Origin of the sequence: Streptomyces sp. NPDC051636 (assembly GCF_044453765.1) — a bacterium.
Lineage (GTDB): Bacteria > Actinomycetota > Actinomycetes > Streptomycetales > Streptomycetaceae > Streptomyces.
Genome location: NZ_JBITDA010000017.1, coordinates 1 through 181512, shown reverse-complemented (window position 1 = coordinate 181512; position 181512 = coordinate 1). Strand labels below are relative to the sequence as shown.

Below are 181512 nucleotides of genomic sequence, written 5' to 3'. Positions count from 1 at the left end.
AACCCGTCCACCGTCGCCGACTTGAACACCGACCGATCCGCCGGATACGACGCCCCCGCTCCGCCGGAGCCACCCGACGAGTACCCCGGGTCAACAGGCATGGCCGACGCCGTCGACACGCCCACCAGGCCGACGCCAGCCACCAGCGCACCCGAGACCACCAGTGTCCGTAGAGCCTTACGCCCCATGATTGAAATCCTCTCGACTCGAAGAGGACGAGCAGCCAACGACCAATCAGCCGCCAACCACTCATCCGGATGAGTGGCCAGGATCCAACGCCACGCCGAGGAGGTCAACCACTTATCCGGATGAGTGTCCCGATGAAGCAGCCAAAGAACGGTGACCAGGGCGCCCCGGAGCCGTCGCAAGAGGGGTCGGTCTCAACGAATGCGGCTCCGGGGCTTTGGGCGGCACGTCCCGCCCACCATTAGGGGTATCACACCAGGTCACGCCGCTTGTGCGCGGTTGATCACCGCCGCTCGGCCGAGTCAGCAGTCAGGGTAGACGCACAGAAAGCCCCGCCATTCCCTCGGGGTTTGGGCGTGGCGGGGCTTTGGCCGTTGCTGCGTTCGCTGGGCCGAGGGCAGAGACAGCGCTCAGGCGGTACCAAACGACCCTTCCTTGACGCCTGCCACGAAGGACGCGAACGCGTCAGTGGGGAACTCCAGAACCGAGCCGGCAGGGGTCTTGGAGTCACGGACAGGGACCACGCCGCGTGAGACGACGAGGTTTGCGGCCACCTCGATGCAGTTGCCGCCGTTGGAGCTGTAGGAGGACTTGAACCAGCGGGGGGATTCGGTCGTCACGGGGTGCCCTTTCGAAGCTGTTCGATCACGGCCACGGATTCTGTCTGCGACAGGGCTTCGGCCTGCAACTGATGGTAGGCCGATAGCGAGGACAGAACGAACGTGGATTCGCGGTCCAAGTGCCCTCGGGCCTGGGACTCCGCGTACGCGATCATGGACCGATCTGACATCGTCAGTAGGTTGATCGGCAGGTTGAACGGCCGTCGTTCGCCTATGTCGTACGGCGCAACCTGAAGATGAGTGTTCGGCAACGCAGCGAACTCTACGAGGCGTTGTAGCTGCTCGTTCATGACCTCGGTGCCGCCGACTGGACGGCGGATGCAGCTTTCGTCCATCACCACAAGCATCGTCGGCGGCCGGGACCGTACTAGCGTCGCCTGCCGCTCCGCCAGGACGGAGACCCGTTCAGCTGCTTGTTCGGGTGTGATGGTGCCCCGGCGAACGTCACCATCTGCCAGGGCGCGTGCGTACGCGGGTGTCTGAAGCAAGCCGGGGATGATCCCAATCTCAAACAACCGGATCTCTACTGCGCGGCCCTCGTACCCGACGTACTCAGGAAACCCTTCCAGCAACGAACCGCGTCGAAGCTCGCGGTACTGACGCTCGAACGACTCTGCTGTGCCCGCGATGCCGAAGGCACGGTCAGCACTACGCGAGAAGCGGAGAGTTGGAGGCTTCCGACCATTTTCGACGGCTGAAATATGCACACTGGAATATTCCGTGCGTTCGGCCAGGTCCTCTTGAGTCCAGCCGCGCGCCTCCCGCAGGCTGCGTAAACGCGCTCCGTAGGCCGCCTCGGGAGAAGCGTCCGGGTTCAACTCGTTCTTGTTCACGGTGCGTTCGCGACCTTTCATCCTTCGATGACACGTTGAACGGGTCTCGACTGTAGGCCACGCTGAATCGCCCTGGTAGTGGAAGCACTACGGAGAGGAGCGGTCATGTCCGGCAAGAACGACCCCACCCAGCGGCAGGGCCCCCCGCGGCTTCCCAGCCCTGGCACGCTCGTGATGGACGCGCGTGATCGGGTCGGCGAGTTTCGCGGTGTGGCGTACGGATACTGGCATCTGCGTCCGGTCGGGGGCGGCAAGGAATGGTCGGTTACCCCGGATGAGGTGCGGCCGGCGAGCCCCGAGCAGCGCTTGCATGCCGAGACTGCCCGCGCGAATGCGTGTAGCCGGGGTGAGCTGCTGTGAGTACCCGAACCCGCCGCAAGTTCGCCTTTTTTAACTGGACCCTTCGGCCGGACCGTGACGAAGACTCTCCGCCGACGATGTACGCGTTTCGGTGCCTCACGCTCAACGACGACGACACCGAGTGTGCCAAGGAGTCGCCGCCGAGCAAGGACCCCACCGAACCCCAGGGGTGGGCGTTCGACCACATGCGCGCGCACCCCGAGCACACGAGTTACGCCGAGGTGATCGAGCGCCGGTGGGTCATGTGGCGCGATGAGCCGACATGACCAGCCAGCCGGAGCCTGCGGGTTACTGGTGCGAGGTGCTCGCCGAGGGGTTTGTGTGCGGCACGGGAGAGAGCGCCCGGTATGTCTTAGCCACCTACCAGACCATTTCCCCCGTGCTCGCGCTGCGCTGGCTTCGCAGCGAAGCACTGCGCATCGCGGATCGGATTGACCTCGATCCCCTCAGTTCGGGGTGGGTACACCCGTCCATGCTCGTGGCGAGCATGCCCCTTCCGGAGTGCCCCGCCGAACTCAGGGCCTGGACGATCGACCAGACCGAGGAGCGCGAAGCGCGCCAGCATCTCAAGGGCGGGCATCCGATGTTCGCGAAGTTCCTGGATACGGACTGCACGTACACCCTGTCTGTCTGGCCAGTCGGGCTATCGACCGACGAGGGCGCCCCGTTGGCACCGGAGCCGATATGCCACCGAATCGGCGGGCTATCGCATCCCCTGTACGTGCTTGCCGAGGACCCGTGGCGGTGGACCTAGCCGCCCGCTCTGAGACTCCGCCCCCGCCACATTGACTCGCTCTGTGACAGGGGGCGGGCACTACCCCGAGCCCGACCGGGCCGGGACAGCGCGAAAGAAGGGAGTGCGGAGATGACCGCGACCACCGAGCACAACACCGCCAAACCCGAGCCCACCGGCAGCGACACCGAGGCCACCGAGCCGGCCGCACCGGACGACCAGGAGGACGAAGAGCACCAGGACGAGGGCGCCACCGCATCTCTCGGCGGATATCTGCTGCTCATTGCCTAGCGGCGCGGTCCGGCCACGGAAGCCCCACCCACCAAGCGGAAGGAAGCAGCACGTGACCACACTCCTTGAACCGCCCGCCGCATCACCCGTCGCCGGTATCCGGTCCCTGGAACTGGAGATCACCGGTAAGTGCCAGCTCACTTGCACGCACTGCCTGTCCGAGTCCAGCCCGCAGGCGACGCATGGCACGATGACGCCCGCTGATTGGCATGCGGTCATCACGGACGCCGCCGCTCTGGGCATCCGGACCATCCAGCTCATCGGCGGTGAGCCGACCACTCACCCGAACTGGCGTGAGTTCGCGGAACTCGGTCTGTCGCTCGGACTGCACGTCGAGGTGTACTCAAACCTGTTCCACGTCAGGCCCGAGTGGTGGGACCTGTTCACACGCGACGGGGTGACGCTCGCTACGAGCTACTACAGCGACGACCCCGCCGAACACGACAAGATCACGGGCCGGAACGGCAGCTACGCCCGCACACGGTGCAACATCCGGGAAGCCGTCAACCGTGGAGTCACCATCCGAGCCGGGATCGTGGACATCCTGCCGGGGCAGCGCGTAACCGAAGCCCGCGCCGAGCTTGAATCCATGGGCGTGAAGCACATCAACACGGACCGGGTGCGCGCCGTGGGTCGTGCCGCACTGCCCGGCACGAAGCCGACGTTGGACGAGATGTGCGGCAGATGCACCAGGGGCCGAGCCGCCATCCTCCCCAACGGGGACCTTGCTGGCTGCGTGCTTTCGCGCGACTTTCCGGCAGGCCACGTGCGGGAAACGCGGCTCGCCGAGCTGTTCCGTGGGAAGGCTTGGGTGAACCTGTCGGCGAGCATTCCGCCCCCGCGCGTGAACGCGTGCCCGCCGGACGACTCGGGCGACTGCGATCCGGCCAACACCGAAGCATGTGATCCCGCGTACTGACCTGGAAGGCTCAGCGGCATGGATTGGGAGACAAGGGCTCACGCCCTCGCGGACCAGGTGACCGACCCGGACTCGCGTTGGCTCGCCCCCGTGGCACGCACCGCCCGTCACGCACTGGTTCCGCGTTGGTGGGACGTGGACGACGCGGGACGATGGGTGCTGCGGGACGGGCCGAGCGACCCGGAAGCGTGGGCGAACGCCGCGTACGCAGACCGGTCGCTGATCACCAGGGTTGGCACGCTGCACGCCGACCAGGCAAAGCCTGGCGACCAGCCCAAGGGCCTACCCACCTCGTCCGCCACACTGCCGAGCTTGGTTGTCCGGATGCTGCGACACGGCCGACTCGGCGACGGGCTGTCCCTGCTCGACTTGGGCACCGGAGCCGGCGGACTCACGGCGTACGCCTGTCACCGACTCGGAGACGGGTGCGTGACGAGTCTGGACGTGGACCCGTACCTAGTCAGCGCGGCAGGGGAACGGCTTGCGTCCATGGGCTACCACCCGAAGATGATCACGGCGGACGCCACCGAGCACGTACCGGGCTCATACGACCGGATCGTGTGCACGGTGGCATTGTCCCCAGGGCCGGGACTCCGGGCAGTGCTCGCCGCACTGAGCCCTGGAGGACGCGTCGCAACAACGCTCGCGCGCACGTCCCTGATCGTTACCGGGTGGAAAGACCGGAACGGGGACGTGATCGGGCAGGTAGAGCGGGACATGGCGGGTTTCATGCTCACCCGATCCGGCGACGACTACCCGCCCGCCCTAGCCGAGCTGTTCACGCTCACCCGCGAGGCTGAGGGCGAGCACAAGAACACCGGGCGTTACCCCGTGGTGGACGTGGCCAACGCATGGGAACTCCGCTCCATGCTGGAAGTCACCACACCCGGCGTCGAACTCGGCTACGAGACCAGCGGAAGGCAACGAACCGCCTACCTGGTACACCCCGATGGTTCATGGGCACGCGCATCCGCCGAATGGACCGACCCACCGGAAGTCCACCAGAGCGGCCCACAACGGCTCTGGGATGCCCTGGAACGCATCCGGAACCGGCTCAACGCAGAAGGCGCATTGCCGCTACTCGGTGCTCGCGTCCGTATCACGCCCGATGGGGTGTGCCACCTGTCCCGTGGTCGGTGGCGCGCGTCCGTGGGCGCCCTGTAAGCCCGGCACACCGCAGTCCCCCACCCCTCGGTGTGCTGGTCGGTGACGCGGCCCGAGCGTCACCACACCGCCCCGTCCGTGTGCTGCCCCCGTGGTGCATGGGCGGGGCTCCGCGTTAGTCCCCCTGGTACTCGCTCTCGCCCTGCTCAACAGGACCGGCAACGAACGACCCCTTGCCCCACCGGGTCTCAATGAGCCCTTTTTCCCTCAGGATGCGCACCGCCCGGCGGGCAGTCTCCCGCGCAACGCCGTGCCGCTCGCACAACTCCGCCTCTGAAGAAATCGGATCACCCGGGCCCTTGCCCTTGATCTCTTCCGTCAGAGCGTCCAACACATCCATGTAGGGGGCTCGCGGGGCGTGCGGATTCTCGGAGCGCTCGGGCATGGGGCAGAGCGTAGACAACGGGCAAACCCTGGGCGACTTAGACGGGCAGATGAGTTAGACAGGTAGACGAGTTAGACGTGTTGGCTTAGCGTGATTCCCCGAACACAAAGACGCCCCGACAGACCGATTAGGCCCGGTCCATCGGGGCTTGCCGAGACAGCTTCAAGGGAGCTGAAACGACCATGCTCGATGTTATCGCCCACGCCCTTTCTTGGGTGCTCACCGTCCTCGCCCCTCGCCGGCCCGGACGCCACAGCGCCGAGTACTTCGCCGCTCAGACCAGCGAGCCCGACCCCACCCCCGCAACCCCGTGGTCCCGACCGTGGACCGGGCCGTCCTCCCAGGAAGTCCGAGCCATCTTCAGGGACGAGTGGGCGCAAAGGTTGCCCGCCGTACAACGTGAACGGCTCTGGGCCAGCCAGTTCGCAGCACTCGGGGTGGACTACGACTTTCCGACCATGGGTCTCGGCAGCGTCGTCACGCGAAAGAGGGTCGCCGCATGACCGCCCCTCGGTTCGTCGCCGCACTGCTCGGACCCGAACCCGCCCACGAGCCTTCCGGCGCGGTGTGCTGCCGCTGCCACCAGTGGACGTACGCCCCTGTGGCAGTCCGGTACATCGAGCGCCCGAGCGGCCCTGGAGTGACCTTGTACGCATGCCCGAGCCACGCCGCAGAGTTTCCGCATGGCCCTACGCCGGGTGAACTGGAGGCGGGCACGTGAACGCGACTGATTGAGCAAGCGTCAGTCCGACCGCTGGCCATGAACCACCAAGCCCCGTCCGCTACTTGCCGGGCGGGGCTTCAGTCTTTGCACCACACGAGCCGCCTCCATGGCATAGAGTGTGTTTAAGCCTGCTTCCTGTCGGGCAGCCGGGCATCGGCCCAGGGCCGGGCGTCGTCGAGCCGGCGTCCGGCCACCGCGGCCAGCCGTTGCGCGAGGCGTCGTACGGCCGCCGCGTCGGGGAAGGTCACCCCGGTCAGCTCCAGTCCGCCGCCCCGGTCCACCCACACCCGGTCCGGGGCCGACACCAGGACGTCGGTGACCGCCGGGTCGGCGAGCAGTGGCTCCAGCGGGCCGCTGCCCACCAGCTCGGACCGCAACTGCTCGGCTGCTCCCAGGACTTCGGCGTCGCCGAGCACCCGTCCCTGTTCGCGTAGCGCCTGTGCCACGCGCGCGGGTGTCGCTTCGGCCCCGCTCTCGGCCAGCCACCGCCGTACGCCGTCGAGCAGTGCCGGGGAGTCCGCCCGCTCGAGTCGGGGAAACTCACTCATACGCCACCCGCCTCCACCAGGGCCCGCTCCCAGAACTCCGTGCAGAAGCGCGCCAGCGGTCCGCGACTGGTCGCACCGGGCGGTTTGCCGCCGCCGTGCGGGCGCAGCAGGCCCGGTTCGACGGGCACCTCGCCGGCCAGGGGCAGTCCGAGCAGCCGGGCCACCTCGCGGTCGTCCAGGCCGGGCGCGTACGGCCCTCGTACCGCCACCCTGAGATCGCGCAGGACCATGCCGACGGCGGACGCCACCCGTCCGGCCGCCGCGACGGCGCGCAGTTCGGCGGGGACCACGAGCAGCGCGAGGTCGAGCTGGGCGAGGGTCTCGGCGACGCCGTCGTCCAGGCGGCGCGGCAGGTCGACGACGACCGTGCCCCCGCGCCGCCGGGCCGCGGCGAGCACCGCCCGTACGGCCTGGGGCGGGACGGCGACGCAGTCGCCCCGGTCCCAGCTGAGCACCCGCAGGGAGTGCAACTGGGGCAGCGACTCCTCCAGGGCGCCGCCGCCGACCCGGCCGCGTGAGCCGGCGAAGGCGGGCCAGCGCAGTCCCTCGGCACTCTCGCCGCCCAGGAGGACGTCCAGTCCGCCGCCGAGCGGATCGGCGTCCACGAGCAGGGTGCGCACCCCTTCGCGCGCGGAGGTGACGGCCAGCGCGCAGGCCAGCGTGGACGCCCCGGCCCCGCCCCGGCCGCCGATGACACCGACGGTGAGCGCCGGGCGGCCGACGCCCTCGGCGACGTCGGCGATGCGGTCGACCAGCCACTGCTCGCCCTCGGGCAGCATCAGGACGTGGTCGGCGCCGATCTCGACGGCCCGTTTCCAGACACCGGCGTCGTCCTGGTCGCGGCCGACCAGCACCACTCCGCGCCGGCGCGCGGCCCCGCGTACGCGCCGTGTCGCGTCGTCGCCGACCAGGACGAGCGGGGCCGCCTCCCAGCCGCCGCCGCGTTCCGGTACGCCGGGGTGGACCTCGGGTGTGGCGCCGGCCGCCGCGCACAGGCGCAGCAGGTCGTCGAGGAGTTCTGCGTCCTCGGTGACGATCAGCGGCTGTCCCGGCCGTCCGGCGGCGGCGGGCGCTGGATCGTGTGTGACGGTTCCGGTCATGGTGTGTTCCCCCTTCGCCGCGTCGTGCGCGCAGTTGCCTGCGGCCACGCGATTCCCGAACGTGTGACGAACCGGCAAGGCGACCGCCATATGAGCGGCCGACAGAAACCGGCCATTGGCGCTCCGGCAAACAGAACCGGCCATGAACTCGCCGCGGTCGGAGCGCGCTGGAATCACGGTGCAGCGATCCCGGAAATCGTGTGGATCTTGGTGGAAAACTGTGGACAACCCGGCGGCTGTGAATATCGGCCTCACCCGTACCGGTGACTCCCGCACCCTCCCCTGCCCGATATCCGCAGAGCAGCCCGGTGACTACGTTCCGTGACGGATCATGGACATGCAGAGATGGCGGCCGACGCCGCGCACCGACGGCCTCGAAGCCGCGTGAACCAAGAAGAAAACCCACCCGGACATGCGACGACCCCCGCCGGGGGGGAGAGCGGGGGTCGTCCCCACGGCCGACTCGGGGGGGGAGGAGTCGGGCCGGGTTAGCACGGTCGCGAACGATCCGTGACTTCCATGGTGTACCCGAGAGCCCTCTCAGGCAAACCCACGCGCCACACCTTACGCCGAATGGTGGGCGCCTATGCTCAGGGTCGTGGAAAACCACTCCTTGCCCCGCACAGCGGCCTTCTTTGACCTGGACAAGACGGTCATTGCGAAGTCGAGCACGCTCACCTTCAGCAAGTCCTTCTACCAAGGCGGACTGATCAACCGCAGGGCCGCCTTGCGTACCGCGTATGCCCAGTTCGTCTTCCTCGTCGGCGGCCTCGACCACGACCAGATGGAGCGTATGCGCGAGTACCTGTCGACGCTGTGCCGCGGCTGGAACGTGCAGCACGTCAAGGAGATCGTCGCCGAGACCCTGCACGAGCTGATCGACCCGATCATTTACGACGAGGCCGCGTCCCTCATCGAACGGCACCACACGGCCGGACGCGACGTGGTGATCGTGTCCACCTCGGGCGCCGAGGTCGTCGAGCCGATCGGCGAACTGCTCGGAGCCGACCGCGTGGTGGCCACCCGCATGATCGTGGGCGACGACGGCTGCTTCACCGGCGAGGTGGAGTACTACGCCTACGGCCCCACGAAAGCCGAGGCGATCAAGGAGCTGGCCGAAACGGAGGGGTACGACCTCGCCCGCTGCTACGCCTACAGCGACTCGGCGACCGACCTGCCGATGCTCGAGGCCGTCGGGTATCCGCACGCCGTGAACCCCGACCGGACCCTGCGCCGCGAGGCACTCACGCGCGGGTGGCCGATCCTGGACTTCCACCGCCCGGTGCGGCTCAAGAAGCGGCTGCCCACCCTGTCCGTACCGCCGCGGCCGACCCTGGTCGCGGCGGCGGCGATAGGGGCAGCGGCCGCCACCGCGGGCCTCGTCTGGTACACCAGCCGGCGCCGCGGCTCAGCGGTCTGACGTGTTTGCGGCCCCTTTGAACCTAAAAGTAAAGAACTGCGGGCAGGGGTTCCGCTTGCTCCAGGCTTGCAGTACAAAGGACTTAACGGCCCGCGAGACCGAAGGACATCCGAGAGGATCACCTTTAAAACGCATTTGGCCCACGGACCGAGCATGAACACCAGGAACCCACGCGACGTCGACCCGTCGATTACGGGCCAGCCGCACCAGGTTACGGGCAAAGTTCCCGACCTGATGGGCGACATTCGAGGACGCTTGGTAACTCGGTGATCATGCCAGCGGCGGTACGAGCACTCGTACCGCCGCAACCCTGTTTTCAGGCCCCTCCAGAGGGGCTTTTTCCTTTCCTCCGGTCAGGCCGCCCCGCGCTGCAGCGCCTCGCACACCGCCGTCGACTCGCGCACGCCCAGCTCCACCGCCCTGCCGCAGTGGGCGATCCAGGCCGCCATGCCCTCCGGGGTTCCCGACACATAGCCGTCCAGGGCCGCCAGATAGGCGGCGCGGCCGAGCTCGGCGTGGCCCACCTCGGCCGGGCAGACCGCCTTCGGGTCCAGGCCGCTGCCGATCAGGACGATCCGCTCGGCAGCGCGCGCGACCAGGCCGTTGTGGGACGCGAAGGGGCGCAGCGCGAGCAGCTCGCCGTGCACGACGGCGGCCGTGACCAGCGCGGGCGCGGAACCGCCCGCGATGATCAGCTGCGCCAGGCCCTCAAGCCGCCCGGACACCTCCGCCGCGTCCGGCAGCGGCAGCTCGATCAGCGGCTCGTCGACCGGCTCACCCGCCTGACGCGGGCGCCCGACCTCGTCGCTCTTGCTCGCCGCGGCGACCAGGTGCAGCCGGGCCAGCACCCGCAGGGGCGACTGCCGCCAGATGGACAGCAGCTGGCCTGCCTCCGCGGTCAGCCGCAGGGCCGCGCCCACCACGCGTGCCTCGTCGTCGCCGCTGAAGTCGGTGCGCCTGCGCACCTCCTCCAGGGCCCAGCCGGCACCGGACAGCGCAGCGGAGCCGCGAGCGCCGCGCAGGGCCGCCTCGGAGGTGATCGCGTTGCTGCGGCGCCGCATGATCCGGTGACCGTAGACCCGGTCCACCGCCTTGCGCACGGACTCGACGGACTCGGCCACACCGGGCAGGGAGCCCAGGGCCGCAAGCGGATCGGCGGACGCGCCTGTCGTACTCATGAGTACGACCCTACGCACCCCGGCGCCCCACCCCACGAAGGAGTGGTCTTCTTCACTCCGAGCGGCACGCAGAGCTATGGCCCGACTACTCTTGGTGAACATGAAAATTGCTTTCGTCGGGAAGGGCGGCAGCGGCAAGACCACGCTGTCCTCCCTCTTCATCCGCCACCTCGCGGCGGCCGGCGCGCCGGTGGTCGCCGTCGACGCCGACATCAACCAGCATCTCGGCGCCGCCCTCGGCCTCGAGGAGTCGGAGGCGGCCGCGCTGCCCGCCATGGGCGAGCGGCTGTCACTGATCAAGGACTACCTGCGCGGCAGCAACCCGCGCATCTCGTCCACCGTGACGATGATCAAGACGACCCCGCCCGGCGAGGGCTCACGACTGCTGCGGGTCCGGGAACCGAACCCGGTGTACGACGCCTGCGCACGGCCGGTGGAACTCGACGGCGGTGCCGTCCGTTTGATGGTCACCGGGCCCTTCACGGACGCGGACCTGGGCGTCTCCTGCTACCACTCCAAGACGGGAGCGGTCGAGCTGTTCCTGAACCATCTGGTCGACGGCCGCGACGAGTACGTGGTCGTCGACATGACGGCGGGCTCGGACTCCTTCGCCTCCGGCATGTTCACCCGCTTCGACATCACGTTCCTCGTCGCCGAACCGACCCGGAAGGGGGTCTCCGTCTACCGCCAGTACAAGGAGTACGCCCGCGACTTCGGCGTCACCCTGAAGGTCGTCGGCAACAAGGTGCAGGGCCAGGACGACCTCGACTTCCTGCGCACGGAGGTCGGGGAGGACCTGCTGGTGACCGTCGGACACTCCGACCGGGTGCGCGCGATGGAGAAGGGCCGGCCGCCCCGGTTCGAACTCCTGGAGGACGCCAACCGCCGCGCCCTGCGCACTCTCCGGGCCGCCGCCGACGCGACCTACGAGGTGCGGGACTGGGAGCGCTACACGCGCCAGATGGTGCACTTCCATTTGAAGAACGCCCAGTCATGGGGCAACGAGCGCACCGGGGCCGACCTGGCGGCACAGGTCGACCCCTCCTTCGTGCTCAGCGAGGCGGTCGCCGCCCCCGCCTGACGGCCACCGCCCCGGTGGCTACCGCGTGACCGCCGGCGCCCCCGGCACCCCCTTCGGTGCCGGGGCGCTGCGGCCCGACAGGAAGGACGCCCAGCCCTGCCTGGGGGCCTCGCCCACCTTCAGGGTGCGCAGCCTCGCCAGCACCTGCGGGTCCTGGGCGTCCAGCCAGTCGGCGAGCTGGTGGAAGGACACACAGCGCACGTCGGGCTTGTTGCACACCTGCTCGACGACCTCGTCGATGGCGCGCATGTAGGTGCCGCCGTTCCAGGACTCGAAGTGGTTGCCGATGACCAGGGGGGCGCGGTTGCCGTCATAGGCGCGGTAGAAGCCCTTGATCAGGCCGTCCCGCATCTGGTCGCCCCAGTAGTCGTATTTGTCCGGGTCACCCTGGGTCGAGGTGCCGGACTGGTTGACCATGAAGTTGTAGTCCATGGTCAACTGCTCGTAGGAATGCCCCGGGAAGGGCACGAGCTGCATCGACAGGTCCCACAGGCCGTACCTCTTCTTCGGCCAGACCTGGTCGTTGACTCCGCTGGTGTCGTAGCGGAACCCCAAGTCGCGGGCCGCCTTCATGAAGTTCTTCTGCCCTTCCAGGCAGGGGGTGCGGGCGCCGATGAGCTCCTTGTCGTAGTCGAAGGGCAGTGGCGGCTCCTTCGTCATGCCCGTGTTGGTCTTCCAGTTCTTCACGAACCCCTTGGCCTGGGAAATCTCGCTCTTCCACTCCGCCACCGACCACTTGCCGACGCCGCCCTCGTTGCCGCAGAAGTGGCCGTTGAAGTGGGTGCCGATCTCGTTGCCCTCCAGCCAGGCCAGACGCAGTTGCGTGACGGTGTCGGCGATGCCCTGCTCGTCGTTGAAGCCGATCTCGGAACTGCCCTGCGCGTGCTGCGGCGGCCTGTAGAGGTCGCGCTTCTCCTTCGGCAGCAGGTACACACCGCTGAGGAAGTACGTCATGGTCGCGTTGTTGGCCTTGGCGACCTCGCGGAAGTGGGAGAACAGCTTCTGGCTGTCCTCGCCCGCCCCGTCCCAGGAGAAGATCACGAACTGGGGCGGCTTCTGGCCCGGTTCGAGCCGCTCGGGTCTGGGCAGGTGCGGCTGCGTCCCGGTGTACGCGGTGGAGCCGTCGCCGATCAGATGGAGCACGCTGTTGGGTGGCGGTGCTCCCTTCTGCGGGCCGGGCGCCCCTTCCTTCGAACTGTTGGCGCCTGTCGCGCAACCGGCCAGCGACGCGGCACAGGCCGCGGCGGCCATGGCGCCCGCGGCGATCCTCTGGGTGGCGGCCATGTTCCGCCCACCTTCTTCCTTCTCTCAGACAAACGCTGACGAGGGTGTTTTGTGGTGATGTGCCGGGTTGTGCCGACAGCGCCGCCAAGGTCGCACAGGGCCAAGAGAGGAATTAATACGACAAGCCGATAAAAGGCTCACATCACTCTGGCGAGTGAACTAATGCACCATTTGCTCCAAAAATCCATGCCTGACCTTTACTCTGCATTACGATTCATTTACCGACAGTTGATTCATGCGTTGATCCATCCCGCCACTGCACGCCGTGACCCACGGCCGCGACCGAGTTCCGCGACCGCGCTGCCCCGGAGGAGACGGGAAACATGTCAGCCTGCGCACCCGCCCAGCCCCAGACCCCGGCGCCCACCAAGCGCCCCCACCAGCCGCACAGTCCGCCCCGCCGCTTCCGCGTCGCGGGCGCCGACCTGTCCGCCTCGATCGCCGTCTTCCTGATCGCCCTGCCCCTGTCCCTCGGCATCGCCCTCGCCACAGGCGCCCCGCTCCAGGCCGGCCTCGTCGCCGCCGCCGTCGGCGGAATCGTCGCCGGAGGGCTGGGCGGCTGCCCGCTCCAGGTCAGCGGCCCGGCCGCCGGACTCACCGTCGTCACCGCCGACTTGATCGACCGCTACGGATGGCGGGCGACGTGCGGCATCACCGTCCTCGCCGGCCTCGCCCAACTCGGCCTGGGCTGCCTGCGCGTGGCACGTTCGGCGCTCGCCGTGAGCCCGGCCGTGGTGCACGGCATGCTCGCCGGCATCGGCATCACCATCGCCGTCGCCCAGCTGCACATCGTCCTCGGCGGCAACCCGCACAGCTCCGTCCTCGACAACCTCCGCGCGCTGCCGGAGCAGTTGGCCCGCCTGCACCCCGCGGCCGTGTCCATGAGCGCGCTCACGCTGACCCTGCTGCTGGCCTGGCCGCGGCTGCCCGGCCGTCCGGGCCGTTTCCTGCGCAGGATCCCGGCCGCGCTCGTCGCCGTCGCCGGGGCCACCGCGACCGCCTCGCTCACCGGGCTGACACTGCCCAGGGTCGACCTGCCGTCCTGGCGCAGCCACGCCCTGGCCGGACTGCCCGAGGGACCGGTGCTCGGCATCGCCGCCGCCGTGCTCACCACCACCCTGGTGTGCAGCGTGCAGTCACTGCTCGGGGCGGTCGCCGTGGACAAACTGGTCGCCGCCCGCCCCGGCGCCCAGGCCCGCGTCGGCCGCTCGGACCTGGACCGCGAGCTGCTCGGCCAGGGTGCCGCCAACATCGTCTCCGGGGCGCTCGGCGGCCTGCCGGTCGCGGGGGTGGCCGTGCGGAGTTCGGCGAATGTGCGCTCCGGGGCCGTGAGCCGGAACTCCACGATGCTGCACGGCGTTCTCGTAGTAGTCGCCGCGCTGCTGATGGTCCCGATCCTGGATCTCATCCCGCTCGCCTCGCTCGCCGCCCTGGTGATGGCCGTCGGCATCCAGATGGTGTCCCTGCACCACATCCGCACGGTGACCCGCCACCGCGAGGTGCTGGTGTACGCGGCCACTACTCTCGGCGTGGTGGCCCTAGGCGTCCTCGAGGGGGTGCTGTCCGGGGTCGCCGTGGCCGTCGCCGTGGCCCTGCACCGCCTCGCCCGCACCCGCATCACGCACGAAGAGAAAGGAGGAGTCCACTACGTCCAGGTAAGAGGCCAGTTGACGTTCCTCGCGGTGCCACGGCTCAGCCGAGCCCTGCATCTCCTACCCCAAGGCGCCCACGCCGTCGTGGAGTTGCACGGATCGTTCATGGATCACGCGGCGTACGAGTCACTGCAGGACTGGCAGCACGCACACACCGCGCAGGGCGGATCCGCCGAACTGACCGGCCGTCGGGGCGGCGTCCGGACCACCACGTCCAGATCGCGCCGGCCCGGACCTGACGACAGACCCGACGGCAGACCCGACGACAGACCCGACGGCAGGCACGACCTGGTACGCGGCATCAGCGCGTTCCAGCGCGACACCGCACCCCTGGTGCGGGACGAGTTGGCGCGTCTGGCGCGGGAGGGGCAGCGACCGTCCCAGCTCTTCCTCACCTGCGCCGACTCGCGGCTGGTCACCTCGATGATCACCTCCAGTGGTCCCGGCGACCTCTTCGTCGTCCGCAACGTCGGCAACCTGGTCCCGCTGCCGGGCGAGGAGAGCGGCGACGAGTCGGTGGCGGCCGCCATCGAGTACGCGGTGGACGTGCTGAAGGTGCGGTCGATCACCGTGTGCGGGCACTCCGGCTGCGGAGCCATGCAGGCGCTGCTCAACTCCGAGTCCGGCGGCGCGGGGACACCGCTGAAGCGGTGGCTCGGGCACGGGCTGCCGAGCCTCCAGCGGATGACCGACAGCACCCGCCCCGGAGCACGCCTGGCCGGCCGGCCCTCCGCCGACGCGGTGGAGCGGCTCTGCCTGGCCAACGTGGTCCAGCAACTGGATCACCTGCGCGCCCACGAGTCGGTGGCGCGGGCGCTGCGGGAGGGTGTGCTGGAGCTGCACGGGATGTACTTCCATGTGGGTGAGGCGCAGGCGTATCTGCTCGGTCGGGCGGACGGGGACCCGGTGTTCGAGCACGTACCGGGCACGGAGGAACTGGCCGGGCCGGCGTGAGGCCGACCCAGCGGATGCCGGGCCGCGGGCGGTGGCTCCGGCGGTCCGGCAGGCTGCGGCAGGACAGCGGTCCCGCGAGTCCCCGGTGACACGGTGGCCCTCAGTCCCCCCGGCGGCACGGCCGCCCGCGAGCCCTGCCGCACGGCGGTCCGGTGGAGCCGTCGGCTCCCGGCCTGCCGGACGGTTGGCCCTCAGGGCGACACGCCGGGTGTGTCCAACGATGCGCCGGGGAGCCCCCGTGGGTACTGAACCGGGGCTGCTCGGCGTGCGTGTGCAGGGATGGCGCTGACCACCCCGACCACGGGCCGATCCAGATCACGACAGGTCTAAACCAATTTCCGGTCGGCCCTTGTCATCGGCCCCCCGGGTCTGATGAGCTGTGGCCTGGGACACAACAGACACCCTGCGAGAGGGAGATGTCGTGAGCAACGAAAGCCTGGCCAACCTGCTCAAGGAAGAGCGCAGGTTCGCGCCCCCCGCCGAGCTGGCCGCGAACGCCAATGTCACGGCGGAGGCGTATGAACAGGCCAAGGCTGACAGGCTCGGCTTCTGGGCCGAGCAGGCGCGGCGGCTGAGCTGGGCCACCGAGCCGAGCGAGACGCTGGACTGGTCGAACCCGCCGTTCGCCAAGTGGTTCAAGGACGGCAGCCTCAACGTCGCCTACAACTGCGTGGACCGGCACGTCGAGGCGGGGCACGGCGACCGGGTCGCCATCCACTTCGAGGGGGAGCCCGGTGACAGCCGCGCGATCACCTACGCCGAGCTGCAGGACGAGGTCTCCAAGGCGGCGAACGCCCTGCTGGAGCTGGGAGTTCGGAAGGGCGACCGGGTCGCGATCTACATGCCGATGATCCCGGAGACGGCGATCGCGATGCTGGCCTCGGCCCGTATCGGCGCCGCGCACTCGGTGGTCTTCGGCGGTTTCTCGGCGGACGCGCTCGCGACCCGTATCCAGGACGCCGACGCCAAGATCGTCATCACGGCCGACGGCGGCTGGCGGCGCGGCAAGCCGTCCGCGCTGAAGCCGGCCGTGGACGACGCCGTCGCGCGCGTGGACAACGTGGAGCACGTGCTCGTCGTACGCCGCACCGGCCAGGAGGTCGCCTGGAACGGCGAGCGGGACGTGTGGTGGCACGAGATCGTCGAGCGGCAGTCCGCCGAGCACACGCCGGAGGCGTTCGAGGCGGAACACCCGCTGTTCATCCTGTACACCTCCGGTACGACGGGGAAGCCGAAGGGCATCCTGCACACCTCCGGCGGTTACCTGACGCAGGCGGCGTACACGCACTGGGCGGTGTTCGACCTCAAGCCGGAGACCGACGTGTACTGGTGCACGGCCGACGTCGGCTGGGTCACCGGGCACTCGTACATCGTGTACGGGCCGCTGGCGAACGGCGCGACGCAGGTGATGTACGAGGGCACGCCGGACACCCCGCACCAGGGCCGGTTCTGGGAGATCGTGCAGAAGTACGGGGTGACAATCCTGTACACGGCGCCGACCGCCATCCGTACGTTCATGAAGTGGGGGGACGACATCCCCGCGAAGTTCGACCTCAGCAGCCTGCGGATCCTGGGTTCCGTCGGTGAGCCGATCAACCCCGAGGCCTGGATCTGGTACCGCAAGCACATCGGCGCCGACAGGACGCCCGTCGTCGACACCTGGTGGCAGACCGAGACCGGCGCGATGATGATCTCGCCGCTGCCGGGTGTGACGGAGGCCAAGCCGGGGTCCGCGCAGCGGCCGCTGCCCGGGATCTCCGCGACGGTCGTCGACGACGAGGCCAAGGAAGTGCCGAACGGCGGCGGTGGTTATCTCGTCCTCACCGAGCCGTGGCCGTCGATGCTGCGCACCATCTGGGGCGACGACCAGCGGTTCATCGACACGTACTGGTCGCGGTTCGAGGGCAGGTACTTCGCCGGTGACGGGGCGAAGAAGGACGACGACGGGGACATCTGGCTGCTGGGCCGGGTGGACGACGTGATGCTCGTCTCCGGGCACAACATCTCCACCACCGAGGTCGAGTCCGCCCTCGTCTCGCACCCGTCCGTCGCCGAGGCGGCCGTCGTGGGCGCCGCCGACGAGACCACCGGCCAGGCGATCGTCGCCTTCGTGATCCTGCGGGGTACGGCGTCGGAGGACGACATGCTGGTCGGTGAGCTGCGCGACCACGTCGGCGCCACGCTCGGCCCGATCGCCAAGCCGAAGCGGATCCTGCCGGTGGCGGAGCTGCCGAAGACGCGGTCCGGGAAGATCATGCGGCGTCTGCTGCGGGACGTCGCGGAGAACCGTCAGCTCGGTGACGTCACCACGCTGACCGACTCCACGGTCATGGACCTCATCCAGGCGAAGCTGCCGGCGGCACCCAGCGAGGACTGAGTTTCCGCGGGGACTGGGCACGGCTCCCAGGGCACCCGGCGACGAGCGCGCCGGGTGCCCTTTTCGTGCCTACCGTGGAGATCACCGGATCCGTCTCGGGTGCACCCCGGGCACCACCAGCCGCACGTTAGGTAAACTAAGCAAAACAACGTCAGTCTCAGGTGCGCCGGGAAGTCTGGTCGGCATGTGCTCCGTCCTGCCCACCGACCGGAGGTCTCCCCCGTGCCCGCCCCCCGCACCACCGCTCCCCGCAAGGTCCTCGGACGGCTGTCCCTGCCCGAGCGGACCTACGTCGCGGACGCCCTGCGCACCGAGACCGTCGGCGGGGTGCTGCTGCTGTTCGCCGCCGTCGCGGCCCTGGTCTGGGCGAACGTCCCCGCGCTGCGCCACAGCTACGCGAGCGTCAGCCACTACCACCTCGGCCCGGGCGACCTCGGCCTGAACCTCTCCGTCGGGCACTGGGCCGCCGACGGACTCCTCGCGGTCTTCTTCTTCGTCGCCGGTATCGAGCTCAAGCGCGAGCTCGTCGCCGGTGACCTCAGGGACCCGAGGGCCGCCGTGCTGCCGGTCGTCGCCGCGCTGTGCGGCATGGCCGTACCGGCGCTCGTCTACACCCTCACCAACGCCACCGGCGGCTCCCTCGCCGGCTGGGCGGTGCCCACCGCCACCGACATCGCCTTCGCGCTCGCCGTGCTGGCGGTCATCGGCACGGCGCTGCCCAGCGCCCTGCGCGCCTTCCTGCTGACCCTCGCCGTCGTGGACGACCTGTTCGCGATCCTGATCATCGCGGTGTTCTTCACCGACCGCATCGACTTCGCCGCGCTCGGTGGGGCGGTCGTCGGGCTCGTCGTCTTCTGGCTGCTGCTGCGCGCGGGCGTGCGCGGCTGGTACGTGTATGTGCCGCTCGCGCTCGTCATCTGGGCGCTGATGTACAACAGCGGGGTCCACGCCACCATCGCGGGCGTCGCGATGGGCCTGATGCTGCGGTGCACCACCCGTGAGGGTGAGCAGTACTCGCCCGCCGGGCGCATCGAGCATCTCGTCCGCCCGCTGTCGGCGGGGCTGGCCGTGCCGTTGTTCGCGCTGTTCAGCGCGGGTGTGCCGGTGTCCGGCGGGGCAATCGGGGACGTGTTCACCAAGCCGGAGACGCTGGGCGTGGTGCTCGGGCTGGTCGTCGGCAAGACGGTGGGCATCATCGGCGGCACCTGGCTGACCGTCCGCTTCACCCGGGCCTCGCTCAGCGAGGACCTCGCGTGGGCGGACGTGTTCGCCGTGGCGTCCCTCGCCGGCATCGGCTTCACCGTGTCGCTGCTCATCGGCGAGCTCGCCTTCGACGGCGACGCGGTGCTGACCGACGAGGTCAAGGCGGCCGTGCTGACCGGGTCGCTGATCGCGGCGGTCTGCGCGACGGTGCTGCTGAAGGTACGCAACGCCCGGTACCGCAGTCTGTGCGAGCAGGAGGAACGGGACGAGGACCTGGACGGCATCCCGGACATCTACGAGCAGGACGACCCGGCGTACCACCTGCGCATGGCGAAGATCCTCGAGCACAAGGCGGCCGAGCACCGGCGGCTCGCCGCGAGCCTCGCGGGGACGGCCGCGGGACGCCACGCGCGTGCCGAAGTACCGGGCGGGGCAGGCGAGGAGGACGACCGTCCGGCATGATCTGACGAGGCGGTACAAAACGAGACGGTACGAAGACGAAGAGGGAGACCGCGATGAGCGCACCCGACGGCAGCCCGGTCGGCGCCGAACGCAGCATCGGCCAGCTGTTCGCCTCGGCGACGACCGAATTGTCGGCGCTGGTGCACGACGAGATCGCGCTGGCGAAGGCCCAGCTGAAGCAGGACGTCAAGCGCGGTGCGACCAGCGGCGGCGCGTTCACGGTGGCCGGCGCGGTGCTGCTGTTCTCGCTGCCGATGCTCAACTTCGCCCTCGCGTACGGCATTCGGACGTGGAGCAACTGGAATCTCGCGGTCTGCTTCCTGCTGTCCTTCGCGGCGAACGTCCTCGTCGCCGGCGGTCTCGCGCTGATCGGCGTGGTCTTCGCGAAGAAGGCGCAGAAGAGCAAGGGTCCGCAGAAGGTCGCCGCGTCGATGAAGGAGACCGCGGGGGTCCTGCAGAAGGCCAAGCCGCACCCCCGTCCGGCCCCGGCGCTGGACGACCGGTCCCCCGCTGCCATCGAGGCTGTGGCACGCTCGTCCTCATGACGGACCCCGCTGCCGCTTCGGCGCAACCTGCTTCGGTCGTACGGCTGGACGTTCCCGGTGGCCGAGAGGTGACGCACCGGGACGTCGCCGCCAACGGCGCCCGCTTCCACATCGCGGAGCTGGGCGACGGCCCGCTGGTGCTGCTGCTGCACGGCTTCCCGCAGTTCTGGTGGACGTGGCGGCACCAGCTCGTCGCGCTCGCCGACGCGGGCTTCCGGGCGGTGGCGATGGACCTGCGGGGCGTGGGCGGCAGCGACCGCACCCCGCGCGGGTACGACCCCGCCAATCTCGCCCTCGACATCACCGGCGTGGTGCGCTCCCTGGGTGAGCCGGACGCCGCGCTGGTCGGCCACGACCTGGGCGGCTATCTGGCGTGGACGGCGGCCACGATGCGGCCCAAGCTGGTGCGGCGGCTGGCGGTGGTGTCCATGCCGCATCCGCGGCGCTGGCGTGCGGCGATGCTGCGGGACGCCCGGCAGACGGCCGCGAGCTCCTACATCTGGGGGTTCCAGCGGCCGTGGATTCCGGAGCGGCAGCTGACCGCCGACGACGGGGCGCTGGTGGGCCGGCTGATCCGGGACTGGTCCGGGCCGCGGCTGCCGGACGACGAGGCGGTGGAGGCGTACCGCCGGGCGATGTGCATCCCGTCGACCGCGCACTGCTCGATCGAGCCGTACCGCTGGATGGTGCGGTCGCTGGCCCGCCCGGACGGCATCCAGTTCAACCGCCGTATGAAGCGTCCGGTGCGGGTGCCGACACTGCACCTGCACGGCTCCCTTGATCCGGTGATGCGCACCCGGAGCGCGGCCGGTTCGGGCGAGTACGTCGAAGCGCCGTACCGCTGGCGGCTGTTCGACGGGCTCGGGCACTTCCCGCACGAGGAAGACCCGGTGGCGTTCTCGTCGGAGCTCGTCAACTGGCTGAAGGATCCCGAGCCGGACCGGTGAACCGGCTGAAAGGCCCCGAGCCCGATCGGTGACCGAGTCGATGCGCCCGGTATCCGGACCTGAACACCTGTTCCCCGAACGGCCACATGCCCAGCGCATAGGCCAATTGGGGGGCTCCGGGACGGTTATCGACCTTGGGGCACGGGCACACGTCGGGGTATGGGCTGGACGCACGACTACAGTGACGCACCCCGTAACCGACGCTCGGCCACCGGCCTGAGCTCGCACCGGGGAGGCACTCCGCAGATGCAGGGCACGGACCTCCGGGTGGGAATCCCGCGCATCCTGCGCCGCCGGGCCCGCTGGGTCTCGGTACGTCTGCGTCACCCCCGCGGCTGAGCCCCTTCACCACGCCTACAGCGCGCAGCTGTCGGTGCCCACCTGCTGGTTCGCGGCACGCCCCTTGGCGACGTCCTGCTGGATCTCGTCCGCGGTGAGCGCGTAACCGGTGTCGGCGTCGTCGAGGGACTTCGCGAAGACCACGCCGTACACCTTGCCCTCGGGCGTCAGCAGCGGGCCGCCGGAGTTCCCCTGGCGGACGGTCGCGTAGAGCGAGTAGACGTCGCGCCGGACGGTGCCGCGGTGGTAGATGTCCGGGCCGTTGGCCGTGATGCGCCCGCGCACGCGCGCGGCGCGGACGTCGTACGACCCGTTCTCCGGGAAGCCCGCCACGATCGCGCTGTCGTCGCTCGCCGCGTCCTTCGAGGAGAAGCTGAGGGCGCGTGCCTTCAGGTCCGGGACGTCGAGCACGGCGATGTCGCGGTGCCAGTCGTAGAGGACGACCTTCGCGTCGTACTTGCGGCCCTCGCCGCCGATCTGCACGGTCGGCTCGTCGACGCCGCCGACCACGTGCGCGTTGGTCATCACGCGGCGGTCGGCGAAGACGAAGCCGGTGCCCTCCAGGACCTTGCCGCAGCTCTGGGCGGTGCCCGTGACCTTGACGACGGACCGCTGGGCGCGGGCGGCGACGGGACTGCCCGCCAGGGCCGGATCGGGGGGCTTGACGTCGGTGATCGGCTCGTTGGCGAAGGGGCTGAAGACCTGCGGGAAGCCGTTCTGCGCGAGAACGGAGGAGAAGTCGGCGAACCAGGTGTTGGCCTGGGCGGGCAGCGCCTGGGAGACGCCGAGGAGCACCTTGGAGTTGCGGACCTCCTTGCCGAGCGTCGGCAGCGTGGTGCCCGCGAGGGCGGAGCCGATCAGCCAGGCCACGAGGAGCATCGCGACCACGTTGACCAGGGCGCCTCCGGTGGCGTCCAGCGCGCGGGCCGGGGACCAGGTGATGTACCGGCGCAGTTTGTTGCCGAGGTGGGTGGTCAGGGCCTGGCCGATGGAGGCGCAGACGATGACGACGGCCACGGCGACGACGGCGGCGGTGGTGCTGACCTCCGCGTTGCCGGTCAGGGCGTCCCAGATGACGGGCAGCGTGTAGACGGCGACGAGGCCGCCGCCGAGGAAGCCGATCACCGACAGGATGCCGACGACGAATCCCTGGCGGTAGCCCACGATCGCGAACCACACGGCGGCGACCAGCAACAGGATGTCCAGCACGTTCACAAAGGTCACCCTGTCATGACCGCCAGTCGAGCGGGACCTGCTTCTCCCGGTCCCAGGGGCGCTCCCAGCCCGCGTAGTGCAGCAGGCGGTCGATGATGCCGGCCGTGAAGCCCCAGACGAGGGCCGATTCGACCAGAAATGCCGGGCCTCGGTGGCCGCTGGGGTGGATCGTGGTGGCGCGGTTGGCGGGGTCCGTGAGATCCGCCACGGGGACGGTGAAGACTCGGGCGGTCTCGTTCGGGTCGACGACGCCGACCGGGCTGGGCTCGCGCCACCAGCCGAGCACGGGGGTGACGACGAAGCCGCTGACCGGGATGTAGAGCCTGGGCAGGACGCCGAAGAGCTGGACGCCGGACGGGTCGAGCCCGGTCTCCTCCTCGGCCTCGCGGAGGGCGGCCCGCAGCGGCCCGTCGGCCTTCGGGTCGCCGTCCTCGGGGTCGAGCGCGCCGCCGGGGAACGAGGGCTGCCCGGCGTGGGAGCGCAGCGAGCCCGCCCGCTCCATCAGCAGCAGCTCGGGACCGCGCTCGCCCTCGCCGAAGAGGATCAGCACGGCGGACTGCCGGCCGGCCCCGTCCTCGGGCGGCAGGAAGCGGCTGAGCTGCAGCGGCTGGACCGTCTCCGCGGCCCGCGCCACCGGGTCCAGCCAGCCGGGCAGGCCTTCCTTGCTGAGCGTCACCGCGCCGCCCTGGGTATTGCTCGCGTGCGTCATAGCCACCCCCGTTCTGCCGTGTCCCACGCCCGAGAGCTGCGAGATCGTTCCGTCATGCGGCCCCCAGCGGGGGCGCCGGCCTGCCGCCCGCGTCGAGGTAGGCCTGCGGGGGCTTCAGGCGCTGGCCGGGGAAGCCGCCCTTCTCGTACTTCAGGAGCTTCTTGGCCTTCTCCGGGTCGGTCTCGCCCTCGCCGTACGCCGGGCAGAGCGGGGCGATGGGGCAGGCGCCGCAGGCGGGCTTGCGGGCGTGGCAGATGCGGCGGCCGTGGAAGATCACGTGGTGGGAGAGCATCGTCCACTCGCTCTTCGGGAACAGCGCGCCGACCGCGGTCTCGATCTTGTCGGGCTCGGTCTCGTCGGTCCACCGCCAGCGCCGCACCAGCCGCTGGAAGTGGGTGTCCACGGTGATGCCGGGCCGCCCGAAGGCGTTGCCGAGGACCACGAAGGCGGTCTTGCGGCCGACGCCGGGCAGCTTGACGAGGTCCTCCAGCTTCCCGGGGACCTCGCCGCCGAACTGCTCGACCAGGGCCTGGGACAGCCCTGTCACCGACTTGGTCTTGGCCCGGAAGAAACCGCAGGGGCGGAGGATCTCCTCGACCTCCTCCGGGTTCGCGGCGGCCAGGTCCTCGGGGGTGGGGTACTTGGCGAAGAGGGCGGGCGTGGTCTGGTTGACCCTCAGGTCCGTGGTCTGGGCGGACAGGACCGTGGCGACCAGCAGCTGGAAGGGGTTCTCGAAGTCCAGTTCCGGATGCGCGTACGGGTAGACCTCGGCGAGCTCGCGATTGATGCGGCGGGCCCTGCGGACGAGGGCGGTGCGCGTCTCGTCCACAGGTACCTTTTTAGCTGCTTTCACTGTTTTCCTACTATTGCCCGCTCCTTGTTCGCCCAGAGCGGAATCGCGACGTACAACCACCCGCTAAGCCCCCTTTGCCTGTGCTCTCACCCGCGATTTGGACACCCGGCCAGCCTAAAGCCCGGCACCGACATCCGCCCCGGACCCGGAAGATCGGCCCCCGATCGGACCCCTGCCGCGTACCTCGGGACATGTGTGCGGCATCCTTGTGATAGATCACACTGTTTGGACCGTCCGGCAAAATGGGGAACACGGTCCCCTGGCACGCGGGGGAGCAAGATCCCCTGAGCAGGTCGACAAGGGAGAGAACTCGTGGACGACGTTCTGCGGCGCAACCCGCTCTTCGCGGCGCTCGACGACGAGCAGGCCGCGGAGCTCCGCGCCTCCATGAGTGAGGTGACCCTCGCGCGCGGTGACTCGCTCTTCCACGAAGGCGACCCCGGTGACCGGCTCTACGTCGTCACCGAGGGCAAGGTCAAGCTGCACCGCACCTCGCCCGACGGGCGCGAGAACATGCTGGCCGTCGTCGGCCCCGGCGAGCTCATCGGCGAACTGTCGCTGTTCGACCCGGGCCCGCGTACGGCGACCGCGACCGCGCTGACCGAGGTCAAGCTGCTCGGTCTCGGCCACGGCGACCTGCAGCCCTGGCTGAACGCGCGTCCCGAGGTGGCCGGCGCCCTGCTGCGGGCCGTCGCGCGCCGCCTGCGCAAGACCAACGACGCCATGTCCGACCTGGTCTTCTCCGATGTCCCCGGCCGCGTGGCACGCGCCCTGCTGGACCTCTCCCGCCGCTTCGGCGTGCAGTCGGAGGAGGGCATCCACGTGGTGCACGACCTGACGCAGGAAGAACTGGCCCAGCTCGTCGGCGCCTCGCGCGAGACCGTGAACAAGGCACTGGCGGACTTCGCCCAGCGCGGGTGGCTCCGCCTGGAGGCGCGGGCCGTGATCCTGCTGGACGTGGAGCGGCTGGCGAAGCGGTCGCGCTGAGCGCACTCCGACCTGGGCGAGGCCCCTGCCGTGCGGCGGGGCCCGTTCCGCCGGCGGTGACCCCCGGGGGCGCCGCGGCCGTAAATCACGTGCCCCGGCGGGCCCCGGCCGGGCACAGCGCGCGAATGGCCGAACCTCCGGACCCCCACGGTCTCGACGCGCAGGGCTTCATCGAGCGCGAAGGGTCCCTCGCCCGCGTGCCGCCCGCCTTCCGCCCGGTCGTGGCCGCCGCCCGCGACCGCCTCCTGGACGCCTTCGGGGCGCGCATGCACAGCGCCTACCTCTACGGGTCGGTTCCGCGCGGCACCGCGCGCGTGGGGCGCAGTGATCTCGATCTGCTGGTCGCCCTGCGGGAGGAGCCCACGGACGCGGACCGGGATGCGGCCCGGGTCCTCGGAGCGGCGCTCGACGAGGAGTTCCGGCAGATCGACGGTGCGGGGACCCTGCTGTTCGGCCGGGGGCGGCTGCTCAGTGACCTGGAGACGTACGACTTGGGGTGGTTCGTCGCCTGCCTGTGCACCCCGCTGCTCGGTGAGGACCTCGCCGCGCACCTGCCCCGCTACCGGCCCGACTCGCTGCTGGCCCGCGAGACCAACGGCGACCTCGCGCTGTTCCTGCCCCGCTGGCGGGAGCGGATCGCGGGCGCCGGGAACCTCGAGGAGGCCCGGCGGCCGCTCGTGCGCTTCATGTCACGCCACCTCGTCCGCACCGCCTGCACCCTCGTCATGCCCCGCTGGCAGGGCTGGACCAGCGATCTGCGGGAGATGGCCGAGGTGTTCGGCGCGTACTACCCGCAGCGGGCGGCACAGCTGCGCGCGGCGGCCGAGTACGGGTACGAACCCGTAGGTGACGCCGCCGTCCTGCGCGCGTACCTCGACGACCTCGGGCCCTGGCTGGTCGAGGAGTACGCGCGCGTGCACGGCGTCAAGGCGCCGAGGCCGGACCAGCCGAGGCGGACTACTGGATGAGCCCGTGCTCCTGGAGATAGTCCATCTGCGCCCGCACCGACAGCTCCGCCGCCGGCCACAGGGAGCGGTCCACGTCGGCGTAGACGTGGGCCACGACCTGGGCGGGGGTGCGGTAGCCGTCCTCGACGGCCGTCTCCACCTGGGCGAGGCGGTGGGCCCGGTGGGCGAGGTAGAACTCGACGGCGCCCTGGGCGTCCTCCAGGACCGGCCCGTGACCCGGCAGGACCGTGTGGACGCCGTCGTCGACCGCGAGGGACCTCAGGCGCCGCAGTGAGTCCAGATAGTCGCCCAGGCGGCCGTCGGGGTGCGCCACGACCGTCGTACCGCGACCGAGGACGGTGTCGCCGGTCAGGACGGCCCGGTCGGCCGGGAGGTGGAAGCACAGGGAGTCCGCGGTGTGACCGGGGGTCGGTACGACCCTCAGCTCCAGGCCGCCGACCGTGATCACGTCCCCGGCGGCCAGGCCCTCGTCACCGAGCCGCAACGCCGGGTCCAGCGCACGCACCTTGGTGCCGGTCAGCTCGGCGAAGCGGGCGGCGCCGTCGGCGTGGTCGGGGTGGCCGTGGGTGAGCAGGGTGAGGGCGACGCGCTTGCCGGCCTTCTCGGCGGTGTCGACGACCGCGCGCAGGTGGCCGTCGTCCAGGGGGCCCGGGTCTATGACCACGGCCCGGTCGGAGCCGGGCTCGGAGACGATCCAGGTGTTCGTGCCGTCCAGGGTCATCGCGGAGGCGTTGGGCGCCAGGACGTTGACGGCCCGTTCGGTGGCCGGGCCGGTCAGAACCCCGCCCCGGGGCTGGCCGGGCAGGGCTGCTGCGTGGGTCATGCGGGGCCTCCCCCGGTCGTCGTCGGGATGTGCTTGGTGAACTCGTCGTGGCCGGGCCAGGACAGGACGATCTCGCCGTCCACCAGGCGGGCCCGGGCGAGGACGGGCGTCATATCGCGCGCGGGCGCGGCGGCGAGCGCCTCGGCGGCGGTGCCGTACGGGGACAGCTCGCGCAGAGTGGCGATGGTGGGCGGCATCATCAGCAGCTCACCCTTGTCGTACCGGGCCGCCGCCTCCGCGGGCCGGATCCACACCGTGCGGTCGGCCTCCGTGGAGGCGTTCCGGGTGCGCTGCCCCTCGGGGAGGGCCGCCACGAAGAACCAGGTGTCGTAGCGGCGGGCCTCGAACTCCGGGGTGATCCACCGGGCCCAGGCGCCCAGCAGGTCGGAGCGCAGGACCAGGCCGCGGCGGTCGAGGAACTCGGCGAAGGACAGCTCACGGGCGACCAGGGAGGCGCGGTCCGCCTCCCAGTCGGCACCGGTGGTGTCGCCGACGACCGAGTCGGGGGCGGGTCCGGCGAGCAGGACGCCCGCCTCCTCGTACGTCTCCCGCACGGCCGCGCAGACGATCGCCTGGGCCCCGGTCTCGTCGACGCCGAGCCGGTCGGCCCACCACGCGCGCGAGGGCCCCGCCCAGCGGATGTCGCGGTCGTCGTCGCGCGGGTCCACACCGCCGCCGGGATACGCGTACGCGCCTCCGGCGAAGGCCATGGAGGCGCGTCTGCGCAGCATGTGCACGGCGGGGCCGGCGGGCATGTCCCTCAGGAGCATCACCGTGGCCGCGCGCCGCGGGAGCACCGGCGTGAGGGTGCCGTCCGCGAGCGCACGGATGCGTTCCGGCCACTCCGGGGGGTACCACTGCCCATTCGCCATGGGCGCGAGGCTATCCCGTGGCGCGCGAATGTTCGAGAGGTGCCCGAGGTCAGCGGGGCTACTGCACCAGCTCCACCTGGACCTCGACCTCTACCGGCGCGTCCAGCGGCAGCACGGCGACGCCCACCGCGCTGCGCGCGTGCACGCCCTTGTCGCCGAGGACCTCGCCGAGCAACTCGCTGGCACCGTTGACGACACCCGGCTGGCCCGTGAAGTCGGCGGCCGAGGCGACGAAGCCCACTACCTTCACCACGCGCGCGACGCGGTCCAGGTCGCCTGCGACGGACTTCACGGCGGCCAGCGCGTTCAGCGCGCAGGTACGGGCCAGTTCCTTGGCCTCCTCCGCGGTGACCTCGCCGCCGACCTTGCCGGTGACCGGGAGCTTGCCGTCCACCATCGGCAGCTGGCCGGAGGTGTAGACGTACACGCCGGACTGCACGGCGGGCTGGTAGGCGGCCAGCGGCGGCACGACCCCCGGCAGGGTCAGGCCGAGTTCGGCCAGCCTGTCCTCGACGGCGCTCATTACTGCTTCTCCCGCTTCAGGTAGGCCACGAGCTGTTCGGGGTTGTTCGGCCCGGGCACGACCTGGACGAGCTCCCAGCCGTCCTCGCCCCAGGTGTCCAGAATCTGCTTCGTGGCATGGACGAGCAGCGGCACGGTTGCGTATTCCCACTTGGTCATGTGGCCGACTGTAGCCGCTGTTATCCACAGCCTCCCGCGTAGCCCGCGGGCGGACTGGTTAGGCTCGAAGACGTGAGCAGGCTCCAGGTCGTCAGCGGCAAGGGCGGGACCGGAAAGACGACGGTCGCCGCCGCCCTAGCGCTGGCCCTCGCGACCGAGGGGAAGCGGACGCTTCTCGTCGAGGTCGAGGGCCGGCAGGGCATCGCGCAGCTCTTCGAAACGGAGGCGCTGCCCTATGAGGAGCGGAAGATCGCCGTCGCTCCAGGGGGCGGGGAGGTGTACGCCCTCGCCATCGACCCCGAACTGGCCCTTCTGGACTACCTCCAGATGTTCTACAAGCTGGGCGGGGCCGGCAGAGCCCTGAAGAAGCTCGGCGCCATCGACTTCGCCACCACCATCGCGCCGGGCCTGAGGGACGTACTCCTCACCGGCAAGGCGTGCGAGGCGGTGCGGCGCAAGGACAGGAGCGGGCGGTTCGCGTACGACTACGTCGTCATGGACGCGCCGCCGACCGGGCGCATCACGCGCTTCCTCAACGTCAACGACGAGGTCGCCGGGCTCGCCAAGATCGGCCCGATACACAATCAGGCGCAGGCCGTGATGCGGGTGCTGAAGTCGCCCGAGACGGCCGTTCATCTGGTGACGCTCCTCGAGGAGATGCCCGTCCAGGAGACCGCGGACGGGATCGCCGAACTGCGCGCGGCCCGGCTGCCGGTGGGCCGGGTCGTCGTGAACATGGTCCGGCCCGCGGTGCTGGACGCGGCCGACCTGGACCTCGTACGGACCGTGCCGCGCGCCGCCGTCGCCCAGTCGCTGTCCGCCGCCGGGCTGGGCGGGGCGCGCAGGGGCGGCAACGCCGAGCGGCTGGTGGATCCGCTCCTGGAGCAGGCCGCCGAGTACGCCGAGCGGTACGCACTGGAGGAGGAGCAGCGGGCGGTCCTGGGCGAGCTGGGCCTGCCGCTGCACGAGCTGCCCCTGCTCGCCGAGGGCATGGACCTCGCGGGCCTGTACGAACTCGCCACCGAGCTGCGGAATCAGGGGATGTCATGAGTCCGGACCCGACCCACGCGCAGGACAGCGCCCGCCACCACCTCTCCCCCGCGCGCGTGCTCGACGTCGATCCGCTGATCGACGACCCGAAGACCCGGATCGTGGTGTGCTGCGGCTCCGGCGGGGTCGGGAAGACCACGACCGCGGCGGCGCTGGGGCTGCGTGCCGCCGAGCGGGGCCGCAAGGTGGTCGTCCTCACCATCGACCCGGCGCGCCGGCTGGCCCAGTCCATGGGCATCGACTCACTGGACAACGTGCCGCGTCGGGTGAAGGGCACCGAGGGCGACGGCGAGCTGCACGCCATGATGCTCGACATGAAGCGCACATTCGACGAGATCGTCGAGGCGCACGCGGACCCGGAGCGGGCGGCAGTGATCCTGGCCAACCCCTTCTACCAGTCGCTCTCGGCGGGCTTCGCGGGCACGCAGGAGTACATGGCGATGGAGAAGCTGGGGCAGCTGCGGGCGAGGGACGAGTGGGACCTCATCGTGGTCGACACGCCGCCGTCGCGCTCCGCGCTGGACTTCCTGGACGCGCCGAAGCGGCTCGGGTCCTTCCTGGACGGCCGGCTGATCCGGCTGCTGACGGCCCCGGCGAAGCTGGGTGGGCGCGCGGGGATGAAGTTCCTGAACGTCGGCATGTCGATGATGACCGGCACGCTGGGCAAACTGCTGGGCGGTCAGCTGCTGAAGGACGTGCAGACGTTCGTGGCCGCGATGGACACCACCTTCGGCGGTTTCCGCACACGCGCGGACGCCACGTACAAGCTGCTGCAGGCGCCCGGCACGGCGTTCCTGGTGGTGGCGGCTCCCGAGCGGGACGCGCTGCGCGAGGCCGCGTACTTCGTCCAGCGGCTGGCCGCGGAGGACATGCCGCTGGTCGGGCTGGTGCTCAACCGGGTCCACGGCAGCGGCGCCGGCCGGCTGTCGGCCGAGCGGGCGCTCGCCGCAGCGGAAAATCTTGAAGAGCCCCGCATTGTGGATCAGGGGGACGGGAAAGCTGGACTTCGTAACTCTCCCGACACGTACGACAGTTCAGAATCTCCCGCGTCAGCGTCACCCGCGCCGGAATCTCCCGCGGCGGAATCGTCCCCGGCGGAATCCCCCTCGGCGGATTCGCCTGTCGACCGGCTCGCCGCAGGCCTGCTGAGGCTGCACGCCGAGCGCATGCGGCTGCTCTCCCGCGAGCAGCGCACGCGTGACCGTTTCACCACGCTCCACCCCGAGGTGGCGGTGGTCGAAGTGGCCGCGCTGCCCGGCGACGTGCACGACCTCGCGGGGCTGCGGGACATCGGCGACCGGCTGGCGGCCGGCCGGCCGGAGCTTTCCTGAGCATCTGAGGCCTTCCTGAGCCTCTGCGGCCAGGTCCTTTCCGACGGATCAGGTCGCAGGAAACGGGCGGTGCCTCATCGATGCTGGTGAGCGGGGTCTGGTGCGTCCAGCTGCAAGGCGGGGCAGGGCGTCGATGCGGAGCATCGGCAACCGACGACAACGCCGGTGGGGCACCGCCCGCTCGGCGAAAGCCGAGAGTGGGGGAGGGCGTGCCGAACCCCGCGTCTGCGGCATGATCCGCCGGACAGGCCCTAGCTCACGGCCGCGTAGTTCTCGTACACCTCGTCGTTGTCGAGGGGCACGATCCCCGTTCCCCGCTCGTACTCCGAGCGGGCGGTCTCCAGGAGCCTGCGCCAGGAGGTCACCGTGGGCCGCCTGCGCAGCAGTGCGCGGCGCTCGCGCTCCGTCATGCCTCCCCACACGCCGAACTCGACGCGGTTGTCCAGCGCGTCGGCCAGGCATTCGGTGCGTACCGGGCATCCGGTGCACACCGCCTTGGCCCTGTTCTGCGCTGCTCCCTGAACGAACAGTTCATCCGGATCAGTAGTGCGGCAGGCAGCCTGCGCACTCCAGTCGGTTACCCAGCCCATACCGGCGCCGTCCTCTCCCGAATCGAGGCTCCCCCACGGCGGCAGCGGCATATTCACCGCCGCCAGTTGAGGACGTTACGGAAGGTGGGCACAGCGCAACACCCCCTTCGGGCCCAATCTTGAATGGCCCGAACGGACTATGGGTAAGCGGCAGATCACCCGCGGGAGTGAGCTGGCGACATGCGTGATCATCCCGGCAAACCGGGACAGCTGTGGAGCGCCACAACGGACGCCGGGTGACACACAAGGCGGATTCGGACACGCCGCCAACACGCTGCCCGAAAAAAGTTGGGCTGCTTCCGGAACGATTCGGGGTCGCCGGACGTATTGATACGTGGCCGCACTGCTGTGACAGTTGCGAGCAGCTTAGGCCAAGGCCTTCACGCGTGTCCGGCGAATGAGAACGTAGACGCCTCACGTTGTCATGCCGTCGAGTTCCCGGGACGAGCCCTGCGAACACGGCGCGGTCGTGGAGTCACCGGTGCCACGCGTTGGCGTTCGGTCCGGCAAGACGTCTTCGCCGGTCACCTGACCGCCGCCACCACAAGCACCAGGACCGCGCGCCCGTCCACGTCGGGGCGTCGCAGGCCCGGCTGTCCCGGATGTCACGATCCGGCACTCGAACATTCCGAGAAGCACCCGCTCCGCCGGAACGCTCATCACTACGGATTAGGCTGCCCTCATGCCAAAGAAGCGCTCGGGCGGTGGTCTGTCGGCGACGCAGCAGGCCGTCAAGTTCCTCGGTGTCAGTGTGCTCGCGGGAGCGGTGATGGCCGGTATCGCGCTGCCCGCGGCCGGCGCGCTCGGACTCGCGGCCAAGGGCTCGGTCCAGGGCTTCGACGACATCCCGGCCAACCTCAAGAGCCCGCAGCTGAGCCAGCGCACCACCATCCTGGACAGCGCGGGCCACAAGATCGCTTCGGTGTACTCCCGGGATCGTACGGTGGTGGACCTCAAGGACATCTCGCCTTACATGCAGAAGGCGATCGTCGCGATCGAGGACTCCCGCTTCTACCAGCACGGCGCGATCGACCTGAAGGGCGTCCTGCGCGCCCTGAACAAGAACGCGCAGAGCGGCGGGGTCGCCCAGGGCGCCTCCACGCTCACCCAGCAGCTGGTGAAGAACTACTTCATCGAGGAGGCCGGCGACGACCCGACGAAGGTCGCGCAGGCCACCCAGCAGACGCTGGGCCGCAAGATCCGCGAGCTGAAGTACGCGATCCAGATCGAGGACAAACTCGGCAAGAAGAAGATCCTCGAGAACTACCTGAACATCACCTTCTTCGGCGAGCAGGCCTATGGCGTCGAGGCCGCCTCCCAGCGCTACTTCTCCAAGCACGCCAAGGACCTCAACCTCCAGGAGGCCGCCCTCCTCGCGGGCATCGTCCAGTCCCCGAGCCGGTACGACCCGGTCAACGACGAGGCCGAGGCCACCAAGCGGCGCAACACCGTCCTCCAGCGCATGACCGAGGTCGGCGACATCTCGCGGGCGGAGGCCGACAAGGCCAAGGAGGCCCCGCTCGGGCTGCACGTCAGACAGCCGAAGAACGGCTGCATCACCGCCTCCAAGGGGGCGTCCTTCTTCTGCAAGTACGTCGAGAACGTCTTCCTCAGCGACCCGGTCTTCGGCAAGACGAGGGAGGCTCGCGCCAGGCTCTGGAACAAGGGCGGGCTGACGATCCGTACGACCCTCGACCCGCAGGCCCAGGAGTCGGTCCGGGCCTCGCTCAAGGACCACGTCTACAAGTCGGACCGGGTCGCCGCGGCCGCCACCCTGGTGGAGCCCGGCACCGGCAAGATCCTCGCGATGGGCCAGTCGAAGCCGTACGGCTACGGCAAGAACGAGACCGAGTACAACTACTCCGTCAACCACGACATGGGCGGCTCGAACTTCGGCTTCCCGACCGGTTCGACCTTCAAGCCGTTCGTGGCCGCGGCCGCCCTGGAGGGCGGCAAGCCCGCGACGCAGGAGTACTCGTCGCCGTTCAAGATGGACTACCCGAGCCCCGTCCAGACCTGCAGCAGCAAGCCGTGGATCAACGACCACGCGTACACGGTGGAGAACGAGAGCGAGTCCGAGGTCGGCCCGTACCGCATGAAGGAGGCGATGGCGAAGTCCGTCAACACCTACTTCGTGCAGCTCATCTCCGACATCGGGCTGTGCCCGGTGCAGAAGATGACCCACGCGCTGCACGTGGTGCAGGGCAACGGCGACAAGCTCCCGGAGCGCCCCTCCATCGCCCTCGGCGCGATCGGCCTGTCCCCGCTGACGATGGCCAACGCGTACGCCACCTTCGCCGCCCGTGGCATGTACTGCACACCGGTCGCCATCGAGTCGATCACCCAGAAGGACGGCGACCGGCAGAAGTCCCTGGAGGTTCCCAGGTCGACCTGCTCGCGCGCGATGAGCGAGAAGACCGCCGACACGGTCAACACCCTGCTGCGCGGCGTGATCGACTCCGGTACGGGCCAGCAGGCCGGCCTCGGCGACCGCGAGAGCGCCGGTAAGACGGGTACGACGGACGAGCGGAAGAACGCCTGGTTCGTCGGCTACACGCCCAACCTCGCCGGCGCGGTCTGGGTCGGCAGCGCCAAGCAGAACGTGAAGATGGTCAACATCACCATCGGCGGCCGCTACAACGACCTCGTCTACGGCGGTCAGGTCCCCGGCCCCATCTGGAAGGACGCCATGACCGGCGCCCTGGCCGGCAAGGACGCCCCGAGCTTCAACCTCGTCGACATCCCGGACGACGACAGGGGCAAGGGCGACGGGAAGGGCGACGACGACCGCAACGGGGACGACAACGGCGGGATCATCGGGGGGCTGACGGACGGCGGTGCGACGGGCGACAACACCGGCTTCCCGACGCCCACCTTCTCCTTCCCGGACAACTTCATCCAGGGGCAGGCGAACGGGGGGAACAACGGGAACGGGAACGGGGGTCAGCGGGGCTGAGCCGACCGCCCGGCCCTGGCCCGGTGATGCGGCGGGGCCGCACTCCTGGATTCAGCGGGGCCGCACTCCTGACCGGTAGTGCGGCCCCGCCGCCGTACTGCCTGCGCTCAGCTGGCGAGCAGCTTCTTGACCGCCGCGGCGACCCGGCCGCCCTCGGCCTGGCCGGCCACCTTCGGGTTCACGATCTTCATCACGGCGCCCATGGCCCGCGGCCCCTCGGCACCGGCCGCCCTGGCCTCCTGCACGGCCTGGGCCACGATCGCGTTCAGCTCCTCGTCGGACAGCTGCTTGGGCAGGTACTCGGCGAGCACCTCGCCCTCCGCCTTCTCCCGCTCGGCCTGCTCGGCACGACCACCCTGCGCGAAGGCCTCCGCCGCCTCCCGGCGCTTCTTGGCCTCCTTGGCGATCACCTTCTGGACCTCGTCGTCGGAGAGCTCGCGCTTCTCCTTGCCCGCGACCTCCTCCTTGGTGATCGCGGCGAGCGTCAGCCGGAGCGTCGAGGAGCGGAGCTCGTCGCGCTTCTTGATCGCGGCGTTGAGGTCGTCGTGTAGCTTCGACTTGAGCGTGGTGGTCATGGCTCGATTGTCGCAGGTGCGGCGGCGCGAACGCCCGCCGATTTACCGGGCGGCCGGTCTCGACGCCCCGTCAGGGTCTGACACGATGGGCGTATGCGCGCGCGATACGGAGTACCCCTGGGAATCGTGGCGGCCGGCGCCGCCGGTCTGGTGTATGCGGCGGGCTTCGAGGTCCGCTCCTTCCGCCTCCGCCGGGTGACGGTGCCCGTCCTGCCCCCGGGCATGCGCCCGCTGCGCGTGCTCCAGGTCTCCGACATCCACATGGTCCGCGACCAGCGCAAGAAGCAGCGCTGGCTGCGCTCGCTGGCGGGCCTGCGCCCCGACTTCGTGATCAACACGGGCGACAACCTCTCGGACCCGGAGGGCGTGCCGGAGGTCCTGGACGCGCTCGGCCCCCTCATGGAGTTCCCGGGCGCGTATGTCTTCGGCTCCAACGACTACTACGGCCCCAAGCTCCGCAACCCCGCCCGCTACCTGCTGGAGAAGACCAGCGGCCGGCACGGCCTGAACGGCAACCCGCCGGTGGTGGGCGCGGTCCACAACCCCTGGGAAGACCTCCGGGACGGCTTCGACGCGGCGGGCTGGCTGAACCTGACCAACACCCGGGGCGAGCTGAAGATCGAGGGCGTCTCGGTGGAGCTGACCGGCCTCGACGACCCCCACATCAAGCGCGACCGCTACGCCCGGGTCGCCGGCGGCCCCTCGGCGTCGGCCGACTTCTCCATGGGCGTGGTGCACGCCCCGTACCTGCGCGTACTGGACGCGTACGCGGCCGACGGCTACCCCCTGATCCTGGCCGGCCACACCCATGGCGGCCAGCTGTGCATCCCCTTCTACGGCGCCCTGGTCACCAACTGCGACCTCGACACGGAGCGGGTGAAGGGGCTGTCCACACATACGGCGGAGGGCCGTACCTCGTACCTGCACGTGTCGGCGGGGTGCGGGACGAACCGGTACACGCCGGTGCGGTTCGCTTGTCCGCCGGAGGCGACGCTGCTGACGTTGGTGGGCAGGGAGTAGGGCGGGAACGGGTCCCCTCCCCGGTCCACCGGGGTAACCCACCCGGATCCGCCCGGATCGCCCCTTTTGTCAGCCCTGCTTAGCGTGAGGGCATGACGGCCTCGACACCTCCGATACGTCCGACGCCTCCGATACCGAGGGACATCCCGGACCTCCCGCCGATCCCGGGTACGCCCGCCCTGCCGCTCTCCCCCGTCCCGGCCGCGGCGGTCGTACCCCCGGTACGCCGCCCCCTGACCGCGATCTTCCGCCTGCTGGTCGCCCTGCTGGCGACGGCGGGCGTCACCCTGGAGCTGCTGCTGGGCAGCCCGGCGCGGACCCTGAGCTACTTCAGCGTGCAGAGCAACATCCTGCTGGCGCTGATCTTCACAGCCTCGGCCCACCGCGCGTGGACGGCCGGCCGCCCCCTGCCGTCATCGACAACAGGCGCCGCGCTCCTCTACGTGACGATCACAGCCGGGGTCCACCACCTGCTCCTGGCCCACATCACGCCCCCGTTCCTCATGACCGACGCGACGGCACCCCCGGCGCGCTGGCACGCCCAGTGGGCCACCCTCCAGCTCCTCCACACAGCGGCCCCACTAGGCGCGCTCGTGGACTGGCTCCTCCTGACCGCCCCCGGCCGCCTGCACCTGCGCCAGGCCACGACCTGGATGCTCTACCCCCTGGCCTACCTGGCCTTCTCCCTGGCCCGCGCCGAGCTACTCCTCCCCGACACCCCGGCCCGCTACCTCTACCCCTTCCTCGACGTCGACCAGCACGGCTACAAGGGCACCCTCGCCAACGCCCTCCTCCTCGGTCTCTCCTTCTACGCCCTGGCCGTCCTCCTGGTCGCCCTGGACCACACCCGCCCGAACCCCGTCCGCCGCCGCCACAAAACCGGATTTCGTCTCCGGCCACCAGTGGGCTAAAGTAAGCGTCGTCGCCGCGACAAGCAGTGACATCGGGGTGTAGCGCAGCTTGGCAGCGCGCTTCGTTCGGGACGAAGAGGCCGTGGGTTCAAATCCCGCCACCCCGACGCCGTAGTACCAGGTCAGGGGCCTGATCCACCCAGTGGATCAGGCCCCTGACGGGTTTCCGGAGATCGTTTGGGAGAAATCTGGGAGAATTACATTGGTCGGCTTCTCCCAGGCGGGACAGCAACCGCCCTGCCAGGCGCGCCAAACTCGGGCGTCTCGCTGCTGCGCATGCGCAAATTCGAGTCGGCGCTCATGGGCCCCGGCCAACAGCGCACTCCGCTGAGGGACACTGAGGCGGGGCCCGATACGAGCCGTGGGTTGATCTGGGCTCATTGCACCCCACCAGTCCAAGCTCCAGCGGTCGCAAGTGCGGCCCTCGGGAGTGCCCCACGGCAGGTGGCTCTGTCCATGAGAACGGACAGCAGATGTTCACCACTTCGGGAGGCACCAAGGATTCGAACAGTCCGCAACCCACGACTGTGCAGGACGGAGCGATCAGTCCCACCAGTCGTCGCCGGTGTGCCAACGCCGCACCCACTCCTCGAAGCCCCATGCCTGGTCGCCGGGCGCCGGGACGGCGCCGACGTCGGCGACCATCCACACCTCGCCGCGGCGGGGGCCGGTGGTCAGCAGAAGCCAGAACGACTGCCCGTCCTCGGACCCGAGAACAATGGACCCCTTGTTGAACACGGCGTCGATCCGTGGGTCCTCGGGGCCGACACTCTCATCGTCCTCCCAGCCCCAAGCTGCCTCCAGAGGGAACGGTTCCCCTGGCTGCCGCGGGCCGAGGTCGGGCCACGTGTCGGGCAGCCGGCCGAGCGGCTGAAGACCGCCATCGCCAGCGGGGCCCAGGCGCGACCCGTTGCTGACCTCCGCGATGAAGGTCCTGTACGGCTCCGGCAGGACCACCCCGTTCTCCTGCTCCCACTCCGCTACGGCTTCATGCCCGAGCCCCGGCTCGCGCCATTCCGGCGGGAACACGGAGCGCAGGAAGTCGAGAGTGGCTTCGTCGGGACGCTGATCACGTGTGTCTGTCACGGCAGCATGCTGGCAGAAGGGACTGACAGCCCATCGCGGCCGCCTCATCCCGGAGCTGCGCCGCCCCAAGCCATGAACATCGACAGAGCCGGAGGCAGGTGCCTCCCGAAGTGGTGAACATCTGCTGTCCGTTCTCATGGACAAAGCCATCACCATCGGCGAATACATCGCGGTCTACGCCGACAACGTCTTCGCCCTCACCACACTGTGCTACTCCGGACACCCCGCCCCGTGGACGGCCGTAACCGCAGAACACAGCCGTACGATCCGCGTACACCCGATCCGGCCCCCCGGCCCCCACCGCGACGACGCCTCGGCCATCTGGCCAGGCGCCGCACCCCGGTGACGCGCGGGATCCCGCTCACGGATCGCTCCCACGACCCAGTCACGATCCCACTTGAGCTCCGGCCCACCCGCAGTCGGAGCTACTTCGCCCCCGGGCACCCGTCAACGGTCTTCCCCAGCGGTCGGGTGTGCTCAACCGGTACCGATACCGGTGCCGGTGTCGATGAGGATCTGTTCGGCCTGCGTCACGTTGTCGGCGCGGACGGCTTCGGTCATCGCGGCGCGCGCCGCCTCGGGGGTCGCGTGCGGCGGGATCACGAGGAGGGAGAAGTAGTCCTGGTCGCCTCGGGTGATGAGGACGGTGTCGTCGCCGACCGGGAAGGAGTCGATGTGAACGACCCGGTCGTCGATGACCAGTCGTGTCGGCAGTTCTTCCCAGGCGGCGGCGTCCAGGCCGACGCGCGTGACCGGGCCGAGGTGCTCGGTCAGGGCGGCGATCAGGGCGGGAAGCTCGGCGGCGATGTCACGGGACCGCGGCCACCATGCCCCGTCGAGTACTCCCTGCCGGTCGTGTGTCGTCTCCAGCCGTACGACAGCCGTCCCGGGTTTCGCCACCTGGTGGACGGTGTCCGGCAGGAGCCTGGTCACACGCGGGGCGTCGGAGTCGGGCATCGCATTCGCCTGCCTGTCTGCCAGCGAGGAACGCGGGGGGATTCCTCGCTTCACGGTACTCCGCGGCTCGCGACGGCCGGGAAGCCCGCTGGTCACGCCGGAGTACAGTGAAAGATCCGGTCCGCTGATCCGGGCCCAGACAACGAGGTCGCCATGCAGCCAACGGAATCACCCTCGGACGGGCACGCCGACGTACGCATCGTCGCCGCCTCCCCCGAGGTCGCCCGTCGCGTAGCGGAGGTTCTCCGCCACTGCTTCGCCGCCACCGAGCAGCGCAGCTATCCCGCGGGTGCCGGGGGAGGGACGCGCCTCCAGCTCACCGTTGACACCACGCGCGCGGCGGAACCGGCGCGGTCCTGGCTGGAGACCAGCCGCTCCTCCGGGGAGGAGCCCCGACGGGAGTGAGCCGAGGCCAGGAGCGGTCCGGCAAATCCGTCAGCGGGTGGTGAGCACCATCCGGAAGCGGGGGGCGCCGGACAGCATCCTCTCGTACGCCGCGTCGGCCTGGGCCAGGGGCACGATCTCCGTCATCGGGCGGATGCCGTGCAGGGCGCTGAAGGCCATGGTGTCCTCCACGTCCTTCGCGGTGCCGGACGGGTGCCCCCGGACGATCTTGCCGGCCATGAGGAGCTGGACCGGGCTGATGCCCAGTGGCTCGGCGTCCGCGCCGATGACCACCAGCTCACCGCGGGGGCGGAGCCCCTCCACGGTCGCCGTGATGGCGTCGGAGTTGGACGCGGTCGCCAGGACCACCTTCGCGCCGCCGAGGGACCGCAGCGCTTTCGCGACCGGGGTGTCCGCCGTGCTGTCGATGTAGTGGTGGGCGCCGAGCTGCTCGGCGAAGTCCGCCTTGTCGGCTCCGCGGGCGATGGCCACGGTCTCGAAGCCCATGGCGGCCGCGTACTTCACCGCCAGGTGGCCCAGGCCGCCGATGCCGAGTACGGCGACCAGGTCGCCGGGCTTCGCCGAACTGCGCCGCAGCCCGTTGAACACCGTGACGCCCGCGCAGGCCAGAGGGCCCGCATCCGTCGCCGACAGGGCGTCCGGTATCCGGGCCAGGGCGTCGGCCGGGGCGATGACCATCTCGGCGTAGCCCCCGTCGTACGCCCAGCCCGGGACCTTCAGGCTCTCGCAGGTGACGAAGTCGCCCTGGCGGCAGGGCGGGCAGTGGCCGCAGCTGCCGCCGAACCAGCCCACCCCCACCCGGTCGCCCGCCTTCCAGCCGCTGTACGTTCCCTCGCCGACCCTGTCGATACGCCCCGCGATCTCGTGCCCGGGGACCACCGGGAAGCTGACACCCGGAACCAGGGCGTTCACGAAGAAGACGTCGCTGTGGCAGATCCCGCAGGCCTCCACCGCGATCCGGACATGGCCCGGGCCCGGCTCCGGCACCTCGCGCTCGACGATCTCGAACCGGCCGCCGGCAGCGGCCACCTGCGCAACTCGATGGCTACTCATCGGGATCTCTCTCCGGGGTACGACTGCACGCGCCCCCAGAACCACTAGACCAGCCCCAGCCCGATCACGCGCGCCGAGACAACCGCGAGCGGCTGAAGCTGGAGGACCCGGTCCTGCGCGCCGCCGACCTGCTCGTCTACCCCGTCCGCACCCGCGACCGGCAAAGCCATGGCCGACCTCGTGCGCGGCGTCCTCGGCCCGCTCACCACCGCCCCGGGCGGCGCCCAGCCCCTCCTGGACACTCTGACGGCCTATTTCGACTGCGGTTGTGGGGCCGCGGAGGCCGCCCGCCGCCTCTCGCTGAGCGTGCGCCCCCTGGCCTACCGGCTGGCGCGCATCCACCACCTCACCGGCGCCGACCCGGCCGATCCCGCCCACCGCTGCACGCTCCAGACCGCGGTGATCGGCGCCCGGCTGCTGGACTGTCCGCCCAACGACATCTGACGTGCTGCGATTCCGCCGCGTCAGGCGCATGGTGGTGGCATGGGTAGCGGTCCTCCTGTGGTGGTGCTGCCGCCGGCCGCAGACGGTGGGCGGCAGGTGACGGTGCGCGGTGAGCGCGTGGGTACGGCGTACGACCTGTTCGACGTGCTGGATCTCGTGCACCGTGCCGGGCTGCCGGCGGTGGACCAGGCCGTCGACGACCCCGAGCTGATCGAGTGGCGGGGCGGCGGGCCGTACGACTGGAACGGCGGAGCCGACGGCGGGGCTGACAAAGGGGCCGACGGCCGGGACGGGGACGGCGCCGACGACGGCGTCAGCCCAGGTGGAACAGGGGGCCCGTGAGCGTCAGGCCCAGGTCGTGGCCCACGTGGGCGAAGAACGCCAGCATCATCAGGGCCGCGCCGGCCAGCGCGATGTCCTTGTTGAACTGGATCATCTCCAGCCGGCGGGCCTGCGGCTCGCTCTCCTTCCAGAACGCGTGCATGATCAGCGCGGTCGGCACCAGGAACACGGCCAGCAGCAGGGCGCCCAGGTCCGCCCACACGCCGAGCAGCACGCTCAGGCCGCCGACGAGCTGCAGCAGCCCGGCGCCGAGGACGGCCGCCGCGGCGGCGGGCACGCCCTTGGCGGCGGCGTACCCCGCCATGGCCCGGGTCTGGGTGAAGTGACCGACCGTCGAGGCGAGGAAGAGCGCCGCGAACAGAATGCGGCCGATGAGTACCAGGACGTCCATGACGGCCTCCACACCAGCGACTTCGACGAATGGTTCCGGCGGCTCCCGGACAACAGCGTGGACACGGTCATTTCCTCACCTCCCCAGGGCATCGGCAACTCCTGCGCATCGCACGGCCCCGCCGACGGTCACCGCGGTCGGCGTAGTCCTGCGACGAGGACCTCGACCAGGCGGCGTGCGTCGTGGCGGGGGTCGCTGTCCGCGCCGATGCAGAGGTTCCCGGCGCCGCGCATGAGCTCGTGGGCCTCCAGGCCGGAGCGGATCTCACCGCCGCCGGCTGGTCACCGCGCCCGCTGATCCTTGCGCGGCACCGACGCGAACACATCAGCCACGAATAACGCCAACTCCGCCCGGCGAGCTGACGGAGTCCTACTAGTTGTTCCAGGTCTCGTCGTAGGGGTCGTGCGGCGTCGGCACCGGCCTCGCGGCGGTCACCTTCACGAACGGGATCGGGCCGTGGTTGACGGGGTCCGGGACCTGCTTCGCGGTGTACGTGCCCGTCACCTCCAGCCAGCTGTCCGGTTGCAGGACCGGCGGGATCCTGCCGGTGAGGCCGATCTTCACCGGCTGGGCGTCGGCGGCACAGCAGTTGAGGGCCATGCGGACCAGGTACGGGGTGCCGGCGCGGTCCAGGGCGACGAACCCGGTGATACGCACCTGGCGGCCGCCGAGGGAGCGGCCGTGGTCGTAGACCGCGCGGCCCGCGTAGTCGACCAGGCCGATCGACACGGGATCACCGGCGGGCAGGGACGCGTAGCCGTACGGCTGTTGCAGGGCCGTACCGGTGCGCATCGCGCTGTAGGAGCCCAGGGCCGGCGGGGCGACGAGGATGAGGGCGAGGAGGGGGAGGATCAGGAGCCAGGAGATACGGGGCTCGCGATGGGCGGGGCCGTGGTCCTCCGTGTCGGGGGAAGGCTTGCGGCGCCCGCGTTTCCACTCGTACCACGCCGTCGCCAGCGCCGTCAGGATCAGCACCGCGCCGGCCGCCAGCAGCAGCGGGCGCAGACCGGCCTTGACGTAGCGCAGGTACAGGTCGGTGAACCCCGCGTGCAGCAGGGCCGCGCCGATCAGGAACAGGACCGCCGCCTGCGCCTGCCGGTTCACAGCAGCACCGCCCCGGTCAGGACCGCGCCCGCGATGGCGAGGGCGAAGGTGGCCGGGGCGAAGCGCAGGGCGAAGCCGCGGCCGAAGGTGCCCGCCTGCATGGCGAACAGCTTCAGGTCGATCATCGGCCCGACGACCAGGAACGCCAGCTTGGCCGTGAGCGAGAACTGGGTGAGCGAGGCCGCCACGAACGCGTCCGCCTCCGAGCAGATCGACAGCAGTACGGCGAGGACCGCCAGGGCCAGGACAGAGAACGCCGGATTGCCGGCCGCCGTGCGCAGCCAGTCCGCCGGGGCCACCGCCTTCAGCGTCGCCGCCGCCATCGCGCCGAGGACCAAAAAGCCGCCGGCATGCATCAGGTCGTGCCGGACCGACCCCCAGAACGCCTCCCCCTTGCGCTGCCCCTCGTGCGCGGCGTGCGCGGGCGGACGGATCCAGTCGGTGCGGCCGACGCGCTGCCACAGCCAGCCCATCGCACAGGCCACCAGCAGGCTCGCGGCGAAACGGGCCAGCACCATCCCGGGGTCGCGCGGGAAGGCGACGGCCGTGGCCGTCAGGACGACCGGGTTGATCGCGGGGGCGGACAGGAGGAAGGCGATCGCCGCGGCCGGGGTGACTCCGCGCCGGACAAGCGCCCCGGCCACGGGCACGGACGCGCACTCACAGCCCGGCAGCACCGCGCCCGCCATCCCGGCGACCGGCACGGCGAGGGCGGGCCGGCTGGGCAGGGCGCGGGCGAAGAACGACGGCGGTACGAACACCGCGATCGCCGCCGAGAGCAGGACGCCCAGGACGAGGAAGGGCAGGGCCTGGACGACCACCGCGACGAACACCGTCATCCAGCTCTGCATCACAGGGGCGGACAGCGCGCCGCGGATCGGGCCCTGGAACACCACCACCAGGAGCAGCGAAAGTGTCAGGGCGAGCGGCGAGTTGAGGTGCCAGCCCTCCCGGTCCGGCCGTGTGCCGGTGTCCGGCGCCGCCTCGGACGGGGCTTCTTCGGTGATGGCCACGGCTGGGGTACCTCCGCGTACGGGCGCCGGTCCGCGTTCAGGGTGCGTGTTCTGCCTCCCCTTGCATACGGCATACCGGCCCCCGGTGTTCAGATGATTGCTGGAACCACCCGTCCCGTTGGGGCAGTCTTTTCCCTCGTGGCGAGCGTTCCGTATCAGAGTGGGCACAGGGGTGCGCCCGCGCACATGGTGGTGTGCGGGGACGACGGGCTCGCGTACCGGCTGGCCGCCGAGTTGCGCGGGGTGTACGGGGAGCAGGTGACGCTCGTCGTACCGCCGAACGAGCGTACGGCGCGACCACCGGTCGTCGGGCGGGCGCGGGCCGCCTCGGCGGCGCTGCTGGACCGGGTGGTGAGCGCCGCGGTGGGGCGGGGCGGCGGGAACCTCAACGGGGGCGGCGGCAACGGCGGTGAACCGTCGGGTGACGAGCGGCTGTTGGAGGCAGCCGAACCCAGCGAGGCCGTGCTCGCCGAGGCGGGCGTGGAGCGGGCGACCGCGCTGGCGCTCGTGTACGACGACGACGAGACCAACATCCGTGCCGCGCTCACCGCGCGCCGCCTCAATCCGCGGCTCAGGCTGGTCCTGCGGCTGTACAACCGGCGGTTGGGGCAGCACATCGAGGAACTCCTCGACCAGGCGGCCGCGTTGGCCGGAACCGACGCGGCGGCCGATGACGCGTCCACGGTCGTGCTGTCCGACGCCGACACCGCCGCGCCCGCGCTGGCCGCCACCGCGGTCGCCGGTACCAGCAAGGTCGTCCAGACCGACGGGCTGCTGCTGCGCGCGGTGGAGCGACCGCCGCCGGGGCCGGGGCAGGTCGCCGGCCCGGGGCTGTGCACGCTGGCGCTGCTGTCGGCCACCGGCAGCGATCCGGCCTGGGCGGACGGGTCCGAGGGCAGCGGGGAGCAGGGGCCGCGGCTGCTGCCCGACACGGCGGAGGTGCGGGAGGCCACCGGGCGGGGGACGGTGGTGCTGGAGCAGGTGTCGTACTCCGCCGGGGCGCCGCTGGCGACGGGGCGGGGCGTCGGGGGTGTGCCGCCGCTCGCGTCCCTGTTCTCGCGGCGGCTCAGGTGGTCGCTGGCCGGGATGGTCGGGTGTGTGGTGGCGCTGGCGGTCGCCCTGTCGGTGGTGACCGGGATCAATCCGCTGAGCGCCTTCTATCTGACGCTGCTGGATCTGTTCGCGATCGACGACCCGGCCATCGGGGCGTCGCTCGGGCGGCAGATCCTGCAGCTGTTGTCCGGTCTGGTGGGGCTGCTGTTGCTGCCCGTGCTGCTGGCGGCGGTGCTCGAGGCGCTGGGGACCTTCCGGACCGCGTCCGCGCTGCGGAAGCCGCCGCGCGGGCTGGGCGGTCACGTGGTGCTGCTCGGGCTGGGCAAGATCGGCACGCGGGTGCTGACCCGGCTGCGCGAGCTGCACATCCCGGTGGTGTGCGTCGAGTCCGATCCCGAGGCGCGGGGGCTGGCCACGGCCCGGCGGCTCAGGGTGCCGGTGGTACTGGGGGACGTGACGCAGGAGGGGGTGCTGGAGGCCGCCAAGATCCATCGCGCGCACGCCCTGCTGGCGGTGACCAGCGCGGACACCACCAACCTGGAGGCGGTGCTGTACGCGCGGTCCGTACGGCCGGACTTGCGCGTGGTCCTGCGGCTGTACGACGACGACTTCGCGACCGCCGTCTACCGCACCCTGCGCGCCGCGCACCCGCACGCGCAGACCCGGAGCCGGAGCGTGACACACCTGGCCGCGCCCGCCTTCGCGGGGGCGATGCTCGGGCGGCAGATCCTGGGCGCGATTCCGGTCGAGCGGCGGGTGCTGCTGTTCGCGGCGGTGGATGTCGGCGGGCATCCGCAGCTGGAGGGGCGGTCGGTGGGGACGGCGTTCCGGGCCGGAGCCTGGCGGGTGCTGGCCCTGGAGGGGCGGCCGGAGGCGGACGAGGACTACGTACTGCGGGCGGAGGACCGGGTGGTGCTCGCCGCCACTCGGCGGGGTCTTGCGGAGCTGCTGGGGCGGCGGGGGTTGCCCTCTCAGCCGCCCGGCTCGGCCGGGTGAGAGGGCTTCCTCGACCGGGATTCCGCCGCGGCCCCCGGCAGGATCTCCGGGGCGGGCCGCAACCGGTGACGCGGCGCGGTACGGCGGGGTGGCCGGGTCAGCGTGATCTGTCGCACGAGCTGCTGGAAGCACGCCAGCGCCGCGACCCCCGGCAGGGCGGCCGCGGCCGTGTCGGCGATGGTCCGAGGCGCCTGGATGACACAGAGGAGCACCGCGACCGAGGAGAACAGCAGCACGACGAACCACGAGTGCACGGCGCGGCGCTGATGCAGGGCCGCGCGCAGGATGGACAGCGACGCCGCCATCCAGGGGCCGTAGACCAGCACGGGCCACCAGGCGTCGGCGCTGCCCCGGCCGCGCGCGGTGATGATCAGCAACGGCTCATAGGTGACCACGCCGCTGAGGACGCTCACCATCGACACGATGACCGCCGCCACCGCGGCGATGACATAACTGGCGACGCGCAGACCGCTCGGGCGCCTGCGTACGGGAAGTTTCCGATGCCCCCGGCGAGCCCCACGCACCGGCGGCAACTCGGCCGTGATCTCCTGCAGATGGCTCATGGGGCTGCCACTGGGCGGGGCGGTTACCGATGCCTCGTCACGAGGGTGCGGTACGGTCCCGTACTCCTCCCTGCCGGCTTCCTGGAGCAGGAACGCGAGTTCCTCGGCCGGGTCCCAGGCCGCATCCGGCGGTGATTCCTCGAACTCGTCCAGGCAATCGGTGCCGCGCCACAGATGGCCGAATCGTTCGTCATTCATGAGAACGACAGCGCGCAGGCCCATCGACCGGCGAGGTCGGATTCCAACTGCCGGACAACGGTGAGGAAATTCCGCAGCAAGGGGTCGGTGACCTGGAGCACGACCGGAACACCGTTTTTGCTGAGGATTCCCGGAGTGTAGACGTACGGCCCCACCGTCATCGCGTACATACCAGCCGACTCGCCTGGATCGCTTGCGTTCGTCATGCCCCGACTAACGTCGGCTCTTTTCACTTGGATGCGCGGCGAACGAGTGAATGAACCGCCCCGAAAAACGCTTTACATAATCCATCGTATTACACACGGTCTACCAAGCTGACATCCACTTGAGGGGAGTGTCGTCCGGACGCCGGGGGCCGTGAACGCGTGGACGTCCACGACCCCGGGGACCAGCAGGCTCACGCCGTCGTCCGCTGAGCCTGCTTCAGGTGTCTCTCCGCGAAGTCCAGCTCCAGCCGCACCTGCTTGATCCGCTCCTCCACCACCAGGGACCCGTGCCCCGCGTCATAGCGGTACACCTCGTGGACGGCCCCGCGGGACTCCAGGCGCTTGACGTAGTTGTCGATCTGGCGGATGGGGCAGCGGGGGTCGTTGACGCCGGCGGAGATGTAGACGGGTGCCTTGACCCGGTCGACGTAGGTGAGCGGGGAGGAGGCCTCGAAGCGGTCGGGGACCTCTTCGGGGGTGCCGCCGAGGAGGGTGCGGTCCATGGCCTTCAGGGCTTCCATCTCGTCGTGGTAGGCCGTGACGTAGTCGGCGACCGGGACGACGGCGATGCCCAGGGTCCAGGCGTCCGGCTGGGTGCCGAGGCCGAGGAGGGTGAGGTAGCCGCCCCAGGAGGCGCCGGTGAGGATCAGGCGGGCGGGGTCGGCGAGGCCGGAGGAGACGGCCCACTCGCGGACCGCGGCGACGTCCTCCAGTTCGATCAGGCCGACCCGGTGCTTCAGGGCGTCGGTCCAGGCCCGGCCGTAGCCGGTGGAGCCCCGGTAGTTGATGCGGATCACCGCGTAGCCGTGGTCCACCCAGGCCGCCGGACCCGCGGCGAAGGCGTCGCTGTCGTGCCAGGTCGGGCCGCCGTGCAGGTCGAAGACGGTCGGGAGGGGGCCCGTAGCGCCGGCCGGCTTCTGGATCAGGGCGTGGATGCGGCCACCCGGGCCCTCCACCCACGCGTCCTGGGCCGGCACCGAGCCAGGGCACTTGAGGCCGGGCGGGTCCAGGACCACCCGGCCGGTGGTGGAGCGGACCGAGGACGGCTCGGCGGCCGACGACCAGAGGTACTCCACGCTGCCGTCGGGGCGGGCCGTCGCACTCGAGACCGTGCCCGGCGGGGTGGGGATCCTCGTCAGCTCGCGCGTGTCCAGGTCGTAGCGGAACAGCTCGCTGCGGGCCTTGAAGCTGTGGGCGATGAGCAGCGCCGTGCCGTCCGGGTACCACTCCGCGCCGACGTCGCCCGGCAGGTCCAGCGCCAGGTCCGTCTCCTCACCCGAGACGACGTCCCACACCAGCGGCTCCCAGCGCCCGCGCCGCTGGTGCCCGATGAGCAGGCGCGGGTCGCCGTCGCGGGGCGCGAAGCCCAGCACCTCCAGGCCCAGCTCCTCGGTGCCGCCCTTGGTGTCGTCCAGCTCGGCGACCTTCGTACCGTCCGGGCGCAGGACGCGCAGCGCCGAGTGCATGGCGTCGCCGTGCTCCGTGTGCTCGATCGCGACGAGGGAGCCGTCGTGGGAGAGGTCGCCGACGCCCGCCGACTCACGGTGGCGGTACAGCCCGAAGGGGGCCTCGCCCTCGCGCGCCAGGTAGATCGTGGTGCCCTCGTCGTCCGTCGAGCGGCCGACGACCGCCGTCCGGCCGTCCCGGGACAGGGCCAGGCCCGCCGGGTAGGAGGGCTCAAGACCCGGAGTGGCCAGTTCGTCCTCGCCGCCCGTGAACGGCTGGCGGCGCCACACCCCGAACTCGTCGCCGTCCTTGTCGTCGAACCACCAGATCCAGGCGCCGTCCGGGGAGAGCACGCCGTCCGTCGTGCCGTTCGGCCGGGACGTCACCTGGCGCTGTTCTCCCGTCGCGCGGTCCCACGCGTACAACTCGTACGTCCCCGTCGCGTTCGACACGAACAGGGAGCGGTCGGGTGCGTCCTCCGCCCAGTCGGGCAGTGACACCCGCGGCGCCCGGAAGCGCTTCTCCCAGTCCGGCATGCTGCTCTCACTCGTGGCCCCAGTCATGGGCCCATACTGCCCGTCCGCGCCGACTCTTGGCTGCCGGGTGTGCGGAGCCTGTGGACAACTTTGCGATCATGAGCGCTTGTGCCTCCCGGGTACGGGGACGCGGCGGCCTCCCCGTACCGTTGAAGGCGTGTACCGGTTTCTGCTGACACCCCGCTGGTGGGGCATCAACGTCTTCGTGCTGCTCGCCATCCCGTTCTGCGTGTTCATGGGGTCCTGGCAGCTGAGCCGGTTCGAGGCGCGGGTGCAGGACCACCGTGACGCGAGCGAGCGGGCCGTGTCCGACCGGGAGGAGGCGGCCCGGCCGCTGGCCGAGCTGCTGCCCGTCGACCAGGACACCTCGGGCAGGCGGGTCACCGCGACCGGGCGGTACGGCAAGCAGCTCCTCGTCCCCGACCGGGAGCTGGACGGAAAGCGCGGCTTCTACGTGCTGACCCTGCTGCGCACCGGCTCCGGGCGCGCCCTGCCGGTCGTGCGCGGCTGGCTGCCCGGCACCGCGGACCCGGCCAGGGCCCCCGCCCCGCCCTCCGGCGAGGTCACCGTCACCGGTGCGCTGCAGGCCTCGGAGACGCCGGGGGACAACGGCGTCAGCACGGCGGGCGGGCTGCCGGCCGGGCAGACGGCGGCGATCAGCTCCGCGTCGCTGGTGAACCTGGTGCCGTACCGGGTGTACGACGCCTGGGTCACACTCGACAAGGGGGACTCGGGGATGACGGCGGTGCCGGCGGCCGCGCCCGCGAACTCCGGTCTGGACCTCAAGGCGTTCCAGAACCTCGGCTACACCGGGGAGTGGTTCGTCTTCGCGGGCTTCGTCGTCTTCATGTGGTTCCGGCTGCTGCGGCGAGAGGTGGAGTTCGCGCGGGACGCGGCGCTGGGCCTGGTGCCGGAGGAGGAGACCGCGGGGGTCTGACCCCTGAGTCCTACGACCCCGCCAGCACCCCGGTCCAGTAGATCGTCCCGGCGCACGCGTTCGGCACCGTCGCCGTAGCCGCCGGAGAGCCCGCCTCCGGGGTGTGGGAGACCGCGATGCTGCCGTCCGCCGTGCCGTCCTCCGTGAGGAGTTGGGTGGTGGTCCCGGAGGAGGTCGTGCCGCTGGTGTCCGTGCTGCCCGTGGCGCCGGCGTCCTGGGTGGGGCTCGGGTCCGCGCTGGGGCCGCCGGGGCCCGTGCCGCCGTCGGTCGTGGAGCCGTCACCCGTCGCGGGGCAGGTCTCCGAGGAAACGAAGGCGAACTTCTCCTCGTACGCCGAGCCGGGGAGCAGGACCAGCCCCGCGACCTCCATGGACGGGTCGGGCAGGCCGGCCGCCGCGTCACCGGACACGTGCCGGACGACGGTGATCTTGGCGGGGTCCGCGGCGCCCTGCGCGAGCGCGCTCACGCTGCCCGGACCGCCGACGGTACAGCTGGTGGCGGAGACGTTGGTGACCCGGAAGGTGCCGTAGACGACGCCCGCGCTGTCGGGCGCGTCGGCGGTCCCGGTGGCCGAGCCCAGCTGGGCCGCCGTGCACACCGGGGCGCTGGTGTCCGCGGAGGCCGAGGGGCCCGCGCCGCCGGTGGAACCGGTGCTGTCGCCCGAGCCCTTGCCCTTGCCGGTCTCCTTCGTGCCGTCCTTGCCCTTGCCGCCGGTCTTGCCGCTGGAGCCGCCCGCGGTACTGGCCCCGCCGTCCGGGTTCTTGCCCGAGCCGCCGCTCTGGGCCTGGGAGGCCTGGCCGGCCATGGAGGTGTTGGGGTCGGAGCCGCCGGAGTGGGAGACGTGGAGGAGAGCCGGGACGGCGGTGCCGATGAACAGGGCCGCGGCGGCCATGCCGACGGCGGCCTGCCGCTTGCGCGCCCGCCGGGCGGGCACCGCGCGGCGCAGATGGTCCAGTGTGCCGTCGCGCGGCTGGATGTCCTCGACGGCCGAGTGCAGCATCCGGCGCAGGGCCAGCTCGTCCGAAGCGAGCCCGTCGGGGCCCTGGTCATCGGGGCTGTGGTTCACAGTTCCGTTCCCAGCGTGCGATGGCGTGTGCTCTTGCTCTTGCGGCTCGGTCGGCTCGTGCCAGGCGTAGGGCTCGTGGCGGTCGTGCGAGCCGCCCCCTTCGACGCGGTCGCTCATGCCGATGCCTCCATGGACACCCGGAGCGCCGCGATACCGCGCGAACCGTACGCCTTCACCGAGCCCAGCGATATCCCGAGCGTCTCGGCGACCTGGGCCTCGGTCATGTCGGCGAAGTAGCGCAGGACGAGGACCTCGCGCTGGCGGCGCTGCAGGCCCTTCATCGCCTTGATGAGGTCCCGGCGCTCCAGCTGGTCGTACGCGCCCTCCTCCGCGCTCGCCATGTCCGGCATCGGCTTGGACAGCAGCTTCAGGCCGAGGATGCGGCGGCGCAGCGCGGAGCGCGAGAGGTTGACGACCGTCTGGCGCAGGTAGGCGAGGGTCTTCTCCGGGTCCCGGACGCGTTTGCGGGCCGAGTGGACCCGGATGAAGGCCTCCTGGACGACGTCCTCGCAGGAGGCGGTGTCGTCGAGGAGGAGCGCGGCGAGGCCCAGCAGCGAGCGGTAGTGCGCCCGGTAGGTTTCGGTGAGGTGGTCGACGGTGGTACCGGCCGCCACGGCCTCCTCGGCGCCTTCGCGCTGAGTCGGTACGCCGTCGCGCTGGTTCGGGATGCGGGTGGGCCGTGCTGCGGGCATGGGCGCGATCACCGGCATGCCGCCGGGCGTGCCGGGCATGCGGGGTCGGAGCGCCACGCGGGGCCGAAGGGCCGTACCGCGGGTCGCCGCACTGAAGTCGAGTACCTCTGCCACGCCTGTTGGACACGCTCGACCCCGTGGGGGTTGTACGCGCCGGGCATCTCTTTTGCGTCAGGTGACGCGGCCGACGGCGTTTCCGCTCCCGGCAGCACATCGGACCGTGCCTCACATGCCGTCATGCGACCCGCTCTTCCCTTATGTCCCATATGAACGGGCGTCCCCACGCCCCGATCACGGCGTCCCCACGCCAGGATCACGCGTCTCCGCACCCCGCAAGGGCGTCCGCAAAGACGCTCCCCGCCCTCCGCGCGGTTGCGGAGGGCGGGGAGGAAAATCCTCGAACGCCGAGGGGGCCCGGTTCAAGTGGTCCGGACCATGCCCCGGGCCACATCCCGTCACACAGGATCCTACAAATGGATCCGCTCCCATCCCCGGCTTTTCCCATGCCGTGTGGGCATCACGACAATTCCGCCGCCACCAGCTCGGCGATCTGGGCGGTGTTGAGCGCGGCGCCTTTGCGTAGATTGTCCCCGCACACGAAGAGTTCGAGCGCGGTGGGGTCGTCCAGCGCCCGCCGCACCCGTCCGACCCAGGTCGGGTCGGTGCCCACCACGTCGGCGGGGGTGGGGAACTCACCGGCGGCCGGGTCGTCGCACAGCACGACACCGGGTGCCGTGGCGAGGATCTCGCGGGCGCCGTCGACGGTGACCTCGCCCTGGAAGCGGGCGTGGACGGTCAGGGAGTGGGTGGTGACGACCGGGACGCGCACGCAGGTCACGGCGACCGGCAGCTTCGGCAGCCCGAGGATCTTGCGGGACTCGTCCCGCACCTTCATCTCCTCCGACGACCAGCCGTCCTCGCGCAGCGACCCGGCCCACGGTACGACGTTCAGCGCGACCGGCTCCGGGAACGGCCCGGTGTTGTCCCCCACGGCCCGCCGCACGTCACCGGGGCTGGTCCCCAGCTCCGTACCGGCGACCAGGGACAGCTGGGCCCGCAGCGTCTCCACGCCGGCCCGCCCGGCCCCGCTCACCGCCTGGTACGAGGACACCACCAGCTCGCGCAGCCCGAACTCGGCGTGCAGCGCGCCCAGGGCGACGATCATCGACAGGGTCGTGCAGTTGGGGTTGGCGATGATGCCGCGCGGCCGGTGCCGGGCGCAGTGCGGATTGACCTCGGGGACGACCAGGGGCACGTCCGGGTCCATCCGGAACGCGGCCGAGTTGTCGACGACGACCGCACCGCGCGCCGCGGCGATCGGCGCCCACCGCGCGGAGACCTCGTCGGGGACGTCGAACATGGCGACGTCGACCCCGGCGAAGGCGTCCTCGTCCAGGGCGACCACCTCGACGTCCTCGCCGCGCACGGCCAGCTTGCGGCCGGCCGAGCGCGGGGAGGCGACCAGCCGGATCTCGCCCCAGATGTCGGCTCGCTGGGAGAGGATCCGGAGCATGACCGTGCCGACGGCTCCGGTCGCTCCCACGACCGCGAGCGTCGGTCGGCGGGTCATCGCCCGGTGCCTCCGTAGACGACGGCCTCGTCGGTGTCGGAGTCGAGTCCGAAGGCGCTGTGCACGGCGCGGACGGCCTCCGGCACGTCGTCGGCGCGGGTGACGACCGAGATACGGATCTCGGAGGTCGAGATCAGCTCGATGTTCACGCCGGCGTCGGACAGCGCGGTGAAGAAGTCGGCCGTGACACCCGGGTTCGTCTTCATACCCGCGCCGACCAGGGAAATCTTGCCGATCTGGTCGTCGTAGCGCAGCGAGTCGAAGCCGATGCCGGCCTTGTTCTTCTCCAGCGCGTCGATGGCCTTGCGGCCCTCGGTCTTCGGCAGCGTGAAGGAGATGTCCGTCAGGCCGGTGGCCGCGGCGGACACGTTCTGCACGACCATGTCGATGTTGATCTCGGCGTCGGCGATCGTCCGGAAGATCGAGGCGGCCTCGCCCGGCTTGTCCGGCACGCCGACGACCGTGACCTTGGCCTCGGAGGTGTCGTGCGCGACACCGGAGATGATGGCCTGCTCCACCTTCTTGTCCCCTTGCTGCTGTGTCTTGTGGACGACTGGCTCGCTGCTGACCCACGTGCCCTGCAACCCGCTGAACGAGGAGCGGACGTGGATCGGGATGTTGTAGCGGCGGGCGTACTCCACACAGCGGTGGAGCAGCACCTTGGAGCCGGAGGCCGCGAGCTCCAGCATGTCCTCGAAGGAGATCCAGTCGATCTTCTTCGCCTTCTTCACCACCCGCGGGTCGGCGGTGAACACGCCGTCGACGTCGGTGTAGATCTCGCAGACCTCGGCGTCCAGGGCGGCCGCGAGCGCCACGGCGGTCGTGTCGGAGCCACCGCGACCCAGGGTCGTGATGTCCTTCTTGTCCTGGCTGACGCCCTGGAACCCTGCGACGATGGCGATGTTGCCCTCGTCCAGCGCGGTGCGGATGCGGCCCGGCGTGACGTCGATGATCCGGGCTTTGTTGTGGACCGAGTCGGTGATGACACCTGCCTGGCTGCCGGTGAACGACTGGGCCTCGTGGCCCAGGTTTTTGATCGCCATGGCCAGCAGGGCCATGGAGATCCGCTCTCCGGCGGTCAGCAGCATGTCGAACTCGCGCCCGGCAGGCATCGGGGATACCTGCTCGGCGAGATCGATCAGCTCGTCCGTCGTGTCGCCCATCGCGGAAACCACGACAACCACCTGGTTGCCGTTCTTCTTCGCTTCCACGATCCGCTTGGCGACGCGCTTGATGCCCTCGGCATCGGCTACGGAGGAGCCTCCGTACTTCTGCACGACAAGGCCCACGTGCGCTCCTCGCTCCGGTATGTACTGCGGTCGGCTCAGTCTAACGAGCGTCCGGAATCCCCCTCCGCGATATCGCATGGTGAGATGCCGGCCCGCCCGTCCGGAACAGCGCATGCCCAGCCCGGGCCGTGCCACGCGGAACGTGTGCCGGGTCACAGTCGCCGCCGGTCAGGCCGCGGCCTTCTTCCCCCGGCCCCGCACGAGGCCGGCCCCCGGCACCGAGGGAGGGGGCGCCCATCGCGGCGGCGGTCATGACGCCCTGCGTGCCGTCCACCGCGAAGGGGGCGGCCGCGGCGACGACGGCGTTGAAGGGGAACAGGAACCACGATCCCGTTCCGGGGCCGCCGCAACGGGGGAGCGCAGTCCCCAACCGGGGGCAGCGGGCTGCACCACGCTGAGGACGGGGAACCGAGGCACGGAAAGGGCGGCGCGATGGTGAGCCGGGACTACTTTCCCGGCTGGATCCCCAGCGGTTCCCCGATCTCCTGCGCCATGACCCGGCCTGCCTCGATCTCCAGGGCCTCGTCCTCCGGGTCCTGGTCGGTGTCGAGGCCGTCCAGTTCCTCCAGCGGCTGGTTGAGGCGGACGTGGGCGACCAGGGACTGCAGGGCGCGCAGGGCGGCCGAGGCGGTGCCGCCCCAGTTGGAGAAGTAGGAGAACTGCCACCACCACAGGGCCTCCGTGGTGCGGCCCGCGCGGTAGTGGGCCATGCCGTGGCGCAGGTCGGTGATGACGTCGGCGAGGTCGTCGGAGATCCGGGCCGGGACGGGCGCCTTGCGGGGCTCGTAGGGGTCGAAGACCTCGGAGTAGACGTCGATCGGCTCCAGGAGGCGTGCGAGGTTCTCGCGGAGTTCGTCCACGTCGGGCTCCGGGCCCAGATCCGGCTCGTAGCGCTCGTCGGGGACGATGTCCTCGTGGGCGCCGAGACGGCCGCCGGCCAGCAGGAGCTGGGAGACCTCCAGGAGCAGGAAGGGCACCGCCGAGTCCGGCTCGTCGCCCTTCGCCACCTCCGTGACGGCCACCAGGAAGCTCTCCACCTGGTCCGCGATCTGGACCGCGAAGTCGTCCGGGTTCCGCGTCGAGTCGTGCAGCGTGGCGTCAGACATCTAGGAGTCGTCTCCCCTCGAAGGCGCGGCCGAGCGTGACCTCGTCCGCGTATTCCAGGTCGCCACCCACCGGGAGGCCGCTGGCCAGGCGGGTGACCTTCAGGCCCATGGGTTTGATCATGCGGGCGAGGTACGTCGCCGTCGCCTCGCCTTCGAGATTGGGATCCGTGGCCAGGATCAGCTCGGTGACCGTACCGTCCGCCAGGCGGGCCAGCAGCTCCCTGATCCGCAGGTCGTCGGGGCCGACGCCCTCGATCGGGCTGATCGCGCCGCCCAGCACGTGGTAGCGCCCGCGGAACTCACGGGTCCGCTCGATGGCGACGACGTCCTTCGGCTCCTCCACCACGCAGATGACGGCCGGGTCGCGGCGCGCGTCGCGGCAGATGCCGCACAGCTCCTCCTGCGCGACGTTGCCGCAGGCCGCGCAGAAGCGGACCCTCGCCTTCACCTCGAGGAGGGCCTGCGCGAGCCGCCGTACGTCCGTCGGCTCCGCCTGCAGGATGTGGAAGGCGATCCGCTGCGCGCTCTTGGGACCGACGCCGGGCAACCGCCCCAGCTCGTCGATGAGGTCCTGGACCACGCCTTCGTACAACGGACTGCCCTTCCTGGAGTCTTACGGTACGTACGGTAGTTGGCGGTGGCCGGTCTTAGAAAGGCAGGCCCGGGATGCCACTGCCGCCGCCCAGACCCTGGGCCAGCGGACCCAGCTTCTGCTGCTGCAGCGTCTGCGCGTTCTCGTTGGCCGCGTGCACGGCCGCGACGATCAGGTCGGCGAGGGTCTCGGTGTCCTCCGGGTCCACCGCCTTGCGGTCGATCAGCAGCGCGCGGAGTTCGCCGGCGCCGGTCACCGTGGCCTTCACCAGGCCGCCGCCCGCCTGCCCTTCGACCTCCGTGGCCGCGAGTTCCTCCTGAGCCCTCGCCAGGTCCTGCTGCATCTTCTGGGCCTGCTGGAGCAGCTGCTGCATGTTGGGCTGGCCACCACCGGGAATCACGATCAGCTCCTGGTTCGTCGTTTCCTCCGTTGTGACGAGCCTACGTGGTCCACCCAGCCATCGCTCCACCACTCTTTCGGGTGAGATTGAGGTGAGTCCTACACCTGATCAAGGCCCTCTTCCAGGCGGAAAAGAGACGAAAGCAACCCCTCCGCCACCCGTTGGGCGGTAGGAAGGGTGCCGCGCATCGGCGGCCAATATGACGCAGGGTGACGGGTCGGAATCGGTCGGTCGGAATCAGTCGGTCGGGATCAGTCGGTCGGACAGTAGGGAGTACCGGGTGGGTCAGCCGGAGATGCAGCCCGAGGGTCCGCCTCAGGACGGGCGGGGCGAGGGGGCGGCCGGGCTGCGGCCGGGCGATCTGACCGGGCGGCCGTTTCCGCTCGGGGACTGGGGGGAGCCGGCGGAGCGGCTGGACGAGCTGTACCGGTGGGTGGAGCGGGGGGCGTTGGACACGGCGGCCTGGTATCTCGCGGACCGGGTGGGGAAACGCCGGGCGGCGCGGGCACTGCGGTGCGGGGCCACGCTGGGGGCGGTGTGCGGGGCCTCTCTGCCGTTGCTGGATCTCACGGGGGTCGTCGGCGGGGTCGCTCCCTGGGGATACCTGGCGTTGATGCTGGCGGTGGCGTGCGTGGTCGCGGACCGGTTCTTCGGGGTGACGTCCGGGTGGATAAGGGACGTGGCCACCGCGCAGGCCGTGCAGCGGCGGCTTCAGGTGCTGCAGTTCGACTGGGCGTCGGAGAGCGTGCGGGAGGTGCTCGGGCCGACGGAGGGGACGGCCGGGGAGGCGGCCGAGCGGTGTCTCGGGGTGCTGCGGAAGTTCTCCGAGGACGTGACGGAGCTGGTGCGGGCCGAGACGGCGGACTGGATGGTGGAGTTCCGGACGGGTCCGGCACCGCTGGGCATCCAGACGGCGGTGGCGTCCGGGGTGCGGCCGGAGACGGCGGCCCCGTCGACGCGGTTTCCGTTGCCACCACCGGGGCCCGCCCGCCCGAACATGCCTCGGCAGCGGCCGCCCGAGCCTCGTTGAGGTTGGTGGTCTCGTCCGCTGAAGTCCGCCGGACGTTCCACCTCATTGCCTGGTGTACGTCAGACTCTCCCCGCTGCCCTTCTTCGCCCGCTTCAGCCTGCCGTCCGACAGCAGCGTGACCTCGGTCGCCTCGCCGGGCGTGCAGGACGAACTGGGCTCGCCCACACTGACGGTGGACGGTCCCATCTCCAACGGGCCGCCACCGCTGGGCTGTTCGGCGAGCTCAGCCTCGAACACACAGTGGTAACTGCCGCCGCCGTCGGTGGGCCCGTCGGCGACGAGCGTGAGGACGGCGTCCCCCACCTCGCCCTGCCGGATGGTGAGTTCCCGCGTGTTGTGCCCGTTGGCGTTGTCGATGGACGTCGTCCACGTGCCCAGGTAACCGGCCGGGATCGCGCCGTCCGACGCCTCCGACGACTCCGGCGCGGTCGGGGAGGCCGGCTCCGGGCTCGTCGGAGAGGGCCCGGGCGTGGTGGGCGCGCCGGTGGCCGGCGAGGGGCTGGCGGTGCCGCCGGCGGTGTCGTCGCCGCCGCCCTTCATCATCGCGTACACCGAGCCGCCCGCGGCGAGCGCGACGACCAGCGCCACCACCACGAGCAGCGCGGTGGACCGCCGGTTTCCGTGCGGCGCCCGCGGCCCGACGCCGACGGGCGGCGGACCGTACGGCGGGGTCGAGCCGAGGCCGCCCGCGTACGGGTTGTACGGCGCCTGGGGGCCGGGCTGCCGCGGGTAGCCGTAGGCGGCGGGCTGAGGGTGCTGCTGGGGATAGCCGTACGCGGGATGCGCGGGGGGCGCGCCGGGCGGGGGTGTCTGCCCGGCGACCATCGTGGGGAGGTGGTTCAGGGACGCGCCACCGCCCGGCCGGCCCTGCGGGCCCGGGGCCCCGGGCGGGGGCGGCGCGGAGGCGTCGTCGGAGGCGGGGGCGTGCTCGGGCGAGGCGGCGGGGACAGGGTCCGGCTTGCGGTCGGGCATACGGTCCTGACGGGGCGCGGGAACCTGGCTCTTCAGCCGGGCGGGAGCGGGATCGGGCATCCGGTCGCCCCCGGGGCCGGGCTCAGGGCCGGGCAGGGGACCCGCGTCGGCGCCGGACGCCGGTGCTGCCGCCTCCTCCGTCCCGCCCCCCGCCTCCGGATCCTCCGCCTCCAGCAACCGCACCGCGTGCCGCCCGAGCTGCGCGACGAGCGTCCCCGGCAGCCAGGGCTCCCGGGAGCGGCCCCCGGAGACCGTGTCCTCCGCGCCCGTGCGCTCCAGGATCATCTCCAGCGTCGGACGTGCGGCCGGGTCCTTCTTCAGGCAGTCACGGACGAGGTCGGCGATGCCCTCGGGAACACCGTCGAGGCCGGGTTCCTCCTGGGCGATGCGGAACATCATCGCGTGCACCCCGCTGTTGGCGGTACCGAAGGGCAGCGCGCCGGTCGCGGCGTAGGCGAGGACCGAGCCGAGGCAGAAGACGTCGCAGGCGGGTGTGATCCGGTCGCCGCGCACCTGCTCGGGCGCCATGAAGCCGGGCGAGCCGACCAGCGAGCCGGTGCGGGTGAGCCCGTCCCCGGCCAGGGTCTCCAGGGCCCGCGCGATGCCGAAGTCGATGACCCGCGGGCCGTCGATGGTGACCAGCACGTTGGACGGCTTGAGGTCGCGGTGCACGATCCCGGCGGCGTGGATGTCCTTGAGCGCGTGCGCGAGCCCGGCCGCGAGGATCCGTACCGACCGCTCGGGCAGCGCCCCGTGGTCGCGCCCGACGACCTGCTGCAGGCTGGGCCCGGCCACATACCCGGTGGCCACCCAGGGCACGGGCGCCTCGGTGTCCGCGTCCAGCACGGGTGCCGTCCAGTGGCCGCCGACCCGCCGCGCGGCCTGCACCTCCTGCCGGAACCGCGCCCGGAACTCCTCCTGCTCGGCGAGCTCCTCGCGGACCAGCTTCACGGCGACCGTACGGCCCCTGTCCGACCGGGCGAGATACACGTGCCCCATGCCGCCCGCGCCCAGCCGCGCCAGCAGCCGGTACGCCCCGATTCGTTGCGGATCCCCCGGCCCCAGTTTCTCCATCGCCGCGCCGCCTCCCCCGATGGCCCGAAATACGCGCGTGTGCAACAGATCGAGAATAGTGCGCGCGGGAGGGGTCTCGCCGGGAGCGGTGTCTACGGTTCCGTAACAGCCGGTCCGACCGGTTCGCATCCGATCGACACCCTGTCGCGGAAACCGCCCGTCCACGGAACAGGACGCCGATACCTCTTCCGCATCGCGGACATCTACGCTCACCCGCATGACCCCTCAGCCCCATCCTCAGGCCGGCGCCGCCGTGAAGGCCGCGGACCGTGCGCACGTCTTCCACTCCTGGTCCGCGCAGGAGCTCATCGACCCGCTCGCCGTCGCCGGCGCCGAAGGGTCGTACTTCTGGGACTACGACGGCAAGCGGTACCTGGACTTCACCAGCGGGCTCGTCTTCACCAACATCGGCTACCAGCACCCGAAGGTCGTCGCCGCGATCCAGGAGCAGGCCGCGAGCATGACCACCTTCGCGCCCGCGTTCGCCGTCGAGGCTCGGTCGGAGGCGGCCCGGCTGATCGCCGAGCGGACGCCCGGTGACCTGGACAAGATCTTCTTCACCAACGGCGGCGCGGACGCCGTCGAGCACGCGGTGCGCATGGCCCGGCTGCACACGGGCCGGCCGAAGGTGCTGTCGGCCTACCGGTCGTACCACGGCGGTACGCAGCAGGCGGTGAACATCACCGGCGACCCGCGCCGCTGGGCCTCCGACACCGCCGCGGCCGGGGTCGTCCACTTCTGGGCCCCCTTCCTCTACCGCTCCCGCTTCTACGCCGAGACCGAGGAGCAGGAGTGCGCGCGGGCGCTGGAGCATCTGGAGACGACCATCGCCTTCGAGGGGCCGTCGACCATCGCCGCGATCGTCCTGGAGACGATTCCGGGGACGGCCGGGATCATGGTCCCGCCGGCCGGTTACCTCGCCGGGGTGCGGGAGCTGTGCGACAAGTACGGGATCGTCTTCGTGCTGGACGAGGTGATGGCCGGGTTCGGCCGGACCGGGGAGTGGTTCGCGGCCGGCCTGTTCGACGTCACCCCTGACCTGATGACCTTCGCCAAGGGCGTGAACTCCGGGTACGTGCCGCTCGGCGGTGTCGCCATCTCCGGGAAGATCGCGGAGACCTTCGGGAAGCGGGCGTACCCGGGCGGTCTCACCTACTCCGGGCACCCGCTGGCCTGCGCGGCCGCCGTCGCCACGATCAACGTCATGGCGGAGGAGGGCATCGTCGAGAACGCGGCCTCGCTGGGCACGTCGGTGCTGGAGCCGGGGCTGCGGGCGCTGGCCGAACGGCATCCCAGCGTGGGTGAGGTGCGGGGCGTCGGCATGTTCTGGGCGCTCGAACTGGTGCGGGACCGGGAGACCCGGGAGCCGCTCGTGCCGTACAACGCGGCCGGGCAGGACAACGCGCCGATGGCGGCGTTCGCGGCCGCGGCGAAGAAGCAGGGTCTGTGGCCCTTCGTGAACATGAACCGGACGCATGTGGTGCCGCCGTGCAACGTCTCCGAGTCGGAGCTGAAGGAGGGGCTGGCGGCGCTGGACGCTGCGCTGTCCGTCGCCGACGAGTACACCGAGTAGGCACCCCGGGCCACTGCCGCGGCAGCAACGGCGGCGTGGGGAGCGGCAGCCCCCGGACGGGGCGGTAGCGGACGGCATTCGAACGCGTAGGGTTGCGTGCTCGTAGAGATACGCGAGTACGCACCCGCACGTGTGAGGAGAGCCCCGACCATGCCCGGCAACGGTGCCGTGACCCGCAGTACCCTGCGGCAGCAGATCGCGGACGCGCTTCGTGACGAGGTGCTGGCCGGGCGGTTGCAGCCGGGGCGGGAGTTCACCGTGAAGGAGATCGCGGACCAGTACGGGGTGTCCGCGACGCCGGTCCGGGAGGCGCTGGTCGATCTGTCCGCGCAGGGCGTGCTGGAGGCCGACCAGCACCGTGGCTTCCGGGTCCCGGAGTACACGCCGGCCGACTACCGGAACATGGTCGAGGCCCGCAGCCTGGTCACCGACGGCATGTTCCAGGCCCTCGCCGCCGGCCGCGAGCGTTTCGGAAACCCGGACGACCCCCGTACGGTGGCCGCCCTCGCCGGGGTCCGCCGCCGCGGCGAGGAGGCGCAGCGCGCGGCCACCGCAGGCGACATCACCGTCCTGATCGGCTACGACCTGCGCTTCTGGCGCGAACTCAGCGCCCTCTTCGGCAACCCCTACCTGTCGGACTTCCTGCACCGGCTGCGCGTGCAGTCCTGGGTGTGCACGGTCCAGCACCTGCGCCACCTGGCCGACCTGCGGGGCCACCTGTGGTCCGGGCACACGGAACTGGTCGACGCCCTCGCCCGCCGGGACTCCGCGACCGCCCGGGCGATCGTCGCCGCGTACAACGCGCACTCGCTCGACCTCATCGAGCGTCTGGCCGCCGGATGAGCAGTGGACCGGCGGGGTGTGGGTATGGGAGGTGCACGGGGGGAGCTGACCGGGTGCCGCACCGACTACGCTTCCCTGTCCACACCGCCATGCTGTACGCGTGCTGATGCGAGGAGCCCTCTTTGGCCTGTGACCTGTGGCTGGTCCCGCTCGTCGACGTGTTGTGCCACACCCCGGACAACCCGTTCGCCGAGGAACTCGCGCAATACAACAAGGCGCTCGCCGAGGCCGGGCTCCCGCCGGTGCCGGTGTACCAGTACATGCCGGGCCTGTCCGGCGAGGTCGCCCCGGTGGCCGGCTTCGACTACGACGCGCTGCACTTCCTGCGCCGCGCCTACCTGCTCCAGGTGTGCGGGCTGCCGGTGACCCCGGTGGACGAACTGGGCGGTGACTACGAGCAGTTGCTGGAGATGTTCGAGTCGACGGCCCAGCAGTCCCACCTGGTCTGGCACTACGACCACGCGGGCGCGTACGTCCCGGTCGACTTCCCGCACCCCCTCTCCAACGACGAACTCCTCGCGGGCGGCGGCCCGTTGGGCTCCTCCCAGACCCTCCTGCGGGAACTGGAGTTCGTGGCACCGTCGATCGGCATCGACCCGGCCACCCCCCCGGCGCCCCCCGAGCCGCCCCGCGGCCCGACGGAGTTGGAGGAACCGGCCGTCCCCGCGCCGTACGATCCCAGCCCCTTCGCCCGCGAACGGCACGTCTGGCTGGGTCTGCACGCGGCGGCGACGCGAAGCCTGGCGCAGGGCTCGATGATCGTGTTCAGCTGACGCTCACCCCACGCAAGAAGGGCGCCCACCCGGGCGCCCTCCCCTCCTGCGGCAGTACGGTCGGTCCGCCTGCGGCCAGGGCCACCCCAGCTGCAGGGACAAGCCGAGGCGGTCGCTGACCGCGCGGATCTCGGTGATCTTCCCGCCGGCGAGCGTGAAGATCCAGATCGCCTCGCTCACCGCCTCGAGGAACCCCCCGACGACCTTCTTGTTGTCGTCCACCGCGTCCGGATACTCAGAACACCGGCGTCCCGTCCCGCGTCGGCTTTCAGTCCGTCACCGCGAAGTCGGCCGGACCGAGGTTCTTCTTCTCGGTCTCGTGGTCGGTCATCAGCTGACGGATCTCGTTCGTGGACCTGCAGGCGATGCCCGCGGCAAGGCGATGAGCGGGTATCCCATTCTTGATCGGCGGGCCTTCCGCCTGCGTGACGCCGATCTCGTACGAGACAGCCCAAGGGCCGGTCAAAGATGCTCATGTTCATGACCGGCCCGTGAGCTGTGAGGTCATCCTGTCAACGGCTCACAGGAACGAGTTGATCTCGATCGTCTCGTCGCGGCCCGGACCCACGCCGATCGCGGAGATCGGGGCGCCGGACATCTCCTCCAGGGCCTTGACGTAGTTCTGCGCGTTCTTCGGCAGGTCGGAGAAGGACTTCGCCTTGGTGATGTCCTCGGACCAGCCGGGCAGGGTCTCGTAGACGGGCTTGGCGTGGTGGAAGTCCGTCTGCGAGTACGGCAGCTCCTCGACGCGCTTGCCGTCGATCTCGTAGGCCACGCACACCGGGATCTGCTCCCAGCCGGTGAGGACGTCCAGCTTGGTGAGGAAGAAGTCCGTCAGGCCGTTGACGCGGGTCGCGTAGCGGGCGATCACGGCGTCGAACCAGCCGCAGCGCCGGTCGCGGCCCGTGGTCACGCCCCGTTCACCGCCGATGCGGCGCAGCGCCTCGCCGTCCTCGTCGAACAGCTCGGTCGGGAAGGGGCCGGCGCCTACGCGGGTCGTGTACGCCTTGAGGATGCCGATGACCCGGCTGATCTTCGTCGGGCCGACACCGGCGCCGGTGCACGCGCCGCCGGCGGTCGGGTTGCTGGAGGTGACGAAGGGATAGGTCCCGTGGTCGATGTCCAGCAGCGTCCCCTGGCCGCCCTCGAAGAGCACGACCTTGTTCTCCTCCAGCGCCTGGTTCAGGACCAGGACGGTGTCGGCGACGTACGGCGCGAGCTTCTCCGCGTAGCCCAGCAGCTCCTCGACCACCTGGTCGACGGCGATCGCGCGCCGGTTGTAGAGCTTGGTGAGGATCTGGTTCTTGACGTCGAGGGCCGCCTCGACCTTCTGGGTCAGGATCGACTCGTCGTACAGGTCCTGCACCCGGATGCCCACGCGGTTGATCTTGTCCGCGTACGTCGGGCCGATCCCGCGTCCGGTGGTCCCGATCTTCCGCTTGCCGAGGAAGCGCTCCGTCACCTTGTCGACCGTGACGTTGTACGGCGTGATGATGTGCGCGTTACCGCTGATGAGGAGCTTGGACGTGTCGACGCCACGCTCGTTGAGCCCGCTCAGCTCGGAGAGCAGGACCGACGGGTCGACGACGACGCCGTTGCCGATGACCGGCGTACAACCGGGCGAGAGGATTCCGGAAGGGAGGAGGTGCAGTGCATACTTCTGGTCGCCCACGACGACCGTGTGGCCGGCGTTGTTGCCGCCCTGGTACCGCACTACATAGTCAACTGAGCCACCGAGCAGGTCGGTCGCCTTTCCCTTGCCTTCGTCACCCCACTGAGCACCGAGCAGCACAAGTGCGGGCACGCGCGTACACCCCTTCCGGGCGGGGCATGTCCAAGGTCGGAGGCGTACGCGTAGGGTTCACCGCCGCGTACCACCGCGACCGTCGTTGGCCGCACAACCGTCGGACCGGATGCCCCGGAATAGACGAAGCCCCTGGCGCAATAGCGCAAGGGGCTCTTGCACAAAGATGCTACCCGAGGAAGCGAGGCAGGACCGAGGTGGCGACCTTCGCGACGTCCGATCAGCTGCTGGTGATCATCGATCCCTTCGCCCGGCGGACGGACGGGGAGGCGGTGCGGATCGCGAAAGACGTGCTCAGCGCGGGTGCGGCCACGAAGGTGTGCCTGCCGGAGAGCCCCGAGGAATTCGCCCGGGTGCTGCGCCGCAGGGGGTCGCGGCGGCCGGTGGTGATCGGTGACGACCGGGCACTGCTGCGGGCGGTGACCCTGCTGCACCGCCACCGGGAGCTGGCCGGATGCGTGCTGTCTCTCGTGCCCGTCGGGGGCTCGCCGGCGCTGGCGGAGACCCTGGGGGTGCCGACGGGGGCGGTGGCGGCCGCCCGGGCGGTGCTGGACGGGGTGGAGCGCCGGCTGGATCTGCTGGTCGACGACAGTGACGGGGTGGTGCTGGGCGCGTTGCGGATTCCGCCGGTGCCGGTGACTCCGTCGGCGGAACCGGTGCCGTCTGCTGTCCCCGGCCGCCCATGGCTCCGTACGAGGTACCAGTCCCTCGTCCGCACCCTGGCCCCCCGCCCTTCCCGCCTCGCCACGGCCGTCCCCGGCCCCGGGCCGTCCCGGCTGCGGGTGGAGGTCGACGGGGAGACGGTCGTCGGCCTGGACCAGCCCGTCGAGGCCCTCTCGGTGACCCCGGGGACCGCCGGCGTCGCCGAAGTGGAGGTGCGGCCGGTGTCGGTCGGCGCGGAGGCGTCCCCGCTGCTGGCGTCCGGGCGGACGGTGACCGTGACCGGGGCGGACTTCCGCTACCGGGCGGACGCGGTGGTGTCGGGGCCGGTGCGGAGACGGACGTGGCGGGTGGTGGAGGGGGCTTGGGGGATCATGGTGCCGGCTTCTGGGTGACGTGTTCTCCGGGGGCCTGGAAGCCGGTGGTGCCGAGGGTGCGGCCGAAGGGGTCGGGGACGTAGAGATTCTCGCCGAAGGCCTTGGTGAAGCGGACCTCGTATCCCAGCGACGAAGGAGAGACCTCCGCCGTCGGGGCGGTGACCGTCGGTCCGATGAACACGGCGGTGAGCAGCGTGGATATCGCGGGGCCGTAGGCGCATTCGGAGCCGGGAAACACGTACAGGAAGGGGCCGCACGTTCAGCTCGTCGAGGAGGCCGGCAGTTCCTCGAACTCCCTGCGGGGCTTGGTGCCGCCTGTCGTCGGTCGCTCTGTCATCAACGTCATGATCCGCCCTCCCACGGATGCAGACCAGCCGCCACCGTAGCCAAGCGCTCACTCATCCGGACGGGATTGCGTGATCAGATCCACCCCCAATGGTCTGGTGACGAATATTTAATCGCGCCGACCCCTTGAGCACTCCCTCTCCCCTGCACCATGCTGCTCCATCAGGACCCACCCGGCACAGGCGGAAGGGGCCACCCGATGGCAGTGGACGAGGGCGTCACCCCGGCGACCGGTACAGCGGACGAAGGCCCGGTTAACCGGCTCAAACCCAACGCGGCGGGCCTGCTGGGCGTGGTCTTCATGGCGGTCGCGACCGCCGCCCCGATCATCGCGAGGACCGGCAACGTGCCCTTCATGGTGTCGCCGGGCAACGGCATCGGCGCCCCCGCGAGCTACCTCGTCGCAATGGTCGTGCTGGCAATCTTTTCAGTCGGCTTCACATCAATGGCGAAGCTCGCGGTGGTGTCGGTGAGGGTGGGGGTGGGACTGGCGGGGCCGCGGCGCCGGGACATGACTTGGTGACCGCCAAGGCCGGCGCCTTCACCCGGCCCGTCCGCGGCCGCCTCAGCGCACCTCCACGCGCAGCTCCTCCAGACCTCGCATGACGAAGTTCGGCTTCCGCTCCGGCTCGGCCGCCGGGCACAGCGTCGGGGCCTTCTCCAGCAGCGCCGTCATCGACGCGGCCAGCTCGATACGGGCCAGGGGCGCGCCGATGCAGTAGTGGATGCCCGCGCTGAAGGAGATGTGCGGGTTGTCCTTACGGGTCAGGTCCAGCCGGCCGGGGTCGGCGAAGACGGCCGGGTCGTGGTTGGCGGAGCCGAAGAGCATGGCGATCTCGGCACCCCGGGGAATCGTCGTGCCGTCGACCTCGATCTCCTCCAGCACCCAGCGTTCGAAGAGCTGGAGCGGGGTGTCGTAGCGCAGCAGCTCCTCCACGGCCGAGGGGACGAGGGAGTGGTCGGCGCGCAGGGCCGCCAGCTGTTCCGGATTCCGGAACAGCGCCCACCAGCCGTTGGTCGTGGCGTTCACCGTGGCCTCGTGGCCCGCGTTCAGCAGCAGCACGCAGGTCGAGATCATCTCCTGCTCGGTGAGACGGTCCCCCTCGTCGTGCGCCGCGATCAGACCGGAGATCAGGTCGTCACCCGGCTCCTTCCGCCGCTCGGCGATCAGCGCACGCAAGTACTCCGTGAACTCGACCGAGGCCCGCACCGCCTTCGCCGCCACGTCCTCGGACGGGTTCAGCTCGTACATCCCGCAGATGTCCGCCGACCAGGGCCTGAGCGGGGCCCGGTCGGACTCCGGGATCCCCAGCATCTCGGCGATCACCGCGACCGGCAGCGGCTCGGCGACGTCCGCCAGCAGATCACCACCGCCCGCCTCCACCAGCGCGGACACCAGGTCCTCCGCCAGCGCGTGCACGTACGGCTTCAGCTGCTCCACGGTCCTCGGCGTGAACGCCTTCGACACCAGGCGCCGGATCCGGGTGTGGTCCGGTGGTTCCAGGTCCAGCATCCCGTGATCGTTGAGCACGTGGAACGGCTCGTGTTCGGGCGGGGGCGGCGTGCGCCCGAAGTCCTCGTGGCTGAAGCGGTGCTGGTACGTCCGGCCGAGCCTGCGGTCCCGCAACAGTGCCGAGACGTCCGCGTGGTGCGGTACCAGCCACTGGTCGGTGGGCTCGAAGCAGATCACCCGCCCCCTCTCCCGCAGCTCGGCATAGGCCGGGTACGGATCGGACACGAACTCCGGGTCCCAGGGGTCGAACGCGAGGTCATCAGCAGCTGCCATGACCGGACGCTAGCCGGTCGCCCGGGCTGCTGAACAGGGGTCTCAGCGGCCGGGCCCGACAGGGGACGCCCCCCTGGGTGGGTGGGCTGCCCTGCCGTTGGCTGTGGCGTCGCCGTGGGGGCCGCCCGCTTCTTCCCCGTGCTGGGCGGCCCGGGTCAAGGGGGCCCGAAAGGCCATCGGCGCAGCCGACACGTAGCGCCTTGGCGCGGGACGCGGAAGCACGACACTGACAAAGAAGCGAGCGGCCCCCACACCCACCTCAAGCGGCGGCAAGCTCACACCACACCAGTTTGCCCCGGTTGCCGTTTCCGGCCAGCGGCTGCCGGCCCCAGAGCCGGCACAAACCCGGACCAACGCCACACCCCCGCCCCTCCTCCGCCTCCGCCAGCCGCTCCCAAGCCGTGGCAGGCGACGGTCCTCACGGCACGCTTTCCATTGACTCCGAGGCCCAACTCGCCCTGTTCCGGGATTTACGAACTGTGAGGCGCCCGGTGATCACTCCCGACAACTGGCGTAAGTCACCATTCCAACCCCCGCCTTCACCACCATCCTCACCGCCCTGAATCTCACCCCGGCGTGACCAACCTCGCCTCATAGGCGAACACCGCCGCCTGCGTCCGGTCCCGTAGTCCCAGCTTGACCAGGATCCGGCTCACGTGGGTCTTGATCGTCGACTCGGCGACCACCAGCCGCTCGGCGATCTCCGCGTTGGACAGGCCCTGGGCGATGAGGACCAGTACCTCCGTCTCCCGTTCGGTCAGGTCGCCGTACGCCGCCTGGGCCGTCGCCGAAAGCCGCGGGGACTCGGCCAGCCGCGAGAACTCCGTGATCAGCCGCCTGGTGACCGAAGGGGCGAGCAGCGCCTCCCCGGACGCCACCACCCGTACCCCGTCCGCCAGCTGCCGCGCCGAGGCGTCCTTGAGCAGGAACCCGGAGGCTCCCGCACGCAGTGCTTGGTACACGTACTCGTCGAGGTCGAACGTGGTCAGCACCAGCACCTTGGCGGAGCCGTCGGCGGCGACGATCTCCCGGGTGGCCTCGATGCCGTTCAGTTCGGGCATGCGGATGTCCATCAGGACGACGTCCGGGGAGAGCTCGCGGACGCGTTCCACCGCCTCACGGCCGTTGACCGCCTCGCCGACGACCTCGATGTCCGGCATCGCGTTGAGCAGGACCGAGAAGCCCTCGCGCACCATCATCTGGTCGTCCGCGATCAGTACCCGGATGTTCATGCGGTCCCTTCGATCGCCGTGGTGACCGGCAGGAACACCGCCACCTCATAGCCACCGTCGTCCACCGGGCCCGCCGTCATCTCGCCGTTCAGCATGGACACCCGCTCCCGCATCCCGGTGATGCCGTGGCCGGCCCCGGGTGAGGGCTTGAGCAGGGACGGCGCGGGCGGCGGGCCGTTGACCACGCGCAGGCCGAGCCCGCCGAGGACGTACCCGATCTCGACGCGGGCGCTCGCTCCGGGAGCGTGCCGCAGGGTGTTGCTCAGCGCCTCCTGGACGATCCGGTAGGCCGACAGCTCTACGCCCTGCGGAAGGTCGCGCACCGCACCCGTCACCACCTTCTCGACGCCGAGGCCCGCCTCCCGCACGTTGGCGAGCAGCGCGTCCAGGTCGGCGAGCGTGGGCTGCGGGGCGTCCGGGGCCTCGTAGTCCTCCGCGCGGACGACACCGAGGACGCGGCGCAGTTCGGTGAGCGCCGCCACCGCGTTCTCCCGGATGGTGGCGAACGCCTTCTCCAACTCCGGCGGCGGGTTCTCCACCCGGTAGGGCGCGGCCTCCGCCTGGATGGCGACCACGGACATGTGATGGGCGACCACGTCGTGCAGCTCGCGGGCGATGGTGGTGCGCTCTTCCAGCAGGGTGCGGCGGGAACGCTCGTGCTCGGTCGCGGACTGCTGGGCGGTCACCTCCTGCCGGGCATCGCGGCGTATGCGCCAGACCGTGACGGCCAGCAGGGCTATCGCGGAAACGACCAGCATGGGGCCGACGTTGGTGTTGAAGTGGCTCGCGCCGAAGAGGGACTCGGCGACGAAGCCGTACCCCGCGGTGATCACCCACATCCAGGCCGCCGTGCGCGGACGGGTGCGGAGGGCGACCACCGTGAGCACCACCAGGTGGGTGACGAAACTGCCGGGCAGCCACGGCCAGTTGTCCCAGGAGGTGCCCAGGACGGCGGCGGCCGCCGTCGCCGCCCAGGACAGCCAGAAGGCGCCGACCGGGCGGACCAGGGTGAGCAGGACCGGGGCCAGGCAGAAAAGTCCGGAAAGCAGGGCCACGAAGCCACCGCTGTTGTCGTCCGTCATGGCGGTCAGCAACGCCACCGCGCCGGCGGCGGCCACCACGGCGTGCCGGGTCCAGGCCGCGTACTCCAGCGCCCGGCCGGTGAGCCGGCCGGTGAGCGGGCCGTCGACGCTCATGCGGGGAAGCGGGCGATAGGCGAAGGCATCCTGGAACAGGTCCTGCCGCAGCCCGCGCAGGGCGTCCGCGGCCAGCCGGAACTCCGGGCTGCGCGGCCTGGCGTCCGCCCCCGGCAGTGTCGTCTGCGTCTGCGTCGTCTCGGTCACGTCCCAAACGGTAGGCGCGGGCGGGGGCGCGGTCGTCACCGGTGGGGGGGGGGGTTCCTCCGGGTCCCTCTCAGGTACTACGGGTCGCCCCTCCGGGGTCAGCGGCCGCCCGGGCGGACCAGGCCCGACTCGAAGGCGAACACCGCCGCCTGGGTGCGGTCGCGCAGGCCGAGTTTCACCAGGATGCGGCCGACGTGGGTCTTCACCGTCTGTTCCGCGACGACGAGGCGCTCGGCGATCTCCGCGTTCGACAGACCCTGGGCGATCAGCGCGAGCACCTCCGTCTCGCGTTCCGTCAGGCCGCCGACCCGTTGCTTCAGGGGTGCCCGGCGGCTGCCGTCCAGGCGGGAGAACTCGGCGATCAGACGGCGGGTGATCCCGGGGGCCAGCAACGCGTCACCGGCGGCCACCACCCGGACCGCCTCGGCGAGCTGGTCCGCGGAGGCGTCCTTCAGCAGGAAGCCGGAAGCACCGGCGCGGAGTGCCTCGTACACGTACTCGTCCAGGTCGAAGGTGGTGAGCACCAGCACCCGTATGTCCGGGTACTCGGCGGTGATGCGGCGGGTGGCCTCGATGCCGCCCAGTTCGGGCATGCGGATGTCCATCAGGACGACGTCCGGGATCAGTTCGGCCACCTTGGCGATCGCGTCCAGGCCGTCCACCGCCTGGCCGACCACGTCGATGTCGGGCTTGGTGTTGAGCAGCACGGTGAAGCCCTGACGGACCATCTGCTGGTCGTCGGCGATGAGGACGCGGATGGGGCCGCTCGTCATGCGGTGCCGTCCTTCGGGTCGGTTGCGGAGTCCGCGCCGGCGCGCGGGGACGTGGGGAGGAACGCCATCACCTTGTAGCCGCCGTCCGGCAGGGAGTGCGCCACCATGGAGCCGTCGAGCATGGCGACCCGCTCCCGCATGCCGAGCAGCCCGTGCCCGACACCCGGCGACGGCGGTGTGGGCCGCGTCGGCCGCGAGTTGACGATCTCCACGATCAACCCGTAAGCGGTGTGCCGGAGTTCGACGCGGGCGGTCGCGCCCGGAGCGTGCCGCAGTACGTTGCTCAGCGCCTCCTGCACGATCCGGTACGCGGACAGCTCCACGCCCGGCGGCAGCGGTCGCCGCTCGCCCTTGGCCTCGAGGGTCACGGTCAGACCCGCGGCCCGGGTGTTCTCCACGAGCGCGTCGAGCCGGTCCAGGCCGGGCTGCGGGGCGTGCGGGGCGGACCCGGTGGCCGACCCGTCGAGGGGGTTCCCCGTTTCGGGATGCTCCGAGCGCAGCACGCCGAGCACCCGGCGCAGCTCGGTCAGCGCCTCCAGCGCGTTCTCGCGGATGCCCGCGAGGTTTTCCTTGAGCTCCTCGGGCGGGTTCTCCACGAGGTGCGGGGCGACCTGGGCCTGGATGGAGATGACGGACATGTGGTGGGCGACCACGTCGTGCAGCTCGCGCGCGATGCGGCTGCGCTCCTCCAGGAGCGTGCGCCGCGCCCGTTCCTCGGCGGTGAGCGTCGTCTGCCGGCCCAGTTCCGCGCGCGCCTCACGGCGGCCGCGCAGTGCCATGCCGAGCACCACGACGACCGCGGACAGGGCGACCGCGACCACCCCGGTGGGCTGGTAGTTCGCCCCACCCCACAACCCTTCGAGGACATAGGTGACCAGCGCGGTCAGGGCCAGCACCTCCGCGGACACCCTGGTCCGCACCCGCAACGCGAGCAGCAGCAGCACGAGCAGGTGGGCGATGATCCCGGCCGCGGTCCAGGGCCAGGGGAACTGCGCCGTCCCGCCCGCGAACAGCCGGCCGTGCACCGCGACGGCCCCCACGATCATGGCCGCCGTCGACAGCCACCACGCCGGGATCGGCCGCCACAGGGCGAGGACCACCGCGCCGCCCTGCGCGAGGCCGATCAGGAAGGCGTACCCGACCCCCTGGTCCAGGAGCTGGGCCGTGCCGCCGAGCGTGATGCCGAGCGCGGCGAGGCACAGCACGCTGTGCGGCAGCCAGCGCAGCCACACGAACAGGGGCAGCGGATCCGCCCGGGCGGTGCACAGGTCGTCACGCAACACCCGCAGCCAGCGCAGGCCCGGGCCGGCGAGCACACGCTGGGTCCCCCGTTCCGTCACGGGCACCACCCTAGACACGGCGCTCCTCCACGGCCGCCTTCCGGTCGGACGGCCGGTGCGCACGGATCACGTGTGAACGCCGGTGACGGGGCTGCTCGTGGTAGCGGAACGCGGCCCGGCAGACGGCGAGGGCGAGGGCGAACACCGGGAGCCAGGCCAGGCGGGATGCCACCCAGAGGAGGTTGTCGGGGAGGGTGTGGAGGCCTGGCAGGCGGCCCGCCGGGAGGACGGTGGCCGTGGTCGCCATCAGGGCCGTCTGGTGCCACAGGAATATCGTCATCGCGGAGAGGTTCACCAGGGCCACCGCCGCCCAGGGCAGGGGCCGTCGCATCGCGCGGCGCAGGCGGTCGCGCAACAGCAGCGCCAGACCGCACTGGCCCAGGCCAAAGGTGACCGCGGCCAGCGTCGGTGGGTTGAGGTTGGAGACGGACGCGCCCGGAACGCCGACCATCGACGCGGGGTAGCCCGCCCAGGCGACCAGTCCCGCGGTGGCCGTCGCCCCGCCGATGAGCAGCACCCAGCCCGCCCGGCGGGTGTCCAGCTCACCCCGGGTCCAGGCCGCCCCCAGGGTGTAGGGGACGAGCCAGCCCGCCGCCACGTTCAGCCAGCCGAGCCAGGACGGGGCGCCGCCCAGGCCGAAACGGAGAAGGTCCACGTGGAGGACGACGGCCAGCGGCCACATCGGGTTGAGCCGGACGACCAGCGGGGTCGCCGCCGTCAGGACGGCGAAGACCACGAGGAACCAGAGCGGGGAGAGGGCGAGTCTGACCAGGGTGCGGACCGTCTCGAACTCGGTGCCCGTGACGAGCAGGGCCGTCGCCGCCACCGTCCACAGGACCAGTACGGCGGCCACCGGCCGGAACAGCCGGGACAGCCGGCCGCGCAGCCACTCCCCGTACGACGTCCCCCGGGCGCGCGCGGAGGCGTACCCCTGTGTCGCCACGTGGCCGCCCACCAGGAAGAAGACCGCGAGGGTCTGGAAGGCCCAGGAGACCGGTGCCAGCCAGGGCATGTGCTGGAGCGGGCTCGCCGCGTGCAGCGTGCCGCCGTCCACGACGAGGGCGGTGACCAGCCAGTGGCCGAGGACCACACCGAGGATCGCGAAGGCGCGCAGGGCGTCGACCGCGCGGTCCCGGGAGACGGGCGTGGCGGCGTCCACTCTGCGGGCGCCCTGTCGAACGCCGTGCGGGAGTCGTATGCCCTGCCGGAACGGTGGGCGGGGGGTCGGCTCAGGCACCGGTCACCTCCGAGGTCTCGCCCAGGACGATCCGGGCCAGGTTGGCGAGGGCGGTCGAGCCCCGGGTGAAGTAGCCGCTGTGGCCGGCGTCGGCGGCCCCGAAGAGGCGGGCGCCGAAGGCCGGGGAGACCGGGTCGGTGCCGAAGCCGACGGTGGTGTCGAACAGGTCGGCCCTGACGTGCGGCACCTCCGCCACCCAGTCCTCGCTGCCCCGGGCCGCCCAGACCCGGGCGGGCGTGTGCAGGGCCGCGACCGAGTCGGCGCCCGTGCCCGGGCTGCCTATCAGGGCGAGGTCGTCCACCGCGAGGCCGGTGGCGGCGCGGCCGCAGACCACCGAGCCGTACGAATGGCAGACCAGGGCGAGGTGGGTGTGCGGGCCGGTGACACGGCGCAGCTCGCCGACGAAGTCCCTGAGGCGCGGGGCGGCCTGCTCGGCACGGCCCACGGTGAGGACGGTGGCGCTGACCGTGCCGGGCGTCCGGTAGCCGAGCCAGGCGAGAACCGCGGTGCGGGTGCTGGGCGTGGCCTGCCGGGTGAGTTCGCGGTACAGGGCGGACGCGGCCGTGTGGAAGCGGGCGTAGGTGTCGAGGGAGGTGTCGGAGCCTGGGACCACGACGGCCACCCGGTCCGCGTGGGCGAGGTCGCCGAAGACCTCCGTCGCCAGGCCCGCGCCCCGGCCGTCGAAGGCGAGCAGGTGACGGGCCGGGCCGGCGAGTGAGCGGTCCGCCGCGGCACGGCGCCGGTCGCCGTCGGCGGCGGCCATCCGGGACGCCCGCGCGGCGTTGGCGCGGTTGGCCGTGTAGGCCTCGTCAAGGGTGGCCGCCGTCAACGGGGCGAGGGCGGCGGGGGCCGGGGCCCGCACCTCCGGGCGGGTGGCGGCGGAGAGGGGGACCACTAGGGCGGCGGTGATCAAACCGGCCAGGAGGGTGCGACGCCCTCGGGAACCGCGGCGCCGTGCACCGGTGCGGTCGCGTGTCGTCCGGCCAAGCCGCATACCGGCTTCCCCCTCCAGTCCCCGCCCGGTCATCGGGCTTGTCTGGAGGGGAAGTTACGGATCCGGGCTCGTCGCTCGCGTCCCGCCCGAGAGCTGTTCTGGGACGTAGCTCTCAGGTACTACGGGTATGACCGGGTGCCGGGCACGCACGCGTGCGCCGTGCGGGGCATGCCGTCACCACGCCAACTGCGCGATCTCCTCCGCCACCACCGCGCACGCGTCCGCCGCCGGGTCGATCAGCGGGAAGTGGCCGACGTCCTCCAGCAGGGTCAGGCCCACCACCTCGCCCGCCTTCGCCGCCGCATCCGCGTACGACTCGGCGACCGCCTGCGGGACGTCCATGTCCGCGCGGCCCTGGACGAGCGTGGTGGCGATGCCGGTGGGCAGCAGGAGGGTGGGGTCGGCGTACGGCTGGCGTTCGGCGAACGTCTCGTCGCCGCCCAGGAGTTGCAGTGCCGCGTTGCCGCACACCTCCAGTTTCGCGGCGACCGCGAAGTCCGCGATCGGGGCGAGGGCGACCACTCCGCGCAGCGGGGCGGGGCCGTCGGTGCGCCAGGCGGCGTCGGCCGGCAGGACGTGCCGGGCCGCCGCCCACAGGGCAAGGTGGCCGCCCGCCGAGTGACCGGTGAGCACCGTGCGGCGCGGGTCGGCCTGCGGCAGCACTTCGTGGACCAGGGCGGGAAGCGCGTCCAGGGCTGCCGCCACGTCGTCGAAGGTGTCCGGCCAGCGGCCGGCGACCTGGCCGCCGGCGCCCTGCGCCGGGGTCGTACCGCCGCGACGGTACTCGACGTTGGCGACGGCGAAGCCCCTGCGGGCCAGGAAGCCGGCGAACGGGGTGATGTGGCGGCGGTCGTACGGAGCGCGCCAGGCACCGCCGTGCAGGACGACGACCAGGGGGGCGAGTCCGCCGGGGCCGCCCTCGCCGCGCGGCGCGTAGAAGTCGATCAGCTGGTCGGGGTGGTCGCCGTAGGTGGCGGTCGCGTCCGGGGCGACGGGCGGGTGCGAGAAGGCCGACTCCTCTTCTGCGGCGGCGCGGGATGCGGCGACGTCGTCCGGCATGCTCCAACCTCTCAGCGATGGAACGGGTTTGACGGACGAGGTGGGAGATCGGCCGTTGGCGGGGACGGTATCAGGCCGGTGACGTGCGAGGACACGGGGATGTCACGCACGGTGAGGGTGGCACGGTTCTGGATGCCGTCCGCCGCCGACGCCGGTCCGCTACCCGAGCACCTCCCCCAGCACCCGCGCCGCCCGCTCCACGTCCGCGAAGCCCACGTACAGCGGGGTGAAGCCGAAGCGGAGGACGTCCGGGTGGCGGAAGTCGCCGACCACCCCGCGCTCGATCAGCCGCTTCATCACGTCCCCGGCGTCACCGCAGCGCAGCGCGACCTGGCTGCCGCGTTCCGCATGGGCCGCCGGGGTCAGGGACTCGACCAGGCCTTCGGGGACGTACGACGTCACGCACTCCAGGAAGAAGTCCGTCAGGGCGAGGGACTTGGCGCGGACGGCGGAGACCGAGACGCCCTCCCAGACCTCCAGCGCCGCCTCCAGGGCCAGCATGGACAGGATGTCCGGGGTGCCGACGCGACCGCGCAGGGCGCCCGGGGCCGGTTCGTAGGAGGGCCGCATACCGAAGGGCTCGGCGTGGGAGTTCCAGCCGGGCAGCGGGCTGTCGAAGCGGCCCTGGAGGTCCCGGCGGACGTACAGGTACGCCGGCGCACCCGGCCCGCCGTTGAGGTACTTGTACGTGCAGCCGACCGCCAGGTCCACCCCGTGCTCGTCCAGGCCCACCGGCAGCGCGCCGGCGCTGTGGCACAGGTCCCAGACCGCGAGCGCGCCCGCCGCGTGCACGGCGGCCGTGAGCGAGGGCAGGTCGTGCAGGCGGCCGGTGCGGTAGTCGACGTGGTTCAGCAACACCGCCGCCGTACGGCCGCTGAGCGCGTCCGGCACCTGGGCCGGGGTGAGCGGGCGCAGCGTGCGGCCGGTCAGGCGGGCCGCCGACTCGGCGATGTAGCCGTCCGTCGGGAAGGTCGTGGCGTCGACGAGGATCTCGTCGCGGTCCTCGCCCGCCATGCGTACCGCCGCGACAAGCGCCTTGAAGACGTTGACACTTGTGGAGTCGCCGACCACGATCTGGCCGGGTGCCGCGCCGACCAGCGGCGCGATCCGGTCGCCGATCCGCTCGGGCGCGGTCCACCAGCCGCTCTCCTCCCAGGAGCGGATGCGGAGTTCGCCCCACTGGCGGCGGACCACGTCGGCCACCCGGTCGGGGACGTTCGCGGGCAGGGCGCCCAGGGAGTTGCCGTCCAGGTAGACCGTGTCGTCCAGCACGAACCGGTCCCGCAGCGGGGCCAGTTCGTCCGCCCCGTCCAGCTTCTCGGCCTTGGCAGCCGGTTCGGACAGCTCAGACATGGGACCTCGCCGTCCACAGCTCCGGGAACACATTCTTCTGCGCGCGCTTCTCCAGCCAGGCCACGCCCGCCGAACCGCCCGTGCCGGGCTTGGCGCCCATCGCGCGGCGGGTGGCGACCAGGTGGTCGTTGCGCCAGCGCCAGACGAGTTCGGCCACGTCGGTCAACGCCTCGCCGAGGCGGGCGGGTTCGGCGTTCTGGTCGCCGGAGTAGACCGCGGTCCAGGCCGCCTCCACCGCCTCCGACGGCTCGTACCTCAGGGAGACGTCACGCTGCAGGACGGAGGCGGGAATCGCGTGGCCGCGGCGGGCGAGCAGCCGCAGCACCTCGTCGTACAGGCTCGGCTCGTGCAGGGCCTTCTCCAGCTCGGCGTGGACGCGCGGCGCGCCCCGGTGCGGGACGAGCATCGACGCGGACTTCTCGCCGAGCAGGAACTCCATGCGGCGGTACATCGCGGACTGGAAGCCGGAGCCCTCGCCGAGGGCGGAGCGGTACGAGTTGAACTGCGCCGGGGTCAACTGGCCCAGCGGCTTCCAGGAGCCGTTGAGCGCCTCCAGCTCCCGTACGGAACGCTTCAGCGCGTCGATCGCCACCGGCACGCGGTCCTCGCGGAGCGCCTTGGCCGCGGTCTCCCACTCGTGGACGATGACGGTGAACCACAGCTCCATCACCTGGGTCGTGACCAGGAAGACCATCTCTCCGGGGTCGTCGGAGAGGGTGTGCTGGAGGTGGGTGAGCACGTCCGCCTTGACGTAGTCCTCGTACGGCGTCGTGCCCTGGAAGTCGAGATGCGGGGTCTCGGGCTCGTGAGCCTCGTGGGACATCGCTGTCTCCTGTTGTTGCTCCGGGTAGCGGTCCGCCCCTGCCGATGCCGGCACGGGGGCCCCGGTCCCCACCGGCATCCTCCGTACCAGGGCGGGAGACCGCAAGGCCCGCCTGGTCACAGACGGGCCTTGGGGAGAGACCGCTAGCCGAGCGTCTGGGCCGCCGCCGGCGAGGAGTCCTTCAGGAACTGCGTGCAGCGCTCGTACTCCTCCTGCTCGCCGATCGCCTGCGCGGCGCGGGCGAGGGCGTGCAGGGCGCGCAGGAAGCCGCGGTTCGGCTCGTGCTCCCAGGGGACCGGGCCGTGGCCCTTCCAGCCGCCTCGGCGCAGGGCGTCCAGGCCGCGGTGGTAGCCCGTACGGGCGTAGGCGTACGACTCGACGACCGAGCCCCGCTCGAACGCGTCGTCGGCCAGCTGGGCCCAGGCGAGGGACGAGGTGGGGTACTGGGCGGCGACGTCCGCCGGTGCGGTGCCCTGAGCGAGGAGCTCACGGGGCTCCGGGTCGTCGGGGAGGTGGGTCGGGGGCGGGCCGCCCAGGAGGTTCTCGTGAATCGTCATGAGGTCCAGTCTGTCGTACCCCGGGGGGATGGGTATCCCTCACCCGCGCCTGCGGGGCGCAGCTGGAGGGTGTCACCACCCCGTCGCCCCGCCTCCAGCGGCGGAGCCGTCACGTTGCCGTGGGTGCGGCACTCGGGCCGGCGGCAGCCGGGGGGCGGCCGGCGCACGGTCGCGCAGGCCAGTACCGCACCCGCCACCAGCACCCCCGCGCAGATCGGCATCGCCCGGCGGAACGCGGTGTCGAAGGCCGTGGCCGAGCGGTAGGCCTCCGGGCCCATGCCGGCCAGCAGGGGGAGGGCCGCGACCGCGATCAGGCCGGCCGCGCGGGCCGCCGCGTTGTTGATTCCGCTGGCCAGACCCGCCCGGGCGGTGTCGACGGAGGCGAGGACGGTGGCGGTGAGCGGGGCGACGAGGGCGACCATGCCGGCGCCCATGACCAGCAGGGCGGGCAGGACGTCGGTGGGGTAGTCGGCGTGCTCGCCCACCCGCAGCATCAGCAGCATGGCCGCCGCGCAGAGCAGGGGGCCGAGGGTGAGGGGCAGGCGCGGGCCGATGCGGTCGGCGAGGGCGCCCGAGCGGGCCGAGAACAGCAGCATCAGGGCGGTCGTGGGGAGCAGGGCGGTGCCTGCCGCGAGCGGCGAGTAGCCGGCCACGACCTGGAGCTGGAGGGCGGTGAGGAAGAAGAAGCCGCCGAAGGCCGCGTAGACGCAGAGGGTGACCAGGTTGACCGCTGTGAACTGGCGCGAGGCGAAGATGTCCGGGGGCAGCATCGGGTCGGGGCGGTGCTTCTCGACGTACACGAAGGCGACGCCCGCCGCCACTCCCGTGAGCGCGGTCAGCGCCACGGCCAGGGATCCGTTCCGGGCCTCGATCAGCGCGTAGGTGACCAGGGCGAGGGCCGGCGCGCCGAGCGCGGCGCCGAGCACGTCGAAGCGGCCGTGCGTGCGGCCGTCGGCGGATTCGGGGACGTGGCGTACGGCGACGGGGGCGCACAGCAGCGCCACCGGGACGTTGAGGAGGAACACCCAGCGCCAGCCGGGACCGGCCACCAGCCAGCCGCCCAGGAACGGGCCGACGGCCGCGCCGATCCCGCCGAAGCCGGACCACAGGCCGACCGCCCTGCCCCGGTCGTCGGGGTGGAACGACGCCTGGATCAGGGCGAGGGAGCCGGGGGTGAGGAGCGCGCCGCCGATGCCCTGCAGGGCGCGGGCGGCGATCAGGACGCCGGGGTTCGGGGCGAGCCCGCACAGCAGGGACGCGACGGCGAACCAGATCACGCCGAGCACGAAGATCTTCCGGCGGCCGTAGCGGTCACCGAGGGAGCCGCCGAGCAGGATCAGCCCGGCCAGCGTGACCATGTACGCGTTGACCGTCCACTGCAGGGCGGCCAGGTTCGCGTCGAGGTCGCGGCCGATGCGCGGCAGCGCGACGTTGACGACCGTCGAGTCCAGCATGGCCATGCTGGAGCCGAGGACGGTGGTCAGCAGGATCCATTTGCCCGTGGGCGTGGAGATCCGTACCGCGGGGGCCTGCTGTGCGGGGGCGGCCATGGAGGGATCATCCCCCCATGGCCGTCCCGTAGCCAGGTGTCCGGCGAACCGGCGGTTACTTGATCTTGTTGCCCGCCGACCGCAGGTGCTGCGCGGCCTCGACGACGCGCTTGGCCATGCCCGCCTCGGCCAGCTTGCCCCAGGTGCGCGGGTCGTAGGTCTTCTTGGAGCCGACCTCGCCGTCGACCTTCAGGACGCCGTCGTAGTTCTTGAACATGTGGTCGGCGACCGGACGCGTGAAGGCGTACTGCGTGTCGGTGTCGATGTTCATCTTGACCACGCCGTTCTCCAGGGCGGTGAGGATCTCCTCCGCCGTGGAGCCGGAGCCGCCGTGGAAGACGAAGTCGAACGGCTTGCTGCCGGCCGGCTGGCCGTACTTCGCGGCGACGCCCTCGTTCAGTTCCTTCAGCAGGTCGGGGCGGAGCACGACGTTGCCCGGCTTGTACACGCCGTGCACGTTGCCGAAGGACGCGGCCAGCAGGTAGCGGCCCTTGTCGCCCAGGCCCAGGGCCTCGGCGGTGCGGATCGCGTCGTCGACCGTGGTGTAGAGGGAGTCGTTGATCTCGTGCGAGACGCCGTCCTCCTCGCCACCGGTCGGGGTGATCTCGACCTCGAGGATGATCTTGGCGGCGCGGGCGCGCTCCAGGAGCTCCTGGGCGATGGCGAGGTTGTCGGCGAGGGTCTCCGCGGAGCCGTCCCACATGTGGGACTGGAAGAGCGGGTTGCGGCCGGCCTTGACGCGCTCCTCGGAGACCGCGAGCAGCGGACGTACGTACCCGTCGAGCTTGTCCTTCGGGCAGTGGTCCGTGTGCAGGGCGACGGTGACCGGGTACTTCTCGGCGACGATGTGGGCGAACTCGGCCAGCGCGACCGCGCCGGTGACCATGTCCTTCTCGTACTGGCCGCCCAGGAACTCGGCGCCACCGGTCGAGACCTGGATGATGCCGTCGCTCTCCGCCTCCGCGAAACCGCGCAGGGCCGCGTGCAGGGTCTGGGAGGAGGTCACGTTGATGGCCGGGTAGGCGAACTTGCCTGCCTTCGCCCGGTCGAGCATCTCGTTGTAGACCTCGGGGGTTGCGATGGGCATCTGTCCGCTCCTTGTATGTGCGGGTTGCGTTCTGCGATTACGGCCCTGACCTAGGGAGTGACGTCATCGTCGGGGCCATCTTTCCAGACTTGGCAGGCTGCTTCGGACACCCTGTCCAGCCTGTGGATAACCGCTCAGTCAAGCCCCAGGTCGTCCTTCGAGTACGCGTACACATACGGCACCCCGGCCTGCTCGGCAATGGCCTCGGCGGCCCCCGTCGCCCGGTCCACGATGGTCGCCACGGCCACGACCTCCGCACCGGCCTCGCGCAGCGCCTCGACCGCGGTCAGCACGGAGCCGCCCGTGGTGGAGGTGTCCTCGACGGCGAGCACCCGGCGGCCCTTGACCTCGGCGCCCTCGATGCGGCGCTGCAGGCCGTGCGCCTTGCCCGCCTTGCGCACCACGAAGGCGTCCAGCCTCCTCCCGCGCGCGTGGGAGGCGTGCAGCATCGCCGTGGCCACCGGGTCGGCGCCCAGGGTGAGCCCGCCGACCGCCTCGTAGCCGAGGTCTGCGGTCAGGTCGAGCATGACCTGACCGACCAGCGGCGCGGCCTCGCCGTCGAGGGTGATCCGGCGCAGGTCGATGTAGTAGTCGGCTTCCTTGCCCGACGACAGGGTCACCTTGCCGTGCACCACGGCCTTGTCCTTGATCTGCTGCAGCAGCTCGCCGCGAACGTCCGTCATGCCGACCAGCTTAGAGGCGCCGCCAGGTCCAGGTGGTCGTGGCCTCCAGCGGTTCCAGCGGTGTGACCAGGCGCGGGAGCGTGTTGAGGCCGTTGGGCGGGCCGGTCTGCGGCTCCACGCACACCGCGTCCTCCTGCTCGTCGTAGACGACGACCCACTCCTCCCGGCTGGTCACCTTCAGCTCCAGTTGCCCCGGCCAGGCGAGCGTGACGTCCACGCCGCCCGGCATGCCGAAGCAGTCGTCCCACGGGCCCGGCTTCGGCTGGATCCGGTTGCCGGTGGGCAGGTGGTCGTCGCCGCGCTCCTCCTGCCAGGCGGGGTGGAAGTCGAGGCGCACGTCCTCACCGCCGAGGTTCCGGTTGAACCACGGGTGCCAGCCGATCTGCGCCGGGAAGGAGGAGTCGTACGTCTCCACGGACATGGTGAGCGTCAACGCGTCCTCGGTCAGTGTCACCGCCTGGGTGACCCGGGCGGGGAAGGGCCACGGCTCGACCAGGTCGTAGGTGAGGACCGCTTCGTCGGCGCTCACCCGCGCGGTGCGCCAGACGCCGTCGCGGGCGGTGCCGTGGATGGCGTGCGGCGGGGAGTTGAGCGGCATCTGGTGGACGGTGGCGCCGTCCAGGAAGCGGCCGTCCCGGATCCGGCCGCACCAGGGGACCATCGGGAAACACCCGAACCGGTCACCCTGCCGCAGCAGTTCGAGGCCGGCGATCCTCAGCCCGCCGACCCGGCCACCGTGGGCGGGCCGCAGGGTCACTTCCGCGTCGCCCGCGGTCAGAGCGATGTCCTTGTTACTCACGGGACGACCCTACTGGGGCGTTCAAGAGGACGTTCCGGTCCTGGCGGTGGCGCTCAGCGGCGTCTGCGCAGTGCCCGGCCCACCACGATCGCCGACGCCAGCGCCAGCGCCGCCGCCGGGGCCGCCCAGCGCAGCACGGAGCGCGCGGCGACGGTCTGCGGTGCCGGCACGGGGGCGTACCGGCCGCGTGGCGGCGCGTGGTCGACCTCCTCCGCGCTGCGCCCGATCATCGTCCGCCGCGCGTGCGCCGCCTCGGCGGGCGGCCCGCCGGCTTCGGGGAAGTCCCCGATGGCCGTGCCCTCGGTGACGACGTCCTCGTCGAGGCCGGAGGGCGGGATCTCGCTGTCGAAGACGGAGGGTGCGGCGGCGCCCTCGGCGGTGGCCGTGCCGGCGGCCTCCGGCTCGCCCTCGGCCTCCGGCTCCGCACCCAGGCCCTCCAGGAAGCGGTTCAGCAGCCGCAGTGCCGCCGAGGTCACCGCGTCCCGCGGCAGTTCCGTGACGCGGCCGTCCCCGGTGGCGGTGCCGTGGACGGTGACGGTGGTGCCGCCGTCGGTGTCGCGGAGGCGGAGGGTGAAGGCGAGGGTGACCGTGCCGGTGCCGCGGGTCTCCGTCGCGTCGCCCTCGACGACGTACGCGGCGTCCGCCCCCGGCGAGACGCGGAGCGAGCCGCGGTAGGTGATGGAGTGGCTGCCGACACGCACCTTCAGGCGCCCGGTGAGGGGTTCGGCGCCGGTGTCCTGCTGGAGCCCGGGAACCGCCCGGGCGATCCGCGCGGGGTCGGCGAGCGCCTCCCTCAGCCGCTCGGCCGGAACCGGAAGGAAGACCTCGTGCTCCATGACGGCTGAGCCTACCCAGGAGTGGCCGGTAAGTACCCCCCTCGGTGACGCGTCAGTAGCGCGGATGCACCAACGTCGACGCGGGCAGCCCCGTCACCCGCGTGCGGGCCGCCGAGCGGGCGGCGGCCGTGAGGCCGGCCTGGGTCAGCGTGCGCGGGCGCGGTTGGCGGGGGTCCAGGCGCAGCGGGGGTGCGGTCGTCCCCGGTGCGGCCAGGAGGAAGCCCCAGTCGTGCGGGGCGGGGAAGGCTCCGGCGGAGCGGTGGGGGCCGGCCGCGAAGCCCAGGTCGTGGCCGGGGACACGGTAGGGGCTGGTGGCGAGGCCGGCGGCGCGGAGCGTGGACTGCACCGTCCAGAAGACGCGGGGTCGGGCGGAGACCGGACCGGCGTGCACGGCCAGGCGGCCGCCCGGGGCCAGGACCCGTCGGGCCAGTCCGTAGAACTCCAGGGAGTACAGCTTGGTGCTGGCGGTGATGCCGGGGTCGGGCAGGTCCGCGATCACCACGTCGTACCTCGCCGCCGGCGCTCCGCGCAGCCAGCGGAAGGCGTCCGCCGTGGTGGTGTGGACGCGGGCGTCGTCGTACACATACCCGTTCAGGCGGGACAGGGCGGGGTCGTGGTGGGCGAGGCGGAGCAGGCCGGCGTCGAGTTCGACCACGTCCACGCGGCGCACGTCCCGGTGGCGCAGCACCTCGCGGGCGGCCAGCCCGTCGCCGCCGCCGAGGATCAGTACGCGCGCGTGGGGTCCGGTCATCGCGGGGTGGACCAGCGCCTCGTGGTAGCGGCGCTCGTCCCGGCCGCCGACCCGCAGCCGGCCGTCCAGGAACAGGTCGAGCGGCCGGCCGTGCGTGCCGCCGGTGAGGACGACCTCCTGGACGTCGGTCTGGAGGGCGACGCGCACGTCGTGGCCGTACATCGCGTGCCGGGCGGCCCGTTCGAAGTCGTCGACGAGGACGGCGGAGCAGGCGAGGACGCCGAGGACGGTGAGGTTGGCGAGCAGCATCAGCCAGCGGGCCCGGCGGGTCAGGTCCCGCCGGAACAGGCCGAGGACCAGGGCGCCGCCGGCCACCGCGTTGACCGTGCCGGTGAGCAGCGCGCCGGTCAACTGGCCCAGCCGGGGCAGCAGGAGGAAGGGAAAGGCGAGGCCGCCGACCAGGGCGCCGACGTAGTCCGCCGCGAACAGGTCGGCCACCGCGCCGCCCGCGTCCTGCCGCCGGATGCGCTGGATCAGCTCCATCAACAGCGGGACCTCGGCGCCGATCAGCAGGCCGATGGCGAGGGAGAAGGCGACCAGGAGGCAGCGCGGGCCGTCGGCCCACATGCCTCCCCAGTCGCCGGTCCAGGCGAAGACCGCGTACAGGGCCATCGCGCTGCAGCCGCCGACGAGCGCGAGGGCCGCCTCCACCGCGCCGAAACCGGCGGCGGCGAGCCGGCGCAGCCGCTTGGCGGCAAGGGAGCCGGCGCCCATCGCGAAGACCATCACGGACAGCACCACGGAGGCCTGGGTGACCGAGTCACCCATCAAGTAGGAGGCGAGGGCGACCAGTTCGAGTTCGTACACGAGTCCGCAGGCCGCGCAGACGAAGACGCCCGCGAGGACCAGGAAGCGTCCGGTCGCCGGCCGGACGGGCAGCCGCGCGGGGGCGCCCCAGGACGGCGGTGTGCCGGGCGGGGCGGGCGCGTGCGGTTCGATCACGCTGCGACGTTACGTCACGGGTGCGGTGCGCCTCGTCACCCACACGTGTGAACTCGGGTTGGTACGGGCGCCTTGGGTCCGTCCGGCCCTCAGGTGACTCGCCGGCACCGCGCCCCGACCTTCGTCCGCGTCGCCACCAACTGGCCGTCCTGCGGGTAGGCGTGCCAGGTGCGCCAGTGCACCTGGTCCTCGTGGCGCTGCGCCAGGAGCGCGGTGAAGGCGTGGGGGCTGCCGGGGAAGACGCCGGCCAGGCCGTGCGGGTGGTCGGAGACCAGGGCCAGCAACTCCTGGGCGCGGCCCGCGAAGGAGCCGGGCGAGAGGACCTCCACGCGCGCCGCGAACTCGTACTCCCAGTCGCCGACCCGCTTGGTCACGCCCAGCGGCAGGGGCGTGCTGGACCCCGGGATGCACGCCACCGTCTCCGAACAACTGCCCCGCTCCTCCTCCAGGAGCACCTGGTGGGACGCGCCGAGGAGTCTCAACTGCAGTTTGGCTCCGGTGAGTTCGAGGTCGAGCGTGGCCAGGGCGGGGAGCGGCTCGCGTCCCAGGGCCCAGGCGAGGTCGGCGGCGCGCGTATCGGTGTAGGAGGTGTTCAGGGTCGTGAGCATGGATCGGCTCCGCTAGCACGCAAAGAAAAGGCAGGGAAGTGAAAAAGGAATGGAGGCGAGTTGGCCGGGCGCACCTCGGTCGACACCGGGAGATCGGCCACGTCTGCCCGAGCCGGCCCGGCCGCCCAGCCGGGAAAGGTGTCGCGGGACCCCCGAGGGGCTGCGTTGGTGAAGGAGAGGGAATCATGAACGGTGGCGTCGCCAAAGCGTTTTTACCCAACTTCGTGGGGTTTCCATCCCTCAGGGGGCTCTACAGCTCAACTGTTCAACCACGGCGTGCGCCCCAGGCACGAGGCGCACCCCCGCGCACGCACAACGGAGCGCCCGCCGGATGCCTTCCGCCGGCGGGCGCTCGGTGTGCGGCTCGACAGGGCCTGGGTGGAGCTCAGCTGCCCCGTGTCAGCTGCCTCCGCCGCATCCGCCCCCGCCGCCACAGGACGAGCCGCCCCCGCAGGACGACCCGCCGCACGACGAGTGGCCCCCGCAGGAGTGACCCCCGTGCCCCCCGTGTCCGCCGTGGCCGCCCGAGGACGAGCTGCACGACGCGGCGGAGCCCGAGCTTCCCGCCACCCACCAGCTGCTGTCGCCGGACCGCCGGGAGGACCCGCTCCCGAGCCCCTTCCCGTAGGACCGGCCCCTGCGCTTACCGCTCAGCATGGACGCGACGAACAGGACCGCGATCACCGCCAGGATGATGCCGATGGCCATGGCGTCACCCTCCTTCCGTTCCCCCGTGACTGTGGTGAACGGGGGATGCCCTGCCGTCTCCCGCGCCAAAGCAGAGTTGAGGAAGTCCAGAGCTTCGGCGCAGGATGACCGGCATGACCTCCAGCGCTCGCCCTCTGCTCAACCGCCGGCTCGCCGAGTTCGGGACGACGATCTTCGCCGAGATGTCGGCTCTGGCCGTGCGGACCGGGTCGATCAACCTGGGCCAGGGCTTCCCGGACACGGACGGCCCCGAGGAGGTACGGGAGGCGGCGGTGCGGGCCCTGCGCGACGGGCGCGGCAACCAGTACCCGCCGGGTCCGGGCGTCCCCGAGCTGCGCACCGCGATCGCCGCGCACCAGCAGCGGCGCTACGGCCTCTCCTACGACCCCGACACCGAGGTCCTGGTCACGGCCGGTGCCACGGAGGCCATCGCCGCGTCGCTGCTGGCGCTGCTGGAACCCGGCGACGAGGTGATCGCCTTCGAGCCGTACTACGACTCGTACGCGGCGAGCATCGCGATGGCGGGCGGTACGCGCGTCCCGGTCACCCTCCGCCCGCATGAGGGAGGCTTCCGGCTCGACCTCGACGAACTGCGCGCGGCCGTCACCGACCGCACCCGGCTGCTGTTGATCAACACCCCGCACAACCCGACCGGGACCGTGCTCACCCGCGAGGAGCTCACGGCGATCGCCGGGCTGGCGGTGGAGCGCGATCTGCTGGTGGTCACGGACGAGGTGTACGAGCACCTGGTGTTCGACGACGCCGAGCATCTGCCGCCGGCCTCGTTCCCGGGGATGCGCGAGCGCACGGTGACGATCGGTTCGGCCGGCAAGACGTTCTCCTTCACCGGCTGGAAGGTCGGCTGGGTGACGGCAGCGCCCGGGCTGGTCGCCGCCGTCCGCTCGGCCAAGCAGTTCCTGACCTACGTGGCGTCCGGCCCCTTCCAGTACGCGGTGGCCGAGGCGCTGGCCCTCCCCGACTCCTACTTCGCCGGCTTCCGCGCGGACATGCTGACCAAGCGGGACCTCCTCGCGGCCGGGCTGGCGGACGCCGGCTTCCAGGTCTTCCGGCCAGCGGGCACCTACTTCGTCACCACCGACATCCGTCCCCTCGGCGAGGAGGACGGCATCTCCTTCTGCCGTGCCCTCCCGGAACGCGCGGGCGTCGTCGCCGTCCCCAACGCCGTCTTCTACGACAACCGCGAGGCAGGCGCCCCGTTCGTCCGCTTCGCCTTCTGCAAGCGCGAGGAGGTGCTGCGGGAAGCGGTGGAACGCCTACGGCGCCTGTGAGGAGCCCAGCCCCTCACGGGCGTGCCTGGCACCGCCGTACCAGGTCCACCGCGGCGACCAGGCTCAGGCCGGGCAGGGCGCCGCGTACGGCCCGGATCGCGGCGATCTCCTGCTCCTTCGGGTCCAGCCGGGCCTCGGCGAGGACCTGGCGGGTCCAGCGCACGCGCGGATCCTCGCCCGCGCCGATGCCGTCCGCCATCTCCAGGGCGCGCCGCAGCCCGGGCGCCGTCTCCGCGTCGGCGTCGTCCAGCGCCTTCCGCAGCGCGGCGCGCGCCTCGTCGAGGTCGTTGAGTACGACGAGGTGCGCTTCCCTCTTTCCGAACATGTTCATCCCCGTTTCGACATCGGTCGCGTGGTCCCGCGAGTGGTCGTACCGATCTTGCCAGTGCGCCCCCGTCACACGCTCGGCGGCGCCCGTCTCGCGCCCGCCCGTCGGCCCCTGCAAGGTGCGGAGATGTGAGCCACACGAGCACCGCCAGCACCGCCGTCCCCGCTCCCGCAGTCCGGCACGAACCCGGCGGGAACAGGGCCCGCACCCGGCCCCCGCTGTCGCTCGCGGCGGCGAGCGGCGTCGCCCTGGGGGTCTTCGCCGCCGCCCGGCTGGCCGGGGTCACCGTGCTCGCCCTGGTCGCCCGGGCCACCGGCCGGCAGCCCCTCGCCCTGCTCGGCAGGTCGTGGGACTCGGCCTGGTACCTGGGCATCGCCGCGCACGGATACGGCCGCACCGTGTACGTCCACCCGACCGTCGTCCACAGCGACCTGGCGTTCTTCCCGCTCTACCCGGCGCTGGTGCGGGTCGTGACCGCGCTGTCCCCGCTGGGCGGCGGCGCGGCGGGGCTGGTGGTGTCATGGACCGCGGCGGCCGTCGCCGCCTGCGGGATCTTCTCGGTCGGCGCCCGGCTGCACGGACGGGCGGTGGGCATCGCCCTGGTGCTGCTGTGGGGGCTGCTCCCGCACTCCGTGGTGCTGTCGATGGCGTACACGGAACCGGTGCTCACCGCGTTCGCCGCCTGGTCGCTGTACGCGGTGCTGGCCGGGAGATGGGTGTGGGCGGGCGGCCTGGCGGCGCTCGCCGGACTGTCCCGGCCCAACGGGTTCGCGGTCGCCGCGGCGGTGCTCGCCGCGGCGGGTCACGAGGTGTACCGCGCCCGCCGTGAGCGCCGCCGGGTTTCCCACAGCCTGTGGACGGGTGCCGCCCTCGCCCCACTGGGGTGGCCGGCGTTCGTGCTGTGGGTCGGCCGGCGCAAGGGGAACCTGCTCGGCGGCTACTTCGAGGTGCAGCGCCTGTGGGGATCGCGGTTCGACTTCGGGCGGGGCTCACTCCACTTCGTCAGGCACCTGCTCCTGCACGGCGGCAGCTTCGTCTTCCCCATGACGGTGGTGATCGTCGCGGCGGCGGTCCTGCTGTACGCGCTGCTGCTCCTCGACCGCGCCCCGCTCCCCCTGCTCGTGCACAGCGGTGTCCTGCTGCTGATCGCACTCGGCGGCTCGGGCTTCTTCGGGTCCAAGCCCCGATTCCTTTTGCCGGCGTTCCCGTTGCTGCTGCCGCCGGCCCGGGCCCTGGTGCGGACGGCGAAAGCCCGGCCCTGGCACGCGACCGTGGTGGTCGGCGCCCTGGCCGGGCTCAGTTGTGCGTACGGCGCGTACCTGGTCGTGATCGCCCACACGCCGCTGTAGACCTGCGGATCGTCCCGGGAGCGACTACTCCTCGTCGTCCTCGGGCTCGTCCGCGTCGTTGACCTCCTGCTCCAGGCCGAGCTGCTCGACCAGCCACTTGTCGAACTCGATCGCGGCGCGCACCCAGCTGACCGTGGAGGAGACGAAGTGGTTGAGGTCGACGCCGGTGCCGATCAGCATCTGCGCCTCGCCGATGAGGCGGACGGTGCCGTCGTCGTGGGTGTGGCTGTACACCTTGGGCCACAGGGTGCGCCGGTTCCAGTCGTCGATGGACTCCAGCAGCTGCGGCTTCTCGTCGATCTTGTGGGGCCGGTCGTAGAACGTCCGTACCGAGAAGACCGCCTGTTCGGCCTCCCCGCGGAACATGAAGTACGTACGGAACTGCTCCCACGGCGCCGCGAGGTCACCCTCGTCGTCGACGACGTACTTGAGCTCCATCTGGTCGAGGAGCTGCTTCACGAGATCCTGATCCGGGACGACGGGGCCCGCCGGTCCTTGGGGCTGCGGGTCGGGCTGGCCCCCGAAGTTCGGAATCGAGGACGGGTCGATGGTCACCGTGATTTTCCCTTCGTACGGATCCCGCCATCCTCCCTCATCCGGGGAGGGGGGTGGCAAGCCCCGCCGGGGCCTGTCAGCCGTCGGCTGACATGATCCGGCCTGACGTGCGGAGCCGGTGCACAAGGACGGGAGACGGCGTGGTGCGGACAGGGAGCGCAATGGTGGGAGTGCCGGTGGGGCGGGGCCGGACCAGGTGGGGTCTGTTCGCGGCGATCACGGCGGTGCCGGTGCTGCTCGTGACCGGCCTGGTCGTGCTGGTGGCGGTCTGGTCACGGTCGGACTACCCGCTCGGCGGAGCGCCCGAGCAGGTGCCGTGCGCCGAAGCGCTGGCCTTCGGCGGGGCGAAGCCGCCGGCCGGCGCCCACGGTGCACACTGCACGGTCCAGGTGTGGCTGGACACCGACTATGTGGCCCGTTTCCGCATGCCGCGCGACGGCGTGCGCGACTGGTTGGCGGCCACCTATCCGGACGCGCCCGGGCCGGAGACGGAGTTCTGCGGCCAGGACTCCGTCGACCTCTGCCTGGACCTGGGCTTCACCGAGGGCAACGGGGACTACGCGGGGCAGGTGCCGGGCGAGGCCGACCCCGGCTTCGGCGCGAACGCCGTGCGGGTGGAGGTGACGTACGAGGGCCCGGACACGGCACTCGTGCGGTTCTCGGCGTTCACCGTCTGAGCGACCGGCGCCGTGCGTGCCCGTGGACGAGGATGCGGTCATGCGCATGCAGAGAGAGGTGCGGTGGCTGCTGGGGGCACCGTGGTGGGGCTGCCTGGTGTTCTCGCTGTGGTTCTTGGTGATGGTGTACGTCGTCCTCACCACTGACACCTGACCCGGCCCGCCCACAATCCGGCGGCGCCCTCATCCGGTGACCCGAAGGTGACCGGATGAGGGGGCCGTACGGTGGCCGTGGACGGGCCTTACAGCGTCTTGCCCGTCGCCGGGCCCACGATCAGCCCGTCACCGAAGGCGTCCACCCGGACCGTGTCGCCGTCCTTGACCTCGCCGGCCAGGATCTCCCTGGCCAGGCGGTCGCCGATGGCGGTCTGGACGAGGCGGCGCAGCGGGCGGGCGCCGTACGCCGGGTCGTTGCCCTCGTCGGCGAGCCAGGTCAGCGCCTCGGGGGTGATCTCGAGGTTGAGGCGCCGCTCGGCGAGCCGCTTCGCCAGCCGGTCGATCTGGAGCCGGGCGATGCGGGCCAGTTCCTCCTTGCTGAGCGCGGAGAAGACCACCAGGTCGTCGAGCCGGTTGAGGAACTCCGGCTTGAAGGAGGTCCGGACGGTCTCCAGCACCTGTTCCTTCTTCTCCGCCTCGCTGAGCACCGGGTCGACCAGGTACTGGCTGCCCAGGTTGGAGGTGAGCACGAGAATCGTGTTGCGGAAGTCGACCGTGCGGCCCTGACCGTCCGTCAGCCGGCCGTCGTCCAGCACCTGCAGGAGGATGTCGAAGACCTCGGGGTGGGCCTTCTCGACCTCGTCGAGCAGGATCACGCTGTACGGGCGGCGGCGCACCGCCTCCGTCAGCTGGCCGCCCTCCTCGTAGCCGACGTAGCCGGGAGGCGCGCCGACGAGCCGGGCCACGCTGTGCTTCTCGCTGTACTCAGACATGTCGATGCGGACCATGGCCCGCTCGTCGTCGAAGAGGAACTCCGCGAGCGCCTTGGCGAGTTCGGTCTTGCCGACACCGGTCGGACCGAGGAAGAGGAAGGACCCGGTGGGCCGGTCGGGGTCGGCGATCCCGGCGCGGCTGCGGCGCACGGCGTCCGAGACGGCCCGTACGGCCTCGCTCTGCCCGATGAGCCGCTTGCCGATCTCCTCCTCCATGCGCAGCAGCTTCTGCGTCTCGCCCTCCAGCAGGCGCCCGGCGGGGATGCCGGTCCAGGAGGCGACGACGTCGGCGATGTCGTCGGAGCCCACCTCGTCCTTGACCATGGTGTCCTGGGCGACCTCCTCCTCCGCCTCGGAGGCGGCCTCCAGCTCCTTCTCCACGGCCGGGATCTCGCCGTACAGCAGCTTGGAGGCGGTGTCGAAGTCGCCGTCGCGCTGAGCGCGTTCGGCCTGCCCGCGCAGGTCGTCGAGACGCTCCTTCAGCTCACCGACCCGGTTGAGGGACTGCTTCTCCTTCTCCCAGCGGGCGGTCAGGCCGCGCAGCTCCTCCTCCTTGTCGGCGAGGTCGCGGCGCAGCTTCTCCAGGCGCTCGCGGGAGGCGGGGTCGGTCTCCTTGTCGAGGGCAAGCTCCTCCATCCTGAGCCGGTCGACGGCGCGCTGGAGCTCGTCGATCTCGACGGGGGACGAGTCGATCTCCATACGGAGGCGCGAGGCGGCCTCGTCGACGAGGTCGATGGCCTTGTCGGGCAGGAAGCGGGAGGTGATGTAGCGGTCGGACAGGGTGGCCGCCGCGACCAGCGCGCTGTCCGCGATCTGCACCTTGTGGTGGGCCTCGTACCGGCCCTTGAGGCCGCGCAGGATCGCGATGGTGTCCTCGACGGTCGGCTCGGCGACCAGCACCTGCTGGAAGCGCCGCTCCAGCGCCGGGTCCTTCTCGATCCGCTCCCGGTACTCGTCCAGGGTGGTGGCGCCGACCATGCGCAGCTCACCGCGCGCCAGCATCGGCTTGAGCATGTTGCCGGCGTCCATGGCGGAGTCGCCGCCGGCACCCGCGCCCACGACGGTGTGCAGCTCGTCGATGAAGGTGATGATCTGCCCGTCGGAGTCCTTGATCTCCGCGAGGACGGTCTTCAGCCGCTCCTCGAACTCCCCCCGGTACTTGGCGCCCGCGACCATCGCGCTCAGGTCGAGCGCGACCAGCCGCTTGTCCTTCAGCGACTCGGGCACGTCGCCCTTGACGATCCGCTGGGCGAGGCCCTCGACGACGGCGGTCTTGCCGACGCCGGGCTCGCCGATGAGCACGGGGTTGTTCTTGGTCCGGCGGCTGAGCACCTGCACGACCCGCCGGATCTCCTGGTCCCGCCCGATGACCGGGTCGAGCTTGCCGTCCCGCGCGGCGGCGGTGAAGTCGGTCCCGAACTTCTCCAGGGCCTTGTACTGTCCCTCGGGGTCCGCGGTGGTCACGCGTCGCCCTCCCCTCGCCTTCTGGAAGGCCTCCAGCAGCTTCTTCGCGGTGGCGCCCTGCCCCGACAGCACCTCACCGGCCGCCCCGCCCTTCGCGGCGATGCCGATGAGCAGGTGCTCGGTGGAGAGGTACTCGTCGCCGAGTTCCCTCGCCCGCTCGTTGGCGTCGGCGATCACGGCGAGCAGCTCGCGGTTGGGCTGCGGGGGCGCGACGGTGGACCCGGTCACGCTGGGCAGCCCGGCGAGTACACGTTCGGCACCGGAGCGTACGGCCGCCTGGTCGGCGTCGACCGCGGCGAGCAGGTCGGTGATGTTCTCGTTGTCCTGCCCCTGGAGCAGAGCCAGGAGCAGATGGGCAGGCGTGAGGTCCGGGTGTCCCTCGGTCACGGCCCGGTTGCTGGCCGCGTTGATCGCGTCCCGGCTCCTGTTGGTCAGCTCGGCGTCCACGTTCGTGTTCTCCTCTTCGGCGTCGGCTCGTCGGCCGTGTCTCCCACCTGAAGTCTTCCACTTCTGACTTAACCAACGTACACAAAGTTGAGTCTATTCCACTCAAGGTGGAGCCGGGAGGGCGTTTTGGCTAGCTTCCGGCGCATGAGCAAGTACTCCGTGGATCCGGGTGCCCCCGATGAGCCGTACCTCCGCTTCTGGCGGGAACGGCATCTGTGCACGCTGACGACGCTCCGGCCGGACGGGAGCCCGCATGTCGTGCCCGTCGGGGTGACATACGAGCCCGAGGCACGACTGGCTCGGGTGATCACGGACAAGGCGAGCGCCAAGGCGGCCCACGTCCTGGCCGCCGGGCCGGACGGCGCCCGGGTCGCCGTGTGCCAGGTGGACGGGCGCCGGTGGGCGACGCTGGAGGGACGGGCGTACGTCCGCGGCGAGCCGGACCGGGTCGCGGCGGCGGAGCGGCGCTATGCCGAGCGCTACGAGCGGACCCCGTCGCCGAACCCGTCACGCGTGGTGATAGAGATCGAGGTGACGCGGGCCCTGGGGCGGGGTTGAGCGGGTTTCGGCCACGGTGGAGCACCGCGGAAACGCGCCCGTACGAGGAAATGTCCCCCCAGAAAACTGCAGCGGCGTCACCGTGTTCAGGTCACGGTGACGCCGCTGCGGGGGGAAGTACCTGAGCGATCTTTTACGACGGGGGAATCGCGTCAGGCACTGCGGGGGGTGGCCGAGATGGTCCTCACGTCAGAGACTTCCGGGTCTGCCAGCCGGTGGTCTCGCTGGTCCAGGTTCACAAAGATCATTCCGTACCGGATGGCACATCGCACCGGCTGTGGCGCCCCGCGGGGTTTGCGCAGGCACCGGTACGCCCGCACATCCTCGTCCTCGTCCCGCGTGACGACGACCGGCTCACCGAAGACGGTCACCATCAGCGAGTCACCGCTGTGGGGGATGGCGGTGACCAGGTCGATGAAGTGCCAGCCGGAGCGATAGGCGGTGGCCATCTCGCGGCGGAAGGAACGGTCGTCGGGCGGAGTGGTCACGTCAGCCCCCCTGCCGCCCCAGCCGTGGGCTCCACGGCCACGGTCGGCCAACTCGTGTTTGCTCGGACATCACCCTTCGCACCGGAGAAGCCAGTCAACGCACCGAAGGTCACGACGGCGGACAAGGCTGCCACAAGCACCGAGCGAAGCATTTTCTTGCGCATCTTCGGCTTCGTCCTCACCTGAAGGTCCCCATTTCCCCCGTCAGATACGACGATGGCTCATTCGGGCACGTGATGGCCACACAATCGGTGCATCATGTTCCTGCATGTTCAGGACCCTGGGGGGTGGAGATTTGGCAACGAATCGGGCACAACGGTCGCATCCCCATGCGGTAACAGAGCTGTGCGAGGAAGGCAGCCGCATCTACGCCACAGCACTGCGCACGGGACGCGTCGCGCGCGTGGATGCCCAGGACGCTCCCTGCCTGACGGAATTCGCTCTGCTCCACCCGGATCCGGAAGATCCGGACTGGCTCCGTCCGGTGCTCCCGGCGATCGCCCTGGCTCAGCGGCTCAGCCCGATCGAACGCGAGATAACGGAGCGTCGACGACTGTCCATCGAACTGGCCGACGCCTTCGAACCGTTCATGTCCCTCAGTACGCAGGCGGCGGCGACCAGTGACTCTCTCACGCTACTGGAGGGCGGTGACCGGATCAACGCGGCGCTCAACCTGGCCACTTCGCAGTGCCAGACGGAGGTGCTCACGATCCAGCCGAGCGACCGCATGTCCGAACGAAGCGTGATGCGCGGCCTGGAGCGCGACCGGCCGCTGATCGAACGCGGGGTCCGGATTCGCACCCTCTACCAGCACACCGCCCGCTACAGCCCGGAGAAACTCGCGTATGCCGCCCACCTCGCCGACGGCAAGGCGGAGTACCGCACCATCGACGAGCTCGTGGAGCGCCTCATCATCTGCGACGAGACCGTCGCCTTCATCCCCATACGCGACGACCAGCAGGTCGCGCTGGAACTGCGCCACCCTGGCCTGGTCCGCTACCTGATCAAGGTCTTCGAGTTCATATGGAGCCGCGCGGTGCCGCTCAGTATGGGTGGGCGGTACGAGACCACCCCCGACGGCCTCACCGACATCCAGCACTCCATCGCCAAGCTTCTGGTGGAGGGCCATGTCGACGAGGCCATCGCCCGCCGCCTCGGCATGAACGTCCGCACCTGCCGCGCCCACATCGCCAAGCTCGCCCAAGCCCTCGGCAGCGGCAGCCGCGCCCAACTCGGCTACCTCATCGCCCAGTCGGGAATCCTCAGCAAGGACAGCACCGCCCCGGGGCGGGGACCCACGCGGTGATCCCGCGCCCGAGGCCGAAGCCGCCGTCCGCCTCCTGGACTTCGGCCTGCCGCGGCCGGCCGTCGCGGACGTGAGCCGACCGGAGCCGGTCGACCCGGCCGTCGTCCCGCACCAGATGCCGTGACCCGCGGAGGAACGCCGCACACGGGCAAAGCCGGGGATCCTCGAGCAGGGGGAGGAAACCGCGTGACCACGGCACCGCATCCGGAGCACGGCGTCGAGGAACTGTGCGCGGCAGGAGTGAAGCTGTACGAACGCGGCGCTGCGCGACGGACCCATACAGGCCGATGACGCCGTCGAGGTCCCCTGTCCGACCGACTGCGGCCTGCCGCACCCGGCGCGCGACGACCCCGGCCGGCTCGAACCGACCGCTCCCGCCGCGGCCCTGCGCCGGCTGCTGCGCGCCTCCACGGCGCGCATCGTCGACGGACACCACTCCCCATCGGCGGACACCGGGGTACTGCGGCTCCTCAGCGGCACGGTACGGATCAACCGGGCCATCACCGAGGCCATGGACGAGGCAACCGAGGAGTGCCTTTCCATCCAGCCGCGCGCCGGCCTCGTCGGCCCACGCGGCGAGACCGCGCACGACCGCGATCGAGCGCTGCTGGACCGCGGTCGCCCGGCCCGGGCAGCTCACCGCGCGCTCGGAGACTCCTGATCGGGAACGCCGGTCCCGTCCGGTGTACCGGTGCGCGGCGGCCCGTCCAGCCCCACCTGCGCGATCCGCACGCCCAGCTGCGTGCGGCTCACCGCGCCGAGCGTGTCCGACAGGCGGGCGATATGTGCCCGGCAGGTACGGACGCTGATGCCCAGCCGCTCGGCGATCACCGCGTCTTGGTGGCCCTCCGCGAGCAGTGCGGCGATGGACTGCTCGCGGTGCGAGATGCCCTCGATGCCCGTGTCGGGGAGCGGAGCGGTCAGCGGTATCGCCAGCCGCCACAGCCGCTCGAAGACGGTCACCAGGTACTCGACCACGGCCGGATGGCGCAGCTCCAAGGCCATCGTCCGCTCGGCGTTGGCGGGGATGAAGGCCACCGTGCGGTCGAAGAGGATCAGCCGGTCGATGACCTCGTCCAGGGTGCGGGCCTCGACGGCGTCACCCATCAGCTCCAGGTAGTTCAGCAGACCCTGCCCGTGCCGGGCCACGTGCGTGTACAGGTCGCGCATGCGCACGCCCCGGCCGCGCAGCGCCAGCGCCCGGTGCAGGCCCTCGGTCAGCTCCGCCTCGCGCCGGATGCCGCCGGGCTGCACCGTGAGCACCTCGGTGGTGCACGCCTCGGTCGCCTCGTCCATCGCGGCCTGGATGCGGGACAGCCCGTCCAGCACCCGGATGGCCGTGCCCTCGCCCGGAGCCGACAGCGCCTGCAACTGCCGCCCCAGACCGGCGTACCACTCGAAGGCGGCCACCGCCGACCCCACCCGCCGCTGACTCTTCCTGACCTCCTCATACACCCCGTGCAGTAGCCGGGTCATGACCTCCTGCGGGGGTGTCGGGACCAACCAGTCCATATCGTCCGGGTCCGGATGCAGCAGAGCCAACTCCAGCAGGCAGGGGACCTGCTTGACGTCCGTGCGCGGTACCCGCCCCCGGCGCACAGCACGGGAATACACGCGATCCCCGGCCCCGCACAGTCGGTCGGCACCGTGCGGATGCTCATCCGTCGCGTGCCCGGCCATCGCCCATTCCACCCCCGGTTTACTGCCACGTCCGCAGCGCAACTATGCGCGGCCCCGACCGGGTCCGCAACACGGCTCTCCGTGCCACGGCTGCCGCAAACCACCGGTATCGCCCTGTTTCTTCGGGCCTCCGCCCCTCTCACTGCAGCAAGCTGATGGTGGTGGATCCGGGCGCCACAGGTGCATCGTTGTACCCGCTTCCCCCGGGTGCCCCGGGCACCCGTACGGCCCCGGCGGGACGAGGCCGGGGCTTCCGGGTACCGGAGGATGCCCCGGTGCGGGTCGGCGGCCACCGCTCTGCCCCCGCCCTCGGGGGTGAACACCGGCGCGACGCCGCATTGACCCCACGCCCGTTCGCGGTCCGGCCGCGACAGGACCCGGCGCGCGGCCCGACTGGGCTACTTCAGGCCGATGGCCGCGCAGTCCGCCTTGTAGGCGGCAGTGCAGATGTCGTCCACGGTGTAGATGCCGTCCGCGATGACGGTGCTCTTGATGCTCTTCCGCGTCAGGGCGTTCACCGTGACCAGCTGCGCCGGGATGTCCTTGTCGGTGGGGCTGTCGACCCTGTCGCGGGTGAGCGCGTCGAACTGGATGTCATGGCCCTGGACCTTGGCGACGGCCATCTCGGCGGCGGCCTCGGCCTCGTCCGGGTAGGGCTTGTAGACGCTCATGTACTGCTCGCCGGAGACCACCCGCTGGACCGCCGCCAGCTCCGCGTCCTGCCCCGTGATGGGCGGCAGGTCGGTGACGCCCGCGTTGTTGAACGCCTTGACGATGCCGCCGGCCATGGCGTCGTTGGCGGAGTACACGGCGGCGATGTTGTCCTTGCCGATCGAGTTGATCGCCCTGGTCATGTTGGCCTGGGCGACGTCCGGGCTCCACTTGTCGGTGTCGAAGGACTCGGCGATGGTCACCTTGCCGCTGAGCTCGGAGAGCGCGCCCTCCTTGAACTGCTTGGCGTTGGGGTCGGTGGGCGAGCCGTTCACCATGACGATCTTGTCGGAGGAGTCCGCCTTGGAGCCCAGGGCCTCCAGCAGGGTGCGGGCCTGCACCTCGCCGACGAGTTCGTTGTCGAAGGAGACGTACCCGTCGATCGGGCCCTCGGCCAGCCGGTCGTAGGCGATGACCGGAATGCCCGCGTCCTTGGCCTTCTTCACGGTGGACGCGATGGCGTGCGAGTCGACGGCGTCGAGGATGATGACGTCGACCTTCTCGCCGATCATCTTCTCCATCTGGGAGACCTGCTTCTTCGAGTCGGCGCCGGCGTTGGCGTACTCGGTCCTGCCCTGCTTCCTGGTGAGCTCGGAGATCCTGTTCTTGATGTCGGGGTAGTCGAACTCCGCGTACCGCGTGTTCGTCTCCTCCGGCATCAGCACGCCCACCGTCATGTCGTTGCCCTTCGTCGGGCTCGCGTCACTCGGGTCCCCCGTCGCGTTCAGCACGCCGCAGCCGGCGAGCGAGAGGGTCATCGTGGATGCGGCCACGGATATGGCGATACGACGCATTCGGGGGCTCACTTCAGGTGCGTTCGGGACGTGGGGGCGCCTATGCCCCCCAGATGACTGAAAAGCCAACGCGGCGGCCACCACCGGCGTCAAGGCGAATCACTTAACGAGTGCGCAACGCCACGCTCCGCTGCCTCCCTGAAGGCCGGCGGAATCATCTCCAAACGACCTTTACGGACTCTCCGCCCCAAGGGAAGTTCATGCGCGGGCAAAGATCCGTACAACCAACTCGTTTCCTCCCGCGTCGTGATCACCGACGGAGCGAACGCCCGCCGACCCGTCGGACCGGCTCGGGCAAGAGGAACGAATAAAGCCAGCCAGACGTAAGACCGCCGCGACCGCGACCGGCGTCGTGTTCGCCACCGCCGGGGGTCTGCTAGGCGCCGCCGCCGCCGGTGGCGCCGGTCACCGGCAGGGCGCCCTGGCGTCCATGACGGGCACCTCCTACGAGGACAGCGGTGCCGCCAAGGGCACCACCCACTTCTACCGGGTGACCGCCCCGTACGCGGACGGCACCGAGTCCGCGCCCGGCGCCGACCGGGCGGCTCTGGCGCCCTGAGCACACGGAAGGGGCCCGGAGGAGTCTCCGGGCCCCTTTCGCGTACGCCTGCGCGTCAGTCCGCCGACTGCTGCCGCTTCGGCCGCCACACCACCAGCGCGCTGGTCTGCTGCACCTCCTGGTACGGGACCAGGTCCCGCCGGTAGGAGGCGTGGACGGCGGCCTCGCGCTGGCGCATCGCGGCCGCCGCGCCGTCCAGGGCCGCTTCCAGTTCCGCGACGCGGGACTGGAGGGCGGCGACCTGGTTCTCCAGTTCGATGATGCGCTTGATGCCGGCCAGGTTGATGCCCTCGTCCTGCGACAACTGCTGCACCTGCCGGAGCAGTTCGATGTCACGGGCCGAGTAACGGCGACCCCGGCCGGCGGTGCGGTCCGGCGAGACCAGGCCCAGACGGTCGTACTGGCGCAGCGTCTGCGGGTGGAGTCCGGAGAGCTGGGCCGCCACCGAGATGACGTAGACCGGGGTCTCCTCGGTCAGTTCATACGGGTTCCGTCGACGGCCGTCCATCACTCTCAAGCTCCCTTCGCAGCCTCGAACAGCTCCGCCCGCGGATCCTCGCCCGCGGTGGCCTCGCGATACGCCTCGAGCGCGTCACGAGCCTTCCCCGACAGGTCCTTCGGAACACTCACCTCGACGGTGACCAACAGGTCTCCGCGGGTGCCGTCCTTGCGCACCGCGCCCTTGCCCCGCGCCCGCATGGTGCGGCCGTTGGGCGTGCCCGGCGGCAGCTTCAGCGTGACGGCGGGGCCGCCGAGGGTCGGGACCCGGACCTCGCCGCCGAGGGCCGCCTCGGCGAACGTCACCGGGACGGTCACCGTGAGGTTGTCGCCCTTGCGGCCGAAGACCGGGTGCTCGCCGACGTGCACGACCACGTACAGGTCGCCCGCCGGGCCGCCCTGCTCGCCGGGCGCGCCCTTGCCACGCAGCCGGATCCGCTGCCCGTCGGTGACGCCGGCCGGGATGCGGACCTGCATGGTGCGGGAGGACTTGGCGCGGCCGCTGCCCTTGCACTCCAGGCAGGGGTGCTCGGCCATCAGGCCGCGGCCCTTGCAGTCGGGGCAGGGGTCGGTGAGGGAGAAGCCTCCCCCGGAACCCCGGGCCACCTGGCCGGTGCCGACGCAGGTCGGGCACACGCGCGGCGTGCCGTTCTTGTCGCCGGTGCCCGAACAGGCCTTGCACGGTGCCTGCGAGGACATCCTGAGCGGCACCGTGGCGCCCTCGATGGCCTCGGTGAAGCTCAGCGTGACCTCGGACTCGATGTCCTGGCCGCGCCGGGGCTGCGTCCGCGGGCCCGCGCCGCCGCCCCGGTTGAACAGGCCCCCGAAGACGTCACCGAGACCACCGCCGAAGCCACCTCCGGTCTGGGCGCCGCCTCCGAAGAGGTCGCCCAGGTCGAAGTTGAAGGAGCCGCCGCCGGCGCCCGGCCCCGGACGGAAGCCTCCGTTGCCGAAGAGGGCGCGGGCCTCGTCGTACTCCTTGCGCTTCTTGGGGTCACCCAGGACGTCGTTCGCCTCGGAGATCTCCTTGAAGCGCTCCTCTGCTTTGACGTTTCCCTTGTTGGCGTCCGGGTGGTACTCGCGGGCGAGTTTCCGGTACGCCTTCTTGATCTCGGCCTCGGTGGCGTCCTTGGGGACGCCGAGGACCTTGTAGTAGTCCTTCTCGATGAAGTCCTTGGTGCTCATCCCCGACGTCCCTCCTTTCCTGCCTCGTTGGTCTTGACGTCAGCCCTCCTCCGGGCCACCGCTCTCCTTGTCGTCGGCGTCGGCCGCCGGGGCCTCGTCGGCCCCCTCGGCCTTGACCGTCTGCGCGCCGGGCTGCGGCTCGGCCACGGCCACCCGCGCGGGGCGGATGGTGCGCTCGCCGATGCGATACCCGGGCTGCAGAATCGCCACGCACGTCGTCTCGGTGACGTCCGGCGCGTAGCTGTGCATCAGCGCCTCGTGGATCGTCGGGTCGAAGGGCTCGCCCTCCTTGCCGAACTGCTGCAGGCCCAGCTTGGCCGCGACGGTCTCCAGCGACTCGGCGACCGACTTGAAACCGCCGACGAGTTCGCCGTGTTCCCGCGCGCGGCCGATGTCGTCCAGCACGGGCAGGAGCTCGGTCAGGAGGTTCGCGATGGCGATCTCCTTGACCGCGATCCGGTCGCGCTCGACGCGGCGGCGGTAGTTCTGGTACTCGGCCTGGAGGCGCTGGAGGTCCGCGGTGCGCTCACCGAGCGCGGTGCGCACCTGGTCCAGCTGGGCCACCAGACCCGCTGTCTGGCTCGCGTCCCCGGCCGGGGCCGCCTGCTCCTCCGGGGAGGAGGGGGAGGCGGCCTTCGGCTCGGCGTCGTCAGGGGTGGCGCCGGAGGGGACGTCGGGCTTCTCCTCGAAGCCCGGGGTCTCCTCCGTCACGCGGCACCGTCCTTGCGCTCGTCGTCCACGATCTCGGCGTCCACGACGTCGTCGTCGGCCTTGGCCTCACCGGCACCGGCGGAGGCGCCACCGGCGGCCTGCGAAGCCTGGGCGTCGGCGTACATCGCCTGGCCCAGCTTCTGGGAGACGGCCGCGACCTTCTCCGTGGCGGAGCGGATCTCGGCAGTGTCCTCGCCCTTGAGGGCTTCCTTCAGCTCGGCGACGGCGGCCTCGACCTCGGTCTTGATCTCGCCGGGGACCTTGTCCTCGTTGTCCTTGAGGAACTTCTCGGTCTGGTAGACCAGCTGCTCGCCCTGGTTGCGGGTCTCGGCGGCCTCGCGACGCTTGTGGTCCTCCTCCGCGTAGCGCTCGGCCTCCTCGCGCATGCGGTCGACCTCTTCCTTCGGGAGCGAGGAGCCGCCGGTGACGGTCATCTTCTGCTCCTTGCCGGTGCCGAGGTCCTTCGCCGTGACGTGCATGATGCCGTTGGCGTCGATGTCGAAGGAGACCTCGATCTGCGGGACGCCGCGCGGCGCCGGGGGCAGACCGGTGAGCTCGAACATGCCGAGCTTCTTGTTGTAGGCCGCGATCTCGCGCTCGCCCTGGTAGACCTGGATCTGCACGGACGGCTGGTTGTCCTCGGCCGTGGTGAAGATCTCCGAACGCTTCGTCGGGATCGTCGTGTTGCGCTCGATCAGCTTGGTCATGATGCCGCCCTTGGTCTCGATACCGAGGGACAGCGGGGTGACGTCGAGGAGCAGGACGTCCTTGACCTCGCCCTTGAGGACACCGGCCTGGAGCGAGGCGCCGATGGCGACGACCTCGTCCGGGTTGACGCCCTTGTTGGCCTCCTTGCCGCCGGTGAGCTCCTTGACGAGCTCGGCCACGGCGGGCATACGGGTGGAGCCACCGACGAGGACGACGTGGTCGATCTCGTTGATGGAGATGCCGGCGTCCTTGATGACGTTGTGGAACGGCGTCTTGCAGCGCTCCAGCAGGTCCGCGGTCAGCTGCTGGAACTGAGCCCGGGTGAGCTTCTCGTCCAGGTGCAGCGGGCCCTCGGCGGACGCGGTGATGTAGGGCAGGTTGATCGAGGTCTCGGTGGACGAGGACAGCTCGATCTTCGCCTTCTCGGCGGCCTCGCGCAGGCGCTGCAGGGCCATCTTGTCCTTGCCCAGGTCAACGCCGTGGCCGGACTGGAACTGCTGGACCAGGTAGTCGACGACGCGCTGGTCCCAGTCGTCACCACCGAGGTGGTTGTCACCGTTGGTGGCCTTCACCTCGACGACGCCGTCGCCGATCTCCAGAAGGGACACGTCGAAGGTGCCGCCACCGAGGTCGAAGACGAGGATCGTCTGGTCGTCCTTGTCGAGGCCGTACGCGAGCGCGGCCGCGGTGGGCTCGTTGACGATGCGCAGGACGTTCAGGCCGGCGATCTCGCCGGCCTCCTTCGTCGCCTGGCGCTCGGAGTCGTTGAAGTACGCCGGGACGGTGATGACCGCGTCGGTCACCTTCTCGCCCAGGTAGGCCTCGGCGTCGCGCTTCAGCTTCTGCAGGATGAAGGCGGAGATCTGCTGCGGGTTGAAGTCCTTCCCGTCCAGCTGGATCTTCCAGTCGGTGCCCATGTGACGCTTGACGGAACGGATGGTCCGGTCCACGTTCGTGACCGCCTGGCGCTTGGCGACCTCGCCGACCAGCACCTCGCCGTTCTTGGCGAAGGCGACGACGGACGGCGTGGTCCTGGCACCCTCGGCGTTGGTGATGACGGTGGGCTCGCCGCCCTCCAGAACGCTGACGACGGAGTTAGTCGTGCCCAGGTCGATGCCGACCGCACGTGCCATGGTGAATTCCTCCAGCTGACTTGAGTGGAACAGGCTCAAGTGTGCATGAGGCTCACCGTGGGGTCAACAGAGCTGAGCCAGACCGACTCAAGTCTTATCCATCCCTTACACGCAAGGGCGCCCTGACCTGCGTCGTTACCGCGGCTTCGCACAACCGGACGAGGCTTCCCACCACGTCGTCGATCTCACGGGCGCACCCGTCCAGCACCGCCGAAGGCCTCCCCCAGGGGTCCGCGACGTCGTCCTCCTCGGGCGTGACCGGGGCCGCGTGCCCCCGGCGGGCGGCGGCGGCCGCGACCACGGCGGCGAAGTCACCGGCGTTCTCCGGCCGCCGCCCGTCCCGGTCGGCTTCCCCGCCGGCGAGCCGCACGAACTCCTTCAGGGTGAAGCAGCGCCGCATCGCCGACGGCGCGAGCCGTACGGCCGCCTCGCGGTGCTCGCGGGCGAGCCCGAGCACCAGCGCCGAGCCCAGGACGAGCCGGGTGGTGAGCGGGCGCGAGACGAAGCCGGAGCCGTCGCCGCCCAGCCGCTCCAGCACCGCCAGGGTGGAGTGCTCCATGCCCGAGCGGGGCCACGCCTGCGTACCGGCGCTCTCGGGCCGCACGGCCGAGCCGCGCGGCAGCCGGGCGGCCAGCAGCCGCTCGGCGAGCGCCGAGCGGTGCACGTTGCCGGTGCAGACGAACAGGACGCGGATCATCACTCGCCGCCGGCCCCACCGGTCCTGGCGGGCACGACGGCCTCGCCGTGGGCAACCGACGTCCGGGGGGCGGGCAGCTCACCGTAGCTCCGGTAGCCGTACCGGCCGCCCTTGGGAACGGGAGCCATGCTGAAGACGGTGCCGAGGACGCGCACGCCCACCCGCCCCAGCGATTCCGCGGCGGTGCGCACCTGGTCCCGCCTGGTCCTGGCGGCACGGACGACGAGCAGCGTGCCCTGAGCGAGCGAGGCGAGTCCCACGGTGTCGGCGACCGGCAGCAGCGGCGCGGTGTCGACGATCACCACCTCGTGCATGTCCGCCAGCTCCTTCAGCACCTCCTCCATGCGCGCCGAGGCGAGCAGTTCCGTGGGGTTCGGCGGTACGGCGCCGCTGGCCAGCACCGACAGCCCGCCCGCGACCTGCTGCATCACGTCGGCGATCCGGGCCTGCCCGATGAGCACGGTGGTCAGGCCGGCGTCCTGGACGAGACCGAAGGTCGGGGCCACGCACGGACGGCGCAGGTCCGCGTCCACCAGGCAGGTGGAGACGCCCGCCTCGGCGAGCGAGAGGGCGAGGTTCACCGCGGTGTTGGTCTTGCCTTCGCCCGGCAACGAACTCGTCACCACGATGATCCGCGGCGGGTCGTCGACCTGCGAGAACTGCAGGTTGGTGCGCAGCCTGCGGAAGGCCTCGGCGCGCCGCGAGTGCCCGTCGGCGCTGACGAGCGGCTGCTTGGGGGCGTTCCTGTCGTACGGGATGGTGCCGAGCCCCGGCAGCCCGGTGAACTCGCTCAGCGCCTCGATCGTCTTGAGCGTGGTGTCGAGCGTCTCGCGCAACGCGACGACTCCGGAGCCGAGCAGCAGGCCGCCGAGCACCCCAGCGGCCAGGTTCAGCAGCGGCCGGGGCGAGACCGGGCCGGCGGGGGCGACGGCCTCCTGGGTGACGCGGAGGGAGACGGGGGAGGTCTCCTCGCCGGTCCGGCTCTTGCCCCTGGAGCCGGGCACGCGCTTGGGCGTCTCCAACCGCTCGACGACCGCGATGAACCGCTCCGCCACCGCATTGGCGATCCCCGCCGCACGCCGGGGCCCGGTGTCCCGGACCGTGATGTCGATGAGCACGGTGTTGAGCGGGGCCCGAGCGGTGATCCGGGACGCCAGCTCCTCCGGTGTGGTGCGCAGTCCGAGCTCCTTCACCACAGGCACGGTCACCTGCCGGGTCGTCACGATCTCGGCGTAGGACTGCACCCGCGCCTGCGAGAAGCTCTGTCCCTGGTTCAGCTGGGCGGTGTCCTCCCCGGCGCGGGTCGCGACGAAGAGCTGGGTTCTGGCCTCGTAGACGGCGGTGCTCAAACTCGTCGCGGCGAGCGCCGTCCCGACCGCGAGAACCAGACAGACGGCGACGGTCGGCCAGCGTCTGGCAAGAGCCTTCAGGAAGCCGTGGAGATCCAAGCTGCACCCCTCATCGAACCGAGGGAACCACCCGGATTGGGGTGTTCTGTTCCCTGTGGACGCAGCCGACCATAGGGACTCGCACGCGCCGAGCTGGGGAGCCACCCCCATACGGGGCCGTCGTGAGGACAACCACTCCCCCATCCGGTGACTTCTTGGCCGCGTCACGCCGAAGGGTGCCGTATATCCCACTTTTTCCCTGTATCCAGGTCTCGACGACGGCCGACACTGCCGCCTGGCCAGGACCAAGTCGAGGAGAGTGAACATGACGAGATCGCCCAGATGGCGAGGCGCGCTGGCATCGGCTGCCGTGCTCGTCGCCGTGCCGCTGGCGGGCGCGCAGACCGCCCACGCGCAGTCCGCGGCGCCGTATCCACCGCCACCCAATTGCGTGACCCTCACCGCCACCGCCGTGCACGCCGGAGACAGACTGGGCTTCCGCGGCACGGGCTTCGCTGCCCGGCAGCGGGTCGAGGCGCGGCTGTCCGCGTCGCTCGTCTTCCTGCGCATTTTCCGGGCGAACGCACAGGGAGACGTCACAGGCAGTGTGAACGTCCCGCGTATCACCAGTACGGGGAAGCACGTCTTCTCACTGACCGCCATCGGGAGCCCCCCGCGGAGGTGCTCCGCCACGGTCACCGTGCTGCCCCCGCGGCGCGCTCGGACACTCGAGGGCGGACCCGTCAATGCGGCGTACCACGGCGGGCCGCCTTCCCGCTCAACCGTCGCGGACACGGGCAGTGAGAAGGCTCTGGCACTGGGCGGCACCGCGGCAGCGATGATCGCGGCGGGCGGAGGCACGATGCTGGCCGTGCGCCGCCGCCGCAGTTCATGACGGACCGGGACACCGGTACGGCACCACCAAGGCGTCCCGGCTTCGGCCGGGGCGCCGTCCGCTTGCCGGGGACGGGCCGCTGCTTCCACCGGGCGCCCGTCCTCCGCCGTGCGCTCGGGTACGCCCTGACCGCCGCCGCGGCGCTCGCACTGGCCGGCGCCGCCTGGATCGCGGTCACCGGACTGCTCGCCCGCACGGAACTGCTCGCGGCCCAGCGGGACCTCGATGCGCTGCGGCGGTCCGTGACGGCCGCACCGGCACCCGGCGCGGCCGGCGAACAGGAGCGTGCGGTGCGGTCCGCGGCGGCCCACGCCGCGCGGGCCCACCACCTCACCACGGGTCCGGCCTGGTACTGCGCCGCCCGGCTGCCCTTCCTCGGCGGCCCGCTGCGGACCGTGCGCGGCGCCGCGTCCGCGGCGCACCGCCTGTCCGCCGGCGTCCTGTCCCCCCTGGTGCGCGCCCTGCCGGCCCCGGGCGGCGACGGGATGTCCGGGGCGCTGCATTCCTTGCGGAAAAACGCGCCGGACGTCGTCCGGGCGGCAGACGTCGCCACCCGGGTACAGGCCGACGTGCACGGGCTGCCCCGGTCCACCTGGCTGCTGGCGGCCGACCGGGCCCGGGCCGACCTCGCGCGGCGGACCGACCGCCTCACCCCGGCGATGACCGACGCCTCCGTGGCGGCCCGCGTCCTGCCGTCCCTGCTGGGCGACCAGGGGGAACGCCGCTACTTCCTCGCGTTCCAGAACACCGCCGAGGCACGCGGCACCGGTGGGGTCGCGGGGGCCTTCGCGGTGCTCCGGGCCGACCGGGGCCATGTGTCGTTCGAGCGGTTCGGCAACAACACCGAGATGGCGGCGGCCAAGGCGGACATCGATCTGGGCGCCGCGTTCGCGGACCGCTACGCGGGCAGCGCTCCCACCCGCGTGTGGGCCAATTCCAACCTCAGCCCGCACTTCCCCTACGCGGCCCGCATCTGGGCCGCGGCGTGGCGCGACCACACCGGCGAGCGCGTGGACGGAGCGATCGCCCTCGACCCGGCCACGCTGGCCCTTTTCCTGCGGGTCACCGGCCCGGCCCGCATGGCCGACGGCACCGAACTCACCGCCGGCAACGTCCTGGACCTCACCGAGCGGACCAGCTACGCACGCTACGACGACGTCACCCGGCGCAAGGCCTTCTTCGTCGACGCGGCACGTGCCGTCGCCGCACCCCTGCTCGCCGCGTACGACGACACGCGCCGGCTGCCCGCCCTGTTCGTCGCCCTCCACGAGGCCGAGCGCGACGGCCGGCTGAAGCTGTGGAGCGCGCACCCGCGGGAACAGCGGCTCCTGGAGACGCGCCCCTACGCGGGCACACTCCCGGACACCCCGGGCCCCTTCGCGGGACTGGTGGTGAACAACGCGGCGGGCTCGAAGCTGGACTACTACCTGGACCGGAGCCTGGTCTGGGAAGCGAACGGCTGCGCCGGCGGCGGGCGCGCGGTCACCGTGACCGTGACCCTGACCAACCGGGCCCCCTCCGCCGGCCTGCCCGGCTACGTCACGCTGCGGGAGGACCACCCGCCCTACCGCACCCGGCCGGGCGACAACCGGCTGCTGGTGTCGTACTACGCCGGGGTCGGCGCCGGCCTCACCGGCGCCACCGTGGACGGCCGCACCGCGCTGCTGGCATCCGGCACCGAACGCGGCCACCCCGTGTACACGCTCGATCTGGAACTGCCCGCGGGCGCCCGTCGCACGCTGGTGCTGCACCTGTGGGAACCGCACGCGGACGGCAGGCCGGTCCTGCTGCGCCAGCCCCTGGTGACGCCCCTGCGGGCCACGCTGAAGCCGGGCAGCGCATGCGGCGCCCGAACGAGTGGCACCGCACAGAGTCCTATCGGGTGACAGTTCCCCCGCGGCCCAGCGTCGCACCCCGCTCGGCCCGGAACGCCGTACACACTCGATCAGACCCTTTTCATCCCGCTTGGAGGGCGAATGTGGCTGTTCGGGGACACCCTGCCCCAGCTACCGGCGGCACGGCAGCCGTGGACCCGGGTCGTCGACGAACAGCCACCGGCCGGACGCGACACCGGCAAACCCCTCTGGTACGCGCCGGCCGCCGTCCTCGGTGACGCGGTCGGCGCCCTCGTACCGGCATACCTGGCCTTCGCCCTGACCGACGGCGCGCGGGCCGTGACCCACGCGGCGGTGGCGGCCGTGGCCTGGCTGCTCGTGCGCGCCGCACGGGACCGCTACGCCGAGCGCCGTCTCGGTGAGGGCGGCGTCCTGCGCCCCGCCCTGCACGACTGGCTGGTCATGGTCGGCATGCTCGCGGTGGTCCGGGCGGCGACGGGTGAGGACTCCCCGTTCCTCCTCGCGCTCGCCGCCCTGATGCCCTCCGCGCCGGCGAGCGCGGTCGTGCACACGCTGATCCGCCGGCATCTGGTCGCCCGGCGCCGCGACGGCCGGGCCGTGCGCCGGGCCCTGGTGATCGGGGCGGCGGACGCCGTCGACGGCCTGGTCGGCCACCTCGCGCGGCGGACCGAGCACGAGTTCGTCGTCGTCGGCGTATGTCCGATCGGCGAGGAGGACCCGCAGACGCTGGCCCCCGTCGCCGCCCGCCTGGACCGGCGGCAACCCCCGCGCATGACGGCCGACTCGGCCCCGGTGCTGGATGCGGCCCGGCGGCTCGGCGTGGACGCGGTCCTCGTCGTACCGGGACCGCACATGAGCGGAACACGCCTGCGCCGGCTGTCCTGGGCCCTGCACGGCGAAGGCCGCCGGCTCGTGGTCGTACCGGGCCTGACCGAGGTGTCCGGACGCCGGGTGGGCGTCTTTTCGGTGGCCGGACTCACCATGCTGAACGTCACCCCGCCCCTGCGGCGGGGGCTCGCCGCGGCGGTGAAGTCGGTGACCGACCGGCTGGGCGCGGCGCTGCTCCTCGTGCTGCTCGCCCCGGTGTTCGCGGCGGTCGCCCTGGTCGTACGCCTGGACTCCCCGGGACCCGTCGTGCACCGGCAGACCCGCGTCGGACGCGGCGGAGCGCCGTTCACCATGATGAAGTTCCGCACCATGGTCGCCGACGCCGAACGGCTGCGGCAGCAGCTGGCCGGCACCAACGAACAGGACGGCCGGATGTTCAAGATCCGCCGTGATCCGCGCATCACCCGCGCCGGCCGCCTGCTGCGCCGCTGCTCCCTGGACGAACTGCCCCAGCTGCTCAACGTGGTGCGCGGGGACATGTCCCTGGTCGGCCCGCGTCCGCCGCTGCCCGACGAGGTCGCCCGCTACAACGAGGTGGAACTGCGCAGACTCGCCGTCAAGCCGGGCCTCACCGGCCTGTGGCAGGTCAGCGGGCGCTCGAACCTGTCGTGGGACGAGACGATCGCCCTGGACCTCGGATACGTGGACAACTGGTCGCCGTCGGTGGACCTCGGAGTGCTGGTGCGGACGGTGCGGGCCGTCATCGCGGGCACCGGGGCGTACTGAGAGGGAGAGATCCGATGCCGTCGAGGACCGCCCCCGCCGCCCCTCCACCGCCGGGCCGCCCCGCACCGGACCACCCCGTCCGGTCCGCTGCCGATGTGCTCGTCCTGGCCGACCGGCTCTTCCAGTGGGCCGACGCCCGCACCTGGGCGGGCCCCGACCCGTACGACGGACTCACCGGACCGCTGGGACGGCTGGCCGTGCACCGTGTACTCCGCCAGGGGCTCCTGCAGGCCGTCAAACGCAGCCCGGCCGACCTGCGGCCGGCCCTCGGCATCCGCCCGCTGCGCACTGCCACGGCCACCGGCTGCGCCGCCGGTGCCTGCGCCCGGCTCGCCGCGTCCCCGGTGTGGCGCGAGCGTGCCCTGCGCCTCGGCCGGTGGACGGCGGCCGAGCAGCTGTCCGGGCGCTACGCCGGGCTGTGGCGCTACGAGTTCGACGTGCAGACCCGCTGGTCGTACTACCCGGCCTCCGTCCCCAACCTGGTGGCCACCACCTTCTGCGCGGACGGCTGCCTGGACGCCGGGACCCTCGGCGACGAGGCCGTGGCGACGCTCGCCCGCGGGCTGCTGGAACACCTGCACAACGGCGAGTTCTTCACCTACACCCCGACCAGCGGCGTCCTGGTCCACAACGCCAACCTCATGGGTGCCGCGCTCGCCGCCCGCCTGGCCCGCACCGCGTCCCTGCCCGCCGGCCTGGTGGACCGGCTGGCCGACGCGGCCCGCCGAGCGGTCGAGGTGAGCCTGGCGGGCCGGCGCCCCGACGGCTCATGGCCCTACGGCCAAGGACCGCGCCTGGACTGGGTGGACGGCTTCCACACCGGATACGTGCTGCTGCGCCTCGACCAGGCCGCGACCCTGCTCGGCATGGACGTGCGGACCCCGCTCGAACGCGGGGTGGACCACTACCTGCGGCACCTCTTCGACGGCCCGCTCCCCCGCTACTTCGCGGACGCCCCAACCCGACGCGACCCGAACAACGACGCCACGGCGGTACGGATGGCGGCGTGGGCGGCCGAACGCGGCTTCACCGGCACCGATTTCGCCCGCGAGGTGCTGGCGGCGGTCGTGGGACGCTATCCCGGCCTCGGCACCGGGACCCCCAGGAACAGGGCCCTGTGGGAGTCACCCCGCTGGAGCGCCGCCCCCCTCCTGGACGCGCTGACCGCCCTGCACACCGTGCTGCCGGGCGGACCACCCCTCCCGGCCCCCGGCCCCGGTCAGCCGGCCGCGGCCGCCTCGTAACCCGACAGGACCTCCGCCGTCCGCCCGGCACCGTCCGCCGCGTACCGCTCCCACCACACGGCCGCACACAGCAGCCCGAACACGGCGAGCCCCCGGTCCCGCCGGCCGTGCACGTGCTCGGCGACGAGACGGTCCGCCGTGCGCCGGTCGAAGAGGTCGTCGAACAGCGGGGAGCGCCGTACCTCGGTCCACAGCCGGTCGCCGTGCTCGCGCAGCAACGACCGCACCGGCGCCCCGAACCCCGTCTTGGGGCGCCGGGCCACGAACTCCGGCACGCCGGAGGCCACCGCGGCCGCGCGGAAACGCGCCTTGCCGTCACCCAGCCGCAGCTGCTCCTCCGCGACGGCGCCGAGAGCGGCGGCCACCACCGGCTCCCCCAGGAACGGAACCCGCAGCTCGACGCTCGCGCGCATCGACGCGCGGTCCCCGTACAGCAGGTTCAGGCCCGGCAGGAACAGCCGCCGGTCGCACTCCGCCAGCGCCGCGAGGGGCGTCCCGCCCGCGTCCAGGACGGCGCCCGCCACCTCACGGTGCCGCTCGGTGATCGCGTCCAGCCCCACGAGCGGTGACAGCGCCGCCCACTCCCGCCTTGAGTAGTACGCCTGCGTCGCCCACGACCAGTCGCGGGGGCCGAGGTGGAGCAGCCGCCCGAACTTGTCCGCGCGGCCCCGGTAGCGCCGGGGCGCGGGAACCAGGGTGGCGGCGCCGAGGGTCGGGCGCGTCCAGGCGGGAAGCCGTTGCAGCAGCAGTACGGCCTGGTAGCGCTCATAGCCAAGGAACAGCTCCTCGACACCCAGCCCCGACAACAGCACGGTCGCCCCGTCGCGAGCGGCGCGGGACAACTGCATGAGGGCCACGGCGGCGGGGTCGCCGAACGGCAGCTCCATGGTGGTCACCAGCTCGGGGATCCGGCGCAGCACGTCGACGTCGAGGTCGACCCAGGCCAGCGGCAGGCCCAACTGGTCGGCGACCCTGGCGGCGTAGGGGGCGTCGTCCTCGAAAGGCTCCGTGCCGGCCACCGCTGTGCGCGGCCTGGCGGCGAAGGCGGGCCCGGTGAAGCCCTCCCTCACGAGCTCCACGCCCAGCCAGGTGCTGTCCAGGCCCCCGCTGAGCAGCAGCCCTACCTTCACATCGGCCCGCACCTGACGCGCGACCGACTCACGGACGGCGGCGCCGATGTCCGCGGCGGGCGCGAGGGCGGGAGCACGCCACCAGGTCGACGCCTCGTCGTACCGGGGTGCGCGCCGGGACAGCACCGTCCCGGCCGGTACGGCACTGACGCGCTGCCAGCCGGTCCGCGGCGGCGGCGTCCACAGGAACATGGCACCCTGCGCCACCGCGACCGGGTCGGCGCCTCCGGCCAGCCCCGCGGCCCGCAGCGGCTCGATCTCGCCGGCGAGCGCGACCATGCGCCCCGCCGCGTCCGCCGCCGCGTACAGCGGCTTGACGCCCAGCCGGTCACGTCCGTAGCGCACCTCGCCGTCGGGCAGGACGAGGGCGAAGGCGAACATGCCGTCCACCTGGTCGAGCAGCCGCGGCGCGTCCGGTTGCAGCAGCAGTTCGTAGAGGACCTCGGTGTCGCCCTCGGTCGTGAACCTCACGTGCCGCTTGCGCAGCAGCTCGCGCAGGTGCGGTGCGTTGTAGACCTCGCCGTTGTAGACCAGCAGGCCCCGCTCGGGCGAGCCGAAGGGCTGGCCGCTCCTCGGGTCGGGGTCCACGACGGCCAGGCGGCGGAAGTGCAGCGCCGCGTGCCAGTTCTGTCCCCCGAGGTCCGCGTGTCCGACCGCATCGGGGCCGCGGTGTGCGATCACCGCGCACGGGTCCGGGCGGGACGGCGGCCCGGGCCGCGCGGCCCGGCCCAGCAGCACCACGAAGCCGCACATCAGAGCACCGTCGTCGCCGAAGCGGAACCGCCGGCCTGCCGACCCGGTTTCGGCACGGCGGCGGCGGTCCCGGGGCCGGGCGGCGGGCACCCCAGCGCCCTGGCCAGCGCCGGTGTGGCCGGGGCGGTCTCCACGACGCGGTCCTCGTTGAGCGCGCCGGCCGCGCGGCAGGCGACGAGGGAACTCCACAGAGCCGACGCGAAGTCGGCGGCGGCAGCGGTCTGCTCGTCGAGGGGCTCGTCGCGGACGCGGCGCAGGAGCGCGCGCATCTCGGCCGCGTGGCCCTTGGGCGCGCCCCGGTACTTCGTCGTGGCCGCCCTTCCCCCCTTCCACACGGTGAGCGAGCGGAAGTCATCGATCCTGGCCGCCATCCCGTCGGTGGCCACTTCCAGGAGTTCCTTGGGGGCGCCCGGAGCTGTCAGCCCCCCGTACACGATCGAGGCGGACGAGCCGTCGTCGTACGTGAGGTGGAGAGTGACGCTGTGTGCGGTGGCCGGGTCCTGGGAGTCCACGCCGACGGCCCGTACGGCACGGGGCCTGCCGGGGACCAGGAAGCCCGCGGTGTCGATGAAGTGGCACACCTCCCCGAGCAGCCGGCCGCCCTGCCGGGGGTCGAGGTACCAGTGGCCGGCCGGGAGCCGGCCCGCGAACACCCGGTGGACGACCTGGAGGGGCGCACCCACGGGGAGCGCGGCGCGCAGGTCCCGCACCGAGGGGGCGAACCGCCGGTTGAACCCGGCCATCGCCGGGGCGCCGGAGGCCAGCCACGCGTCCGCGAGGTCCTCCAGTTCCGTCTCGGTCAGGCCCAGGGGCTTCTCGCAGAACAGGGCGGCACCCGCGCGCAGCGCACGCGCCGCGTACCGGCCGTGGCTGTCGTGGCGGCTGAGCACCATCACGCAGTCCGCGTCACCCGAGGCGAGACCGGCCTCGGCGCTCTCCGCGACGGTACGGAATCCCCATCGGCGGCCCTGGTGCGCGGCGGACAGTCCACGTCCGCCGGCGACCCACGAGAACGCGACGCCGGGCTCCCGTTTCAGCTCGGGGAAGAGCGTTCTCGTGGCGAAGTTGCCCGCACCGACGGCCGCGATCCGCACCGTGCCGCGCGGGGCGGTCCAGGTATGCGCAGCCGTCAGCGCCGGGGGAGGCGGCGGGAGTTGCGCCGTGCCGGGGTAGCGCAGGAGGAGGGCCACGTTCCGGCCGGTGCCGGACGGCTTGAGCGCCTCGTACGCGTCGGCCGCGTCCTCGACGGCGAAGACCCGCGGCCTGAGCTGGGCGAAGTCCACCGCGCCCGTCCCCAGGAGCCGGAGCACCTCGGCGAGGTTGCGCCGTTCCGTCCACGGGACGTAGCCCTCGGGGTACGGGTGGCCGCCCTCTTCGAAGCGGGGGTCGTACCGGCCGGGGCCGTAGGACCGCGCATAACGGATCGACAGTTCCTTGTGGTAGTACGACGACCGCGGCGGCGCGACGTTGACGTCGCCGACGACCACCACCGTCGCGCGGTCACGGGCGAGGCGTCCGGCGGACGCGACAGGGTCGGAGCTGGACGTGGCGGCGGTGATGAGCACGGCGTCCGCGCCGGCGCCCGCCCAGCGCCGGGAGACGGCGCCGGACAGATCGGCCGTGTCACGCGGAAGGGCCACGAGCCCGGCCGACTCGGCGAGCGCCACCATGGCCGGGTCGGGGTCGATGCCCAGCCCGTCGTATCCGTAGGCGCGCAGCAGATGGAGCGTGATCTGCCCGACCAGGCCCAGCCCGATGACGGCGATCCGCGAGCCCGGTGCCGCGTCGGCCTGGTGGATGCCCTGGAGCGCGATCGCGCCGACCGTGGCGAAGGCGGCCCACTGGGTGTCCACACCGTCCGGCACGGGAACCACGAGGTTGCGGGGCACGGCGACGATCTCCGCGTGCGACGCGTAGCGGGCACCGGCGGCGGCGACCCGCATACCGGGGCGGATGTCGTCGACTCCCTCACCCGTCCCGAGGACCGTGCCCGCACAGGAGTACCCGAGCTGGACCGGACGGTCCAGGCGGTCCTGGACCGTCCGGTAGGTGTCGGCGAGACCCGTCCGCCTCACGCTGTCGAGCACCTGCGCCACCTGCTCGGGCCGCTGCCGCGCCTTCCCGATCAGGCTCTGCGCGCCGGTCGAGACGGTGGCCCGCTCGGTACCGGCGCTGATGAGCGACCAGTCGTTGCGGATCACCACCGTTCCCGGGGTCGCTTCGGGGGCGGGGATGTCTCCCACCGTGATGGAACCGGTGCGCGGGGACAGGAGGACTGTTTTCATTTCCTGCCTTTACAGGAGGGAACTCGACCCACGGCGGACTGTAGGGAGAACGATGCACGGGCACTCGTCCCTCTCCTGCCGAACGGGCCAGACGGGGGAACATCTCCATACGGCCGGGTGAACACGGGTCCGGCACGGCGGGCACGGGCACGGAATACCGCTTCGCTGGTGCCCGGAGAGCGCCCCGGCTGCGGTCCGGGACCGCTCGGAAGGAGACTCGGGTGAAGCGACTGATGGTCGTCTACGGAACGAGACCGGAGGCCATCAAAATGGCTCCCGTCATCGACGCACTCGACCGGTCCTGGATGTTCCGGCCGACGGTGACGGTGACCGCCCAGCACCGCGGACTGCTCGACCAGGTGCACGCGTTGTTCGGCATCCGCGCCGATCACGACCTGGACATCCTCAGCCCGCGCCAGTCCCTCGCCGACATCACCGTGCGCATCCTCGACGGGCTGTGCCCCCTGCTCCTGCGGGAACGCCCGGACGCGGTACTGGTCCAGGGGGACACCACAACCGCGTTCGCCGGGGCGCTCGCCGCCTTCTACTGCCGGGTCCCCGTGGTCCACCTGGAGGCCGGACTGCGCACCGATGACCGGTACTCGCCCTTCCCCGAGGAGATCAACCGCCGGCTCGCGACCCAGCTGGCGTCCTTGCACCTCGCGCCCACCTGTCACGCGCGGGAGAACCTGCTGCGGGACGGCGTGTGCCCGTCGTCCGTCGTGGTCACCGGGAACACGGTCATCGACGCCCTGCGCTGGGCCGTCGGACGCAGGGCGCGCTTCGGCGACCCGGCGCTGGCCGACCTCGACGACACCGCCCGCCGGGTCCTGCTGGTGACGGCCCACCGCCGCGAGTCCTGGGGAAGCGGCATGGAGGCCATCGCCTGCGCCCTCGCCGACCTCGCCCGCAGCGAGCCCGGTCTGCTCATCGTGCTGCCGCTGCACCCCAACCCGGTGGTGCGGGAGACGATCCTGCCGCATGTGGAGCGCCTGGAGAACGTACGGCTGACGGAACCGCTCGCCTACGGCGCCTTCGCCCGGCTGATGGACCGCTCGCACCTGATCCTGACCGACAGCGGCGGCATCCAGGAGGAGGGGCCGGGCCTCGGCAAGCCGGTACTGGTCATGCGGGACACCACGGAACGCCCCGAGGCCCTGCGGGCGGGCACCTCCCGGCTGGTGGGCACGGACCGGGAGCGCATCGTGAAGGAGGTGCGGCGGCTCCTGCACGACCGGTCGGCGTACGCGGCGATGGCGAGGGCCGTCAACCCGTACGGCGACGGTCGCGCCGCGGACCGCGCCGTACGGGCCGTGGGCCACTGGCTGGGGCTGTGCGAGCGTCCCCCGGAGTTCGGCGGCGCCGGGTCAGCGCCAGAAGCCGCGGGTGTCGAACACGGCCTTGCCGCGCAGCGCGGTCCGTTTGACGCCGCGGAAGGCGTCATGGTCCACGAGCAGCGCGACGAGGTCGGCGTCCCGTACGGCGGTGGTGACGTCGACGAGTTCGGCCGCGCCGGTGCGCGCCAGTGACTCGGGCAGCTCGCCGATGTTCGGCTCGGCGACCAGCAGCCGGCCGACCTGGCGCTCGGCGAGCTGTGTGGCGATATGGAGGGCGGGGCTTTCCCGCAGGTCGTCGATGTTCGCCTTGAAGGCCAGGCCGAGACATGCGATCACGGGGTCCTTGAACCGCTCGGCGGTCCGGACGATCTCGCCGAGCACGTAGCCGGGCCGTTCGTCGTTGACCTCGCGGGCGAGCCGGACGAGCCGCGCCTGCCGGGGCACGGCGGAGACGATGAACCAGGGATCCACCGCGATGCAGTGCCCGCCGACGCCCGGCCCGGGCCGCAGGATGTCGACGCGGGGATGCCGGTTGGCCAGGTCGATGACGTCCCCCGCGTCGATGCCGAGCTGGTCGCAGACCATGGACAGCTCGTTGGCGAAGGCGATGTTGACGTCCCGGAAGGCGTTCTCGCTGAGCTTGGCCATCTCCGCGGTCGTGGCGTCGGTGAGCAGGCACTCCCCCTTGGCGAACACCTGGTACAGGTCCCGTGCCCGCTCGGCGCAGCCCTCGCCGACCCCGCCGACGACCCGGTCGTTGGTCACGATCTCGATCATCGTCCGGCCCGGCAGGACACGTTCCGGACAGTGGGCGACCCGCACGTCGGGCGCGTCCGCCGTCTCATGCGGGAACGTGAGGTCGGGCCGATGCTTGCCGAGCCACCGGGACAACTCCACGGTGGTGCCGGGTGGCGAGGTGGACTCCAGGATGACGAGGTCACCCGCCTTGAGCACCTCGGCCACCGAGGCGGCGGCGGCACGCACGTACGACAGGTCCGCCGTGCGGTCCTCCCGGAGCGGGGTGGGTACGGCGATGATGAAGGCGTCCGCGGGCTCGGGTGCCGTGGTCGCCCGCAGCCGCCCCATGGCCACGGCGCCGCTGACGGCCACCGCGAGATCCGGTTCGACGAAGTGGGCGCGGCCGGCGTTGATGAGGCCGACGGTGGCGGGGTTGACGTCGACGCCGACGACGTCGATCCCGTTGGTGGCGAGGGCGGCGGCGGTGGGGAGGCCGATGTAGCCGAGGCCGACGACGCAGACGGTCCACAATCCCCTGAACCGCTCGGACCCCTCCTCACTTACGGCAATGTCATACTCCGGCACGGCTACCTCCAAGGACTTCTTCAGGACTGCCGATCACGGCTACGCGCCCCTCACGAAGCACGATCACCTCGTCCGCACGTCGAGCCGTCTCACGACGGTGGGTGACGAAGAGTGTGATTCTGTCCGCTGCCTTCACGAGCACCTCATCGAGGAGCCGCTCTTCGGTGTCCGGATCAAGCGCACTGGTCGCTTCGTCCAACACCAGGACTGGCCGGTTCGCGTACAGAGCCCGGGCGACGCCGATCCGCTGACGCTGCCCACCCGACAGCGCCGTTCCGTGATGCCCCACCGATGTCCTGAGGCCATCGGGAAGAGTGTCGATGAACGGGGAGAGCTGGGCCGCGTCCATGGCCGCCTCCACCGCGCCCACGTCATCGTCCTCGCCCGGCCAAACGACGTTGTCCCGGATCGTGCCGTGGATGACGACCGGTTCCTGAGGCACGAAAGCGATTCGCCTCTGCCACTGCTCGATCTCACAGTCGTCCAGGAGCACGTCGTTGACCAGAACCCTGCCTTGCTCCGGGCGAATCAGACCGGTCACCACGTCGATGAGGGTCGACTTACCACCGCCGGTCTCACCGATGACCGCGTACGTGCGACCTCTGTCGAATCTCACCGACACCTGTTGCAGGGCTCCTGCGCTGCGGTCGGGGAACTGCACCGTCACGTCCCGCAACTCGATGGAGCGGATCCCGTCGGGGACCGGACGCGTGCCAGTGCGGCGGTCCAACGCAGCGATGATCTCCGCGCGCCGGCTGCACCATCTCCCCCACCAAGCGGCGCGGGCCCGAGCGTACAGCAACTGGTCCTGCGCCCCCTGGAGCTTAGGCACGACCCGGTAGAAGGTCGCCACGAACATCAGAGCCGCAGCGAAGTCATGCCCGCTGAGCAGTGAGAACAACAACACACCCGCGAGAAACACCGCTCCGAGGGTCTCGGCGAAAGCTCTGGTAACGGGTTGGGCGGCTTCGCTGCGGAATTGGAACCCGCGGACGCGCTCCGTCCGTTCGTCGAGCCGTGCACCCCACCATTGGCTCATTCCGCCGGACCGGAAGTATTTCAGACCATGAAGCAGTGTGCTTGCATCCTCGCTGAGATCGGAATTCTCACGGGCGAAGTCTCCCTGGCAGCGAGCCGCGAGCCCGGCGGCCTTCCGGTAGAACACCACCGAGAGCGCGATGAACACAACCGCCCCAGCGGTGAGCATGCCGCCGAGCAGGCCCGCTGCGACGGCGAGTATCGAGGCCACAGTGATTCCCGAGCTGCCCGTGAGGAACGTCCGCGCACCGACCGCCACTTGGGTCGGCTCCACCATCACGGCGGATACGAGATCTCCACGCCGCAAGGACGCGAACTTACGCCAGTCCAGCCGGAGCAGCCCGTCGAAGAGCTCAGTCCGCAGCTGACGCTCGACAAGGCAGGTGAGGCGGACGATGAGGACATCGGCAGTGAGCCTCAACGCCACGGCAAGCATCGCGCACAGGAAGAAGACAAGGACGTACAAAGCACCGCCCGCACCACCACGAGCGGGAACAGCGCTGTGCAACATCGGCACCAGCGAGGCGAGTCCGACCGCCTCCGCACAGCCAGCGGCCGCCGAGACGGCGACCACGGTCCATGCCGCGACTCGATGCCCCGCCAGGACTTCTCGGTACGTCTGCAGCATGGGCACGTCGCTTGCACCGCTGTCTCCGCGCTCCTCCCGCACCTGGCAGAGCGTGGACCACGCTCGGCCGGCCCACTTGGCGATCACTGCACGGAGACGTGTGGACAGGTGGCCCGATGAAGTGCTCATGCGTCAGCTCTTGGTCTTCAGTGTCGGTCTGCCGGTGCTCTCGCGCTGTGGCGCCTCACGCATGTCCTCCGCGGCGCTCATCAGCCCGTGCTGTGTCAGCACCTCTCGCAGCCGACCGGCTTGTACGAAGAGGTCGAACCTCTGCTCGGCACGTTTCCTGGCGGCCTGGCCCATCGTGTGAGCCATCGAATCGTCGGCGAGAACCATCCCCAAGGCGTCTGCCAGCCCCTCGACACTGCGCGGCGGAACCATCAGGCCCGTCTCTCCGTGACACACGACCTCCGACAGCCCGCCCGTGTCGAAGGCGACGACGGGACGACCGCGCGCCGCGGCTTCGCAGGCCACCAAGGAAAGCCCCTCACCTGCACCTGACGCCACTTCCACGCTTGGGGCGCACAGCAAGCGGTGCTGCCTCATGAGCGACAGCACGGCGGCGTGGGGAAGGGTGCCGAGGAATCGGACACTGGCCCCGGACGGCAACTCCGCGGCTTGCCTCTGCAGTGCGCCACGTTGTGGCCCGTCCCCGACCACGGTCACGCTGACGCGACGACCTTCCCGGGCCAACCGTCCCACCGCACGCACGAGGAAATCGCACCCTTTGTTTTCGATGAGGCTGCCTACGAAAAGCACGCCAGCACGGTCTCCAGCGCTTCCCAGCCGATACCTGTCCGGAAGGGCCACGCCGAGATGGTGCACGACAACCCGGGAAGGCGGGACTCCCAGTGCAACGAGCCGATCTCCCAGAAACCTGGACACAGGAAGAAAAAGTCGCACCTTGCCGACAAGACGTGCCCAGTTCCGCGAGAGCTGGCGCATGCTTCTTGGCCTGTGATGACGACCACGGATGGTCAATACGTCCGACCCGTGGCACATCGCAACCAAGGGCACGCCCAAACTCTCGGTAAGGCGGGAAACACGCCAGGCATAGTGCAGGCAGTGGGCGATCAGCACGTCGGGCTCAAAGTTCTTCAGTGCTGAGCGCAGGCGGGGAGAACGCCTCATCGCTTTCCACATCACTGCTTCCACGCTGCCGAATACGCAGTCGCGGCCCATTACCCACGTAGGACCTGGTACCTCTATACCGGGCATGAGATCAACACCGAACAACTTAGCTCCCATGGTGGCTTCCGTGGCGACGAGCTGGTCGGCGACGAACGTCTGCGTCGGAGCCAGCACTTCCTGTGTGTACCAGGCCAGTCTTGGCCGCATCCATCTCTCCCCGTTTGCCCGTCCCGGACGACCATGGGATCACCTTGCCCACCCCACCTTAAAGGGCAACTTTTACGTAACGTCGATGACCCATACCCCGACAGGCTGAAATCACCCTCCATCGGAAGCGAAAGGCCAGATGCCCCTGCGTTTACCGTCTCACCTGATTGTCCTACGACTCGCCGCTCCGGGTGAAAGGCTCTGTTGGGTATGACTGCCACTGTTCCTATGTCTTGGTGGACTAAATCCTGCCTTCAACGCCGAGGCGCTAGTAGGATTCCCCCGCCAGACTCAAGCGACAGACCGGAGTACTCCATGACCCTCACCGACACCCTCAAGAAGAATGTGCGAGAACTTCCGTGGCTGGGCGCCAAGGCTGCGACGCTTTCACACCTGACCAGAAAATTTTCCTTCCCAGGGTCTCGAGACTACTGGGAGGCGCGTTACGCACAAGGAGGCACCTCCGGTCATGGATCCGAGGGAATCCTGGCACAGTTCAAAGCCGATGTCCTGAATTCCTTTGTTCAGCAACACGGAGTTGACTCGGTCATCGAGTTCGGGTGTGGCGACGGTCGGCAGCTGAAGCTGGCAAAATACCCTCGCTACTTGGGAATCGACGTCTCCAAGACCTGCCTGCGCCAAGCCATGGCCCTGTTCGCCGGAGACGCCACCAAAAGCTTTCTCCGGTACAATCCCCAGCATTTCCTCGACTCCGCGAATTTCCTGACGGCAGATTTGACGATTTCATTGGACGTGATCTACCACTTGGTAGAGGACGACATTTACCTACTCCACCTGAAGCATCTCTTCACGTCTGCTCACCGATACGTCATTCTGTACACCAGCGACGACTCGCACAGGTCCGGTGCCAGCGGACACACTCCACCCCATGTGCGCCATCGTCCGGTGACACGGGACGTGGCAGAACGTTTCCCCGAGTGGCGACTTCAACAAAAGATTCAGAACCCCTACCCGCATACCGGTGGTTCGGGCACCAACACCTCATTTGCCGACTTCTACATCTATGAGGCCAGGTGATACCTTCCGGATGAAGCGGCTGCCCCGGCTTCAAATGGGGCAGCCACCTCACTTGATCCGGCTCGGCGTGCGTAATTCCGACGACTATGCCAGCATTCTCGAGAGACCCTCGACAAAGCGTGCGCTCATCGCTTCCACGGTGTATTTTTCGCAGTCTGCCGAGCATTCTCGCCCGAGCTGCACCATCAGTTTGTCGTTGGACAGCAGGCCGACGATTCCCTCGGCATAGCGCTCCGGGGTGTTCTCGGTAACAACGGCGTTTCTGCCGTGCTCCAAGTATTCGAACTCCGGACTGTGATACGGCCAGCGGGTCGTCACCACCGGCGTACCCAAGGCGAACGAATCGACAGCGCAAAGGCCGACGAGCCCCGGCATCAGCATCAGTCGGGAAACTGCCCCCAAGACAGCCAGATCTTCCCGCTTGACCGACCCCAGGTACACGACGCCTCTCTGCTGAACCGCAGCTGACTCGAGCAGAGAGCGTTGCGGTCCGTCGCCGGCGACAAGGAGCGTGAAGCCTGGAAGCGCTTCCGCGATATGGGCCACAGCGGTGAGCAGGAAGTGCAAGCGTTTGGGACCATCCAGTCTTCCCACGAACAGGGCCGTGCGGTCGGCAAGCAGCGCATAACGGGCCGAGAAGTCCCTGACCTCCGATTCGGTCACTTTGTCAACAGCCAATCTGAGAGCAGCCGTGTCGGTCGCATTCTGAACCGCGGTGATTCGGTCCTTCGGGAATCCCTGGCGTGCCACATGGGCGGCACCGCCATGTGTATAGGCAAAGAACCATTGGGCTTGCCGTGTCACGATGCGCTTTGTCGCGCGCAAGAGAGGGCCGACACTCCGATTGTATGTACGGCCGTGCCCCCACATCGCCACTCGCGGAGCTTCACGTCCTGCCTCCCGGCCGTAGAGGAGAGACCTGATGAGCACCGGATACGTTTCCAAATTGTGCAGGGCTTGCCCGACTACCATGACGTCCGACCGGCGCCCCAGATTCCCCAGTCTCCTCCAGTAGGCGGCGTGATGTCCCACCCGCCAGCAGTGCTCACGAAGCGGGAGTGCACAATCGAGGCCGTCAGCGGACTTGTCCCCTCGCATGCTCAGGACCGGATCCGGTGATCCATGGGCAACGATCAGGTCTGCGTTAAGAGAAGCATCGAGATCGCTTGCCAGCCTACGAAAGAACGGCACGCGGTAAGAAGGGACGTAGGGTTGGACGATGGTTACCGTGTGCCGCGACATAGATCTTGATCTTCCTCTTCGTCCTAACCAGCTGGTCCACCCTGAAGGATCCGACTTCACAGTGCGCGCGGCGTAAGACGTGCCCACAGGTGCCAACCCAGGGCTCTCTCGCCGCCGATCCCATGAACGGGCAGCGGAGGGGCATGCATGAACCACTTCTCCGCGCGCCTGACGGTGAAGTCCGGGAAGTCCTCCCGGATCCTTCGGATGTCGTAGACCCGAGAGTATGGATTGCTGGGACCGTCAGTGTTCGCGTGGATGAACGTGGACATGCTCAGGTACCGGTGGAGCCCGATGCGGCGAGCGCTTGCCAGATGGGCGTCGAGCAGCGTCCCGGGCTTGCTGAGCAGACCCAACTGTGCCAGGGGGTAGGCGGCCAGGAGCGCGGCGCGGCGTACCAGGCCGATCGCGACGAGGTAATTGAGGGACCAGCGGGCATAGAGCATGACCACCAGTTCCCCGCCAGGCCTCAGGACACGCCGGATCTCCTGCTGGGCCCGTCGGATGTCGGGAACATGGTGCAGTACGCCATGGCTGAAGACCACATCGAAAGAACCGTCCGAGAACGGCAGGTCCAGGACACTGGCCTGCTGAAGGGTTTCGAAGGGAAGCCCTCGAAGAGTGAGCCGGGTTCTCGTGCGCGTGACCGCCGTCTCGGTAAGGTCGACCCCGGTCCATGTGGCGCCACGGCGGATCAACTGCTCTGCTTCTGCCCCCTGGCCGAGGCCGATTTCAAGCACCCGGCGGCCCGCGACATGCAGGCTGTCCAGGCACCTCGGGATGTGTGATTCGAGTTGGTATTTTCCCGCGTCATACCGGCTGAAGAACGCGTCATAGTCCTCCGCCGCTTCTCCCTCCGGCGCGCCCAGCAGCTGATCTCCACAAGGATGGGCGGACCAGAACTCCTGGACCTGCTTCTCATGCACAGGGCCTCCAGTGACTCGACGCGTGTCAGCGGCGCAGCTCGGCGACGAGGCCGAAGGTGGTCGGCGGGGCCATTCGTTCCCCGAGAGCCTGCAAGAGGCCTGACTGAGTGGACCAGTAGCGATGCATGTGCGTCCTGTGGAAGTTCTCGGTGAGCACCGCGTGGAGCGCCTTTTCGTCGACGCCCTGGCGAACGACGTGATATTCGACCATGTCCGCCGCCTTCGACTCGTCATAGACGCCACGCATACGGCGGATCCGGGTCGCCATCCCGCTCCGGTACCCTCCTTGTCCGATCCGCCAGAGCAAGTAGGCGTTTCGGTCCAGGCTCATGGAGACTTTGGATCGCCGGGGATACCAGAGCGGATCCTGAAAGCTCAGGAAGGCCCCTCCGGGAACGATACGCTGAATGAGGCGCTCGACTGTGCCGAGATAGTCGGGAATATGATGAAGTACCGAAATGGCCACGACAGCGTCCAGCGATGGGCCGCTGAAGGCTGCTTTTCCTTCGGGATCGTGCGTCACGGTGACGAGCGGGTTGTGACGGAAGCGATGCCTGAGAAGTTCCGCGCTGGGGGCACTCATTTCCGTCACCTCCACCTCTGCGCCGGCCGCCACCAGGTGATCGGTGAAAGTTCCGTGACCGGCCCCGAGCTCAAGAATGCGGCAACGGCCCTTTCGGTCCTGAACCGAACCCAGTACTCGTTGCACCTCGTCGACAACCCGTTGGCGGACACTGTGGTGCCGGATATGGGGAGAGCCGTTGGCGTAGTCGTGCCCGACATTATGAGCCTGCTCTTGCAGATCCCTCATTGTGGGCTTTGCCGCAGCATGCATGGATGAAACATACAGGTTTGCCAGGCCGGGGGGCCGACCCTGCTCGAAAGGCCCCACCACATTCACGCGGACAGCGCATCCACCGGTGTCACCGGTCTGCCTTGTCCCCCCACTGCTTCGATGGCGGTCCTCACCCGCCGGGTGACTCCGAGAACGCCTTCGGCAGCGCATGGAGCCGCGAGGCTCAGTCCTACAAGGGCACCGAGAGGAATCATCGAGAAGAAATAGATCAGCAGATTATCGGTGATCGCCAGCAATCCGACGCAGCCGAGTCCTAGGAACGCCGCATAGTGGCGGCTCGCTTCATGCCCTGAATCAAGCCTGCGAGCACGCAACCAACAGCCGCGCATGAGACTCAGATAGCCCGCAAGCCATAGTCCGAGACCGATGTACCCGAAGTCGTGCCAAATTCGCAGATAATCGTTGTGGGGTTCTCCTGCGGTCACCACGACGCTCCGGACGAGGATGGCTGCGCTTCCCGCGCCAAAGCCTGTCCATGACCTGGTCTCGGCATGTTCGGTGACGACCGCCCAAAGAAGGTCTCTGCCCGACGTATTGATGAACGCTCCGTGCACGTCCATCACGTCGCCCGTGAAGAACCGGTCATGCAGGGCTGAAAAGTGCGTCAGACAGACGTAGCCGACCGCTGCGGTCACACCCATCACGACCACTCCCTTCAGCAATCGGTAACGTCGACGACTGCGAAGGGGAACGAATGCCAGCAGAAGACCCGCCACGGCCATCGCCGTCCGCGAGCCGCTGAATGCGATCTCCAAAAAAAGGACGCCGGGGAGCAGTCTGGCACATCTCTGCTCCTTCCCCAGCGGAATCAAGACCGCCATGATGATCAACGCCTGCACGGCAAACGCCCGTGCCCCGTACATCCCATTGGCACCGAAACCGAATCGTGCCAGATCGGTGGCATAGGTCAGGGCGCGCAGCCATCCGATTACCGCTACGAACGCCGCAAAACGAGAAGCCACTCCCTGCGAAACGGCGCCGGACGCGACGAGGCCCATGGAACCGAAGAACAGAAAATAGCAGCACAGGTTCTGCATCCCTTGAGCGGTGATTCCGTTGAGCACGGAGTCCAGGAGCGCCCAGCACAGAAATAGCCATACTGCCGCCGGAATTCTTGCGTCACCCGGAACTGGCGTCCGACGTGCTGCAGAAAACACCGGCCACAAGAGAAGCCAGATGGCGGTGAGAAGAGCCGTCACGGCTGCCGAAGCGGTGATCGAAGGAGCGAATGAAATCCTGAAGGCAAAGTCCCCTGCCAAGAGAATTGCCAGCGTCAGCCTCAGGATCAGCGGCAGTTTAGGGCGTGCAACCTCCGTGATTCTGTTCACAGTGCTCCAGCATGGCACAGCGAACGGCGTGACAACGGGAGGCTCATCTGCCTCCTCCGGCAGGCAGGTGATCCCGTAAACCGACACCCCGATCATCATTCAGGCGGGGCAGTGCCGTGTTGTCCTGGACGCCCGGCCATGTGAATGGTGTCATGCATTCCACTCAGTTCCATTTGTGCCAACGCTGCTGAAGGGATTCCATGCGCACAGAGGGGGGTTCTTCCGCTGTCGCGGATCCGGGTGATTCGAAATCCAGCCCCCGGGTCCTGGTCCTCCGACACGGTGCGGAGCTCGGCGGGATGGGTAGGGCAGCCGACTTCTTCACGCCGCTTCTCGAGAGCCGGTGCCGTGTCCTGGCCGTTGTCTCCCTGTCGGCGGAGCGCACCGGGTCAGACAGGTTCCAGGCGTCATGGAAAGCGAAGGTTCTTGCCACAACGGCGGTCCTGAGACGATGCGCGTACCTACTCGCCGTGCGGCCGTGTGATGCCGTCTACCTGCCGATCTCGCAGTGGGGTCTCCCGCTCGTCCGCGACGTTCTGCTCGTCACGCTCACCAGAGTTGCGGGGTGTACGCCCGTACTGCACTTGCACGGCGCTCAGTTGCCGGCCCGGCTGGCCAGGGGCGGAATACTGCGGAAGGCGCTGTCCGGAGCGCACTGGATCGTCCTGAGCGACACCGTGGCTGCCGAACTGCACACCAGCGGGTGCCGCATGAGATCGGTAACCGTGCTCCGGAACCCAGCGCCTGTCGCTACCGCGGTTCAGCGCGTGCCCGGGCCTCCCGGTGTGCTCCGTGTGGGCTGGCTCGGCACGAGGTGCCAGGCCAAGGGTTTCGATCTTCTCTGCGGTGCGGTGGCGCGCCTGAAGGCCCACGGGTCGCAGGTGGAGTTCTCCGCTGCCGGGTTGCGGCTCGACGTACCGGAGTCGCTCATGGCGTGCGTCGACCACGACCTCGGCGTCCTTCGGACGGCGGATGTCCTCTCTTTCTGGGCCGCGATCGATGTCTTCGTTCTTCCCGCCCGCTGGGCGGAAGGACTCCCCTTCGTGCTGCTCGAGGCGTTGCAGGCGGGGTGCGCCGTGGCGGCGACCCCTTCTCCCGGCTGCGCCGAACTCTTCCGCCACGCATGCATTGACGACGTCGAAGCCGCCGTCGACTCGGTCACCGGCTTCCTGGAGGCGTGCCGGACGGACCTCGACGGCGTCCGGCTCCGCCAGCAGAAGGCATGGCGTCAACTCCGGCCGTTGTACGCACCGGAGCAGGTCGAGAAGTCGTTCGCCCGGTTCTGGGACAGCACGGGTTTCGGTCGGGGCTGACCACTCGCAGGAGGCACAGGTGAACCCACTGCGTACGCCGGAGATGCCGGACCAGGCCGCGGTAACCGGAACGAGAGGTGTGTGCCCGCCCGTGACCGTGTTGGGGCTGCCTGTCCACCCACTGACACTGGACGAGTCGGTCGCGACCGCCGAAGCACTGATCACGGACGGCGGGCCGCACCAGCACGTCGTGCTGAACGCCGCCAAGGTCGTCAGGGCACACGACGATCCGGAACTGGCGCGCATCATCCGCTCCTGTTCGCTCGTGAACGCCGACGGCCAGGCCGTCGTGTGGGCGAGCCGCCTCCTCGGGGCGCCCGTGCCCGAGCGGGTCACGGGCATCGACTTCATGCTGGCCCTGTGGCGCAGCGCCGCGCGCAACGGGTACCGCGTCTACCTGCTGGGCGCCGAGCCGGAGGTGGTCGCGGAGACCGCGCGCATCGCCGCCGCGCGGGGGGTCGAGGTCGTCGGGCACCGGGACGGCTACTGGGCCGAGGCGGAGGAGGACAGGGTGGTGGCGGCCGTCCGCGAGACCCGCCCGGACATCCTGTTCCTCGCCGTGCCGAGTCCGCGCAAGGAGTACTTCCTCGCACGCCGGCAGAAGGACCTGGGCTGCGCCCTGGTGGTCGGCGTCGGCGGCTCGTTCGACGTGGTGGCGGGGCTGCGCAGCAGGGCACCGCGGTGGATGCGAAGGGCCGGTCTGGAATGGTTCCACCGGATGGTCCAGGAGCCGCGCCGGATGTTCCTGCGCTACGCCGTGGGCAACGCCCGGTTCGTCGCGCTCACCGCCGCCCACTGGGCGCGGCGGGCCGGTCGGTGAGCGGCCGGGGTACGAGGGGACGGCGCGAGCGGCTCTGCGCCGCGCGTCCTCACCGCCCGCCGCCGGTCGGCCTCGTCGATCCCGCGGAGCTCCTCGTCGCCGTACTGCCCGGCAACCACACCGGTGCGGACTGCCGGGGGGGCCGCGCGGAGCCGTAGGTCTCGCCCGGACGCCGGTTCGCGAGCCCCGCGGCGGTGCGCCGGGGGCCGTGCACCCCGGTGCCGTGCACCCCGGGCTGCCGCCCGACGGTGTGCACGGCCGTCGGGCGCCGCAGGCCGTACACCGGAACCCTGAGCAGTCCCAGCACGACCGCCAGGGTCACGCCGGCCACCCACAGCGCGCCCGTCCGCGCGCCCCACCCGGTGTGCACGAGCACGCCGACGGCCACCGCGGAGAAGCCGCCGGCACCGATCAGAACGGTCGCGCCCGGCGGAGTGAGCCCGAGCCGCCGCAGCCGGTGGGCGAGGTGGTCGGGTCCGCCGCGCAGCAGCGACCGCCGGGCCACCAGCCGCGAGACGGCCACCAGGACCACGTCGGCGGTGGCGACGGCGGTGAGCGGGAACAGCACCCGGGCGCTGGAGCCGACCGGGTATCCCGCCCGGGTGAACACGGCGGCGGAGGAGAGCAGGAACCCGGTGAACAGCGACCCGCAGGCGCCGCACCCGATCCGCGCGGGATGCCAGTTGTGCATGAGGAACCCGGTGAGCGCGGCGGCGAGCACGCTCAGCAGCACCGCCAGCCCGTCCATCACCTCGGCCGCCGCACACGCGCCCACTCCGAAGGCGGTGACCACCCCGACCGTTCCGGTGAGCCCGTCGGCGTGGTCGAGCGACCGGAAGGCGAGCGTGACGAGGACGATCCAGCCCACCGCGAGCAGCCCGGCGGGCAGCCCCGTCTCCTCGTACGGCACGACGCAGGCCGCCGCCACCGCCGTACCGGCCACCAGGGCCCGCGCCCGCAGCCGCCACACGTCGGCGACCAGCCCGAGCGCGGCGACCCCGGCCCCGGCGACGAGCAGCTCCCCCACCCCCTGCCCCAGCGGCGCGACCCGCGTCCACTGCCCCATTCCGGCGACCAGGCAGGTGACCAGCACGACAGCCAGGCCCCCGAACAACGGCATGGCCCGCTGCCGCCGCCGGTCGACGATTCCGGCTCGCAGGGCGGGCCCCCTGAGGAGCGCCGCGAGCACGGCGGTCAGCAGGAGGGCGGTGGTGGCGATGAGGATCCCGTAGAGCACGGCTCTAAATTAGGCATGAAAGTAGCAATTCTGGGTGAATAACACGATCCGATTGCCGCCGTTCCCCACTACGCCTGCGCCGCGGCCGAGCCGCTTCAGGGCGCCTCGGCCGCGACCCGCGGCGCCGCGGCGGTCCTCCGGACCCCACTCAGGCTCACCTCAGCGACCCATATCACCCCGCGCCCGGCTGCATCCGGGCGGAAGATGGGGGTAGTCTCAGACGGACTGCATAAGTTACCGCTTAGTAATTTCGAGGCCGCCTCAGGAGCCCCAATGCAACTCGCCGCGATCATCGTGTCGCTGGTCCTGATCGTGGTCGGCGCGGCACTGTTCGGCCGCGCCCTCCTGCAGATCTACAACTTCATGCGGCTGGGCCAGCCGGTGCCTGCCGGCACGCGGACCAACGATCCCGCGCAGCGCACCATCACCCTGACCAGGGAGTTCGTCGGGCACACGCGGATGAACCGCTGGGGCGTCATCGGCGTGGCGCACTGGTTCGTGGCGGTGGGCTTCCTCACCCTGCTGCTGACGCTCGTCAACGCGTTCGGGGAGCTGTTCCAGGCGGACTGGATCCTGCCGGTCCTCGGCGACTGGGCGCCGTACAACGTGTACGTCGAGTTCATCGGCACGATGACGCTGGTCGGCATCCTCGCCCTCATCGTCGTCCGCCAGCTGAGCCACCCGCGCAAGCCGGGCCGCAAGTCCCGCTTCGCCGGCTCCAACTTCGGCCAGGCGTACTTCGTCGAGTCCGTCATCCTCATCGTCGGCGTCTGCATCTTCATGCTGCACGCCCTGGAGGGTGCCCAGCACCACGTGGACGGCTACGAGGCCTCGTTCTTCATCTCGTACCCGGTGGTGTCCTGGCTGAGGGGCATGGACATCTCCACGCTCCAGAACCTCACCTACTTCTTCGCCGGCCTGAAGATCGCGACCTCCTTCATCTGGATGATCGTGGTCGCCCTGAAGACCGACATGGGCGTGGCCTGGCACCGCTTCCTCGCCTTCCCGAACATCTGGTTCAAGCGCAACGCGACCGGTGAGACGTCCCTGGGCGCGCTGCTGCCGATGACGTCGGGCGGCAAGCCGATCAACTTCGAGGACCCGGGTGAGGACGACGTCTTCGGCGTCTCCCAGGTCGAGCAGTTCTCCTGGAAGGGCCTGCTGGACTTCTCCACCTGCACCGAGTGCGGGCGCTGCCAGTCGCAGTGCCCCGCCTGGAACACCGGCAAGCCCCTCTCCCCCAAGCTCCTGATCATGTCCCTGCGGGACCACGCCCACGCCAAGGCCCCCTACCTGCTGGCCGGCGGCGGCAAGACCATGGAGGGCCAGGAGAAGGCGTCCGGGGAGCAGCTGAAGGACGTGCCCGCGGCGGCGCTGGCCGAGGCCGAGCGGCCGCTGATCGGCACCGCCGAGGAGAACGGCGTCATCGACCCCGACGTGCTGTGGTCCTGCACCACCTGTGGCGCGTGCGTGGAGCAGTGCCCCGTGGACATCGAGCACGTCGACCACATCGTCGACATGCGCCGCTACCAGGTCATGATCGAGTCCGCCTTCCCGAGCGAGGCCGGCACGATGCTCAAGAACCTGGAGAAGAAGGGCAACCCCTGGGGCCTGGCCAAGAAGCAGCGCCTGGAGTGGACCAAGGAGGTCGACTTCGAGGTACCGGTCGTCGGCAAGGACATCGAGGACCTCAGCGAGGTCGAGTACCTGTACTGGGTCGGCTGCGCCGGTGCCCTCGAGGACCGCGCCAAGAAGACCACCAAGGCCTTCGCCGAGCTGCTCCACATCGCGGGCGTCAAGTTCGCGATCATGGGCGGCGACGAGAAGTGCACCGGTGACTCCGCCCGCCGTCTCGGCAACGAGCCCCTGTTCCAGGAGCTCGGCATGGAGAACGTCGCCGCGCTGAACATGGCCTTCGGCGAGGACGACGAGGACGAGTCGACCAAGAAGCCGAAGTCGGCGAAGAAGATCGTCGCCACCTGCCCGCACTGCCTCAACACGCTCGGCAACGAGTACCCGCAGCTCGGCGGCGACTACGAGGTCATCCACCACACGCAGCTGCTCCAGCACCTGGTGGACGAGGGCAAGCTGATCCCGGTCACCCCGGTCGAGGGCATCATCACGTACCACGACCCGTGCTACCTGGGCCGCCACAACAAGATCTACACGCCCCCGCGCGAGATCATCGGCAAGGTCCCGGGCCTGCGCAACGAGGAGATGCACCGCCACAAGGAGCGCGGCTTCTGCTGCGGCGCCGGCGGCGCCCGGATGTGGATGGAGGAGCGGATCGGCAAGCGCATCAACAACGAGCGTGTCGACGAAGCGCTGTCGCTGAACCCCGACATCGTCTCCACCGCCTGCCCGTTCTGCCTCGTCATGCTGACCGACTCGGTCAACGGCAAGAAGAACGACGGCAAGGCGAAGGAGTCCATCCAGGTCGTGGACGTGGCCCAGCTGCTCCTCGACTCCGTCAGGACGCCGGTGGACCCGGCGGGCGAGACGGAGGCGGAGAGCGCGCCGGAGCCGGAGCCGGTGAAGTAGGTGATGGGGCCGGCCTCACGAGGCGGGCCCCATCGGTACGGCGATGTCCCCTTGCCCTGTCCGGGTACGGGGGCATCGTCGTCCGTCAGGAGGCGGGTCCGGGCGGGGCCGGATTCACGCTCCGGGCGGGACCGGCCGGTGACCGGCCCGCGATCTCGACCACCGCCCCGGGCCGCAGCTGCCCGTACAGCCACTCCGCGTCGGAGAACCGCAGGCCGATCCAGCCCGAGGTGATGTCGTAGTTGCCGGGGGCCTTCTCGTCGTACGGCATGGCGGCGAGGTAGGTGCTCGTGCCGTCGTCCGCCCGCAGGCGGATCACCCACGGGAGCTTGTAGGTGTAAACGGATTCCATGCCGATCTCCTTGCCGCTCACCAGCTCCGCGTCGGTCATGGACGTGACGGTCATCCGCCCGGTCGGGGTCGGTGTCCTGGCGCCGCCGGAGGAGACGGGCAGTTTGCGGCCGCCGGCGACGAGGAGCCGGGTCGAGAGGTTCACCCTGGCGTCGGGCACCGCCGCCTGGGGGGTGGGCGTGCCGGTCGGCCGCGGGCTCGGCGTACCGGTCGTGCTCGCGGCCGGCGAGGACGCCCGCCCGGCGTCCGGGCCGCCCGGATTCAGCACCAGAGTGAGCGCCACAGCGGCCGCGGCGGCCGTCCCGGCGACGGCGGCGGCGCTACGACGGCGACGGCGGCGCAGGTGGGCCCGGCGGCGGATGTCCGCGCCCGAAGCGGACGGCAACGCCTCGCCCGACTCGGCCAGTTGACGCAGCCCGGTGGTGAGGTCATCGGACACGGTCGTCCTCCCTCTCCCCGTCGTCGGCCAGTTCCCGCGCCAGCGCCGCCCGGCCGCGGGACAACCGGGCCTTGACCGTCCCCACGGGGGCACCGGTCTCGGAGGCTACCTGCTCGACACTCAGGTCGCACAGATGGTGCAGGACCACCGCCATCCGCTGCGCCTCGGGCAGCCGCCGCAACGCCGCGACCAGATCGGCCAGATGGGCCGGCCCGGACTCGGGCCCCGGCGTGTACTCCGGCGGAGGAGTGCGCCGCACCAGTTCCAGCCACCGCTTCGCCCGCCGCCAGCGGCTCACCGCCAGCCGCATCGCCACGGTCCGGATCCAGGCCTCGGGCGCCCCCTCCGCCAGGAACTCCCGGCGCCGGTCCCAGGCCCGTACGAAAGCCTCCTGCACGACGTCCTGCGCCTCGCCGTGGTCCCCGGTGAAGGCGTAGAGCTGGCCGGTCAGCCGGGGGAACGCGGCGGCGTAGAAAGCGTCGAACTCTTCCTCGGTCATGTCCCCGCCACGAGTCTTCCGATATCCCGTGCAACCCGGCGGTCACCGCCGTGCGTACAGGTCCCGTACGTCGCACATGGAAACACACCGCAGGGGGAACACGATGACCAGCAGAGCCAAGTCCCGCCGTGCCGCCGCCGCGTGGGGAGCGGCAGCCGTATGCCTTCTGGCCCTCGCAGGCTGTTCACAGGGAGGGGTGGCCAAGGGCGCGAACGCCCAGGCGGGCGCGGATGCGAAGGCGGCGGACCGGCCGACTCCGGCCGACTCCCGCACCGGCTCAACACCGAAGCCCCTCGACACGCCGGCCGGCGCGCACCTCAACATCGCCGACGGGCAGACCGTGGGCGTCGGCATGCCGATGTCCGTCACCTTCAGCCACCCGGTCCCGGTCGCACAACGGGGCGAGACCGAGCGGAAGTTGAAGGTCAGCGCCGACGTCGAGGGCTCCTGGAGCTGGGTCAGGGACCGCAACCTGCTCGACGGCCAGCGCGTCGACTTCCGGCCCCGCACGTACTGGAAGCCGGGCACGAACGTCACCGTCCGCGTCGGCTCCTCGCTCACCCGGCACTTCACCGTCGGGCGCTCGCTCGTGGCCACCGTCGACGTGCGCACGCACATGATGAAGGTCGTCGTGAACGGATCCACGCACACCGTCCCGATCACCGCGGGCGCGCCCGGCATGGACACCTGGAACGGCACGATGATCGTCTCCGACAAGGCGCCGAAGGTCTACATGAACTCGAAGACCGTCGGCTACGGCGACGCCTACGCCGGTTACTACTACTACGCCGTCCACCTCACCACCTCCGGCACGTATCTCCACCAGAACCCGAAGGCGGATACGTACGCGGGCCACCAGAACGTCACCCACGGCTGCGTCGGACTCGCCGACGACGGCACGGCGAAGCACTTCTACGACGAGGTCATCCCCGGGGACGTGGTGACGGTCGTCGGTTCCAGGGACACGGTCGCTCCGGGCAACGGCTACGGCGACTGGAACGTGGACTGGGACGACTGGCGGGCAGGCAGCGCACTGACGTGACCCCCCGAACCCCTTCCCCCCGCGAGGACTTCGCGGCCTACGCCGCCCACGCCTGGCCCCGCCTCTTCGGCACCGCCCACCTCCTGACCGGCGACCCGCACGCGGCTCAGGAGCTGGCGCGGGCGACGCTGGCCGACACCTACGCCCGCCGTCGGCGCACGCCGCGCGACGACGCCGACTTCTACGTACGGCGGACCCTGGTGCGCCGGTATCTGCGCCGCGCCCGCCGCCTCGCGCGCGGTGACGGCGAACGGGCGCCCCTCTTCCAGGCGCTGGGACGCCTCGGTCCCCGGCAGCGGGTGGTGCTGGTGCTGCGCCACGGCGAGCACCTGGCCGAGGCGGAGATCGCCGAGCTGCTGGGCTGCTCGGCCGGTGCCGTCAGGTCGTACGCGCGCCGGGGCCTTTCGGCCCTGGGCGCCCTGCCCGTGCCGGGAGTCCGCCGATGAACCGTGACGAGGCGCACGAGGTGCGCCAGGCGTTCGCCGAGGCCGCGCGCGGGGCCGTACCGCCGCCGCTGCCGCTGGCCGAGATCGAGCGCGAGGGCCGCGCCCGCCGCCGCAGACGCCGTACGACGGCGCTGCTCACCGGCTGTCTGCTGCTGCTCGCCCCGCTCGCTCTCCTCACCTTCCGGACCGCGTCGCCCGGCCCGACGGCACCCTCGCCCTCCGTGCCCGCCGGGACCGCGCGCGTCGTCGCCTCGGGTGAGCGCGTACGGCCGCTGCCCGGCGTGGAGTTGTGGCTGGCCAAGAACGGGGAGCACTGGTCGACGGCACGGGGGTCGGGACAGTTCCTGCCGGTCAGCCGGCCTGCGGCGCACGATCCCGCGGTCACGCTGCGGCCGGAGGAGGTCAACGGCCGTTTCCTGCTGTCCGGCACCTACCAGGGTGACCGGCCGGCCGCCCGGGTGGAGGTGACGGCACCCTCCGGCACGACGCACGGCAGGCTGCTCACGCTGGCGGGCGACCCGGGCTGGAGCGTGTGGTACGCGGTCGCCCGACTCCCCCTGGACAAACGGGTGTTCGCCGGCCTGCGGGTGACGGTGTACGACGCGCGGGGCGCGGAGCTGGCGAGGAGCGGAGTGGATTCGTGGCCGACATGACCCATGTGACCGGCGTGGCCGCTGAAGGTGAGGTGACCGGCGTGGTGGATCCCCCGGCCGGCGACGAGACCCCGGCCCCCGAGGACTCGGACTCCCCGAAGGTCATGCGCCGTCGGCGGCTGCCCCGGCGTGTCCGCAGCCGGCGGCGCCGGGGCCGTTGGATCCGGCGGGCCCTGATCGCCGTACTCACGCTCATCCTCGCCCTGTGCGGCGCGGTCGTCGTCGCCTACCGGCTGACCGTCATCCCCGAGCCGCATCCGGAGACGGTGAGCCAGAGCACGGTGTTCGTGGACGCGAACGGCGAGTACCTGGGCCGGCGAGGGCCCGTGGACCGGCAGGACGTGCCGCTCTCCCAGGTTCCCCGGCAGGTGCAGGACGCGGTGATCGCCGCCGAGAACCGCTCGTTCCGCACGGACTCGGGCGTCTCACCGACCGCCATCGTGCGGGCGGCGGTGTCCACGCTGAGCGGCGGCGAGCGGCAGGGCGGCTCGACGATCACCCAGCAGTACGTGAAGAACGCGCTGCTCAGCCCGGAGCAGTCGTTGACCCGCAAGGCCCGCGAGGCGCTGATCGCCGTCAAGCTGGACCGTACCCGCTCCAAGGACGCGATCCTCGAGGGCTACCTCAACACCGTGTACTTCGGCCGGGGTGCGGCCGGCATCCAGTCGGCCGCGCGCAACTACTTCGGCGTGGACGCGAAGGACCTGACGCTCTCGCAGGGTGCGGCCCTGGCGGCGATCATCAACCTGCCGTCGTACTACGAGCGGGCCGGCGCGGACGCGAAAGTGACGGCGACGCTGCAGCGGCGGTGGGCGTGGGTCCTCGACGGGATGCGCGGCTCGGGCACGATCACCGCGAAGGAGCGTGCGCAGGCGGCCTTCCCGGCCTTCCGTTTCTATCCGCCGGGCGACACGGACGGCCAGCGCCAGTACCTCATCGACGCGGCGGCGGCCGAGGCGGCGGACCGTCTCGGCATCTCCCAGGACCAGTTGGCCCGGGGCGGGTACACGGTGCGTACGACGTTCGACGTGGCGGCGCAGGACGCGACGGCGGACCGGGTGGGCGACGCGCCGCCGGCCGCCAAGGGGACGCGGCTGCACACGGCCGTGGTGGCGATGATCCCCGGGGACGGCGCGGTCCGGGTGCTGTACGGAGGCGCGGACTACACGGAACAGCCGTTCAACGACGCCGTGTCCGGCGCGGTCGAGGCGGGCACGGCGCTGACGGTCCTCGAGGAGTCGAAGCTCGGCGTCCCGGCAGCCGACCTGATCCGCACCCCCACGCCGTCCCCGCTGCGACTGGCGTCGGTGTACGCCGCGGTCGCGGCCCAGGACACGTACGCGAAGCCGTACACGGTCGCGAAGATCACCCACGGCGGGCGCACGCTCTACACGGCACACCGCCAGACCCGCCACCTCCTGTCGCCGGCGATCGCCCGGGCGGCGGCCGAGTACCCGGTCCCCGCCGCCCTTTCGTCCTTCACGGGCGGCGCGGGCACCGGCACCGGCACCCGCACCGTCTGGCACACGGAGTCCGACGACCGCTTGTCGGTCACGGTGGCCCTGTTCGCCGAACACCCGGCGAAGGGCAAACACCCGGCGACCCCGGCACCGCTCTCCGGCACCCCGGAGAAGTTCGCGGAGGAGGTCACGGGAACGGTGCGGACGGGCCTGACGTCCGACTGAGCGGTCAGGACCGCGGGTGGAGGTGGCCTATGAGGGCGGCCAGTTGGGGCCGGCGGTTTCGAGGACGGTGCCGGGCTCGTCGCACTCGCGGAGGAGCACGGTGCCTTGGCGGGCGGAGAGTTCGACGCAGTCGCCGGAGTCGCCCCCGGCCGGCTCTGACGACGTTCATCGGCCTCGGCACGACCTGCGCGGGACTCGGGTTCACGTTCCACGAACTCGTCGTCGCGCTGCGCGGATGACACCTGATCTTCAGCGGGACCGCCCCCGTGGCTCTCCAGCGCACGGGGGCGTCGCCGTTTCCCTGCCGCTTGGGCCTACTCGCCCTTCGGGCCCGCCTGCTGCACCACCTCGAATGACCACAGGGTCGAACCGGAGGCCGCGGGCCTGGGCCGCTCCCCGCCTTCCCCGCCGCCCTGGTGCGCGGACTTCATCGGCCCCTCCATCCACGCCTGGAACGACTCCTCGTCACGCCAGCGCGTGTAGACGAGGTAGGTGTCGGTGCCCTCGACGGGGCGCAGCAGTTCGAACCACTCGAAGCCGTCGGAGTTCTCCACGGCGTGGGCCCGCGAGGCGAACCGCTTCTCCAGGGTCTCCCGCTGCTCGGCGGGCACGGTCAGCACGTTGATCTTGACTACGCTCATGGACCCATCCTGCCCGGCACCATCCGCTGATCCGCCACCGCCACCGCCGTGCCTTCACAGATTCGAGCGACCACCATGCTCACGGCCCGGCGTGCCGGATCGGCGGATCGGCCAGACGGCCCGGGCATGTTCCTCTCAGCCCGTTCGGTACACACGGCCACGTTTGGAAGACATGGGCCACTCGCACCTCCCCCCACCTGTGGCTTCGCCATCCCCCCATGGCCCATATCCTCCAATCCCGCCAATCTTGTACCGCGTCCGGGTTCCTGACGGGCCAGTGAACCTCCCCCTCAGGGACCCCTTAGGGGCCCTTAGGGGATGTCACAGCTCGGCAGCAAAGCCGGGTCCGGGCGCCCGGGCCCCCACGTCACTCTCCGGGACCAGGTACGTTCGATAACGTGGCTGGATTCAGGATCGGACGCGGGGGCCGGGACGACCGCGCCCCGCAAGGACAGCAGGCCCCGCAGGGACCGTCGCACGGCCGACAGGCGGCGCAGGGACCGTCGTACGGTTACCCGTCGGCGCCGCAGCCGTACCCGCAGCAGCGGCCGGAGTACGGCGCGGGCGGAGGCGGTCAGTGGCCCCAGGCGAACGGCGGCTACCCGGGCGGCGACGGACCGGAGTACTTCGGCGACGGCTACGGCGACGGGGGCGGTAACCCGGATCCGTACGCGGCCGACAGCCCGGGCCACACCCAGGCCTTCTCGATCGACGAGGCCGCCTCCTACACCCAGGGCGAGACCTACCACGCGGGCTCGGCGGCCACGGCCGCCCCGATCGGCCCGCCCCTGCACTGGAAGGAACTGCTGCGGGGCGTCGTCCTCTCCCCCAACCAGACCTTCCTCAGGATGCGCGACTACACGATGTGGGGCCCCGCCCTCGTCGTGACCTTCCTCTACGGCCTCCTCGCCGTCTTCGGCTTCGACGGCGCCCGCGAGGACGCGATCAACGCCACACTCTCCAACGCCGTCCCGATCGTCCTGACCACGGCCGTCGCGATGGTGCTGAGCGCCTTCATCCTGGGCGTGGTCACCCACACCCTGGCCCGCCAGCTCGGCGGCGACGGCGCCTGGCAGCCCACGGTCGGCCTCTCCATGCTGATCATGTCCCTCACGGACACCCCCCGCCTGGTCTTCGCCATGTTCTCGGGCGGCGACGCGGGCTTCGTACAGCTCCTGGGCTGGGCGACCTGGGTCGCGGCGGGCGCCCTGCTGACCCTGATGGTCAGCCGCTCCCACGACCTGCCCTGGCCGAAGGCACTGGGGGCGTCGGCGATCCAGCTGATCGCGTTGCTGTCGATCCTGAAGCTGGGGACGTTCTAGCAGGTCCCCGGCGCGAGCAGGGCCCCCGGCGCGGCAGCCGGGGGTCCTTTCGCATTGGGTACTCACGCTTCCCGGCGGGTGGAGACCGCCCTCGGGCGCGGTGCGGAGATGGTCACGGAGCTGACCGACCTGGTGGCCGCGCACCCGCTGCGGGAACGGCTCGTCGCCGCCCTGATGCGCGCCCTCGCCGCGGCCGGTCGCGACAGCGAGGCGCTGCTGGTGTACCAGCGCGCAAGGGAGTCACTGGCCGACGCGCTGGGCGCCGACCCCTCGCCGGAGTTGGCCGCGTTGCACGCCGCGCTGCTGCGGGGCGAGTCGCGGGGAGGCGCTGTGGCCGGTCGAACCGCTGGCCCTGCCGGAGGGGGACGCGGGCCGGGCGAGATCGGGTCCTCACCCGCCGTCCAGCTGCTCCGGGACCGGGCCGGGGCGGTACGCCGTGGCACCGAACCGCTCGTAGATCAGGTTCTCCCGCACGTCACTCATGCGGCTCGCCCCTCAAGGCTCACACCTGGGTCCGGTGGAAGTTCAGGAAGGACCGCGAGGCGGTGGGCCCGCGCTGCCCCTGGTACCGGGATCCGTACCGCTCGCTGCCGTACGGGAACTCGGCGGGGGAGCTGAGCCGGAACATGCACAGCTGCCCGATCTTCATGCCGGGCCAGAGCTTGATGGGGAGCGTGGCGAGGTTGGACAGCTCAAGGGTCACGTGCCCGCTGAACCCCGGGTCGATGAACCCGGCGGTCGAGTGCGTGACGAGCCCGAGCCGCCCGAGCGAGGACTTGCCCTCCAGCCGCGAGGCAAGATCATCAGGCAGTGTGATGACCTCGTACGTGGAGGCGAGGACGAACTCCCCGGGGTGGAGGATGAACGGCTCATCACCCTCGGGCTCCACGAGCCGCGTGAGGTCCGCCTGCTCGACGGAGGGGTCGATGTGCGGGTACCGGTGATTCTCGAACACCCGGAAGTAGCGGTCCAGCCGCACGTCGACGCTCGACGGCTGCACCATGGATTCGTCGTAGGGATCGATCCGCACGCGCCCGGCGTCGATCTCGGCCCGGATGTCCTTGTCTGAGAGAAGCACGTAGCGAGGATACGCAAGGCGCGGGGAGCCGCGACAATCGTGACGGCTCCACGCGCCGGGCTACCGCGGTTGATGTTCCTGCTGCCTACCGCTTCTCGAGAGCCACCGGCACGACACTGCGCAGCCGGGCACACCGTGGACACCGGACGAGCCGGCCCGGGCCGAGCCGCTCGGCCTGCTGCATCGGGAACGAAGCGGTGCTGAACACGTGCCCATCGGCACAGCGGACGACGGTGCGTTCCATCAAGTCCAAGAGTCCCTTCCCCAAGAGCCGCGTCTGGCTTACTGCCCTGACGACAAAAGCCACATTACGGGATCAAAGAGACGACTCTCCAGGCGGCACTCCGCCCCCGCCCAGCCCCTCTCCCACACGCTCACCGTACGCCCCAACTCGGTTCCCCCGCAGCCGGATCCCATGCCCGAAAACGCGCTCAGACCCCGGGGCTCAAGCACCCAGGGCCTGCGATGCGGTACAGTGAGCGAGCGTTCGGCCACCGGCTCCGCCGGGTCCGTACGTCTTACGCGGGTGTAGTTTAATGGTAGAACATCAGCTTCCCAAGCTGAGAGCGCGAGTTCGATTCTCGTCACCCGCTCCAGTGTGAAGGCCCAGGTCAGAGACCTGGGCCTTGTTGTTGTGTCTGGTGATCAGTGGCCGCGTGCCAGATTCGTGCCAGAAGGCGTGTCTCCTTTCTGGCGGCCTCAGCCCGAGCCTTCCGGACCGTCGCGTCGAGGCCGGCGGCGACCTCTTCCTGACGCGCCTCGTCGGAGTGCTGGTAGATCAGCGCTGCCTTCTCCGAGGACTGTCCGGCGCGCACCATCGTGCCCTTGAGGGTGGCGCCCGATCGGGTGGACGGCCTGTGCCCGGTGTGGCGAAGATCGCAGAACCGGGGCCCTCCGGCATGCCGACGATCTCACGTGCCTTACGACGCAAGGAGCGCGCTTCGCCGATGACCAACCCTTCCCCCGTGGACGACGACCGCGGCTGCCTCCGCCTAGTTCTCGCCGTGCCACTCTTCCTGCTCACCGTCATCGCTGCGTACTTCTGCTGGACGGCACTCACCATCCGCCCGTCCGGGCCCTGGGATGACGACGCGTACACAGGCATCATCCTGTCGTGCGTCCTCACCATGGGGGCGGCCGGTGCCGCGGCGGTGTTGTGGGTACTGCCGCCCGTACGGAGGGTTATGCGGTGGTGGTGCATAGGGCCGGCCCTATTGCTCGCAGTGGTCACGTCGGTGCGGTGGGGGATGGGCGGCTGATCACCCACCGCACCGGCCGATCAGCGTGTTGTCAGGGGAATCGTGGAGAGGACGACGCGGGCACGACATCGTCCACCTCGCAGCGCCGTGTCCATAGCGTGCCCTTCAGAGCGGATAACCACGGTCAACAGATCCGTCGTAACGGCAGAGGCTGCGGCAGCCGCCCCTCAGGCAGACACCTTCGCGGTCCGAGGACGAGTGCTGACCGCGTCAGCGGCGCAGCGCTTCGGCCGGTTGAATACGGGCGGCACGCCACGCGGGGTACAGCCCGGCGAGAAGGCCGGTCAGCAGGCCAATGGCGGGAGCGGCGGCCACAGTTCCGGAATGAATGACGGGGGTCCACTCCCGGGCCAGGGCAACACCGACTACGGTCAGCGTGCCCAATGAGGTGCCGACCAGACCCCCCAGTGCGCCCAGAATGCCGGACTCGGCAAGGAACTGTACGGTGATGTGGCGTCCCCGGGCTCCCAGTGCGCGGCGCAGGCCGATCTCGCCGGTTCGTTCCAGCACCGCGACCAGGGTGGTGTTGGCGATCCCCACGGCGCCTATGACCAGGCAGATCGCGGCCAGCAGCAGAAAGAGCTGGTTGAGGTCCGAGGTGACGTTGGTACGCAGGCCCTTGGGGTCGGGTGGCGGATTGGCCTTGAATCGGTCCGGATGGGCCGGGTCCAGAGCGAAGGGGACCTCGTCGGCGATCTGGGTGGCGGCGCCCATCTTCGTCGAGATGAGCATCTTGGCGCGAGCGCTGCCGCTGGGCGGGCCCCAGAGCCTCTCGGCGGCGCTACGCGGCACGACAACGGAAAGCAGCAGGTCTGCCTTGCGGTCGGTGTCGTCGACAATGCCGATGACGGTGAAGGGCTGGTCACCGACGAATACCGCCGGCTGGGTCTCCAGGGTGGTGATGCCCAAGCGGGCGGCGACGCCGGAGCCAATGACGGCGACCTGGTCGGCGCGGGAGTTGTGGAGGCGGTCGAAGATGCGGCCTGACGCCAGGTGGGTACCGGCCGCCTCCAAGGTGCCCGGGGAGGCTGCGACCACCTGGATCTGCTCACCGCCGGAGTCACCGATCGGGGCAGAGCGCACGTTTGCCCCGCTCTCGAACTGAACCGTCCAGTAGACCCCTGCCTCCTCGACGCCGTGCAGGCGCTCGACGCGCGCATCAGCATCCTTGGGGAAGGCCAACGGGGTGAGGTCCGGGTCCTCGCCGCCGGTGTCCTCGACTGTCACCTCGGTCGCCGTGAGCACGTTGAACCGTGCGTCGATCTGCGCGGAAGTGGTCGCCGTCAAACCCAGGATCGCCACAAACGTGCCGACCCCGAGGATCGTGCCCATGGCGGTCAGCGCCGAGCGAGCCGGACGCTGCAACATCCCCGAAACCGCCTCTGCCAGCAGGTCGCGGGGCGCGAACCGGGAACGCACCACCTGCTGGTTCGTCTCCCACCGCAACGCCGGCAGTACCCGGCGAAGCCGGTGTCCACTGCGCCGGGACGGGGAAAGGGAAGCGGCACGTTCCCGCCGGAGACGCTTACCCACCGGCCTGCCCCTCGTCCGGTGCAGACGTCGGGGCAGGCGGCGTCAGCGGCGAGGCGTGCGTGCTGTCGCTCAGCTTTCCGTCCCTGATGGTGAGAGTGCGCTGGCCGCGCTCGGCCACTCCTCGGTCGTGGGTAATCACCACGATGGTCATTCCGTCGGCATGAAGCTCGTCAAGCAGTTGCAGGATGGATTCAGCGGTCGCTGAGTCCAGGTTGCCGGTCGGCTCGTCGCACAGCAGCAAGGAGGGACGCGCCACAAGTGCCCGGGCAATCGCCACACGCTGCCGTTCACCGCCCGACAGCCGCGTCGGGACCGCGTCCATCCGGTGCCCCAGTCCCACCCGTTGCAACGCCTCACGTGCCAGAAGGGTTCGCTGCGCACGCGGCGTGGCGTTGTAGACCATCGCCAGCAGGACGTTCTCCAGCGCGGACCGATGCGGCAGAAGGTGGAAGGACTGGAAGACAAAACCTATGCGGTGCCCGCGCAGTGAGGTGCGGTCAGCGTCCTTGAGCGCGCCCGTGTCGATTCCGTCCAGCAGATATGTGCCCACGGTGGGGGCGTCCAATAGCCCCGCAATGTTCAGAAAGGTTGACTTGCCGGAGCCTGATGGCCCCACCACCGTGACGTATTCGCCCTTGCCGATCACCAGATCGCATGGCAGGAAGGCAGCTACTGGTGGCGGGCCCGGATACGTCAGTCCCGCACCACGAAACTCGATCACCGGCGTCGGCGGTCGTCCCGAAGGTGACTGCTCACCTGACCCGGCGCCCTGTTCCCTCACTGACGCAGACGGGATCACAACTTCCACCCGGAGTCCTGCCCTGTCTTCTGTCGGTCCCCCGGTTCGCTCTTGCCGGCGGACTTGATCCCGACCACGACTCGATCGCCCTCGTGCAGAGCATTCGCGTGTACGGGCACCACCTGCACGTACCCGTCACCGGAGGTAGGAGTACGCACCTCCACCCGGCGTCGGCTGCCGTTCGGCCCCAGCATCGTCACCGTGGTGCGACCGTCGGCTCCGGCGGAGACCGCCGAAACCGGCACCACCAGCACGGGTCCATCAGAAGAGGCAGCTTCCACGGTCAACCGGACATCCTGCCCGGCCAGTCTCGCCGACAGCGGTTTCCGTGTCCGAACGATCAGGGTGTAGCCCTGCCCGCCGTCACCCGACGCGCTCTCGTCCGCGTCACTCGCCGATGCGACGGGCTCGTCCGCCAGTGAGGCCACGCGACCGCGGGCCGCCGCGCCGCTGAGCTCCGAGAGAATGTCCACCGCTTGCCCTTGCCGGACCAGTCCCTTCTGATCCTGGGACAGCATGCCCCTGACGACCAGCTCTCCCGCCGAAACGACCATGGCCTTCCCGGAAAGCTCGGTGCCCACCTGGGCGGACAGGGAGTCCACGCGTGCCGGGAAATCCCGCAGGAACAACACCTCCGAGGCCGGGAGCATAGGGCCGGAGGCAGCTTGCGCCTCCGTGAGGTCTTTCCGGGCCTTCGCCAAGTCCTCGGTGGCACGCTTGGCCTGGGTTCCAGCGCCGCTCGCCTTGCCGCCGTCCTCGGAGGCCGCGCCCCGGGCGTCTTCCAGCGCCCGTTTCGCCTGGGTGACTGCCTCTTGGGCCGCCTCCACCTGGTCCTCACCATCGGACTGGGCCGGCAGCGGGTCGTAGCCCATGGAAGCGTAGAAGGAGTTCAGCGCCGCCTTGGTGCCGGGGCCGAAATCTCCGGTCCGGTCCGAGCCGGTGCCATGTCCCAGTGAGGCCAGGGCCTGCTGCAACTGAGCCACGTCATCGCCATGGGATCCGGGCTTGAGGTCCCGATAGACAGGTAGCTTGCCCTTGAGCGCGAACACCGGGCGACCGGACACCTCGATGAGGACCTTGCCCGCCGTGAAGGTGCTTCCCGGGTGCACCATCACCTTGGTCACCACCGCTTTCCCGGCGTCCTCCCCACCGACGGCGGTCGGTGCGACGTCCACCGACTGCGCGGCTGTGACCGTTCCTCGCAGTACCACCGAGTTCTTCAGCACACGCCGTTCCACAGGCGCGCTCAGAACGTCTGCCGCCGGCGGTGCCGTCTCCGCCGCGGCTTGCGCCGGCGACTTGATCACCGACGCGGCCGCTATGCCCGCGCCGGACAACGCCATTGCCCCCACCGCGATCCCCACCAGAAGCCGTTTACTCCGGGACAGCCGGGAACGGCTTGGCTGTTCACCGTGCCGTGAAGTCGGTGAGTTCGCACGACAGCAGGTGGCTGGCAGCTCAACCTCTTGCGTGGTCTCCGGGGCCGCGCGCCACTCCTGACCGTCAGCCATCCCGCCCCTCTTGGTACTCACTCAACGCCTATCGTTATCGGCCCGGAACGCAGCCGGGCCGGCACAGGAACGGAGCAGCGCTCAACTTCCCTGAAGCTTGCTCGCGTTGCGAAGCATCACCTGGAGAGCTTCCTTGATGTTCTTCAGACGTTCGGCGTTCTTTTCGATGGCCTGTTTCTGATACGCCACCGTCACGGTCGCCCAGGTGCTGATGAGCCTCGTCTGCCGCTTGCACTGTACGTCGGCCACGGCCGTCTCGATCTCACGCTTCGAGGCCGTCGAACCCGCTTGATTGTTGGGGTCGTCGATCGGATCCATCGGGTGTTTATAGTCGAAGCCGCGCTTCTTCATGCAGGCGGACCATTCACCGAATGCCTCACGAACGCGTGAGTCCTGCTCGACCTTTTGGGAGATTTGAAGGGCGAGCACCCCGGCCGCGTCAGGGTCATCAATTTTTGGAGCCCCCTTCGCGAGAGCTCGCTTCGATTCACCGTCGCAACCGCCGTCGGGGACGTTCAACCCCTTGTAACGACCTTGGCCGGTACCACTCATGACAGCCTGTCCCTGAGCGCTCAAGTCAGGCTCGGGCGGCAGCTTCTCCTTTTTTTGCGCGGGCAGGTGATACCCGTACGAACGGGCGGAGCTCTCATCCGTGAGTCCGAAATTCCGTTCATTGGCCGCCGCGAAATTACGCTGTCCGGGCAGAACTACTTGATAGTCGAACCCGAACCGCTTCATGCACCGCTCAAGGAGGGGAATGCGCGCTGTGGTGAGTGTCCAGCTCTCCTCCCGAGACAGTCTGTAACTGTCCAGCGGGAGGCTGAGGTCGCGGGTGTCAGTGATATCCAGGCGCTTACCCAGTGGCGGCTCGGACGACCCGCTGGGAGAGTCGCCCTGCACGCCGCATCCCGAAAGAACGACGCACGTAATCATGGCAGCGACAGCACACAGGGGCTTCCCTTGCACGGGGTTCCTTTCAAACAGCCGGTCCGCCCAGCCACGCTGAGCGAACCGGCCCTGGCGTCAGAATTGGTGGGAGCTGAATGCGTTTTCGTAGGGCGAATAGAGGCTCGACCGGGCCGAGTTGGTACTGGTGTAAAGGTAGTACCCAGAGTAGGAAGAATTGGTGTAGTGCGCCACATCGTAGATGTCGGCGTTGTTCTTGAGGGAACTAGTACGGTCATTCAGCGTGTAGCCGTTACTGAAGTACCAACCGACGTAATTCGACTCGTCGCTGCCTGTGTCCCAAATTCCGCCAGTGTAGCTGGTCAGGCGATAGTTGCACACCTCGTGGTCATTGCACGTGTAGTCGAGATCATCAGCCTGAGCCGAAGTGGCGAGAGACCCGGCCAGAGCGACAGACCCGACAGCCATCGCAGCAATCTTGAGACCCCGGAACTTCAAAGTGGACTCCTGTAGTCATCCATTATGGATACGCCGACCACTTAGGTGGCGACCGGCGGCAACGTATCGGGCCGGGTCCCCAACGGCCCAGATGTGTGGCGTAATCACGCCAACCAGTTCCGATTTGCCCGATTTGGTGCGATCGAACCCTCCCTCAGAGTCGTTACCCGCAGCAACATCCGCTGTTCACCGCATGGTTGATCGGGTACTCTGCCCCCGGCTCGGCTCGTTGACGAGGAGTGGCTTGACCGAAAAACAAACGGAGGGGGTTACCCGTGCATCCCACCGTGGCCGCTTCCCATCCAACTTCGGCTTGGACGCCACCGATCTAGCGATACTCAGACAGATGCGGCTTGGCCTGTCCGACGCCGCTATCGGTCGCCATCTCCAACTGGGGCACCGCACCGTTCAAAGACGTACGCAACGTCTCATGGCCAAGCTACACGCCCCTGGTCGATTTGCGCTCGGCGCTAAAGCACAGGAATTGGGCCTGCTCTCGATCCCGCCTGAGCCGAATCAGGAAACGAAGTTAGGAGGCCCCGATGAATCGCCGAACGAAGCTGTGGAGCGCCGTCGGTGGTGTTGCCGGCTTGTGCTCCGCCGTACTCGGTGTAGTCCTGGTAGCGGGCGGAGAGGACCAGGGCTATGCCGCCCCGGCAAGTCCGGGCAACAGCGCCTCCGCAACGCCAGACCTTGTGCCCGGTCCCAGTGCTGAACTCCTGGCCTACGGAGCGTGTTTGCGGAAGTCAGGCCTGCATCTCGAACACACCAGCGGGCTGATCATTGTCAAAGCGGGCACCTCCGCCACCGAATTGAAGGCAGCGAAGCACGACTGCACCCAGAAACAGCAGGATTTCGCCGCGACGATCGAAGCCGAAGGTGAAGGCAGCAAGCCCGAGCAGCCGGAACAGGCCGACTTCCAGGGGCGGATGGGCGGCTGTGTCGCCGCTCAGGGCGTTGCGTGGCCAATCAAGCAGCGGGTAGCGGACCGCTCGGACCCTGTGTACTTGGCATCCGATCCGCGTGTCCCCGCAATGCGGAACTGTATCGCTCACAACATGGTGCTTCCCGGAGAGGGCAAGCCCAGCCCCACTTAGTCCGGTGGGGTGCAGGCAGGCCGACGGCCCGACTGCCGCGCCGGGTGGGCGCTGGGTTCCGCGGTTCCGGCAGGGCTGCTCCGGCTCGTCGGGATGGGGAGAAGGTTGGTGGTCAGCTTGGGTTGGGCAGTGCTTGGAGCCGTGCCAGGACGTTGATCACGATCGTGAAAGGCAGTGCTTCGCGAGGCGGAGGATGCGGAGGTGCCCGGTGGCCACCAGCTGGGCGGTGGAGAACAGCCGCAGGCGCTCTCGCTGATGCTGCACAACGGCCTTGGGGTGTCCGCCCTGGGCGCAGGGCTCGCATACACACCGCCGACGGTCGCCTTCTTCCCCACCAGCCTGCCGGCGGCGCGCTGGACGCCGCGCTACGGCCGGCGCGTGCTGGAACTCGGCAGCGTGCTGACCGTGACGGGATTCAAGGTGGGGTCGCGGTGACCGGCGTGTTCTTCTTCGACGTCCTGACGCCCCACGGCGGCCGGGTGGCGCGGTACGCCCACGCCTTCGGCACAGCGGCGATCGTGAACCTGGCCGTCGCAGCCGTCGCGACCGCGCTGCTCCCTGCTCTGCCCCGCCACAAGCCGGGCAAGGCCGTCTGACGGTCGGTCCGCGACCGGCTTCCTCGTCACGCTTGCGCGTGGGCAGCGACGTCCGCCGTTCGTCTGCAGTGCGACGGAGCGTCTGCTTGGCTGTAGTCACTCACCGGGAGGCCCCGGCCGATGACCACACCGCTGCACCTCGCCGCGCAGCCGGCCGTCAACACGCTGGACCCCCGGTCACCGCTGGCCGCGTTCGGTGTCCTGGGCGTCGGCCGCCTTCGCACGGATCGCGTGCCCGGGATGGGGCGCTCGGGTGCCGTGCCTACGGGTTCAGTACGACCTTGCCGGCGACCGTCCCCGACTCCGCCAGCCGCAGGGCGTCCGCGACACGGGTGAGCGGGAGTTGGGCGGCAATCTGGGCGGTGACCTCCCCGCGCTGGTACGCGGCGAAGACCTGGGTGAGGTCGGCCCGCAGCCGGGCCCGGAACCTGTTCCGGGCCAGAGCCCGTCCGGCCCAGACGTTGAAGAAGTACGCTCGGCGGCGATTGGGCAGCGCGTTCCACGTCCACACCCGGAAGAGCAGCTTGAGCACGGGCCACTGCTTGGACCCCTCGTCGTCCCGGGTGGAGGCGCTGCCGTACGAGACAAGCGTGCCGCCGGGGGCGAGGAGGCGCCAGGAGTCGACGATGCCGCGGCCGCCCACGTGGTCGAAGACGGCGTTCACCCCGTCCGGGGCGAGTTCACGGATCCGTGCGGCGACGTCGTCCGTGCGGTAGTCGACGGGGACGACTCCCCGTGCCCGCAGGGCATCGTGGTGACGCGCGGACGCCGTGCCGATCACGTGCGCGCCCGCTGCCTGTGCGAGCTGGACCAGGACCGAGCCGACGCCACCGTTGGCTCCGTGTACCACCACGGTCTGCCCCGCGCGGACGCGGGCCTTGCGGTGCAGCATCTGCCAGGCGGTCACGCCGTTGACGACGAGGGTCTCCGCCTCCGCCGCTCCGATCCCGTCGGGCACCGGCACCACGTCCGCCGCGTCGACGAGCATGTGGCTGGCCCAGCCGCCGACCTTGACCAGCGCGGCGACCCGGATACCGACCATGCCCGGCTCGACGCCCTGGCCGGTCGCCAGCACCGTGCCGACCAGGTCGTAGCCGGGTACGAACGGGAACGCCGGCTGGTCGTAGTAGCGGCCGCGGCGCATCTGCTGCTCGGCGAAGGAGACGCCGGTCGCCTCCATGCGGATCAGGACCTGGCCCGGGCCCGCGGCGGGAACGACTCCGTGCCGGATCTGAAGCCCTTCGGGCTCGACCTTGCCCGGCAGGACGACCTCGACGAGTCCTTCGGCGTTCATGGCGACCTCCACTGCGTTCCGTTGAGATACATGTTTTCTCGTTCGTTAGATGTTGTAACCGACCGTATGGCGGAGAGTCAATAGCTTCCGTGATAGCCTCTAACTAAACTTTGCGGGTCGCAGCGGTGCGGAAGGTGGCAGACCAGTGGCGGAACAGGGCACGAAGACCCCGCGCGAGCGCTACCGCGCCCAGGTGCGCACGGAGATCAAGGAACGCGCGTGGGAGCAGATCGCCACGGCGGGCGCGTCCGCGCTCTCCCTCAACGCGATCGCCAAGCAGATGGGCATGAGCGGACCCGCGCTGTACCGGTACTTCGGCAGCCGTGACGAGCTGATCACCGAGCTCGTCAGGGACGCGTACCGAAGCCTCGCCGACACCTTCCGCGCGGCCTCGGAGACCCGTGCCGACGTGGTCGCGCTGGCACACGCCCTGCGGGGATGGGCCCTGGAGAACCGCCAGCGTTACTTTCTCATCTACGGCACGCCCGTCCCCGGTTACCATGCGCCCGACGACATCACCGCGATCGCGTCCGAGATCATGGCGACCCTCCTGGACGCCTGTGCCACGCTCCCCTTGGACGGCCCGGCTGCACCGTTCGAGGCGCACCTCGAAGGACACCGGGACTGGACGGACGGCCATCCCGCCCCGCCCGCGGTCCTCCACCGGGCCCTGACCTTCTGGACCCGGCTGCACGGCGTCCTGTCCCTGGAACTCGCCGGCCACTTCACCGGGATGGGATTCGACCCCACACAGCTCTTCGCCGCCGAACTGGACGACCTGGCCGGCCCGTCGGCACATTGACCGCTTCACCCACCGCCCCGGTGCGTGCCCACAGCGTGTCCTTCAGAGCGGGCAACAACAGTCAACAGGGGTACGCGGGTGACCGCCGCGGCGATCTCGTCGAGGTCGGCCCGCGTCAGCTGTACGGATCCGGCACCGGCCCAGCCGTCGACCGGTGGGGCTTGCGGGCGTGGGCCCGGGCGATCTCGGGGGCCGCCGAGCGGTTGACGGCCGAGAACGGGGCTGGACGGCGTCCACGTGCGCGATCAGACCGCACTGCGCCTGCCGGCCACGCCGGCCGGCCCGAGCGTGGGATGAGACGACAAAGGAAACCGCCCTCGCTCTTCCCGAGGAGAGCGGGGGCGGTGTGATGCGATCGCTGTGCAGGTCCTGAGCCGTCGAGAGCGGCCTTCGGGTTACTGCACGTCCACGAAGTCGCCGGTCGCCTTGACGGCCGGGGTGGTGGAGGTGCCGGCGAAGTTCCAGCGCCAGTAACCGTCTTCGGACGCGGTGACCGTGGTCGTCAGGTTGCCGGTGCTGGAGGTGTACACGGTCTTGACGGTGGTGTAGGTCGTAGTGCCGGCCTTGCGGAACTGGAGCCGGACCGGCTGGTTGGTGTAACCCCGGTAGTCGAGCGTGTCCCAGTTGGCCCGGGTGAGCTTGCCGGTGACGGTGAGGGACTCGCCCTGGGCAATCGGCTCCGGGCCTGCGTTCACGGTGAGTTGGGACTGCCGCTGCAGACGGGTCGTGGTGTAGTCCGCCGTGTGGGTCCAGCTGTCGTCATTGGCCACCCCCTGGACACTGACCTTCCAGGTGCCGGCGTGGGCGTTGGTGAGCGCGGTGCCGCTGTACCGCCAGTCCGGTTCGAGGGAGATCGTCTGCGAGCAGGTGGAAGTGGTGGCACTCGAGGCGACACAGTCCGCATGGGAGTAGTACTGGTTCGACACGATGCGGTCGTCGTAGGTGTCGTAGGGGTTCGCACCGTCCGGTCCGCGCCACAGGACGAAGTCGGCGTCCTGGATGCCCGACGGGTGGGTGAAGGTCCCTGAGACCGTGATCGTCTTGGCGTAGAGACCGACCACGATGTTCTTGCCACCGTCGAAGGAGACGTTGCTGATGTCGACGTCGGTCTGGGTCTCGCCTGCGTAGGCACCGGGGACGGCGAAGCCGGCCAGCGCGGCAACGGCACCGAGCACGGCAGAGGCAGCGCGCTTGCGCATGTATCTCCTTCACGGAGCGAAGAGTGGAACCCGCCGATCGGGGCACGGCGGGGCGGTTGAAGCCGGTCAGGGGCCGGTGAGGGACCTGATCGCACCCGGGTGGGTGGCCCGGTGCCGGATCACCGCGGACCGGGAGCTCGGGGGCGGGCGTTCACCTGGGGTACCCGGCCGTCCGACGTGGCGACCCCGGCAAGGACACACCGCTTCGGTGAACGCCGGTGATGTGCCGCACGCGGTGCCACCCTCATCCCCTTTTTCGAGTGCCCTGGCTCAGGTACAGCGATCACACAGGCTGCCCGCTCTACTCAGCGCACCTGCATGCTCGAACGTCACAGTGCGGGGCGCGGGACCCCGAGCGGGCCGGCTGCCCCGTCCACTGGACGACGACCATGACCCGCGGTCGCGGCGAGCGAGGCCCACAGCGTCAGGCGCCTCGGCGGCACCCGCACAGGCCATTCGGCTGCCTGTTGGTGCACGGGCCGAAGCATCCGGGAAGCTCCCAGGTGTGACCCTCGGTGACGAGTGGTGACGCTCACCGGTCACCTGAACGGAGGAAACCGAACATGATGCACCGGATGGACGCGCTCGCCCGGGCGAGCGGGCCGGCCAAGGCGGCCTCGGCCGGCACGACTCCCCCACGGGCCGCGTCCCGGAGCGCGGGGCCACGGCCTCCCGCTCCGGCGCGTCCCCCGATGAACCGCCGGCGTCGGCACGTCGCACCGCACGCAGGGCCGTTGCTCACCCTCGCGGCCTGCCTCCTCGTCCTGGTGGGCGCGCCCAGCGCGTTCGCGGAGGTCCGCACTCGCGCGGCGATTCCCGCGAACGGCTGTATCGCCACGTCTGCCGAGTACAAGGCCGCGTGGGACGCGCGGCAGGTCCGGTGTGTGTCACCGGCCCTGTTCGGCACCACGCACGCCCGTGGCGGCACGTCCCTCTACCCCAGCGGCTTCTGGTACGCCTGGGCCGGCTCCAACACCAACCTCGAGCGCTACCTGGAGCTGCGCAGGCGGTACGGCGACCACCCGCCGAAGGTCGGCATCGGGATCCTGTCGTACGTCGGGTACCCCGGGCTGGACACCTGGTCCGTTCCGACGGACCTCACCGTCTACACCCTCCCGCCGGGCGTCCGAGCACTGGTGCCGAGCTTCGAGACGTGGTTCCGCCTGCTCGACGAGCAGTTCGGCGAGACGGGGGCGTACCCTCTCGCGGCCCAGCGGGACCTCGTCCTCGCCTACTCCCGGCTCCGCAGGGGCGAGGACGTCGTGGACGCGTTCCAGAAGGTGACCGGCTGCCGACGTGACAAGTTGCTTCAGGGAGCGGCCCCTTCAGCGGCCATCGGCTGCAACCGCTCCTTCCTCGGTGCGCTGGCGGCCGGCGGCCCGTCCCCGTACGACGACGGCGACTCCAAGACGTGCTTCGCGAACTTCCAGTCGCGCTACCGCGGCCCCAGGGATGCCGCCGCGCACTCGCCCGTCGGCTCCCCGTCGGCTCGCCGACGCCGGCGCCGCGGACGTACTCCATGCCTCTCACATTCCCTCCGCCGGGGCCGGCACGTCGCCGATGACCGCCCCCGCAGGGATACGTGAGGACGGGCGGCGGGCGTCATGCCCGCCTTCGGAGTCCCAGACCGCCTCCCGGACCGAGTCCGAGCCGATCTCTGCTTCCGCCGCGGTCCGGAAGAGGTCGGCCTCCTGGACCAGGCCGCTCGCCGTGAGGCTCCGCGTCGGGTCGGTGGCCGTGGCCATCAGCCGGGCCGCGGTGGCCGGCTCTGTCTCCGGTGGGATCACCAGCAGGTCCCAGCGGCCCACGGTGTAGGAGAGCAGCATCAGTTTGTGCGGGTCCTGCTCGGCTGCGAACCAGCCGACATGCACCACATGTCCGTGGACGGGCACCTTTCGCGGGATGACCGGCCAGAACGTGGGATTCACCGTGACTCGGGTGATCCGCCCCCACAGCGGGTCGAGTACCTCCATGAGCGCGGGGAGCTCCGCCGTCAGGTCGCGGGTGCGGGGCCACCAGGCACCGTCGATCAGTGCCGGAGCGGTGTCGGCGGGTGCCAGCACGAGTCGGAGCGGCAACGAAGAAGGGGTCCGGCCTTCGACCTCGGGCGTCAACAGAATGGTCGCGGTCATGATGCGGACCCAACCCCGGGCCGGTCGTGGCCGACCCGGTTGTCGTGAATCGCCGGGAACGACCTCAGCGTGGAAGCTGGTGTACGAAATGCTCTCGGTAATCACCAGGATACTCCTCGTCGAGGCCCGGCGGACCGGTACGGAGCGACCGGCTCACCGGAACACGAGGCCCTGGGCGCCCGGCGCCGCGGCCGGGCGGCCACGAGGAGCACGATGCCGGTGATCCTCAGGCGAACACAGCGGCGGATCATCAGACATATTAATTAACGAATATTCGCCGTGCATTGGGGTGCCGAATTCCCGGTTATTACGACTCCCCCCTCAGATAATGCTGCCGGCTGAAAATCCCTGCGTAATATGCCGTCATTCCTCAAGGCTGCCGGGGCTATCGGTAGGGCCCGGTACGCCATGGCCCCCTTCTACAGGAAATGACCTCTCGATGAAGCTGAAGATCCCCCTTGCGGCTCGCCGCCGCACCTTGCCCGGCTTGCTGGCCTCAGCGCTTGCCGCAATGGTCGCCGCTGCGCTGCTCTTTCTGACGCCCACGCAGGCGCTCGCCATCGCCACGCCGGTACCGCTGGGCACGGCCGCAAGCTTCTCCGTTCTGGCAGGTGCGGGAGTCACCAACACCGGCGCCACGGTGATCGATCACGACCTCGGGACGCACCCGAACCCGTCCATCACCGGTTTCCCGCCCGGCGTGGTGCTCGGCGCAGTGCACGCCGCTGACGCCGTCGCGCTCCAGGCCAAGTCCGACCTGGTCACGGCGTACAACAATGCGGCCGGCCAGGCCACGGACTTCGCACTTGCGGCGGGAATCGGCAACGGCACCACCCTGCTCCCGGGCGTCTACACCGCTTCCTCCGGTGTCGGGCTCACCGGCGACCTGATCCTGGACGCCGGGGGAAACCCGAATGCCGTCTGGGTGTTCCAGATTCCGGAAGCCCTGACGACAGCGTCCTCCAGCCGAGTGCTCCTGACGAACGGCGCCTCGCCGTGCAACGTGTACTGGCAGATCGGGAGTTCGGCCACCCTCGGCACCAACTCCACCTTCGTGGGCACCATCATGGCTCTGACGGACATCCACGTGACCACGGGAACGAACATCGAGGGCCGGGCGCTGGCCCGCAATGGTGCCGTGACGCTTGACACCAACCGGATCTTCCTCAACGCCTGCTCCACCGGCACGGGTGGCACCACCAGCACGGGTGGCACCACCAGCACGGGTGGCACCAGCACCGGTGGACTGACGGACGGCTCCATCCTCGGTGCGACCGGTGGGGGTCTGATCAGCGGCGGTATCCAAGGCGCACCCCTCGTCACCGGGGGCGCCCTCACGTCGGGCAACACCGCCGGAAACACTTCGGGCAACTCCGCCGGAAACACCTCGGGCAACACCGCCGGAAACACCGCCGGGAACAACGTCACCACCGGGAACACCTCGGGCAACACCGCCGGTGGGCACGGCGGCGCGCCGGGTGGACCGGGCCATGGTGGCGCCCCTCACCAGGGCAAGCCGGGCGATGAGTACCCGGGCGCGGACGGCAAACCGGGCCACGGCCCCGGTGAGAAGCCCGGCGTGCACAACGGCTACGGCTACGGCTACGGCAACAAGCCGAAGATCGAGGACTACACGGACTACGAGGGCGACAGGGGCCCCAGCGGCGAGGAGGGCTCCGACGATTCCGAGGGTCACAGGGGCCAGGAAGGCCATGACGGCTACGAAGGCCACGAAGGCCACGAGGACTAGGCAGCAGACTGCGGAAAATCCGTTCCTCGGATGACGGCGCGCGGCGGAACTCCCTCGATTCCGCCGCGCGCCGCCGGCGCGAGTCCACAGAAACCTCAGGCGCCGGACAGCGGATACGAGAAGGCAAGGTGGACGGTGTCGAGCGGAATTGAATCAGCGGGTGTGAAAGAACGTGAGCAGTCCGATTCCGGCCCGCTCCCGGGGGAAGGTCATGACGACGCGGATCCGCCCGGCACACAGCCCGCGGGTGCCCGTGTACTGAAAGCCGGGCTGCACAGTGCCGTGGCCCTGTGTCTGGTGACGGCTCTGGTTCATGTCGTCGTCGTCTTCCTCGCAGTGGCTCCCTCCAACTCCCTCTCAAGGCGGTACGGCCAGCAGATCAACGCATGGGTGTACCCCCTCTTCGAACAGAACTGGCGGCTCTTCGCCCCGAATCCCGACGCCGTCAACCGGCAGATCCTGGCGAGAACCGCGCATACCGCCTCCGACGGATCGATGCGGGTGAGCCCGTGGTTCGACCTGACCGCCGTGGACCGCGCCGCGGTCGAGCACCACGTGTTTCCGAGCCACACGGCTCAGAACCTCCTGCGCCGCGCCTGGTCCTCCTACGTCGAAACGCACGGGGCGGACGACACGGCCCGCTCGGAACGGGCCGTGATGATGCAGAAGTATCTGAGCAACATCGCTGCGGACCGCGTCGCCGGCCACAACAGCGGCGGCGCTTTCGACTTCATTCAGCTTCGGGTCGTCACACGGCCCGTCGCCGCGCCCGGCGCCACGGCCGGTGACCGCCCGCCGACGCCGGTCGAGAACCGGCTCCTGCCCTGGTGGAAGGTGACCCCTCATGGGAAGTGAGCGGATCCGCGAGGTTCCCGTCACGGCAGTCACGCCGGACCGCCCTGCGGACCGGAGGACTCCGGCAGCGGGCGCGGCTTTCCGCCGGCTGCTCGTCGGGACCGGCGCTCTCTGGGCGCTTGTCACCGGTCGGCCGGTCTCTCTGTACGCGACGTCCGTTCTGCGCATCGGTTACGGGCTGCTCTATCTGATCTTTCTCCTGCGTGAGTTCCCGCACCGTCACGAGATCTGGGGCCCCGGCTCCCCGTGGACACCCGCGCTGGCGGCACAGCTCTTCGACCAGACGGGCTGGAACAGCTTCCTGATCCTGTCGGACAGCCGCGCCTACTTCGAACTGTGCTACGTGCTGGCTCTCGTGACGTCCGCGCTGTTCATGCTGGGCTGGCGGACCCGGGCCACGTCCGTCCTGTTCGCCGTCGTGGTGACCTCGTTCCATGCGCGAGCGATCTTCATGACGGACGGGGGCGACAACCTGGTCCTGCTGATGGCTCTCTACCTCGTGCTCACCGCATGCGGCAGGCAGTGGTCCCTGGACGCACGCAGAAAGCGGACCAGGGCGGCTCGTGCGGGCGACGCGCCGGAGCGGGTGAGGAGCGTCCCGGCACAACAACTCCGGGCCGCCCGCATCACCCTGACCACGGTGGTGCACAACTGCGGTGTCTTCGTCATCGCGGCGCAGGTCTGTTTCCTGTACGGCTCAGCCGGCCTGTACAAGGTCCAGGGCCCTTTCTGGGGTGACGGCACCGCTCTGCACTACGTGCTGAACCTCGAGCTCTTCCAGCCGTGGCCGGCGCTCTCCCATTTCGTGGACCAGTACCCGATCGCGATGGCGGCCACCGGTTACCTGACCGTTCTCACGCAGGTCGCCTTCCCGTTCGTGCTCTTCGGCAGGCTCAAGTACCCCGTTCTGACCATGCTGCTGGGCATGCATCTCGGTATCGCGGTGCTCCTGGGGCTTCCGCTCTTCTCAGGAGCCATGATCGTCGCGGACGCCGTGTTCCTTCCCGACCGCTTCTACACCTTCCTGCCCCGCCTGTGGCGGCGCACGGCGATGCGCTTCGGCGTGCGGCTGCCGGCGCCCCGGCGGGGAACGGGACGGGGATCCGTACCCCCGCAGGGCGGGCCCTCGGTCCCGAGCCTGAGGCTGCGGTGACGGAAGGCGGGCACGCAAGGGGCCGATCCACTGCCCGGCCCGTCCGCTCATGCCGTGTCGCGCCGGGCGGCGATACGGGTCACCGTGACCGCGACGGTGACGGGCTCCGGGGCACGGAGGCCGGCGAGGTGGGAGGTGACGGCGGCCCGCACCCGGTCGCGGACGTTCCTGGCGGTGTCCAGCGCTCGGTGGCCCTCGGCCAGCACGCAGCGCACCTCGATGTGCCATCCCGGCCCGTCCGGCGCCCGGTCGGCGCGGATGCCTGCCTCGGGCGACGTGCGATGAGGCGTGGTGTCCGTCCGGGTGGGTGCGGCGGCTGCCGCGAGACGGTGGGCGAGGCGCGGTTGCAGGCCGGCCACGCCGGGGACCGCGAGGGCCGCGTCGGCCGCGACGGCGAGGAGAGTGGTCGTGCCGGTGGTGGTCATCACGTACCACCGCCGGTCGGGTGGCCGGGGCCGGGGAGCGGCCACGGCTCCAGTACGTCGACCACGGTGATGTCGACGGTCGTGACCGCGAGCCCCAGGTCCTGTCCGGCCGAGTCGAGGACCGATCGCCGTACCTGATGGACCCGGTCGGGCAGCGGGCGGTCGAGGGCGGCGGCCAGGGTCATGGTCACCCGCACGTCGGTGCCCCCGCCCTCGGGTACGAGCCGGCAGGTCGCGGCCCTGGCACCGGGGACCGTGTCCGCGGCCTGCCGCAGCACCTTGGCCGCGGCGCTCTCGGCGATCCGCAGGTCCAGGTCCGGGTCGGCCAGGGGCAGCAGCCGCCCGAGCCGGAGCTCGGCCCGGACGACGTTCATGACGCGGTCGGCGAGTGCGTGCAGGCCGGGAGGGTCCTCGGCACGCAGCGCCCGGGTGGCCGCGTTCACCGTGGCCAGTCCTTCGACGGCCTCTCGGCAGTGGGGACAGGACACCGTGTGCGGGTCCGCGGCCGGCGCCGCGTCCTGCGCCTGTTCCCAGACCCGGCTGAGCAGGCGGCCGCAGGGCAGTACCTCATCATCCGCGAACGGGGGCACGTCGGCGCCGGGCGGTTCGGAAGGCCGCGCGTGCGGGTCGTCTAGCGCCATGGGCCCATCGCCTCCTGCAGGGATCGGCGTGCCCTGAACAGTCTGCCGCGCACCGTCTGCTCACTGGTCCGCGTGACGTGGGCGATCTCTTTGTAGGGCAGACCCTGCAGTTCCCGCAGGATCCAGCAGACCCGCTGCCCGGCGTCCAGCTCGGCGAGCGCGCGGGACAGGGCGGCCGTGGCCGCGTCCTGCTCGGCGGACCGGGCGGGCTGGCTCCGCGCGTCGCCCGCCGCGGGTTCGACGACGGTCTCCAGGGAGAGGGGCGGCGGTCGGCGCCGGCGCATGGTCAGGCAGCGGTTGACGGTGATCCGGTACAGCCAGGTACGGAACTCCGCGTCGTGGCGGTATTCCGGCAGTCGCCGCCAGGCGCTGACGAAGGCGTCCTGAACGGCCTCCTCGGCGTCCTGGGCGTTGCCGATCATGCAACGGGCCAGCGCCAGGAGGGACCGGCTGTGCCGCTGGACGAGAACGGCGAAGGAGTCCTCGTCTCCCTCGGCCGCGCGTACGGCCAGCAGTCCGTCCGGCAGGTCGTATTCCAGCAGGAAAGCAGTGCGTTCGGTCATGACGCTCCCGCGAGCCTTGGAAAGAGCCGTGTACCCCCGTACATGGATGTGATGCACGTCACACCATCTGGGTGTGAGGAGTACGCCGCACCGTGTGTCCAACCTTTCGACGGGCACCACTCAGGTGTCCCACCGACCGATCGAGGCGACCGCCATGACGGACAACATCACCAGCGTCGGCGGGGGCAACCGGCCCGACACGGGCGTGAGCGCGCTGAAGGGCCGCACCGGTGCCGGAACTCCGGCCGAGACACGGGGGAAGACCACCATCGCGGACGGCGTGGTGGCCAAGATCGCGGGCATGGCCGCCCGCGAGGTACCGGGCATCCACAGCCTGGGAGCGGGGATGGCCCGCGCCTTCGGCGCCATGCGGGAACGGGTCCCCGGCGGAGGCGGAGGCGTCACGCGAGGAGTGAAGGTCGAGGTCGGCGAGCGCCAGGCCGCCGTGGACCTGGACGTCGTCGTCGAGTACGGCGTCTCCATCGTCGAGGTCGCCGGCGGCGTACGCACCAACGTGATCAGCGCAGTGGAGCGGATGACGGGACTGGAGGTGGTCGAGGTGAACATCGCCGTCGACGACGTCCACCTCCCCGACGAGGAGGAAGAGGCCGAACCGGACGAGGGCCGCGTGAGGTGACCCACCGCCACGTCCTGGGCGTGGCCGGATGATCACACGACGGCGACGTACGTTCGCGAGACGGGTGAGTGCATGATGAACACAGCGACGACGGGCCTCGCGGCCGGCATGGCCCTGGGCTTCGCCGGTTACTTCGGCGGCTTCTGGGCATTCCTGCTGGTCCTGGTCCTGGGTACGGCGGGGCTGATCGCCGGCCTCGCCGCGCAGGGCGACCTCGACTTCCGTGGACGGAGGCAGCGGTGAAGACCCGGCCCGGTTCCCCGCCCCCTGACGAAGGGCCCGGCCCGCCGGCGCGGGCCGCGGGTCTGCCGCCTCCGGCCGAGCGGGGCGCCACGGTCATCCCGGACAGGGTGGTCGCCCGTATCGCCGCCCAGGCCGCACGCACGGCCCAGTCCCGGCGGGCCGCCCTACCGGCCGACGGGAGCGAACCGGCGGCGCCCGGCGCCTCCGCGGCCACCCGTACCGGATCGGTGCGCCTGCACCTGACCATGGACCTGCCCTATCCCACCGACATCCCCCAGGTCTGCGAGCGGATCCAGCACGACGTCGCCGAACGCGTGGCTGAGCTGACCGGCCTGGAGGTGGGAGAGGTCACCCTCACCGTCCGGCGGCTGGTGACAGCCGCCGGTGCGAGCCGGGGACGGGTCCGGTGAGCCGCCACGCGGCCCGGTCCGCCCGGCACGCCACGCAGGAAGGAGGACCGGAATGACACCCGACCCGGCCTCTCCCGCACGCGGCTCCGCGCCCTCCGCGCGCCCTGCCGCAGTGCCGCTGACAAAGGAGCACGAGGAGCCGAAAGAGCCCGGTCCGCCCGGACACGAGGCGCCCCCTCCGCCGGACCCGGCGGCCGGTGAGCGCGACAGCGGGCACCGGCCCCACCGCCCGTGGTCCGCGCGCCGGATCCCGGCCGCACTGGTCGCCTCGGTGGTTCTCGCGGCGGCGGGCGCGGCGTTGTTCGACGTCGTCGCCGTACGGGCCGGACGGCCGGCGGCAGCCTGGCGACGGCACCTGGCCGGCGAACTGGCCGCCCGCCCCGTGGACGACGTGTGGATGCTCACGGGAGCCGCCGTGGCCGCCGCCGTCGGCGTCTGGCTGATCGTCCTGGCCCTCACCCCGGGCCTGCGCCACCTGCTGCCCCTGCGATCCCCCGCCGGCTGCCCCCGGCTGCGGGCCGCCCTGGACCGCGACGGCGCCGCCGACCTGCTGCGCGACGCCGCCATGCGGGTCCCCGGAGTCGGCAACGCTCGCATCCGGGTGCGCCGTCACCGCGTCAAAGCCCGCGCGGACGTCCGCTTCCGCGAGCCCCAGCAGGTGAGGGACGACCTCACCGCCGTCCTCGACGAGGAGCGCGACCGGCTGGCCCTCGCCCGCCCTCCCCGCATCGTCGTACGGGTGCGGCGACGCACCGACTGACCCCCCAGCACCGGAGCCCGCACCATGACGTCGCGACCTGTACTCAACCGCAGTCTGCTGGCCCTGGCCGGACTGGTCCTGCTCGGCGGTGGTCTGCTGATCCTCTTCGCCGGGCTCGACGTCTACCGGCGACACGATCTGGTCCCGCCCGCCGGCTGGCCCCTGACCACCCCGGACGACGTCCTGCTCGGCTCCGCCGACCGGGCCCGCTGGAGCAGTCAGGGCTGGTGGTGGTGGCCCGCGGTCATCGCCGCCCTCGCCCTCGTCGCCCTGCTCGCCCTGTGGTGGCTGCTCGCCCAACTGCGCCGACGCCGCCCCGGAGCGCTGCCCGTGGGCGGCACACCCCCGCAGGAAGGCGTCGAACTGCGCGACCGCGCGCTCAGCGACGCGATCGCCGCCGAAGCCGGTGCCCTGCCGGACGTCCAGCAGGCGGACGTCCGCATCACCGGCCGGCCTGCTCACCCCCGCACCCGCGTCAGGCTCACTCTCACCCCCCAGGGGGCACCCGGTGCCGCCCTCGATGCCCTGTGCGAAGGCCCGCTCCGTACCGCCCGTCGGTCCACCGGTTCCCCTCACCCGCCCACCGAGGTCCGCCTACAGGTCGCTCGCCACAAACCGCACCGCGCGCAGTAAGAAGTAGACCGGCCCAAGCCGATGTCAGCCGCGGTCGCTGTCCTGGGGAGGCGTGTCGGTGGTCCTGTCCGCCGCCGGCCGGTGGTGCCTGCGGTGCCGGCGGCCGATTCCCGGCAGGGCGTCGCTGTAGTGGAAGTCAGCGATCCGTTCGTTGTGCTGAGCGTTGAGCCGGTGGATCAGAGCGATTCCGACGGCGATGACGACAAGGAGCACAGCCACGGCGATGAGGGTCATGGCGCTCTCACATCCCGGGGTTGTTGATCACCGGGAACGACACCTGCAGAGGGACCGGCGTACGAAGAACTCCCGGTTTCTTCACCCTACTCCGCTCCCGAGCCGGAAAACGTGCGTATGACCAGCTGTTTTCCTGGTCCGGCAGCGACGGGTCAGAGCCAGTCCTTGCGCTTGAACGTCAGATACAGCAGGGCGGACAGGACCACGATGACGGCGGCGGAGGTGATGAATCCGGACTGGCGGCCGAAACCGGGGTAGGGGAGGTTCTGGCCGTAGAAGCCGGTGATCGCGGTGGGCACGGCGATGATCGCGGCCCAGCTGGTCACCTTCTTCATGATCAGGTTCATGCGGTTGGCCTGGACCGAGAGGTTCGTCTCCATGACCGAGGCCACCAGGTCCCGCAGTGATTCGGTCCATTCGGTGGCGCGCAGCACGTGGTCGTAGACGTCCTGGTAGTAAGGGACGAGAGGGTCGGTGATCACGTGCAGGCCGGGGCGCATGAGCGCGTTGACCACCTCCCGCATCGGGAGCACGACGCGGCGGAGCCGGACGAGCGATTTGCGCAGTGCGAACGTCCGGCGTTGCACGGCTTCGATCTGGCGACGCCCGGCCGCGAAGAGCAGACCTTCCAACTCCTCGATGCCGTCGTCCAGTTGCTGCACCGCGGCGAAGTGCCCGTCCACGAGATGGTCGAGCAGGCCGTGCAGCAGGAATCCGACGCCGTGGCCGGCCAGGTCCGGGCTCTCGTCCCAGCGGGCGACGACGTTCCCGAGGTCGAAGCCGTCGTCCTTGCGGACGGTGATCATGGCTCGGGCGGTGAGGAACACCGCGATCTCGCTGGTGGACAGTTCCGCACCGTCCGGGCTGACGGTGACGGCATAGGCGCTGAGGAATTCATGGGTGCGATAGCGGTCGAGTTTCGGCCGCTGCCCCCGCTGCGCGGCATCCTCCAGAGCCAGTTGGTGCATACCGAACTCGTCACCCAGCATGGTGAGTTCGGCGGGCCCGGGGCGGTACAGGTCCAGCCACACCACCGACGCGGGATCGGCGAGGTGCCCGGAGACCTCACTGGCGGGAAAGTCCTCCAGGACGAGAGTGCCGTCGTGATACAGCCGGGAGCGCGTCACCATGGCCCGAGGCTAGTGCCTTATGCCCTGATCGCTTCGCTTCGCCCGATTGTGCAGCCGTACGGTCGCCAGAGTTCCCGCCACCCGGCCGCGAGGCCAGGTGCGTCGTGCAGGGCCTCGCTCCGGCCTTGTCGCCGATCTCGCCTGGAACATCCCGCCGCCTTCCCTCAACGGCTTTCGCGGTTCACAGTGGAAGAAGCACTACTCCCCAGGGGAGGCAACCATGATCGTCCTGGGCATCATTCTGCTCGTCATCGGTTTCGTCACCGGCATATCCATCCTGTGGACCATCGGGATCATCCTGGCCGTCGTCGGAGCGATCCTGTGGGTCCTCGGCGCGATGGGACACGCCGTTGCGGGACGACGTCACTATTGGTGAGCGACCGGAACCGGGCCGCCGAGGGCCGCGCGTCACCTGATTCACCTGGGACTGCGGGCCGGCCAGGAGCCGGGCCGGTGGCCCCGCGCGCCCGCGGCGCCCGCCGGGCATCGTGACCGGCCGTGGCATACGCTCACCCGTGGCGCCACAATATCTGTCACCGTGGAGTGAGAAATCGACCCGGCGCGCGATGTATATTTCTCAGCTTCAGAGATGAGGCGACATTATTCACAGTGCACGGCCGATCGCGCCATGCTACTGTCGATCTCAGTTGCAGTTGTGGTTGCCAAAAGGTTCATTTTCCGACGGGCTGATCATCACGGCGACACGGAGTCCGCACAGGGCGAACTCCGAGCACCGTTTCCGAAGGAGAAATGACATGGCCAGTGGCACCGTGAAGTGGTTCAACGCCGAAAAGGGCTTCGGCTTCATCGCACAGGACGGCGGCGGCGCCGACGTCTTCGCCCACTACTCGAACATCGCCACCCAGGGCTTCCGCGAGCTGCAGGAAGGCCAGAAGGTGTCGTTCGACATCGCGCAGGGCCAGAAGGGTCCGACGGCCGAGAACATCGTTCCCGCCTGACACCCGCACTGACGCATACTTTGCAGCTGGGGCCCGCACCTTGGGGTGCGGGCCCCGGCTCGCTGCATTTCATGGGCGATTCCGCCCCGTCATCTCCGGCTCGTTCTCGCGATTCTCTGCGCCGTTCATTCTGCTGCGGGAATTCCTTGATACGTGCCCGCATCGAGGAAGGTTCCGCATGAACCGCGCACGCGCTTCACGTTCCGCACGCACAGACCGCACCGACCGCACGACCCGCACGTATGACCGCTTCCGAGGCTCGGCCGCCAACCGCTCCGGCCCGCCGCGCCGTTCCAAGGGCTACGGGCCCCGACAGGCCGCGCCCCAGGGCGAGTTCGCGCTGCCGGTGACGGTCACCCCCGCGTTGCCCGCCGTCGAGTCGTTCGCCGATCTCGACATGGCGGCGCCGCTGCTGGCCGCGCTCGGCCACGAGGGCGTGACCGTACCGTTCCCGATCCAGGCGGCGACCCTGCCGAACTCCCTGGCCGGCCGTGACGTACTCGGCCGCGGCCGCACCGGTTCGGGCAAGACCCTCGCCTTCGGCCTGCCGGTGCTGGCCCGTACGGCGGGTCGGCGTGCCGAGCCGCGGCAGCCGCTGGCCCTCGTCCTCGTACCCACCCGCGAGCTCGCCCAGCAGGTCACCGACGCGCTCACCCCCTACGCCCGCGCCGTGCGGCTGCGGCTGGCCACGGTAGTCGGCGGCATGTCGCTCGGCAGGCAGGCGAACGCGCTGCGTGCCGGGGCGGAGGTCGTCGTCGCCACACCGGGGCGGCTGAAGGACCTCATCGACCGGGGCGACTGCCGACTGGACCAGGTCGCCATCACCGTCCTCGACGAGGCCGACCAGATGACCGACATGGGCTTCATGCCGCAGGTCACCGCGCTGCTGGACCAGGTGCGGCCCCAGGGGCAGCGGATGCTCTTCTCGGCCACCCTGGACCGTAACGTCGACCTGCTGGTCCGCCGTTACCTGACCGACCCGGTGGTCCACTCCGTCGACCCGTCGGCGGGCGCGGTCACCACGATGGAGCACCACGTACTCCACGTGCACGACGCGGACAAGCACCGGACGACCACCGAGATCGCGGCGCGAGACGGCCGAGTGATCATGTTCCTGGACACCAAGCACGCGGTGGACCGGCTGACCAAGCACCTGCTGAGCAACGGCGTCCGCGCCGCGGCCCTGCACGGTGGCAGGTCCCAGCCGCAGCGCACCCGGACCCTGGCGCAGTTCAAGGACGGTCACGTCACCGTCCTGGTGGCCACCAACGTCGCGGCCCGCGGTATCCACGTCGACGACCTCGACCTCGTCGTCAACGTCGACCCGCCCAGCGACCACAAGGACTACCTGCACCGTGGCGGCCGTACCGCCCGCGCCGGCGAGTCCGGCACCGTCGTCACCCTGGTGACCCCCGACCAGCGCCGCGGCATGAGCCGGCTGATGGCTTCGGCCGGCATCACCCCGCGGATCACCCCGGTGCGTTCGGGTGAGGCGGAGCTGAGCCGCATCACGGGTGCCCAGGCCCCCTCCGGTGTTCCGGTCGTCATCACCGCGCCGGTCGCGGAACGTCCCCGCCGCGCCGCGTCTTCCTCGACCCGTGGCCGCCGGGGCCGCACCGCCCAGGGCCGCACCGCCCAGGGCCGGCCCGCCGGCGAAGCGCCGCGCGGCCGGGCGCAGCGGCGGTCCGCCGCCGACCCGGCGGCCTGACCCCGCGGCCTGACAGGGCCATCGTGACAAGGGAAAGCCCACCCATCTCCAGGAGGCAGCTTTGACACCGGTTCAGACGCAGCGACGCCCGGCGACTCCCAACCGCACGGCCGTGGCCGGCCACCTGGACGCGTCCGGGCCGCGGGTCCGGGACGACATGACCGTCGAGGTGGCCCTGTCCGTCATGGCCGGTGCCCGTGTCGAGTACCTCCTCCTGTGCGACGGGGACGACCAGTGCACGGGCTCGGTCACCCGGGCCGAACTCGCCGCTCACCGCGACAGCTCCGGGTACACGGACCGGATCCGTCTGCGGGACGTCCTCGGCGGCCCGTTCCGGCTCGTCCCCGTCTCCGGCTGATCCACCTCGCCCGGGTCAGTCCCCTCTCCCCCTCTGTGAGGCATCATGCGCTGCATCATCGCCCGGTACCCGTTCGACCTGACCAAGAGCGGAGTGCTGGCCGCGATGGCGGGCGTCACGCCCGAGCTCATCACCGGTGAGTCCGTGACCATCGGCCGCCGCCGCTATCCCGTCAAGCAGGTGGGCGAGGTCATCACCCGGCAGGACCGCCGCGACTTCACCAGCGCCGAGGTCACCCGGGCCATGGCCCGCCTCGGTTTCACCTGCCACGGCCACCCCGAGACCGCGCCGCGCGTGAACGCGGGTGGCCTCACCCCGTTCCAGACGGCGTCGGAGCTGCTCGGCAGCCCCGACCCGCAGGACGCCTGAGGACGAGCGGGAAGCCGCCGGTCCCGTCCCCCGCTGCGGGTGAAACCCCAGGTCAATGACCTGGGGTTTGCTGTTGACCCACGTGTCGAGCCTGATGGCCAAGTCCGGCAGCCCCAACCGGGCCGGCCTCGCCGTACTCGCCGCCCGCCAGGGCCTCGCGAGGGCTGAGGCCTGTCGCCGCACCGCGGGGTGACCCCGCCTTCACACAGGTCAGGGCCTGCCACTAAGGTTTCGCCGCTGCCGTGCGGACGCACATGACGCCGTCCGTTCACCTCGGGGGAAGGGGCCCGGCGGCGTCCATTCACTCGTGGGGGCACATTGAACACGCCTACGCGCCGCAGATCCGCGGCGCTCACCACTGTCGCCGCGCTCGCGGCCGGTCTCGTCGCCGCGCTTCCGGGGCCGGCGGCGGCCGTCTCCGGCGGCTGGCCCGCCACCGACGGCAAGCTGCTGTACACGGATGTCGGCGGGCACATGAGCTTCGTCAATCCGGACGGGTCCTCGTCGTCGCAGTTCTACCCGACCGGAGACCAGGGCGCCTGGTCCGCCGACGGCAGCCAGGTCGCGTTCGTGAACCACTACGACGACCACCTCCGCACGGCGTGGGCCGACTCGGAGGACACCGGCGTCGACATCACCATGCCGTCGGGCAGCGGCTGGCATCCGGCCGATCCGACCTTCTGGTACGGCGGCGGCGACCTCGTCTTCACGGCCGGAGGCCGGCTGCGGCTGACCGCGGCCGACGGCACCCGCACACCGAAGGCCCTGTTCGGCACCGACGTCGACGGCTGCGACTCCAAGCCCAGCGGCGCCGTCAACGGCATGCTGGCGTTCGTGCGCACGGGAACGAGCTGCGGCACCGCGGGCACCCCGGCCGTCTGGGTCTACAACGGCCGCACCGGGGCGTTCACCCAGCTGGCCGGCAACGCGACGGACCCGAGCATCTCCCCGGACGGCCAGTCGGTGGCCTTCACCCGGTCGGTCGACGGGCACAAGCAACTGTTCAAGGTCAAGACCGACGGCACCGGGCTGACCCAGCTCACCACGGACGCCGTCGACCACAACCGGCCCGCCTGGTCGCCGCAGGGCAACCGGATCGCGTACGACATCTACGTCTCCGGCAACCCGGACGTCCCCAGCGGCCCGCAGGTGTGGATCCACGACCTCGGCACGGGCACGCAGACGCAGGTGCCCCAGGGCAACGGCACCAACGTGGCCTGGCAGCCGCTCAGGGACAACGCGATCTCCCGGGTCTACGGCTCCGACACCTACGACACCAACATCGCGTCGTCCAAGTGGACCTGGAACACGGTCGGCACCAGCACGCCCGGCCTGACGAACGCGGGCGCGGCCGTGCTCATCAGCAAGTCCGACGCGGCGTACGCCACCACCGCGACCTCGCTGGCCGGCAAGAAGCGCGGGCCGGTGCTGATGACCTCGGGCACGGGCCTGGACTCCTCGGTGCAGACGGAGCTCACGCGGATGCTGCCGAAGGGCAGGACGGTCTACCTGATCGGCGGCACCGAGGTCCTCGGCAGCGCGGTGGCGTCCAAGGTGACCTCGCTCGGTTACGTGGCCAAGCGGCTGTCCGGCACCTCGCGCTACTCCACCTCGGTGGCCGTGGCCAAGACCGTCACCAGCACGCCGAAGTACGTCTTCCTGGCCACCGGCACCGACTACCACAACGCCCTCGCGGCGAGTTCCGCCGCCGGTGCGATGGGCAGTTCCGGGACCGCGACCGTCGTGCTGACCGACGGTACGACCATGACCTCGTCGGTCTCCGCGTACCTCAACACGTACAGCCCGAGCACGACGAAGATCATCACGGTGGGGACCGACTCCGAGTCGGCGCTGGCCAGGGCGTACAACGCCGGCAAGATGCCGAACTGGCCCAGCTCCTACCACTATTACCGGGTCGCCGGTGGCACGCCGCAGTCGAACGCCATGCGGCTCGCCGACTTCTGGTGGTCGCTGCCGTCGGACGCCGCGGTGGCCTCCGTGGGGAGCTGGCGCGGCGGCGTCTCCGCGTCGTCGGCGATGGCCACCTACGGTCCGCTGCTGTGGACCGACGTCACCTCGCTGTCGTACGACACCAAGCGGTACCTGATGCGGATGTCGTCGAGCGTGAACCACGTGGCGGTCTTCGGCGGCACGGGATCGGTCGACGCGTCGGTCATTCCCAAGATCGGGGCGGCCATCGGCGTGGGTACCCACTACGCCTACACGTCGTACTACAAGGGCGTGTCGCCGCAGACCACGGCTGCCCAGCCGATGTCCGCCGGCACCCGGTCCGCTCCGAGCCCGGACCTCGCGCCCCTGCGGGTGACGGCCACGAAGTAGTCCTCGGCGTGAGCTCGGTGTGACTTCGGCGTCCCCGGCGAGGGGGGCCGGCCCGGCGTGTGCGGCGCAAGGTGCCCCGGCGAGTGGGGCCGGGTGCCCGGTACTCCGGGAAGGGGAAGGCCATGGGGAGTCTGCCGGAGCTCACCACCGGACGGCTGTTCTCCTCCTGGCAACCGGACGTCCCCGCGCTGTTGTTCGTCGTCCCGCTGGGTGCCCTGTAGCCGGGGCGTCCTGCGGCTGCGGCGCGGGGGCAGGCACTGGCCGCTGCCCCGAGTCGCCGCCGACCCGCTGCGGCTGGCCGTCCGCGCCCTGCCCGAGCGCTCCGCCGGGCGCGTGCGACGGGCGATGACCGGCCGGGTGGTGCGGCTGCTGGCCTTCCCGCTGATCAGCATTGCCCTGGTGCTGGTGACCGAGCTGACGGTGTACTTCACCCCGGCGGGGTGCCCGTTCGTGGTGCCGGTGCTCACCCGCGAGGAGACGCTGCCGGCCTGGTGCACCACATCCCGTGCGGGCGGCGCCGGTGTTCCTCGACGGGGTCGCCGACGCCGTACCGGGCATCGTGGTGATGACGCACGGCACGCTGTCGCCGGGGCCTGGTAGCTGCGCCCCGCACCGTCCTGGGCGCCGGACGTGCAGCGCGACCAGCAGCCCGCTCGGGGCGCGATGATCAGTGTCGCCGAGCTGGTGGCGCTGCCCTTCCTGCCGGCGATCCCGGTGCAGTGGCCCCTACCGAGCGGCGGCACCCGCGCCGGGAGGGGCGCGGGAGGCGGACCGCGACCGGGTGTCCGGGGTGGGAGAGCGAGGACAGCGCGGTCGCCCAGCGCATCCGGCAGCAGCGGCCGGAGCGCTGAGACACGCCCGCCGCTCTCGCCGGAACGAAACCCCGGCGGCGGCTCAGTCGTCCTAACCGGCACAGAGGTTGACGACCCACAGGCTGTGGACGAGGGGGGCGCCGTGACCGCGCACCAGCCGGACGAGGTGTGGCAGCGGTTCCTCCGGGACAGCGAGCGCGCGATCCGGCACACCGCCCCGAGGGAGCCGTCCGCGGAGGTCCGCATGGCCCAGCCGTATCTCCACGAGGAACCCGTCGGCGAACTCTGGCAGCCCGAGGAGCGGCCCACCGGACCGACGTGGCGGGAGCTGGACGGACCGGCCAGACGGCGACGCGTGGGCAGGGTGCTCGGCGCGGCGGCGGCGATCGCCCTCGCCCTGCCGGCGGCGAACCCCCACCGCGTCCGGTCCCACCTGCCCGGTGACACGACCTCCCAGTACTCGGAGACCGCACCTGCCGCGCTGCCCACGGACGCGGGCCGCCCGACCGGCCCGGATTCCCGGGTTCCCGTCAGGGACCGGTGACGGACTGCTGGACGACACGGGTCGGCTCAAGGGCCGCCAGGGTGTGCCGGGGCAGGTCCGGGCTCCCGGGGATCCGTGCAGGAGCATCACACAGGCTGCACACAGTCTTTCGAATGACGGGTTAGCGTTGCTGGCCGGCTATCCGATCCCACGTGCGCACGTGACCAGCTCGCGGCCCGGTGGGGCGACAGCACGTCAACTCAGGAAGACCGCAGATGGACTACTGCTCCTCGTGCCGTCGGCATCTCAATGGCGCCCTGGTGTGTCCCGGGTGCGGTGCCTACGCCCCGGACATCGCTCCGGTCACAGCCGGCGGTCGTACCGTCCCGGCCCCGGCCGCCGAGGCGACGGCGGGCCCGGCGGCGTTGGAGGTCACGGCCTCCGACCCACCGCGGGACGACGGTTCGGCCGGGCCGGCCGACGACCTGGACGGCGTGCCGCCCGCCCCGCAAGGAAGGGCGGCACGCCGTCGCCAGCTGGCCCGCTGGAAGAAGAACCAGCGCCGAGCCGTGGTCGCGACCGCCGTCGCACTCGTCGGAGGCGGCCTGACCGTTTCCGCGATGGACCGGCACTCCGCCGGCCGCGCACAGGCGGCCACCTCGCCGGAGGTCCCGAGCACGCCCGCCGCGGAACAACCGACCTCGCAGCACACCCGCCCGGCGGTGACCCGGCCCGGCGCGCACCGGTCCTCGCCCACTCCCCCGTCGCAGTCGCCCGCGACCGGCCTCCCGCGGGAGCAGAACACCCCCGCCGCGCCCCGCACCACCCCGCCGGCCGCCCGGCCGGACGCCACCGCCTCCCCTGACACGGCTCGTACCACGCGTACGACGGCGACGTCGGCTCCGCAGCAGCGGTCCGCCTCCTCGTCCTCCCCTGGGACGGCCGCCGACGACACCGGTACGGCGGCACAGCAGACGACCGCGCCCGCTGCTGCCGACGACACGAACTCGGGAACGCCTCGGACGAGCCCCTCGCCGGCAGCGACGTCGCCGTCGCAGGTCTGCCTGCTCGTCGTGTGCCTCGGCTGACCATTCAGGACAACGGACAGGGGCCCGCACCTTTCGGTGCGGGCCCCTGTTTCGCCGTATACGCGTACGAAATTCCGTACGAAATTCAGACGCGGATATCGCGGAGTGTCGCGGGATGCTCCGGCTGTCAGGCGGGAACGATGTTCTCCGCCTGCGGGCCCTTCTGGCCCTGCGTGACGTCGAACGTCACCTTCTGGCCTTCCTGCAGCTCACGGAAGCCCTGGGTGGCGATGTTCGAGTAGTGGGCGAAGACGTCGGCGCCGCCGCCGTCCTGCTCGATGAAGCCGAAGCCCTTTTCCGCGTTGAACCACTTCACGGTACCGGTGGCCATGTCAAATCTCCTCAGGCAGTGCTGGAAGCCCGCACCTCGCGGGCTCCCTCATCGCTGTGATGATCACCTGCCCCGGAAATACCGGTAAGAATGGCAACCACAACTGCAACTGACAGCCAGCCTAGCACGGAAGAATCGGCAACGCGGAAAAGGACTGGCCCGGGAAACAGCACCGGACGAAAACCCGGTGGGACGCGGGGGAAAATCCTTTTCCAACACCGGCGGAAATTCTGCTCCGGCGCCGTCAGATTTCCGGGCGGCGCGGCTCCTCGTCGGAGCGCAGTTCCTCGTTGACGCGCAGAGTCTCGTCCAGCTGGTCCTCGAGGCCGATGATCCGGCAGGCCGCCTCGACCGGGGTCCCCTGGTCGACCAGGTCGCGGGCACGGGCGGCGAGGCGCAGTTGATGGCGCGAGTAGCGCCGGTGGCCGCCCCCCGACCGCATCGGTGTGATCAGCCCGGCCTCGCCGAGGGCCCGGAGGAAACCGGGCGTGGCGCCGATCACCTCGGCGGCCCGGCCCATCGTGTACGCCGGGTGGTGGTCGTCGTCGAGCCGGTCGGTGGCGTGCGGCCGGTCTTCCAAGGGCATGTGCGCCTTCCCGCGGACCGGCGAGATCCCGGACCGCATCAGGGGAGCTGGTTCCCCGTACCGGAAACTCTAGTAGCCCCTGGGGAATTCCTCCCGCGGCGGTCACAGATGTCCTCTGCGGTTACCGGAACACGCACCTGCTCGTACCGGACAGTGGTCACCCGGTCACGGTCAGGCGTCCGCGGGGGTCATCGCGGAGCGCGCTCGCGGAGGACGCGGTGTCCGGCGGTGCGGTACGAGACCAGGGGACGTGGCTCGACCGCGGGGCTCCGTGACGGCGGTGCAGCGTGCGGAGCGCGGCCGGCTTCGCGTCGGACTCCGGGTCGCCGGGCGGCCGGCTCCGCGGGAGGGCCGGGAGGCGCCTGCGGCCGTCGCGGAGCAGAAGGCTGACCCGGCGGGCCTCCGTGCCCCGGGAGTTGTGCGGGGACTTCACGTGTACGCGCAGGTCGGCGATGTCGTGCCAGGGCACGCCCCGGCCGCCCAGCAGCGTCCGGGAGTGGAGGCCGTACGCGTCGGCGCTCACCCGGGCGGCGACCCGGTGCGGCGACGCGAGGCCCGCCGGCGCCGGCAGCAGCCCGGCACCCGGCCACACGTCCAGGAGCCCCCCGGTACGCCATGCGCACCGCGGCCAGGCCGCCCCGGCCGGAGGACGACGAAGAACCACAGGGTGCGCTTCCACGGGGGAAGACAGGTCTTCCCGGGCGTCGGTCATGGCGGGATCCTGGCATCGGCCGGGCTGCGCCTCCTTGTGCGGCGTCCGGCAGCGTTCCGGCCCGCGAGGCTGCCGGCTCCGCACCTCCCGGAGCTGCCCTGCCGGCCCCGGGCGGCGATCAGCAGGATGAGGGCCGCGGCGGAGCCGAGCGCGAGCGCGTGGTGTTCGCGGCGCGGTCACCAACACGCTGGTGGTACGGAGCCCGCGGGCACGTCGGTGAGTGCCCGCGCCGGTCAGCCGTCCGTCTTCGCCGGTTTCGCGCCCCGGTGGTCGACGACCGCGCGTTCCATGATCGCGGAGCTGCCGGCCAGCGTGTCGGACATGGGGTTGCCCTTCCCGTCCTTGGTCATGTACGAGCGGCAGCCGAGGTAGGCCAGACTCTGCTTGTCGAAGATCCATTCGTCCCGGACCGCGGAGACGGAGTCCTCACGGGTGATGGCGATGCCGTGCCGGCCGGCGGCGTCGACGGCGTCGGGGACCACGGTCACTCCGGGGATCTTGGCGGCCGCCTTGTACAGCGCGGCGGCGTTCGCCGGCGGCATGATCGTCTCGCCCAGCAGGTCGCCGATCGTGCTGAAGACGGCCTCGTCCTCGGACCAGCCCTTGTCCACCCGCGTCTTGGAGTAGAGCAGGTCGAGCAGGGCGTCCGGGTCGGTGGGCAGGGAGGCCAGCCACTTGTACGTGGGCCGGTCGATGCCCTCCGGGACGGGACCGCCGCCTTCCTCGATGGGGATCACCTCACCGGGCATCACCGCACCCTTGCCGGTTTCCAGGATCCACCCGGAGGTGTGGACGGGGGCGGGGTTCTGCACCATCCACACCTCCCGTTTGTGGACGGCGCCGAGCTTCACGGGGCCCCCGAAGGTGCCCTGGTTGCCCCGGACGAGGCTCCTGACGTAGAGCAACTGGCCGTCCTTCACCGGGCTCGCGTCGGTCTCCATGGCCGCGGCGGCGATCCGGTCGAGCGTGACGGTCGCGCTGTGGGACCTGGCCGAGCCCGCGGTGGCGGTCCCCCGTCCCGGGGCGGAGCCGCCGCCGCCGGAGAGGGTGAGGACCAGTGCCCCGGCCAGTGCCATCGACGCGGCGGGTACCAGCACGGCCGCGCGCAGCAGCCGGCGGCGCGGCGTCGGTGAGGTCTGCGGGGCGGAGTTGAGGTCTTGGTCGATGCGCTGCATCAGTACGTCCTTGTAGTGGAGGTGCCGGCTCCGCGGGAGGTCCCATTCGGTGGGAGCCGACAGCAGCTCCTCGGCCTCGCTCCGGGCGGAGCCGGAGCCGGCGCGGGGCAGGTCGTCAGCGTTCACGGGGTTTCCTCCTGCAGGAACAGGGCCGCGAAAGCGGCCTCACTCTCCATCTCTCCGCGGGGGCGGGGCGGTTCCGGTTTCTCCCGGCCGGGTTTCTCCGGGTCGAGCGCACCGGAGCCGGCGCTGAGCCGGGCCAGCCGCGCGCGGGCCCGGGACAGCCGTGACCGCACGGTGCCGACCGGGATGCCGAGGGCCTCGGCCGCCTGCTGGTAGTCCAGCCCGGAGGCCACGCACAGGGTGAGCACCTCCCGGTCCTGGCGGCGCAGCCGGCGCAGCGCGTCGTGGACCAGCGCGAGACGGCGGGCGTCGTCGATCCGGCCCGCCGTCTCCTCCGCGAAGTCCTCGACGGGCCGTGGTTCGGGGCTGCGGGCGAGGAAGGCGAGCCGCCGGCGTACACCGCGGTTGGCGTTGCGTGCCTTGTGCGTGGCGATGCCGAGCAGCCAGGGCTTGAGCGATCCGCCCTCCGGCTCCACCGATTCCCGGGCCCGCCAGGCGGCGAGGAAGGTCTCGGACATCGCCTCCTCGGCCTCCGCCCAGTTGCCGGTCAGCCGCAGGGCGTGGTTGTAGACGGCCCGCGCGTACTGCTCGTACAGCTCGGCGAAGGCTTCGCGGTCCCCTGCCCGTATGCGCGCACGCACTGACTCTCCTCGTTCCGGTTGCCGCCTCACACCTGTTACTCCCTGCGGAACGGGGGGAGTTCCTGTGCCCTGCGTCACACCGTCTTCTGCTTGATCAGTGCCTCGTGGCTGCTACTGGATCAGCCCCGCCGCCCACTGCGCCCACTCCTTGCGCATCGCGTTGAAGCGCAGCCCGTACTCCAGGACGATCCGGCCGTAGACCGAGAGGTTGTCGTCGTCCCAGTCGATGGAGTCCATCAGGCGGTGCAGGTCCTCGTGGACCTCGTCGGACAGCTCGGCCAGTCCGGTGAGGTAGGAGCGGGCCTGCTCGGGCGGCAGGACTCCGAGGAAGAAGACGCGGAGCAGGATGTCGCTGCGCACGTTGCGCTGCGGGCGGGTCTCGGTCAGCCAGTGCCGCAGTTCGGCCATCCCCTCGTCGGCGAGGGCGTACTCCTTGCGGCCGCGCGGGCCCTCGGCCGTCACCGTGATCAGACCGGCGTCCGCCAGCTTGGTGAGCTCCGTGTAGATCTGGCTCTGTGTCGCCGGCCAGACGTTGGCCAGCGACGTCTCGAACAGTTTCAGCAGGTCGTAGCCGCTGGCGGGGCGCTCCGAGAGGAGGCCGAGCAGTGCGTGTCGAAGGCTCATGACCTTCAGCTTACATTCCAACATTGACATGTCGCTCGCCGACCTTCTACTTTTGACATGTCGGAAGAGAAAGCATGCCGGAGAAAAACGCCGAACCGGAGCGATTCCAGGCGGCCCGGTAACCGCTCAGCAAGGGAAGGCCGAGACCGGGCGGCTTCCGGCCGAGGTCTTCGCCGGGGAACTCGAAGTGCCCAGGCGGGAATTGACCCGGATGCCGCACCGAGTGACCGCGGCCGGCGTGGAGTACGTCTTCGACGACTCGATCACCGCGCTCACCCAGCACGAGGCCGGTGCCACCGTCGGGTTCGAGCGCGGCACGACCCGAGAGTTCGGCCTGGTGGCCGTCTACATGTTCAGCGGAGCCGACGCGGGCCGCCTCGCGGTCACCCCTCTCCTTCCGGACCGACTCGCCCGCGCTGGACCGGCTCGGCCGGAGCGAGCAGGAGGAGGCGGTGCGGGCCGCGTTCGCGCGGCGGGCGGCCGGGAAGTGCCGCGGCTGCTGGCGTCGGACGGCCGGGTCGCCCTGGCCGGCGACGCCGGGTACTGCGCCGCGCCCACCAGCGGCGTGGGTACGTCCCAGGCTCTGATCGGCGCCCGCTCACTGGCCCGGCACCTGGCCGAGGCCGGCGGCGACCACGCGACCGCGTTCGCCGGGTACGGAGCCGGACTGCGCCCGTACGTCGCCGAGAACCAGGCCACGGGGCGGGAGGGCGCGGTGGCCTTCGGTGGCCGCGTCGAGTAAGACCCCCTGCGACGGGGCAAGCCCGGGTTCACCGCGCGCCGGTTCGTCAAGTACCCGCTCTACTCCTCGTCGGTGCCCGTCGTGGGACGCGTGCGGCCGACCTCCGGCAGCTCCGCCAGCTGGGCGCGGATGTGGAGGACGTCGCCGATGAACAGGTCGTACACCAGCACGCCGATGACCCCGCCGACGAGCGGTCCGACGATCGGGATCCAGAAGTACGAGCTGAACCAGGCCGCGTTGCCGGGCAACGCAAGGTCCTTCCACCCCGCCACCCAGGTGAACAGCCGCGGGCCGAAGTCGCGGGCCGGGTTGATGGCGTACCCGGCGTTCGCGCCGTAGGACATGCCGATGGCGGCCACCACGAAGCCGATCACCAGCGGACCGAGGTTCGCCTGCACCGCCGTGTTGCGCAGGTCGATGACGGCCACGACCAGCATGACCAGGAAGGCCGTACCGACGATCTGGTCGATCAGCGGTCCCCAGACGCCACCGTTGAAGTACGGCGCCGGGAAGGTGGCGAAGATCGAGAACGTGGCGAGCGTGTGCCCGTTCGTCTTCGGCGGCTTCGAGGCGGCGTCGAAGGCGTTGATCGCGTCGTGGTAGACGGCGAAGACCAGGGCCGCCCCGGCGAAGGCGCCGATCACCTGCGACAGCCAGTACGGGAGGACTTTGGCCCAGGGGAACTTGCGGCGCACCGCGAACGCCAGCGTCACCGCCGGGTTGATGTGCGCGCCGCTGACGCCGCCGGCCACGTAGATGCCGAAGACCACGGCCATGGCCCAGCCCCAGGTGATCAACAGCCAGTCCCCGGCGGCAAGGAAGATCGTGGTGGGCGTTTCGGCGCGGCCCGAGCCGGGCAGCGCCGCGACGGCCATCGCGACGACGCCGCAACCGAAGGAGATCAGGACGAACGTCCCCAGGAACTCCGCCAGGCATTCGCCGAGCAGCCCGCCGCGCTGTCTGAGCGTGGAGGGTTTGACCAGGGGAGGGATTTCGACAGCCATATCGGCCCCCTCAGTGAGAGCATCCGGCCATACGACCGATCACGAAACCGGTCATAACCCCATCGTTGCGCATGAAGGGGACTACGGACACTGGAGGGACTCGGGGGGCTCTGCACGGGGGGCTCCGGACCGCGGCCGTCCCATGGTCACGGCCGCTCCACGCACGGGTACGGGCGGACCGCCGCCCCCGTCGGTCAGCCCCGCGGACGGCCGGACGCGACCGACTCGGTCCCCGCTCCCGCGCCGTTCCCCGGGCCGCCGGTCCCGGATGCCATCCGCTGGTCCTGTGCCGCCGTGACGGCGCGTACGACGAAGACGCCGGCGACGGCCGCGGCCACGACCGCTGCCTCACAGGCCAGCAGGGGCCAGACCTCGGTGTAGGCGCGCTCGATGACCTCGTCCGTGGAGTCCTTGTACATCAGGCCGACGCCGCTGAGCATCCCGGCCAGCCACAGGCCCCACCACACGTTCACCGAGAGCGGCAGGGGCCGCCCCGGGGCGGTCTTCTGGTGGACGTCCACGACGATGCCGCGCGGCACCCACAGGTTCGCGACGGGCAGGACCCACCCGACGTAGACCCAGATCCCGGCATAACGCGGCGGCTCGCCCGAGAAGGCGCGCGCGTTGTCGCGGACGCGCCACAACCAGGACAGGAACACCAGCACGCAGAGCAGCGCGGCACCGTCTCCCAGCGCGCTGACGATGTGGTACGAGTCCTCGAGCCCGGTCAGCTTCCGGTGCACGCCGTTCCCCTGGTCCGGCGGCCCGGACGCCGGCTCCCCGGTCAGGGACAGCCGTACCTGCCACACCGCCCGAGCCGCCCAGGCGACCCCGGCGAGCAGAAGCGCTCCCTCGGCACACCTGCCCACCACCCGCGCCGGCCGCAGACCGGCGGGGTGCTCCTTGTAGTCGTCGTTCACCTGGGCATCCCGTCCACGCCGTGTTGTTTACACCATGTCAGACGTCAGAACGGGCGCGGTGGTTACAGCCCTGCCGGCTTCTCCGGGTCTGCCCTACGCCGACCGATACGTCGCCAGCGCCCAGATCACGAAGAAGTCGAGGCCGATCATGATGATCGACCAGACCGGCGCGTACGGCAGGAAGAGGAACTGGGCGACCATGCCCAGCGCCGCGAGCACGATGCCGACGAACCTGGCCCACTCGGCTCCCTTGAGGATGCCCGCGCCGGTGGCGACGGCGATGACACCGAGGATCACCAGGATCCAGCCCCACCCGGTGAGGTTGATCTTGTAGACGTAGTCCCCCACACGCGACCACACGTCGTCGGCGGCGAGCGCGGAGATTCCCTGGAGGACGGCGAGGATTCCGTTCATCAGCAGCAGGACCCCGGCGAAGACGGCTCCGCCGGCCGCCCAGCCGCTGGAGGAGGGCCGGGCCGGGTGCGTTTGCTGGGTCATGGGGTGCCTCCGCTGGGATAGGTGCGGGCCGTACTCCGGCGCCGGTCGTCGACGCCGGACGTATACGACGATCGGGCCTGCCCGGGGTCCCCACCACGGGTGGTACGCCATTCGGATGACTCGGCATGCGGTGACGCGGCCGCGGTCCTTGACTGGACGGGAGACCGACGGACGACGGGACACGGAGGCGGCATGACGGGGCTACGAGCGGGTGCCGTACTGGCGCTCGTCGCATGCGTGGGCGCGGGTGTGAACGGCTGCTCGGACGACAACAACCCCTCGTCCGCGGCCAGCAAGGCCGCGTCCTACGCCTCCCAGGCCGGGCAGGCGCTCGCCTCGGCGACCGCGGAGGCGGGGCGCCGGCTGGAGAAGGTGAGGAACGGCGTCGACGCCAGGGACGCGGTACGGCTCGGCACCCCGGCCACGGCCTCCGACGGCCGTACGACGGTCGGGGTGACGGCCGGCAACAAGGCGGACTCCACCAAGTCCTTCGCCGTCCAGGTCAACTTCACGGACGCCGGCGGCCATCTCCTCGACACGGTCGTCGTCACGGTCTCGGACGTCCGGGCCGGTGCGTCGGGCAAGGCGACGGCGCGCAGTACGCGGAAGCTGGCGGGGACGGTGAAGGCGGAGCTGGGGACCGCGCTGAGGTACTGAGGCACAGGCTGAGGTTCTGGCTCAGGCCATCCAGAAGAAGACCGCCGTCATCCGCTTCTCCCCCAGCGTCCCGCCGAAGTAACCGGTCGCGCTGTGCACGAGGTTGGCGTTGCAGAGGAGCAGGCGGTTGTACCTGTGGGGGACGCGTACGTCCTCCTCGAAGGCGTCCGGCACCACGAACCGGGTGCCGAGGGCCTCGACGAGGTTGTTGCGCGGGGCCTGGACGACGTTGCCGCCGAGGCGTCCGCCGGGCAGGGACTGCCGGTGGAAGCTGGTGCCGCGGTCCTTGGGCACGCCCGGGTTGAGGTACAGCACGGCGGCGTAGCGGCACAGCGCCCGGGAGTCGGTGTGCGGCCGGGGCTCGCTCTCCCCCTCCCCCACCACCTGCACGCAGTTGTGGTTGAGGGTGCCCCCGCCGGGCGCCCGCTGCACCCACAGCTCCCCGGCCCCGGTGGCCTTCTTCACCAGCCGCTCGATCCGCCCCAGTTCCCCCGGCTCGAGCCCCGGCATGGCCCGCAGCCCCGGCCAGGTCTCCTGCGTGTACGGATACCCCTTCACCCAGTCGTCCTTGGCGAGGCACCGCTGCCGTACGGCGTCCACGCCGGGCAGGACGTCGTCCAGGACCCAGTAGTCACGGCCCTCGGTGGGCTTGCGGTAGGGGAGCACGGGGAGGGAGGCGGCAGCCCTCGCGGGCTGCGGGGGCCGCGGTGACATGGACATGCCGGGGACGTACAGCGGGGGTTCGTCCGGTCTCTCCCCGCGACTGGTCAACGTTCGGTCAACCATGGGGGACGAGAAGTTTTTGCCCAATCCATAGAGTCGCCTGGCTTCCCCATCCGTACTGCTGTGCGTCCGAACCGTCCGCCTCGCGGGCGGCATCCACTACCGGGCAGGAGGCACGGTGCGACTTTCGCGGAACGCGACGGGAACTCTCTTCGTGGGCGGGGCCATGGCGGTGACGCTCGCCGCACTCGCATATCCGAGCATGCTCGGAGTGTCCACCGTCTCCACCTCGCAGTCACGCATCATCGCCAACACCCAGTGGGGGCCGCTGACGGAAGCCGACCGGGACTTCGTGGTGAAGGTGCGCGCGGCGGGCCTGTGGGAGTACCCGGTCGGGCAGATCGGCCTGCAGAAGGGCCAGTCGCAGGCGGTCAAAACGGCGAGCCAGCACCTGGTCGACGGGCACTCCGCGCTGGACACCACCTGCCGCAAGATCGCGCCCATGCTGAACATCACGCTGCCCAATGTGGCCAGCCCCCAGCAGGAGGGCTTCGTCAGCCAGCTGAAGGGGGAGAGCGGCAAGCAGTTCGACACCGACTTCGCCAACATTCTGCGCATGACCCACGGCTCCATCTTCAACACGGTCGCGAAGATCCGGTCGACGACGAAGAACACCCTGGTGCGGGCCCTGGCCGACCAGGCCAACGACACCGTGCTCGACCACATCACGGTGATGGAGAAGACGGGTCTGGTCGACTTCGACACGACCCTCAACACGCAGACGAACCCGCCGAAGCTGCCGTCCACCGACGTGACCCCGCCGGCTCCGCCCGCCGGGCAGCCGGAGGTGGTGCTCACTCCGCCGCCGAACGCCACGTCCACCCCGGTGGACGTCGACGGACTCACCGGCGGAGCCGCCACCGCCCCCAGCCCCGGCCCGACAGTCGGCTAGGCGGTTTCGTTTGGATCATCGGGCGGACCAGAGGAAGATGCCGGCGATGTGGAGTCCGGCGAGGTAGATGGTCGCGGTCTTGTCGTAGCGG

The 181512-nt window shown here is 70.7% G+C and carries 180 protein-coding genes, 2 tRNA genes and 7 pseudogenes; 83 read left to right on the top strand and 106 right to left on the bottom strand.

Annotation, left to right across the window (positions count from 1 at the left end):
* From ACIBBH_RS27350 to ACIBBH_RS27340, 3 genes are all read right to left on the bottom strand, one after another.
* On the bottom strand, positions 1 to 188 hold a 188-nt coding region (locus tag ACIBBH_RS27350; protein WP_399408970.1), incomplete at its 3' end, for a hypothetical protein.
* Between the two features lie 408 nt (positions 189 to 596).
* On the bottom strand, positions 597 to 806 hold the full coding sequence (locus ACIBBH_RS27345; RefSeq protein ID WP_399408968.1) for a DUF397 domain-containing protein: 210 nt from the start codon (positions 804 to 806) through the stop codon (positions 597 to 599).
* Complete coding sequence (locus tag ACIBBH_RS27340; RefSeq protein WP_399408966.1) at positions 803 to 1639, bottom strand: Scr1 family TA system antitoxin-like transcriptional regulator; 837 nt, start codon at positions 1637 to 1639, stop codon at positions 803 to 805. Before ACIBBH_RS27340 ends, ACIBBH_RS27345 begins: the two co-directional genes overlap by 4 nt.
* Positions 1640 to 1744: 105 nt before the next feature.
* On the opposite strand from ACIBBH_RS27340, the gene ACIBBH_RS27335 reads away from it, so the two are divergent.
* The 6 genes from ACIBBH_RS27335 (at position 1745) to ACIBBH_RS27310 (ending at position 5106) form a co-directional block, all read left to right on the top strand.
* Positions 1745 to 1999 (top strand): hypothetical protein, encoded by a 255-nt coding sequence (locus ACIBBH_RS27335; RefSeq protein WP_399408964.1) that lies wholly within the window; start codon positions 1745 to 1747, stop codon positions 1997 to 1999.
* 77 nt (positions 2000 to 2076) lie between these two features.
* Entirely contained in the window at positions 2077 to 2265 is a 189-nt protein-coding gene (locus ACIBBH_RS27330) for a hypothetical protein (protein ID WP_399408962.1), read from the top strand.
* On the top strand, positions 2262 to 2753 hold the full coding sequence (locus ACIBBH_RS27325) for a hypothetical protein (protein WP_399408960.1): 492 nt from the start codon (positions 2262 to 2264) through the stop codon (positions 2751 to 2753). The genes ACIBBH_RS27330 and ACIBBH_RS27325 overlap by 4 nt, the downstream gene beginning before the upstream one ends.
* Positions 2754 to 2864: 111 nt before the next feature.
* Positions 2865 to 3023, top strand: a complete 159-nt coding sequence (locus ACIBBH_RS27320; RefSeq protein ID WP_399408958.1) for a hypothetical protein — start codon at positions 2865 to 2867, stop codon at positions 3021 to 3023.
* Between the two features lie 52 nt (positions 3024 to 3075).
* The gene (locus ACIBBH_RS27315) at positions 3076 to 3942 is read left to right on the top strand and encodes a radical SAM protein (RefSeq protein ID WP_399408956.1); all 867 of its coding nucleotides are present in this window, start codon (positions 3076 to 3078) and stop codon (positions 3940 to 3942) included.
* Positions 3943 to 3960: 18 nt separating this feature from the next.
* Complete coding sequence (locus tag ACIBBH_RS27310) at positions 3961 to 5106, top strand: methyltransferase domain-containing protein (protein ID WP_399408954.1); 1146 nt, start codon at positions 3961 to 3963, stop codon at positions 5104 to 5106.
* A gap of 115 nt (positions 5107 to 5221) precedes the next feature.
* On the opposite strand, the gene ACIBBH_RS27305 is transcribed toward ACIBBH_RS27310, so the two are convergent.
* On the bottom strand, positions 5222 to 5491 hold the full coding sequence (locus tag ACIBBH_RS27305; RefSeq protein ID WP_399408952.1) for a GntR family transcriptional regulator: 270 nt from the start codon (positions 5489 to 5491) through the stop codon (positions 5222 to 5224).
* 182 nt (positions 5492 to 5673) lie between these two features.
* On the opposite strand from ACIBBH_RS27305, the gene ACIBBH_RS27300 reads away from it, so the two are divergent.
* Entirely contained in the window at positions 5674 to 5994 is a 321-nt protein-coding gene (locus ACIBBH_RS27300; RefSeq protein ID WP_399408950.1) for a hypothetical protein, read from the top strand.
* 358 nt (positions 5995 to 6352) lie between these two features.
* Here the strand turns inward: ACIBBH_RS27300 and ACIBBH_RS27295 are convergent.
* Together ACIBBH_RS27295 and ssd are read right to left on the bottom strand one after the other, a co-directional pair.
* Positions 6353 to 6730 (bottom strand): annotated as a pseudogene (locus ACIBBH_RS27295) (ATPase, T2SS/T4P/T4SS family); the annotation flags it as partial.
* 29 nt (positions 6731 to 6759) lie between these two features.
* Entirely contained in the window at positions 6760 to 7863 is a 1104-nt protein-coding gene (gene ssd / locus ACIBBH_RS27290) for a septum site-determining protein Ssd (protein ID WP_399408948.1), read from the bottom strand.
* A gap of 586 nt (positions 7864 to 8449) precedes the next feature.
* Here ssd and ACIBBH_RS27285 point away from each other — a divergent pair.
* Positions 8450 to 9283 (top strand): HAD family hydrolase, encoded by an 834-nt coding sequence (locus ACIBBH_RS27285; RefSeq protein WP_399408946.1) that lies wholly within the window; start codon positions 8450 to 8452, stop codon positions 9281 to 9283.
* Positions 9284 to 9636: 353 nt separating this feature from the next.
* Here the strand turns inward: ACIBBH_RS27285 and ACIBBH_RS27280 are convergent, their stop codons facing one another.
* A complete protein-coding gene (locus ACIBBH_RS27280; protein WP_399408944.1) occupies positions 9637 to 10461 on the bottom strand; it encodes an oxidoreductase in 825 nt (274 codons plus the stop codon).
* Between the two features lie 100 nt (positions 10462 to 10561).
* Between ACIBBH_RS27280 and ACIBBH_RS27275 the strand changes: the two genes are divergently transcribed.
* A complete protein-coding gene (locus tag ACIBBH_RS27275; protein ID WP_399408942.1) occupies positions 10562 to 11542 on the top strand; it encodes an ATP-binding protein in 981 nt (326 codons plus the stop codon).
* 18 nt (positions 11543 to 11560) lie between these two features.
* On the opposite strand, the gene ACIBBH_RS27270 is transcribed toward ACIBBH_RS27275, so the two are convergent.
* Entirely contained in the window at positions 11561 to 12826 is a 1266-nt protein-coding gene (locus ACIBBH_RS27270) for a hypothetical protein (protein ID WP_399408940.1), read from the bottom strand.
* A gap of 323 nt (positions 12827 to 13149) precedes the next feature.
* On the opposite strand from ACIBBH_RS27270, the gene ACIBBH_RS27265 reads away from it, so the two are divergent.
* From ACIBBH_RS27265 to ACIBBH_RS27240, 6 genes are all read left to right on the top strand, one after another.
* Complete coding sequence (locus ACIBBH_RS27265; RefSeq protein ID WP_399408939.1) at positions 13150 to 15432, top strand: SulP family inorganic anion transporter; 2283 nt, start codon at positions 13150 to 13152, stop codon at positions 15430 to 15432.
* Between the two features lie 421 nt (positions 15433 to 15853).
* A complete protein-coding gene (gene acs, locus ACIBBH_RS27260) occupies positions 15854 to 17809 on the top strand; it encodes an acetate--CoA ligase (RefSeq protein ID WP_399408937.1) in 1956 nt (651 codons plus the stop codon).
* Positions 17810 to 18031: 222 nt separating this feature from the next.
* Positions 18032 to 19474: a Na+/H+ antiporter NhaA gene (gene nhaA, locus ACIBBH_RS27255; RefSeq protein ID WP_399408935.1), complete on the top strand. Its 1443-nt coding sequence runs from the start codon at positions 18032 to 18034 to the stop codon at positions 19472 to 19474.
* Positions 19475 to 19527: 53 nt separating this feature from the next.
* Complete coding sequence (locus tag ACIBBH_RS27250) at positions 19528 to 20019, top strand: phage holin family protein (protein WP_399408933.1); 492 nt, start codon at positions 19528 to 19530, stop codon at positions 20017 to 20019.
* Entirely contained in the window at positions 20016 to 20966 is a 951-nt protein-coding gene (locus ACIBBH_RS27245; protein ID WP_399408931.1) for an alpha/beta fold hydrolase, read from the top strand. The genes ACIBBH_RS27250 and ACIBBH_RS27245 overlap by 4 nt, the downstream gene beginning before the upstream one ends.
* Positions 20967 to 21125: 159 nt before the next feature.
* Positions 21126 to 21305: a hypothetical protein gene (locus tag ACIBBH_RS27240; protein WP_399408929.1), complete on the top strand. Its 180-nt coding sequence runs from the start codon at positions 21126 to 21128 to the stop codon at positions 21303 to 21305.
* A gap of 15 nt (positions 21306 to 21320) precedes the next feature.
* Here ACIBBH_RS27240 and ACIBBH_RS27235 read toward each other — a convergent pair whose 3' ends face one another.
* Genes ACIBBH_RS27235 through nth form a run of 3 tightly spaced genes read right to left on the bottom strand, consistent with a single transcriptional unit; the run spans position 21321 to position 24082 of the window.
* Positions 21321 to 22520 (bottom strand): MarP family serine protease, encoded by a 1200-nt coding sequence (locus ACIBBH_RS27235; protein WP_399408927.1) that lies wholly within the window; start codon positions 22518 to 22520, stop codon positions 21321 to 21323.
* 13 nt (positions 22521 to 22533) lie between these two features.
* On the bottom strand, positions 22534 to 23229 hold the full coding sequence (locus tag ACIBBH_RS27230) for an NUDIX hydrolase (RefSeq protein WP_399408926.1): 696 nt from the start codon (positions 23227 to 23229) through the stop codon (positions 22534 to 22536).
* Positions 23230 to 23281: 52 nt separating this feature from the next.
* Positions 23282 to 24082: an endonuclease III gene (gene nth / locus ACIBBH_RS27225; protein WP_399408924.1), complete on the bottom strand. Its 801-nt coding sequence runs from the start codon at positions 24080 to 24082 to the stop codon at positions 23282 to 23284.
* 312 nt (positions 24083 to 24394) lie between these two features.
* Here nth and ACIBBH_RS27220 point away from each other — a divergent pair, with 312 nt between their 5' ends.
* Together ACIBBH_RS27220 and ACIBBH_RS27215 are read left to right on the top strand one after the other, a co-directional pair.
* A complete protein-coding gene (locus ACIBBH_RS27220; protein ID WP_014674022.1) occupies positions 24395 to 25069 on the top strand; it encodes a Crp/Fnr family transcriptional regulator in 675 nt (224 codons plus the stop codon).
* Between the two features lie 125 nt (positions 25070 to 25194).
* Complete coding sequence (locus ACIBBH_RS27215) at positions 25195 to 26037, top strand: nucleotidyltransferase domain-containing protein (RefSeq protein ID WP_399408922.1); 843 nt, start codon at positions 25195 to 25197, stop codon at positions 26035 to 26037.
* On the opposite strand, the gene ACIBBH_RS27210 is transcribed toward ACIBBH_RS27215, so the two are convergent.
* From ACIBBH_RS27210 to ACIBBH_RS27195, 4 genes are read right to left on the bottom strand one after another with little or no spacing between them, the layout of a single operon-like run.
* Entirely contained in the window at positions 26027 to 26860 is an 834-nt protein-coding gene (locus ACIBBH_RS27210; RefSeq protein ID WP_399408920.1) for an MBL fold metallo-hydrolase, read from the bottom strand. The two genes, ACIBBH_RS27215 and ACIBBH_RS27210, sit on opposite strands and share 11 nt — an antisense overlap.
* Positions 26857 to 27732, bottom strand: coding sequence for an NUDIX hydrolase (locus tag ACIBBH_RS27205; protein ID WP_399408918.1), 876 nt, complete (start codon positions 27730 to 27732; stop codon positions 26857 to 26859). Before ACIBBH_RS27205 ends, ACIBBH_RS27210 begins: the two co-directional genes overlap by 4 nt.
* A gap of 58 nt (positions 27733 to 27790) precedes the next feature.
* Positions 27791 to 28255: a RidA family protein gene (locus ACIBBH_RS27200; RefSeq protein WP_399408916.1), complete on the bottom strand. Its 465-nt coding sequence runs from the start codon at positions 28253 to 28255 to the stop codon at positions 27791 to 27793.
* Positions 28255 to 28413: a DUF4177 domain-containing protein gene (locus ACIBBH_RS27195; protein ID WP_003991873.1), complete on the bottom strand. Its 159-nt coding sequence runs from the start codon at positions 28411 to 28413 to the stop codon at positions 28255 to 28257. The genes ACIBBH_RS27200 and ACIBBH_RS27195 overlap by 1 nt, the downstream gene beginning before the upstream one ends.
* Before the next feature lie 72 nt (positions 28414 to 28485).
* Between ACIBBH_RS27195 and ACIBBH_RS27190 the strand changes: the two genes are divergently transcribed.
* Both ACIBBH_RS27190 and ACIBBH_RS27185 read left to right on the top strand, forming a co-directional pair.
* Positions 28486 to 29463 carry an ArsA family ATPase gene (locus ACIBBH_RS27190; RefSeq protein WP_399408914.1) on the top strand — a complete coding sequence of 326 codons (978 nt, stop codon included), beginning with the start codon at positions 28486 to 28488 and terminating at the stop codon, positions 29461 to 29463.
* On the top strand, positions 29460 to 30794 hold the full coding sequence (locus tag ACIBBH_RS27185) for an ArsA family ATPase (protein ID WP_399408912.1): 1335 nt from the start codon (positions 29460 to 29462) through the stop codon (positions 30792 to 30794). Before ACIBBH_RS27190 ends, ACIBBH_RS27185 begins: the two co-directional genes overlap by 4 nt.
* 251 nt (positions 30795 to 31045) lie before the next feature.
* Here ACIBBH_RS27185 and wblA read toward each other — a convergent pair whose 3' ends face one another.
* The gene (gene wblA / locus ACIBBH_RS27180) at positions 31046 to 31384 is read right to left on the bottom strand and encodes a transcriptional regulator WblA (RefSeq protein ID WP_063777071.1); all 339 of its coding nucleotides are present in this window, start codon (positions 31382 to 31384) and stop codon (positions 31046 to 31048) included.
* 682 nt (positions 31385 to 32066) lie between these two features.
* On the opposite strand from wblA, the gene ACIBBH_RS27175 reads away from it, so the two are divergent.
* A complete protein-coding gene (locus ACIBBH_RS27175) occupies positions 32067 to 34340 on the top strand; it encodes a transglycosylase domain-containing protein (protein ID WP_399408910.1) in 2274 nt (757 codons plus the stop codon).
* Between the two features lie 107 nt (positions 34341 to 34447).
* Here ACIBBH_RS27175 and ACIBBH_RS27170 read toward each other — a convergent pair whose 3' ends face one another.
* Positions 34448 to 34915, bottom strand: coding sequence for a GatB/YqeY domain-containing protein (locus tag ACIBBH_RS27170; protein WP_399408908.1), 468 nt, complete (start codon positions 34913 to 34915; stop codon positions 34448 to 34450).
* Between the two features lie 93 nt (positions 34916 to 35008).
* On the opposite strand from ACIBBH_RS27170, the gene ACIBBH_RS27165 reads away from it, so the two are divergent.
* The 3 genes from ACIBBH_RS27165 (at position 35009) to ACIBBH_RS27155 (ending at position 36953) form a co-directional block, all read left to right on the top strand.
* The gene (locus ACIBBH_RS27165; RefSeq protein WP_399408906.1) at positions 35009 to 35935 is read left to right on the top strand and encodes a metallophosphoesterase; all 927 of its coding nucleotides are present in this window, start codon (positions 35009 to 35011) and stop codon (positions 35933 to 35935) included.
* Between the two features lie 92 nt (positions 35936 to 36027).
* Positions 36028 to 36846, top strand: coding sequence for a Pr6Pr family membrane protein (locus ACIBBH_RS27160; RefSeq protein ID WP_399408904.1), 819 nt, complete (start codon positions 36028 to 36030; stop codon positions 36844 to 36846).
* A 33-nt stretch (positions 36847 to 36879) separates the two neighbouring features.
* Positions 36880 to 36953: transfer RNA gene (locus ACIBBH_RS27155), tRNA-Pro, on the top strand.
* Positions 36954 to 37389: 436 nt separating this feature from the next.
* On the opposite strand, the gene ACIBBH_RS27150 is transcribed toward ACIBBH_RS27155, so the two are convergent.
* A complete protein-coding gene (locus ACIBBH_RS27150) occupies positions 37390 to 37932 on the bottom strand; it encodes an SMI1/KNR4 family protein (RefSeq protein ID WP_399408903.1) in 543 nt (180 codons plus the stop codon).
* Between the two features lie 136 nt (positions 37933 to 38068).
* Between ACIBBH_RS27150 and ACIBBH_RS27145 the strand changes: the two genes are divergently transcribed.
* The gene (locus tag ACIBBH_RS27145; RefSeq protein WP_399408901.1) at positions 38069 to 38278 is read left to right on the top strand and encodes a hypothetical protein; all 210 of its coding nucleotides are present in this window, start codon (positions 38069 to 38071) and stop codon (positions 38276 to 38278) included.
* 131 nt (positions 38279 to 38409) lie between these two features.
* On the opposite strand, the gene ACIBBH_RS27140 is transcribed toward ACIBBH_RS27145, so the two are convergent.
* Positions 38410 to 38889, bottom strand: coding sequence for a DUF5994 family protein (locus ACIBBH_RS27140; RefSeq protein ID WP_399408899.1), 480 nt, complete (start codon positions 38887 to 38889; stop codon positions 38410 to 38412).
* A 153-nt stretch (positions 38890 to 39042) separates the two neighbouring features.
* Between ACIBBH_RS27140 and ACIBBH_RS27135 the strand changes: the two genes are divergently transcribed.
* Positions 39043 to 39294 carry a hypothetical protein gene (locus ACIBBH_RS27135; RefSeq protein WP_399408897.1) on the top strand — a complete coding sequence of 84 codons (252 nt, stop codon included), beginning with the start codon at positions 39043 to 39045 and terminating at the stop codon, positions 39292 to 39294.
* A gap of 30 nt (positions 39295 to 39324) precedes the next feature.
* On the opposite strand, the gene ACIBBH_RS27130 is transcribed toward ACIBBH_RS27135, so the two are convergent.
* Positions 39325 to 40347, bottom strand: coding sequence for an alcohol dehydrogenase (locus tag ACIBBH_RS27130; protein WP_399408895.1), 1023 nt, complete (start codon positions 40345 to 40347; stop codon positions 39325 to 39327).
* Positions 40348 to 40433: 86 nt separating this feature from the next.
* Here ACIBBH_RS27130 and ACIBBH_RS27125 point away from each other — a divergent pair.
* Both ACIBBH_RS27125 and ACIBBH_RS27120 read left to right on the top strand, forming a co-directional pair.
* A pseudogene (locus tag ACIBBH_RS27125) lies at positions 40434 to 40791 on the top strand (PucR family transcriptional regulator); the annotation flags it as partial.
* A 39-nt stretch (positions 40792 to 40830) separates the two neighbouring features.
* Positions 40831 to 41133, top strand: a complete 303-nt coding sequence (locus tag ACIBBH_RS27120; RefSeq protein WP_399408893.1) for a hypothetical protein — start codon at positions 40831 to 40833, stop codon at positions 41131 to 41133.
* Here ACIBBH_RS27120 and ACIBBH_RS27115 read toward each other — a convergent pair.
* The 4 genes and pseudogenes from ACIBBH_RS27115 to ACIBBH_RS27100 all read right to left on the bottom strand — a co-directional run bounded on the left by ACIBBH_RS27115 (position 41105) and on the right by ACIBBH_RS27100 (position 43641).
* The gene (locus tag ACIBBH_RS27115) at positions 41105 to 41524 is read right to left on the bottom strand and encodes a DoxX family protein (RefSeq protein ID WP_399408891.1); all 420 of its coding nucleotides are present in this window, start codon (positions 41522 to 41524) and stop codon (positions 41105 to 41107) included. The two genes, ACIBBH_RS27120 and ACIBBH_RS27115, sit on opposite strands and share 29 nt — an antisense overlap.
* Before the next feature lie 128 nt (positions 41525 to 41652).
* A pseudogene (locus ACIBBH_RS27110) lies at positions 41653 to 41802 on the bottom strand (TetR family transcriptional regulator); the annotation flags it as partial.
* 94 nt (positions 41803 to 41896) lie between these two features.
* A complete protein-coding gene (locus ACIBBH_RS27105; RefSeq protein WP_399408889.1) occupies positions 41897 to 42628 on the bottom strand; it encodes a TIGR03943 family putative permease subunit in 732 nt (243 codons plus the stop codon).
* Entirely contained in the window at positions 42625 to 43641 is a 1017-nt protein-coding gene (locus ACIBBH_RS27100; RefSeq protein WP_399408887.1) for a permease, read from the bottom strand. Before ACIBBH_RS27100 ends, ACIBBH_RS27105 begins: the two co-directional genes overlap by 4 nt.
* Positions 43642 to 43827: 186 nt before the next feature.
* Here ACIBBH_RS27100 and ACIBBH_RS27095 point away from each other — a divergent pair, with 186 nt between their 5' ends.
* Entirely contained in the window at positions 43828 to 45690 is a 1863-nt protein-coding gene (locus ACIBBH_RS27095; RefSeq protein WP_399408885.1) for an NAD-binding protein, read from the top strand.
* Here ACIBBH_RS27095 and ACIBBH_RS27090 read toward each other — a convergent pair.
* The 3 genes from ACIBBH_RS27090 to ACIBBH_RS27080 form a co-directional block, all read right to left on the bottom strand.
* Positions 45666 to 46451 carry a hypothetical protein gene (locus tag ACIBBH_RS27090; protein ID WP_399408883.1) on the bottom strand — a complete coding sequence of 262 codons (786 nt, stop codon included), beginning with the start codon at positions 46449 to 46451 and terminating at the stop codon, positions 45666 to 45668. The two genes, ACIBBH_RS27095 and ACIBBH_RS27090, sit on opposite strands and share 25 nt — an antisense overlap.
* On the bottom strand, positions 46448 to 46657 hold the full coding sequence (locus ACIBBH_RS27085; RefSeq protein ID WP_399408881.1) for a hypothetical protein: 210 nt from the start codon (positions 46655 to 46657) through the stop codon (positions 46448 to 46450). Before ACIBBH_RS27085 ends, ACIBBH_RS27090 begins: the two co-directional genes overlap by 4 nt.
* A gap of 191 nt (positions 46658 to 46848) precedes the next feature.
* Entirely contained in the window at positions 46849 to 48666 is a 1818-nt protein-coding gene (locus ACIBBH_RS27080) for a prolyl oligopeptidase family serine peptidase (protein WP_399408879.1), read from the bottom strand.
* Positions 48667 to 48796: 130 nt separating this feature from the next.
* Here ACIBBH_RS27080 and ACIBBH_RS27075 point away from each other — a divergent pair, with 130 nt between their 5' ends.
* Entirely contained in the window at positions 48797 to 49576 is a 780-nt protein-coding gene (locus ACIBBH_RS27075) for an SURF1 family protein (protein ID WP_399408877.1), read from the top strand.
* A gap of 10 nt (positions 49577 to 49586) precedes the next feature.
* On the opposite strand, the gene ACIBBH_RS27070 is transcribed toward ACIBBH_RS27075, so the two are convergent.
* From ACIBBH_RS27070 to ACIBBH_RS27040, 7 genes are all read right to left on the bottom strand, one after another.
* Positions 49587 to 50759, bottom strand: coding sequence for a hypothetical protein (locus ACIBBH_RS27070; RefSeq protein ID WP_399408875.1), 1173 nt, complete (start codon positions 50757 to 50759; stop codon positions 49587 to 49589).
* Entirely contained in the window at positions 50756 to 51373 is a 618-nt protein-coding gene (locus ACIBBH_RS27065; RefSeq protein WP_399408873.1) for a SigE family RNA polymerase sigma factor, read from the bottom strand. Before ACIBBH_RS27065 ends, ACIBBH_RS27070 begins: the two co-directional genes overlap by 4 nt.
* Positions 51374 to 51851: 478 nt before the next feature.
* The gene (locus ACIBBH_RS27060) at positions 51852 to 52904 is read right to left on the bottom strand and encodes an aspartate-semialdehyde dehydrogenase (protein WP_399408870.1); all 1053 of its coding nucleotides are present in this window, start codon (positions 52902 to 52904) and stop codon (positions 51852 to 51854) included.
* Positions 52901 to 54193, bottom strand: coding sequence for an aspartate kinase (locus ACIBBH_RS27055; protein ID WP_399408868.1), 1293 nt, complete (start codon positions 54191 to 54193; stop codon positions 52901 to 52903). The genes ACIBBH_RS27060 and ACIBBH_RS27055 overlap by 4 nt, the downstream gene beginning before the upstream one ends.
* A gap of 446 nt (positions 54194 to 54639) precedes the next feature.
* A complete protein-coding gene (locus ACIBBH_RS27050; RefSeq protein ID WP_399408866.1) occupies positions 54640 to 55299 on the bottom strand; it encodes a DUF5063 domain-containing protein in 660 nt (219 codons plus the stop codon).
* Positions 55292 to 55891 (bottom strand): recombination mediator RecR, encoded by a 600-nt coding sequence (gene recR / locus ACIBBH_RS27045; RefSeq protein WP_399408864.1) that lies wholly within the window; start codon positions 55889 to 55891, stop codon positions 55292 to 55294. Before recR ends, ACIBBH_RS27050 begins: the two co-directional genes overlap by 8 nt.
* Positions 55892 to 55946: 55 nt before the next feature.
* Positions 55947 to 56291: a YbaB/EbfC family nucleoid-associated protein gene (locus tag ACIBBH_RS27040; RefSeq protein ID WP_399408862.1), complete on the bottom strand. Its 345-nt coding sequence runs from the start codon at positions 56289 to 56291 to the stop codon at positions 55947 to 55949.
* A 280-nt stretch (positions 56292 to 56571) separates the two neighbouring features.
* Here ACIBBH_RS27040 and ACIBBH_RS27035 point away from each other — a divergent pair, with 280 nt between their 5' ends.
* Complete coding sequence (locus ACIBBH_RS27035) at positions 56572 to 57321, top strand: SLATT domain-containing protein (protein WP_399408861.1); 750 nt, start codon at positions 56572 to 56574, stop codon at positions 57319 to 57321.
* Between the two features lie 42 nt (positions 57322 to 57363).
* Here the strand turns inward: ACIBBH_RS27035 and ACIBBH_RS27030 are convergent, their stop codons facing one another.
* Entirely contained in the window at positions 57364 to 59367 is a 2004-nt protein-coding gene (locus ACIBBH_RS27030; protein ID WP_399408858.1) for a serine/threonine-protein kinase, read from the bottom strand.
* Positions 59368 to 59584: 217 nt separating this feature from the next.
* Here ACIBBH_RS27030 and ACIBBH_RS27025 point away from each other — a divergent pair, with 217 nt between their 5' ends.
* From ACIBBH_RS27025 to ACIBBH_RS27015, 3 genes are all read left to right on the top strand, one after another.
* The gene (locus ACIBBH_RS27025; protein WP_399408856.1) at positions 59585 to 60940 is read left to right on the top strand and encodes an aspartate aminotransferase family protein; all 1356 of its coding nucleotides are present in this window, start codon (positions 59585 to 59587) and stop codon (positions 60938 to 60940) included.
* 150 nt (positions 60941 to 61090) lie between these two features.
* Positions 61091 to 61783: a GntR family transcriptional regulator gene (locus ACIBBH_RS27020; RefSeq protein ID WP_399408854.1), complete on the top strand. Its 693-nt coding sequence runs from the start codon at positions 61091 to 61093 to the stop codon at positions 61781 to 61783.
* A gap of 122 nt (positions 61784 to 61905) precedes the next feature.
* The gene (locus ACIBBH_RS27015; RefSeq protein WP_399408852.1) at positions 61906 to 62556 is read left to right on the top strand and encodes a hypothetical protein; all 651 of its coding nucleotides are present in this window, start codon (positions 61906 to 61908) and stop codon (positions 62554 to 62556) included.
* 3 nt (positions 62557 to 62559) lie between these two features.
* Here ACIBBH_RS27015 and ACIBBH_RS27010 read toward each other — a convergent pair whose 3' ends face one another.
* Genes ACIBBH_RS27010 through ACIBBH_RS27000 form a run of 3 tightly spaced genes read right to left on the bottom strand, consistent with a single transcriptional unit; the run spans position 62560 to position 64360 of the window.
* Entirely contained in the window at positions 62560 to 62778 is a 219-nt protein-coding gene (locus tag ACIBBH_RS27010) for a hypothetical protein (protein WP_399408850.1), read from the bottom strand.
* 46 nt (positions 62779 to 62824) lie between these two features.
* A complete protein-coding gene (locus ACIBBH_RS27005) occupies positions 62825 to 63022 on the bottom strand; it encodes a hypothetical protein (RefSeq protein ID WP_399408848.1) in 198 nt (65 codons plus the stop codon).
* 54 nt (positions 63023 to 63076) lie between these two features.
* Positions 63077 to 64360, bottom strand: a complete 1284-nt coding sequence (locus ACIBBH_RS27000) for an adenylosuccinate synthase (protein ID WP_399408846.1) — start codon at positions 64358 to 64360, stop codon at positions 63077 to 63079.
* A 197-nt stretch (positions 64361 to 64557) separates the two neighbouring features.
* Here ACIBBH_RS27000 and ACIBBH_RS26995 point away from each other — a divergent pair, with 197 nt between their 5' ends.
* The gene (locus ACIBBH_RS26995; protein WP_399408844.1) at positions 64558 to 65415 is read left to right on the top strand and encodes a diacylglycerol kinase; all 858 of its coding nucleotides are present in this window, start codon (positions 64558 to 64560) and stop codon (positions 65413 to 65415) included.
* On the opposite strand, the gene ACIBBH_RS26990 is transcribed toward ACIBBH_RS26995, so the two are convergent.
* Positions 65393 to 65635 (bottom strand): hypothetical protein, encoded by a 243-nt coding sequence (locus ACIBBH_RS26990; protein WP_399408842.1) that lies wholly within the window; start codon positions 65633 to 65635, stop codon positions 65393 to 65395. The two genes, ACIBBH_RS26995 and ACIBBH_RS26990, sit on opposite strands and share 23 nt — an antisense overlap.
* Before the next feature lie 306 nt (positions 65636 to 65941).
* Between ACIBBH_RS26990 and ACIBBH_RS26985 the strand changes: the two are divergent.
* Positions 65942 to 66196, top strand: a pseudogene (locus ACIBBH_RS26985) (amino acid permease); the annotation flags it as partial.
* Between the two features lie 111 nt (positions 66197 to 66307).
* Here ACIBBH_RS26985 and ACIBBH_RS26980 read toward each other — a convergent pair.
* From ACIBBH_RS26980 to ACIBBH_RS26895, 18 genes are all read right to left on the bottom strand, one after another.
* Positions 66308 to 67528 carry a cytochrome P450 gene (locus tag ACIBBH_RS26980; RefSeq protein WP_399408839.1) on the bottom strand — a complete coding sequence of 407 codons (1221 nt, stop codon included), beginning with the start codon at positions 67526 to 67528 and terminating at the stop codon, positions 66308 to 66310.
* Positions 67529 to 68094: 566 nt separating this feature from the next.
* On the bottom strand, positions 68095 to 68760 hold the full coding sequence (locus ACIBBH_RS26975; RefSeq protein ID WP_399408837.1) for a response regulator: 666 nt from the start codon (positions 68758 to 68760) through the stop codon (positions 68095 to 68097).
* On the bottom strand, positions 68757 to 70103 hold the full coding sequence (locus ACIBBH_RS26970) for a sensor histidine kinase (RefSeq protein WP_399408835.1): 1347 nt from the start codon (positions 70101 to 70103) through the stop codon (positions 68757 to 68759). The genes ACIBBH_RS26975 and ACIBBH_RS26970 overlap by 4 nt, the downstream gene beginning before the upstream one ends.
* A 98-nt stretch (positions 70104 to 70201) precedes the next feature.
* Positions 70202 to 70876 (bottom strand): response regulator, encoded by a 675-nt coding sequence (locus tag ACIBBH_RS26965; RefSeq protein ID WP_399408833.1) that lies wholly within the window; start codon positions 70874 to 70876, stop codon positions 70202 to 70204.
* Positions 70873 to 72216 (bottom strand): sensor histidine kinase, encoded by a 1344-nt coding sequence (locus ACIBBH_RS26960; RefSeq protein WP_399408831.1) that lies wholly within the window; start codon positions 72214 to 72216, stop codon positions 70873 to 70875. The genes ACIBBH_RS26965 and ACIBBH_RS26960 overlap by 4 nt, the downstream gene beginning before the upstream one ends.
* Before the next feature lie 10 nt (positions 72217 to 72226).
* Positions 72227 to 73453, bottom strand: coding sequence for an acyltransferase (locus ACIBBH_RS26955; RefSeq protein ID WP_399408829.1), 1227 nt, complete (start codon positions 73451 to 73453; stop codon positions 72227 to 72229).
* Positions 73446 to 74447, bottom strand: coding sequence for an alpha/beta hydrolase (locus ACIBBH_RS26950; RefSeq protein ID WP_399408982.1), 1002 nt, complete (start codon positions 74445 to 74447; stop codon positions 73446 to 73448). Before ACIBBH_RS26950 ends, ACIBBH_RS26955 begins: the two co-directional genes overlap by 8 nt.
* A gap of 174 nt (positions 74448 to 74621) precedes the next feature.
* Entirely contained in the window at positions 74622 to 75506 is an 885-nt protein-coding gene (locus ACIBBH_RS26945) for an alpha/beta hydrolase (RefSeq protein WP_399408827.1), read from the bottom strand.
* A gap of 159 nt (positions 75507 to 75665) precedes the next feature.
* Positions 75666 to 76859 carry a kynureninase gene (kynU, locus tag ACIBBH_RS26940; protein WP_399408825.1) on the bottom strand — a complete coding sequence of 398 codons (1194 nt, stop codon included), beginning with the start codon at positions 76857 to 76859 and terminating at the stop codon, positions 75666 to 75668.
* Positions 76852 to 77682, bottom strand: coding sequence for a tryptophan 2,3-dioxygenase family protein (locus tag ACIBBH_RS26935; protein ID WP_399408823.1), 831 nt, complete (start codon positions 77680 to 77682; stop codon positions 76852 to 76854). Before ACIBBH_RS26935 ends, kynU begins: the two co-directional genes overlap by 8 nt.
* 143 nt (positions 77683 to 77825) lie before the next feature.
* Entirely contained in the window at positions 77826 to 78239 is a 414-nt protein-coding gene (locus tag ACIBBH_RS26930) for a DUF3151 domain-containing protein (protein ID WP_399408821.1), read from the bottom strand.
* Positions 78236 to 79789 (bottom strand): MFS transporter, encoded by a 1554-nt coding sequence (locus ACIBBH_RS26925; RefSeq protein ID WP_399408819.1) that lies wholly within the window; start codon positions 79787 to 79789, stop codon positions 78236 to 78238. The genes ACIBBH_RS26930 and ACIBBH_RS26925 overlap by 4 nt, the downstream gene beginning before the upstream one ends.
* Before the next feature lie 55 nt (positions 79790 to 79844).
* A complete protein-coding gene (gene fbaA, locus ACIBBH_RS26920) occupies positions 79845 to 80876 on the bottom strand; it encodes a class II fructose-bisphosphate aldolase (RefSeq protein ID WP_399408817.1) in 1032 nt (343 codons plus the stop codon).
* A gap of 134 nt (positions 80877 to 81010) precedes the next feature.
* Positions 81011 to 81559, bottom strand: coding sequence for an orotate phosphoribosyltransferase (gene pyrE, locus ACIBBH_RS26915; protein WP_399408815.1), 549 nt, complete (start codon positions 81557 to 81559; stop codon positions 81011 to 81013).
* Between the two features lie 10 nt (positions 81560 to 81569).
* A complete protein-coding gene (locus tag ACIBBH_RS26910; protein WP_399408813.1) occupies positions 81570 to 82358 on the bottom strand; it encodes an aldose 1-epimerase in 789 nt (262 codons plus the stop codon).
* Between the two features lie 53 nt (positions 82359 to 82411).
* Positions 82412 to 83194, bottom strand: coding sequence for an SRPBCC domain-containing protein (locus tag ACIBBH_RS26905; RefSeq protein ID WP_399408811.1), 783 nt, complete (start codon positions 83192 to 83194; stop codon positions 82412 to 82414).
* Between the two features lie 52 nt (positions 83195 to 83246).
* The gene (locus ACIBBH_RS26900; protein ID WP_399408809.1) at positions 83247 to 84887 is read right to left on the bottom strand and encodes a polyamine aminopropyltransferase; all 1641 of its coding nucleotides are present in this window, start codon (positions 84885 to 84887) and stop codon (positions 83247 to 83249) included.
* Between the two features lie 89 nt (positions 84888 to 84976).
* On the bottom strand, positions 84977 to 85495 hold the full coding sequence (locus tag ACIBBH_RS26895; protein WP_399408807.1) for a DUF2617 family protein: 519 nt from the start codon (positions 85493 to 85495) through the stop codon (positions 84977 to 84979).
* A gap of 812 nt (positions 85496 to 86307) precedes the next feature.
* On the opposite strand from ACIBBH_RS26895, the gene ACIBBH_RS26890 reads away from it, so the two are divergent.
* A complete protein-coding gene (locus ACIBBH_RS26890) occupies positions 86308 to 87492 on the top strand; it encodes a pyridoxal phosphate-dependent aminotransferase (RefSeq protein ID WP_399408805.1) in 1185 nt (394 codons plus the stop codon).
* Positions 87493 to 87505: 13 nt separating this feature from the next.
* On the opposite strand, the gene ACIBBH_RS26885 is transcribed toward ACIBBH_RS26890, so the two are convergent.
* Positions 87506 to 87817, bottom strand: a complete 312-nt coding sequence (locus tag ACIBBH_RS26885; protein WP_399408803.1) for a hypothetical protein — start codon at positions 87815 to 87817, stop codon at positions 87506 to 87508.
* 131 nt (positions 87818 to 87948) lie between these two features.
* Here ACIBBH_RS26885 and ACIBBH_RS26880 point away from each other — a divergent pair, with 131 nt between their 5' ends.
* Complete coding sequence (locus tag ACIBBH_RS26880) at positions 87949 to 89169, top strand: hypothetical protein (RefSeq protein WP_399408800.1); 1221 nt, start codon at positions 87949 to 87951, stop codon at positions 89167 to 89169.
* 24 nt (positions 89170 to 89193) lie between these two features.
* On the opposite strand, the gene ACIBBH_RS26875 is transcribed toward ACIBBH_RS26880, so the two are convergent.
* Complete coding sequence (locus tag ACIBBH_RS26875) at positions 89194 to 89724, bottom strand: YbjN domain-containing protein (protein WP_399408798.1); 531 nt, start codon at positions 89722 to 89724, stop codon at positions 89194 to 89196.
* A gap of 161 nt (positions 89725 to 89885) precedes the next feature.
* Between ACIBBH_RS26875 and ACIBBH_RS26870 the strand changes: the two genes are divergently transcribed.
* A complete protein-coding gene (locus ACIBBH_RS26870; protein WP_399408796.1) occupies positions 89886 to 90401 on the top strand; it encodes a hypothetical protein in 516 nt (171 codons plus the stop codon).
* Between the two features lie 242 nt (positions 90402 to 90643).
* Here the strand turns inward: ACIBBH_RS26870 and clpB are convergent, their stop codons facing one another.
* Positions 90644 to 93241 carry an ATP-dependent chaperone ClpB gene (clpB, locus tag ACIBBH_RS26865; RefSeq protein WP_399408794.1) on the bottom strand — a complete coding sequence of 866 codons (2598 nt, stop codon included), beginning with the start codon at positions 93239 to 93241 and terminating at the stop codon, positions 90644 to 90646.
* A gap of 144 nt (positions 93242 to 93385) precedes the next feature.
* Here clpB and ACIBBH_RS26860 point away from each other — a divergent pair, with 144 nt between their 5' ends.
* Positions 93386 to 93799, top strand: coding sequence for a pyridoxamine 5'-phosphate oxidase family protein (locus ACIBBH_RS26860; RefSeq protein ID WP_399408792.1), 414 nt, complete (start codon positions 93386 to 93388; stop codon positions 93797 to 93799).
* Between the two features lie 152 nt (positions 93800 to 93951).
* On the opposite strand, the gene ACIBBH_RS26855 is transcribed toward ACIBBH_RS26860, so the two are convergent.
* The gene (locus ACIBBH_RS26855; protein WP_355942365.1) at positions 93952 to 94287 is read right to left on the bottom strand and encodes a hypothetical protein; all 336 of its coding nucleotides are present in this window, start codon (positions 94285 to 94287) and stop codon (positions 93952 to 93954) included.
* Positions 94288 to 94555: 268 nt separating this feature from the next.
* Between ACIBBH_RS26855 and ACIBBH_RS26850 the strand changes: the two genes are divergently transcribed.
* A complete protein-coding gene (locus tag ACIBBH_RS26850) occupies positions 94556 to 95593 on the top strand; it encodes a helix-turn-helix transcriptional regulator (RefSeq protein WP_399408790.1) in 1038 nt (345 codons plus the stop codon).
* A gap of 636 nt (positions 95594 to 96229) precedes the next feature.
* Here ACIBBH_RS26850 and ACIBBH_RS26845 read toward each other — a convergent pair.
* Both ACIBBH_RS26845 and ACIBBH_RS26840 read right to left on the bottom strand, forming a co-directional pair.
* Positions 96230 to 97273: a LuxR C-terminal-related transcriptional regulator gene (locus ACIBBH_RS26845; RefSeq protein WP_399408788.1), complete on the bottom strand. Its 1044-nt coding sequence runs from the start codon at positions 97271 to 97273 to the stop codon at positions 96230 to 96232.
* A 398-nt stretch (positions 97274 to 97671) separates the two neighbouring features.
* Positions 97672 to 98778: a sugar ABC transporter substrate-binding protein gene (locus ACIBBH_RS26840; protein WP_399408786.1), complete on the bottom strand. Its 1107-nt coding sequence runs from the start codon at positions 98776 to 98778 to the stop codon at positions 97672 to 97674.
* Positions 98779 to 99130: 352 nt separating this feature from the next.
* Between ACIBBH_RS26840 and ACIBBH_RS26835 the strand changes: the two genes are divergently transcribed.
* Positions 99131 to 99337, top strand: a complete 207-nt coding sequence (locus ACIBBH_RS26835; RefSeq protein ID WP_399408784.1) for a hypothetical protein — start codon at positions 99131 to 99133, stop codon at positions 99335 to 99337.
* A gap of 55 nt (positions 99338 to 99392) precedes the next feature.
* On the opposite strand, the gene ACIBBH_RS26830 is transcribed toward ACIBBH_RS26835, so the two are convergent.
* The 6 genes from ACIBBH_RS26830 to ACIBBH_RS26805 all read right to left on the bottom strand — a co-directional run bounded on the left by ACIBBH_RS26830 (position 99393) and on the right by ACIBBH_RS26805 (position 105717).
* Positions 99393 to 99845 (bottom strand): heat shock protein transcriptional repressor HspR, encoded by a 453-nt coding sequence (locus ACIBBH_RS26830; protein WP_399408782.1) that lies wholly within the window; start codon positions 99843 to 99845, stop codon positions 99393 to 99395.
* A 5-nt stretch (positions 99846 to 99850) separates the two neighbouring features.
* The gene (gene dnaJ, locus ACIBBH_RS26825; protein WP_399408780.1) at positions 99851 to 101020 is read right to left on the bottom strand and encodes a molecular chaperone DnaJ; all 1170 of its coding nucleotides are present in this window, start codon (positions 101018 to 101020) and stop codon (positions 99851 to 99853) included.
* Positions 101021 to 101059: 39 nt separating this feature from the next.
* Positions 101060 to 101731: a nucleotide exchange factor GrpE gene (gene grpE, locus ACIBBH_RS26820; protein WP_399408778.1), complete on the bottom strand. Its 672-nt coding sequence runs from the start codon at positions 101729 to 101731 to the stop codon at positions 101060 to 101062.
* Entirely contained in the window at positions 101728 to 103572 is a 1845-nt protein-coding gene (dnaK, locus tag ACIBBH_RS26815) for a molecular chaperone DnaK (RefSeq protein WP_399408776.1), read from the bottom strand. The genes grpE and dnaK overlap by 4 nt, the downstream gene beginning before the upstream one ends.
* Positions 103573 to 103666: 94 nt before the next feature.
* The gene (locus ACIBBH_RS26810; protein WP_399408980.1) at positions 103667 to 104269 is read right to left on the bottom strand and encodes a low molecular weight phosphatase family protein; all 603 of its coding nucleotides are present in this window, start codon (positions 104267 to 104269) and stop codon (positions 103667 to 103669) included.
* Complete coding sequence (locus ACIBBH_RS26805; RefSeq protein WP_399408773.1) at positions 104269 to 105717, bottom strand: polysaccharide biosynthesis tyrosine autokinase; 1449 nt, start codon at positions 105715 to 105717, stop codon at positions 104269 to 104271. The genes ACIBBH_RS26810 and ACIBBH_RS26805 overlap by 1 nt, the downstream gene beginning before the upstream one ends.
* Before the next feature lie 265 nt (positions 105718 to 105982).
* Here ACIBBH_RS26805 and ACIBBH_RS26800 point away from each other — a divergent pair, with 265 nt between their 5' ends.
* The 4 genes from ACIBBH_RS26800 to ACIBBH_RS26785 all read left to right on the top strand — a co-directional run bounded on the left by ACIBBH_RS26800 (position 105983) and on the right by ACIBBH_RS26785 (position 111266).
* On the top strand, positions 105983 to 106552 hold the full coding sequence (locus ACIBBH_RS26800; protein ID WP_399408771.1) for a hypothetical protein: 570 nt from the start codon (positions 105983 to 105985) through the stop codon (positions 106550 to 106552).
* On the top strand, positions 106549 to 108438 hold the full coding sequence (locus tag ACIBBH_RS26795; RefSeq protein ID WP_399408769.1) for a DUF4012 domain-containing protein: 1890 nt from the start codon (positions 106549 to 106551) through the stop codon (positions 108436 to 108438). Before ACIBBH_RS26800 ends, ACIBBH_RS26795 begins: the two co-directional genes overlap by 4 nt.
* Before the next feature lie 90 nt (positions 108439 to 108528).
* Positions 108529 to 110022, top strand: coding sequence for a sugar transferase (locus ACIBBH_RS26790; protein ID WP_399408768.1), 1494 nt, complete (start codon positions 108529 to 108531; stop codon positions 110020 to 110022).
* Positions 110023 to 110036: 14 nt separating this feature from the next.
* On the top strand, positions 110037 to 111266 hold the full coding sequence (locus ACIBBH_RS26785) for a hypothetical protein (RefSeq protein WP_399408766.1): 1230 nt from the start codon (positions 110037 to 110039) through the stop codon (positions 111264 to 111266).
* Here the strand turns inward: ACIBBH_RS26785 and ACIBBH_RS26780 are convergent.
* Positions 111242 to 113149: an asparagine synthetase B family protein gene (locus ACIBBH_RS26780; protein ID WP_399408764.1), complete on the bottom strand. Its 1908-nt coding sequence runs from the start codon at positions 113147 to 113149 to the stop codon at positions 111242 to 111244. The genes ACIBBH_RS26785 and ACIBBH_RS26780 overlap by 25 nt on opposite strands.
* The gene (locus ACIBBH_RS26775) at positions 113149 to 115434 is read right to left on the bottom strand and encodes a bi-domain-containing oxidoreductase (RefSeq protein WP_399408762.1); all 2286 of its coding nucleotides are present in this window, start codon (positions 115432 to 115434) and stop codon (positions 113149 to 113151) included. The genes ACIBBH_RS26780 and ACIBBH_RS26775 overlap by 1 nt, the downstream gene beginning before the upstream one ends.
* A gap of 221 nt (positions 115435 to 115655) precedes the next feature.
* On the opposite strand from ACIBBH_RS26775, the gene wecB reads away from it, so the two are divergent.
* Complete coding sequence (gene wecB / locus ACIBBH_RS26770) at positions 115656 to 116963, top strand: non-hydrolyzing UDP-N-acetylglucosamine 2-epimerase (protein WP_399408760.1); 1308 nt, start codon at positions 115656 to 115658, stop codon at positions 116961 to 116963.
* Here the strand turns inward: wecB and wecC are convergent.
* The 3 genes and pseudogenes from wecC to ACIBBH_RS26755 all read right to left on the bottom strand — a co-directional run.
* Positions 116865 to 118094 (bottom strand): annotated as a pseudogene (gene wecC, locus ACIBBH_RS26765) (UDP-N-acetyl-D-mannosamine dehydrogenase); the annotation flags it as partial. The gene wecB and the pseudogene wecC overlap by 99 nt on opposite strands.
* Positions 118081 to 119802: an ABC transporter ATP-binding protein gene (locus ACIBBH_RS26760; RefSeq protein ID WP_399408757.1), complete on the bottom strand. Its 1722-nt coding sequence runs from the start codon at positions 119800 to 119802 to the stop codon at positions 118081 to 118083. The pseudogene wecC and the gene ACIBBH_RS26760, both read right to left, overlap by 14 nt.
* Positions 119803 to 119892: 90 nt before the next feature.
* On the bottom strand, positions 119893 to 121098 hold the full coding sequence (locus tag ACIBBH_RS26755; protein ID WP_399408755.1) for a glycosyltransferase: 1206 nt from the start codon (positions 121096 to 121098) through the stop codon (positions 119893 to 119895).
* A 315-nt stretch (positions 121099 to 121413) separates the two neighbouring features.
* Here ACIBBH_RS26755 and ACIBBH_RS26750 point away from each other — a divergent pair, with 315 nt between their 5' ends.
* The gene (locus ACIBBH_RS26750; protein ID WP_399408753.1) at positions 121414 to 122136 is read left to right on the top strand and encodes a class I SAM-dependent methyltransferase; all 723 of its coding nucleotides are present in this window, start codon (positions 121414 to 121416) and stop codon (positions 122134 to 122136) included.
* Between the two features lie 84 nt (positions 122137 to 122220).
* On the opposite strand, the gene ACIBBH_RS26745 is transcribed toward ACIBBH_RS26750, so the two are convergent.
* The 4 genes from ACIBBH_RS26745 to ACIBBH_RS26730 form a co-directional block, all read right to left on the bottom strand.
* Positions 122221 to 122940 carry a glycosyltransferase family 4 protein gene (locus tag ACIBBH_RS26745; protein WP_399408751.1) on the bottom strand — a complete coding sequence of 240 codons (720 nt, stop codon included), beginning with the start codon at positions 122938 to 122940 and terminating at the stop codon, positions 122221 to 122223.
* A gap of 494 nt (positions 122941 to 123434) precedes the next feature.
* A complete protein-coding gene (locus tag ACIBBH_RS26740; protein ID WP_399408749.1) occupies positions 123435 to 124304 on the bottom strand; it encodes a class I SAM-dependent methyltransferase in 870 nt (289 codons plus the stop codon).
* Between the two features lie 25 nt (positions 124305 to 124329).
* Positions 124330 to 125139 (bottom strand): class I SAM-dependent methyltransferase, encoded by an 810-nt coding sequence (locus ACIBBH_RS26735; RefSeq protein ID WP_399408746.1) that lies wholly within the window; start codon positions 125137 to 125139, stop codon positions 124330 to 124332.
* Positions 125140 to 125201: 62 nt separating this feature from the next.
* Positions 125202 to 126488, bottom strand: coding sequence for an O-antigen ligase family protein (locus ACIBBH_RS26730; RefSeq protein WP_399408744.1), 1287 nt, complete (start codon positions 126486 to 126488; stop codon positions 125202 to 125204).
* 200 nt (positions 126489 to 126688) lie between these two features.
* Here ACIBBH_RS26730 and ACIBBH_RS26725 point away from each other — a divergent pair, with 200 nt between their 5' ends.
* Positions 126689 to 127801, top strand: coding sequence for a glycosyltransferase family 4 protein (locus ACIBBH_RS26725; protein ID WP_399408742.1), 1113 nt, complete (start codon positions 126689 to 126691; stop codon positions 127799 to 127801).
* A 91-nt stretch (positions 127802 to 127892) separates the two neighbouring features.
* Entirely contained in the window at positions 127893 to 128621 is a 729-nt protein-coding gene (locus ACIBBH_RS26720) for a WecB/TagA/CpsF family glycosyltransferase (protein WP_399408740.1), read from the top strand.
* Positions 128622 to 128874: 253 nt separating this feature from the next.
* On the opposite strand, the pseudogene ACIBBH_RS26715 reads toward ACIBBH_RS26720, so the two are convergent.
* Positions 128875 to 129858, bottom strand: a pseudogene (locus tag ACIBBH_RS26715) (MraY family glycosyltransferase); the annotation flags it as partial.
* A 273-nt stretch (positions 129859 to 130131) separates the two neighbouring features.
* On the opposite strand from ACIBBH_RS26715, the gene ACIBBH_RS26710 reads away from it, so the two are divergent.
* Positions 130132 to 132399: a (Fe-S)-binding protein gene (locus tag ACIBBH_RS26710; protein WP_399408738.1), complete on the top strand. Its 2268-nt coding sequence runs from the start codon at positions 130132 to 130134 to the stop codon at positions 132397 to 132399.
* Between the two features lie 85 nt (positions 132400 to 132484).
* On the opposite strand, the gene ACIBBH_RS26705 is transcribed toward ACIBBH_RS26710, so the two are convergent.
* Both ACIBBH_RS26705 and ACIBBH_RS26700 read right to left on the bottom strand, forming a co-directional pair.
* Complete coding sequence (locus ACIBBH_RS26705; protein ID WP_399408736.1) at positions 132485 to 133189, bottom strand: L,D-transpeptidase; 705 nt, start codon at positions 133187 to 133189, stop codon at positions 132485 to 132487.
* Positions 133179 to 133688 (bottom strand): SigE family RNA polymerase sigma factor, encoded by a 510-nt coding sequence (locus tag ACIBBH_RS26700; RefSeq protein ID WP_399408734.1) that lies wholly within the window; start codon positions 133686 to 133688, stop codon positions 133179 to 133181. The genes ACIBBH_RS26705 and ACIBBH_RS26700 overlap by 11 nt, the downstream gene beginning before the upstream one ends.
* Positions 133689 to 133791: 103 nt before the next feature.
* Here ACIBBH_RS26700 and ACIBBH_RS26695 point away from each other — a divergent pair, with 103 nt between their 5' ends.
* The 4 genes from ACIBBH_RS26695 to ACIBBH_RS26680 are packed head-to-tail and all read left to right on the top strand — an operon-like array spanning position 133792 to position 137514.
* The gene (locus tag ACIBBH_RS26695; protein WP_399408732.1) at positions 133792 to 134730 is read left to right on the top strand and encodes a L,D-transpeptidase; all 939 of its coding nucleotides are present in this window, start codon (positions 133792 to 133794) and stop codon (positions 134728 to 134730) included.
* Positions 134727 to 135176: a sigma factor-like helix-turn-helix DNA-binding protein gene (locus ACIBBH_RS26690; RefSeq protein ID WP_399408730.1), complete on the top strand. Its 450-nt coding sequence runs from the start codon at positions 134727 to 134729 to the stop codon at positions 135174 to 135176. Before ACIBBH_RS26695 ends, ACIBBH_RS26690 begins: the two co-directional genes overlap by 4 nt.
* Entirely contained in the window at positions 135173 to 135829 is a 657-nt protein-coding gene (locus ACIBBH_RS26685) for a hypothetical protein (RefSeq protein ID WP_399408728.1), read from the top strand. Before ACIBBH_RS26690 ends, ACIBBH_RS26685 begins: the two co-directional genes overlap by 4 nt.
* A complete protein-coding gene (locus tag ACIBBH_RS26680; RefSeq protein ID WP_399408978.1) occupies positions 135826 to 137514 on the top strand; it encodes a transglycosylase domain-containing protein in 1689 nt (562 codons plus the stop codon). Before ACIBBH_RS26685 ends, ACIBBH_RS26680 begins: the two co-directional genes overlap by 4 nt.
* Positions 137515 to 137828: 314 nt before the next feature.
* Here ACIBBH_RS26680 and ACIBBH_RS26675 read toward each other — a convergent pair whose 3' ends face one another.
* Positions 137829 to 138155, bottom strand: coding sequence for an antibiotic biosynthesis monooxygenase family protein (locus ACIBBH_RS26675; protein WP_399408726.1), 327 nt, complete (start codon positions 138153 to 138155; stop codon positions 137829 to 137831).
* A 398-nt stretch (positions 138156 to 138553) separates the two neighbouring features.
* Between ACIBBH_RS26675 and ACIBBH_RS26670 the strand changes: the two genes are divergently transcribed.
* Entirely contained in the window at positions 138554 to 139477 is a 924-nt protein-coding gene (locus ACIBBH_RS26670; protein WP_399408724.1) for a YIP1 family protein, read from the top strand.
* Between the two features lie 81 nt (positions 139478 to 139558).
* Positions 139559 to 139792, top strand: a pseudogene (locus ACIBBH_RS26665) (BTAD domain-containing putative transcriptional regulator); the annotation flags it as partial.
* Positions 139793 to 139979: 187 nt separating this feature from the next.
* On the opposite strand, the gene dcd reads toward ACIBBH_RS26665, so the two are convergent.
* Positions 139980 to 140555, bottom strand: a complete 576-nt coding sequence (gene dcd, locus ACIBBH_RS26660) for a dCTP deaminase (RefSeq protein WP_399369549.1) — start codon at positions 140553 to 140555, stop codon at positions 139980 to 139982.
* Positions 140556 to 141077: 522 nt separating this feature from the next.
* Here dcd and ACIBBH_RS26655 point away from each other — a divergent pair.
* A tRNA-Gly gene (locus tag ACIBBH_RS26655) sits at positions 141078 to 141151 on the top strand.
* Between the two features lie 351 nt (positions 141152 to 141502).
* Positions 141503 to 141814, top strand: coding sequence for a hypothetical protein (locus ACIBBH_RS26650; protein ID WP_399408721.1), 312 nt, complete (start codon positions 141503 to 141505; stop codon positions 141812 to 141814).
* Between the two features lie 210 nt (positions 141815 to 142024).
* Here ACIBBH_RS26650 and ACIBBH_RS26645 read toward each other — a convergent pair whose 3' ends face one another.
* From ACIBBH_RS26645 to ACIBBH_RS26625, 5 genes are all read right to left on the bottom strand, one after another.
* A complete protein-coding gene (locus ACIBBH_RS26645; RefSeq protein WP_399408976.1) occupies positions 142025 to 143269 on the bottom strand; it encodes an ABC transporter permease in 1245 nt (414 codons plus the stop codon).
* A 70-nt stretch (positions 143270 to 143339) separates the two neighbouring features.
* Complete coding sequence (locus ACIBBH_RS26640; protein WP_399408974.1) at positions 143340 to 144128, bottom strand: ABC transporter ATP-binding protein; 789 nt, start codon at positions 144126 to 144128, stop codon at positions 143340 to 143342.
* Between the two features lie 14 nt (positions 144129 to 144142).
* Positions 144143 to 145510 carry a peptidoglycan-binding protein gene (locus ACIBBH_RS26635; protein ID WP_399408719.1) on the bottom strand — a complete coding sequence of 456 codons (1368 nt, stop codon included), beginning with the start codon at positions 145508 to 145510 and terminating at the stop codon, positions 144143 to 144145.
* 228 nt (positions 145511 to 145738) lie between these two features.
* Positions 145739 to 146395: a hypothetical protein gene (locus ACIBBH_RS26630; protein WP_399408717.1), complete on the bottom strand. Its 657-nt coding sequence runs from the start codon at positions 146393 to 146395 to the stop codon at positions 145739 to 145741.
* A gap of 285 nt (positions 146396 to 146680) precedes the next feature.
* A complete protein-coding gene (locus tag ACIBBH_RS26625) occupies positions 146681 to 147061 on the bottom strand; it encodes a peptidase inhibitor family I36 protein (RefSeq protein WP_399408716.1) in 381 nt (126 codons plus the stop codon).
* A gap of 542 nt (positions 147062 to 147603) precedes the next feature.
* Here ACIBBH_RS26625 and ACIBBH_RS26620 point away from each other — a divergent pair.
* The 3 genes from ACIBBH_RS26620 to ACIBBH_RS26610 all read left to right on the top strand — a co-directional run bounded on the left by ACIBBH_RS26620 (position 147604) and on the right by ACIBBH_RS26610 (position 148754).
* On the top strand, positions 147604 to 148158 hold the full coding sequence (locus ACIBBH_RS26620; RefSeq protein ID WP_399408714.1) for a hypothetical protein: 555 nt from the start codon (positions 147604 to 147606) through the stop codon (positions 148156 to 148158).
* A 174-nt stretch (positions 148159 to 148332) separates the two neighbouring features.
* Positions 148333 to 148593, top strand: coding sequence for a hypothetical protein (locus tag ACIBBH_RS26615; RefSeq protein WP_399408712.1), 261 nt, complete (start codon positions 148333 to 148335; stop codon positions 148591 to 148593).
* Complete coding sequence (locus tag ACIBBH_RS26610; RefSeq protein WP_399408710.1) at positions 148590 to 148754, top strand: hypothetical protein; 165 nt, start codon at positions 148590 to 148592, stop codon at positions 148752 to 148754. Before ACIBBH_RS26615 ends, ACIBBH_RS26610 begins: the two co-directional genes overlap by 4 nt.
* A 262-nt stretch (positions 148755 to 149016) precedes the next feature.
* Here the strand turns inward: ACIBBH_RS26610 and ACIBBH_RS26605 are convergent, their stop codons facing one another.
* Positions 149017 to 150048 (bottom strand): medium chain dehydrogenase/reductase family protein, encoded by a 1032-nt coding sequence (locus ACIBBH_RS26605; RefSeq protein ID WP_399408708.1) that lies wholly within the window; start codon positions 150046 to 150048, stop codon positions 149017 to 149019.
* Between the two features lie 145 nt (positions 150049 to 150193).
* Here ACIBBH_RS26605 and ACIBBH_RS26600 point away from each other — a divergent pair, with 145 nt between their 5' ends.
* Positions 150194 to 150850 (top strand): TetR/AcrR family transcriptional regulator, encoded by a 657-nt coding sequence (locus tag ACIBBH_RS26600; protein WP_399408706.1) that lies wholly within the window; start codon positions 150194 to 150196, stop codon positions 150848 to 150850.
* A 395-nt stretch (positions 150851 to 151245) separates the two neighbouring features.
* Here ACIBBH_RS26600 and ACIBBH_RS26595 read toward each other — a convergent pair whose 3' ends face one another.
* Complete coding sequence (locus ACIBBH_RS26595) at positions 151246 to 152049, bottom strand: calcium-binding protein (protein WP_399408704.1); 804 nt, start codon at positions 152047 to 152049, stop codon at positions 151246 to 151248.
* A 692-nt stretch (positions 152050 to 152741) separates the two neighbouring features.
* On the opposite strand from ACIBBH_RS26595, the gene ACIBBH_RS26590 reads away from it, so the two are divergent.
* Positions 152742 to 153635 (top strand): hypothetical protein, encoded by an 894-nt coding sequence (locus tag ACIBBH_RS26590; RefSeq protein ID WP_399408702.1) that lies wholly within the window; start codon positions 152742 to 152744, stop codon positions 153633 to 153635.
* Here ACIBBH_RS26590 and ACIBBH_RS26585 read toward each other — a convergent pair.
* Complete coding sequence (locus ACIBBH_RS26585) at positions 153576 to 154181, bottom strand: DUF5994 family protein (protein ID WP_399408700.1); 606 nt, start codon at positions 154179 to 154181, stop codon at positions 153576 to 153578. The two genes, ACIBBH_RS26590 and ACIBBH_RS26585, sit on opposite strands and share 60 nt — an antisense overlap.
* Positions 154182 to 154620: 439 nt before the next feature.
* Here ACIBBH_RS26585 and ACIBBH_RS26580 point away from each other — a divergent pair, with 439 nt between their 5' ends.
* From ACIBBH_RS26580 to ACIBBH_RS26570, 3 genes are read left to right on the top strand one after another with little or no spacing between them, the layout of a single operon-like run.
* Positions 154621 to 155931 carry an ice-binding family protein gene (locus tag ACIBBH_RS26580; RefSeq protein ID WP_399408698.1) on the top strand — a complete coding sequence of 437 codons (1311 nt, stop codon included), beginning with the start codon at positions 154621 to 154623 and terminating at the stop codon, positions 155929 to 155931.
* Between the two features lie 30 nt (positions 155932 to 155961).
* Positions 155962 to 156786 (top strand): DUF5819 family protein, encoded by an 825-nt coding sequence (locus ACIBBH_RS26575; RefSeq protein ID WP_399408696.1) that lies wholly within the window; start codon positions 155962 to 155964, stop codon positions 156784 to 156786.
* Positions 156776 to 157939, top strand: a complete 1164-nt coding sequence (locus ACIBBH_RS26570; RefSeq protein WP_399408694.1) for an HTTM domain-containing protein — start codon at positions 156776 to 156778, stop codon at positions 157937 to 157939. Before ACIBBH_RS26575 ends, ACIBBH_RS26570 begins: the two co-directional genes overlap by 11 nt.
* A 47-nt stretch (positions 157940 to 157986) precedes the next feature.
* Here ACIBBH_RS26570 and ACIBBH_RS26565 read toward each other — a convergent pair whose 3' ends face one another.
* From ACIBBH_RS26565 to ACIBBH_RS26555, 3 genes are read right to left on the bottom strand one after another with little or no spacing between them, the layout of a single operon-like run.
* Entirely contained in the window at positions 157987 to 158364 is a 378-nt protein-coding gene (locus ACIBBH_RS26565) for a hypothetical protein (protein ID WP_399408692.1), read from the bottom strand.
* Positions 158364 to 159005, bottom strand: a complete 642-nt coding sequence (locus ACIBBH_RS26560; protein ID WP_399408690.1) for a hypothetical protein — start codon at positions 159003 to 159005, stop codon at positions 158364 to 158366. The genes ACIBBH_RS26565 and ACIBBH_RS26560 overlap by 1 nt, the downstream gene beginning before the upstream one ends.
* Positions 158996 to 159568, bottom strand: a complete 573-nt coding sequence (locus tag ACIBBH_RS26555) for an RNA polymerase sigma factor (protein ID WP_399408688.1) — start codon at positions 159566 to 159568, stop codon at positions 158996 to 158998. Before ACIBBH_RS26555 ends, ACIBBH_RS26560 begins: the two co-directional genes overlap by 10 nt.
* A 154-nt stretch (positions 159569 to 159722) precedes the next feature.
* On the opposite strand from ACIBBH_RS26555, the gene ACIBBH_RS26550 reads away from it, so the two are divergent.
* From ACIBBH_RS26550 to ACIBBH_RS26530, 5 genes are all read left to right on the top strand, one after another.
* Positions 159723 to 160205 (top strand): Asp23/Gls24 family envelope stress response protein, encoded by a 483-nt coding sequence (locus ACIBBH_RS26550; protein ID WP_399408686.1) that lies wholly within the window; start codon positions 159723 to 159725, stop codon positions 160203 to 160205.
* A gap of 72 nt (positions 160206 to 160277) precedes the next feature.
* Complete coding sequence (locus ACIBBH_RS26545; protein ID WP_399408984.1) at positions 160278 to 160448, top strand: hypothetical protein; 171 nt, start codon at positions 160278 to 160280, stop codon at positions 160446 to 160448.
* Positions 160445 to 160858, top strand: a complete 414-nt coding sequence (locus tag ACIBBH_RS26540; protein ID WP_399408684.1) for an Asp23/Gls24 family envelope stress response protein — start codon at positions 160445 to 160447, stop codon at positions 160856 to 160858. The genes ACIBBH_RS26545 and ACIBBH_RS26540 overlap by 4 nt, the downstream gene beginning before the upstream one ends.
* Before the next feature lie 52 nt (positions 160859 to 160910).
* A complete protein-coding gene (locus tag ACIBBH_RS26535; RefSeq protein WP_399408682.1) occupies positions 160911 to 161618 on the top strand; it encodes a DUF6286 domain-containing protein in 708 nt (235 codons plus the stop codon).
* Positions 161619 to 161642: 24 nt separating this feature from the next.
* On the top strand, positions 161643 to 162251 hold the full coding sequence (locus ACIBBH_RS26530) for an alkaline shock response membrane anchor protein AmaP (RefSeq protein ID WP_399408680.1): 609 nt from the start codon (positions 161643 to 161645) through the stop codon (positions 162249 to 162251).
* A 24-nt stretch (positions 162252 to 162275) separates the two neighbouring features.
* Here ACIBBH_RS26530 and ACIBBH_RS26525 read toward each other — a convergent pair whose 3' ends face one another.
* Both ACIBBH_RS26525 and ACIBBH_RS26520 read right to left on the bottom strand, forming a co-directional pair.
* Positions 162276 to 162485, bottom strand: coding sequence for a hypothetical protein (locus ACIBBH_RS26525; protein WP_399408678.1), 210 nt, complete (start codon positions 162483 to 162485; stop codon positions 162276 to 162278).
* A 152-nt stretch (positions 162486 to 162637) separates the two neighbouring features.
* On the bottom strand, positions 162638 to 163615 hold the full coding sequence (locus tag ACIBBH_RS26520; protein ID WP_399408676.1) for a magnesium transporter CorA family protein: 978 nt from the start codon (positions 163613 to 163615) through the stop codon (positions 162638 to 162640).
* Positions 163616 to 163835: 220 nt separating this feature from the next.
* Here ACIBBH_RS26520 and ACIBBH_RS26515 point away from each other — a divergent pair, with 220 nt between their 5' ends.
* The 9 genes from ACIBBH_RS26515 (at position 163836) to ACIBBH_RS26475 (ending at position 171733) form a co-directional block, all read left to right on the top strand.
* Entirely contained in the window at positions 163836 to 163991 is a 156-nt protein-coding gene (locus tag ACIBBH_RS26515) for a DUF6131 family protein (RefSeq protein ID WP_399408674.1), read from the top strand.
* Positions 163992 to 164370: 379 nt separating this feature from the next.
* A complete protein-coding gene (locus tag ACIBBH_RS26510; RefSeq protein ID WP_399408672.1) occupies positions 164371 to 164574 on the top strand; it encodes a cold-shock protein in 204 nt (67 codons plus the stop codon).
* A 178-nt stretch (positions 164575 to 164752) separates the two neighbouring features.
* A complete protein-coding gene (locus ACIBBH_RS26505) occupies positions 164753 to 166282 on the top strand; it encodes a DEAD/DEAH box helicase (RefSeq protein ID WP_399408670.1) in 1530 nt (509 codons plus the stop codon).
* A gap of 61 nt (positions 166283 to 166343) precedes the next feature.
* Positions 166344 to 166640 carry a CBS domain-containing protein gene (locus ACIBBH_RS26500; RefSeq protein WP_399408668.1) on the top strand — a complete coding sequence of 99 codons (297 nt, stop codon included), beginning with the start codon at positions 166344 to 166346 and terminating at the stop codon, positions 166638 to 166640.
* A 45-nt stretch (positions 166641 to 166685) separates the two neighbouring features.
* A complete protein-coding gene (locus ACIBBH_RS26495) occupies positions 166686 to 167009 on the top strand; it encodes an SCO5918 family protein (RefSeq protein ID WP_399408666.1) in 324 nt (107 codons plus the stop codon).
* Between the two features lie 318 nt (positions 167010 to 167327).
* On the top strand, positions 167328 to 169349 hold the full coding sequence (locus ACIBBH_RS26490; protein WP_399408664.1) for a cell wall-binding repeat-containing protein: 2022 nt from the start codon (positions 167328 to 167330) through the stop codon (positions 169347 to 169349).
* A 210-nt stretch (positions 169350 to 169559) separates the two neighbouring features.
* Positions 169560 to 169949, top strand: coding sequence for a hypothetical protein (locus tag ACIBBH_RS26485; protein WP_399408662.1), 390 nt, complete (start codon positions 169560 to 169562; stop codon positions 169947 to 169949).
* Positions 169950 to 170303: 354 nt separating this feature from the next.
* The gene (locus ACIBBH_RS26480) at positions 170304 to 170705 is read left to right on the top strand and encodes a hypothetical protein (protein ID WP_399408660.1); all 402 of its coding nucleotides are present in this window, start codon (positions 170304 to 170306) and stop codon (positions 170703 to 170705) included.
* A 215-nt stretch (positions 170706 to 170920) separates the two neighbouring features.
* Positions 170921 to 171733, top strand: coding sequence for a hypothetical protein (locus ACIBBH_RS26475; RefSeq protein WP_399408658.1), 813 nt, complete (start codon positions 170921 to 170923; stop codon positions 171731 to 171733).
* A 127-nt stretch (positions 171734 to 171860) separates the two neighbouring features.
* On the opposite strand, the gene ACIBBH_RS26470 is transcribed toward ACIBBH_RS26475, so the two are convergent.
* The 6 genes from ACIBBH_RS26470 to ACIBBH_RS26445 all read right to left on the bottom strand — a co-directional run bounded on the left by ACIBBH_RS26470 (position 171861) and on the right by ACIBBH_RS26445 (position 175925).
* Entirely contained in the window at positions 171861 to 172064 is a 204-nt protein-coding gene (locus ACIBBH_RS26470) for a cold-shock protein (protein ID WP_010986199.1), read from the bottom strand.
* Positions 172065 to 172308: 244 nt separating this feature from the next.
* Complete coding sequence (locus ACIBBH_RS26465; RefSeq protein ID WP_399408656.1) at positions 172309 to 172650, bottom strand: MerR family transcriptional regulator; 342 nt, start codon at positions 172648 to 172650, stop codon at positions 172309 to 172311.
* 157 nt (positions 172651 to 172807) lie between these two features.
* A complete protein-coding gene (locus ACIBBH_RS26460; RefSeq protein WP_399408654.1) occupies positions 172808 to 173242 on the bottom strand; it encodes a PH domain-containing protein in 435 nt (144 codons plus the stop codon).
* Positions 173243 to 173595: 353 nt separating this feature from the next.
* A complete protein-coding gene (locus tag ACIBBH_RS26455; RefSeq protein ID WP_399408652.1) occupies positions 173596 to 174663 on the bottom strand; it encodes a CU044_5270 family protein in 1068 nt (355 codons plus the stop codon).
* Complete coding sequence (locus ACIBBH_RS26450) at positions 174660 to 175301, bottom strand: RNA polymerase sigma factor (RefSeq protein WP_399408650.1); 642 nt, start codon at positions 175299 to 175301, stop codon at positions 174660 to 174662. The genes ACIBBH_RS26455 and ACIBBH_RS26450 overlap by 4 nt, the downstream gene beginning before the upstream one ends.
* Positions 175302 to 175412: 111 nt before the next feature.
* Positions 175413 to 175925, bottom strand: coding sequence for a PadR family transcriptional regulator (locus ACIBBH_RS26445; RefSeq protein WP_399408648.1), 513 nt, complete (start codon positions 175923 to 175925; stop codon positions 175413 to 175415).
* Positions 175926 to 176136: 211 nt separating this feature from the next.
* On the opposite strand from ACIBBH_RS26445, the gene ACIBBH_RS26440 reads away from it, so the two are divergent.
* Positions 176137 to 176667, top strand: a complete 531-nt coding sequence (locus ACIBBH_RS26440; protein ID WP_399408646.1) for a hypothetical protein — start codon at positions 176137 to 176139, stop codon at positions 176665 to 176667.
* 59 nt (positions 176668 to 176726) lie between these two features.
* On the opposite strand, the gene ACIBBH_RS26435 is transcribed toward ACIBBH_RS26440, so the two are convergent.
* From ACIBBH_RS26435 to ACIBBH_RS26425, 3 genes are all read right to left on the bottom strand, one after another.
* Positions 176727 to 177671, bottom strand: coding sequence for an MIP/aquaporin family protein (locus ACIBBH_RS26435; RefSeq protein ID WP_399408644.1), 945 nt, complete (start codon positions 177669 to 177671; stop codon positions 176727 to 176729).
* A gap of 194 nt (positions 177672 to 177865) precedes the next feature.
* Positions 177866 to 178591, bottom strand: coding sequence for a DUF4328 domain-containing protein (locus tag ACIBBH_RS26430; protein WP_399408642.1), 726 nt, complete (start codon positions 178589 to 178591; stop codon positions 177866 to 177868).
* A gap of 93 nt (positions 178592 to 178684) precedes the next feature.
* Positions 178685 to 179089, bottom strand: a complete 405-nt coding sequence (locus tag ACIBBH_RS26425; RefSeq protein ID WP_399408640.1) for a hypothetical protein — start codon at positions 179087 to 179089, stop codon at positions 178685 to 178687.
* A gap of 192 nt (positions 179090 to 179281) precedes the next feature.
* On the opposite strand from ACIBBH_RS26425, the gene ACIBBH_RS26420 reads away from it, so the two are divergent.
* Positions 179282 to 179746, top strand: coding sequence for a hypothetical protein (locus tag ACIBBH_RS26420; RefSeq protein WP_399408638.1), 465 nt, complete (start codon positions 179282 to 179284; stop codon positions 179744 to 179746).
* 21 nt (positions 179747 to 179767) lie between these two features.
* On the opposite strand, the gene ACIBBH_RS26415 is transcribed toward ACIBBH_RS26420, so the two are convergent.
* Complete coding sequence (locus ACIBBH_RS26415) at positions 179768 to 180466, bottom strand: DUF6445 family protein (protein WP_399408636.1); 699 nt, start codon at positions 180464 to 180466, stop codon at positions 179768 to 179770.
* A gap of 229 nt (positions 180467 to 180695) precedes the next feature.
* Between ACIBBH_RS26415 and ACIBBH_RS26410 the strand changes: the two genes are divergently transcribed.
* Positions 180696 to 181421, top strand: a complete 726-nt coding sequence (locus tag ACIBBH_RS26410) for a DUF4142 domain-containing protein (protein WP_399408972.1) — start codon at positions 180696 to 180698, stop codon at positions 181419 to 181421.
* Positions 181422 to 181512: the final 91 nt, after the last annotated feature.

Excerpts from the sequence above, each read along its gene's own strand:
- ACIBBH_RS27335 (WP_399408964.1), top strand. The coding sequence starts at position 1,745 with ATGTCCGGCAAGAACGACCCCACCCAGCGGCAGGGCCCCCCGCGGCTT.
- ACIBBH_RS27330 (WP_399408962.1), top strand. The coding sequence starts at position 2,077 with ATGTACGCGTTTCGGTGCCTCACGCTCAACGACGACGACACCGAGTGT.
- ACIBBH_RS27325 (WP_399408960.1), top strand. The coding sequence starts at position 2,262 with ATGACCAGCCAGCCGGAGCCTGCGGGTTACTGGTGCGAGGTGCTCGCC.
- ACIBBH_RS27320 (WP_399408958.1), top strand. The coding sequence starts at position 2,865 with ATGACCGCGACCACCGAGCACAACACCGCCAAACCCGAGCCCACCGGC.
- ACIBBH_RS27310 (WP_399408954.1), top strand. The coding sequence starts at position 3,961 with ATGGATTGGGAGACAAGGGCTCACGCCCTCGCGGACCAGGTGACCGAC.
- ACIBBH_RS27305 (WP_399408952.1), bottom strand. The coding sequence starts at position 5,491 with ATGCCCGAGCGCTCCGAGAATCCGCACGCCCCGCGAGCCCCCTACATG.
- ACIBBH_RS27300 (WP_399408950.1), top strand. The coding sequence starts at position 5,674 with ATGCTCGATGTTATCGCCCACGCCCTTTCTTGGGTGCTCACCGTCCTC.
- ssd (WP_399408948.1), bottom strand. The coding sequence starts at position 7,863 with ATGACCGGAACCGTCACACACGATCCAGCGCCCGCCGCCGCCGGACGG.
- ACIBBH_RS27285 (WP_399408946.1), top strand. The coding sequence starts at position 8,450 with ATGCTCAGGGTCGTGGAAAACCACTCCTTGCCCCGCACAGCGGCCTTC.
- ACIBBH_RS27280 (WP_399408944.1), bottom strand. The coding sequence starts at position 10,461 with ATGAGTACGACAGGCGCGTCCGCCGATCCGCTTGCGGCCCTGGGCTCC.
- ACIBBH_RS27275 (WP_399408942.1), top strand. The coding sequence starts at position 10,562 with ATGAAAATTGCTTTCGTCGGGAAGGGCGGCAGCGGCAAGACCACGCTG.
- ACIBBH_RS27270 (WP_399408940.1), bottom strand. The coding sequence starts at position 12,826 with ATGGCCGCCACCCAGAGGATCGCCGCGGGCGCCATGGCCGCCGCGGCC.
- ACIBBH_RS27265 (WP_399408939.1), top strand. The coding sequence starts at position 13,150 with ATGTCAGCCTGCGCACCCGCCCAGCCCCAGACCCCGGCGCCCACCAAG.
- ACIBBH_RS27250 (WP_399408933.1), top strand. The coding sequence starts at position 19,528 with ATGAGCGCACCCGACGGCAGCCCGGTCGGCGCCGAACGCAGCATCGGC.
- ACIBBH_RS27245 (WP_399408931.1), top strand. The coding sequence starts at position 20,016 with ATGACGGACCCCGCTGCCGCTTCGGCGCAACCTGCTTCGGTCGTACGG.
- ACIBBH_RS27240 (WP_399408929.1), top strand. The coding sequence starts at position 21,126 with ATGGGCTGGACGCACGACTACAGTGACGCACCCCGTAACCGACGCTCG.
- ACIBBH_RS27230 (WP_399408926.1), bottom strand. The coding sequence starts at position 23,229 with ATGACGCACGCGAGCAATACCCAGGGCGGCGCGGTGACGCTCAGCAAG.
- ACIBBH_RS27215 (WP_399408922.1), top strand. The coding sequence starts at position 25,195 with ATGGCCGAACCTCCGGACCCCCACGGTCTCGACGCGCAGGGCTTCATC.
- ACIBBH_RS27210 (WP_399408920.1), bottom strand. The coding sequence starts at position 26,860 with ATGACCCACGCAGCAGCCCTGCCCGGCCAGCCCCGGGGCGGGGTTCTG.
- ACIBBH_RS27205 (WP_399408918.1), bottom strand. The coding sequence starts at position 27,732 with ATGGCGAATGGGCAGTGGTACCCCCCGGAGTGGCCGGAACGCATCCGT.
- ACIBBH_RS27200 (WP_399408916.1), bottom strand. The coding sequence starts at position 28,255 with ATGAGCGCCGTCGAGGACAGGCTGGCCGAACTCGGCCTGACCCTGCCG.
- ACIBBH_RS27195 (WP_003991873.1), bottom strand. The coding sequence starts at position 28,413 with ATGACCAAGTGGGAATACGCAACCGTGCCGCTGCTCGTCCATGCCACG.
- ACIBBH_RS27185 (WP_399408912.1), top strand. The coding sequence starts at position 29,460 with ATGAGTCCGGACCCGACCCACGCGCAGGACAGCGCCCGCCACCACCTC.
- wblA (WP_063777071.1), bottom strand. The coding sequence starts at position 31,384 with ATGGGCTGGGTAACCGACTGGAGTGCGCAGGCTGCCTGCCGCACTACT.
- ACIBBH_RS27175 (WP_399408910.1), top strand. The coding sequence starts at position 32,067 with ATGCCAAAGAAGCGCTCGGGCGGTGGTCTGTCGGCGACGCAGCAGGCC.
- ACIBBH_RS27170 (WP_399408908.1), bottom strand. The coding sequence starts at position 34,915 with ATGACCACCACGCTCAAGTCGAAGCTACACGACGACCTCAACGCCGCG.
- ACIBBH_RS27165 (WP_399408906.1), top strand. The coding sequence starts at position 35,009 with ATGCGCGCGCGATACGGAGTACCCCTGGGAATCGTGGCGGCCGGCGCC.
- ACIBBH_RS27160 (WP_399408904.1), top strand. The coding sequence starts at position 36,028 with ATGACGGCCTCGACACCTCCGATACGTCCGACGCCTCCGATACCGAGG.
- ACIBBH_RS27145 (WP_399408901.1), top strand. The coding sequence starts at position 38,069 with ATGGACAAAGCCATCACCATCGGCGAATACATCGCGGTCTACGCCGAC.
- ACIBBH_RS27140 (WP_399408899.1), bottom strand. The coding sequence starts at position 38,889 with ATGCCCGACTCCGACGCCCCGCGTGTGACCAGGCTCCTGCCGGACACC.
- ACIBBH_RS27135 (WP_399408897.1), top strand. The coding sequence starts at position 39,043 with ATGCAGCCAACGGAATCACCCTCGGACGGGCACGCCGACGTACGCATC.
- ACIBBH_RS27130 (WP_399408895.1), bottom strand. The coding sequence starts at position 40,347 with ATGAGTAGCCATCGAGTTGCGCAGGTGGCCGCTGCCGGCGGCCGGTTC.
- ACIBBH_RS27120 (WP_399408893.1), top strand. The coding sequence starts at position 40,831 with ATGGGTAGCGGTCCTCCTGTGGTGGTGCTGCCGCCGGCCGCAGACGGT.
- ACIBBH_RS27115 (WP_399408891.1), bottom strand. The coding sequence starts at position 41,524 with ATGGACGTCCTGGTACTCATCGGCCGCATTCTGTTCGCGGCGCTCTTC.
- ACIBBH_RS27095 (WP_399408885.1), top strand. The coding sequence starts at position 43,828 with ATGGTGGTGTGCGGGGACGACGGGCTCGCGTACCGGCTGGCCGCCGAG.
- ACIBBH_RS27090 (WP_399408883.1), bottom strand. The coding sequence starts at position 46,451 with ATGAATGACGAACGATTCGGCCATCTGTGGCGCGGCACCGATTGCCTG.
- ACIBBH_RS27085 (WP_399408881.1), bottom strand. The coding sequence starts at position 46,657 with ATGACGAACGCAAGCGATCCAGGCGAGTCGGCTGGTATGTACGCGATG.
- ACIBBH_RS27080 (WP_399408879.1), bottom strand. The coding sequence starts at position 48,666 with ATGACTGGGGCCACGAGTGAGAGCAGCATGCCGGACTGGGAGAAGCGC.
- ACIBBH_RS27070 (WP_399408875.1), bottom strand. The coding sequence starts at position 50,759 with ATGAGCGACCGCGTCGAAGGGGGCGGCTCGCACGACCGCCACGAGCCC.
- ACIBBH_RS27065 (WP_399408873.1), bottom strand. The coding sequence starts at position 51,373 with ATGCCCGGCACGCCCGGCGGCATGCCGGTGATCGCGCCCATGCCCGCA.
- ACIBBH_RS27060 (WP_399408870.1), bottom strand. The coding sequence starts at position 52,904 with ATGACCCGCCGACCGACGCTCGCGGTCGTGGGAGCGACCGGAGCCGTC.
- ACIBBH_RS27050 (WP_399408866.1), bottom strand. The coding sequence starts at position 55,299 with ATGTCTGACGCCACGCTGCACGACTCGACGCGGAACCCGGACGACTTC.
- ACIBBH_RS27030 (WP_399408858.1), bottom strand. The coding sequence starts at position 59,367 with ATGGAGAAACTGGGGCCGGGGGATCCGCAACGAATCGGGGCGTACCGG.
- ACIBBH_RS27025 (WP_399408856.1), top strand. The coding sequence starts at position 59,585 with ATGACCCCTCAGCCCCATCCTCAGGCCGGCGCCGCCGTGAAGGCCGCG.
- ACIBBH_RS27020 (WP_399408854.1), top strand. The coding sequence starts at position 61,091 with ATGCCCGGCAACGGTGCCGTGACCCGCAGTACCCTGCGGCAGCAGATC.
- ACIBBH_RS26980 (WP_399408839.1), bottom strand. The coding sequence starts at position 67,528 with ATGGCAGCTGCTGATGACCTCGCGTTCGACCCCTGGGACCCGGAGTTC.
- ACIBBH_RS26975 (WP_399408837.1), bottom strand. The coding sequence starts at position 68,760 with ATGAACATCCGGGTACTGATCGCGGACGACCAGATGATGGTGCGCGAG.
- ACIBBH_RS26965 (WP_399408833.1), bottom strand. The coding sequence starts at position 70,876 with ATGACGAGCGGCCCCATCCGCGTCCTCATCGCCGACGACCAGCAGATG.
- ACIBBH_RS26950 (WP_399408982.1), bottom strand. The coding sequence starts at position 74,447 with ATGCGGCTTGGCCGGACGACACGCGACCGCACCGGTGCACGGCGCCGC.
- ACIBBH_RS26945 (WP_399408827.1), bottom strand. The coding sequence starts at position 75,506 with ATGCCGGACGACGTCGCCGCATCCCGCGCCGCCGCAGAAGAGGAGTCG.
- kynU (WP_399408825.1), bottom strand. The coding sequence starts at position 76,859 with ATGTCTGAGCTGTCCGAACCGGCTGCCAAGGCCGAGAAGCTGGACGGG.
- ACIBBH_RS26935 (WP_399408823.1), bottom strand. The coding sequence starts at position 77,682 with ATGTCCCACGAGGCTCACGAGCCCGAGACCCCGCATCTCGACTTCCAG.
- ACIBBH_RS26930 (WP_399408821.1), bottom strand. The coding sequence starts at position 78,239 with ATGACGATTCACGAGAACCTCCTGGGCGGCCCGCCCCCGACCCACCTC.
- ACIBBH_RS26925 (WP_399408819.1), bottom strand. The coding sequence starts at position 79,789 with ATGGCCGCCCCCGCACAGCAGGCCCCCGCGGTACGGATCTCCACGCCC.
- fbaA (WP_399408817.1), bottom strand. The coding sequence starts at position 80,876 with ATGCCCATCGCAACCCCCGAGGTCTACAACGAGATGCTCGACCGGGCG.
- pyrE (WP_399408815.1), bottom strand. The coding sequence starts at position 81,559 with ATGACGGACGTTCGCGGCGAGCTGCTGCAGCAGATCAAGGACAAGGCC.
- ACIBBH_RS26905 (WP_399408811.1), bottom strand. The coding sequence starts at position 83,194 with ATGGAGCACGAGGTCTTCCTTCCGGTTCCGGCCGAGCGGCTGAGGGAG.
- ACIBBH_RS26895 (WP_399408807.1), bottom strand. The coding sequence starts at position 85,495 with ATGCTCACGACCCTGAACACCTCCTACACCGATACGCGCGCCGCCGAC.
- ACIBBH_RS26890 (WP_399408805.1), top strand. The coding sequence starts at position 86,308 with ATGACCGGCATGACCTCCAGCGCTCGCCCTCTGCTCAACCGCCGGCTC.
- ACIBBH_RS26885 (WP_399408803.1), bottom strand. The coding sequence starts at position 87,817 with ATGTTCGGAAAGAGGGAAGCGCACCTCGTCGTACTCAACGACCTCGAC.
- ACIBBH_RS26870 (WP_399408796.1), top strand. The coding sequence starts at position 89,886 with ATGGTGGGAGTGCCGGTGGGGCGGGGCCGGACCAGGTGGGGTCTGTTC.
- ACIBBH_RS26860 (WP_399408792.1), top strand. The coding sequence starts at position 93,386 with ATGAGCAAGTACTCCGTGGATCCGGGTGCCCCCGATGAGCCGTACCTC.
- ACIBBH_RS26850 (WP_399408790.1), top strand. The coding sequence starts at position 94,556 with ATGTTCAGGACCCTGGGGGGTGGAGATTTGGCAACGAATCGGGCACAA.
- ACIBBH_RS26845 (WP_399408788.1), bottom strand. The coding sequence starts at position 97,273 with ATGGCCGGGCACGCGACGGATGAGCATCCGCACGGTGCCGACCGACTG.
- ACIBBH_RS26840 (WP_399408786.1), bottom strand. The coding sequence starts at position 98,778 with ATGCGTCGTATCGCCATATCCGTGGCCGCATCCACGATGACCCTCTCG.
- ACIBBH_RS26830 (WP_399408782.1), bottom strand. The coding sequence starts at position 99,845 with ATGGACGGCCGTCGACGGAACCCGTATGAACTGACCGAGGAGACCCCG.
- dnaJ (WP_399408780.1), bottom strand. The coding sequence starts at position 101,020 with ATGAGCACCAAGGACTTCATCGAGAAGGACTACTACAAGGTCCTCGGC.
- dnaK (WP_399408776.1), bottom strand. The coding sequence starts at position 103,572 with ATGGCACGTGCGGTCGGCATCGACCTGGGCACGACTAACTCCGTCGTC.
- ACIBBH_RS26810 (WP_399408980.1), bottom strand. The coding sequence starts at position 104,269 with ATGATCCGCGTCCTGTTCGTCTGCACCGGCAACGTGCACCGCTCGGCG.
- ACIBBH_RS26800 (WP_399408771.1), top strand. The coding sequence starts at position 105,983 with ATGACGAGATCGCCCAGATGGCGAGGCGCGCTGGCATCGGCTGCCGTG.
- ACIBBH_RS26795 (WP_399408769.1), top strand. The coding sequence starts at position 106,549 with ATGACGGACCGGGACACCGGTACGGCACCACCAAGGCGTCCCGGCTTC.
- ACIBBH_RS26790 (WP_399408768.1), top strand. The coding sequence starts at position 108,529 with ATGTGGCTGTTCGGGGACACCCTGCCCCAGCTACCGGCGGCACGGCAG.
- ACIBBH_RS26785 (WP_399408766.1), top strand. The coding sequence starts at position 110,037 with ATGCCGTCGAGGACCGCCCCCGCCGCCCCTCCACCGCCGGGCCGCCCC.
- ACIBBH_RS26780 (WP_399408764.1), bottom strand. The coding sequence starts at position 113,149 with ATGTGCGGCTTCGTGGTGCTGCTGGGCCGGGCCGCGCGGCCCGGGCCG.
- ACIBBH_RS26775 (WP_399408762.1), bottom strand. The coding sequence starts at position 115,434 with ATGAAAACAGTCCTCCTGTCCCCGCGCACCGGTTCCATCACGGTGGGA.
- ACIBBH_RS26755 (WP_399408755.1), bottom strand. The coding sequence starts at position 121,098 with ATGCGGCCAAGACTGGCCTGGTACACACAGGAAGTGCTGGCTCCGACG.
- ACIBBH_RS26750 (WP_399408753.1), top strand. The coding sequence starts at position 121,414 with ATGACCCTCACCGACACCCTCAAGAAGAATGTGCGAGAACTTCCGTGG.
- ACIBBH_RS26735 (WP_399408746.1), bottom strand. The coding sequence starts at position 125,139 with ATGCATGCTGCGGCAAAGCCCACAATGAGGGATCTGCAAGAGCAGGCT.
- ACIBBH_RS26725 (WP_399408742.1), top strand. The coding sequence starts at position 126,689 with ATGCGCACAGAGGGGGGTTCTTCCGCTGTCGCGGATCCGGGTGATTCG.
- ACIBBH_RS26710 (WP_399408738.1), top strand. The coding sequence starts at position 130,132 with ATGCAACTCGCCGCGATCATCGTGTCGCTGGTCCTGATCGTGGTCGGC.
- ACIBBH_RS26700 (WP_399408734.1), bottom strand. The coding sequence starts at position 133,688 with ATGACCGAGGAAGAGTTCGACGCTTTCTACGCCGCCGCGTTCCCCCGG.
- ACIBBH_RS26695 (WP_399408732.1), top strand. The coding sequence starts at position 133,792 with ATGACCAGCAGAGCCAAGTCCCGCCGTGCCGCCGCCGCGTGGGGAGCG.
- ACIBBH_RS26685 (WP_399408728.1), top strand. The coding sequence starts at position 135,173 with ATGAACCGTGACGAGGCGCACGAGGTGCGCCAGGCGTTCGCCGAGGCC.
- ACIBBH_RS26680 (WP_399408978.1), top strand. The coding sequence starts at position 135,826 with ATGACCCATGTGACCGGCGTGGCCGCTGAAGGTGAGGTGACCGGCGTG.
- ACIBBH_RS26675 (WP_399408726.1), bottom strand. The coding sequence starts at position 138,155 with ATGAGCGTAGTCAAGATCAACGTGCTGACCGTGCCCGCCGAGCAGCGG.
- ACIBBH_RS26650 (WP_399408721.1), top strand. The coding sequence starts at position 141,503 with ATGACCAACCCTTCCCCCGTGGACGACGACCGCGGCTGCCTCCGCCTA.
- ACIBBH_RS26630 (WP_399408717.1), bottom strand. The coding sequence starts at position 146,395 with ATGAAGCGGTTCGGGTTCGACTATCAAGTAGTTCTGCCCGGACAGCGT.
- ACIBBH_RS26620 (WP_399408714.1), top strand. The coding sequence starts at position 147,604 with ATGAATCGCCGAACGAAGCTGTGGAGCGCCGTCGGTGGTGTTGCCGGC.
- ACIBBH_RS26605 (WP_399408708.1), bottom strand. The coding sequence starts at position 150,048 with ATGAACGCCGAAGGACTCGTCGAGGTCGTCCTGCCGGGCAAGGTCGAG.
- ACIBBH_RS26595 (WP_399408704.1), bottom strand. The coding sequence starts at position 152,049 with ATGCGCAAGCGCGCTGCCTCTGCCGTGCTCGGTGCCGTTGCCGCGCTG.
- ACIBBH_RS26590 (WP_399408702.1), top strand. The coding sequence starts at position 152,742 with ATGAACCGCCGGCGTCGGCACGTCGCACCGCACGCAGGGCCGTTGCTC.
- ACIBBH_RS26585 (WP_399408700.1), bottom strand. The coding sequence starts at position 154,181 with ATGACCGCGACCATTCTGTTGACGCCCGAGGTCGAAGGCCGGACCCCT.
- ACIBBH_RS26580 (WP_399408698.1), top strand. The coding sequence starts at position 154,621 with ATGAAGCTGAAGATCCCCCTTGCGGCTCGCCGCCGCACCTTGCCCGGC.
- ACIBBH_RS26575 (WP_399408696.1), top strand. The coding sequence starts at position 155,962 with ATGACGGCGCGCGGCGGAACTCCCTCGATTCCGCCGCGCGCCGCCGGC.
- ACIBBH_RS26570 (WP_399408694.1), top strand. The coding sequence starts at position 156,776 with ATGGGAAGTGAGCGGATCCGCGAGGTTCCCGTCACGGCAGTCACGCCG.
- ACIBBH_RS26565 (WP_399408692.1), bottom strand. The coding sequence starts at position 158,364 with ATGACCACCACCGGCACGACCACTCTCCTCGCCGTCGCGGCCGACGCG.
- ACIBBH_RS26560 (WP_399408690.1), bottom strand. The coding sequence starts at position 159,005 with ATGGCGCTAGACGACCCGCACGCGCGGCCTTCCGAACCGCCCGGCGCC.
- ACIBBH_RS26555 (WP_399408688.1), bottom strand. The coding sequence starts at position 159,568 with ATGACCGAACGCACTGCTTTCCTGCTGGAATACGACCTGCCGGACGGA.
- ACIBBH_RS26550 (WP_399408686.1), top strand. The coding sequence starts at position 159,723 with ATGACGGACAACATCACCAGCGTCGGCGGGGGCAACCGGCCCGACACG.
- ACIBBH_RS26545 (WP_399408984.1), top strand. The coding sequence starts at position 160,278 with ATGATGAACACAGCGACGACGGGCCTCGCGGCCGGCATGGCCCTGGGC.
- ACIBBH_RS26535 (WP_399408682.1), top strand. The coding sequence starts at position 160,911 with ATGACACCCGACCCGGCCTCTCCCGCACGCGGCTCCGCGCCCTCCGCG.
- ACIBBH_RS26530 (WP_399408680.1), top strand. The coding sequence starts at position 161,643 with ATGACGTCGCGACCTGTACTCAACCGCAGTCTGCTGGCCCTGGCCGGA.
- ACIBBH_RS26525 (WP_399408678.1), bottom strand. The coding sequence starts at position 162,485 with ATGACCCTCATCGCCGTGGCTGTGCTCCTTGTCGTCATCGCCGTCGGA.
- ACIBBH_RS26520 (WP_399408676.1), bottom strand. The coding sequence starts at position 163,615 with ATGGTGACGCGCTCCCGGCTGTATCACGACGGCACTCTCGTCCTGGAG.
- ACIBBH_RS26515 (WP_399408674.1), top strand. The coding sequence starts at position 163,836 with ATGATCGTCCTGGGCATCATTCTGCTCGTCATCGGTTTCGTCACCGGC.
- ACIBBH_RS26510 (WP_399408672.1), top strand. The coding sequence starts at position 164,371 with ATGGCCAGTGGCACCGTGAAGTGGTTCAACGCCGAAAAGGGCTTCGGC.
- ACIBBH_RS26505 (WP_399408670.1), top strand. The coding sequence starts at position 164,753 with ATGAACCGCGCACGCGCTTCACGTTCCGCACGCACAGACCGCACCGAC.
- ACIBBH_RS26495 (WP_399408666.1), top strand. The coding sequence starts at position 166,686 with ATGCGCTGCATCATCGCCCGGTACCCGTTCGACCTGACCAAGAGCGGA.
- ACIBBH_RS26475 (WP_399408658.1), top strand. The coding sequence starts at position 170,921 with ATGGACTACTGCTCCTCGTGCCGTCGGCATCTCAATGGCGCCCTGGTG.
- ACIBBH_RS26470 (WP_010986199.1), bottom strand. The coding sequence starts at position 172,064 with ATGGCCACCGGTACCGTGAAGTGGTTCAACGCGGAAAAGGGCTTCGGC.
- ACIBBH_RS26465 (WP_399408656.1), bottom strand. The coding sequence starts at position 172,650 with ATGCCCTTGGAAGACCGGCCGCACGCCACCGACCGGCTCGACGACGAC.
- ACIBBH_RS26445 (WP_399408648.1), bottom strand. The coding sequence starts at position 175,925 with ATGAGCCTTCGACACGCACTGCTCGGCCTCCTCTCGGAGCGCCCCGCC.
- ACIBBH_RS26440 (WP_399408646.1), top strand. The coding sequence starts at position 176,137 with ATGCCGCACCGAGTGACCGCGGCCGGCGTGGAGTACGTCTTCGACGAC.
- ACIBBH_RS26435 (WP_399408644.1), bottom strand. The coding sequence starts at position 177,671 with ATGGCTGTCGAAATCCCTCCCCTGGTCAAACCCTCCACGCTCAGACAG.
- ACIBBH_RS26425 (WP_399408640.1), bottom strand. The coding sequence starts at position 179,089 with ATGACCCAGCAAACGCACCCGGCCCGGCCCTCCTCCAGCGGCTGGGCG.
- ACIBBH_RS26420 (WP_399408638.1), top strand. The coding sequence starts at position 179,282 with ATGACGGGGCTACGAGCGGGTGCCGTACTGGCGCTCGTCGCATGCGTG.
- ACIBBH_RS26415 (WP_399408636.1), bottom strand. The coding sequence starts at position 180,466 with ATGTCCATGTCACCGCGGCCCCCGCAGCCCGCGAGGGCTGCCGCCTCC.
- ACIBBH_RS26410 (WP_399408972.1), top strand. The coding sequence starts at position 180,696 with ATGGCGGTGACGCTCGCCGCACTCGCATATCCGAGCATGCTCGGAGTG.